Source organism: Halopseudomonas pelagia (assembly GCF_009497895.1).
GTDB classification, from domain to species: Bacteria; Pseudomonadota; Gammaproteobacteria; order Pseudomonadales; family Pseudomonadaceae; genus Halopseudomonas; species Halopseudomonas pelagia_A.
The window spans coordinates 2,410,137-2,640,822 of sequence record NZ_CP033116.1 but is presented as its reverse complement, the minus strand read 5'-3'; the positions used below and the strand labels follow the sequence as shown (position 1 = coordinate 2,640,822).

The following is a 230,686-nucleotide window of genomic DNA, read 5'->3' as shown; positions in this document are numbered from 1 at the left end:
CAGCGCAACGAAAATCGCGCCCCAGACCGGCACTACCGCGGTCGGGAAGGTCATCATCAGGCGCGCGATCACCACCGCAAACACAGCGTTGACCATCAACAGCACCAGGAAGATAACGATCATAAAGATGCTACGGGCACGCTTGCCGACGACGTCACCGGTCAGCGAGCCGACCGACTTGGCCCGGTTGCGCACGCTGGCCCAGATGGCGCCGGCGTCATGGATACCGGCAAAGAACATGGTGCCCAGCACTACCCAGGCAAACGCCGGAGCCCAGCCCCAGATCACCGCAATAGCCGGCCCAACGATGGGCGCAGCGCCCGCAACGGAGGTAAAATGGTGGCCCCAGAGAACGAACTTGTTGGTGGGTACAAAGTCCACACCATCTTCAAATTCGTGGGCGGGTGTACGGAAGTCCGGGTCAAGCTTGAAGATCTTTTCGGCAATGAACTTGGAGTAAACAAAGTACCCCAACGCCATCATGCCAAGACCTACGAAGAGCAAGATTACGGCACTCATGTAAGGCTCCTGATTGTTCTATTTTTGTTTAATGGGTCAGCATCCAGCGTGAGCCGCCTGGGATCAATATAGACCAAGGTCTTATTGTTGACCCGCTTTTCATTTGATGTCCGTGGATACACTCGCCCTGCTCCGCCTGTCATCCAACTGCAATACGCTCATGTCACCGTTCTGTCATAGATCCACTTGCGAAGCCTTGGCATGCCAGAAATCCAGCAATTGATTCAGCGTCACCTGCCCGAACACATACAGTTGGACCGTCTGCTGGAACAGGGCTCCCGGCACCTGCGCTGCCAGACCGTGCACACGGTAACCATCGACAAGATCGAGATTCCCGTGCGAGTAATAGAGCTAGGAACTCGTTCGGAGCAGGCGCCAGTGATCGGTTTCTTCGGCGGCGTACATGGCGTCGAGCGCATTGGTACTCAAGTACTGTTGTCCTGGATGCACAGCCTGATTCATCGCCTGGACTGGGACGAGCAACTGCGCCACCAGCTTGAGCGCGTGCGTCTGGTATTTATGCCCATGATCAATCCGGGCGGCATCTGGCAGCACCGGCGCAGCAACCTTAACGGCGTGGACCTGATGCGCAACGCGCCGATTGACGCCATGGGCCCGGTGCCCTGGCTGGTCAGTGGCCACCGCATAAGCCCGCGCTTGCCTTGGTACCGCGGCAAGCGTGATGATCCGATGGAAGCGGAGGCAGCCGCGCTGGTGGAGACGGTACGCAAACGTCTGCTCAATGCGCCTTTTTCCCTCAGCGTGGATTGCCACAGTGGGTTCGGGCGGCAGGATCGCTTATGGTGCAGCTATGCGCGCACGCACAAGCCGATGCACAACATCGCCGAGGTACTGGCGCTGAAGCGGCTGTATCAAAACGCCTATCCGAATCACCATCCTTATATCATCGAACCCCAATCGATCAATTACACCACCCATGGGGACCTGTGGGACTTCCTCTATGACGAGTCAGTGGACGACTATCCGAACAATATTTTCCTGCCGTTCACACTGGAAATGGGCTCCTGGCTCTGGATCAGAAAGAACCCGCGGCAGATGTTCGATTATTTCGGCTATTTCAATCCGATAATCGACCATCGCAAGCGTCGGGTGCTGCGTCAGCACCTGCCGCTGTTCGAGTTTCTGATGAATGCCACTCAAGCCTGGCGAAATTGGACCCCCAAACCAGCACAGCGCCCGGCTTTGACTCAAGCGGCTATCGAGGAATGGTTTGCGAAATGATGATCTGCTGATAAGTTGCTAATAGCAAAGCCGCTGAGGTTCTGTTTTTCAACATAAAAACCCCGCAGCAGATTACCCAACGCACCCCGTTTTGCGGTATAAGGGCGCTATGAAAATCCCAAAACGCTTGGAACCCCTGGTCGAAGATGGCCTGATCGATGAAGTCATCCGCCCGCTGATGAGCGGCAAGGAAGCGGCTGTCTTTCTGGTGCGCTGCGGTTCGGAGATCCGCTGCGCGAAGGTCTATAAGGAAGCAGCCAAGCGCAGCTTCAAACAGGCCGTGCTCTACCAGGAAGGCCGCAAGGTCAGAAATACTCGTCGCTCGCGAGCGATGGAAAAGGGCTCGAAATTTGGTCGCAATCAGCAGGAAGAAGCCTGGCAAAACGCGGAAGTAGATGCGCTCTACCGTCTGGATGCTGCCGGTGTTCGCGTGCCTAAGCCCTATGGGTGTTTTGAGGGCGTGCTGCTGATGGAACTGGTCACCGACGACGAAGGCGGCGTAGCCCCACGTTTGAATGATGTGTCCATGGATGCCGAGCAGGCTATCGAAGACCATGCGACCGTGATGCATTACGTCAAGCTGATGCTCTGTGCCGGTCTCGTGCATGGCGACCTGTCTGAATTCAATGTGTTGGTCGACGCCTACGGCCCGGTCATCATCGACCTGCCCCAGGCCGTGGACGCCGCCGCCAATAACAATGCCCGCTCCATGTTGGACCGTGACGTCAACAACATGACCGAATACTACGGCCAATATGCTCCAGAGCTGTTGCAAACGCGCTACGCGAAGGAAATGTGGGCGCTGTATGAAGACGGCGAACTGACGCCTGAGACCGAACTGACCGGCTACTTTGAAGAGAGCGACGTTGCGGCCGATGTAGATTCGGTGGTGGAAGAGATCAAGGCGGTCATGGCTGAGGAACGGGCCCGCCAGGAACGCTTGCGCGAGGCTGAGGAGGAGGACTGATTTCAAAGCCTCGGCCTTGATCGCGCCTCAGCCCTATTCCAGGACTGCCTCGATGGCCTCCAGCCACCCCGTCATTCCCGCGAAAGCGGGAATCCAAACGGATTTGCAGTACACACTCACCACCCAGGCGAAGCATACCACCGCTTGGATCCCCGCCTTCGCGGGGATGACGGTGGGGCAGCGTTAACTTTACGCGCTCTCCGCACGCCCCACACCTGAACCCACGCCCCCTTTCCGAGCGCGAGTACACCGCCTCCCAGCCTAACTTCGACATCCCCAACCCACGCCGTCATTCCCGCGCAGGCGGGAATCCATTCGAGCTGATTGGCAGGCAACAAAGGTAGCTCAGATATCCACCCTACCCCGCAAAGACTTGGCCTGGCCACGTTTGGTCTTGCTGTCCATGCGCCGGGTTTGTGAGCCTTTGGTGGGTTTGGTCGGGCGGCGGCGTTTTTGTACTACTACGGCGCCGTTGATCAATTCCTGCAGACGCCGAATGGCGTCTTCGCGGTTCTGCTCCTGGTTGCGATAGGACTGCGCCTTGATGATGATCACGCCGTCCTTGCTGATGCGCTGGTCAGACAGCGCCAACAGCCGCTCCTTATAGAACGGCGGCAGGCTTGAGGTATTGATATCGAACCTGAGATGGATGGCGCTGGAGACCTTGTTGACGTTCTGTCCGCCCGCACCCTGGGAGCGGATGGCGGATATCTCCACCTCCCAATCGCCCAGCTCGACATTGTTGGATAGCTTGATCATGCCCGCAGTTTAACCTGCGAGCGCTTCCTGCATAAAGTTGATAATCCAGCTGCTCATCACCGGCGCGTCTACTTCCGCAGACAACGAGGCCTGGCCCTCACGCAAACGGGCATGGGCAATTACACCGCGACGCGCGTCCATCAAATCCCGGGAATAGTCTTTGCAGAACTCCGGATGCCCTTGCACGCTCATGAAATGCTGGCCGTACTGCACCAGGTAATAGCGGCAGAACTCACTACTGGCAAGAATCTCGGCTTGCGGCGGTAGCAGGCTGACCTGATCCTGATGGCTAACGACCAGGTCGAGCTTGTCCTGCCAGGGTTTCATCCAGCTTTTGCGCACCAGCACCTGGTTGAACGACATACCCACGCCCCAGCCCTTGGGCGACTTGATCACTTCGCCGCCCAATGCCTTGGCCATCAGTTGATGGCCGAAACAGACGCCCACCAGCGGTGTGCCTTGCTCCCACATGCGCGCAATACACTCCTGCAATGCATCAATCCACGGCAAACCATCATTGACGCCGAATTTACTGCCGCTGGTGATATACGCATCGCATTCGTCAAGATCCTGCGGTAACTCGCCGTCCATGCAGCGATACACACGAATCTGAGCGTCGGGGTGACGCGTCAACAGCAGTTCGTTGAACATCTCAGGGTAATTGCCATGCGCGACCTGCAGGCTTTCCATTACATCATCACATTGCAGCAGCCCGATTTTCATAACCCGCCCTTTCATTCAAACAGTGAGTCTAGAGTTGCCCGTGCAACGCTCGGGTAAAAATAGCACTGTACTGGCCGGCATCAAACTGAATCGGGTTGGTGCCCGCAGTGGCATCTTCTACCGCCATCTGCCCTACCCGCTCGATCTGCAAGTCATCGATACCGATCTCGGCCAGATTATGCGCAATGTCCAGCTCGCTGCGCAGCTCCAGAACCCAGTCCAGCACGCCGGTGAAATCATGTCGCGGCAAATCAAGATAGCGCCCAAGACGCTCCATCTGTGGCTCTATGCTGCTGCGGTTGGCCTGCAGAACATACGGCATCAGAATCGCGTTCAAGGTGCCGTGATGCGCGTCGTAGAGCGCGCCCAGCGGATGCGCGAGTGCATGCATGCCACCCAGTCCACGCTGGAAGGCCGTCGCACCCATGCTCGATGCCACGAGCATTTCCAACCGCGCCTCCAGATCGTCGCCCTGGGCGGTCGCTCTGGGCAGATACTCCTTGACCAGGCGCATGCCCTCCAGCGCGATACCTTCAGCCATTGGGTGAAATACCGGCGAGCAGTAAGCTTCGAGATTGTGCGACAAGGCGTCCATGCCGGTCGCTGCAGTAATACGCGGTGGCAGACCCACCGTCAATTCCGGATCAAGGATCACCAGCGCCGGCAACATGCGTGCATGAAAGATGATGCGTTTGATATGCGCTTCGCCATCGGTGATCACCGACGCACGACCCACTTCAGAACCCGTACCCGCTGTAGTCGGTACTGCCACAACGGGGGCCATTCCCGCGACATTGACGCGCAGATGGTTATCGCCAATATCCTCGAAATCCCACAGCGGTCGATCCTGTCCGGCCATCAAGGCTATCGCCTTGGCCGCGTCCAAAGCCGAGCCACCACCAAAGGCGATAACACCATCGTGATGACCCACGCGGTACACGACAACGCCGTCCATCACGTTCTGCCCGGTCGGGTTGCCCTTGATAGAGGAAAACACATCAGCGTTCAAACCGGCATCGCGGCATTGCTTCAGCGCGCTGTCGATAATCGGCAAGGCGGCCAAACCGGGGTCGGTCACCAACAACGGCGCCTGCATGCCCAACTGTTTGCAGGCATCGGCCAGCTCAGCGATTCGCCCTGCCCCAACCCGTACCGACGTCGGATAGTTCCAGTTCATGCGATACGCCTGCATGCTCAGCTCCTACAGAATCTTGAAGTGAAAGGATTTAGGTCGGGTGACATATTCATAGCCGACACTGGACAAGGTACAGCCCCGGCCAGAGTTTTTCACCCCGGTCCAGGCCAACGCCGGATCCAGATAATCGCAACGATTAAGGAAAACCGTCCCCGTCTGCAGCCGGTCCGCTATCGCCAGAGACGCATCTACGTCCTGGCTGAAAATCGCGGCAGTCAGGCCGTATTCACTGTCGTTCATGAAGGCCACAGCTTCTGCGTCGCTGCTGACCTTCTGTATTCCTACCACCGGGCCAAAGGATTCCTCAGTCATTATCCGCATGCCATGATTGACCCCGGTCAGCACCTGCGGTGCCAGGTAGGCACTACCGGAGCGGCTTAGCGGAAACTCGTCGGCATCAATATGCGCTTCAGCGCCCTGGGCAACCGCTTCGGCGATTTGAGCACGTATGAACGCCGCCGCTTCCGGGCGCACCACTGGCCCCAGGGTGGTTTCCGGATCGTCCGAGCGGCCCAGCTTGTACTGGCGTACTAACGCGACCACCAGTTCGACAAACTCATCGTGCAAATCCTCGTGCACGTAAATGCGCTCGATACCACAACAGGACTGGCCGGAATTGAAAAAGGCGCCATCCACCAGTGTTTCCACCGCGTGGGCCAGATCCGCATCGGCGCGCACATAAGCCGGGTCTTTGCCGCCCAGCTCCAGACCGCTAGCGATAAAGCGCCCCGCCGCCGCCTTTTCTACCATCTCGCCGCCGGCGACTGAACCGGTAAAGGCAACGTGGGCAATACCTGGTCGTGAAATCAGTGCCTGCGTGTCCGCGTGGCTCATATGCAGATATTGAAAGACCCCTTCAGGCAGGCCTGCTTCGGCAAAGGACGCGACCATCCGCTCGGCGCACAGCGGCGTTTGTGCCGAATGCTTGAGCAGCACCGCATTGCCCGCCAGAATCGCCGGCACCACGGCGTTGACGGCGGTCAGGTAAGGAAAATTCCACGGCGCAATGATCAGCGACACGCCGAGTGGCTCACGACGAATAAAGCGTTTGAACCCGGCCTTCTCCGGCAATTCGATATCCGCCAGGGCCGTTTCGGCGATATCAGCCATATAGGTGGCGCGCTCCACATAGCCTTTGATTTCGCCCGCCGCATAACGAATTGGCCGGCCCATCATCCAGCACAGTTCCTCTGCAAGTACTGACTCTCTGGCGCTGAAAGCAGCTATAGCCTGGCGAACTATCTCCAGTCGCTCACGCAATGGCGTGGTTTTCCAGCGGCGCTGGGCTTTAATGGCAAGGTCCAGGGCTTCATTGATCTGCTCCTCGGTCGCCAGAGGTCGTTCTACGTAGACCGAGCCGTCGATTGGAGAGATGGTTTGCAGGGTTTTGCTCATTTGATGCTCCTGGACAGGCTGTAAATCAGATGATTTCAAAATACCGATCCAGCTCCCAATCACTTACATGCCGGCGATATTCGCGCTCCTCCCACTCGCGGCTGGCAGCAAAATGTTCAACGAAGGCATCGCCAAACAGTTCGCGCGCCGCATCCGATGCACGCAACCGCTGCGCCGCGTCCCACAGCGTTCTGGGCAGGGCCAGCTCAGGTGGATGCTTGATGTCATAGGCGTTGCCCTCCACCGGCTCACCGGGTTCCCACTCATGCATGATCCCGTACAGGCCCGACGCCAGCGCCACCGAGAGTGCCAGATACGGGTTACCGTCCGCAGCGCCTAGGCGATACTCCTGGCGCTGGGATTTGTCGCTGCCGGGAATCACGCGCAACGCAGCGGTGCGATTCTCCACGCCCCAGGTCGCATCCGTCGGCGCCCAGTAACCCGGAATCATTCGCCGGTAGCTATTCAACGTCGGCGCCACCATGCACAGCATTTCCGGCATCAGGCGCTGCTGGCCGGCGAGAAACTGGCGCTGAATCTTGCTCATGCAGTGCTTTTCATTGGCGTCATAAAACGCTGATTTATCTGTATTTTTATCTCTCAATGAAACGTGAATATGGCCGCTCTGCCCCGGATACTTGCCAGACCATTTGGCCATGAACGTGGCCATCATGCCCTGACGCTGGGCCAGTACTTTCATGAACGTCTTGAACAGCGCCGCCTTGTCCGCAGCCGCTTCGGCGTGATCCACCGCTATCGCCGCCTCCAATACCCCGGGGCCGGTTTCGGTGTGCAGGCCTTCGATCGGAAAGTCCATGGCTTCGGACATGTCGAGAATCTGGTGATACAGCTCAGCGTGTACCGAATTGCGTATCATCGAATAACCGAACCAGTCCGGGGTATAGGGGATCAGGTCGCGAAAACCCTTGGCCCGTGCCGATTCAGGCGTTTCGTTGAACATGAAGAATTCATATTCAAGCGCTGCGTAGGGTTCAAAACCCATCTCCTGGCAGCGCTCGATCACGCGACGCAAAGTACCGCGTGGGCAGACCGCTTCGGCCTGCTTATCAAACTCGGCAAGAAACAGCAGCATGCCGTCTTCAAAGGGAATATCCCGGCAACTGGCGGGAAGAATGCGTACCGGCGCGTCCGGGTAACCGGTGTGCCAGCCGGTATAGCTGGCGTTGTCGTAGAGCTGATCCTTGACGTCCCAGCCCAGCACCACATCGCAGAAGGCAAAACCGTGTTCAAGCGAGGAAAAGAACTTTTCTCGGCTCATGTACTTTCCGCGCATGACGCCGTCATTATCGAACAGCCCGACCTTTACGTGGCTGATCCCACGCTCCTCGACAATGCGCTTGGCATCTTCGACGGTTTTGACTTCCCGCGGTTTGAGCATTTCAATCTCCAGCGGATGTTTTTATTGTTATCCAGCTTTTGTGTACAGCTTTTCGCCCATGGCAACGCTGGTCTTTGTGGGAGCGCCCGCCTGGTCGCGAAGCGGAGTCAAAGCCTTCGCGACCAGGCGGGCGCTCCTACAGGGACAAGAAGCAGGGGCATCAACCAGGGTCATCAAGCTTCAGCCGCAGCGATACGGCGTGCCCGCCTTGGCCATCAGCGCGTTGTACTGCTTGAAAATCTCTACCACCTTGGCGCAGCGGGGGCTGGTCTTGGCGATTTCGTCCCAGAACTTCATGGCCTCCTGTTCAACTGTAGCCCATTCGGCATCGGGTATTGTGGTCAGCTGCAACTTGCTGCCGTTCACCCGCAGATCAGCTTCGCCGCCCCAGTACCAGTGCTGCCGGTAATAGTTCGAGCTGTCCATGCACAGGCGGAACAGGGTTTTCAGATGCTCCGGCACCTCGTTCCATTTTTCTTCGTTGGCGAAGTAGGAGCCACACCAGGCGCCGGAGATATTATTGGTCAGGAAGTAGTTGGTCACATCGGCCCAACCCACGGTGTAATCCTCGGTAATACCGGACCAGGCGATACCGTCAAGCTCACCGGTCTGCATGGCCACTTCCACGTCTTCCCAGGGCAGCGTCACCGGCACCACGCCGAAACGCGAGAGAAACTTGCCTGCCGTCGGGAAGGTGAAGATGCGCTTACCCTTGAGATCCTCCAGCGAGTTGATTGGCTTCACCGTGGCAAAGTTGCACGGGTCCCAGGCCCCGGCGCCCAGCCAGGTTACGCCTTCCACTTCGCCATAAGCCTCTTCCCAGATTTCCTTCAGGCCGTACTTCTCGAACAGTACCGGTACGTCCAGGCTGTAACGCGAAGCGAAAGGAAAATAGCCGCCAAATACCGACACATCCACCGGCGCGGCAATGGAATCATCATCGCTCTGCACCGCATCAATAGTACCGCGCTGCATCGCCCGGAACAGCTCGCCGGTGGGCACCAACTGATCGGCAAAATACAGTTCGATTTCCATCTCGCCGTTGGCTGCCTTGTTGAAGGCATCGATGGATGGTTTGATTACGTGTTCGGCCAGCGCCGGGCCAGCGTAGGTCTGCAGTCGCCAGGTGATCTTTTTGTTTTCCTGGGCGTAGATATGCGCGCTGCCCAGCGTCGAGGCGCCTACCGCTCCGATAGCCGCGTTCTTTAGAAAATTGCGTCTTGAACTCATGCTGGTCACTCCCTTTAATGTCGATTTTGTTTTCCAACAACCGCATTACCCTGCAACGGCCAGCATGGTCGGAGCAGTGTTCCTTGAAGCCGGCTCAATCGGAGCCGGCTGTTAGTTCGATAAACCTGGCTACCGGGCGTAATGCAGCTCCGGCAACCACAGCGCAATCTGCGGGAAAATCATCACCAGTACCAAGGCCAGCACCATGATCAGCACGAAGGGCGTAACCGAGACGTAAATGTCCCGCAGCGTCACCTCTGGCGGCGCCATGGCGCGCATCAGGAACAGATTGTAACCAAAGGGTGGCGTCATATAGGCGATCTGGCAGGTGATGGTATAAAGCACGCCGTACCAGATCAGGTCGAAGCCCAGCGCGCCCACCAACGGGATATACAGCGGCGCGACAATTACCAGCATCGCCGTGTCGTCCAGGAACATGCCCATGATGATGAAGGACAGCTGCATCAATATCAGCACCTGCCAGGGGCCCAAACCCAGATTGTCGAGAAACAGCGACTCGATTGCGCGCACCGCGCCGAGACCATCGAACACGGCGCCAAAACACAGCGCCGCGAGGATGATCCACATGAACATGCAACTGATCGCCAGCGTTTTGCGCAGCGTCTCTTCCATTACTTTGCGCGTCAGCCGACCTTTCAGCAAAGCGGCCAAAGTCGCTGCAGCAGCGCCCACAGCAGAGCTCTCGACCAGACTGGTGTAACCGAGCAGAAACAGCCCGGTCATGGAGAAAAAGATAAACACCGGAATGATGCCCGCCTGCAGCAACTTGAATTTGTCTGCGCGGGTAATCTGCCGGCGCTCCTCTTCAGGCAGCGCCGGCCCCAGCTGCGGCTGCAGGCGGCAACGAATGGCGATATACAGTACAAACAGGCCGGCCATCATCAGCCCCGGAAATACCCCCGCCAGCCACAACTGGCCTACCGGCTGGCGGGCAATCATGCCGTAGAGCACCAGCACCACACTGGGCGGAATCAGAATCCCCAGGGAACTGCCGGCCTGGATTACCCCGGTGACCATGATCTTGTCATAGCCGCGGCGCAGCAGCTCGGGTAGCGCAATACTGGCGCCAATCGCCATACCCGCCACGCTCAGGCCATTCATGGCCGAGATGGCCACCATCAAACCGATGGTGCCGATCGCCAGGCCGCCGTGAACCGGGCCCATCCACACGTGAAACATGCGATACAGGTCTTCGGCCAACCCTGATTCGGAGAGCATGTAGCCCATATAAACGAATAACGGTAGCGTCAGCAGCGGGTACCATTTCATCAACTTCATCGCCGCACTGAAGGCGATTTCAGATCCGCCATCGCCCCACAACAACAAGGCTGCGGCCACCGCGACAAAACCTATAGCGCCGAATACCCGCTTGCCGGTCAACAACAGCAGCATCATGCTGGAGAACATCAACAGCGCTATGACGTTGTAGCTCATTCCAGCGGAACCCCGCGCGCCTCGGCGATATCGCGACACAGCGTGGCCAGCGTCTGCAGGATCATCATCGCGACACCAATGCACATGATGATCTTGATCGGCGCCATGCGTGGGGACCAGGCTGAATAGCTGGTTTCGTTGTATTGCAACGCATACTGGGTGGAAGAAATGCCGCCATACAGCAGCCAGAACAGGTAGAACATCAACAACAGCACGGTGACCGCATCCACCGCGCCTTTGGTCCGAGGTGACCATTTGCTGTACAGCAGGTCCATGCGCACATGGCCGTCCAGCTGCATTGAATAGGCGCCGCCCAGCAGGAAGTAGGCAACCATCAAAAATTGCGCGACTTCCAGGGTCCAGATCGAGGGATTAAAGAAGGTTTTGCTGATGGAGGAGTACAACAACACGGCCATCATGACGAAAATCAGATACATCGCGCACCGGCCAATAAACCGGTTCATAGCATCCACTGCTTGCACGAACATCCGAATCGTCCTGGGCATGAAGCAACTCGTCGTAAAGAACGTATTACAAAAATATAGACGAGCTTTCAGTTAACGCTAATAAATACCTATCTCTCCTCGCCGATATCCTCATTCCAGAGTTCCGAGCTCGCCTGTATAAACTCGCGCATCAGCGCTATGCATTCGTCGTTCTGCAATACCTCGACAACAACACCGCGCTCACGCAGCAGTTGTTCTTCACCCATAAAGGTTTGATTCTCGCCAATCACCACCCTGGGAATGCCATACAGCAGAATCGCGCCGCTGCACATCGCGCAGGGCGACAGCGTGGTATAGAGCACCGATTCGCTATACACCGAGGCCGGCAATCGCCCGGCGTTCTCCAGCGCATCCATTTCGCCATGCAAAATGGCACTGCCATGCTGAACACGGCGGTTATGCCCATGGCCGATGATCTTGCCGTTGTGAACCAGCACCGAGCCGATCGGTATTCCGCCCTCGGCCAGGCCAGCACGGGCCTCATCGATGGTCGCGCGCATAAAAGGATCCATGTTTGATTCTCCAGGTTGAGGGAAACGGCAGGTCAAAACCAAGCCCCGGCAATATCCTTGTCCAGCAGTACCGGAGCGTTGTAATGGTGATGTGAATCAGTGCTGCGAATGTGCGTCTAGCGGCGGATGGCTTTGCTCCGGATGTGCACCGTGGTCGGCGTGCTCAAGCGAGGTATCAGCGCTTACCACTTGAGCAGAAACCATCCCAGGCAACAATATTGTCAGCATATAGATCGTCTTTATATTCATGGACTTGCTCCAGCTATCTGATTAATTACATCACATTAAATCTGCATGAGAAATCAGGTCTTCGGTGGCTGGCAAGGTATCTGAGTAACAATTAACAACAGAAAGAGTAATGGTAGCGACAGTCGACGAGTCATGAATCAAGTATAACGCTGATTGGCTGCGCAAGGATTGATCCGCGTCAGCCAGAAATCTTTCATAGAATCTTTTCCAGCATATGTTCAGCAGAGCCCAAGAGCGGCTGCAGCCACAACAAGAGAGGAACCTCACTCCATGTTCGACCGCCATTACGCCGTATGGCCCGTTTCCGTTCCGCATGATCTGGAACTGCCGCAAACCTCCCTCTACAGTAACCTCACCGTATCGGCGTTGCGTTACCCGGATCACCCCGCGATCATCTATTACGGCTCTACTTTGACCTATAGAGAGCTAGACCAGCAGGCCCAGGCCCTGGCCGGCTACCTCCAGCAGGCAGGCGTCAAGGCCGGTGATCGGGTGTTGCTGTATATGCAGAACAGCCCGCAGTTTGTTATCGGTTTCTACGCCATCCTGCGTGCCAACGCCGTGGTCATCCCGGTCAACCCGATGAACCGCAAAGCCGAACTGGAATACCTGCTGGAAGATACCGAGGCGGAAGTCGCGCTCTGTGGTCTGGAGCTGCTCGACAACATCGCCCCGCTGGTCGGCCAGCGCGGCCTGCGTGAAGTGATTACCAGCGCCTACAGCGAATATGTCCGTGAGCCAACCAGCATTGATTTGCCCGAAGCAGTCAAGCTGCCAGCGTCCATACCCGCACTACCCGGCGTGACCGACTGGCAAAAGACCCTGGCTGCCAATCATGCACCTGGTCCCTTGACCGCAGGCCCGGATGATCTTTGTGTTATTCCTTACAGCTCCGGCACGACCGGCAACCCCAAAGGCTGCGTGCATACCCACCGCAGTGTCATGGCCACCACCGTGTACTGCTCGGTATGGGGTAACGCCCAGCACAACAGCGTGCAATTGGTCTCCGTGCCGATGTTCCACGTCACCGGCATGCAGGTGTGCATGAACAGCTCGATCTTTATCGGTGGCACTCAGGTGGTCATGACCCGCTGGGATCGCAAGGTCGCGGCGCAACTGATCGAAAACCACGGCATCACCAGCTGGCGTAATATTTCCACCATGGTCGTGGACCTCCTCTCGGATCCGGATATCGATCAATACAACATCACTAGTCTCAAAGCGATCGGCGGCGGCGGCGCAGCCATGCCCCTGGCGGTTGCGGAGAAGCTCAGGCTCAAAACCGGGCTGGAATATGCCGAAGGTTACGGCCTGTCGGAAACCATCAGCGCTACCCATATGAACCCCTACCATGCGCCCAAGCCGCAGTGCCTGGGCATTCCGATCATCGGCGTGGATTCGCGCGTGATCAATCTCGATACGCTGGAAGAAGTCGGCCCGGATGTGACCGGCGAGATCGTGGTGCAAGGCGAGCAACTGTTTCAGGGTTACTGGAAGCGCCCCGAGGCCACCGAAGAAGCCTTTGTCGAGCTGCAGGGCAAGCGCTTTTTCCGCACCGGCGATCTGGGCCACTACGACGAAGAGGGCTATTTCTTTCTGGTTGACCGGGTCAAACGCATGATCAACGCTGCCGGCTTCAAGGTCTGGCCGGCGGAGGTTGAATCCCTGCTCTACGGCCACCCGGCGGTACAGGAAGTCTGCGTGATCTCAGCCCCGGACACCCGGCGCGGTGAGACCACCAAGGCAGTTATCGTGTTGGCCGCAGGGCAGCAGGCCACCGAGGAGGAGATCATCAACTGGTGTCAGGCCAACATGTCGGCCTACAAGTGCCCCAAGCAGGTAACCTTCACTGATGCCTTGCCCAAGTCGCCTACCGGCAAGATTCTCTGGCGCACGCTCCAGGAACAGGAATGGGCGGATAGTTAAAAGCGGTTAATTTCCCTTCCAGGCGCTACAGTCCGGCGCCGATACCCATTATGATGACGCATTGCTACCGGCCCTAGCGCCGGTAGCGCTCGTTATCTTGTCTACAGGCCACCCATGCATTCCTTGACACCTGCTCCCCTTAAAGGCGTTTCCTCCGGCGTCCAATGGCTCCTTGGTGCCGCCGCTCTGGTTATTGTGCTGGGCGGGCTCAAGGCGATCGGGCATATCGTCACGCCCTTTTTGCTGGCCGCCTTTTTGGCGATTATCTGTGCGCCGCCGTTGAACTGGATGCAAAGACACAGACTGCCAGGCCCATTGGCGGTGCTGGTGCTGTTCTCCGTCGTTGGTTTGACCTTCTTCCTGCTGTTTCTGGCGCTCAAGGATGCCGCCGAAAGCATGGCCTCCCAGGCGCCCCTGTATCAGGCCAGGTTCAACGGCTGGCTGATCGAGCTGCGCGAGATGCTCGCCGCGCGTGGCCTGCCCCGCGAACTGTTACCCAGCACCCTGCCCTTGCCTGCGACCGCAACCATTACCGGGATAGCGCGGGGTGTCGCCGGCGGACTTGGGCAATTTACGGCCAGCACGCTGCTGGTGCTGCTGGCGTTCATGTTCCTGTTGCTTGAAGAGCGCTATCTGTCGGACAAACTCAACGCGGCCTTTCCCAGTCGCCGTAGAGCCCGGGTCAGAGCTCGTCGCTTTCTGCGCTCGGTGTACCGCTACCTGCTGATCAAGACGGCCGCGAGTACGGCCACCGGCTTGATCGTCGGCATAGCACTGGCTTTCATGGGTGTGGACTTTGCTGTGCTGTGGGGAATTGTCGCCGGACTACTGAACTTCATCCCTACCATAGGCTCGATCATCGCTGCTATTCCAGCGGTGATTATTGCCTTTATGGGTATGGGGATCGTTGACGGCCTGCTGGTGCTTGCCCTGTATGTCGCCGTCAATACTGCCATCGGCAGTATTATCGAGCCGCGCCTGATGGGCACCAGCCTGGGGATTTCTCCACTCATCGTACTGGTGTCGCTGCTGATCTGGGGCTACGTGTTCGGACCAATAGGCATGTTGTTGGCGGTGCCATTGACGATGATCGCCAAGCTGGCGCTGGACGCCTCCCCCGAGACGCGCTGGGCCGGCATCCTCATGAGTGATTCCGTCAAACGCCTGCACGGCTGAGCGTGCCGCGGGTAACTGAGAAATCCTAGTTGGGTGGGGCCCAGGAGGGAGACAGCGCAGCGGCACTTTCTGCCAATATCAGTGCCTCGTCCAGCGCCCCCTGTTCGGCCGCCATCACCGCCTGCGCGGCCAGCTCCGAAGCTTCACCATTATCTGGCGCCTGGCCGAGAATGTAAGCCGCGCTACGCAGCTGGTCTGCATCCACCTGAGCGCCACCGTTTTCACGGCTGTCGGCCATGCTATTGAGTAGTGCAATAGCGCGTCTGATACGTTCACCCACGTCAAGAGTCGGATCGCCAATGATCTGCATAGGATCATCAGACACCTGGGGCGCCTCCTGGGCACTGCCAATGACAGGCAGCAGCATAAAGCCCGCCAGCAACCAGAGTGACAATTTGGACATGGGCAGTAGCTCTCTATTCAGGTTGCTGTTCAGTGCGGTTATTTGATTGGAGCCTGCCCGCCGGGCAAAGTTTCCGGCTCCCATCCGGGGATGCCCTGGCGGATACGCCATGAGAAGTCTTCGGCCTTGTCAGCGGCGATCGCGCTCTGGGTGATGCGCCCGCGCTGCTTGAGTGTCTTCAGACTGTAATCCAGCTGCAAACCCCGATGCTTTTGTACGTAGGCCGGCAAATAGCCTGAGAGCAGCAGTCGCACATCGAGTGGCAGCCCACCGATGATCCGTCGCAGCATATTGAACACCAGCGTGGTGCAATTGGCAGTGATGCTGTGATAAAAACGCGGCGTAGCGGCAAGCGTGTTGGCCTCCTCAACAAAGGACACGAATAGCTGCCGGGCGGTCACGTCAGTCAGCCGCGTATGGTAAAGGTAGGCGTCTTCACCGCGCACATTGGTACGTACCCGCAGCGCATCGCGCTCGTCGGTGGCGACGATACTCAGCTCGAACTTTTTGAAAAAGCCGCCAATTTCCGAAAACAGCTCCTGGCGTTCCTTGCGGATCTCAACGGAGAAAACGACGAAGTCGCCATTGTCGAATCCGAAGGACAGCAGCACATGGGCAATCGCCGGCAAGCCCCAGTAGGAGGTCGTCATATCCACGGAATGCAGCCGGCTCAGATCGTACTCGCGGGTTTCCCAGCAGATGTCGTAATCGTCTTCGGTTCGCCAGTTGAAGTTGCGTACATTGTGCAGCGTGACCAGATCATCCTGAATGGTGCCATGCGTGGTGCGCGCCAGATCGTCGGCCCAATCGCGGTCATTCGAGGGTTTGAGGCTGGCCCACCACCTGCGCAGCAACACGAACATCACTACATAAACCACCAGGCTTTGCCATATCCAGCCCTGCCATAGCAGTATCAGCAACGCCACTACCGCAACGCCCCAACCGATCATCAGCCCCTGCCGCGCCGCGGTGCTCCCTGGCGCCTGAAACCAGAGCGCCAGTACAGCCCAGAGGCTGCTCAGGAGAATCGCCAGGCTGGTCAGAAACAACAGGGTGAGCAATGGGGTTACCTCAGGCAGTTCAGCAAATGGTGCTTGTGTTGGGTGAACAATTTTTGTGCAGATACTTTACTCTGATTGCCCTGCACGGGCGAGTTTCCAGTATTCGCACTGCCGGGCTTGAAGCTCGCGTACCCGCCAGGCAGACTACTGTATGAATAGCTAGTAGAATACACGCCATGGCCGAAACCAGCATCCCTTCGTTTTATTACCTGCAGAACTTTCTAACCGCCCTGCTCTGGGTGCAGGCGCGCTATGCCGATCTGCTGAGCACTGAGGAGCTGGGGTTTATTCGCGAATTTCAGCAGTTGCCTCAGTCAAGTCAGGCGTTGCTGGTGAGAATGGTCATGCGCAAGGGTGAGCACTTTCGTGCCAGTAAACTCAACTACGCCGAGATCGGTGACATACATCAGGCGGCAATACCGCTTTGCAATACTGGCTGGGTGCGCCCGGACGCTGAACTGCACCTGTGTGAAGTGCTCGCGCTGCTACGTAAATCCGAGGCACTGCGTGCCTTCGATCTGCCGGCTGGGCCGCGTAGCCCGAGCAAGGCCGATCTGCTGCCGCTACTGAGCAGCGATCATCCCGCACCGAAAACCCTCCAGCAATGGTGTCCTCTGGTCGACGACACAGTCTACAGTCTGACGATCAATGCGCTCTGCGAGCGCTTGCGTCTGCTGTTCTTCGGTAATCTGGAGCAAAGCTGGGCAGAGTTCGTCTTGGCTGATCTGGGCATATTCCGCTATGAGCAGGTGCCGATTGCTCAGGAATCGCGGGGCTTTGCTAGCCGCGCCGAGGTGGAGCAGTACCTGCATCTATGGCAATGCCGGGCCGCTTTTGACGCTGGTGAGCCGATCGAGGACATTCTGGCGCAACTGAGTGGCTTCGAGCCGGCCAGCGCCTACTTGAACTCGCGCCACAATCGGCTGCTATTCAAGCTTGCCCGGCAGCTGGAGCGCGAAGAGCGTATGCCCGAAGCTGTCGCGGCTTACCAGCGCTGCGGTCATCCGGGTGCTCGGCAACGGCTGATTCGCACTCTGGAAAAGCAGCACGACTACCACGCCGCCCATGGGCTCGCACTGGCCGCCAGGCAAACACCGGAAAGCGATACCGAGCTGCAACTGGTCGAGCGGGCGATCAAGCGCCTGGCCGTCAAAACCGGGCAGCCCAGGCCGGCAACCAGGCCTGAACCGCCTGCAGGCAGAATCGATCTGCTGTTACCACGCGAGCAGAGCCACGCGTCCAGCGTTGAATACCGCGTGCGCGAACATCTGCATAGCGAAGACGCCCCCGTGCACTATGTGGAGAACGGTCTGATCAACAGCCTGTTCGGCCTGCTCTGCTGGAACGCCATTTTTGCTCCGTTGCCCGGCGCCTTTTTCCATCCGTTTCACAGCGGCCCGGTAGACCTGCACGAGCCGGAATTTCGGCTGCGACGTGCCGAGCTGTTCGATAACTGTTTCGCGCAGTTAAGCTCCGGCGACTATCACAACGTGATCCGGCGCACTTGGCAGGACAAGTACGGCATTCAATCTCCCTTCGTGTTCTGGGGCTTGCTGGATCAGGCACTGTTGGATCAGGCCCTGCATTGCCTGCCAGCAGCGCATCTGCACATCTGGTTCGAGCGGCTGCTGGCAGACATTCGAGCCAATCGCACCGGCATGCCGGATCTGATCCAGTTCTGGCCCGCAGAGCAGCGCTACCGCATGATTGAGGTCAAAGGCCCCGGGGATCGGCTGCAGGACAACCAGCGCCGCTGGTTGGCGGTATGCGCACAGCACGCCATGCCAGTGGACGTCTGCTACGTGCAATGGGCCAACACATGAGTTATCGCGTTGCGGTGCGCGCCCTGTGCGAATTCACGGCCAAGGAAGGTGATCTGGACCTCCGTTTCACCCCGTCACCCACGGCCCAGGAAGGGATTACCGGGCATCATACGGTCGTGTCCCGACGCGCGGCCGGCTATATAGCCGAATTGCCCCTGAGCGGTGAATACCCCGGATTGCAAGTGGCAGGCCGTGCTGATGGTTATGATCCCGAGCAGAATCTGCTGGAGGAGATCAAAACCCACCGCGGCGACATATCGCGCATTCCGCAAAACCATCGGCTGCTGCACTGGGCTCAGGCCAAAGTCTATGGTTGGTTGCTATGCAGCGCCCAGGAGCTGACCGAGATCAACCTGGCGGTGGTGTACTTCAACGTCATCACCCAACAGGAAAGCGTGTTTCACGAAGAGCACAGCGCTGCGGACCTGAAAGTCTTCTTTGATCTGCTGTGCAGCCGGTTTATCGCCTGGGCCGAGCAGGAAACGGCGCATCGCAAAGCCCGCGACCAGAGTCTGGAAAAGTTGCGCTTTCCCTACCCCGATTTTCGCCGTGGCCAGCGGCAACTGGCAGAAAATGTATACCGCGCCGCCCGCGACGGTTACAGCCTGATGGCCCAGGCCACCACCGGGATCGGTAAAACGCTGGGCACGCTGTTTCCACAACTGAAAAGCTTTCCGGAGCAGAAGCTCGATCGGCTGTTCTTTCTTACCGCGAAAACGCCGGGCCGCAAACTGGGGCTGGATGCCCTGCAGGTACTGCGTAGCCAGGAGCCGGCGATGCCGTTGCGGGTACTGGAACATGTAGCGCGCAGTAAGGCTTGCGAATATCCGGACAGATCCTGCCACGGTGACTCCTGCCCACTGGCTCAGGGCTTTTTTGATCGCCTGCCGGCAGCACGGCAGGCGGCAGTGGAACTGAACTGGCTGGACCAGTCAGCAGTGCGGCAAGTGGCGCTGGCGCATCAGATCTGCCCATATTATCTGAGCCAGGAGCTGTGCCGCTGGTCCGATGTGGTGGTTTGTGACTACAACTACTATTTCGACATGACCGCCCTGCTCTATGGCCTGACCCAACTGAACGGTTGGCGAGTGACGCTGCTGGTGGATGAAGCGCATAACCTGATCGAACGGGGCCGCAGCATGTATACTGCGGAATTGGTACAGGAAGACTTGCACGCACTCAGCCGCATCGTACCGGGGCGGGTCAAAGGTGCGCTGGAGCGGGTCAGCCGGCACTGGGAGCAGTTGCACCGGGATCAGATCATGCCCTACCAGGTATATCCGGCGGTGGCCGATCTGTTTGTTGTCGCGTTGCAGAAATGCGTCAGCGCCATTACCGATCACCTGACCGACCAACCTACCGGTAACCACACGCTGCTGCTGGACTTCTATCTGCAGGCTATGCTGTTCTGTCGGCTGGCCGAGGCCTACGGCCCGCACTCGCTGTTCGACATTACCCGCGATGAAGAAAGCAGCCTGTGCACCACCTCGATTCTGTGCCTGCGCAACGTCGTGCCTGCGCCTTTCCTGGCTCAACGTTTCAATGCAGCGCACAGCACCACACTGTTTTCCGCCACTCTGAGCCCGGCCAATTATTATGCTGACTTGCTAGGGCTGCCCGAAAGCACCCAATGGATTGATGTGGAATCGCCCTTTGCCGCAGAGCAGCTGGAAGTGCTCAGCGTCAGCAACCTGTCGACCCGCTACCTGCACCGCCAGTCCAGCCTGAAGCCCATCGCTCAGTTGATGGCCGACCAGTTCCAGCGCCGACCGGGGAATTATCTGGCATTTTTCAGTAGCTACGCTTACCTGCAGCAAGCGATGGATCAGTTCGCCAAGGACTACCCGCAGATCCCGGTGTGGGCGCAGTCGCGCAGCATGAATGAAGTCGAGCGTTCGTATTTCCTTTCGCGATTTCATCTGGAGTCCCAGGGAATAGGTTTCGCCGTACTGGGCGGCGCCTTTGGTGAAGGTATTGACCTGCCCGGGGACCGGCTGATAGGCGCCTTTATAGCGACCTTGGGGCTACCCCAGATCAATCCGATCAACGAAGAGATCCGCAATCGCATGGAGGCGATGTTTGGTAATGGTTACAACTACACCTACCTCTATCCCGGGCTGCAAAAAGTGGTACAAGCCGCCGGCAGGGTTATCAGAACTACCGACGACCAGGGAGTGGTGTATTTACTGGACGACCGATACATCCAACCGGCGGTGAAAGAGCTTCTGCCACAATGGTGGCGCCCGGCCCGATATAAGTTCAGTCAACAATTACCCCCGCCTAAATCTGCGCACTAAAGCTGTCACACTGACCCACATCACCGCTGGCAAAGCCGCGCTTGAACCAGGTCATACGTTGCTCGGACGTGCCATGGGTAAAGCTGTCTGGCACCACATCGCCGCCACCTCGACGTTGCAGGCGGTCATCGCCAATGGCCGACGCCGCGGTCAATGCCTCCTCCAGATCGCCCTCATCAAGCAGTTGCTGGTTATCCGCGTTGTGGCCCCACACACCGGCAAAGCAATCGGCCTGCAGCTCCTGGCGCACCGACAGTTCATTGACCTGCGCTGAGCTTTTGCCAGCACCAGCAGCACGTACCTTCTGGCTGATACCCATCAGATTCTGCACATGGTGACCCACTTCATGGGCAATCACATAAGCCTGGGCAAAGTCGCCCGGCGCACCCAGTTGCGACTTGAGATCACGGAAAAACACCAGGTCCAGATAGACCTGATTGTCTGCCGGGCAATAGAAAGGCCCCACGGCCGAACTGGCCGTACCGCAGGCTGAATTTACCCGGTTGGAAAACAGCACCAGACGTGGTTCCTGGTAGCGCTCGCCGGAGGCGGCAAAAATGTTGTTCCAGGTATCCTCGGTATCCGCCAGCACCACGGACACAAACTCGGCCAGCTCCTGCTCCTGGGGGGTAAATTCCTGCGTCGGCTGAGCAGCGGTTGGCGCGCCACCGTCAATGACCTGAAGCAGGTCAATACCGAGCAGGCGTGCGCCAAAAAACACCAGCACGCCCAATACCAGCACCACGCGCCCGATTTTGCTGCGCAGCATCATTGGCAGGAATCTGAGCAGCAACAGCACGCCGCCAGCACCACCGGCTCCGCGCATAGGCTGGCCACGTCTATCGTCCACATTGCGGCTCTGCCGCCGACCTCGCCAATCCATGTCTCTTCCCCAAGTCAAAACCATCCTGTAATGAATGCATCATAGCCTGTTATTCAAAGCGGCACGTTACGTGTATAAAGCATGCCCTGGCTCAGCCGCCTATACTCGATTTTAACGATGCCTGGTGCATTGTCTGACATGGAAGACTCATGACACTTCAGAAAAAATTTGTTCTTACACTGACCTGCTTGCTGCTGGTTTTCGTCGTCGGCGCAGTGGCTCTCAGTTCTGTTACGCAAAGAGACAAGATCAGCAGTCTGGCGCAAGCGGAAGCATCCGGCCGCCAGGAAGAAGTCATCAGGCTTCTCGGCCTGACCAATTCCATCATGAGCGAACGCGTCAAGAACAGCATGCAACTGCTGATTCAACGTGGCACCCAGCTTGGTGAGGCGGAGCTGGCCGGCAACGTCAGCGTGGGCGCGGTTTCTGCCCCGCAATTGCTACTGGGTGATGTAGAGCAGGCAAACAGCTTCGATCTGGTAGACGGTGTGACCGCCATCATGGGTGGCACCGCTACGCTGTTTTCCAGGCAAGGCGATGATTTCGTCCGCGTCTCCACCAATGTGTTGCGCGATGGCCAGCGGGCCATCGGCACTCAGCTCGATCCGAACGGCGCCGCAATCAAGGCTGTGCTCTCTGACCAGGCTTTTTACGGTCAAGTCGACATATTGGGCCAGCCCTACCTTACCGGCTATGAGCCGATCAAGGATGCACGCGGGCGCACAATAGGTATCTGGTATGTCGGCTACTCGGCCGACCTGAGTGCGCTTTCCGAGGCCATCTCTGCGGCACGCATCCTCGAAACCGGGTTTGTCGCCCTGCGCGATCCGCAAGGCAACATCAGAATGCATTCCGACCACCTGACTGACGTTCAGATCAGCGACGCAGTGCAGGGCAACAGCGACGACTGGCATATCGAGCGGCGAAGCTTCGCGCCCTGGGGTTATGAAATCATCACCGGCCATTCAATAGCAGAAATCCGCGAACAGGTCATAGCCAGTTCTCTCTCCGTTGCTGCCATGATCATCCTCGGCGGAATAGTGCTTGCCATCTGCATCGGCGTGCTCATGAACCTGATGGTCGCAAGGCCGTTGAACGCCAATATCAAAGCCATTGAGGATATTGCCGACGGCAATGGTGATCTGACCGTGCGTTTCAACAGTCTCAACAAAGACGAGTTCGGCATATTGGCCCGGGCGTTCGATCGACTGCTCGACCGCATTCAACATACCATTCGCGAGGCTTTGGCCTCTTCCAGCACGCTGCTGCAACAGGCCAACGAGCTGGCTCAGGTTGCAGAGCAGTCCAGCAAGTCGATCAGCGTGCAGAACCGGGAAACCGAAATGGTCGCAACGGCCATGCATGAGATGAGCCTGACTGCGCAAAGTGTTGCGCAAAGCGCCGCAACCGGAGAGGACGCCGCCAATCAAGCCAGCGCTCAAGCGCTAGACGGCAAGGATACGCTGACAAAAACGATTGGCAGGATCGAGAATCAGGCAGAGGAAATTTCGGCATCAATGGCCGTCATGGAAGAGCTTGCATCAGCCAGCGACGACATAGGCTCGGTGCTGGAGGTGATTGTGAACATTGCCGGCCAGACCAACCTATTGGCGCTCAATGCGGCAATTGAAGCCGCCCGTGCCGGAGAACAGGGCCGAGGCTTTGCGGTTGTCGCCGATGAAGTACGCTCATTAGCCAAGCGCACGCAAGCATCTACCGAACAGATTCGCGGCATGATCGAACGCGTGCAACAGGGCGTCGCGCGCTCTTCTTCCATGATGGCTGAAAACCGCAATCTAGCAGTCAATAACGCTTCGGCAGCTCAGGGCGCCGGGACTGCGTTCGCGGATGTGATGAGCGCGGTCTCGCGCATTAACCAGGTCAATACCGAGATTGCCAGTGCGGCTGAGGAGCAAAGTCAGGTCGCCGAAGAGATCAACCGTAACGTGCTGCGCATCAGTGATGAAGCGCTCAAGAACGGGGAGCTGGTCGCTCAGACTCGGGATGCCAGCCAGAATCTGACACAGCTGGCCGAGCAATTGCGCACCCTGTTGGCGTACTACAAGGTGTAAGCACCTTGTAGTGGTGCGGATGCAAACGCAGAGTAAATCTATGTAAAGTTACATTTACAATGCAGTTTTTATGTTCGTTTTGCGGTCATATGAATAATCCCCGCGCTGCAGGATGCATCAGACGCCGGTAATCACGCGGTCTGACCGAAGCGAGACAGCCAGATGAACATACTCCGTAGTGTCGCCCTTGTGGGCATTTCAACCTTGGTGCTCAGTGCTTGCGCCAACAACCCCTACGCCAGCCCGCGCGAGTCTGCGCATCATGGTGGTTACAAGCAGGGTGTGTACGTCCAGCACCCGCAGGCCTATCAATCGCAGCCGCGGGTGATCGTGGTGCAACAGCCGCACCGTCAGCTATACAGCCAGGGTTCACGGGTCTATGGCCAGACGGGTCAGGTACAGCAGTACAATTACTACCCTGGCCATCAACACCAGCAGCCGCGTTATCATCAGCAGCGGCCGCAGCACTATCAACACCCCCGGTATTCGCAAAAACCCAAGTACAACAAGTACCGTGATCCGCGTCCGCAACATCAGCGGCCCAATCATCAGCGCTATGAGCAGTATCAACGCCCGGACTACAGCTCACAGCAGCGCCAGTATCGTTCGCAGCGCATTCCAAAACTGGAAACCTGGAATCAGAACCGCGAACGTATTACCCAGCAACCGCAAAGGCAGTATTACCAGAAGAGCCCGCGGGAGAACCACAACCGCAACTACGGTGGCGGTATTCGTCAGCAGCGCTCAGAGCGTTATTGATCGACCAACCGCAGCCCAGATAACAGAAAACCCGCCTTGGCGGGTTTTCTCGTTTCAGAACTTTCTGGTAAAACACGGAGCGGGATTATTTGCCGCGCTCGACCTCGTCCATGTTCTCGCCAATTTTTTCGGCGTCGATCACATCCAGATCATCACCTTCCACCGGGCCTTCCAGATCTTTCTCCTGATCCTTGCCGGGAAACTTCTCGTCGGGGACGCCCTTTTCACCAGGCAATTTTTGTTCATTGCTCATCATTATCTCTCCGAGGCCGAAAATGGGATGGCCTACCTGATGAGATACAACAACGCGCGGCAAGTTCGATTTTAATTGAGGCGCTGGCTGCGTCTAAGAGTCTCCGAAGGACTCTCTGCGAACAGTTGCTTGTAATCCTTGGCGAACTGCCCGGCATGCCAGAATCCAAATTCAGCAGAGATTTCTGTGACCGTACGCCCAGAGCCCGCCTCTGCCAACGCCCGCCGCGCCTGGTTCAAGCGAGTGACCCGCAGGAAACGCAACGGGCTGATGCCCAGAATGGTCTCGAAGCTGTACTGTAAGGTGCGCCGACTGACGTGGGCCAGCTCACACAGCTCGGTCATGGTTACTGGAGCATCGCCATGCGCTGCCATATAGCCTTTGATTCGGTCTACCACGGCCTTGCGATGAGCATAGCTCGGGATACGCTCGGGAGCAGGGCCTTCCCCTTGCAGTACTTGTAACAACGCCATCATCACCAGATCCTGTGAGTGCTTTTTCGCTGCCAACGGCATTGCCGAGCCGATCAAGCGCTTCAGCACAAAGCGCAAGTCTGCCAGGGTGTCGGCGGGCAGGGTCAGGCGCGATTGTTCCAGGCGGCTCTCCGGTAGTGCAACCCCCTGTATATCGGCCGCACGATGCAACAGGTCGCGGTCCACCACAATACCCAGAATATCGAAGGTTTCTGGCGTCACCAGTTCGAAATCCCGATTGCCCGGGCGGCACATGATGGTGGTATCGCTGACCGGCAGCCCGTTGATCCGGCAACCCTGCTCGTCAACTGGAATACCGAGCCAGATCGCATTTGGCCAGACGTTACATTGTTGGCGCAGTGCCTTGCTGGTGTGTTCGCTGAACACCTGCAGGCGATCGAAGGTCAGTTCTTCAACGCGCCCGTAGAATTCGCCCTCGCCCAGCTGATCATATTCCTGCAGCCAGTTGCTCAGGTTGCCGGCATGCTGGTCCGCATCGCGGGACTCGGCAATGCACTTGTCTAGTGCAGCCTGGGGGCGGCTGCGATCCTGCGGTGCATCCGGTTGCGCCCAAAGCATCTTTGCCTCCGTATCGCATAGGTATCTAACCCCCGCCAGCTCTGCCATTGGGGCAAAAAGCTCTGGAATGCGGGTTTGCTCTACCTGGATTCATGCAATTCACAGTCCAGTGCGGTATTGGCGCAATACGATTTGCCAAAACTTGATAGCGACCCTTCTGAGCCTTCCCGTAGTGTTTATTTAGCCAAATAGAGCCTCTACGGCGGGAGTATTCAGAACATGGGCACGCATTACCGCTACGTACTCGGCAGCACCACTTACCAGTTTCGCTGCCTGGCTGAGTTGATGGCCAAGGCCACACCAGCGCGTTCCGGCGATCGGCTGGCTGGCGTGATCGCCGAGTCGGCCGAAGAGCGCGCAGTAGCGCAGATGGCGTTGGCTGATCTGCCGTTGAAGACCTTCCTCAATGAGGCGCTGGTCCCTTACGAGAGCGACGAAGTCACCCGGCTGATCATCGACAGCCACGATCAACGCGCCTTTGCGCCCATTGCGCATCTGACGGTGGGTGACTTCCGCAACTGGTTACTCAGTGATCGGGCCACGCCGGAAATGTTGGCGAGCATTCGCATGGGCGTCACGCCAGAAATGGCCGCAGCGGTCAGCAAGCTGATGCGTAATCAGGACCTGATTCTGGTGGCGAAGAAATGCCATGTGTCCACCGCCTTTCGCAACACCATCGGCCTTCCTGGTCATCTGTCCACTCGCTTGCAGCCGAACCACCCGACCGACGACATGAATGGCATCGCCGCCAGCATCCTTGACGGTCTGCTCTACGGCAGCGGCGACGCGGTGATCGGCATCAACCCGGCCACCGACAACGTGTCCCAGACGGTCAAGCTGCTCAAATTGATGGACGACGTAATCCAAAAGTACGCGATACCTACCCAGTCCTGCGTGCTGACCCATGTGACCAATACCCTCGAAGCCATTGAACTGGGCGCACCGGTCGATCTGGTATTCCAGTCCATCGGCGGTACCGAAGCCACCAACAGCTCCTTTGGTTTTGATCTGGCAATTCTGGCGGAGGCCCAGCAGGCGGCGCTGCCGCTCAAGCGCGGCACGGTCGGCAACAATGTGATGTATTTCGAGACCGGCCAGGGCAGCGCACTCTCGGCCAACGCCCATCATGGGCTGGACCAGCAAACCTGCGAAGCACGCGCCTATGCCGTTGCCCGGCGCTTCGACCCGCTTTTGATCAACACCGTGGTCGGTTTTATCGGCCCCGAGTATTTGTTCGACGGCAAGGAAATCATTCGCGCCGGACTGGAGGATCACTTCTGCGGCAAGCTGCTCGGCCTGCCGATGGGCTGTGACGTCTGCTACACCAACCATGCCGAAGCCGACCAGAACGACATGGACAACCTGCTGACCCTGCTGGGGGTGGCCGGCTGCTCGTTCATCATGGGCATTCCCGGCTCCGACGACATCATGCTCAATTATCAAACTACCTCGTTCCACGACGCGCTCTATGCTCGCCGGGTACTTGGCCTGGCAGCCGCCCCCGAGTTCGAGCGCTGGCTGCGCGACATGGCCATTATCAAGAACGGCTCGGGGCATGTGCTGCATGACCAGTTGCCCCCGGCATTCAGCCGTTCGCTGGCGAGTCTGCCAAGGGGGTCCACTCATGCGTGATCTGGACGACACAGTGGATGCACCCGAAGCACCGGCGACTACCAGCATCGAGCACTACACCGGCGTAGTGCACAACCCTTGGCGCCGCTTGCGTGAGTTCACCGATGCGCGCATCGGCCTTGGCCGCACCGGCATCAGCCTGCCAACCAATGAGCTACTGGCCTTTCAGTTAGCCCATGCCCGGGCAAAAGACGCGGTGCATATGCCGCTGAATATCACGTCACTGTGTGAACAAATTCAGGGGATCGATGGATTACCCGCCAGCGCACCCTATCAACTTTCAAGCCAGGCTTCTGACCGTGCGGCCTATCTGCAGCGCCCGGATCTTGGGCGGCAGTTGGATCAGGCGTCGCTGGCGAAACTGCCTTCCGCCGCCACGACTGGCCACCACGGCCGTCAACTGGCAGTTGTCATCGTTGACGGGTTATCGGCCCATGCCGTGCAACAGAATGCCGCGCCCTTTCTGCAGGCCCTGTGCATCGAGCTGGCAGCGGATACCCAGACCGGCTGGCAGATCAACTCGCTCTGCATTGTCGAACAGGGTCGCGTGGCCATCGCCGACGAGATTGGCGAGCGTCTTGGCGCCGATGCCGTGCTGGTGCTGGTGGGTGAACGCCCCGGTCTCAGCTCACCGGACAGCCTCGGCCTGTATCTCACCTGGGGCCCGCGCAAGGGGCTGAACGACGCTGCGCGCAATTGCATTTCCAATATTCGCCCCGCCGGCCAGAGCTATACCGAGGCCGCGCAACGCACGCTCTATCTGCTGCAGGAAGCCCGGCGGCTGGGCCTGTCCGGCGTCAAGCTCAAGGACCGCAGCGAGTCCCAGGTTATCGAGCATCAACACCATAAAAACAGCAACTTTCTGACCAACTAAAACCGTCCATTCAAGAGACAAAACCATGCAAAACACGCAGATTGACAGTGACTATCTGGCCAAGCGCCAATTGAAGAAAGGCACCGCAGGGTGGCTGCTGCTCGCCGGCCTCGGGGTTTCCTACGTGATTTCCGGGGACTTCGCCGGCTGGAACTTCGGTATCGGCCAGGCCGGTTGGGGCGGCTTTGCGATTGCTGCGGTATTGATGGCAATCATGTATTTCACTCTGGTGCTGGCACTGGCAGAAATGTCCGCGGCGATTCCTGCTGCCGGCGGCGGTTACAGCTTTGCCCGGCAAGCCATGGGCCCAACCGGCGGTTTCCTGACCGGGCTGGCCGTACTCATCGAATACGCGCTGGCCCCGGCCGCCATCGTGATTTTTATCGGATCAGCAGTGCAAGAGTTGCTCGGCTTTAACGGCCCCTGGGTTTACGCCGTGTTCTATCTGGTATTCATCGGCGTGCATCTCGCCGGCGTCGGTGAAGCGTTGAAAGCCATGATGGTGATCAGCGCTCTGGCGGTGTTTGCGATTATCGCGACTGGCGTCGCGCTGCTGGGCAGCTTCGACGTTAACAACCTGTTTGATATGGCCGTGACCGACGCTGCCGGCGCCTCTACCGCGCTGCCGCTGGGCTGGTACGGCGTATGGGCTGCCCTGCCCTTTGCCATGTGGCTGTTCCTGGCCGTAGAAGGCGTGCCTTTGGCCGCCGAAGAAGCCAAAAATCCTGCCAAAGACGTACCCAAGGGCATTATCGGCGCCATGATCTTTCTGCTATTTACCGCGCTGCTGGTAGTCGTGCTCACGGCTGGTTCCGCCGGTGCTCAGGCAACTGGCGAAAGCGCCGTACCTCTGGTTGATGCGCTGAACGCCAATGGCAACAGCACCCTGGCCACGGTGGTCAACGTACTGGGTCTGGCCGGTCTGATTGCCTCGTTCTTCTCGATCATCTACGGCTACAGCCGCCTGGTATTTGCCCTGTCCCGCGCGGGCTACCTGCCACGCACCCTATCGCTGACCAGTTCGCGCAAAGTTCCAGCCCGCGCGTTGATCGTGCCCGGCGTGTTCGGCTTTCTGGTATCGCTCAGCGGTGAGGGCGATCTGATCCTGGCCATGGCCGTGGTCGGTGCGACCGTCTCCTACGCGCTGATGGCTCTCAGTCATATCCTGCTACGGGTCCGTCAACCGAATCTACCGCGCCCTTACAGGACACCTGGCGGCGTAGTTACCTCGGGTATCGCCCTGGCGTTATCGCTGGTAGCACTGACCGGTGTATATGCCTTCGATCCGCGCGCGTTCAATTACACACTGATTCTGTTTGCCGTCGGCGGCGCCTACTACTTTTTCTACAGCAGGCACCACCTGGTGGCCAAAACGGCCGAGGAAGAGTTCGAGATGCTGGCGGATGCCGAATCGTCCCTGGACGCCGAGGAGTTGCCTGGCGTGACCGCCACAGCACGTGCCTGAATAACCGATCCTGACGGTAGCCTGGGCATCCCCCTTGCCGCCCGGGTGATATTCCCAGCCAGCAGTGCTATATGCCTGCTGGCTCCGGCGAGACTGTTTGCGCCACACTGATCTTTTTCACATTCACCGTAGCGTCATAATCACGCAATGTTTTCGGGTTCAGTGGATCGCCGATCCAACGGGGTGATGCGACAAATTCAGCTGATATCAGACTGTCCTGCGGCTGCAAGCGGTCAAAACTCAGCCCGACCATCTGCGCGAAAGTATGAATGAAGCGAGCATTGGAATAGGGTCGACTCTGCCCTGCCGCCCAGGTGCTGACATCCCGTTCCCGCTTGAACGCTGGGGAAGTCCAGACCAGAAATGGCACGGTATACATCGCTGATGTAGGGGCGCCCTCATTACGGCCGGTAAACAGCTCATCCGGATTGTCGAATACTTCTTCACCATGATCGGAAAAATACACCAGCAGGCTTTTCTCATCGCGCTCACGGGCGACATCAATCAGACTCGCCACCACAAAATCGTTATAGCGCACTGCGTTATCGTAGCTGTTGTACTCGGCCAGCAGATCGGAAGTTATCCAGGCCGGTGCGCCAGCGTTGTCGCGGAAATGAGCATAAGAGTCGGGATAGCGATAGTGATAACCGCGGTGGGTGCCGAGCATATGGACGATGACCAGCTTCTTTTTTGCCCCGGAAGCCAGTGCCTGGGCTACGGGTGCCAATACGTCCCCGTCGTATTGATGGGCATTCTGCTGCCGATTGTTGTTCAGATACACTTGATGATCTGCCATCTGCGAGAAGGTCGTCAGCATGGTATTGCGACGTGTCTGAGTCTGCTGATTGGTGATCCAGGTAATTTCGTAGCCCGCCTGTTTCATCATGTTGAGCAGGGTCGGCTCGTTGAAAAACCGCTCCGGGCTTTTTGCGTCGGCAAAGGACAGGATCTGCTGCAATGCCTCGATGGTGTAGGGCCGTGGCGTGACCACATCGCGAAACACCAGCAGGTCGCCCTTCTCGTTTAACGCATCCAGACGCGGCGTCGTCTCCCGCGGATAGCCATACAGGCTCATGCGTTGGCGGTTGGTCGACTCGCCCAATACCAGCACCACGGTGTCAGGCAACGCCTCTACCGCCACCAGGTTCTCCAACGGCTTGATTTTGCGGTTCTGCTGCAGCAGGTCGGTCATGTCGGCCATCTGCTGTTGATATTTCACATAACCGAACACCAGGTTCCATGGTGCTGCGGGCTCCATGCGAACGATCTGATGGTAAGCCGCGTCAGCCATTGGCGCCTGCGGTGCCGCAGCCAGAGTGCCGATAAAAGGCCAGAAAGCGATCAGCGCAAACACCGAGCCGTAAGCTGTTTGCTGGCGGCGGCTGAGGCTGACCAATGGCAGTTGTTGCCACATCCAGATCGGAATTGCGCTATAAACCAGCAGCAAAGGCACAAACCACCATTGCCAGTAGGAGCGAATAAACTCGCTGCTCTCAGCTGCATTTGACTCGAAGGCGATAAAGATCGCACTCTGCGAAAATTCCTGACCGTAAATGATGAAATAGAAGATCGAGGTCAGCGCTGCGGGCCACATTACCAACCCCGCCAGGGCGAGCAACCACCGGGAGTAACGCGGCAGCAACACCACCGGCAGCAACCAGAGAAAGCTCATCAGGACCGTCTGGCGCAGCCCGGTGGTGCCGGACAATCCCAGAAAATAGAGCGGAATGTGATAACTAAATGAGAAAAAAGCGATAAAGCAGTAGGCCCAGATAATTGGGTGTTTTCGAGCAAATGCGCGCATGGTGAGGCAAGCCTGTTAGACGGATTGGTCGTCGCACCATAGAGCTGGATACTTAAGGAAGGCTTAAGCGTATCTGGCTTCAGGCCAGTATTTACTGGCAGCTTCGCGAATTATCTGCATACATTTGTCCAGCTGCAGCCTATATTGGCGCCACTGATCCTCTGAGGAGCCGCCACTCTTGTTCAGCCATTCAGGCCTCTCAAAACAAAGACATTTTCTGCGCGCATTGGCGCTGATCACATCAGCCCTGCTGTTGAGCGCCTGTCTCGACAGCGACGGTGGATCCTCTTCCGCCGACAATGATGCTGCTCCACCGCCCGAAAACACCAAACCCAATCTGATTCTGATCATCGCCGATGACGTTGGCGTGGATCAGCTTGCCAGCTTCGGATTCGGTGGCGCGGAGCCTCCGGCTACGCCAACCATCGACAGCCTGGCAGCTACCGGTGTGAGCTTCAACAACACCTGGTCCATGCCGACCTGCTCGACGACGCGGGCCGCCCTGCTCAGCGGGCGTTATCCACCGCGCACCAATGTGAACACCGCCATCGTATCGACCGACTTCGCCAATTCGCAGACCTCGCCCTTTGAGCGCTCGCTGCCCACGGTACTGGGTGAGCAAGGTTACGTCAGTGCTTATGTCGGCAAGATTCACGTCACCGGCTCGGATGTGAATCCGGCCAACCACCCCTTTGGCGACGAAGCCATTCGCGCACTGGGCTTTGATTATTTTGCCGGCTACTTTGATGGCGGCCCACGGCCGATTGATGTGACTGCCGGGCTGGACAATCTCGACAGCAGCGCTGCGCCCTACACCTGTGGTTTTGTGCCTCTGGCCACCGACCACCCGCAAGGTGCCGATACCGGTGCCTGCTATCAACCCAGCGGTGCCTGTGAAGAGCTGACTGCCGATGGTAGCTCGGTACCGGGCAAGATGTGTCTGGAGCGTGGCGGCTTGTTTGACCCCAATCAGCAGTGCGCGTCGACGTTGCCGGCCTATCTCGACTTCACCCGGCAGAACGCCTATTACACTGCCGAAGTGGTCATCAGCGAAGAAAGTGGATCGCAGCAGTTGGAGGTAGATAATCCCGCCACGCGTCTGTACCGCACACAGTTGGAATCCAATTTTGCCATCGACTGGATCCAGGCCCAGTCCGATGAACAACCCTGGATGCTGTCGCTTGGTTATTCCGCATCACACGCCCCGCTGCAGCCGACCCCGGCCAGCCTGACACCTGAAACCGGCGCCCTGGATATCGGCATCGCCTGTGACAATGGCGCCGATACACGTAAGCTGATGAATCAGAATATGGAGGCGATGGATACCGAGATTCGCCGCGTGCTGTTGGCAGCGGGTGTCTATATCGAGAACGCCAACGGCGACCTGGAATACAACCCGGCAAGTAATACCGTCGTGGCCTTTATCGGCGATAACGGTACCTACGGCCCGGTGGTCAAGGACCCTTTCCTGCCCGCGCGCAGCAAGGGCACTGTCTATCAGGGCGGTATCTGGGTGCCTTTGATCGTTACCGGCGCCACCGTTGAGCAACCTGGGCGTTCCGTCGGTGCCATGGTCAATTCCACCGACCTCTATCACCTGTTTGCGACATTGGGCGGTGCTGACCTGAGTGCGCCCGAAGTAGCGGACCGGCTGGACGCACAACCCATGGATGCCTACCTCGCCAGCGCCGAGGCAATACCCATACGGGACAGCAACTTCTCCATGTCCGGGCGCAATCTGGCCAGCGCCATCCCGCAGCCTTGCGTACTGACCGATGTGAATATCTGCCTGCAATTGTTCCCGCAAAAAGGGTTGTGCATCTCCGAAGGCGGCACCTGGTATGGCGACGATGGCGTCGTGCCCGGCCAGTCCTTCACCTCTTGCTGTGCGGTGAATACCTACCGGGTGAGTGAAGGCGAAGCGCCCTTCGACATCCTTGCCGAAACCCAACGCACCGTGCGTGATGACCGATTCAAGCTGCTGCAGCTGGAAGAACCCAATTGCGATGCAGGCGGTCTGACCGAGAGCTTTGAGTTCTATGAAATCAACGAAAGCGGCTCGGAGCTGGGCCTGGACAACCTGGATGCACAGGACCTACTCACCCGCTCCGCGCTGACGGCGGAACAGCAGCAGCATTACAATACTCTGCTGGCCGAGCTCGACAGCATTGTTGACTCGGAGCCCACTTGCCCTGGCGACGGCAATCTGGACCGTGTTATCAACGAGCAGGATCTGAAGGACTGGAGCTACTTCTCGCAACTCAACGGCGGGCGCTCCAGCTGGTACGACTTCAACCTGGACGGCCAGACCGATGCGGCAGATCGCCAGATCATCGAAGACAACCTGGGGCTGGAATGCCTATAAGTAGAGCTGCAGCGCTGCAAACAGCTCTGTTATCGCATTCGCAAGGAAATGTTGCGGGTTATCGCGGTCATACATAGGGTAGTCTTGCGTTGATGGCATCATCAGCCCAGGGCAACACCGCGAGTCACCCGCAAACAGGAGCATCGATGAGTTTTTTGCAACGCGCCTATCGCCGGCTCAACCCGGAGAAAAAGGCCGACCTGGAACCCGCCTTCCGGTACAGCGCCGAACATCTGCCGACCCTGTGGTTGATCGGCAAGACCGGTGCGGGCAAATCATCCTTTATCCGCGCCGTCACCGGCCACAGCGACATCGAAGTCGGTCGCGGCTTTCGCCCCTGTACCGAAACCGCCGTGCGCTACGACTTCCCTGCCAGCACCCCGGTCATGACCTTCATGGATACCCGCGGCCTGGCCGAAGCCGGGTACGACGCTTCTGCGGATATCAAGGCCTGTGAAGGCAGCAGTCACGCGTTGGTCATCGTCATGCGCGCTGACGACCCCGAGCAATCGGAATTGCTGCACGCAATCAAACAGATCAAGCGCTCCGGCAAGATCAATAACGCCCTGGTGGTGCATACCGGTATCGAACTGCTCGACACCCAGGATGAACAGCGGCGCTGCGTACTACACAACCAGCAGTCAGTAGAAAAAATCTGGGGTGAGATCGACTATGCGGCCGTTGATCTGGTTGGCCGCGACGGCACGCCAGTGGGCATTCCCGATTTGATCGAAAAGCTGGGTAATTTCCTGCCGATTGTCGCTGAGCTGTTCGAGCGCAAGGGCAACAGCAACGTTGAAGAAGCCAACTTTCAGAAGCTCAAAACTGAAATCATGTGGTACGCCGGCGCAGCCGGTGCCACCGACGCCGTACCGGTCCTCGGCCTGGTGACGGTGCCGACGATCCAGACCAAGATGCTACATAGCCTGGCCAACAAATACGGGCTGGAATGGGACAAACGCCTGATTACCGAACTGGTCAGTACCCTGGGTGTGGGCTTTGGCGTTCAGTACGCTTCACGCCTGGGTATTCAGCAACTGGTCAAGCTGATCCCGGTGTATGGCCAGACCGTTGGCGCCGCCTCCGCTGCGGTGACCAGCTACTGCGTTACCTACGCCTTGGGGCGAGTCGGCTGCATCTACTTCTTCAACAAGAAACGCGGCGAGCCGACCTCTGCGGAAGAGCTCAAGGCGACCTACCGCAAGGCCTTCGAACACATCATGCCAGTGGCAAAAAATGACGTTAAAAACGACGCTTAGCGCGGTGCGCTCGGCCGCCAGGTTCTCTGACAGGCTGACGCCTTTCTTGCTGATCGCCATATTGCTGCCCATCGCTTTGCTGGCGTTCTTCGGCCTATATGCGATCTTTCGCTACAACTACATTCTGACCTTTGTCGGCCTGCTTGGGCTATTGACCCTGGCGTCGATGGTGCCCTACTTCCTCGCCGCCCGTCGTCGGCGCAAGAACGCCCCGCAGATCGAAGCCAGTCTCGAAGCCAGCCTGGAAAAAGAGGTGGAGACGCCAGCTTACTGGACCCCCTGGGACAAACAGGTGCAGCAGGAGCTACTGCCGGAGGTGATTACTCTGGTACAAGGCACCGAAACCTGGCGCGACGTACCTGAAAGCGCCCTGGTGTTGGCCCGCAGCGTCGCTGCGCAATACGGCAAGGGCAAACGCCACTCCGAATGGGCTTTTTCCCCCATCGCCTTGCTGGCGATCACTGAGCAGCTTACCCAGCGCTACCGCAGCACGCTGAGAAACAACGTCCCCGGCATCAACCATCTGAAGGTGTCCCACGTACTCTGGCTGGAAGAGAAAGCCGACCAGTTCGCGCCGGCCATGACGCTGGTCAACGTTTACCGCAAGGTGCGCATGCTCACCCCGGAGGGCATGCTCGCCGAACTCGGCAGCCAGGCCCTGGGGCAATCATTTGAAGGGCTCAGCGACGAAATGCAGCAACGCATGAAGCGCCTGCTGATGCTCGAAGTACTGCGCTCGGCGATTGATCTGTATGGTGGCCACTTTCGTTTTGATGATGACGAGCTGACGGTTACCGCCGCCACACGCAAGGATGACGAGCGCACCGTTGGCCGTCCCGAACCGGTGCGCGTCTGCCTGATCGGCCAGACCGGTGCCGGCAAGTCTTCGGTGATCAATGCTCTGACCGAAGGCTGGCAAGCCGAGACCAGCGCCCTGCCCTCAACCGACCGCGGGCTGGTATACGAATGCAAGGTTGATGGCATTCCCTTCCTGCGCCTGCTCGATCTGCCCGGCCTGAACGGCGACGCCAAGATCGAGAAGGTGTTGTTCGAGGAAATGATCCAAGCCGATATGGTGCTCTGGGTACTGCGCGCCAATCAACCAGCGCGCAAGCTTGACCAGGAATTCGGTGAACATTTCCGCCAGTGGCACAGCAAGCGCATCGACTACCAGCCGCCGCCGCTGATAGGCCTGCTCAATCAGGTTGACCGCCTGGGCATTCAGAACGAATGGCAGCCGCCCTACGAGCTGGACAGCCCCGAGCCTGGCAGCAAGGCCGAACTGATCCGCGAAGCGCTGGATTTCAATCAGGACGTACTGCAGCTCGACGACATACTGCCAGTGTGCGTCTCGCCCGAGCGCGAGCAATACAACGTCGACACCCTGCGCGCGCTGCTGAGCAAGCGCTATGACAAGGCCATCAACGTGCAGCTGAACCGCAAACGGCGTGAAGCCAGCAAGTTTTCTGCATCAAGGGAATGGAAGCGCGCGCGGCAAGCGGCAGGGTCGTTAGTGGATTTGATGCGGCGGGAGAAATAGGCAGCAGCGCAACTCTGCCCAGCGGGATCAGCCGATATGCGTAGACAGCTTATGCACCGCCGCAATCTCACCACTCCAGATCATCTCGTAATGCGCTGTCTGCACTACCGATTTGACCTGGCGAGGCGTGAATAGCCCCCAACAGACGCCTTCAGGCTGGCGCACCGAGTGGTAACGCAACGCCGTGGCTGCCGCATCCACCGCGCTGCGGCCGAGTACGCGCGACGCGCTATAGTTGTCGGGTGCATAGATCGGATCGTTACGCGGCACCGTCAAGACGTCCAGCGCACCCGCCTCATCAAAGCGCGTGGTCAGGCCGCGGAACACAAAGCGTTCGTAGCGCAGATCTGCCACGCGCGACCAGTAAGCCTGCTGGTGATAGCGCACTTCGGCGATCGCGGTATCCATCGAATCCGCCAGATACAGTACGCCGAAACTGCCATCGCTGAAGCGCGAGCCTTCCGGGTTCACGTGGGTAAAGGGCGCCGCCGCATAGGAGCAGCCCTGGATGCCGAAGGGGATGTCGCCACGCGGCAGCAATTCAAGGCTACCGGCCTGGCTGAGCATGCGCGGATTGGTCAAGGATTGCAGCGCATACAACTGCTCGAACTCTTCCTCGTTCGCTACATCGTCAAAGATTGCAATCGGCGGAAACTTGGAATGCACCAGGCGATACGCCCTTACCGTGTTGGCCGGCAGCACCGGCAGCTCAGTCACCGCTACCACTGGCCACCCCGCAACGCATCGATGCGCCGGAAGGTTTCATACACCGCGACAATATCGCCCTCGCCCATCACCTCCAGCGGCGAGCGGCCAAAGAAAAACGCGTTGTCGTTGGGCATGCGCATAAAGCCGTAGAGGTTTTCCGGGTTATCAAAAATCGTCCGCAGCGCCGCATGCATGTTCAATACAAAGCTGACCCGCGTCAGTTGGTCGCGATCCAGATTGATCGACGCCAACCCGTCCTTGCGCTTGGCCCTGGCATAAGTACTGTGCGACACGCGCAATATCGCCTCGCCCTGCTCCCCGGTCGCACCCCATCTATCCAGGATGGCAACGGCAGTCCGCAGGCCGGTAGCTGATGCGGTTTTATCGGGTGCAGCAATGGGATTTGCGAGCATAACATTGTCCTGACAACTATTTATATCTACAGATACTAGTTTGCATATAACGTATTTGCAAATACTTACGCAGCTTATCTGCAGCCTGACTAAACCTGAAGTCGCGTAGGCGTAAATCGATTCAACAGCAAATGCATCAAATAGACTGCAATAAGTGACAGCGACACGGCGATGCCTAATGAAAAGAAACGGTACAGGTCGCTGTAAAACAGATCTTGCCGAGGCGACAAATATTGGCCGAACAGGATGGCCATGGTGGTCATCGCCGCCATGCCCGCACCGGTACCACCCTCAAGCAGATGTACCCGGGCGAACAACATCAGGCTGAGCCAGAGCCCGACGGCCACAAAGGGCAATATGTCGAAGTGATCCATCAGCACAAACTGCACAATCAAGCCGACATTACAGCCCACCAGTGTGCCCAGGGCGCGATTCCATCCTGCGGGGCCGGCGCCCTTCCAGTTCAACGGGAATAGCACAAGAATGCTGGCGACCTGCGCCGAAAGCCCGCCTTGCAGATTGAATACTTGAAACACGATAAACGACAGCGTCGCGACCGTGGTGGCCAGAATCACTTCATGGCGCTGATTGGTTAACGGCTTGCTCTGCATTTGCTGCGGCTGACGCGGCGCCACATCGGCAAACAGCACCTGCATCAACATGGCGATGAACAGCGTAGTCAGCAACGCCACAAGGTTTGAGGCAACGATGTCGCCGACGTCCGCCGTCGGGTAGCTGGCAAAATGTAGCTGCATCGACATGTTTACGATAACCATCGCACCAAACAGGAAATTGGGCCCGCGGCTCATCTCGCGAAACAAGAACGCGAACATGGCGATCACCAGTAGCGTCATAGGCACCGGCTTGTCACCAAACAACCCCTGAATCACCAACACGGCAAAGCTCACCAGCAACATGTTGGCCAGAAACTGACGCATTACATGGGCGTTCAGCGTCGGCACCATGGCCAGCAGCAATATCGGCTGAACCACAAAGAAGGCGCCGTAATTCCAGCCCATCACCTTGCAGAGCAGAAAGCCCAGCGTGCCGCCAAAGGCAATGCGCAGGCATTGGCGCACATCGTTGGCGTCCAATCGGATTTTACTGAAAAGCAGTATGGGTTTCATCGCCGGCCTCAGTAAACGTAATGCATGAGGCTGATCAGCCGAATCTGCACGCTCCCAAACAGCTCAGCCAGGCCGTCGACCGGGTGAAGCTGCACGGTCGCCCGCGCGCCCGAGGGAAGTTGCGAGAGTATCTCCGGGGTTTCCAGCTGCAGATGAATACGTTGGCGCTGAGCATCACGCACCCAACGGTCCGATACTTCCGGTGCAGCCAGGCTCCCGTCGGGCAACAACTGGCCTTGCTGGGTGCCGGCATCCAGCTCTGAGACATGCGCCGCAAAGACTTCCCCAGGCAAGGCATCGAATACAATGGCCGCCGCTTCACCACGGGTCAGGTGCACCAATGACTTTTCGCGGAAGTCGGCAATGACGTCCGCGTCGTCACTGACCAGTGCCACTAGCGAACTGCCCGCAGTCGCAAAGGTGCCTGGTTTGATCTGCAGATTGGAGACAATGCCCGGGGTTTGCGCGCGCACCTCGGTGTAGCTGAATTGCAGCTCAGCACGCTCCAGGTCGTTGCGCGCCTGCCGCAGCCGCAGGTTGTCTTCATCGGTCAGGCCGCGCTGCACCCGCAGTTGCTCGGCGCGGGCCTTGGCGCTGGCCAGGCTCGCTTGCGCCGCCTGGTAATTGGACTGAGTTTGCTCATACAGCTGCTGTGACACGTTCTGACTGGCGACCAGTTTGGCCAGACGTTTGTGTTCACGCTCCAGTTCATTGACCTGGACCCGCGCCGACCTTACCTCGGCCTCCGCGGCTGCCAATGAAGCGTCGTAGCCGGTATTGTCGCGTTCGGCTGCCTCCAATGTCAGTTGCGCCTGATCTACCGCCAACTGGTACGGGCGAGCGTCAATGGTGAACAGCACCTCGCCGGCCTCCACGTGCTGGTTGTTGGCGATCCGCACATCGAGCACCTGGCCGCTGACCTGCGGCGCTACCCGCACGACCGGGTGCATGACGCGGGCCTGTGGCGTCAACGGCATCCATAGATCAGCTGCAAGAAAATAACCGAAGGCCACGGCAAACATGACCAGGGCAGCGCGCACCCAGCGCGCAAAAAGCAGATCCGGTGTCATGCGCTTTCCTCCGGGTTATTCAACAGCTCCCGCACGTTGTGCTCCATACTCAGCAACACTTCAGCAAAGGCATCCAGTTGCTGGTCGGACAGCCCCTGGTAAATATCCTTGCGTACCTGGGCAATGTGCACCGCCAGCAGCTCTACCTGCTCACGGCCCTGTTCGGTGAACCACAGGCAATGCACGCGGCGATCCGTCTTGTCCCGGCGACGCTCAATCAATTGTTGTTGCTCAAGCTGGTTCAGCGTGCGAGTCAGCGATGGCATCTCGATCGCCAATTCGGTCGCCAGCACCTGCTGGGTGCAGCCCTCACCCATCTTGTCCAGATGCATCATCACCGCCCAGCGGGCCTCGGTCATGCCCAGCTCCCCCACTGCCTGATTGATTGCCGCGCGCCATAGGCGATGCACACGACCGAGCGCTGCGCCCATCGAGGGTTTAAGCGTTTCATGTAGCGAGAGTTGAGGTTCGGTGGGAGTTGTCATTCTGGTCTCCGGAAATAAGTAGTTAGCTTGCTAATGAATATATTCTACACCCGCAAGTATATTTAGCAAGCTAACCTTTATTTTGTTCCAGAGGTATTCGGGGCACTCAGAGAGGCGCAAGGTGAAGCAATGGTTTTCAGTCCGGGTTACGCCGCCATACGCTTGCCAGCCAGGGTTGCTGCTCGCGTGGCAGCCCGGCAGGCCGGTAATAATGTTCAATCTCGACAAACCCCGCTGCCTGCATGAATGCCCGCCAGGTTTCCAGACGGTAATAAGCGGCATAGCGATCCCCGGTCCAGCCTTCCTGATCCTCGCCGCGCGGGTTGGAGCTAAACAGCACGCCGCCGGGCTTGAGGCTCTGGTACAGCTGCCGTAACGCGGCGGGCAGAATCTTGCTGGGGATGTGAAACAGGGTCGCGTTGGCGAAGATGCCATCAAAGCGTTCTGCCGGTAGATCCAGCGCGAGAAAATCTTGCAGCCAGACTTCACAGCCGCTGTCTTGCCGGGCCATCTCGACAAAGCGTTCACAGCCGTCCAGTCCGACTGGCACATGCCCCATGGCCTTGAAGGTGCGCAAATCACGCCCCGGCCCACAGCCCATATCGAGTATCTGCAACGGCGCAGGTGCGTGGATATTGCGCAGCAAGGCATCAATGTTCTGGCTTACATCGTGATCGCGCGTGCCCTCACGAAAGCCCTCGGCGTTTTGCTCGTAGTGCGCCAGCGTTTGTCGCGCCAGCCCGGCTAATTCGTCCTGGGGTTCAGGCAACTCAGTTGCGCCCAGCAGTTCCAATGTGCGCTCGTCCGGCTGCCCTGCAAAGAACGCTTGCAACACCTGGAGGAAAATCCGTTTTTGCGGTGCTGCCAGCGCGAACAGCGTCATGCTGGAGCGCAGCTTCATGTCATCCGGTGATCCCATGATCTCCGTCGCCGAACGCTCGCGCCAGCCGAGCAAAGCCTGCGCACAGGCTTCCAGTCGGGGTCCAAGCACTGGGTGACCAATATAGGCGCGAGCCTCGTCAGTATCGGCAATCGCGTAACGCTGAGCCATGTCACTACGCCCCAGCCCTGCCACCTGCGGAAACACAAACCACATCCAGTGCGAGGTCTTGCGCCCTGCTTCAAGCTCATCTAAAGCTTCAGGGTAGATTTGCGATTGCGCATCGAGAAAACGTTGCAGGTTATCAAGCTCATTCATTGGCATTCTCTCTAGACTTTTTAGTCATCGGGCTGCGTCGCGAACTGATCTAAACCCATGTTTCAAGGTCTCACTTATCATAAACAACTGAATGGACCCACTTATGATCGCATTCGATTGGCAGCGCATGCTGTTAGATGATTTCCCCGTGGCCTTTCTGGGCGAGGTGGCCTTCCGCGCCCTTTTTGCATTTCTGATCGTTTTCCTGTTTTTAAAAGTCAGCGGACGCCGCGGCGTTCGCCAGCTGTCACTGTTCGAGCTGGTCATGATCCTCACGCTAGGATCAGCCGCGGGCGACGTGTCCTTTTACGAGGATGTACCGCTATTACCTATAGCAATGGTGTTTATAACCCTACTGGTGCTTTATCGTCTCACTGTTCTGGGCACCAGGCACAGCAAACACTTTTCGAGCTGGCTGGAGGGCAAACCGGTCACCATCATCAAGGAAGGCAAGTACGAATTGAAAAGCCTGGACCATCTGAATATCTCCGCAGGCGAGTTTTTCATGGAGCTGCGCCAACTAGGTGTAGAACACCTGGGCCAGGTACGTTTGGGCATTCTTGAAACCGATGGCGACGTAAGCCTGTATTATTATTCATCAGAAGACGTCAAGCCGGGGCTGTCCGTGCTACCTCCAGAGCATCGCTCTGTTTACCAGCAGATACCCGACAGCGGTATACATGCTTGTGTTAGCTGCGCACATACGCAGCACATTGAAAGCCAGCAGACAGCGCGATGCCCCCGCTGCGATAATGACATCTGGTCGCCCGCGTTGAGCCATAAACGTATACGTTGAAATTATGTGATAGGCCGATGGACGACCGGCGCATGCTCCGCCAGCAGCTCAGCAGCCCAGTCGATAAATACGCGCAATTTAAGGCTGATATGCCGGTTGGGCGGATAGGCTATATAGAGCGGCATTGAGTCCAGCGTCCAATCCTCGAACAATGCCACCAGCTCGCCACGCGCAACGTGCGGTGCAGACATGTAGGTTGGCAGCCAGATGATGCCCAGCCCCGCCAACCCGGCCGCCAGATAGGCATTGCCATCATCCACAGCCAGGCGGTACTGCGCCTTGACCTGCAATTGCTCATCGCCCCGCTGCAAGCTGTACGGCAAGGCTCGCCCGGTGCGCGCCCATAGAAAGCCCACGGTGTGGTGCTCGGAGCGCTCCAGTTCCAGCGGGTGTTCTGGTCTGCCGCAGGTTTGCAGATAGGCAGGCGCGGCGAACACGCCAAGCTGTAGATCGGCCACCCGCCGGGCCATCAGCGAGAGGTCCGTCAGTTCGCCGCCGCGCACCACGCAATCGACGTTCTCATCAATCATGTCGACAATCCGATCGCTCACCCCCATGTCGATCTGAATCTCCGGGTAGCGCGCATAGAACTGCGGCAGTGACGGTATCAGAATCATCCGAGCCAAGGGGCTCGGCACATCCACCCGTAGCCGCCCTCTGGGCGTTGCCGACGCGCCGGACAGGCTGGTTTCAGCGTCATGCATTTCAGCCAGCAAATGTATTACCCGCTGGTAATACACTGCGCCATCGGCCGTCACGTTAACCTTGCGCGTGGTGCGGTTGAGCAGCTTGACCCGTAACCGTGTCTCGAGTTGCTGCACCAGATGCGTGACCGTGGTCTTGCTCATGTGCAGCGTTTCGGCCGCCTTGGTAAAGCTGCCCGCCTCTACCACCCGGGCAAACGCCTGCATTGCATCAAAACGGTCCATTTCTGCCCCGCTAGCCGGTTGATTGTTTGGAATTCGCAAACAGTGCTGATTACTCTCGCCAGTTTATCCGCCAGACGCAAGCTCCTAGAGTAGCTGCATCGGGTCACCACGGCCCCCAAACTGATGTTGGAGGTAGTTATGTCACAACGTGATGTCGTTTTCCCACCCGGGCGCCATGCTCTGTACGAACAGCACCACTATTCACCGGCCATTCGCTCCAATGGCTTCCTGTTCGTCTCCGGGCAGGTTGGTAGCAAAGCCGATGGCACTCCCGAGCCGGACCTGTTGGCTCAGGTCGCGCTGGCATTCAAGAACCTCAATGGCATCCTGGAAGCCGCCGGCAGCAGCTTTGAGGATGTGGTAGACGTGACCGTGTTTATCGTCGATCCACAATCACGCTTTGAAAGCATCTGGCCCGTAGTAGTGAAAGACCACTGGGGCGAAGCCCCATACCCTAACATCACCTGCGTGGGCGTGACCTGGCTGGCAGGCTTCGATTTTGAGATCAAGGTGATCGCCAAGGTGCCTGAGTAAGTCGCAGCGACCACAAAAAAGGGCCGACACAACGTCAGGCCCTTTTTTGTTTGGAGTAGCGCTTCTCAAGCGTTGAATCCGGCATCCACCGTCATCACCGAACCGGTCATGAACTGCGCCGCCGGGCTCGCCAGAAAGCTCACTGCAGCGGCAATGTCCGACGGGTTACCATAACGTCCTAGCGCAGTCAGTCGCGTGTTGGCTTCGGCCCAATCGCCATCCGCCGGATTCTGATCCGTATCAATCGGCCCCGGCTGGATCAGATTGACGGTGATATTGCGTGGACCCAGTTCGCGCGCCAAGCCGCGAGTAAACGCAAGCAGCGCCGATTTGGACATCGAATACACCGTCAGATTTGGATAAGGCACACGCTCGGCCAGGCACGAGCCAATGGTAATGATGCGCGCGCCATCTTTTAGGTGCGGAATAGCGGCCTGCGAAGCCAACACCGCAGCGCGACTGTTGACGCTCAGCAGGTCGTCAATATCTGCGAAGGTCATTTCTTCCAACGGCGCGGAGCGGGCAATACCCACATTGTTGACCAGAATATCCAGACCGCCGAGAGTCTTCACCGTCTCATCAATGGAACGCCTCACGGCAGCGGGATCGCCACTGTCTGCCTGAACAGCCAGAGCGCGGCGCCCTTTTGATTCGATGATGCGGACGATCTCGGCCGCCATGTCAGTGGATTGCAGATAAGTGATAACCACATCCGCGCCGCGATCTGCCAACGCCAGCGCGATACCCGCACCAATGCCGCGAGAGGCGCCGGTAACCAGGGCACGCTTCCCGGTTAAATCGTGAGCCAAAGGATCCTCCGTTTTAGGTCCTGCGCTGGTTGTTTGGGCGCCGGCAATCGACGGTGCAGCCAGAGCCGCAGCGCCGATAGAGGCACCGATCAGGATCTTGCGTCTGCTGAGTGAAAAGCTGGTTTCTTCTTGCATGATCTTCTCCAACGGGTTGGCCAGCATGCTGGCGTTGATGGTTAATGTTTCTGTTGATAGTCAAAGGCTCTTCAGAACACGCGCTGGCGCTTTCCGGTCTGCGCCGCCCGTTCCACCGCTTCCACCAGGCGACTGTTATGCAAAGCGTGAGCAAAACCTGGTGTTGTATGAGTGCCCGCAGCAAGGTCACGAACCAGATAGGCGTAAACCTCGCCTACATTGATCGCCGCACCATTCCAGAAATCGGCAGCGGTTGGCCCTACCCCGTTGGCGACCGGCGCATCGGGTGCGTCGAACTCGGCACTGGACTCCAGCGTCAGATCACCCACCTGCACGCCTGCCATATGCTTGCCGGATAGACGCAACCAACCTTCCGCGCCACGAATCTCAAAGCTGAAGTTCGCCTGTTCCGGCGCCACACCTGCCAGCACCTGGACCGACACCGGCGCACCGCTGGCAGTCTTGCCGATCAGATCCACATGGTCGGGAATTTCGCGGACCGAGGTCTGGCCCAGGTCCACGATCTCGATCTCCGGCCAGAGCAGCTCGGTGCGCGCATCCACTTCAGTGATCCGACCCAGCACGGCTTCGATCACATCCAGCACATGCCCGGTAGTAATGGTCATAAAGCTCGCGCCAGACGCGGCCTTGTTGAAGTAGTCATACTGGCTGGGCGATTGTGGTCCGTAGCCAAAGGTGGTCGCATCCACCCGGGCTGACATCAGCAGCCGCCCGAGCTTGCCAGACGCGACCAATTCAGCGGCGCGGCGCACGGCAGGGTTATGCCGGCCTTGCAGGCCGATAGCGGTATGCAGGCCCTCGGCAGCAGTGGCCATCTCCTCGGTTTCGGCCAAGGATGAGCCGAGTGGCGATTCGCAGTACACCGCTTTACCAGCGGCCAGCGCTGCCAGCACCAGTTCCCGGTGGGCTGGCACCTTCACTGCGACGGTAATCACATCAATGCTGTCGTCGCGGATCATGGCGTAAGGGTCGGCAAACCAGCGCTCGGCGCCGAACGCCTCGGCGGCCGCCCGCGCGCTTTCTTCCCGGCGGGTGGCTACTGCGGCTAGAACAAGTGAGGGTTGCGATTGCAGCGCCGGCACATGTGAGGCCCCGGCCCAACTTGCCTGCGTGTCTGCTCCAATAATACCAACGCGAAATTGTCTGTTTGACATGGGCTACGCTCCAGATTGTCTGTCATCAAGCGCCGATCAGCGCCATGACCAGAAGCGTAAGGAAACTGTGGTCAAGGACCCTATGCAAATACTCTCAGCGACCTGCCCGCCTTTCTCATTTGCGCTCAACCTCCGCACATATGCGGGGGATTAGGCATATCCGCGAGAGGATCTGCATAGTGCGTCTGCGCGCGCGGGTGCTTTACTAAAGGGCATAACCGCTGAAAGGCTGCCGCCTGACAGAATCTGCTCTACCCGAGCTGCGACCCTTCGCCGAAGGATTGTCACTGATGATCAAACCGGACTTTTCTGAACTGTTAAACGTGATTGAACATCACGCCCGCCATGACTACGTCACGCCCATCGACGGCCTGAAGGTCGGCCGTACCGATGCCCCCACCGAGATAGGCCACTCCATGTACCAGCCTTCCTTCGGGTTGGTTGCGCGTGGCGTGAAGGAACTGATGGTGGGTGAAACACCCTTTCATTACGCCGCAGGCGAATCGCTGCTGTGCGCTGCGGATGTGCCGGTCACCTCCCAGGTCACCAAGGCCAGCCCCGCAGCGCCCTACCTGGCAATTCATCTGGAGATAGACCCTACGGTGGTCGCCGAGCTACTGCGCGAGCAAAGCGGCCCCAGCGTGGAGTGGCGTAATATTCCAGTAGCTGGAAAATATGCCCTCGACCCGGCCTTGATCGACCCGCTGATACGGCTGGTATCGTTGATTGATCAGCCTCGGGACAGAGCCGTGATGGCGCCCATGATTCGCCGCGAGATCGTCTGGCACCTGCTGCACAGCGAACACGGACCCATGCTCAGCCAGCTCGCTTTTGCCAATGGCCACGCCACTCGCATCGGGCGCACTACTGCCTGGATCAGAGAACATTTCAACGAGAACCTCAGCATCACCGACCTTGCCGCCGAAGCCAATATGAGCGTGCCGAGCTTCTATCGGCACTTCAAGGCTGTGACCTCGATGACGCCTGTGCAATTTCAGAAACGCGTACGCCTACAGGAAGCCCGCCGCAGCCTGTCCGCCGCCAGCACTATTTCCGGCGTCGCCTATGATGTGGGTTACGAGAGCATTTCCCAGTTCAACCGCGACTATCGTCGGTTGTTTAACCTCACGCCGACCAATGATGCTGCGGCGCTGCGCGCCACACTGGCTCGCGAACCTGTTCAGCACCGGCAGACAGCTTGAGACTTTTATCATTCATTACGGAAAGGGGTAAATCATGAGCGAATTAACGGGTAAGCGTGCGCTGGTAACTGGTGCATCACGTGGTATCGGCGCAGCCATTGCCCTGGCATTGGCTGACAAGGACGCGGACGTCGCCATCACCTACGAACGCTCTGCCGACAGCGCCGCCGACGTAGTGCGTGCGATCAAAGCCAAGGGCCGCAATGCCATAGCCATACAGGCAGACAGTGCAGATCCCGATGCAGTAAAACGCTCGGTGAAGGAAGCCGCCGAAGCCCTCGGCGGCCTGGACATTCTCGTCAACAACGCCGGCATCGCGCTGTACGCTGCGATTGCCGATGTCAGCGTCAAAGACATTGACGCCCTGCTGGACGTGAACGTGCGTGCACCCGTGCTCGCCTCGCAGGCGGCAATGGCATACATCCAATCCGGCGGTCGCATCATCACTATCGGTTCGGTACTGGCGGAACGCATGGTGGGTGAAGGTGCCACCGTTTACGCGATGACGAAATCTGCCCTGCACGCTTTCAACCGCGGCCTGGCCCGCGAGCTTGGCCCAAAAGATATAACCGTCAATCTGGTTCAGCCAGGCTCAACGGATACCGACATGAACCCCGCGACCGGCGAATTCGCTGATTTGCAACGGTCAATAATGCCGTTGGGCCGTTACGGTAAGCCGGAGGACATCGCCGCTGCCGTGGTCTTTTTCGCCAGCCCAGCAGCCAAGCAAATAACCGGTGCCGTTCTTAACGTCGATGGCGGTGCGCATACCTGATTACAGCCAGGCAAACCAGGTAAAACCCCGCCGGATCGCTGCAATCAGCAGTGCATTCGGCGGCGGTTATACGAATCGAAATCAGAGTTTCCAAAATGCGTTATCAACGGATCTTGCGTGCAATTTGACGCGTATCAATATCCCGCTACATATTCTTCTGTAGAGTGTGGCAAATCGCCATAAACGCTAGAGCAAATCGATGGGCGATAGGTTATAAAGAATAAAAAAAGGCCTGCCGCCAACATCGAGAAGTCCCATGTCCGAAAACGCCCGAACGGACCGCATGAAGATCGACGTAGCCCAACTCACCATTGGGATGTACGTGATCGAACTTGATCGCCCCTGGACTGAAACCAGCTTTCTATTTCAAGGCTTTCGCATTCGCCAGCAGGAGGAAATCCGCCTGCTGCAAGAGGCCTGCAAGCATGTCTGGGTGGACTCCCGGCTCACCGTCGGCGTCAAACAACAAATCATCGAGAACCACGCCCAGGCGCCCGAATTGCAGCCGATTGTCGGCAAGGTCAGTTTCGCCCAGGAAATGGATCAAGCCTCTCCCGTCTGGCACGCCGCGCGCGAAGAGTCACTGCGCCTGCTCGATGCCGTGCGCATGGGCCAGGAGCTGGACGTCAGCGCGGTCAAGGCCGTGGTGCGCGAGTGTGTCGACAGCATCCTGCGCAACCCTGCCGCCATGCTCTGGCTGGCCCGCATCAAGAATAGCGATCATTACACTGCCGAACACTCACTGCGCGTCGCCATCTTCGCCATCGCCCTGGGCCGTGAACTAGCCCTGCCGGATTATCAGCTGGAGCAGATTGGCGTGTGCGGCATGCTGCACGACGTAGGCAAGATAAAGGTCCCCAGCGCGATTCTGAACAAACCCGGGGCCCTCACCGCCGAAGAGCTGCGCATCATGCAGAGCCACGCCATTGAAGGGCGCAGGCTACTGATGAGCAACCAGCAGGTCACCCCCGCCACCGTGGACGTCGCCTACTCCCACCATGAACGCCTGGATGGCAAAGGCTACCCGCGCGGCTTGAACGCCAGCAGAATCCCCTACTTTGCCAAGATCATCGCTGTAGTCGACGCCTACGACGCAATCAACAGCGACCGCGTCTACAGCAAGGGCAAGTCCAGCCTGGAATCACTGCGCATTCTGTTTGACGCCACCAACAGCCATTTTGATGAAGAAATCGTTGGCCACTTTATCCGCCTGATCGGCATCTACCCGCCCGGTGAAATTGTGGAGCTGAACACTGGCGAAGTCGGCATCATCATCGGCTGCTCCCCCGCCAGCAAGCTCAAACCCAAGATACTGCGGGTGCTGGATGCCAACAAAAAGCTTTGCAAGGAGGCCGTAATTGATCTGGCCAGCAGCATCAATGACGCAACCGGTAAACCATGCCGGGTTCATGAGGTGTATAGCAGCGGTGCGTTCGGGATTGATATTGAGGCTTATCGGCGTAAGGGGTTGTTGATGCCGGCAGATCTGTGATGCACCTGCATAGCCACATCCACTGCGCCCAGCGCACCTTCCATATATCCGCCCTGCTCGGCAGTTGCTTCGCTGCCAATCAAACGCAGCATGTCTCCCCACGGGGGCGCCAGTGAAAAGCCCCGCTCAAGATAGCCGTGTGCACCCGACGCTACCTGGTCCTGTTCGGTTGCCGTAAAGGGATCAGCAGCCCAGTCGTGCAAGTAGTCCTCTATGGGATCAGCGGCCTGATCGCCAAACAACCGCACGAGCTGGGCTCGGCATAATGCCTTCAAGTCAGGCTCACCGATGCGAGCGCGCTGAGCCGCACCCACCCCCAAAAAGCCGAATAGCGCCGCGCCACCCTCATTGCAGGCGTCGTGCAGTTCAACCAAAGGGCCAATGCGACTGAATGCATCACCTGACAACCCCGCTTCACGCCAGAACGGCCTGGCGTAGCGTGCAATGTACTTGGCATGCGCCGCCATCCACGTTGGCACAGCCATCAGCTGCTGCAAATCGGGCTGCAAAAGCCCCGGCGTAAATTGAATCCCCGTCGCCAACCGTGGCGGCAACGCCAGCCAGAGACTCGAGTAATGGGGTACCTGCAACTGCTCGCCGGAGAATGTCAGCCGCACCCCCTGATCTTCCAGACGCACAGATGTCAGCGCAGCATTCAAATGCACCTTAGCTGACGGCAATGAGGCAGCCAGCGCTTCTACCAGTCGGCCGGTTCCGCCCTCGAAACGCATTGACGCGTTGCCCGGCAGATACCCTGCTTTACGTACAACGCCCGCCACCTGATCCTCCACCAAGGTAGATCCTGCCGTGTATTGCTCGAACACAGGTAAACCCAATTCAGCCACCAGATTATGCATAAGCGGCTGAAAGTCAGGCCAGAACCAGGATGGCCCCAGATCAAACCCGCCTGACTCGGTCGACAGAATGCGGCCGCCCAGCCGACTGCGCGCCTCGAAAAGGTCAAACTCGATACCAAGCTGATGTAGCCGGTAAGCCGCATACAGCCCAGCCAGGCCACCACCAATAATGGCAATTCTCGGTATAGTCATCAGCAATCTCGAAAGATAAAAGGCAGCCGTTGGCCGGCCAACTGCAGACACAGTGCGGCGTCAGTTCAGCATGGCGCCTGTTGCCAGTCAATTACCAGGGTCGGCTCTCTGGGCACGACGCCCCTCAACCCGCGTACCGGGTCCTGCGTGCTAGAGTGCCAACAGGCGCTAGGCTAGCAATAGCCACTCCACAGCGCGTCGACCCCCCCCGGAACTCCAGAGGTACGCAGCAATGACAGAGGACAACACCCCCGCCAAGCCTTCGCGCAAACACTCCAGCCAAGTGGTAGAAGGCGTCGAACGCGCCGCCAGCCGCGCCATGTTGCATGCGGTTGGCTTCAGCGCTGATGACTTTCGCAAGCCCCAAGTTGGTGTAGCCTCCACCTGGAGCATGGTCACGCCCTGCAACATGCACATCAACGGCCTGGCCGAGACCGTCAACGCCAGCATCAATGCAGCAGGCGGCAAAGGCGTGATCTATAACACCATCACCATCTCCGATGGCATTTCCATGGGTACCGAAGGCATGAAGTACTCGCTGGTATCGCGCGAGATCATTGCTGATTCCATTGAAGCCGTCTCCGGCTGCATGGGCCATGACGGCATTATCGCCATCGGCGGCTGCGACAAGAACATGCCCGGCTGCATCATGGGTCTGGCGCGGCTGAACCGGCCAGCCATCTTTATCTACGGCGGCACCATTCGCCCGGGCAAGAACCACACCGACATCATTTCCGTATTCGAGGCGGTGGGTGGCCATGCCAAGGGTACGGTATCCGATATCGAGCTCAAGCAGATCGAGGAAACGGCGATTCCGGGCGCGGGCTCCTGCGGCGGCATGTACACCGCCAACACCATGGCCTCGGCCATTGAAGCCATGGGCATGAGCCTGCCCGGCAGCTCGGCCCAGGACGCCGTATCCGCAGACAAGACCCAGGACTGTGAACGCGCCGGCCAGGCCATCCTTGAACTGCTGCGCCGGGACATCAAACCCAGCGACATCATGACCCGTGAAGCCTTCGAGAACGCCATTACCGTGATTATCGCCCTGGGCGGCTCAACCAATGCCGTGCTTCATCTGATCGCCATGGCCTCGACTATCGGCGTGAGAATTACCCTGGACGACTTCACTCGTATCGGCGAGAAAGTACCGGTACTGGCCGACCTGCGCCCCAGTGGTCAATATCTGATGTCCGAGCTAATCCAGATTGGCGGTATTCAGCCACTGATGAAGATGCTGCTGGAGCGCGGCCTGCTGCACGGTGACTGCCTGACCGTCACCGGCCAGACGCTAGCCGACAACCTGGCCAAGGTGCAGCCCTACCCGCAAGGACAGGACATCATTCGCAGCTTCGATAACCCGATCAAGCGCAACAGCCATCTGGTCATCCTCAAGGGCAACCTCGCCCCAGGCGGCGCAGTGGCCAAGATCACCGGCAAGGAAGGCTTGCAGTTCACTGGCAAGGCCCGGGTATTTCACTCCGAAGAAGAGGCCATGAGCGCCATACTCGCTGGCACTATAGTCGCCGGTGATGTAATGGTTATCCGCTATGAAGGCCCCAAAGGCGGCCCAGGTATGCGCGAAATGCTCAGCCCCACCTCAGCCATCATGGGCCAGCAACTGGGCGACAAGGTCGCGCTGATTACCGACGGCCGTTTCTCCGGCGGGAGCCACGGCTTTGTGGTTGGCCATGTCACGCCAGAAGCCCAGGCAGGCGGCCCAATAGCCATTGTGCAGGACGGCGATCAGATAACCATCGACGCGGAAACCCGGCAAATCGTCCTCAACCTGACTGATGAGGAAATCGCCCGGCGCCTGAGTACCTGGCAAGAACCCGCACCGCGCTATACCCGCGGCGTGCTGGCGAAATACGCGAAAACAGTCGCCTCGGCCTCGGAAGGTGCAGTGACGGATACCAATCTATAGAGCCCTCATGCGGTGCGCGCTAGCGCTTCCAGCTGATCACTGGCAGCACCGCAAGGACTATCAACACGCCACCCAGAACACGTACCAGCTTCAGTTTGTGCCATTAGTTGATAATAAGTCTGCCGCGTGAGAAATCAGGATCAGGTCTAGTATTGCCCAGCCCTGGCATCTGACATAACCTCGCTGACGGACAGCTAATGCATTACAACAAAACCAATATCAGGGATCAGAATGAAAAAAGCCATTTACGGAGCGCTCCTGCTGGGCTCAACCCTACTGCTCAGCGCTTGCTCGAGCGGGCCGTCGGAAAAGGACGTCAAAGCGCTGCTGGAAGCGCAAATGGAGCAGATGTCCGCCATGTTGGGTGAGCTCGGCGGTGAGAGCATGTCCGGCATGCTGAAAGTCGAGATCCACGACGTCACCCTCCATAGTTGCGAAGAAGAACGCACGGATGTCTACCGCTGCGATGTAGAAGTGGATGCGACAGCACCGGTCGTCGGCCGCTCGGTACAACGCTCGGAAATGTTAATGGCCAAATCCAAGGATGGCTGGATACAGGCGCAGTGACGTCGGCGTCATTTGTGGCCGTAAAGCTGAAACTGTTGGGTTGACTATGTAGCGTTAACCCGTCTTACCCAGCCGGCGCGACGCCAACAGCAACACAGCGGCAATAATCACCTCCGGGACGATCAGATCAAGCGCCAGCGCCGCATCATGCACCGCCCAAGCCAGCACCCGCCCCAACGCAGCGATGCCTAGCAACATCGCTGCGGGGTAGTACCAGACGCGCTGAGACGTCACCAGAGCAAAAAGAATAAGCACGCCTAAGGTGAGAAAGAACGCGGCGAAGTCACCAATCTGAGTACTGCGCCCGACATCGTCCAGCAATGGCATACCCAACTGACCTGCCGCGCCAGACGGATCGACCAGCCAACGCAACCCGATCAGCAGGAACATCAGTCCAAAAAACCCTACAACCACAGACAGTACTTTGTTCATTATTATCTCCGGAATAACGACCAGCTTGGCTGGTCACGGTGGCACCATCATCTTGCGGGTATGGGCAAATGACAAGCCGGCTGTTACCGGCTCAGCGCTTCTGCTTGATAGCGGCTAAGAGTCAGAACGAGGCTAAGAAAGACACCTAGCAGTGTTGCTCTAAAGGCTATATTTGTAGCTCTGAAGGCGACAACTTGAAAGCTGACATTAGCCGTCAAGCCTGCCTATCAAGCGTGAGACGCCTCCGCTACATCAATGCTTGGTGGTGAGCACTGGCATTTTCCTCAGAGATGACTCACTTGTGGCGTTCAGCAGATCGGGTTGTTGCGGTGCTGCTGGACCTCGCACGCAGAGTCAACAAGCTCTGGGATCAATCTTCATCTGACCCCAGTTACTCCCAATAAGAATGGCCTCAATCGACAAGCCAAGCAGCAGGCCTCCCACCCAGAGCAACCACTTGTGGTGTGCCAGTTATCCAGCGGCAGCCCTTCGTTATGGTATGTAGAAATCTTCATATGACCTGAATTTTGCTTACGATGTTGCGTAGCTGCAGTATTGCGCAGGAAAATCAACGCACTCCAGAACCGACCTTCTTGCGATCCCAATTACTTGAACGGATCATCATGAATGGTTGGGAATAACCTTCCGGAGGGCACGGCAGAGCGCTCCAATACAAATAAATTGTTCAGTAGCAGCAGCTCGGTTAGATCAAGATGTTCGTTCGCAACCACCTCGTTATGAGCCCTCCTGTTTCGATAGGTTTGGTAAACACTTACGAACAGACCAACCCGCCCAACACGCTCACCTTGGTCGATTTCCGGCCACATCAAATAGGGCGACGTTCCGTCAAATGCAGCTCTGAATAGTTTGCCTGCAGATTCATTCAGCCCCGTCCGGTTTTTGATGATGACCTCCAGTCGCGCATAACCACTCATTAATCGAGCATTTGAATGCTCAAAAAAATCCACGACCAAATCTGCTAGCCGCTCATCAATTAGCGCTAAAGGAATACAGGGTTCAAACCCTCGCAGGAAAACTCCGGGAGGCCGCCCAAACAGACCTGCATCGTAAACGTAGTCGTCAAGCCCGATGGGCATAATGGGATTAGCGCTTTCCAGAAACTTTAGATCCTGCAAAGTCAAAGCTGCCCGCTTGACACGCGCAAGCAGCTTGCCTGATACCGAGTATTCCTCAACCTCAAAACGAAATGTACGCAGCAGCTCAATGGCGGTAGCAAGACCTCGAGACCCCTCATCTGGGTAGCCAGACGAAAAACCCGGGCGGATAGCGATAAGCTCGTCCAGCTCAGTACTAATCAGAAAGCCGTGAATATTCGTCTGACCTTCGCTAGCGGTAAGCAGCTTTACCTGCGATATCGGCACTCTTAACTGGATCAATGACCGCAAAGCATCTAGACATGGCTGCGTGTACTCAGTACCAAGATACTGGATTGCTAATGGTTCTTTTGCAAAGCGCTCGAATTGCACGTCGAATCCTTTTGATCATTTGCTTTTTGCAGCTGAGATTTTCATCAAACCCTAATTCCCGCTGAGCGAATCAGCCGGACCGGGAATGATAGTAAATCTGTCATCAAATTTGCTGCTAAATTTATCGGCCTTTCAATCTGCCTTTCACCGCCCGTAGCAGTAGTCGATGACTTCGTTAAATCTCGCAGTCTCACTCGCCAGGCGCATTTCCAATTCGTCAAGATGTGCTACGCTAGATAAATTATCGGTAGCCGAGATATCAACTGAGAAATCCGCTTTGCAACTTTTTCCAATCCTGGACAGCTCACCACTGAGCTGTTTCAAAATGTTATTTCTTAGCAAGAGTTGGTTTCGCCGAAACCGGATCAATCGGTGACAGCTGAAGAAGTCTGAGCACTTTGACGAATCAGATTTTCTACCTCTCCAGCCAGTACGTCGCGTGGCACGATACAAAGCGCGCTCTTGAATGTCCCTCCACACGCGGAAGTCGAACTGATTGGTAGGATTTGGATTCGCATGTGTGGCTGGAGGGGGGAAATTGGAAACCTCAAATTGGTGTTTATCAAGTGTATCCAAAGTTTTGTTCTGCGCGGAGAGCATGCGTTTAATTGATGTGGGCATATCCAAGCGCATTACTTTGGATGCGTCCAAGACACGAATCTCTCTAGGAATTTCCTCGTCTTCTCGATCCCAGTGCATTTCCATGCGTTTGGGTATCCACTGAATGTATATACCAAAGAAACGAACAACGCCACGTGGACTAAACGGAACTATGTGCATTTCTTGGTGCGCAGGGTCATCGTGAAGGAAATAGTAGGCTCTTCCGGACGAAACTAACGATCGAGCTATTTCCTCAACCAAATCATGTACTGTTTTATCAGGCGAGCGCTGTGTGTATCTGGTATTAACATTACCTAGTAGCTTTTGAGTGAGCTCATCGTCATTCGATACGAACTCGAATAGGTTGTCTCTTTGGTTTGTTACATGGAACATCCGCGAAAAATCTTCATCGAACATCCGTCGATTAAAGCCTGGCTTTTGTGTTTCGCGCTTGATGAAAAGCCTATCAACTAACTCCAATTGTTCATCTTGAGAGTCATACCCGCATGAAGGCGCTGCCCTAAAAAACCTCATACTCCGCCCTTTTTGTCGCCTTCTCGCAACCGGCGAGCGAGGGATGAGATCTGGTGATCGATGTCGAAGTCAACTGTATCAAGTTGAGGAACGATCTTTTTTGCAAAAAACAGATGAGACGCATCAGAGAGTGACCTTAGAAATTCTCTCACAAGTTTATCTGGGTGCTGCTTCCCCTTGCCCATAGTCATCTGGTCGTCAAATCCATCGTTTCTCGCACGATGTTCGAACGACATCTTCCAGTTGATACGAATTAGACCACGCGGCGACGCGCCAATGCTAAAACTATAGGGATTTGAGAGGAAAACCATTCTTTTAAGGTATTTTTGTTTGTCGGCAGCGCGCTCAATCCAAGTGTCGAATTTAGCTAGGGCACTCTCCGACAACTTCTCATTATCGAAATACGCCCCGTAGAGCATGGCAAATCCTAGAACTGAAGCCAGATCATTTATCACCGTTGAAATTAGATGAAGTCGGAACTCATCGTTTATTTCGAGCGAAGGGTCCGCGAACTTAGAATCTGCAGCGAGAAATGCTAGGGACAAGAACATAGGGAGAACCCTATCTAACTTGCTTTCATCATTCTGCTCAAGGGCACCTATACATGCTTCGGCCAATTCGAAATAGATTTGTCCAAAATGATCCGGCAATTCATCATTGTGTTTCGGTTCAAAGATATGACCCACTATATCTCCGCTGCCGAGCATAGAAATTGCATCATCTCTCGCCGAAGCAAGCTGTGTGGACATCTCAGCAATATTTATCTCACACAGTTTATACAGCTCATCTGTATAGTAACCATACTTCTGATACCGGTCCAAGAGCTTCGTGACCTCGTCAAACCAGCGTAGCACTTTCCAATGGCTATGCAGGCTTGCTAAGAGCACCTGCGTTGCGGCCTTTGACATTTTCAAATTTGCAATTGAACCTACAAAGTCTGGAACCATGCGTTGATAAAAATCACGTATCGCAGACAGAACTCTCAAATAATGCTGTAAAAGCTTTTGGACCGCCAACTGTTGCACATATTTTGGCTTGGATAGGCGCTCTCCCTCGATCTCTTGCTCAAACTCAATGCGCTCAACGATGAAGGCGAGCTCTATCTGTAGAAAAGCTGGGAGACGGCGCAGGGACCTCCTGCTCCATTCGTCCTTTTCAAAGAATTGTTTAAGCTCTTTCTCAAAGGTCATCATTCTGCGTAGAGTTTCTATGCAGAGATTGCTTCCCAGTGCAGCCCATGTATCTGCTATGCCAACTTTTGTCTTCCATGCTTTATCTTCCGCTATGACAATCGATGAAGCAAAGCTCTCTTCAATGATCTCTTTGAATCTTTCAAGCTCCTGCATACCGACGTCAAACTGGAACCTTTCTGCGTACGCGGAAGTGCGTATTGAAAATCGACCTATAAGCTTCATCGCAAGATTAAAGTCGCCAACCTGAAATGCGAGTTCAACGTGGCCCGCCAATCGTTCCACGATCTCATTTTCAAGCCATTGATAATCTGGCTGCTCCTCAACCAGTATTTGCTGATTGCTCATTTGCAACGCCATAGACGTCGTACTGTCACCAGCTAAAAACCATTGTTTGTGTTTGCTTTTTCTTGGAAACCAATAGCTTTCTTGGCTGATAGTGTGTTTCTTCTGAAAGTAGTGCAGCAGCAAGGCCGTATAATCATTGCTCAACGCAGGTAGACTGTCTCCTAAGCTTTCCTTACCAGTTTTAACACGATCATCAATATAGAAGAGCTGTTCAAGAGATTGTCGCGCCGCTTTTGAGTGATGGTTCGATAAAGAAATTGAATTCCGATCGTTTGCTGCGCCCTCAATGTGTCGAGCAATGCTGGGGAGGATCTCACTCCGAACAAGCAAATTGAGATCAAAAAAGTTGAAAATCCTTTGACCCAGGGGAAACAAAGCCAAAGCGCTCAACAAAGTCAAAACTGTACCGACAACATAAATTAGCAGGCCAGGCTCGAATCCAAATATCGGCGCAGCCGAGGCTAATAAACAAAAAATCGCTGCAAGCACTAGAACCCGAGCGTACACGCTGCCAACCTGCTCCCTGGTGAGCATCTGGATGATATCCCGGCGAAGTCTTGTATAACCAGAACTCAGTATAATACCAATTGTAGCGAAGTAGATCGAGAATATCGCCGTGAGCAGTTGAGCGTAAAGCCTGAGCTGGTCGATGGTGAAATCTTCATCGTCTGCGCTGAGTGGTGGGGGCCAACCCAGATAGTTTTCGATATAATTCTCTATGAACTTTAGGGTGGCCAAAACAACAACGACCACAAAAAGGCCTTTCACGCCGATCCATGCGATAGACCCTAAAATTCGGGTATTTTCCTTTGCTTCGCTGGCTGAAGCACCCCTCTTATACGCGCTGCGTTCAAAGACAAAACTAAGTCTTCCTTGCCAGGTCCGGAGTACCCAAAACCAAGATTTTGAGCTCACCCAAATTTTCAGCCGATCAATCAAAATGTTCTCGCTCTCAATTATTACTCATATGTAATGGGGTCCGAGCCCAATCGGGAGGTGCTGAATCCAGGATCGCGCAGCAGACGTTAAAGAACCCAAATGCACTTGAGCCACTTCTGAATAGTCTCTTACCGACGCTAGAAGAAGATTCAAACCAAAACCACTACAAGCTCAGCCAAAACCCTTATGTGATCCTGCTTCTCAACCCCTAACAAAATCGGCTGAAACGAACTATCCGTAGACTCCGGCAACAACTTAATCCGCTGATGTACCCACCCTGCCCCATCCTCGGTCGCTACCTTTTCACTGTAGTATTTCTTCACCGTATAGCTACCACCGGTCTCTACATCATCAATACTACGATGCTGGACAACCACTATCTTCCCCTGGCGTGTGCCTTTGGGGTTGGATCGAAACAAGCACCAAGCGCCATTGGGAATACGGCGGTTCATTGATTCGCCCACCACCTGAGCGACGAACAAGTCCGCGCTGGCACTAAAGCCTTCAGGCAGCTCCACCCATTCGTCGGCATTCATATCCAACGCTTGCGATTCAGAAAAAGAGCCAGCAGCTATCTGCAGCGGAATAAGCGGCACTGCGCGGGGGTTGGATCTGCCTTCTTCTCCGAGCAATACGGGGAATGGAAACTTTGCTGCAGATTCGGCAGCTGCATGGGCCGTTTGATTGTTGCTCTGTGAGTCTGCTTGGTCGCGTGTGCCAATTATCCCATTACGGAAAAAGGCTGCGGTTTCCGCGTCGGTGAAGTAGACGTAACAACCCTTCATACCGCGAGTCATCAAGGTGCGGTATGTATTCTTGATGATGGCGTCGGCTTTCTCTTTTGCTAATGCAGGGTCGGTTTTGGCGAGCGTCTTCAGGCCTGAGATCGAGCGGTCGGACGAGGCGCGCTTTTCCGGCTGGGTAATCACCTGGCCGTCGCGCACTATAAAATCATCACCCACGATTACACCGATGTAGTCGGCTTCCAGCCCCTGACAGGTGTGAATGCAGCCAACTTCATGCACTGAATCGTCTGAGACCATCCACAGGCCACCGTCCTTGGTAAGGTTCCAGCGGGCTTTGAAGTCATGCTCTGGCATTTCTATGTCGTAGGCTGCTGGATTCTTTTTACTTGGCCATTTCCAGCAGTAGCCGGCGACCATGCGCGCCCGGTTTCTTTCCCGGTTGCGCTTGAGGATCAGTTCTCTCAGCTCTGTCGGTGAATCGACCACTCGAAAGTCGTATTCGGCTATGTCCAGCTTGTCGTTAGCTGTCGGACGTATCTGCAGGGTGTTGTCCAGCCATGCCAGGTAGCCATCCGAGCCACTGCAGCGAAACTGCGATTCCAGCGCCCCTTCGAACACCGTGGCGCCGAGTTCTGCGGCCCATTGGCGAATGGTTTCTTTCTTGCCTACATCCTTGAGCGTGACGATCTGCGATTCATCGATAAAGAACACAGAGAATCGGGCAGCGTTAATGATCTCCTTGACCTGATGCTCGCCAAGGTTGCCGTACAGGCCGGACTTCTCATTCAAGCGATGCGCTTCATCCACTACCAGCGCATCAAACTGGTTCCTTTCCGTTTCGGTAAAACCACCGGAGCCTACGAACAGATTGGATATATAGGTTTTCTTGAAGGAGCCCACCAGGCGGGCTTCGTACACTGCTCTAGGCGCTGCATTCTTGGTGACGTACTTGGCAACCATGTCCGCGCTGGTCAACCCTACCAGCAGATTTACTGCTACTACCGATTTCCCGGTACCCGGGCCACCTTCAACGATGTAAACACGCTTGCCATTCTCGCGGACGGCCCTGGCATGACTCAGAGCGTTCTCATAGACCAGCTTCTGGTCATCGATCAGCACAAACTCCTGATTGCCCTGGAGCAGCCCGAGCAAGCCATCTGCAAGGCTTTTGGATGGCCTTATTCTGCCGCCCTCGATCAGAAAGAGCGTGTTGCCCTTGTCGCCATGCTTGACGTGCTTTTGAATAAATTGCCGCAGCCGATCACGCTCGTCATCGCCCTTGAGAAAGACCGGGGCTCGCTCGATGTGCGCCGCATAGAACGGATCATTGATCGGCCCTTTGGCGTCGGCATAGTTATGCAAGTAAGCGCAGGGACGCAGTTGCACGCCGCCGTCATACACAGCTTCGTTATAGCCTTCCAGCAAGGCGGCATAGGACCAGGCCTGGTATGAGGGGTGGCCAACTTCTGCTTCGCCACGGGCAAAGCGGGTTGAAACGATGCCGTCCTTGCTGGTCTTGCGAGCTGACTCCCACTGTTTCAGCTCCACGATGACCACACAGTCCTTGTCTTCGTGATTCTTGCCGGTCAGCAGAAAATCAACGCGCTTGGCCGTCTGTGGGATCATGTATTCAATGGCAACGCCGCAGTCATTGGGAATAGCGTCGTCGTTCAGTACTTTGCCCATATAAACCAGGGAGGAGGCCCAGGAGCGTATCTCTTCCTTGGAGACAGACCTGCCAGTGCGGTTGCGAAAGGATTCCAGCACGATAGCTTCGATATCGCGCTTGAACACATCATCCAGAAAATGCTGTTTGTCCGTCTGATAGATGATCAAACGTTATAGCTCCGTGTATTTCTTGTCGGAGCCTTTGGCTTTGTCTACGGGGTATTTGGCGCTGTTCTTTTCGATCTTGGTTTTCAGTGCTTCAGCCAGATCGATGCCCAGGTCGTTGGCCATCAGTAGCGTGTAGCAGAACACGTCGGCCAGTTCGTCGGCGAGGTCTTGCTTGCGCTCCAAGGCAACGCCGTCGATGGCTGCCTGGTCCTGCTTCCACTGGAAGATTTCCAGCACTTCGGTAGCTTCCAGCACCAGCGACAGGGCCAGGTCCTTGGAGTTGTGAAACTGCTTCCAGTCGCGCTCATCCCGGAATGCCAGCACTTTCTCAGTCAGTTGCTTTATCTCGGACACGTTCTCTCCAAAATCCTTGTCAGCAAGAAGGCGGTCAGGCCCGTGCGCTTGGGCCCGCTTCATTATGTGACCTACTTTGCATTATCCCGCTGCATTTGTCTGCATGCGTGAAGGTAGCCAAAGCAACTCGAAAAGGGTTAGTCCTGATTCAGAATGTCGATGTAGGCAGTGTAGGCAAATACCCGGTTGCGTTTCTGGCCGGTGAGTTCACGTACCAGCGCTAGACTGGGCTGGGATAGCAGCTCCATAACCTTGCCTGCAGTAGCTGCGGTGATGCCGCCATGTTTTACCAGGGTGTTGATATTGGCAATAGGGTATTCAAAGAGTACCTCCAATACCTGCCTGGCAGACGGCGCCATGCGGCCAAGACCGCTTACCAGTTCACTGTGATCACTGCGCAGGGTATTGAGCTGTTGGGCTGTGCTCACGGCTTGCGTGGCGGTGTCGGCGACAGCATCGACAAAGAATAGCAGCCAACTTTCCCAGTCTCCGGTTACGCGCACCTGTTGCAGGTGTTCGTAATAGATCTGCCGATGTTTTTTGAAAAACACCGACAGGTATAACAACGGCTGGCCAAGAATATTGGCACTGACCAGTATCAGCGGAATCAGCAGGCGGCCCAGGCGACCATTGCCATCCATAAAGGGGTGAATGGTCTCAAACTGCACATGCGCCAGGGCGGCTTTAATCAGGGGATCTGTAGCTTCCGGCACATCATTGATGAAGCGTTCCAGCTCGGCCCAGCAATTGGCTAGCTCGTTTGCAGGCGCGGGTACAAAGGTGGCTTCGTCTGCGCGATGACCGCCAATCCACACTTGATTCTTGCGGAACTCACCTGGCCCCTTACTGATGCCTCTACCGGAGGTCATCAGGGCTTCATGCATTTCAGTCAGCAGTCGAAAACTGATGGGGTGACCGTCTCGGATGCGCTGCATGCCCAGCTCCAGCGCGCTGACATAGCAGGAGACTTCCTGCACGTCATCCATGGGCACGCCGGGCATGCCATCCATCTCATAGAGCATGAGGTCACTAAGGGAGGATTGCGTGCCTTCGATCTGCGAGGACATGACCGCTTCTTTTCGCACATAGCTGTACAGGAACAGCCGTGCATCTGGCAGCAGCGTGCTGATGGCGTCCAGACGACCGAGCGCCAACATGGCCTGGCTGATACGGCCCTGTAGCTTGTTATCCAGTTGCAGCGGCGGCTGTGGTGGTAGCGCTGCCGGGATGAAGGCTTTGCAGGCCACGCCACCCGCGATGTTAGGGACGTAATGCCCTGTTGTGCCGCGTTTCATGCTTGCTCCAGGTTAAAATAACGGTCGTCGTTAATTTAACTTAAACAGATAAATAAAATAAAGTGCTGAGTTATTTTAGGTTTCCTTAAGGAGCAACCTAAGCCTTCATTTACACCGCGCCGTCCACAACTGATCCCAGCGGGTGGTGTAGTTCGGGCTTTTCAGTTCCTGCTTCATGCCCCATTCGGGCGTGACCGGCACCCGGGCGGGGCGCATGGTGCCCCTGCCCCAGCGGTTGTTGATGCTGTCCAGCACGCTCATGACTTTTTCAGCGGCGACGGGCTGAGTCTCTGCGAACAGGTCATCGGTGAACTCGCCCTGTTGGCGCAGATCCAGCAGCATCACTTCCGCCTTGGCATAAGCGTGCCCTTCCCTGAACACGGCTTCCAACCCTTGTAGCGCGGCGCGGATAATCAAGCGGGTATCGTCCGTGGGGTATGGCAGTTCGCAGACTATGCCTTTGGCAAATTTGGCTTCGGTGGGGTTGAACATGCCGGTGCGGATGGCGACCCGGACCTTTTTGCACAGCGAGCCTTGCGCCCTTAGTTTCTCGCATGCGCGGGATGCGTAAGTGGCCACCGCCTCGCGAATCGGCTCTATGTCTTTCAGGCGGTGACCGAATGAGCGGCTGCTGCAGATTTCCTGCTTGGCCGCGGCCGCTTCTTCCAGCGCCAGGCAGGATACGCCGCGCAGTTCGCGGGCGGTCTTTTCCACTACGATGCTGAACTTCTGGCGCAGGGTCCAGGCGTCTGCCTGGGCCAGATCCCACGCGGTTTTTATGCCCATGTTGGTGAGGTGTTCATTCATCCGCCGGCCTACTCCCCATACTTCATTGACCTTGACCGCCTTCAGCACCTTGTCTCGACGCTCCGGATCGCAGATATCCATCACCCCGCCGTAATGCTTCTGCCAACGTTTGGCCGCGTGGTTCGCCAGCTTGGCCAATGTTTTGGTCTGGGCTATGCCGACACAGGTGGGTATGCCGGTGGTTTTCAGCACGGTGGCTCTTATCTGGCGGCCTAGCTGGTCCCGGTCCTGGATGCCGTTCATATCGGCGAAGGCTTCGTCAATTGAGTACACCTCCAGGCCCGGTACCAGGCTTTCGATCACGGTCATGACGCGCTCGCTGATATCACCGTACAACGAATAATTACTGCTGAAGGCGAGGATGCCGTGCTGCCTCAGTACTTCATGCACCTGATGGTAAGGCGCACCCATTTTGACGAAAGGTTTGGCATCGGCAGAGCGAGCGATGACGCAGCCGTCGTTGTTGCTCAGCACCACAATGGGCGTGCGCGCCAGATCAGGCCGGAACACCCGCTCGCAGCTGGCATAAAAAGAGTTGCAGTCGATCAACGCAAACACCGGGTCAGCCATGACACAGATGCCCGTGTATGTTGAATTTCACCACACCCCAGATCAGCAGCTCATCGCCTTCCATCACATATACCGGCGGATACTTGGGGTTCTCAGCTCTCAGCACCACCTCGTCACCGCGGATGCACAGGCGCTTTACCAGCGCTTCGCCGTTAATGGCGGCGATCACGATATTGCCGTTCTGCTCTTTAACGGCGCGGTTGACCACCAGAATATCGCCATCAAATATGCCTGCACCTTCCATGCTGTCGCCGGCTGAACGCACCAGGTAGGTGTGCGGCGCGTCGATATCCAGCAGTTCATCAAGGGACAGCGCCTGCTCCATATGGTCCAGCGCCGGGCTGGCAAAGCCTGCAGAAACACGCGAGGAAAAAAAAGGCAGCTCAATCAGCGAGCTGCCCAAGGGGCCTAAATTGGTGAGGACGTTCATATCAGGTAACCTTGATAAATACTGTACGTACATACAGTAAACGAAATTACCCCTACCGGGTCAAAAGAAATGTGTAATTCGGTGGACCCTGGCTGATAAAAGAGCAAAGCAGACTCGATCTGTTTCAGGCCTCGCCCTTTCCATGGCATCTCGCACGCACTTATTTCTCGATAAATTATAACGACTGGTCTATATATAGATTTAACTATCAGTCGGAGAACTATCGTGGACACAACACAAGCCATACCCGCCGGTTTCAAACCCCACACCCGCAAAAGCGGCCTGACCGATCCTTGGGAACCAATTTACGCTGCCAGCGTTGAGAGCACCTTCTGCCTGGGTTTGCTGGCCGATGCGCCGCACGTGAACAGCCGCGGGTTTGTGCATGGCGGGCTTCTCTCGGCGCTGGCGGATAATGCCATGGGGCTGAGTTGTGCCAGGCAGTTGGAGAACATCGGTGGGTTGGTGACCGTGAGCATGACGATCGATTTTCTGGGTACGGCGCACGTGGGCCATTGGGTGGAAGTGCGTGCGACGCCGTCGCGTGTTGGTAAATCGCTGTGCTTTGCTGACGCGAATATCTACTCCAACGATCAGCTCTGCGCGACGGCCAAGGCGGTGTTCAAGGTGCAGCCGCTGAAATGACCGAGGAATACTGCCCTAACCGCGCAAGGTCAAAAACAACCGCAGGTCCAGCTCCAACTGGTGATAGTCCGCCTCCATATGCTGGCACAACTGGTAGAAGCTTTTGTTGTGCTCTTTCTCGCGCAGATGCGCGAGCTCATGCACCACGACCATGCGCAGTAACGGTTCTGGCAGGGTTTTCAGGATCGCTGAGACTTTGATTTCGTTCTTGCGCTTGAGCTTGCTGCCCTGCACCCGACTGACGAACTGGTGCTGGCCCAGAGCGTTGTCGATGACGTGCATGCGGGTGTCGAAGAACACCTTGCTGACCGGATCGCTGCTGCGCATGTGTTGCTGCTTGAGGCGCTGGGTGTATTCATACAGCGCGGCGTCGGACTGGATCAGATGTTGGGTTTGCGGCGGGTAGCGCTGTTCCAGCCAACTGCCGAGCTGGTTCTTGTCGATCAGCGCCTGCACCTGCTGTTGCAGGCTGGGGCTGTATCCGTTGAGGTATTTGAGCGTGGCCACGGTAACTCAGGTGTACTTGGTAAAGATGCCGCGCAGCTGCGCCAGCTTTTCGGCATTGCTCTGGTTCGGGTCGAGGATGGCATCTTCCGCCAAGCACACGAGCATTTCCTGGTAAGCCTTGTCGAGTGCCTTGCGCGCCGCACTGAACTGTTGCGCCACTTTCTCGCATTCATCCCCCCGCTGGATCATCGACTGGATTCCACGCACCTGCCCTTCCACCCGAGCAAGACGTTTGAGTATCGCGTCGCGGCTTTTTGATTCTTGCGTTTCATTAACGTTCATCAGTTCAGTCACGGCCTATGGCGGAAGAATAACCTTAGATTTTATATTCCTTAATAATCTAAGCATAGAACAAAAAAACAGGTACGATCTTTCTTAATTATATACCCCTAGGGGTATCAAGAAAGGAGCACCATCATGCAACCCAAGGTTAACGAATTTTTCGATTCGGCTACTAGTACCTATAGCTATGTGGTTTCGGATCCTAGCACAGCGCGCTGCGCGATCATTGATTCGGTACTGGACTATGACCCGGCGTCTGGGCGCACCTCGCACACAAGCGCTGATCGTCTGATCCAGTTTGTTAGAGACAATCACCTGCAGGTGGACTGGTTGCTGGAAACCCATGTGCACGCCGACCACCTTTCGGCCGCACCCTATCTTAAGCGTGAACTGGGTGGCCAATTGGCAATTGGCGAGAACATCACCGTGGTACAGAACACCTTTGGCAAACTGTTCAATGCTGGTACCGAGTTTGCCACCGATGGCCGTCAGTTCGACCGCCTGTTCAAGGATGGCGATACCTTTCAGGTGGGCAATATCCAGGCCAGTGCGCTCCATACCCCGGGCCATACTCCGGCGTGCATGACCTACCTGATCGGCGATGCCGGGTTCGTAGGTGACACGCTGTTCATGCCGGACTACGGCACCGCGCGCTGTGACTTCCCCGGTGGCGACGCTCACACGCTGTTTCAGTCAATCCGCAAGCTATTTACCCTGCCCGACGATACCCGCCTGTTCATGTGCCACGACTACAAGGCACCCGGGCGCGACGAGTATCGCTTTCAGACCAGCGTTGCGGAAGAGCGCGCACACAACGTGCATGTACACGAAGGTATCAACGAGTCGGACTTTGTTGCCATGCGCAGCAGTCGCGACGCCACACTGGGCATGCCGACGCTGATCCTGCCGTCGGTGCAGGTCAACATGCGTGCAGGACAACTGCCACCAGCCGAGGGCAACGGTACCCGCTACCTGAAGATCCCCCTCGACATGCTATGAGGTAATGACCATGGACACCCTGAAACACCTGAGCCCCTTTTTTGCGGTGTCGGCTCAACTGCAACCTGCTGACATGGGCGCGCTGGCGACCGCCGGCTTTCGCAGTGTGATCAACAACCGGCCGGACAATGAGGGCGAAGGCCAGCCCAGCTCGGCCGAAATACAGGCTGCAGCGCAGGCCAATGGTCTCGAGTATTACTACCTGCCGGTGCTTTCAGGGCAAATAAGCGAGGACAATGTCAGCGCCTTCACCGATTTGCTCGGCCAGGCACGGGGTCCGGTTCTGGCGTTCTGCCGCACGGGTACGCGGTCGACCAGCCTTTGGGCGCTGAGCGAAGCGCACCACCTTGATCCGGTGGTGCTTCTGAATACGGCGCAAGCCAACGGATATGACATCAGCAGTCTGGCGTCGCGGCTGGAACAGCGCTGGCAAAAAGATCCGCTGGCGATGCCGCAGAGTCGCCCCTCACCAACCCAACGATACGACGTTCTGGTAGTGGGCGGCGGCGCAGCCGGTTGTGCGGTCACTGCCAGCCTCTTGAAGCGTGAACCGCACCTGCGTGTCGCAGTAATAGAGCCGCGCGAGCAACATTACTATCAACCCGGCTGGACGCTGGTGGGCGCTGGCGTTTTTGACCGGGCGCGCACCGAGCGTCCGATGGTGCGCTGCATCCCCCATGGCGCACACTGGATTCGCGCAGCCGTTGCAGGCTTCGAGCCCGAGCAACAGTCTGTAGTACTGGAGGATGGCGGGCGCGTTGGCTATCGCAGCCTGGTGGTGTGCCCGGGCTTGAGCTTGCACTGGGATGCGGTGGACGGTCTCAGTGAGACTCTCGGCAAAAACGGCGTGACCTCCAATTACCAGTTCGAGTTGGCGCCCTACACCTGGCAACTGGTGCAAGGCCTGCGTAAGGGCCGCGCGCTGTTTACCCAGCCACCCATGCCGATTAAATGTGCCGGCGCGCCGCAGAAGGCCATGTATCTTTCCTGTGACTGGTGGCAAAAGCAAGGCGTGCTGCCGGATATTGATGTGGAGTTTTGTACCGCGGGCGCGGTGCTGTTCGGCGTGCCCGCCTTCGTGCCGCCCTTGATGAAATACATTGAACGCTACAACGTTCAACTCGGGTTCAGCACTACCTTGACTGCGGTTGACGGGGCTGCACACAAGGCCTGGTTCAACCAGGTTGATGCGGCGGGAAACACACAGGTTATCGAGAAATCATTCGACTTTCTGCATGTGGTGCCCCACCAGCGCGCGCCGGATTTTATCCGCCAGAGCCCACTGGCCAACGCTGATGGCTGGGTTGATGCCGACCACGAAACCCTGCGCCATCCACACTACGGCAATATCTTCAGCCTGGGTGATGTGTGCGCCGCACCCAATGCGAAAACCGCCGCTGCAGTGCGCAAGCAGGCTCCGGTAGTCGCTGAGAATGTGCTTGCCGTCCTGGCCGGCAAAGGGCCACGGGCGCTTTATGATGGCTATGGCTCATGCCCGCTGACTGTAGAGCGCGGCAAGGTGGTGCTGGCCGAGTTTGGCTACGGTGGCAAGCTGCTGCCGACCTTTCCTCTCGATCCGACCGTTCCTCGTCGCCTGGCCTGGGACCTGAAAGTGAAGATGATGCCTACTATCTACTTCGACATGATGCTGCGTGGCCGTGAATGGCTGGCCAAACCCGTGCGCCTGCCCCATGAGCCCGTAGCAGTTGAAGCCCCGGCGGCCTGCGACTTTGGCAAGGAACAGGCTAAGTGAAATGGGCCCGCTGGCTGCCCTGCATCGGTTGGGGCCGGGATTACAACCGTAATAAAGCGACGCAGGACGCGATGGCAGCACTCATCGTAACGCTGATGCTGATACCGCAGAGCCTGGCCTACGCGATGCTGGCTGGTCTGCCGCCGGTCATGGGGCTGTACGCGAGCATACTGCCGCTGCTGGCTTACGCCGTATTCGGTTCCAGCCGCACGCTGGCAGTGGGCCCGGTGGCGGTGGTTTCTCTGATGACGGCTGCAGCCCTCGCGCCGCTGTTTCCAGCCGGCAGCGAAGCCTACATCGGTGCGGCCATGCTCCTGGCCCTGCTCTCCGGTCTGCTACTCAGTGGCATGGCCTTTTTGCGGCTGGGCTTTCTTGCCAACTTTCTCAGCCATCCGGTGGTGTCTGGTTTTATCAGCGCCTCCGGCATTCTTATCGCCATCGGACAGCTCAAGCATCTGCTGGGTGTTTCTGCTTCTGGCCAGAGCCTGGTGCAGATTGTGCCGCGGCTATGGCAGTCGCTGGCCGCCACGCATTGGCCTACGCTGTTGATCGGGCTGCTTAGCCTGGCCTGGTTGTGGTGGGCGCGGGCACGGCTAAAACCTGCGCTGCAACATGCGGGGCTGTCCGCACAAATGGCTGGCAACCTGGCGAAGGCGGGACCGGTATTGGCCATTATCGTTGCGATAGCGGCGGTCACGTTATTGCAGCTGGACAAGGTTGGGGTCCAGGTGGTCGGTGTCATTCCACAGGGTTTGCCTGGGCTGACATTACCCACGTGGGACCTGGATCTGATGGTGCAACTATTACCCGCCGCACTGCTGATCAGTCTGGTGGGTTTTGTTGAGTCGGTGTCCGTTGGCCAGACCCTGGCTGCCAAACGCCGCCAGCGCATCGAACCGGATAACGAATTGCTCGGCCTCGGCACCGCTAATCTCGGCGCAGCCTTCAGCGGCGGATTTCCGGTCACTGGCGGCTTTGCTCGCTCAGTAGTCAACTATGATGCCGGCGCGCAGACGCCCATGGCCGGGGTTTTTACCGCCGCTGGTATCGCTTTGAGCGTGCTGTTGTTGACCCCGCTACTGCACAATCTGCCGCATGCCGTGCTGGCCGCTACCATCATTGTTGCTGTGCTCAGCCTGGTTGACTTCAGATCACTGGGCCGTACATGGCGCTACTCACCTCAGGATGGTGCGGCGCAATTGGCTACCCTGCTCGGCGTATTGCTGATTGGCGTCGAAGCCGGGATCCTGATCGGTGTTGGTCTTTCCCTATTGTTGTTCCTGTGGCGCACTAGCCAGCCGCACATGGCGGTGGTTGGCCAGGTGCCAGGCACCGAGCATTTTCGCAATGTCGAACGTTTTGCGGTTATCGAGTCGCCCAGCGTGTTGTCCCTACGGGTCGATGAGAGTCTGTATTTCCCCAATGCCCGCTACCTTGAAGACCGGATTGGCGATCTTATTGCCAGGCGTCCGCAAGTTCGTCATCTGGTCCTGATGTGTTCGGGGGTCAACCTGATTGATGCCAGTGCGCTGGATTCGCTGGAGACCATCGTTGAGCGCCTGCACACGGCCGGCGTGCAGTTGCATCTATCTGAGGTCAAGGGGCCGGTAATGGACCGTTTGCGCCGTTCCAGTTTCCTTGACCACTTCGGCGGGCAGGTTTTTATCAGCCAGTACGAAGCGATGAATACCCTTGCCCCCTCCGTGCGCCAGCCCCACCAACCACCAGCTCCCAGAAAAACGGATGAAAACTGCCCGCGACCTGGTAACTGAAGGTATCTGGCACACCCACCTCGACCGGCAGTGACTAATCAGAGCCACTGCCGGCCAGCGGCTAGAAAAACCCCAGCGGATTCACGTCGTAGCTGACCAGCAGGTTTTTGGTCTGTTGGTAGCTGTCGAGGATCATCTTGTGCGTTTCCCGCCCTACCCCGGATTGCTTGTAACCACCGAAAGCGGCGTGAGCTGGATACAGGTGATAGCAGTTGGTCCACACCCGGCCTGCCTGGATCGCCCTACCCATGCGGTAAGCGCGGTTGGTGTCGCGCGTCCACAGCCCTGCACCCAAGCCGAACTGGCTGTCATTGGCGATGGCCAGTGCTTCTTCTTCATCCTTGAAGGTGGTGACGCTGACCACCGGGCCAAAGATTTCCTCCTGAAAGATGCGCATCTGGTTGTTGCCCTTGAGCAGGGTCGGCTGGATGTAAAAGCCTTTGTTCATATTGCCTTCCAGTTGCTCTGCACTGCCGCCAATCAGAAACTCTGCACCTTCCTGCCGGGCGATTTCCATATAGGACAGAATCTTGTCGAACTGCTGCTCGGAGGCCTGCGCGCCGACCATGGTGTCGGTATCCAGCGGGTTGCCGCGTGTGATGCTTTGCGTGCGTTTGATCGCCATGGCGATAAAGTCGTCGTACATGCTGTCCTGGATCAACGCCCGCGATGGGCAGGTGCAGACTTCGCCCTGGTTGAAAAACGCCAGCACCAGGCCTTCGACGGCTTTGCTGATAAAAGCTTCTTCAGCTTGCATGATGTCGGCAAAGAAGATGTTCGGCGACTTGCCGCCGAGCTCTACGGTAGAGGGGATAATGTTTTCCGCAGCGGCATGCATGATGTGCCGGCCGACCGGGGTTGAGCCGGTGAAGGCGATCTTGGCGATGCGCTTGCTGGTGGCCAGTGCTTCACCGGCTTCACGGCCGTAGCCATTGACCACGTTGAGTACACCGGGTGGCAACAGATCACCAATGATCTCCATCAGCACCAGGATGCCCAGCGGTGTCTGTTCAGCCGGTTTGAGTACCACGCAATTTCCGGCCGCCAGCGCCGGCGCCAGCTTCCAGGCGGCCATCAGTAGCGGGAAGTTCCAGGGAATAATCTGGCCCACGACGCCCAGCGGTTCATGGAAATGATAGGCGGTGGTGAACTCGTCAATCTCCGCCAGCGTGCCTTCCTGAGCACGAATACAACCGGCAAAGTAGCGGAAGTGATCGGCCGCCAGCGGAATGTCGGCATTCAGCGTTTCACGCACGGCTTTGCCGTTATCCCAGGTTTCGGTAACGGCGAGCTTTTCCAGGTTCTGTTCGATGCGGTCAGCGATCTGCAGCAGGATATTGCCCCGCTCCTGCACGGAGGTTTTGCCCCAGGCGGCCCTGGCGGCGTGGGCTGCGTCCAGTGCTTTCTCGATATCTTCAGCGCCGGACCGGGGAATTTCACAGACCGCGTCGCCGGTGACGGGGGAAATATTGCTGAAGTACTGCCCTTTGACCGGCGCGACGAACTCGCCGTTGATGAAGTTGCCGTAACGTTCCTTGAACGAAACGACGGAGCCTTCCGCTCCGGGATTTGCATAAATCATGATGGTTACCCTCTGCACTGTGCCTGGCCCGTTGCGAGCCAGATCATGGGACAGTACTGATTACAGCAGAGGGTTGCCGGGTACGCCTGTTTCGCCAGATGATCTGGGTTACTGGGTATTACCAACAGCGAGTGCGACTAGCTGGCACTCAGGCGGCCGAGGTTTTGCCGGAGCGGATATGACCCGCCCTGCCCTCAATCGTCGTGCGCAGCTTTGGCAAAGCGCCAAGCATGAACAGCGCTTCTGCGACGACAAACAGCGGGCCGATGATCAGGCCGGCAACGTCGTCAATAAAGGCCGGCTTTTTGCCCTCCCAGAAGTGACCGATAAACTGGAACGCCCAGCCGACCACAAAGAGCCCGACACCGGCAGACAACCAGAGCGCAGTCGATTCAGTCGCCAGCAGCGCACCTGCCCAGACCGACAGCGCCATCAGCACGCTCATGATCACGCCCAGAAACCAGTCGAGCTTGAGGTAGTAGAAGGACGCCGCCAGCCCTGCCAGCAGCGCAGGTGATACGGCAATACCCGCCAGCTCAATGGCGGGCCGGGATAACAGAACGGCAACACCCACCACGATCATCGGAATGCCGATAAAGTGAGTGGCGATATTGCGCGCGTCGCGGTGGTAAGCCGCGTATTGCGACAGTTGGTCTTCCAGGGTTTTCATCAGAACCTCCAGGTTCGTGGATAGCTTGGAAGACAGTAGCGCGGACAGACCTATGTGGCGAATGGTGAATTTTCAGGCAATTCGATGCACACGATTCATTAATATACTTATTCGTCATCCTTGCGAAAGCGGGGATCCATTGTCGGGGCTTTCGACGGTGCGGGAGTTTGGGATGCCAAAGTCAAAATGGATTCCCGCTTTCGCGGGAATGACGGGAGAGGGGCGGGAATGACGGAGGGCGGGAATGACGGGATGGGCGGGAAAGGCAGCTTACCGCTATGCCGCAGTAATCGGCTTGTCTGGATACCAGGCATCCAAGAGCGGGCTGACTTCAACTTTTGTCAGTTCGCTACGGCCCTTGAGCCAGCTCTCCACTGCTGCACGCTGCTCTTCACTGACCGAGCCACGCCCGGCCAGACAAACCAGGCCGAAGTCTTCGCCGCCAACATAATCCAGGCCGTTTGCATCCAAGGCCTGCAGGATGAACTGGTCGAGAAAGGTATCAATCTCTTCAACGCTGAGGTCGTCTTTCAAGTCCAGATTCAGCTCAAAACCCAGCTCCTGAAACTCATCAACACAGAGCTTTTTGCGCAAACGACGCGAACGGGTGGTAGCCATGAAAATTCCTCTTGGATGGTTTAAAGCGGGGAGAATAGCAAACTTGAAGGTCGAACAGAGTACAAAGCTCGCACCTCATACAAATGCGCTACTGACATTAAACGTATTCAGAAACGTCGAGCGCCAACCAACTCATCCAATACTCGAGTGGGAATGCGAAACGGCACAGACATGTGATCCTCACCCTGTTCGATCTGGAAGTCGCTGCGTAACCCGTATTGAGACAGATCCTGCAGCCTCAATTGCAGAGCGCGGGCATCCTGGATTGACTGGACCAGATCGCGCTCGGCCACCAGCAGCGTCAGACTGCTGTGGGTCAACTGCAGTTGCCCCGCATGCGCCTGCTGGGTGAAGGCCCGCTCATGGGCCAGCAGGTAGCGATCGCGCCACCACAGGCTCGGACTCACCGCCACCACGTGCTGGAACAAAGCCGGCCGAGTGAACAGCGTATAGACGCCGAACATGCCGCCGAAGGAATGCCCGACCAGGCTGCGCTGGTCCTGATCGACCTTGTAGCGCTCGGCCACCTTCGGCATCAGGCGCTGCTCGATGAAGTCGAGGAACAGATCCTGCCCGCCCTGCGGTGGTTCGTTGCGCTCGGGAGGTTGCGGCGGTGACAGGTCGAAAGCCCGACGCTCGAAGTCCAGCGGCGTGTCGCTCGGATAGCCGATCGCTACAATGATCGATCCCTGCAGACGCTTCTGCGCACGCTTGGCCGCATGGAAGGCCGGAAAATAGGCATTGCCATCGAGCAGGTAAATCACCGGATAGCCGCCGGTATAGGGCACATCGCCCTCCGGCAGGCTGATCATGATCCGGTATTCGCGGCCCTCGTTGCTCTTCATGATCCACTGCTCGGTGCCGTCCAGCGTCACTGGTTCGGCCCGCGCGAGCGACAGCACGCCGAGCAGCACGATGCCCAGCGCAGTACGCAGCCAGTTCACGCCGATCACCAGCGGTAGCTCAAGCTAGTGATCACGGCGCGTGCTTCGCCGCGATAGCAATAACCGTCCTGGCAATTGATGTAGCGCTTGTCGGTCAGGTTGCGTGCATTCAGCGCCAGGCGTACACCGTCCAAACCGCTGCCGAAATCGTAATGCACACCGGCGTCCATCAGGGTGTAACCCTCGTTCTTCACTGTATTGGCCCCATCTCCATAAGTACTGCCGGTGTAGCGCAATCCGCCGGATACACCCAATCCCATGGGCAGACGGTAATCCAGCCATAGAGAGGCCAGATGACGTGGGATGTTTTTTGGCGCCTTGCCTTCGTAGTCGCTGTCCTTGGTGACTTCGGCATCGTTCAAACTGTAGCTGGCGACCAGCCGCGTGCGCTCGCTCAAATCGGACACCGCCTCCAGCTCCAGACCACGGGAAACCTGCTCGCCACTCTGTACGCTGAAGCCAAGATTGCTTCGATCACGGGTTTGCACGTTGGTTTGCGTCAGGTGATACAGCGACGCGGTCAGCAGCGTTTTACTGCCCGGTGGCTGGTACTTCAAACCCAACTCGTACTGCTCACCCTCTGTGGGTTTGAAAGGTTTGCCTGCGGCATCGCTACCGCTCGCTGGCAGGAACGAGGTCGCGTAGCTGGCATAAGGCGCCAGTCCATTGTCGAACAGGTATAGAGCGCCAATCTGGCCGGTGGTGGCCGAATCGCTGTCCTTGGTGTTACTGGCGTTGCCGTTAAGGTTGTCGTCATAACGCACATGAACCCAATCGCGGCGCAGCCCCGCAGACAAGCGCCAGCGGTCGAGTTCGATCTGATCCTGCAGGTAGACGCCGCTGCGGTGTTCCAGCCCGTCCCGATCCATTGCCGTGGTGCCGGGGCGGTCGACCGGCTGATGATAGTCCGGAGTATAGAGATCTATGGACGGCCCAGGACCCGTGGCATACAGCAGAGCCGTGTCGGTCCATGCGTAATCCAGCCCTGTGACCAGGGTGTGCCGCAGGTCACCGGTGTCGAAGCGGCTCACCAGCCGCGTGTCGGTGGTCAACGATTCCAGATCCTCGTAGAGGCCTACCGCATAACGCTCGAGGGTACGGCCATTGGTGAGCGTGGCGGGCTGCAGATACTGGTTGGTTGTGTCCACCTGACCATAACGCAGGTTTTGTTGCAGGCTGAAAGTGTCGCTGAAGGTGTGTTCGAACTCGTAGCCGAACGTCCATTGGCGCTGATCCAGTTTGTCGAAGTACTCGTCGCCCTGCCAGAAATCGGTGAGGCGCTGGCCATCGTGATACAGCATCGGCGATGCGGCCGTCTCGCGTTCCTGATACTGCGCCAGTAGCGTTAAGCGAGTATCGGGGTCGATCTGCCAGCTCAGCGAAGGCGCCAACAGGCGAGAGTCGTTGTTCATCTGCTCGATGGAGTACTCCGCATCGCGGAACAAGCCGACGGCACGAAACAGCACATCACCATCTTCATCCAGCTGCCCGCCCAGGTCGAACTGCGCCTGCTGGTGATCGTAGTTGCCAGCCTGCAACTGCACTTCGTTCTTCGCCAACAGGCTCGGGCGCTTGCTTACTCGGTTGACCATGCCACCGGGACTTATCTGCCCGTATAGCACCGAAGCCGGTCCCTTTAGCACCTCGATACGCTCCAGGTTGTAGGCCTCGGTGGAGTACAAGGCCAGCATACCGCTATATGGCTGGCGCAGACCGTCAAGGAAGTCAGCAGACATAGTGGTATCGAAACCCCGAACCTGGATCATGTCGAAACGCGGATCCAACCCCGAACTGCCAACGCGCACACCCGCGCTGTAGGCGACAGCCTCCTCGACCTTGTTCACCTTGCGATCGGCGATCTGCTCGGCAGTTACCACGCTGACGCTCTGCGCGGTTTCCAGAATCGGTCTGTCGCTTTTGCTGGCACTGCTGGCGTTGCCGGCGAAATAGCCGGGTGCTGGCGCGAAAGCACTCTGTACCGCTGTTGCTTTGATGGTGGTGGGTTCCAACTGAAAGCGGGAACCAGCCTTGGCGGGCATCACCACGTAACCGGACGGTGTGCTGTGGGCGACCAGACCAGTGTCGCGCAACAGCGCGGCCAGTCCTTCTTCGAGCGAACCCCCACCCGCCAGCCCCGGGCTGTTCATGCCGCGTACCACCTCCGGGGAATACGACAGAGTGATGCCAGCACCTTCGGCGAAACTGTTCAGCGCCTGCTCGAGCGGCCCTGCCGGGATGTTCGGCGCGGCAATTGTGGAAGTCGGCGAGGCAGCCTGAACCGCCAGGCTGACGGTGCCACCGATCAAGGCCAGCGCCAGGCAGATGGCGCCTGGCAGGGTGCGGAGATGAAAATGAGCGGGCAACGAATTGACAGAATGCATGACGGTATCCATTAGGGAGTGACTATCCCTAACCGGATGAGTCAGAAAAGTCCGACAGATTTTTTCATACAATCCTAGGATCGTATGGCGAGAACAACCTACGCCACCGGCATGATACGCACCCACCAACGCGTGCGTTCAACGACTCTCACCGGCAGCAGATGAGTAATGTTGCGCAGTATTTGCGTGGGTTCAGCCAAGCGAAAAACCCCGGAAAGGCGCAGATCGGCCACTGCTGTGTCGCAACCCAGCCAGCCCTGACGGTAGCGCCCGGCTTCGGCCAGGAAATCGGCCAGGCGGATGTCATTGACCACCAACAGGCCGCGGGTCCAGGCGAAGGCATCGATTGGCCCTTTGCCAAGCGTTGTCATAGCCTCCGCTGATACGCCAAGCCCCTCCCCGGCCTGCAGCCAGCGCTGTCCGGCCTCGGCGTTAACCATCACCTCGCCACGTTCGACACGGATCTCGCTGTAGTCGTCACGCTCGCGCAACAGGACCCGCGCCTGCTGTCCTGAACACTCGGCGAAACGACAACGTACGCGCCATTTGGCACCCTCCACCAGCACCTCACCGGCATGCAACACTAGCTCGCCCCCATGCACATCCAGTGCGCTGTTGGTGTTGAGCAACACTTGGATATCATCGCCAAGATTCACTCGACGGCGCTCGCCAGTGGCTGTGGCAAAGGCGGCATGCCACGTAGGCGGCGCCTGCATGGTCAGTAGCGCTGCGCTTCCAGCAGCCAGACCGAAGCCGAGCAATTTGAGCGTACGCCGGCGGCTCAGATCAGCTTCAGCGCGTTGCAACAGGGGGATAGTTTGCGCTGCACCTGGCAACCGGCTGGTCTGGAACAACCCGCTCATCTGCTGCAGGCGTTGCCAGGCCAGTTGATGACGTTCATCGTCGCGCAGCCAGACCTGAAATTGCTGATGCTGCTCGGGAGTCCCGGTACCGTCACGCAGGCGCATCTGCCATTCGATAGCGGTGTGCACGATGGACTCCGGCAGGCGCTCTACTGTCGCGCTCACTGTGGCGCCTCGAAACAAACGCGGTAGCAATGAAGCAGCGCGCGCGCCACATGCCGCTCGACAGTACGAGTGGAAACGCCCAATTTCCGGGCCACCTGGGCATGGTTCAAACCGCCAAGCTGATACAACAGAAAGGCTTCTCGCACGGCCGGTTTGAGGCCGTCGAGCAACTGCGCGATGCGCTCCAGGCACTGCAGAGCCTCATGGCGGACCTCGGGTGAGGGATGGCTGAGTTCAGGCTGCTGTGCCAGGGCTTCGAGATAGGCACGCTCCAGTGCATCACGCCGCCAGTAATCAATCACCAGGCCACGGGCAATGCGTGCCAACAAGGCACGCGGCGCCCGCTCATTAACTGGCTGATCGCGTACCAGCAAACGCATAAAGGTGTCTTGGGCTAGATCCGCGGCTTGATGCGAGCAGCCGACCGACCGCCGCAACCAGTTCTGTAACCAGCCATGGTGCGTGCCATACAACACCTCAAGGGGAATGAACGAATCCGATTCAGGTAACGACATGGCACGCTCCAAGCCAGAATGCGCGGAAAAATACCATGCATTGACATGGTGACCGCCCGCATTCTAAACGAGAATAATTACCATTACAATATTCGGAAACGTACCTGTGAGGAAGCGTCCGCATCAGAAACGCTGGATCAATCCCACCTCAGCTGCAGGTCTCTGGACAAAAACTGACGGCTGGTGTGGTGAATGGCACTTGGGCACCTCAACCGGTAGGAGCGCCAATTTAATGCTGGGGGAGACAAAAAAGGGGCGAAATAGAACGAGAATAAAAACGTCGGGCATAAAAAAATCCAACTGCATTTAAGCAGTTGGATTTTTTAGATTTTTGGTCGGGACGGAGTGATTCGAACACTCGACCCCTTGCACCCCATATAGGTAAATGCTTGTCTCCTGGGGTCTACCGTTGCTCGTCAATTTTAGTCATTTACATTATTAACAGTAGCTTACGTAAGATTGATGTCTATAGACGTCTATGGCGTTCCGCCTTAAGCTACGCTCAAACGGTCACCAAACGGTCACGGCAGATTCTAAACGGTCACCAGCGAGGGAATGATGGGCGAAATAACTGACAGACAAATGAACGTGAAACCTTCCGATAAGGATATCTGGATAAATGAGTCCGCCCCGAAAGGGCATGGCCGTTTCATTGCTCGGATAATGCCATCCGGTGACCGGCTGTTCTATTTCCGCTACACCACCTCCGAAGGCAAGCGCATACGGTTACCTATAGGCGCCTATGATCGGGATGGGACCTCAGGTATCACGCTAAAGGTCGCTCGCCAACGTGCAAGGGAGTTAGCCACTCTATATCTGGCTGGCACAACCGATTTACGCGAACATCTTGAAGCCGAAGAAGCCGCTCGAATAGCCGGGCGTGAAGCCGAAATGGCACGGTTGGCTGCAAATAAAGCCAAATCGGTAGCTGAAGCCCACTACCAGGCTGCACGGAAGTCAGTGAACGACCTGTTTGAGCACTGGGCAAAAATAGATTTGATTAATAGAAAGGACGGTGGAGCAGAAGTCCGCCGCATGTTCAAGAAGGATGTATTACCGACGCTTGGGAAGCTAGCGGTAGCAGATGTCAAAAAGGGCCATATTGTTGAGGTAACCGATGCCCTTCTTGCCAGAGGTGTCAACAGAATGGCAAAGCAGATTTTTTCGCTGATCCGCCAGATGTTTCGCTTCGCGGTCGATAGAGACCTTATTGAACACGACCCAAGCGCCAGTATTCGCAAAGCTAAGATAGGCGGCAAGGATACGGAGCGAGATCGAGTGCTTAGCGAAGACGAAATCACGTACTTAGTCAAAATGATTCCAGATGCAGGCCTTCTGGTCACAACGCAAGCAGCTGTCTGGATTGCGCTATCTACATGCTGCCGCATTGGCGAACTACTTGGTGCTCATTGGGAACATCTAGATTTGGACAAGGGTATCTGGCTAATACCGGCCGAAAACAGCAAGAACGGAAAACCCCTTACGGTCTATTTATCACCCTTTGCAGCTCGGCAATTCCAGCGACTGCGGGAAGTAAATGGCGGTACCCAATGGTGCTACCCAAACCGGCACAAGAGCGGGACCGTATCATCCAAAACTGTTACCAAGCAGCTTGGCGACCGACAAAGAAAGTCAGATCAAACGATCATTACAAATCGGAGTTCAAAGTCCTCAGCCCTGCTCTTACCTGGAGGCAAATGGACTCCTCACGACCTTCGGCGCACAGGCGCAACGATAATGACAGCCTTAGGTGTCTTACCTGAGGTTGCCGACCGGTGCCTCAACCACACCGAAGAGAATAAGCTCAAGCGCATCTACCAACACCACACCTACGCGAAGGAAATGGCCGCCGCATGGAGCCTGCTCGGGGAAAGACTGGAGCTTTTATCCAGACCTGATATTGATAATGTGGTGATGATCAACCGAGGTAATTGATCTCGATATATCGGCTTTGCACGCTCGGCAGTCGTATTGCTGAGTCTGTTACCGCTCGGCAAATGGGTCTCCCAACCGTCCGGGCTCAGGCTCACCTGCACCCCACCCGCCACAACTCAGCCCATTTGGTCTTATAGCTCGGGCTCTTCAGCTCCCGCTTCATCCCCCACCCCGGCGTCACCGGCACACGCACCCGCCGTAGCGTACCCCTGCACCACCGCCCGTTGATCTCATCCAGCACACTCATCACCTTCTCAGCTGCAGCGGGCTGCACCTCGGCGAACAGGTCATCGGTAAACTCGCCCTGCTGCCGCAGATCCAGCAGCATGATCTCTGCCTTGGCGTAGGCATGGCAGGCCAGGCCAGGCCAGAATATCGCTTCCAGCCCCTGCATGGCAGCACGGACGATCAACCTGGTGTCATCCTGACTTACAAGAGGAATGCTGAGGCAGCCGCCGCGGTTGTTCGTCGTATTGCGGCATCAGGAGGCAAGGCCGTGGCGCTTGAACTGGACGTGGCCGACGTAAGCTGTTTCGACGCGTTTCGAGAATCGGTAAGACTGACCCTGCAGACAACCTGGGGTGTAACTACGTTCGATGGCCTGGTAAACAACGCTGGTCGACTGGTCAGCCACTGTTGCATATTCCGGCCCATCGTGACCGCCCATTCCGTTTGAACGTGACCGCCTGTTCCGGGCTAACGTGACCGCTCATTCCGTTTTATCGTGACCGATTTTGGGTGATATCCCGGAATCACCGGTCACGATGCCGGAATCGTCGGTCACGTTCCCCCGGAATCACTGCCAACACACTGGAATTCTTCAACTTAATCGCGCATACCGCTTCCTTTTTTCACGAGGAAGAGCGGATGCCGGCTGCGAGGATTTCCATGCGACAGATCATCGAGGTCTTGCGCCTCAAATACGAAGCCGGTCTCAGTCACGAGCGCATTGCTCGTGCCTGCGGACTCTCCAAGGGCGTGGTCGGCAAGTACGTCAGCCTGGCCCAGGTTCAGGGCGTTACCTGGCCACTGCCGAAGGACCTGGACAAGGTTCGGCTGTACGCGCTGCTGTTCCCGGCCAAGGCGCCACCGTCACGCTTTGCCGAGCCCGACTACTTCGAGGTTCATCAAGAGCTCAAGACCAAAGGCGTCACTCTGCAACTGCTCTGGGCCGAATACGTAGAACGCCACGGCGACAAGGCGTATCGCTACAGCCAGTACTGCCACCACTACCGGCTCTGGCGTGGCCGGCAGCGCCGCAGCATGCGACAGGTCCACCGGGCTGGCGAGAAGATCTTTATCGATTACTGCGGCCCTACTGTGCCGGTGGTGGACCGCTCTACCGGTGAGGTGCGCAAGGCCCAGGTCTTTGTGGCAGTGCTGGGCGCGTCCAGTTACACCTTCGCCGAGGCTACCTGGAGCCAGAGCCTTCCAGACTGGATCGCCTCCCACCAAAGGATGTTCAGGTTCTTTGGCGGGGTACCGGAACTGCTGGTTCCGGATAACCTCAAGGCGGCGGTGACCAAGGCGGACCGCTACAGTCCGACGATCAACGAGACCTATGCTGAGCTGGCCTGCCATTACCAGACGGCGGTATTGCCAGCACGGCCCTACAAGCCCAAGGATAAGGCGAAGGCCGAGACGTCGGTGCTGTTGGTCGAGCGCTGGATCCTGGCCCGTTTACGGCATCAGATGTTCTTCTCCCTGGCCGAACTCAATGCCGCCATTGCAGCGTTGCTACCAGCCCTGAACCAGCGCCTGTTCCAGGGTCGAACCGAGAGCCGTCAGAGCCTGTTCGACGCACTTGATCGACCGGCACTGCGGCCTCTGCCAGTAGCGCCCTATACCTACGCCGAATGGCGCAAGGCCAGGCCAGGCATCGACTACCACATCGAGGTCGACAAACGCCTGTACAGCGTACCTCACGCCTTGGTGGGGCTGGTTCTGGACGTACGGTTAACGGATACCGCCCTGGAGGTCATGCACAAGGGCCAGCGGGTGGCATTACATCCCCGCCACGGGAAGAGCCGCTTCGTAACCCTGACCGAACACATGCCCAAGGCGCATCAGGCCCACAAGGACTGGTCGCCGCAGCGCTTCCTCAACTGGGCCAAGGACATCGGCCCCGGCACGCTGGAGGTGGTGCAGAGCCAGCTCAAGGACCGCCCTCATCCAGAGCATGGCTACCGCGCTTGTTTGGGATTGCTGAGTCTCAGTCGGCGCTACAGCCGTGAACGCCTTGAACAAGCCTGTGCCCGGGCGCTGTCGATCAACTCGGCCAGCTACCAGAGCATCACCTCGATCCTGAAACAGGGGCTGGACCAGTTCCCGCTGCCTCTGGCCGACGATGAGCGTGACCTGACCGACCTGCCGGCGCACACCAACGTTCGCGGCCCGCATTACTACCACTGATCCCGGAGAGACCTATGCTGACTCACAACACACTCAACACCCTGCGCCACCTCAAGCTAACGGGCATGTGCGACGCCTTGGAACAGCAGCGGGCGCAGCCCGCAACCCATGACCTGGCGTTCGAGGAGCGCCTGGCCCTGCTGGTAGACCGGGAAGTGCTGCACCGGGAGAACCGTCGGCTGGACCGGCTACTGAAGGCTGCTCGCTTGCGCGTGCAGGCCTGCATCGAAGACATCGACTATCGCCACCCGCGAGGGCTGGAACGTTCCCGTATGGCAGGCCTGGCCAGCTGTGACTGGATCGGTCAATCGCTGAATCTGTGTATCACCGGTCCCACCGGCTGTGGCAAGACATGGCTGGCTTGCGCCCTGGGCAACCAGGCCTGCCGCCAAGGGCTATCCGTCCGCTACTTGCGGGTGCCACGGCTGTTCGAGCAAGTGCGGATCGCCCACGGCGATGGCAGCTACGCCCGCCTGATGACGCAGCTGTTGAAAACCGATCTGCTGATTCTAGATGACTGGGGCATGCAGAAGGTCAATGCCCAGCAACGACAGGATCTGATGGAGGTGATCGAGGACCGTCATGGACGTGGTTCAACGCTCATTGCCAGTCAGCTACCCACCGAACACTGGCACGAGTACATCGGCTCCGCCACGCTCGCCGACGCCATCCTGGACCGGCTCCTGCACGGCGCCCACCGGCTCAATCTGAAGGGGGAATCACTGAGAAAGGCTAACGCTCAAAACGCGGTATCGATTGACCCATCGTGACCGCTCAGAGTACAAAACCCGTTCCAGCGTGAAGGCCGTGTGCAAATCGGTCACGATCACCGGAATGACCGGTCACGTTCGCCGGAATACGCAACTGTATGCGCTCCAATGCCAGCACCACGCTCAACGAGCATGGGTTTGAGCCAGAGCTGATTGAAGTAGCTCTGGCACGTGGATAAAGATAAGGTACGAAGCGCTTACAACCGTGCCGACTATATTGAGCGACGCCGGTCGATGATGGAGTGGTGAAGTCAACACATTGACTAGGCAGCTAACGCCAGCCTATCCGTGACTGCCAGCAACGAGGGTATTCAAAGAAGGTTGTGGCTATCAGGTGATAGAAACTACTTCATGTGACGTGAAGGCGTCATGGATAAGTAGGCAGCGGATCCGCCGGAAGTGGTGGCCTATCGACCGAATCAGGTTTGGGTCGCAGACATTACCAGACGGAGCGCAATTCATTGATTTACTAAGATGCGATGCGTCAGGCGTTTTATAATGAAATAGGCGTCAGCCTAGTTCAGGATTAGAGAGCAAAACCTACCGTCTGGACTGATTGAGCTTCTCGGCGGCCTTTGCTGCTGATGCTGACTGCTTTCCAGCGCAGTTTTGGTTGAAGGCGCTGGTCATGTTATTAAGCCGTTCAATTTTGGCGTTATAGGCATCCACTGACGCTTGGCTGTATTCATCAATAGTCGTGCGTTTGATGTCTTGCTCAAGCCAATTGGATTCATTGTAATCGCTGACGCACTGTTCCATGGCCAAATCGGAGATAACAGGCACGTGACGCGTGGTGCTATCAGATGGCGGAATCACATAGGTTTGAGCCAACGCTTGTGAGGCTACGGCGCCAGCAAAAAAGAGGATCATTAAGCCTCGCACCGAATTTACCTTGATTGATTTATTCATTCCCAATGGCTCCTGTACTCAATTGCCTGGCGATGCAGAGATTTTATTTACTTTCCAATACCTTATGGCGGGTTCCGATAGTATCTGGCTTAGCCTAGGTCACTAATGTTGTAAGGTTCAATACCTTTTAATCTTGATGAACGGTCAAGCTTGAAACCCGCATTGTAGCCCCTGAAAGTTGATGCTGGGTCAACCTTCTCCAAGCATTCAAAATCAATTTGGGACCATTTTTCCCGGCCAATAACTACAGATATCAAGTACTCATTGTATTCGTTGCCCGTCGCTAGATCAGTACGTTGAATGTAGCCAGAGACTAAGACCTTCTGAATACCTGGCAGCACCGTAAAAACCTCACCTGCAACTCTGAACAAACTCCCAAAAGCTAATGCGATAAAATCCTTGCGGCACTGGGCATCTGAGCGCCTTTTTATCGCTAGTTTGCCTGTAGCACGCACCTCAGCAGAGGTTCTGGGCGTCTCATCTTCATCAGGAAGGTCCACATCCACGGCGATCCCCGTGTTGTCGTGGCTGAATATGTACGTAACCTGGGTTTCCTTTGGCCATTTCATTCTGCTCAGAACGAAATCTAGTGCATTTTCCATTTGGGCGCTAAAACCTTTCGAAGCAAGACGGAACACTTTTTCCACTTCAGCTTTCTTAGTATTGTGTGTTTCTCGCTCAGCTCGCCAGGCTGACACATCAATCTGATACTTGGCGACCGCTGCAGCATGGGCCTGCTCGATCTTATCTGACCGGAGCAGCAGTTTATCCATCAGCGAAATAGATTCCCTAATCGGCGATCGTGGCGGAGCTTTATCAAAAGCTGGCAGGCCAAGCGGTGAAGAAGTTGGCGATGGGGTGCTGAGGTGAATATCTACACAAGCTTCGAGATCGCTATTGATTTTCTCAGCCGCCCTGATGAGTAGCTCTCCAATCTCGGTCGCGCGCTCTGCTTTGACCCTCTTCGCCGCCGAAGCCGGCAGGTCATTACCTGAACCGTCGGTGAATCGAAGAACTCCACCCGAGTCCACATCGATATTCACCACGCCTGAATAGCCGCCGCCACCTCGAACCAAAATACCGGTTAACTGATTATCAAGCTTCTCCCTATAGGAGAGTCCAGTCCCAGGCACACCCATATTCAGATAGGTGCCTCGCCTTCCGGCGGTCACGCTTAAGCCTCTTGGCCCAAATGACGTACTTACCCCACTCTTACTGATGTTGAGACGAATCCCAGGTGCGATCGTGATTCGCTTTTGAAATCGAAATCCCATAAGACTTCCTGTCCATATATTCATAGGCCAATGTGCGCGCCGAGTCAGACGCGCTATAAAGCGACAGTTACCTTGGCCGCTTCGTACAAGATCGTTGAAGCCAAATACGCGCTCACCTGATTGAAATTACAAACTCAGGGTTTGAGGTATCTTCCGAAGTCAGTAAATTGCTTATCTCTGCAGATCCAGCCGGAGAGAAAAACGAACCCTGTAGTGACGGCTACCATCCCCGCTCTAGCCTCCCTCGCCTCTCGCCGGCACCTCGCCTCGTAAGCGCGCTGGCTTTCTCCTTTCTTCCGACCATTACTACACATCCCTGCCAGCAGCACAGCCATGATGATGTAGTAAACCCCTATGACCGCCATCTTGGTGACCAGGGCAAGAACAAAACGTCCTGACATTCCATTCTGCTGGTATGTAGATTTCACTACTTGAACCATTAGTCCAGCGAATACAACAATGCCAGTGATCTTAGCTGGTGCTTCCGGCACTTCAAGCCACGATGCTAGCCAATAAACTAAAAGCCCAATGAGAGGCGCTGCGCTTGTGTATGCTGCATCAGTGTAGTCGCTATAGATGGTCAGGCGCCCGTCATGGTGCAGCCAAATCGACACCAGCACGATCAATAAAAGCGCGACTGCAGTGAGCTTCAAAGCAAGCTTCAACAGCATCGACTGATCGTTTCCATTCGACGTCGCTTCAATCGGCACGTCGAAGTTAGGCACAGGTGAATCAGATCCCCGCATGGGTGGCACATATGCCGCAGTGTGAATAATTGGTTCAGCCGCAAGACTGCCCAATTGGCTCGAATTCGATTCTGGGATTAGGTCTTGAGTTGTTACGTTATGACCGGGCGGATTTACAAGCGGCTGCTCAATTACGGCCGTAGCAGGACTTAGGGAGTGACTGCTGGATTGTGTTGATACCGCTGGAGCCACCCGTTGCTGATCTTCCCCTTGTTGTTGAACGATACCAAGTAAAGCGATATGCCGATCGCTCATTTCTCGCTGTAGACAAATTGCATCCGCCTCGCACGCGTCGCGCGACCTCAACCAATCGCGCTGCTCCTGTCTCAATGCTTCCTGGTCCGATGAGTACAAAAGCGACTCTTGGTAAATGCTGGCTAATTGATCGTCGATTAAAGACAAGCTCTCCACCGTACAAATTGTTCTCTCCGCAAAATTGGATGCTTTCCCGCAATCGAAACTCGCCCCTTGGGCGGCTTGCAAACCACACAGTACCATTAGACCTACTATAAGATTCATTCTCATCTTTATTCTTCTTTAACCCCGTCCACAGTCCCGTTGGTCTGCGGATGGCTGGGCCCTTTAGTAGTGTTTGGTTAGCGAATCGAGCAGCTTGTCATCGCACATCGGTCCCGAAAGGCACACAACACGATCAACATTGCTCATATAGACGAGCCTTGCGCAAAGATAAGCTATGGCGGCAATCATGGTTTTTTTCCACTGGTACATTCCTTTGTCCATAAAAAACCCCTGCCAAGGGACAGGGGTCTCATGCTGCTATAGATCAGCCGATGGCTACGCCATGGGCTTCAGCCAGCGGCTTCAAACCACCCGTAAAGCCCTGGCCGATTGCCTTGAACTTGAACTCATCGCCGTGGCGATACAGTTCGCCGAACACCATTGCGGTTTCGGTGCTCGCGTCTTCCGAAAGATCGTAGCGAGCGATTTCTTTACCGTCAGCCTTGTTGACCACACGAATAAACGCGTTTGAAACTTGGCCAAAGCTCTGCTTGCGGGATTCAGCTTCATGAATTGTTACCGCGAACACGAGCTTTTTCACGTCGGCAGCCAGCCCGGTCAGCTTTATCGCAGCTTGTTCGTCATCACCTTCGCCAGCACCGGAGCGATTGTCGCCCAAATGTTCGATAGTGCCGTCTTGCGACATTTTGTTGTTGTAAAAGATGAATGAAGAATCGTTCAATACCTTGCCGTTCTCGCCGCAAACGAAAATTGAAGCATCGAGGTCGAATTCAGCACCGTCGGTCACTCTTGGATCCCAGCCCAATCCAACAAGTACTTCGGACAAGCCCGGGGCTTCTTTGGATAAAGAAACGTTGCCGCCTTTGCTTAGACTTACAGCCATTGCGATATTCCTTGTCGTGGTGATGCGTCAGATGTTGATTCCAAACTGATTAGCCATCGCTTTCAGGCCGCCAGCGTAACCTTGACCAACCGCCCGGAACTTCCATTCACCGTTATTACGGTAAAGCTCGCCGAAGATCATTGCAGTCTCGACACTGGCATCTTCAGCCAGGTCATAGCGCACGACTTCGGACCCGGATACTTCGTTAACAATACGAATGTACGCGTTGGCAACTTGGCCAAAATTCTGGTTACGCGCTTGGCCTTCATGGATGGTAACTGTGAAAGCTATTTTGTCGATATCAGCCGGCACGCGGGACAGGTCGACCTTCAGAATTTCATCGTCGCCATCGCCTTCGCCCGTACGATTGTCACCAGTATGTTCTACGGAGCCATCCGGACTCTTCAGTTGGTTGTAAAAAATGAAATCGGTTTCGCCACGAACCTTGCCACTAGCAGTTATAAGGAAGGCACTGGCATCAAGATCGAACTCAGCGCCATCAGTCGCGCGAGGGTCCCAGCCCAGACCAATCAGAGTCTTAGTCATCCCTGGGTCTGTTTTCGAGAGGGACAGGTTTCCGCCTTTTTGCAATGAGAGAGCCATTTGACAAATCCTTTTATGGTTAAACGTTTTCGTTGGGATTACTTACGTTCGAGTCGTCTTCTTTTTCGGGAAAGATGACGCTAGCTACGATACCGATCATCAGTACAAACAGCACTATAATCAGGCTGGTATTGGGGTCGATATCGTATCCATGGTGGAACAGATGGTTGGTTGCGTTCAAAGCCAGCTTACCAGCGATGAAGAACAACAGAGCTACAACAGCCTTTTCCAAGTGCACCAAGTACCGCTTCAATGCTTCAAGGACGAAATACATCGTCCGTAGACCAAGAATTGCAAATATCATAGCCGAATAGACAATCAGTGGCTCACGACTCACCGCAATAACTGCAGGTACCGAGTCGAATGCAAACAGAACGTCAGAGATCTCGACGACAAATACGCATAAAAATAGCGGCGTGGCAAACACGGTACCCTTGGTCGCCAGGGACATGCCCTTATTCTCTGGCTTCTTAAGCTCGTCCTCTAAAACCTCACGACGGACGAAGAAGTTATGGCCATACAGCTTTGGCCAAACGGGAAACAGCTTTTTCCCGAAACGATAAGCAATGTGCTTGGAATAGTCTTCCTCTTCAGTATCGTTACCACCACTTTTCAGCATCATCACTGCCGTCCAGGCAACGATCAGTGCGAACACGATTTCTACCCACGGTCCGAAAGCCAACAGACCGGTGCCGATCGCGACGAATATCATACGGAAAACGATCGCTCCGATGATGCCCCAATAAAGGACACGATGTCGAAGGGCGTCTGGTATTTTGAACCAAGCAAAGATAGCCATAAAGACGAAGAGGTTGTCGACGCTTAGTACTTTCTCAAGAGCGTAACCCGTGATGAAAAGACTAGCGACCTCAGGGCCATGATCGAAGTACAGGAAGCCCGCAAATGCGAGCGAGATAACTACCCAGAAGATCGACCAGAGCGAAGCGTTGAGCAACGTTACTGGCTTGTCGTTTTTGTGGGTAAACAGGTCGACTGCCAGCGCGAATATCGCAAGGCCAGCGAAAACTGCCATAGTGAGCGGAGGAAAGCCGATTACTGTGTTTTCCAAGGTAATACCCTCAAAGATCAAATTCGCTCGGCTTCAAGCCGAGCTCGTTGCAAATCGTTCGGCAGATAGCTTGCTCGCTTTGATCGAAATCCCCATCTGCACCGCCTATGGCGCAACATACACGCACCAGCAGACGCGCAGCATCTTCTTTCTTACGGAGCTTGCCCACGATACTCAGAGCTTCAGCTCGTCCAATCGCAGGATCGAAATCAAAGTTGCTGCAGACCTCATTGAATGACTGAATCACGTCCTTTGTGTCAAAAACCTTGAGCTCCTTCGAATTCTGGATATAGCCGATCATCTTTTGTTTTTCTTCCGCGCTGATGTTTCCATCAGCAGCGGCCACCAGGGCACAACCGGCGACAACGGCTTCCATAAATTCTCGATTCTTGAATTTAGTCACTTCAGTTGCCAACCGTTCACGTGCTTCTGTAGCGTTTTTCTTTAGCCAGTCGAGCATTGAGCACTCCTTTTGATGAAGGCGAGCCGGTAAGGCACAGCCATTTGTTTACTTGGAACCTACGCGCCAGGACAGTCCCCACTGATAGGCATGGTCGAGCTTTTCCTGATCCCGGTGAAAGTCGACTCTACGGGTGACCTTAACGTCGCCTCCGATATTTTCAAGAAGAGCAATACAACAACATCCAAGCTTTCCGCCCTCCTCGCTAACTCGTACTTCAACCGGGGCTTGGTTTGGTGCGAACAGTGTGACAACGCCGTCGGTTGCCGACCAGTTAGGTGCGCCATCATAGATGAACGCAAAAACCGCAATTCGCTTGATCTCGCTCCAACGGTCACCGTTGATATGCAGCCACTCACCGTCGCTAACCGAGCCCGTGCGGTCGTCGCCCATAAGCTGAATGAACGGTGCCTGGTTGTACGCGCCGAAGCCTTTGCCGAGAGCTTGGACTACACCCTTACGACCATTTTGCAACTCGAACAAGCAACCCAGATCAAGATCGACCGAAGCTTTCTTACCAAAACCCAGAAAGCCACTGGTTTGCTGCTGAGCCCAATTCAGATTGATTCGAATCTGTCCATATTGACCACCAGCCTTCTTCTCGAGACTAATACTGGAGCGTGATTTGTCGAGAGTAATCTTGTTCAAATTCACACGAGACGGGGTCGGGGTCGAAGCTGGTGTGCCAGATGGCGCCGGAGCCGGAGCCGGAGCCGGCTTGGGTTCTGGAGATGGAGATGGAGATGGAGCTGCGGCAACTTCTACACCGAAGTGTTTTGCCAGTGGTTCCAAACCGCCTTCAAAACCCTGTGCCACACAACGAAATTTCCATGCGCCCTGACGGCGATAGAACTCGCCAAGGATCAAGGCTGATTCACGCATGCCTGCTGTCGGGATTGGTGCTTCAATGCCCCCGGTAACGCTCACGGAGAGATGTGAAACTGAGGCGAAACTAATTTTAGTTTCATGGATCGTTGCGGTTAGCGCAACTTTCTCCACCGCAGCTTCAATCCGTGAAAGGTCCAGTGTAAAAACCGCTCGACCGGCGCTTGCCTCAGTCATCTGCACCAGCCCGTTGCTAATGGTTTTCTGGCCGTAAAAACACATATCTTCGTCGCTACGAACCTTGCTGTCGCTGCCAAGAAGGAATGCGGACACGTCGATATCCGCACCCACGTCCGGTGAGTAGCTGACGGTCACCGATATAGATGCGGTAGATAGAGGGGCGTTTGCCCCTGGAGTCAAAGTGGTCATCAGACGATAACTCCAGCAGCCTCGGTAGCGAGATCACGAGCGGTACGCCCGTTTGCTTCTCGGCCCACCGCAGTCATGTCCCAGCCCCCAGTAGTACGCGTGAGGTAAGCCATTATCATCCCTGTGTGGCTACCTTTCTCGGACAACGTTAGGCGAGCGAGCTCTTCATCCCCTTCCTCGTTAACGATGCGGCAATATGCATTTTCAACTTCGTTAAACGTCTGGCCTCGGAATGAGTTGACGGTGAACACCAGGTACTTTACCGCAGTAGGCAACTTCAGCAGGTCGACAAAGATGGTTTCATCATCACCGTCACCTTCTCCGGTCAGATTGTCTCCAGAATGCTTGATCGATCCATCTTTCGATTTGAGCTGGGAGAACATTACAACATCGATCGCTGCTTTGTTTTCATCCATCATGATGCAGGAAGCGTCGAGGTCGATAGAGTCGCTACTACCGCCGCCGCCCAGCATGCGGCTTAGGAAGCCACCGGAAGACTTCGCTTTCTGAACGGGGTCCCAGCCCACTCCCATGCGAACTTTCTTCAGTCCATTGCCGGCCGTTTTCTCAAGTGAAATCGTTTGGTTTTTAGCCAGTGAAAGCGCCATGTTACACTCCTTGTCGGTAAATTTTTTTTCGTTTATTGCACGAGGCCCACCTAACGGCAGTTGTCTCTGTACTTCCCATCAGCGTCACCAGACAGCGGCGCAGTCGAACCTTGCTTTGGCTGTCCATTGCCGAAGCCATTGTATGATTGGCTTCGAACAGGGCGGCCGAAATACCTATTGAACTGCTTCAGCTAAGCGCAAGCTGGCCTCGGTTATCTCTTGGCGGACACCGTGCCATTTTGCTCGCTCCAGAATGTTTTGCGCCCATTTGTAATGTGTAGCAGGTTCGCACATTGCGCCGTTGAACTGAAACACCGCAGGCGCAGATTCGTCGACGATGCTTCGCGCGCTATTGAGATCGTCTACGCTCACCCGCAATGCTCTATGGATTATAGGGATCTGTGAAGGGTGAATGGCAGTTTTACCAACGAGGCCGTGCGCGATATCAAGCTCCAGCTCCTCCTCTAATAGAGCAGGACTGGAAAGCTGCTCGAAGACAGGTGCCGTCAGAGAGAATCCTGCCGCACCCATTACACCGGCGAGCATCGGAATAACATAGCTCATCGGGCTTTTGTATAGGGTCATCGATGGACTGCGGCGCAAGCCTAAGCAGCCCATCAGGTCGTTTCCACCAATACGGAGCGCGATAATGCGTTGATCGAACTCCCCCTTCAGTGCTTGGGCTAACTCCGCCATCACCGCCGGGTTGAAGACATCAGGTGTTTCCAGGGTTGGCATTAAAGCGATCCCAGGATTAGTCACCGCTGCTTCCCAAGTTGATAGGTTAATTAAAGTCAGCTTAGGAACAACAAAGCCATCCACCAAGCCAATCAGTGGCCAATCATTCAAGATTGCTGCCATTTTTGAATCCCGGGGCCTGACAAATAGCAACGGACCATGTGCAGAACGACCTCCCCGCGCCTGGATATTCACTAGCAATCGATCCAAGTTGTGTAGAGCAACATGCACGTCAGTTGAAGAAACTGCATCTTCCAAACAAACGACAAGCGACCGCAGTTCTGGCAATTTTCCGCCATAAACGACATCCAAGATGTCCAGTCGAGTTGCAGGCATATACAAAGTAGCCCCAAGCGCATACGGCGAGAGCAAATTCATTTAGCTGACACTCCTTATCACCGTCACAGCTCGGTAAGGCCCTAAAGAAGCCCCGCCCTCTTCCACTTGAACGCCTGCTTGCTCTGCCAGGTGCATCAAAAGCTGAACATCATTATCGCTCTTGTCCCTGACTAAAACATGTTCCGGGACCCGCCGCAGCACTGCGCGGGTCGCTTCCGCGATACCTGGTTTCAAATGATTTAGATCAGAGATGCTCAATTTCTTTGCAATTTGGTGGATCACCCCAAAAGCAGCCTCTTGCAATACCCCGCGTTGCGACTCGGACCACGGCGTTGCCGCCTCGATGCCGCAGACATTAATTCGCAGGTTGTTTATCTTGTCAACGAAAGCCCGGGTTACGTCGTGCTCACGCAAGTGCTCGTAAACAATGCAACCGTGCAACCCACCGTTAGTCGGCCAAATCGAGCGAGATACAAGGCCCGAAACGGTTGCTCCAAGAATACCTGAAGGAATGACCCAGTCGTCCGCGGAGGCTGATAGCCATGCCTTACCGCACGGATCTGCTAGTACCACAAGCCGCGGCTGCTCAGGGAAACGGGCATCGCCTTGAAGACTGCGCTTGACCTCACCGGATATCGCCCCTTTTCCGGTCCAGCCATCAACGAAAACGATGTTCTCGGCGCCATGCGCTTCTATCACGGCCTCCAAGGCAATCTTATCAATCCCACGATCCCGGATTATGCTGATACCGTAATGATGCGCTTCGCGACCTAAATCCGCGAGCGCCCGCCGCAGGAGGACACCAAGCGGTATTCCGGCACGAACGAATGAGACAAGCGCTACTGAAGGACCGTTGTATTCACGATCCAGCGCAAGGGCCAAGGCTTGAACGTCTGTCGCCATGCGCCTGCTATTTTGCAGCATAGCACTCGCGTACAGCTGCTTGTGTACGTCGCTGGGAGCTTTCTCTTGGCTGATCATCTCAGAATAGTGACGCCGTCGACTTTGAATCAGTCGCTCCTTTTCCATCACATCTGTCGGCTCAATGTCGACTTTGCGTAGTAGGAAATGAACATCCGTTGCGTCGTAACTTCCGCTCCCGACGGTCTCCATCATGGCAAAGGAGCTATGCAAGAGCGACACCTTTGACAACCTTCGTCAGCTGACTGTTACCAGGCGCGCCCCAGAAATGGCAGTCACTCATGAAGCCGAGATCTGAAATGCTGTCCCCGAAGCCAAGGACCGGCCGCTCGCCATTCACAGCACGGTCGCGGCGCAACCACTCCTGAACTGCCAAGCGCTTCTCAAGACCCAGGGGTATAAAAGCAAGATTGTTGCTGTTGCGATGTACATACATACCTTCAAGTAAAGCTCGTGCCTGAACAGCCTCGAGAATTTGAATAAGCACATCGTCGTCATTACCGTTGTGTTTGGTCACAACATAATTTTGCAATCCCGCCTCCTCAACAACCCAACCTCGCAGCGAAATACCGAGTTCATTACCAATCGCAAGCGTCGCCTCGCTGAGATCGACTAGCCGAGTTTGGAAATCATCCAAAGATGTCGTCATCAAGGCATGCCAGTCGGCATCAGGCGATCCATCCGGGGCAAGAAGCACACCACCATGGGCACAGATGGCGCCATGCGTAAATTGCAGCTGCACCCGACTATAGGCCTCAACACTGCGTGCCGTCACCGGCACCACATCAGCAGTTGCTAGCAGCCATTCGACAAATGCTTTCTGAACAGGCGACATATAACCGTTGGCTTTGCCCTCCATGTCTACGGTTGCAACATGACGTGGCGCTCCGTCGATCATTTTACGGGCTGTCTGAAAAAGCGTGTCATCGAGATCTACGAAGGCAAGGGGACGATTAGGAGGCATCAACAATCACCTCGGCATTGAGAGCTTGGATCAAAGTTTTATCCACTGCATCACTAGGGGTCTCGCTACAGATCAGGACGCGATCAAACTGACCTGGAGCCACGTTGTAAAGAAAATTCGGTATCGCCAAGCCGTAGCTATCAGAGAATGAAAGGGCATGTTTTATCGCATGCCCTAAAGCAATCGGCGATCGGGTGGTGGAGCTAAAATGCACGTCAGCGCCAGCGCGTTCAAGGCGTTCCGCAAGCAGAAATGGACGCCAGACGAACTCGCTGTTCCCAACTACCAAGACGCGCTCACCAGGGCTCACCACTAGGTCCAGACCCAGCGTGTCTTTGTCACCACGGACGCCAAGTCGTCCCCAGTCCCGTTCTGCGTGAATCGGCCATTCACCAGCTGCCACAGTGCCAACTTTTGGCATCTCTGGTAGCTTGGCATCGTGGTTTGTATGAAATGCGTACGAGCCTTCAAGTAGTGAAACTTGTACCGCGGTAGCACCCATACTTTTGATAACCGCACCCGAAGACCAATCGGTAAGGGTCGCGGTAACAACACGTTCTATTTGTGTCAGGCCAGCATCAACCAACGATTTATGCAAGTTGACAAACGTTCTGCCCGTCGAGGCTTCGTCATCCACCATTACCAAAGATCTGGCATTTAGCATCATTTCACGAGCATTTAAATCTACTGGGAGGTGAACGAGGTGCGCACTGGCATGGCTGTGCTCTTCCTCAAACCGAGCGAAGATTTCGGTGCCGACGGGGTGGCGCGTGCTCACAATGTAAACGGAGTCTGTACGAGTTCGACTCAACGCCCGGTGTACACCAGCGCCAAGCCCGACTGCGGTCTCAGCCATGCCCATCACGAGAACCGGCCCCGGCAAGTCTTCGGGGATTTGCGCGGCGAGTTTGTCAAAATTTTCTGAAATAACGGAGGGCCGTGCTGGGATGTGGCGCCCAAGGACTTTTGAGACAAAAAGAAACGCACGCTTTGGATTGCAACGCTCTGCGAAACCAAATAAGGAATTGGGATCGACGTCTGTTTGCTCAATTCTAACTTCGAGTCGGCCGCGCGTGAGTTCTGCTTGCAGCGTCTGAACGTCTGCCGTAGTACCGTTATTCATAGCACTCTTCCCTGTTTGTTGAGGCAGGGGGCCTTAACAGCCTGCCGATACTTTTTTAAGTCAAAGAGCTGCCTTAAAAAGCACTTGCCTCAATGCGCCATAACGACGCTTGCGCATCCCTGGCTATTTCCGTAGTGGACCTCTGCGTACTGGCTACCTTCCGCAATGCCCCCGTGCCTGATGCGTCTAGAAATGCCAACACCAGTGCTGCCTTTACAGCAAAATTCATGCTCTGCGCGTCAGCCATGGAAGATTTGACCAGACCTACTACTAATCCCGAACTGTCGAACAACGGGCTACCGCTTGAGCCAGGCTGGATCGCTGCCGTAAACTGGAGGAGACTGGAGTCGTCACGAATACCAAAGAGTGCCGAAACACCCCCCTTCGTGACGTGTAGTCCTCGGCCAGCCAGCCCGGACAAAGGGTAACCCAGCGCAACGACCGTCTCGCCCAGTTCGCACCCTTTTCCTTCTCGGAACGTAACTGGAAACAGTGGCTTTGCGCCATCGACTCGTAACAAAGCGATGTCGTTCCGCTCATCCACAACCACCGGCTCCGCCCGGTATCGACCCTCGAAAGAAGCGATCGATATGGCACTCATCCTATCGATAACGTGGGCGCAAGTCATAATGTGCACTGGGCTGACGGCAAAACCTGTTCCGGTAGCCGTCTCAGATTTCGTAGCTTCTGTCCGCTGTGTCCCGTCATTAGGATGACTATCATCTATATCACAACCCAATCGACGACCAAGGGCGGACAATCCATACGCCGAGCCTTCTGCTAAAGCCCTGAATTTCCATTCCGAATTTCGAATATAGAGCTCACCCAGGACAATGGCTGACTCACCAAAGCCAGATAGACTGTGTTTGTGCTCAATACGCTCGTTAACGATCAAGTGCACCGAGCCAAGCTCGCTAACTGGCCCGGCCGCCGCGTAAACGTAAGCTACAATCAGTACTTTCTCACAGCCCTGAGGGAGACTATCGAGAGAAATTCTACAGAAAGCCTTTTCAGGGCCACCGCTCCATTCCATCCATGGTTGTGGTGACTGAAACAGTACTGGATTACCGCATGGGTTTCGCTTGCCGTCAAGAAGCAAAAGCGCAAGACCAGCGTAATCGCCTAAAAGCGCTCCGCGGTCACTCTCCATACTCCAACTGCAGTTACTACCACCGATACTGACGTTTGCCCCAGGCGAGAGAAAAATCATCCGTGTCATCTCCACATTTTAAATCACGATAACAGTTCGGCAAGCTTTAGACTAACATTTGCCGTCCATGGGGATCGCTACAGAAATAGCTTTGACGCGAACGCCCATTTTCCATCTTGAGGTTGGCTCCGGGAGCTTGAGCCTGCGGGTGGCGAAGATTCCAGGCAAATTAACCCCCACTTCGCGGGTATAACCGATGCCACCGGAATAACGCGGATTAATTTCAAGTAGGTGCGGAACACCATTGCCGTCATCGCGGGTTTGAACGTTCACGAGACCATCGCATTTGAAATGCGTAGCAGCACGAATCGCAAGCTCTACGGCGCCTCCTTCACGCTCGAATGTTTGATAGATGCCTTGCTTGCGCCGGCCAACATAGGCAATCACGCTCCCTCCCTCGCAGACCATATCAATCGAGCACTCGCTGCCAGCCATGTAAGGCATTACCAGAAGGGGTTTTGGATTTTTCGCCCGTGCATAGAGATCAGCGAATACCTCCAAGTTTGCTTCACGAACATCTGTGTTTGCGAAACAGCGAAATGGATCAGTGTTTTCACTGAGCCTCCAGAAACCCTGCCCATAAATTCCAACCACCGGTTTGACGCATACCGGGCCTTGCTCTGCCAGATCACGGTAGGCAACCAACAAATCCTCGGATGTTGTAACGGGGATTCCTGGAATACAAGCCAAACCACTACATATCGCTTCGGCAGTAAATCGCCCCTTGTCTTCAATCATCTGAAGCCATTCTAAGGATATGCACCCCGTCACTAGGTTGATGCCATGCTCCTCGAAGCAACCCCGGTGGGCCTCATAAAGCTGTCCGGATTTACCAGCCAACACCACTTTAATGCCGTTGCTTACAGCTTTGTTGATCGCCCAGCCAACTCGCTCCAAATCGTCAGCTGGCTCCGTCCAAGCAACATCAGCAAGACCCGTAATCTCGGGACGGTCTTGTCTATGAGAGGCAAAGATGCGAATTGATGCCGGTAGAGCTTCTCTCGCGCCAGCGATCACGTCACGCTGACTCGACTGTCCCTCAAGGAATAAAAGCATGATTTTCTTCTTGGCAAATGTTGATGATGCTAACGCCCCCGCATGCCAATCATTACCGGCCAATTGAGTGACTTGCCTGATGGAGATCAGGCCGGCCTTTTTGGAATAACCGGCCTTAGCTGGTGCAGCCTGTGAGATCCATTGATATTACCGTTTTTTTATCGCCGACAGCTATGAACCAGAACGATTTCCGCTAACTTTTGCTCAAGTCTTTAGTATTCTACCTTGGTAATGGCTTCGGGGCCGTTATCATCCCCCCATCCTTTAGGAGTAACTTTGATGAAATGGATCAAGCGGCTCACTGCCGCTATTGTGTTAGCTACCCTCGCCGTTACCGCCACAGGCCTTTATTACGTGTTGCCCCGGCATGACGTCGTGTACGTCACCGGCGTGGAAGTCAAACGGGTTGATGATGATGGTGTTATCAATGCAGAGAACCCCGCTGAAGGACCTACCCGAGACATCTATTTCGTCAATACCGAAAACCCAGATACGAAACAGGTCAGGGTCTATCGCAACGAGGATACCGGCTGGGGATTCCCGTGGTATTTCAAGTTCGATTCAGCTGATGTACAGGCACGCGCGCAGGGATTCTCACGTGATAGCACCCAGCTCGCATTGATCCGATATTACGGCTGGCGCATCCAGATCTTATCTATGTTCCCGAATATCACACACGTCGAGGCAACCAAGGATCGTAACGAACCCTTGCCTATTTTTAACATAGCGTTATTCATTCTTTTGGGCATGTTGGCTGTTACGATCGCGATCAAATTGCTGCGTTTGGGTAAAAAGAAGGCGCTACGTGAACAGCTTTAAAGCTGGTTTGATGTGAATGGAGATACTCTAAGCCATATTGATGAGGAGTTAGAGCTTTATAGTAGGCAATTGAGTGCCTGATCAGCTGTATCGCGCGCAAGCCCGGCAATTATTAACGTGTGCTAACCGCCGTGACAGCCGGAGAAAAACTTAAAATATTGGTCGGTATCAATTGACCGCTACGGATAATTTGGAGCAGCTCCTTTTCGGCTATTCGGACGCTCACACCCAGCAAGGACGTTATATGCGCACAGCATTCAAAATCTGGCTAGTTTTAACCTGCATTTCGCTAGGTCTGTATACCCCCTACTATCTCTTCTCCAACAACGCTCGTGACGCCGTTGAGGAGCTGACGCTTTGGCACTACACCCCAATATCGGGCCCCGCTGAGGCCGGTGTTCCCTATGATCGAATCAGATCAATGTTTTCTGAAATGGGATTTGATATAGATCTAGAGTTCGAAGACGCACTCGAAGACAACGACCTCCTTTCAGATATCGACATCGACTATGTAATTGCAGATTACGCTGCTAAAGTTCGCGCAAGCAGCGGCCTGAGGTTGGTCAAGGCTAGCGCAGAAATCGGAAGGGGGCACACCCTGACAATGGTCTTTGCCGTTCAGGATAAAGGGTACTTGAAGTCCTTCGCGCTCGTCCGCGGGATGATGCAGCTCACTGTCGAAACAGAAGATTTTATCGCCGACCTTACTCAGCTCAATGACACAGAAGAACTCTTCTACGGTCTCTTCCATAAGGACGAAACAAAGAGTGAACGCGCGGTTCGCAAGATAGTCGCCAGCTACAACATACTCTATCACGATCACCTGATGGCCAACCCCCGCGCGAGTATCCCAGACACCAATACTCATGCTTCAGCAAAGAAGATTATGACTCTTGGTGACGTGATGGAAATGATGGATATGCCCACCGACCCTGTCGAAGACACACCGGACCCGGAACCCGCCGGAAAAATCCATGAAGTTCCGGCCGGGGGCACGCTCGATAATGCTATTTCATCGCTCGTCGAGTCAGTAAAAGACGAGACAGGTGCAAACGAATATGTTGATGCCCGCAGCGTCCTCAAGGCACGCATCGTCGGGAAGACAACGGAGGATGCTGCCGTTCTGTACACTATGGAGCGTGAGATCGCGACCCGATACCTTGCGGTATTCCTGCACACTGGTTCCGAGTATCAGCTCGTTGCAAACACCATTGTCGACTCTCAATCTGCTGAGCTGGCCGTCGAGAATGGCATCATCTCGGTCAAAACCCTCATTCACAGCATTGAAGATCCGATGTGCTGTCCGACGCAAGAAATGACCCTCAATTACCGCATCGACGGTAACGAACTGGTCGAGGTCCCGCGAAGCTAAACGCGAAGTTCGCAGACCAAAAGAAATTCGCTCAATGGGCGAATTTCTTTATGCGTGAGGCATCACGGAAGGAGAGCAGCCAGAAACTCCCAGGCAATTGAGCCAGGGGCGGCTGCGCCTGAATCGACCTAGAACCCGCAGACGTTTTCTTCCATTCATACCGAGCAGTTCCTTGCCTCAGCCCAAGAGCCTGAAACTGGAGAAAAACAGCGCCTCCAGAAATTGGACGAATGCCTCATCGGCTCTTGTCGATTCCAATAATTTAGAGCCCTACATAACCTCCATGAGTCCACCAAAGCCAGCCCCTCGACTGGCCCATCTCATGAGGAGCTCTTTATGCTCAAACCCTGTCCACGCTGCGAATCGGAGCGTGTGGTCTATTGCAATTATGGCAAGCGTATCGGCGGTACCGTTGGCACCGTAGCCGGAGCTTTCAGTGGCGCTTCCACCACTGTTACAGGAGCAGCTGCGGGTGCACGTCTAGGCGTGGTTGCTGGCAATAAAGTTGCAGGCCTTGCTGGCGCTGGCCTAGGAGCCGTCACTGGCGCCTTGGCTGGCTGCATTGCCGGTTTGCGGCTGGGCAAGTTAGTGGACGAGCAGTTGCTCTGCCACTTCCGCTGTCTGGACTGTCGCGCCCATTTCTGACGTACCTCTTCTACCCCTTTCTTAACCCCACGCTAACCGCCTAGACCATTCGTTTGGCCTGGGCGGTCTATGCCGTTTTGGAGATATCACCATGGCACATCAACTAGAAACTATGGCTTACGTTGGCGCCACACCCTGGCATGGCCTGGGTAACAAGCTGACCACGCATCAACCACTGGAAGTCTGGCAGCATGAGGCCGGCATGAACTGGCAGATCGAAGAATCACCCGTGCGCTTCCTGTCAGATTCTGCAGCGCATCTGGGTAGCATTCATACGTTTCCGGAGCAGAAGGTGTTGTACCGCTCGGACACCAAGGCACCGCTGTCGGTGGTATCGCAGCGCTATAAGGTCGTGCAGCCGTTCGACGTATTGGAGTTCTACCGTGATCTCACCGAATACGCCGGCTATGAGCTGGAGACCGCAGGTGTGCTCAAAGGTGGTCGCAAGTTCTGGGCTTTAGCACGCACCGGCCAGGCATCTGTGCTTAAAGGCAATGACGTAGTCAGTGGGTACCTTCTACTGGCGACGTCCTGTGATGGCAGCCTGGCGACGGTAGCTACCCCTACTACGGTAAGAGTCGTGTGCAATAACACGCTGGCCATTGCGGTGAACGGCTCGGCTGAGTCTATCCGGGTACCGCACAATACTGAGTTCAACCCGCAAGCAGTCAAGCGCCAGCTCGGGGTCTCAGTGTCGCAGTGGGATGACTTCATGTACCGCATGAAGACGCTATCGGAGCGCAAGGTAAACACCGGTGAAGCCCTGGGTTATTTCCTGCAGGTGATCTGTGATACCGAGAAGGACGTAGCCAATCGTCGCGAGCTGACTCAACACAGAGCGCTACAGAAGGTACAAGAGCTGTATTCCGGCAAAGGCCGCGGCTCACAAATGGAATCAGCGCAGCACACCGTCTGGGGCCTTCTGAATGCAGTGACTGAGTATGTTGACCATGATAAACGTTCTCGCAGCGTGGACCACCGTCTGGACTCGGCCTGGTTTGGCCAGGGCGCCAGCTTGAAGCAGAAAGCCCTAGATCACGCCTTGGCCCTGGTTGCTTGAAACCTGTCAGGGAGCGACCTCTGCCCCGCTCTATCACACCTTTTAACCCAACGGCATAAGCCCGGTCAGCCAGCGCTGACCGGGCCTTTCTGCGTCTGGAGTTTGTTATGAACACACACGAATCAACCTCTATCCCATCCAACAACAAAAATAATCGCGGCATGCTTCGCCTTGTCAGCACCAAGGATCTCAGCCGCACTGACTGGCTAGATGTACGCAAGCGCGGCATCGGTAGTTCTGATTCCTCCGCAGCCATCGGCCTGAACCCTTACAAATCGCCACTGGAGCTGTGGCTGGAGAAGACCAACCGTGATCAAGGGCTGGCCAAGCCAAATTCGGATGATGACACCGCTCCGGTATTTTGGGGTGTGATACTCGAACCAGTGGTGGCCTCCCAGTACCAGCGCCGAACGGGTAACAAGGTACGTAAGGTAAACGCTGTCCTGCAGCATCAAGAGCATCCCTGGATGCTGGCCAATATCGACCGTGAAGTGATTGGCAGTGCCGAGGTGCAGATCCTGGAATGCAAGACGGCGGGCATCAACGGGGCAAAGCTTTGGCGTGACGGTGTCCCCAAGTATGTCGAGGTTCAGGTGATGCACCAGCTGGCGGTTACCGGCAAGCAAGCTGCCGATGTTGCGGTATTGCTCGGAGGGCAACAGCTGGAGGTTTACCGGATCGAGCGCGACGAGATCCTAATCCAGAAGCTGATTGAGCTTGAACAACAATTCTGGAGGTACGTTGAAACCGACACCCCTCCCCCTGCAGACGGTTCCGATTCCGCTGACCAAGCATTACGGTTGCTCTACCCAGAAGATAACGGTGTGGTGACGGACTTCTCTGAAGACCAGGTTCTGTCCCAGGCCTATACCGAGCTTAAACAGGTGCGCCTGTCACTGGCCGAGCTAGGCACGCAGGAGTCGGTCCTCAAGCAGCGTCTGCAAGAGGCCATGGGGCCTACCACCAAAGCCGTCTTTGCCGAGGGGTCAGTTACCTGGAAGAAGGCCAAGGACAGCGTTGCGCTGGATCTGGACGCTCTTCTCAAAGCACGCCCTGAGTTGAAAACCCTATATCAGACCAGCAAGCCCGGTAGCCGGCGCTTCCTGGTCAGCTAACTTCCATTACCCAATATAAAGGCTGATTGCTAACCGGCAGTCGGCTTTTTTGCATTCAATTCCATTAGGAGTTTCCCATGATCAAAGGTCTGGCTATTACACCGCCCGTGCTCGGACGGATATCCATCGGCAAGGTGGTCGAGAAGAACGGCATGCGTCTACCGGAGAAGGATGACCAGTTCACCATCACTTCCCAAATACAAACCAAGGATGGCTGGGTGCTGCATCCGGTTGATGAGCAACTGCGCAAGGATCAAGGCGGTAAGATTCGCACGATCCCGGTACGCCTGTTGTTTAACGACCCAGGACTGAATTTTCGGGCTGAGTATTGCCTGTTTGATCGCACCAGCGGACGTCCGCTGTGCGTGGGCAACGGTGATACCTGTAAGCGCTCCACCAGTGAAGGACTGCAGTCACTGCCCTGCCCCAGCCCGGATGGCTGTCCCATGGCCAAGGGTGGCGCCTGCAAGCCGTATGGCCGTCTTAATGTAGCTATTGGAGATGATGATCTGTTGGGTAGCTTCGTATTTAGAACAACAGGCTTCAACAGCATCCGCACCCTCACCGCCAGGCTGAGTTACCTGCAGGCGCTGTCTGGCAATCGGTTGGCTTGCCTGCCCCTGGAGATTCGTCTTCGTGGTAAATCCACCCGGCAGAGCCACGGCACACCGATTTACTACGTGGATCTGATTCTACGCACCGGCTTGTCCATGGAAGAGGCGCTGAACCAAGCTAATGCGCTAGATCTCGCCCGTCGGGATGCAGGATTTGAACAGGCAGCGCTGGATGCAGCCGCTCAGAAAGGGTTACTCAACGGGGCCTTTGAGGACAGCGATGATGAAGCTGAGCAGGTTCTGGAGGAGTTTTATCCCGAAGCACCTACTACTACCCAGCCTCAAGCCGGTAGCCAAATAGGCTACATCAGCCGCAAAGCCCGCCGCGAACAACCCACCCTGCACGAGCTGATCATGCAGCGTGCGCAGGGACTTCAAGACCAACCAGCTCCTCCAAACAATTAACAGCTAACCTCTACCCGGAGTTCACCATGCACACACTAGACACTCAGGCGGCGATGACGCCGCCTGCCGGCATCCCCTTGTCGGAAAAGGAAGTATTGAGCTGGGCGCAGAATATTCTGGAGGCCCGCTTTCGGCGCAGTAACTACCTGACCAGCCCGCAACACGTGAAGGACTACCTGATGGCAGCGCTCGCCACGGAGGAGCGCGAAGTATTTGGCATCATCCTGCTGGACAGTCAGCATGGCGTATTAGGCTTTGAAATTCTGTTTCACGGCACCATCGACACCGCCAGCGTCTATCCGCGTGAGGTGATCAAGAGCGTACTTAATGCCAACGCAGCCGCCGTCATCCTTACTCACAACCATCCCAGTGGCAGACCGGAACCCAGCACGGCGGATGTGGCTTTGACTAAGCGCCTGGAGACTGCATTGGAAACCGTTGAAGTTCGCTTGCTAGATCACTTGGTGATTGGTGGTGCGGACTCGGTGAGCTTTGCAGAACGAGGTCTGTTATGACAATGGCGGGAGCATGTATTAGAGGGATGCCGGATCCTGAGGTCAAAATGCAAGACCGATTTTTGTCGAGGGGCCATTCAAAATGGAGCTAACTGAAATGAGGCGCTGCATGGTTGAAGACCTGGAGGGTTATCCAGCACAAATGGACGTCCGGTCGTGCTTATAAAGCTCAACATACCTGTGGAATGCATAAGTCCTAGCGCGCTTCCGAGGTCTGAGACCTCGGAAGTACATATTTTTCTTTTTTCTAACAATCGGATCATGGGCAAATGAGATCGGCTAAGCATCTCGGCCCGCCCTTCGGGTCAAGTATAGGGTGACCCCCAGCCTAGCTCATAGCCGCCTTTGGGTGTCGGCTCATTTGGCGGGCGTTTTAGAATACAGTCGGGCCTTCGTTGGCACCTGCTCCGCTACTACTTGGGCAAGCCTTGGCAAAGGAAGGTTTGGTGCTATACCTATCTTTGGCGCCTGAAGGTTTGACCTATCTTCCGGGCAGAAAAATGGTTGGAAGGACGGTCCAATTTTGAGGGTAGGTGTTTGTGTTTCGCTATCAACGCTGATAGCAAACAACCCTTCTGGGCGCAGCTAGCACGCCGAACCGCAGCAATGTTGAATTCACCTAGATAAGTGAGTGCAGACCGGGAGGGTAAGAGCATGACGCACGACTTCCAGGCGCTACTCAAGCTGTCCCTGGCAGCGACTATGTTGCGCGTCGTTATCATGCTGGGAGGGCTGGCGCTGCTGTCAGGGTGTCTAGTCTCTTATAAACCCCTCTTCGAGTCCTCGGTTTTCCCATTTCCGAGCGGCACCCAACTCGTCGCTACAGCACAAAATTCTGCCGGGGAGATCAAGCAAGTTTTGGATCTGACCATAGAAAATGGCGCATATACAGTCAGTTGGGAAAAGCCGCCTCTACGCTGCAAGCTACACCCTTTGGACCAGAACACCTGGTTAGTGATGATAGATTTGAGCGAGACAGCAAAGACTCCTACCTACCAGTACGTTGTTCTCAGATCACAAGATTCGAGAGTACATGTTGCAAATGTACACAAGAATGATTTTGTGGCCTGGGCGAAGTCGAACAACGTTGTGACTGGCTGGGCAGAAGCGGAAGACTCCGTCGAGGTGCGCTCGATGGAGGTCACCGTACAGGCCATGGGCGATCTGGTTGACTGGTCAAATACATCGAACAACCTCGTGTATGAGGTTATGACTCCGGAGAGAAAAAAGCTGGACGAAATGATGGCTGCAAACAAAAGAATCCAACAAGAAATACTGGCGGGGTTAGAGGCCCAACTCGCAGAGGCCAAAAATAATCTCGCTGAAATTACCAAAGAACTTAAAGACTTATGTGGCCTACGAAACTGTGAAACACTCAAAGATGGGCGCAAAATATATCAAACGAAAACTCTTAACCCATCAGCTTGGTACTACGAAGACGGTCAATTGGCTCCAGAAGCGGAGTGGCCCAAATGAGAAGGAACTCTCTCACCTGTTCCATCTTGGCTTTGTCCTGCTGGATGAGTGCTACTCCAGTGCTGGCCGATGACGCGGAGCTACGTATTTGTAGTGCCAAGGAAGCTGACGATACATTGCTGGTCGCAGTCGTTCATCGCAACTACGCACTTTTCCCACTCGGAGATTCTTGGCTAGCGAGGGGGTGGTGGACCATTCCGCCTGGCGAGTGCCAAACAGTAGGGTCACTTGCCATCGGCATGCCGGTATTTCTGAGCGTCAGCAGTACTTCGACCAGCGGTCCGCGGATTCACGCGTACAAACTTCACTCCGGCCCGATTCCTGTGAACGATTCTGTTGGCATCGAGCGCTTCTTTTGTGTTCAACGCGACTATTTTGAACGCGTAGAGCCCGTATTGGAAGGGCACAACACCTGCCCGCCAGGCTGGCACCAGCAGTTATTCAATCTGTACATTTTTGTCCAAAGGAATGTGCTTTTAACTTTGACACTGGGATGAAACCCAATTTTGAATTCTCTTCGTTATTCATAGCAAATGGAATGAGCTGGGCCAGGGGTCTCCATCCCCTCTGACCCAACCTGCCTTAGCATCGTCAGATCACTGCTCGCGTGTCAAACCACGCAGGGACACTGAGAGCAGGCATCGCAGCCAGGTAAGCTGGCGCTACGCCTTACACGTCGCTGCATCCAAAGCAATGCAATCCTCCGAACGCTTTCGTAGCGACCTTACACAGGTAGCTGGCTCGATATAAGAAAGCCTCCAGCTCACGCTCGTCTGCGTGATCAGCCAAGCTCAATTGATACTCTGAACCCTCCGGCCTGTACACCAGACCAAAGGCCTCATCTGGCTCTAATCGAAGGGTCAGCGCCCAAGCCCTCTCCAATAAACCATATAAGTTCGCACGGTCCGGCCTTGGCGACCCCAGCTTGTAATACGCATCATTGTTAAGCAGGAGCACGCAGTGATTGAATCGCCCCTAGTTTCGTAGACACCTCCAGGCCTTATAATCGAGGCACCCAGGAGGTCCAATGAGCAATCCACGCTACACCGAAGAATTCAAAATCGAAGCCGTCAAGCAGGTGGCAGATCGAGGCCATTCCGTTGCCGAGGTCGCCGCTCGATTAGGCGTGTCGGCACACAGCCTGTATCAATGGCTCAAGCGCTACTCCAAGCCCACCGCCCAGCGACAGCAGGATGATGATCTTCAGGCTGAGAACCGTCGATTGAAGGCCGAGCTCAAGCGCGTATCAGAAGAGCGAGATATATTAAAAAAGGCCACCGCGTACTTCGCCAGAGAGTCCGACTGAGGTACGCGTTTATTCAGAGCCAAGTGGACAAATATCCCGTGCGCCGCCTGTGCAAAATGATGACTGTGCACCCCAGCGGTTACTATGCATGGTGTCGCAACAAGCTGTCTGATCGCGCTCGGGAAGATCAGCGTCTGTTGGGCCAGATAAAACACTCTTGGCTGGAAAGCGGCGGCGTGTATGGCTATCGCAAAATTCATCTGGATCTTCGTGAAGCGGGTGAGGCTTGCGGTAAGCACAGGGTAGCCCGCCTCATGCGCTGCGAGGGATTGCGCTCACAGACGGGTTATCGCCGCCGCCCTGGTCATTACGGTGGGAAGCCTGCGGTAGTTTCACCCAATCACTTGGATCGCCAATTCGATGTAGCAGCGCCCAATGTTGCATGGGTGACCGATATAACTTACATCCGCACCTACGAAGGTTGGTTGTATCTGTCCGTGGTTATCGACCTGTTCTCCCGTCAGGTTGTCGGCTGGTCGATGAAGCCGCGCATGACATCTGACTTGGCGCTAGACGCGCTGTTAGCCGCAGTGTGGCGTCGCAAGCCGCAAGGATGTGTGATGGTTCATTCGGACCAAGGCAGTCAGTTTAGTAGCGGGGACTGGCAGAGCTTCCTGAAAGCGAATCACCTGGTGGGCAGCATGAGCCGCCGGGGAAACTGCCATGACAACGCGGTAGCTGAAAGCTTCTTTCAGCTACTCAAACGGGAGCGAATCAAGCGACAAATCTATCCAACACGCGAGGCTGCAAGACAAGACGTGTTCAATTACATTGAGATGTTTTATAACCCAAGGCGCCGGCACGGCACGAGTGGTGACCTGTCACCGGTCGAGTACGAAAAGCGTCATTACCAGAGTCTGGCGAGTGTCTAGAATACTGGGGGCGATTCAGATAGTGGGGCTTACCTGACCGTCCCACCTCCCTAGCCCACACGTATCGTACGTCGGTCTGGTGCACCCTGCGCTCCAGACCCGCTAGCTCACGGTCACGTTTGATAAGGCGCTTGAGTGTCTCAAAGAACGTGCTTATGAACTTGTTCGAATCGTAGTCTCGGCAAAAAAACGGATCAATCTGTGGAAAGCGCAAATCAAATCGTGCTGCAAACACCCGGGAGTACTGGTCAAGAGCCCTCTCAGTCGTATCGTATAATTGGTCTAGGAACTCTCGAATCAGAGGTCCCCGGTCGGTGTACACCTCAAATCCGTCGAACTGATTCTCGTAATGCAAGTGAAGGCTGGGGTTAGCTTTAAGACGTTTGTATCTCTTGCTGATTTTCATTGGTTCATCCTGCTGTGTGGGTTTCATACCACTGCAGGTGTTGTAATTATTAACGTATAGCTGGACGACCCCTAAGCTCATCACCCTGTCTGTATAGCCCTAGGGGCGCTATACGTCTCTACTGTTACATCTAACCCCTGGACCTATAGTAATATACATACACCCGCGGCCCTGCTGGCGCTGTTAAGGCCATGCCAAAGCCCTAACAGACACAGGGCTTTAGCTCGAGTACTAGGCTTCGAGGAAAACCCATTTTTGCAAAGCCGGAAATGGCTCAAGTGCCGCAGCCCCTGAGGCCGTATCAATAGCGGTCTTCATTCACATTTGTCTATCCTGGCATGCTAGATCACGCCCTTCTATCTGAGCCAGAACCTAATCGTCAATTCCAGTTTCGGTCCAGCCAGAGGACCGCCCCAGCATGCGAAAAATTCTGACCAGCTAGGTGATTTTCCTTGCTGTCCTGATAGCTGCGCAACGGCATAAAAGCACCACGGCCACGAGGCCGTGGTGCTCGCATCATGCGTTAGGATTGTAGGTCCCAGCCCTCAGTGCGATCCATGTGCCGCAGCCCTTGATGCCGGACTAATAGCGGTCGACATTGACATTTGCCTTGTCTGCCAAGCTAGATCACGCCCTTCAATCTTAGCAAGCATCCATCCGTCGATTTCACTTTCTAACCAGGATACCGACCTTCCGCCGACCGAAACTCTGGGTGGAAAAGTACCTGCTGCCATATATTTGTATATTGTTGAGCGGCCCAATCCCGTTCTCTCGAGGACCTCGGCAATTCGAATAAATCTGGGTTTCATGATCACATCCTCATATTGTCCAGAGGATGGGTGGCGCTTGTTTAAAAAAACCTTCATCGCTTCAGCGAACGGTGCGCCAGTAAAAGGTCTGGCTTTGCCTGCGTTTCCTAGCGCCATGACGTTATCTTGTCTACGCGAGGCGATTCCGCCACCAAGGCTGGTTCACGAGATTAATCATCGTGCATAAAAATCACGGGATGACTTGTGGCAGCAACCCATTGATGTCTGGCGTTCCTGGCGCAATTACCATCTCGCTGGTATAGGTGCGCGTTACAATGTGGTCCTTGAACGGATAAGACACGAGACAACCGCGCCAGCTTGCATCTGATCGAGGCTGGAGAAGCAGCACAACGCTTTCGTAGCCCAGTTCGAAAGGTTGAGGAACGATAGCCATGTCCTCAAACTGTAAACCCGGAATCGATAGATCTGTGAGAAGCTTTTTAAGGCTTATTGCCAGCTCGAAGGCCATATCAGCGAGCACCGGGATCACAATATCAGAGAGGTTATTATCTGAGCGCTCCCCTGCCGGATAAGCCAATACACGGAACTCAACCTCAAATCGCCGGCATAGCTCTTCGATGTGTCGCTGCTCGCCTGATGCGTCACGAACAACATCCCTCCAGTGCTTCGACAGTAAAAACGCAGCGCTTTGTTCGAGTATCCCCTGTAAGAACCCAAATAACGTGCGAGGCATATTCTTTAAAAAGATGAGCGCTTGCTCATACGAGGAGTATTCGCAGAATTTTGGATATTTTGCTTTTTGTTCGATGTCTAACCAGATGCTGCGTAGGTGCACCCCAGTCAGGGGAAAGTCGGCATCCCTCATTGCGAAAGGAGGTTTGATCGCGACAACGGCCGTGACATCTACCCCATTGCTGAGCTCAGGGTGGTTCAGGTTGATAAAATAAATGCTCTTGGTCTTCTTGAGGAGAATCGAGCTCGTGTGACCTGGAACGTAAGCTCTTAGCACCCCGAGACTGACCAAACGCGCTATCCGCTGTATCAGACGCGCCTGGCTTAACCCTGTAGCATTTCGGATGGATGCAGAACCTAGCTTTGAAACCACCCCGAACTTGTCCGCCCCGCACAAAAGCACTGCCACCAACAACCGATTCACAATACTCAATCGTCCAGTCTGCTTCCTAGATCGCAGCGCTGCTAGCCTGGTTGGGTCATCGAGCCCTTTCATCTGAGACAGGGTTGATGATGAGCCTTTGTTTTTTTCATGCTGCAGCACCCGGATAATCGCCTTCTCGTGGAATACCGCTCCCGCCCCCTTCAACTTAGTTTTAATGCTTTCTGATAGCTGGTATTGCCTTGCTGGCTTACCTGGCCCCGCTGATAGATCTATACGCTTAAGCGTCCCGCAGGCCTCAAGGGCGTTTAGCGACGTCGACACGATACGATCTGAAATGCCAAACCTCAGTGCCATGTCCTTAACGCCACCAGGCACCGAGCTCATGGCATAGCTCGTCTGAACAAATCGTATAAAAAAATATTTAGCTTCAGGAGCTAACCCGTCTAAACGAAGACTTAATGCGACACTTAACATGTATATCGTCACCAGAACATGTATATGACCGAATTATGTCGTAGAAATAACAGCCTGTATATTCTCTTAAGTAAGACATGTCGTGTTTTGTATTTAGGACATGTCTGAATTAGAGCTAGAATGCATTCAAGAAAAAACTACTGATGAGTGAGTAGCATGCGTAACAAGGCCAACGGACTTGAATGGATCGACAAGAACAATCAGAGGCAAGTCAGCTGGTCGTACCGGTATCTGAAAGGCAAAGGGGAAATCCAACGGGACGGTCAAAAGCCCAGTCATACCGAGCTGCTTTCTGTTGGCGCAAAGCTTCATCCTTTGCTCATCAAGAGGATGAGGGGCGCCTGGCTGAAGTACGCATCCAGATCTATCGAGAACAAGACGAAGACTCAATCATTTGATTTGTCGCTGGACACTGCAAAGCAGTTGAGCTCCCTGGCAAAGAATGGAAAAACAAACGTCAGGAGCGTGGTGATCTCGTTGATCAGCGTCGCCGCAGGCGAAGCTGGCAGTCAAAAGGCGTGGATCAAAGCTACTAAAAAAGACGACAAAGCAGCTCTGCTCCGCCTCAAGGCTGAAATAGCTGAAACAAGAAAACATCTGGACAAGACTCTTCGTGCCCTTTGCGCTCTCGAAGCGCAGGGCGCACCGATAGACCCAAAAAAACCAGGCAAAGAAACTGAAGATCTTTATACGCAGAGAAGACGAGACATAGAGCAGGATATTAAAAGCGAAGTGGGTAAAGCCGTTGGCAAGCGCGGCCGATTATCTCAATTCGCGCGCGCCCTTCCTCGCGAAGGCTGGAACTACCTACAAGAGGCCGTACCCTATGCAGTAAAGCCTGAGAAACAGAAACCACCATTGCCGGCATGGGGGACGTCAATCTCTGCCTCTTTTATAGGCCTCATTCAGCAAGACCTGCATTCAGACCAAGCAATGTATCAGTACAGATCGGCGATGCTGACTGACGGACAGCCAGGTGCAATCAAAAACCAGCCGATTCCAAAGCCAAAGGCACCAGCTTCAGAAGAAACTATCGAGAAACAAGCAGATTTTAGAGCCGACAAAGCACTCGAACCTGAATGCCATCAAGCAGGAACCCGATTAGAAGAGACCAATACCAGCCAGGCAACAAGCAGCCCAGCCGCAATAAACGAACCGGAACAAAGATCACTTGCGGCGCTAGATGAGAGGCCCGAGTGGCAGAAGAAGCGAGATAGCATAATTGGCAGGCCTAAGACCTAGCCAGCGCTGCCAGAAGAAGTACGGTAGCGGCTCAAGACCTTGTGGGTGGTCGGCGACTTTATTGTGGCTGACAGAGCCCACACGTGACGGGTACGCATCGCTAATGAGACAACCGATGACACTAAGGAAAAAATAGCCACCCTTTGTGCGATGCTATTTTAAGCTAAGCACAAACGGTCACCAAACGGTCACGGGGAGCACCAAAATCCAGACATGAAAAAGGCCGGCGCTTTCGCAACCGGCCTAAGTCATTGATAATATTGGTCGGGACGGAGTGATTCGAACACTCGACCCCTTGCACCCCATGCAAGTGCGCTACCAGGCTGCGCTACGCCCCGACGATGCTTCGACTTTGTCTGTCGAAGCGGGTCGCATAATACATTAACTATCTGAAATGAGAAAGTTTTTTTTGGGGTGAGGCAGGTTCAGTGGGTGCGCAGAACCTGCAGAACTTCTTCCAGCTCAGTGATCGTTTGACGGATCAACTGCTTGTAATGGGTGACGTCTTCCTTGGCTTCGTCGCCGGACAGTCGCTGTCGCGCGCCGCCGATGGTAAAGCCCTGATCGTACAGCAACGCACGAATCTGACGAATCATCAGAACGTCCTGGCGCTGGTAGTAGCGACGGTTGCCGCGGCGCTTGACCGGGGACAATTGCGGGAACTCCTGTTCCCAATAGCGCAGTACATGGGGTTTGACTGCGCAAAGATCACTCACTTCACCAATGGTGAAGTAACGTTTACCAGGTATGACTGGCAGTTCATCGTTATGGCTGGGTTCCAGCATACGCTTCTACTCGTGCCTTGAGTTTTTGTCCGGGGCGAAAGGTGACCACACGCCGGGCGGTAATGGGAATTTCTTCACCGGTCTTGGGATTACGGCCTGGCCGCTGGCGCTTGTCGCGCAGATCAAAGTTGCCGAAACCCGACAGTTTGACCTGCTCGTTGCTTTCCAGGGCATTGCGAATCTCTTCGAAAAACAGTTCTACCAGTTCCTTGGCTTCACGCTTGTTGAAGCCGAGTTCCTCGTAGAGACGTTCTGCCATTTCTGCTTTTGTCAGAGCCCCCATAGGCTTATTTCCTTAGTGTGGCATTAAACCTTTGCTCCAGGGACGTCAGCACCTTGTCCATGACAGCGTTCACCTCATCATCAGTAAGAGTGCGCGAGGAATGCTGTAACGTCAAGCCGATTGCCAGACTTTTTCTATGCGGATCAATGCCTTTACCCTCATACACGTCAAACAACCTGAGGTTTTTAAGGGCATCGCCTGCATTTGCACGAATGTCTGCCAGCAAATCTTCGGCTACGACCGTCTTGTCTACGAGCAATGCCACGTCCCTTCGGACTTCGGGGAAACGTGACAGTTCAGCGAATTTTGGCAACCGTCCCTGAATAATTCTGCTTAAGGTTAGCTCAAAAACGAACAACGGGCCTTGAATGTCCAGCTCGGTCAACAATTGCGGATGCAGCGCGCCAAGCCAGCCGACAGTTTCGCCGTCACGGCTGATGCGTGCGCTCTGACCTGGGTGCAGTGCAGGGTGCTCGGCCGGCTCGAACAGATACTGGTTGCCAGCACCGCCCTGCCCCAGCAACGCTTCAACATCGCCCTTCACATCATGAAAGTCGAGTTTGTCACTGCCATTGGCCCAACCTTCCGGCAGGCGTGACGCGCAAGCGACACCGGACAGCATCGGCTCCTGCAGCAGCTCGCCATTGCTTTGAGGTACGAAGCGCAGGCCGCTCTCAAACAAGCGCACGCGACCCTGCTGGCGATTCTGGTTGTATTGCACGGCCTTGCTCAGACCCGGCCACAATGAAGTACGCATCACCGCCATATCAGATGAGATAGGGTTCGCCAATGCCAGCGGCTCGATCTCCGGATCAAAGAGCTTGTTCAGACCCGGCTCGACAAAGCTGTAGGTGATGGCTTCGTGATAACCGCGGGCAACCAGCAGGCGACGCAGCACCGGCAACTCACCGCGCGTTTCCGGCTTGGCTGTCAGGTTCAGCGCCGCAGTCGGTGCGCTGACCGGCAAACGGTTGTAACCGTACAGGCGTGCGAGTTCTTCAATCAGATCCACTTCAATGCTGATATCGAAACGATGACTCGGCACGTCGACCTGCCATTGCCCTTCGCCGTCGGCCGTAATGTATAGCCCCAGACCTGACAGATAGGCTTCAACATCGGCGCCTTTCATCTGCATGCCAAGCATCTGGTTGATACGTTCGCTGCGCAGGGTGATTTGCTTGAGGGTTGGCAATGTAGTTTCGTTGACAGCTTCAATCACTGGCCCCGCTTCACCGCCGACAATCTCCTGGATCAGGGCGGTGGCACGCTCAATGGCGTCGCGCTGCAACTGCCAATCCACACCGCGCTCAAAGCGATGCGAGGAGTCGGTATGCAGACTGTAACCGCGGGCCTTGCCGGCAATCGCAATAGTGTCGAAGAACGCACTTTCCAGGAACAGATCCCGCGTGCCTTCGCTGACACCGCTGTGCTCGCCGCCCATGATGCCGGCCATTGCCAACGGACGCTCGTGGTCGGCAATGACCAGGGTATCGGCGCGCAGGCTGATGTCCTGGCCATCAAGCAGCACCAGCTTCTCGCCCTCCTCGGCCATGCGCACACGAATGCCGCCTTTTATTTCAGCGAGATCGAATGCGTGCAGCGGCTGACCCAGCTCCAGCATCACGTAGTTGGTGATATCCACTACAGCATCAATGCTGCGGATATCGCTGCGGCGCAGTCGTTCGACCATCCACAGGGGGGTCGGGCGCGACAGATCCACATTGCGCACAACCCGGCCCAGATAGCGTGGACAGGCCTTCGGCGCGAGCAGTTCGACTGGACGCACTTCATCATGTACCGCAGGCACCGGATCAATGTGCACCGGGCTGACCGATTCGCCATAGTTGGCGCCCACTTCCCGGGCCAGACCGGCAATGGACAGGCAGTCACCGCGGTTGGGGGTCAGGTCGACTTCGATAATCGCATCATCCAGACCCAGGTAGTCACGCAGGTTCTGGCCTGCGGGAGCGTCGGACGGTAGCTCGTACAAGCCGTCATGATCGTCGGACAGCTTCAGCTCGGCAGCGGAACAGAGCATGCCGAAGGATTCCACACCGCGCAATTTGGCTTTCTTGATCTTGAAGTCTTCACCTAGTTCAGCACCGACCATGGCGAAGGGGATCTTGATGCCTGGGCGTGCATTCGGCGCGCCGCAGACCACCTGAAACTGCTCGCTGCCATTGCTGACCTGGCACACGCGCAGTTTGTCGGCATCCGGGTGCTGCTCGGCACTGACGATCTCGCCCACTACCACTCCGCTGAACACACCGGCGGCTGGCGTGACGCTATCTACTTCGAGTCCGGTCATGGACAGGCGCGCTACCAGTTCGTCACGGGAGACGTTGGGGTTCACCCAGGTGCGCAGCCACTGTTCACTGAATTTCATTGTTGGTTCCTGCTCTCAAAAGGGTTGCGGGTGCGGCGCTCAGCGAAACTGCTCAAGAAAACGCAGATCGTTGTCGAAGAAAATGCGCAGATCGCCCACGCCGTAGCGCAGCATCGTCAGGCGCTCAACGCCCATGCCGAAGGCAAAACCCTGGTATTTTTCCGGGTCGATGCCGGACATGCGCAACACGTCCGGATGCACCATGCCGCAGCCCAGCACTTCCAGCCAGTCGGCCTTCTCTTCACCGTTCTTGATCACGGTGCGGCGGATATCCACCTCGGCGGACGGCTCGGTGAACGGGAAGAACGAGGGCCGGAAGCGTACTTCCAGATCCGCCTCGAAAAACTCGCGCAGAAACTGCTCGATGGTACCTTTCAGATCAGCAAAGCTCACGCCTTCGTCGATCAGCAGGCCTTCGACCTGATGGAACATCGGCGAGTGGGTCTGATCCGAATCGCAGCGGTAAACACGGCCCGGACAGATGATCCGGATCGGTGGCTGCGTGCTTTCCATGGTACGTACCTGCACCGGTGAAGTGTGGGTACGCAGCAGGGTGTTGGCGTTGAAATAGAAGGTGTCATGCATTGCCCGGGCCGGGTGATGGCCGGGAATGTTGAGGGCTTCAAAGTTGTGGTAGTCGTCCTCGACTTCAGGACCTTCCTCGACGGTGTAACCGACGTGGGCAAAAATCTGTTCGATCCGCTCCATGGTGCGCGTGACCGGGTGCAACCCGCCACTGACCTGGCCACGACCTGGCAGAGTGACGTCGATACGTTCGGCAGCCAGCTTGGCATTCAGCGCCGCGGCTTCCATATCGCTCTTGCGCGCGTTCAGCACGCTGGAGACTTGCTCTTTGGCGTCATTGACCATGGCGCCGACTTTCGGGCGCTCTTCAGCCGGGATGTTGCCCAGGGTTTTCATCACCTGAGTCAGCTCGCCCTTCTTGCCAAGGTACTGCACACGGATCTGCTCCAGGGCATTGACATCAGTTGCCTGCTGAATAGCGTCAAGGGCTTGGGAGACCAGGGCGTCAAGATTTTCCATTTACAGACTCCAGAAACAAAAATAGGGGAAGAGCGGTGAGGCTCTTCCCCTATTAATGACGTTGCCAACCGGAGCCAGGCTCCGGTGATTGTCGTAACGAGGGCTTAAGCCAGGCTAGCCTTTGCTTTTTCGACAATCGCGGTAAACGCCGCTTTTTCGTTCACAGCCAGATCGGCCAGAACTTTACGGTCGATTTCGATGGACGACTTTTTCAAACCAGCGATCAAACGGCTATAAGACATGCCGTTCATGCGAGCACCAGCGTTGATACGAGCGATCCACAGAGCACGAAACTGACGCTTGCGCTGCTTGCGGTCACGATAGGCGTATTGACCTGCCTTGATGACCGCCTGCTTGGCAACACGGAATACGCGTGAGCGTGCACCGTAGTAGCCTTTGGCGAGTTTCAGAATTTTCTTGTGACGCTTACGCGCCATTACACCACGCTTAACACGAGCCATTCTTTATATCCTCAACCTTGACTTAACGGAGACGCAACATGCGCTCGACTTTTTGCACATCAGCAGGGTGCAACTCGGAAGTACCCCGAAGTTGACGCTTACGCTTAGTGCTCATCTTGGTCAGGATGTGGCTCTTGAAAGCATGCTTGTGCTTAATACCGTTGCCGGTAGCCTTGAAGCGCTTTGCAGCACCTCTTTTGGTCTTCATCTTTACTTTAGCCATGTTCATGTACTCCGCATATTGCGTTAATAAGATAACCGCAAGGCCTGGCGTTGCCCTGGAGGTTACTTTTTCTTCTTGGGTGCGATGACCATCATCAGCTGACGACCTTCCATTTTCGGATACTGTTCGACGGTACCGTATTCAAGCAGGTCTTGTTCGACCCGTTTCAACAGTTCCATCCCCAGCTCCTGGTGGGCCATTTCGCGGCCGCGGAATCTCAAGGAAACCTTGGCTTTATCCCCATCACTTAGGAAGCGTATAAGGTTGCGTAACTTCACCTTATAGTCCCCTTCTTCCGTCCCTGGTCGAAACTTTATTTCTTTGATCTGAATCTGTTTCTGATTCTTGCGCGCGACGGCCTGCTGTTTCTTCTTTTCGAAGACGTGCTTGCCGTAGTCCATGACTCGGCAAACCGGCGGCTCTGCATCAGGAGAGATCTCAACCAGGTCCATCTTGGCCTCTTCTGCAGCGGCCATGGCTTCCTGAATGGACACGATACCGATTTGTTCACCTTCGGCACCGATCAGGCGGACTTCGCGCGCCGTGATGTTCTCATTGATCGGCGGGCGTTGTGCGGCTCTTTTGTCTTGTCTCATCTCGCGTTTAATCTTTATAGCTCCGAATTCTGGCGGCCTCGTTGTGCAACGTCACGGGCGAGGTATTCGGAGAACTCGGTAACAGTCATGGAACCCAGATCTTTACCCTCCCGTGTGCGCACGGCCACAGTGTGCGATTCGACTTCCCTATCTCCAATTACCAGAAGGTAGGGTGTCTTGTGCAAAGTATGCTCGCGAATCTTAAAGCCAATTTTCTCGTTTCTCAAGTCCGCAGTGGCTCGATAGCCCATTTCATTGAGACTTTTCTCCACTTCGGAGCAAAAATCCGCCTGATTGTCGGTGATATTGAGAATTGCGGCCTGAGTTGGAGCAAGCCAGGCTGGAAAATCGCCAGCGTAGTGTTCGATCAGAATCCCGATGAATCGTTCAAAGGAACCCAGGATCGCGCGGTGCAACATGACCGGAGTCTTGCGTGCACCATCTTCTGCAACATATTGCGCGCCCAGACGGCCCGGCAACATGAAATCCAGCTGTAAAGTACCGCACTGCCATACCCGGCCGATGCAATCCTTCAGGGAAAATTCGATCTTGGGACCATAAAAAGCGCCCTCACCCGGCTGCAGATCCCATTTCAGACCTGCTTCGTTGAGTGCGGCTTCAAGACCCTGTTCGGCCTGATCCCAGTCGGCGTCGTCGCCCATGCGGTCTTCAGGACGGGTCGAGAGTTTCAGCTCGACATCATCAAAGCCGAAATCCTTGTATACCTGCAAGGTCAGCTTGATAAAGTCGGCGGCCTCGGACTTGACCTGCTCATCGGTACAGAAGATGTGCGCATCGTCCTGGGTAAAGCCCCGTACCCGCATCAGGCCATGCAACGAACCCGATGGCTCGTTACGGTGGCAGGAGCCGAACTCGGCCAGACGCAGCGGCAACTCGCGGTAGCTCTTCAGGCCCTGATTGAACACCTGCACGTGGCATGGGCAGTTCATCGGCTTGATTGCGTAGTCGCGGCTTTCCGACTCGGTGGTAAACATGTTCGCCGAGTAGTGCTCCCAGTGGCCTGAGCGCTCCCAGAGGACGCGATCGACGACCTGCGGGGTCTTGATCTCTTTATAGCCGCTGACGCGCTGCAGGTTGCGCATGTACTGCTCGAGCACCTGATAGATGGTCCAGCCATTCGGGTGCCAGAACACCATGCCCGGCGCTTCTTCCTGGGTGTGGAACAGCCCCAGGCGCTTGCCGATCTTGCGGTGATCGCGCTTTTCGGCTTCTTCCATACGCTGAATGTAGGCAGCCAGCTGCTTCTTGTCGGCCCAGGCGGTGCCGTAGATGCGCTGCAGCTGCTCATTCTTCGCATCGCCACGCCAGTAGGCGCCAGAGATCCGCGTCAGCTGGAAGGCCTTGAGGAAACGGGTGTTCGGCACGTGCGGACCGCGGCACATGTCGACGTATTCTTCGTGGTAGTACAGGCCCATGGCCTGCTCGTCCGGCATGTCTTCGACCAGACGTAGCTTGTAGTCTTCGCCGCGGGACTCGAACACGTCGATGACCTGATCACGCGGAGTGACCTTCTTGATCACGTCGTAATCGGTAGCGATCAGCTCACGCATGCGCGTTTCGATCGCGGCCATGTCATCAGGGGTGAAGGAGCGCTCGTAAGCGATGTCGTAATAGAAGCCATCGTCGATTACCGGACCGATGACCATCTTGGCAGTCGGGTACAGCTGCTTGACCGCGTGACCAATCAGGTGCGCACAGGAGTGGCGGATGATTTCCAGCCCCTCTTCGTCCTTCGGCGTGATGATTTGCAGGGTCGCATCGGTGTCGATCATGTCGCAGGCGTCGACCAGACGGCCATCGACCTTGCCGGCCAGCGTCGCCTTGGCCAGACCGGCGCCAATAGAGGCGGCCACATCGGCTACGGATACAGGGTGATCGAAACTGCGTTGACTGCCGTCGGGGAGAGTAATAGTGGGCATATGCCGCTCCTTCTCAGTGGTGACCCCTACGCAAGGCCACATGATGGAAAAGTCCGCTTGGGTTACCTGTTACTGCAGTTCATACCGGCTGACGATTGCCGGCAGCCCTCTCTGGCTACTGCAAAGGCGCCCCAAATGGCGCTGAAAAAGAAAAGCCCGGTCACAAGGACCGGGCTTTCAATTTGGTAGGCACGATTGGATTCGAACCAACGACCCCCACCATGTCAAGGTGGTGCTCTAACCAACTGAGCTACGTGCCTGCAATGGCCGCGAACTTTACGCACGGCGCCGGACCTTGTCAAGCATAAGCTACTGATAAAAGCGGATAAATCGTTTATTTGCGCGGATTGATGTGTGGCTGGGCAAACGGGACTCGGTTTAACGACAAGGCTGGTGTTAAGGCGTACTCCGCTTGGATTCCCGCCTGCGCGGGAATGACGGGGTATTAGGGGCGGCTCGGTGTATTACCCCTAGCCTCCCATCGTACGTAAGCGTCCGGCGAAGTCACCTTGCGCGCCTGTATCACCCTCTTAACGGGTCGCTGTATCACATGCTGAACGCTTTTCTTGTATCACCCTCTGCACGCTTATAAATCAGTGCGAGACTATTACGGGGTAGCCGTTTTGGGTGATACACCGCGGCGATTACTGACCCGCTTTTGATGGTTCCCACTGATGCGGCAGTAACTGACTAATCTGGCTCGCTCGCTGTGTTGGTAGCCTGGTCAGCACATCCTTCAGATACGCATACGGGTCATGACCATTCAGCTTGGCTGATTGGATCAGGCTCATCACCGCGGCGGCGCGCCGACCACTGCGCAGCGAGCCGGCGAACAACCAGTTCGAACGTCCCAGCGCCCAGGGTCGGATCTGGTTTTCCACTCGGTTGTTGTCGATAGGCACACGGCCATCGTCCAGGTAGCGCGTCAGCGCAGCCCAGCGTTTCAGGCTGTAATCCAGTGCTCGTGCCGTACCCGAACCGTCCGGCACTTTGGTCCGTTGTGCAATCATCCAGTGATGCAAGGCATCCGCCAGTGGCCGGGCTCTGGCGGCCCTGATCGCCTGTCGTCTATCGGGTGGCTCGTCCTTGGTGTTTCGCTCAATTTCGTAGAGCTTACCGATATACTCAAGTGCCTGTGCAGCCAAGGTGCTCTGGTTAGCCTGGTGTAAGTCATAGAACTTGCGGCGTGCATGCGCCATGCAGCCGATTTCCACGATGCCCTTACCGAACCCGGCTTTATAGCCCGCGTAGTCATCGCACACCAATTTTCCTTGCCAGTCATCGAGGAAGTTGCGGGCATGTTCACCCGCGCGACTTGGAGCGAAGTCATAGACAGTGGCTTTCAGTTCGGCGAAGGGTGTCGTGCAGTAAGCCCAGACGTAGGCCTTATGGGTTTTCTTCTTGCCTGGGGCCAACATGCTGACCGGTGTTTCATCAGCATGCAGCACCGGATGCTGGAGTAGTTCATGCCGTAGCGCATCCACCAGCGGCTGCAACTGAACGCCGCAGGTACCGACCCATTCGGCCAAGGTAGAGCGTGCGATTTCCAGGCCTGCTCGACCGAAGATACGTTCCTGACGGTACAGCGGTAGATGATCGGCATACTTGGCGACCAGTACCTGAGCCAGCAGGCCAGCGGTCGGGATGCCCTTATCGATAACCTGCGCAGGAACGGGCGCCTGGATCAGGGTTTCGCACTTGGTGCAGGCCCACTTGCCACGGATATGCCGCTCGACACTGAACACGCCCGGTACATAGTCCAGTTTCTCACTGATGTCTTCGCCGATACGCGTGAGCTGGCAGCCACAGCGACATTGGGTATTGTCGGGCTCGTGGCGGATCAAGGTGCGTGGCAGCTCCGTCGGTAAGGCTCCGCGCTTGGGTTGCTGCTTGGCTTTGGGCGCTGGTTCGGTAGTTGCCTTTGCCTGTTCCAGCTCGACCTCGATAGCAGCCAGGTCGCTGTCGACCAGCTCGTCCAGCAATAAGCCTTGCATCACAGAGAACTGTTCACTGCGCCGGGCATACTTGTGGCGCTTGAGGATCGCGAGTTCGTGAGTCAGTTTGTCATTCAGCGCAGTACTGTGCGTCAGCGCCCGATCCTTAGCCGCCAGAGAGGCCATCAACTCGGCCGCCAGAGTGCGGAGTTGTTCGGCAGATAGCTGATTGAGGTCGGGCTGCTGGGTCATGGAGGTAGTATGCCCAACCCGCAGCTGGCTGTGCATACACCCTTCGGGTTATGGCGCTTGGCAGCAGGCTATGCTTAAAGTACCGAGATGATGCCGGCGTCACCGATACGCTGCCAAGGCAGTCCTTGAGCCAGTGCCATGAGCTGTTCATTGGTCAGGTTTACCCGGTCACCGCGCCAGGTGTCGGCCCAGTGAAACTTGCCCCGGTTCAGACGTCGGGCACACAACCAGATACCCAGACCATCATGCACCAGGACCTTCATCCGATTACCGCGGTTGTTGGCAAACAGATAAGCACAGTGCGGTCTGGCCGCCCCGAAGACAGCAATAACGCGTGCTAGGGCTTTATCCGGGCCGGCACGCATATCCAGCGGCTCGGTTGCCAACCAGATTTCGTCGATACGGATCATCGCAGCAGATCACGCAGTAAGGCTGCGCATTGGTGTGCCTGCTCAGTAGGCCACTCAACGACAACGGCGCCGCCAGTGTGGGGTATTTCGATACGGATAGCACTATGCGGGCGGGTCTCGGATGACAAGGCAGGTGCTGGTAGCTTTACCGGCACAAATGAAGGTGTTGAATAACGAGTATCGCTGCGCTGTGACTCTCTGATCCAACGGCGGACCATGTTGGCGTTCAGACGGTTATCCAGTGCAATGCGCGATACGGAGACCCCGGGTTCCAGGCAAGCAGCAACGATAGAGGCTTTGAAGTCTGACGTGAAGCGGCGACGCTTCGGTGCGGGCTTGACTACGCTTGATGTGTTCATGACAAGTGTCCACTAAAGAATAAGTGGACACTATCCTGACCGTACCGTTGTCAGCCTCAAGATGTGATTACCGGACGGTTACCATCGTACGCCCCCACTCCGTCATCCTCGCGAACGCGGGGATCCATTGTCGGGGTTGAGCGCGGAGCATCTGTATGAGCCAAAAAAGTCAAAATGGATTCCCGCGTGCGCGGGAATGACGGGGGTTGAGGGCGGCTCGGAGTATTGGCCCCAACCTCCCATAGTCCGCCCCCAATTCGTCATCCTCGCGATCGCGGGGATCCATTTTCGGGGTCAGGCGCGGAGCATCCGTGCTAGCTGCAAAGGTCAAAATGGATTCCCGCATGCGCGGGAATGACGGGGTGTGGTGCGCGGCTCGGCGCATTGGCCCAAACTCCCCGCTGCCAGCCCCCACGCTCGTCATCCTCGCGAACGCGGGGATCCACTGTCGGGGTCAGGCGAGGAGCATTTGTGCTGGCGGCAAAGGTCAAAATGAATTTCCCGAGTACGCGGGAATGACGGGGTCTTGGAGGGTGATCGGTGTATTGCCCAGCTTTGGCTTCGGCCTAGCCACACCACTCCCCGTCATCCCCGCGAAGGCGGGGATCCAAGCGGTGCCTAAGACTTACACCTTAAGCAGTTGATTACGCAGCTTCTGAATCTCGTCCCGCATACCTGCAGCAGCCTCAAACTCCAGATCGCGCGCATGGTGATACATCTTCTCTTCCAGCTGCTTGATGCGTTTGGTGATCTCCGAGGGTGAGCGGAGCTGCGCTGCGCTGTACTCCGCGGCATCCTCGGCGGCCTTGAGCTTCTTGCGTTTGTTAGAACGGCTGTTGCTACCCGGCACCACGGCGCCTTCCATGATGTCCTGAACGCTTTTGGTAATTCCGATAGGCGTAATATTGTGTTCAAGGTTAAAGGCGATCTGCTTCTCACGGCGCCGCTCGGTTTCGCCAATCGCACGCTCCATCGAGCCGGTCATCCGGTCGGCATAGAGGATCGCCTTGCCGTTGAGGTTACGCGCCGCACGGCCGATGGTTTGGATCAATGAACGCTCGGAACGCAGGAAGCCTTCCTTGTCCGCATCCAGAATAGCCACAAGAGAAACCTCCGGCATATCAAGACCTTCGCGCAACAAGTTAATGCCAACCAGCACATCAAAAGCGCCAATTCGCAGGTCACGAATAATCTCTACCCGCTCAACCGTATCGATGTCCGAGTGCAGATAACGCACCCGCACGCCATGATCAGACAGGTAATCGGTGAGGTCTTCAGCCATGCGCTTGGTCAGGGTGGTAACCAACACCCGCTCTTCCTTGGCCGCGCGCAAGGCGATTTCTGATAACAAGTCATCCACCTGACTGGTCGCCGGCCGCACTTCAATCAATGGATCGACCAGACCGGTGGGCCGCACCACCTGCTCCACCGTGCGCCCGGCGTGCTCTGCCTCATAAGGGCCCGGCGTGGCGGATACGAAAATCGCCTGCGGCGAGATCAGTTCCCACTCATCGAAACGCATTGGGCGGTTGTCAAGCGCCGACGGCAGACGGAAGCCGTACTCCACCAAGGTTTCCTTGCGCGAGCGGTCGCCCTTGTACATGGCGCCGACCTGGGGCACGGAGACGTGGGACTCATCGATGATCAGCAACGCATTCTTCGGCAGATAATCGAACAGCGTTGGCGGCGCCTGACCATGTCCGCGGCCGGACAGGTAGCGGGAATAGTTTTCGATGCCGTTGCAGTAACCCAGCTCGAGGATCATCTCCATATCGAAGCGCGTGCGTTGCTCCAGACGCTGAGCTTCCACTAGCTTGTTCTGGCTTTTGAGTATCTCGAGGCGCTCCGCCAGCTCGACCTTGATCAGCTCAACCGCGTCCAGCAGCTTTTCCCTAGGCGTAACATAATGTGATTTAGGATAGATAGTTACGCGCGGAACCTTACGTAATACTTCACCCGTCAGCGGATCAAAATAGCTGATGGTTTCGACCACGTCGTCGAACAATTCGATACGAATCGCTTCCAGATCGGATTCCGCCGGGAAGATGTCGATGACATCCCCACGCACGCGATAATTGGCCCGGGATAACTCCATATCGTTGCGCGTGTACTGCAGCTCGGCGAGACGGCGCAGCAGCGAGCGCTGATCGAGCTGATCCCCGCGATCGACATGCAACACCATGCGCAAATAAGAAGCCGGATCACCCAAGCCATAAATAGCTGACACCGTAGCAACGATAATCGCATCGGGCCGCTCAAGCAGGGCCTTGGTCGCGGACAGACGCATCTGCTCAATATGGTCGTTGATCGACGCGTCCTTTTCGATAAAGGTGTCCGAGGACGGCACATAGGCCTCGGGCTGGTAATAGTCGTAATAGGAAACGAAGTATTCAACCGAGTTATTCGGGAAGAACTCGCGAAACTCGCCGTACAACTGCGCGGCCAAGGTCTTGTTCGGCGCCATGATGATCGCCGGGCGCTGCACCTGCTGGATCACATTGGCAATGGTAAAGGTCTTGCCGGAGCCGGTTACCCCGAGCAACGTCTGGTGCGACAGCCCTGCTTCCAGGCCTTCCACCAGCTGCGCGATGGCCGTGGGCTGGTCGCCGGCGGGCTGAAAACGGGTTTGTAGCTTGAATTGGCTCATGAATACGGGCTTCCGGGCTGAAAATCGGTGACTACTATATCACTGCGTGCGCCCTCCTTCTGACACCCTTGATCGGTAAAGGGTTTCACCATACTGCACTCGCCGCCGCACTCGCACACAAGGGCTTGTCTGTTTATAATGGCCGCCGGTTCTACCCCACCCACCTGCTTTGAGTTTGCCGATACCATGACTCTGTTCTCCCCTATTGAAATGGCTCCACGCGACCCGATTCTTGGCCTGAACGAAGCCTTCAATGCCGATACCCGTGCTGACAAGGTCAACCTGGGTGTCGGGGTGTATTACGATGAAAACGGCAAGGTGCCCTTGTTGCGCGCCGTGCAGGCTGCTGAAGAAGCGCGCGTCGCTGAGCACGCCGCACGGGCCTACCTGCCGATGGAAGGTCTGGCGCCTTATGACCAGGCTGTGCAGACGCTGCTGTTCGGCACCGATTCGCCGCTGCTGCAATCCGGCAAACTGATTACCGCGCAAGCCTTGGGCGGCACCGGCGCGTTGAAGCTGGGTGCGGATTTCCTTTATCGCCTGCTCGACAAGCGCCTGGTCGCGATCAGCGATCCAAGCTGGGAAAACCACCGCGCGCTGTTCGAGGCCGCCGGCTTTGAGGTGGTGAACTACCCCTATTACAACCCGACCACCCATGGGGTGGATCTGGAAGGCATGCTGCAAGGTATTGAAGCCCTGCCCGAGGGCAGCGTGGTGCTGCTTCACGCCTGCTGCCACAACCCGACCGGCGCCGACCTGTCCTTCGCCGACTGGACGCGGGTTATCGACGTAGTGCAGCGTCGCAAACATGTGCCCTTCCTGGATATCGCCTATCAGGGCTTTGGCGACAACCTGCAGGACGATGCCATTGCCGTGCGCCTGTTCGCCGAGTCCGGTCTGCCGATGTTCATCGCCAGCTCGTTCTCCAAATCCTTTTCGCTGTACGGCGAGCGCGTAGGCGCCCTGACCCTGGTGACTGAGAGCAAGGTAGAAAGCGCGATGGTCATGTCGCAGCTTAAACGGGTGATCCGCACCAACTACTCCAACCCGCCGACCCACGGCGCCAAGGTGGTCGCCAAGGTGCTGACCGATCCTGCGCTGTATGAGCTTTGGGAGGAGGAACTGGCTGAGATGCGCGACCGCATCCGCCTGATGCGCCAGGCCCTGGTAGAAAAGCTCAAGGCCGCTGGCGTGGCCAGCGACGTGGACTTTATCCAGCACCAACGCGGGATGTTCTCCTATTCCGGGTTGACGCAACTACAGGTTGCGACCTTGGCTGAGGATTTCGGGATTTACGCGGTGGGGAGTGGGCGCATCTGCGTAGCGGCGCTGAATCACGGCAATATTGACCACGTGGCCAATGCAATGGCGCAGGTATTGCTTACTACCAAGGGCTGATATGAAGCTGCGCACTTTGATAAAAAGGTGCCCCAAGACGTTGACTTGGATCATATTTTTGATAAAGTGCGCAGCGTCCGATCCGCGATAGCTCAGTTGGTAGAGCAAATGACTGTTAATCATTGGGTCCCAGGTTCGAGTCCTGGTCGCGGAGCCACTATTTGAAAAAGCCTGTGCTGATGCACGGGCTTTTTTGTGTCTGTTTTTTCTGCTCATCCCCTCAAGCGGTTCTCTCCCACCGTCATTCCCGCGCAGGCGGGAATCCAAGCGGAGTTACGTCTAACCCTGTGGCTATCCCGGCAGCACCTTGCCACCCGACACACCGCTTGGATCCCCGCATTCGCGAGGATGACGACGGGGTGTGTTGGTTAGTAGGTGGTTGGCTGCTGCCCTACCCCACAAACCTCGTCATTCCCGCGCAGGCGGGAATCCAAGCGGAGTTACGTCTAACCCTGTGGCTATCCCGGCAGCACCTTGCCACCCGACACACCGCTTGGATCCCCGCATTCGCGAGGATGACGACGGAGTGTGTTGGTTAGTAGGTGGTTGGCTGCTGCCCTACCCCACAAACCTCGTCATTCCCGCGCAGGCGGGAATCCAAGCGGAGTCACGCGTAATGCGGTGACTATCCCACCAGCACATCGCCGGGGAATAGTCGGCCAGGCACATGGATTAAAGTTCAGCCGCAAGCATGCAAGCGCTCTACCCTACAACTTCAACCCCCGACTGATAATCTCCTTCATGATCTCCGACGTACCGGCAAAGATGCGCTGAATCCGCGCGTTGGCGTACATGCGGCAGATTGGGTATTCCCACATATACCCCGCGCCGCCATGCAGCTGCACACCCTCGTCCACCACTCGCCCCAACAACTCGGTAGTAAACAACTTGGCCTCGGCAGCCACTTCGGCGGTGAGCTTTTTCTCGTTATGGTCCATCACGCAGCGGTCGACAAATACCTGCGCGACGTCAATCTGGGTGCGCATCTCGGCCAGTTTGAAGCGGGTATTCTGAAAATCAGCCACCGCGCGACCAAAGGCCTTGCGCTCTTTCACATATTCCATCGTCGCCTGAAAGGCAGCTTCGGCTCCAGCCACCGCACCGCAGGCATTGGTCAGACGTTCCTGGGCGAGCATCTGCATCAGATAGATGAATCCCGCGTTGCCCTCACCCAACAGATTGGCCTTGGGCACTTTGACGTCGTTGAAGAACAGCTCGGCGGTATCCTGGCTGTGCATACCGAGCTTCTTCAGTTTGCGCCCCCGCTCAAAGCCCGGCATGCCCCGCTCAACCAGAAACAGCCCCATCGCATGTTTGTTCTCCGGATCGGTCTTGGCCGCGACTATCACCAGATCGCTGAGCAGGCCGTTGGAGATATAGGTTTTCGAGCCGTTGAGCAGATAATGATCGCCCTTATCCACCGCGCTGGTGCGCATGCCAGCCAGGTCAGAGCCCGCGCCAGGCTCGGTCATCGCTACAGCTAGAATGCACTCGCCGCGAATAATCGCCGGCAGAAAACGCTGTTTCTGCTCTTCATTGCCGTACTCGGTGATGTAGGGCCCGCAGAGCGCCGAGTGCAGAGGCAACATGAAGCCCGGCTCGTTAATGTAGGCCAGCTCCTCGCTCATGATCTGTTCATAGCGAAAGTCCTTCAGCCCCAGCCCGCCGTATGCCTCATTCGCCCAGGGCAGCAAAAATCCCATTTCCCCGGCCTTGGTCCACACCTCGCGATCCACCATACCCGCTTCTTCCCAACGCTCCTGATGCGGCACCACCTCTTTCTGCAGAAAAGTGCGAAAGGACTCGCGAAACAGATTGTGCTCGGTATCAAAATGGATGCGCTGCATGGGGCTGACTCCTTATGGTTATACCTCAGAGTAGGTCGGCAGTCGCCTGGCCTCAATGACCCGAACGCTCACCACAATTGACCATTTCGCCGGGTTGCGGGGGCGGGATCGCTGTGGCTAACTCGCTAGCATCTACCAGAAAGGCTGCTTTCATGAACAACAGGTCGGTCGCCATCCATTTTGTGCAGGCAGTACTGCGCGGTGCAGAACGCCACAAGCACGATGGCCACGCTTTGTTGCACGCGGCCGGAATTAACCCGGAGTTGCTCAGCCAGCCGCGTGCGCGAGTCGACCCTGAGCAGTACGCGCGACTGGTGCAGCTCACCTGGCAGACGCTGAACGACGAATATATGGGACTGGGCCGCAGCGCCAGCAAGCCCGGCACCTTCGCAATGATGTGCCATTCCCTGATTCACTGCCCGACGCTGGAAAAGGCACTGCAACGCGGCATGTTGTTTTATGGACTGTTCGCCGACGCACCTCGTGTGCAGTTGCGCCAGGAGGGTGGGTTGAGCTGGTTGGAAATCGACACCAGCATGATGGACGACCCTGACCATTTTCTGACCGAGTCATTGCTGGTGATCTGGCATCGGCTGGGGAGCTGGTTGATCGGCAAACGGATTCCGCTGGAAACCGCCTGTTTCGACTACCCTGCCCCCACACACTACCGGGAATACGAACTGATCTTTGGTTGCCCCTTGGAGTTCGCTCAGCCAGTGACCGCAGTCGCCATGCGCACCAGCTACCTACAGATGCCACTGATTCAGGATGAGCGAACGCTGAAGCGCTTTCTGGCCCATTCACCGGCTGACCTGCTGTCGCGGCGCGACTTTGGTAACAGCCTGTCGAGCCGTTTGCGACAATTGATCGGTAAGCGGGTCGGCGCTGACATGCCGGACATGGAAGCCATAGCCGCTCAGCTGAATATGAGTCCGCCGACGTTACGCCGGCACCTGCGCGAGGAAGGTACCTCATGGCAGGAGCTAAAGGATCATTTGCGGCGAGATATCGCGATCTATCATCTGACGCGCCAGGATCTGCCCATCCAGGACATCGCCGCCCTGCTCGGTTTCTCCGAACCTTCGGCTTTCCATCGAGCGTTCAAAAAATGGACGGGGCTGACGCCAGGCGAATACCGCTGAACAGAATCGATAAAGAAACCCGGTATTAGCCCTTTATCTATCGAGCAAATGAATACTACTATTGCGCAGAGCAGGCGACCGACACACGCACCCGGACGATTTCACGGCTGAACGCTTGAGTCACCACCGTTTCCTCACCCGGATTAAGCCTGGCGCGGTTGACGTAAGGGCGCTCAGGGCCGTTGACGAAGGTGGCTTCACACAACACGGTCTGGTCACCGCTGTTGCTGAGCGTAACCGTGGCGATGTTGCTGATCTGCCCGCTGGACGCACGAATGCCCAAAGCCTCACCTTCAAGCTCCACTTCAATAGGAAAGGGCTTGTTAACGGCCGTAATGCTCTGCGCAAACAACGGCATCGACAACATCATCAATATCAGCATGGACAAGAATTTCATCATGACAGCTCCCGTTCAATTGACGTTCAGAGTACGCCAGAGATATCCACGATGAAAGCTCCCCGGGTTACTTTGGAGCAATGGCGCACCCTGCAGGCCGTGGTCGATCACGGCGGCTTTGCCCAGGCGGCGGAAGCCATGCACCGGTCGCAATCGTCGGTCAGTTACACCGTGGCCAAGATGCAGGAGCAGCTCGACGTGCCCCTGCTGGTCATTGAGGGTCGCAAGGCAGTGCTGACTGAAGCAGGCGAGGTTTTGCTCAGGCGCTCGCGTACGCTGGTGAAACAGGCCAGCCAATTGGAAATGCTCGCCATCAATATGGATCAAGGCTGGGAGCCCGAGGTTCGCCTGGTAGTGGATGCAGCCTTCCCCACTGATCGCCTGGCTACCGCGCTAAAAGCCTTTATGCCGCTCAGCCAGGGCTGCCGGGTGCAGCTTCGCGAGGAGGTATTGTCCGGCGTGGAGGATTGTCTGCTGGATGACTCTGCTGACCTGGCGATCTCCGGCATGAGCATCGCAGGCTATCTGCCGCACCAGATCAACCAGGTCGAATTCATCGCTGTGGCTCACCCTGAGCATGCCCTGCATCAGTTACAACGACAGTTGACTCATGATGACCTGCAAACCCAACTGCAAGTGGTTATCCGCGACTCAGGGCATCACCCGATTGACGCCGGCTGGCTCGGCGCCGAGCAACGCTGGACAGTGACGAGCATCAGCACCGCCGCCAGCCTGGTCGCCAGCGGCCTGGGTTTCGCCTGGCTGCCGCACCATGCTATAGAGCGCCCGCTGCAACAGGGACAACTGCTTCCCCTCGCGCTGCAACAAGGCACGCATCGCTCGCATTACATGTATCTGTACGCCAACAAGGACAAACCGCTGGGGCCGGCCACGCGCATTCTCGCCGACCTGTTGATTGAACATTCGATGACAAACTGACATCTGCCCGGGATGCTGGCTAGAATAGAAGCTCTGCATCTCTCCACACAGGACCGGACCATGCCGCACGCGAAGATTAATGGCTGTAGCCTGTTTTACACGGATCAGGGCGACGGTGAAGTGGTGCTGTTGATTCATGGTCTGGGCTCCAGCACCCGTGACTGGGAATATCAGTTGCCCAGCCTGCTGCCGCAATATCGGGTGATCTGCCTGGATATGCGCGGCCACGGCCAGAGCGACAAGCCCAAAGGCGGATATTCAATCAAAGGCTTCGCCGACGACTGCATCGCCTTTATCGAGAAATTGAACCTGGAAAAGCCGCATATCGTCGGCATCTCCATGGGCGGCATGATTGCTTTCCAATTGGCCACCCAGCGCCCGGAATTGCCCGCTAGCCTGACCATCGTCAACAGCGCGCCTGAAGTGATTCCGCGTAAACCGGCTGAATACGTGATGGTCGCCAAACGTTTGTTCTTTGCCCATGTGTTGCCGTTATCGGTAACCGCTCGCGGGTTGGCCAAGCTGCTGTTCCCCAAGCCCGAGCACGCAACCATTCGTGAAACATTTGAAAGCCGCTGGAACGAGAATGACCGGAGTGCTTACCTGGCATCCCTGCGTGCGATTATTGGCTGGGGCGTGAGTGACCGTCTCGACCGCATCAATTGCCCGGTGCTGGTGATCAGCGGCGACCAGGACTACACCCCGGTCGAAAGCAAGCGTGAGTATGTCAGCCGGCTTGGCGATGCACGGCTTGAGGTCATTGAGGACTCCCGTCACGGCACGCCGATCGACCAGGCCGACAATTTTAACGCCCTGCTGCTGGACTTTTTACGGCAATCAGGGTCTGCTGCACCCACTCAAAACGCTATGAACCAGCCCCTCTAAAACGGAGAATAACAATGTTGAAACGCCTGATTGGCGCCTGTGCCCTGTTGATGTTTGCTACCACTGCTGCGGCGGAAAATCCGCGCGTCATGCTGGAAACCAGTCATGGCGACATGCTGATTGAACTCTATGCCGAGAAGGCGCCGATCAGCGTTGAGAACTTCCTGCGCTACGCTAACGCGGGCCATTATGACGGGCTGATCTTCCATCGAGTTATTCCCGGTTTCATGATTCAAGGCGGTGGATTCACCCCTGACATGCGCCAGCGTGATGTGGGCCAGCCGATCAAGAACGAGGCGGATAATGGCCTGCTGAACAAGCGCTATACGTTGGCCATGGCTCGCACTCAGGTAGTGGACAGTGCCACCAGCCAATTCTTTATCAACCTGGGCAGCAATGACTTCCTCAACCATGGCGGTCGTGATTTCGGTTATGCGGTTTTCGGTGAAGTGGTCGATGGCCAACACGTAGTAGAGACCATTGCCAAGGTACCCACCAGCACCCAGGGCATGCACCAGAACGTTCCCAGTAGCCCTGTCACCATCATCAGCGCCAAGCGCGTAGAAGCTTCCGAAGAGTAATCCTGCTGCAGCGGCGGATCTGCCCTACTCGGCTTGCCGATAGGGCAGATAGCCCCGCGCTTCCAGATGATAAGCCTGCACACCCTCTCGCTCACGCACCAGAAAATCCGCCACCGCTGCGTGCAGAGGCTCCTGCAGTTTGTGCCAGGATTGCGTCAGCACCGGCTCGAAACCCCGTATTAGTTTGTGCTCGCCCTGCGCACCGGCATCGAAGCGTGCCAGGCCTTCGACAATGCACCGCTCCATGCCCTGATAGAAACAGGTTTCGAAGTGCAACCGGTCATATTCCTCCAGACAGCCCCAGTAGCGTCCGTACAATGCGTTACTATCCGCCAGAAAAAATGCACCTGCTACATCGCGGTCATCATGCCGGGCGAAGACCAGGCGGATGGCATCGGGCATGGAGTCGCCCAGCATTCGGAAGAACGCCGGAGTCAGGTAGGGATGTTGGCCGCGTTTGAGGTAAGTGGCGGCATAGAACGGATAGAACCTGTCCCACACCTGCGCCGTCAGCTGCGCGCCAGACAACCATTGAAAGCTGATGCCCTGCGCTTCCACAGCTTGCCGTTCCTTGCGGAAATTTTTGCGCTTGCGTGAATTGCACGCACCGAGAAAATCGTCAAAGTGCTGATAACCGCGGTTGAACCAGTGAAACTGGCAACCCAGTCGCTGAACCCAGCCGGCAGCTTGCAAGCTGATATTTTCTTCACCGAGATTGAACAGCAAGTGCGCACCCGATGACTGCTTTTGCAACAGATTGTCATCGATGTATTCCAGCAGCAGATCGCGGCTGGTTTCGCAGCGAGCCAACAGACGCGGGCCTTGAACCGGAGAGTAGGGAATGGCGGCGAGCAGCTTGGGATAGTAGTCCTGCCCTGCCCGCTCCCAAGCCTGCGCCCACTGAAAGTCGAACACGTATTCGCCGTAGGAGTGCATCTTGCGGTACAGCGGCAAAGCCGCCTGCAGGCTGTTATCGGCGTTAACGACCAGCAAATGTGCTGGCTCCCAACCTTGTTCCACACCCACCGAGCCACTGGCTTCCAGTGCGGCCAGGAAAGCATGGCGGATAAACGGATAGTCGTTAGTCAACAGGCCATCCCACTGTTCAGCGGAGACCTCTTCAATGGCGGCGAGTTGGCGTATTTTCATCAGCACAGCATGCCACACCGCGCCGGATCTTCGCAGCAATGTACGCTCATCAGCAGACCGTTTTGCCACTTATAATTTCCGTTGCGACTCACTCCCTCAATCCCGCCCCTCCGTCAGCCCCGTACGTCTTATCGCCCTCATCCGCTCAGTCGTTCCCCCTGTCATTCCGCTCCACCTCTGTCATTCCCGTGCTTCCACCGCCATTCCCGCACAGCCACCGCCATTCCCGCACTGCCCCCGTCATTCTCGTACTTCCACCGTCATTCCCGCGAAGGCGGGAATCCATTCTGACTTTCCGCCCCAACAAACACCCATAAAAAAACCCCGCCAAGGCAGGGTTTTCAACTCTGATGCGGGCTTTACTCTTCGGCCCACTGCAAAAACGCCTTGCGGCTCTCTGGGCTGAGCAGCAACCACAGTTGCTGAAGGGTCGTCAGAGTAGCGTCAGAATGCGGCAGGGTCTGCTGCGCAGCTGGTGCCTGTGATGGAGCCATAGGCGCTGGCGTCGCAGCTACTTGAGCGCCCAGCGGCTTGACCTCTTCGGAATAAGTCGGTGAGTTGCCACCACCCATCAACTGGCCTACCAGGGAAACATAGGCAGGGCCCGGCTCAGTGGGATTGCGCTGACCTGTCCGCGTGTTCTGCGCCCAACCAGCAAAGTTGTCTTCCATTGCCTGTGCCTCAGCCAGGTTTTCCGGCGCATCAAAGCCCAGCGTCCAGACGTCGCCCGCCTTGCCGTCAATCATGAAGGTCGCACTGCGCGTGCGCACCACTTCATGGCTCAAGCCGCCGCCAATGTCGTAGACATCTTCGTAATAAGCATTGATACGATACTGGCCGGGTTGCAGGTGCAGCTTGCGGTCACGATTACCGGTCATGCTATTGGCCGCAGGAACTGGCTGACCATTGATGTTCAACACTTCCAGGGTGTAGGGCATCTCCACGACGACAATCTGCCCGGTCGATTGCTCGGCACCGGAATAGAGTTTCACCGGCTCTCGCTGGGCACAGGCGGCGAGCATACAGGCAACAGCGACAACGAACAGACTTCGCATGACAACTCCTTGATATAGCTGCAAATAGAATTAAGAAAGGGACAAGCTTCCGCAGAGCGGTTGAAGGCGATAATAAGACGGTAAGATGTCAGTAAGATGACAAAAGGGTTGTGCCTCTCGGCACAACCCTTTTGTATTACAACGCTACCGCTAGATCAGAAATCGTAGCGCAGACCTACTGACAAACCTGTGGCTTCTTCACCAGCAGTGCCGTCTGGGCTGGCAGTACGAGCCTGGCCCCAAGGAGTCAGAGCAGCATTATCTTCGTTATCAACCAGCGCGTAGTTGGCATAAACGCGTACGGCTTTGTCCAGCTTGTGCTCTACGCCAACAACCCACATGTCGCTGTCGAAGTTATCCGCATCTGATTCGCGAGTCATCCACATTCCTTTGAGGGCAGTATTGGAAGCGACTTTGAACTCAGCACCCAGACCCAAAGTATCGGCAGTCAGTTGATCACGCACTTCTTCAGTAACAGCGTCGTTTTTGTAATCAACTGTCTGATAGAAGGCTACAGCCTTGATTGCGTCGGTGATCTTGTAAGCGCCGGCCAGACGTACACCTTCACGCTCGCCACGACCGGTATCTTCTTCAGCCTGCTCATAAGCGATAGCGGCTTCGACAAGTGAACCGGCATAGTTCAAGGAGGTGCTGATGGTGTCGGTGTCGACATCCTGCTCGTTCACGGTAGTTTCATGCACCGAGTAGCCCAACTTACCAGTGAAACCGCTGAAGTCAGGAGTGGTGTACTCGACTGTGTTGTCATAACGCTCGTCGAAACGGGCATTACCAACACGAGTCAGGTTACGCATATCACCGACCTGGTCACCGAACAGATTGGCTGGGCCACGTGCTGCCTTGAATGGGCTGTCGAAACGACCCATGCGCACGGCACCAAAGTTGCCACCAAGACCGACGAAAGTGTCACGAGTGTTAAAAGAACTGCCGTTATCGGTGCCGAAATCGATTTGCTGTTCAATTTGAAAGAAAGCGGTCAGGTTCGGGTTGATCTCATGATCGCCCTTGAAGCCCAGGCGCGAAGAGTTGCTGGAAAGGTTGGTCTCGGAGTAATCAGCGCCATCGTCCAGAAAGTCAACGGACACGTGTGCACGACCGTAGACGTTCACATCGGCCATGGCCATCATCGGCATGGCGGCAGCAGCCCCAACAACAATCGCAAGCAGCTTCTTATTCATCAGTAATCTCCTAGGTTTTTTAAACGCCAGCTCAGGTGACGTGACGTCGTTGTTTCGACTGGAGCGATTATGGAAATCCCAGATGACCAAACGGTTACTGTCAGATGAAGTTTTAAATTTCCAAGGAACTTTTAACGCTCCAGGCAATACAGGACGAATCAAGGGGATTAAAAAAAACCCCACCGAAGTGGGGCTTAAGGAGCAGTGCACAAAGTGAAACAGGCGGCAGCAGCCGAATGAATCAGATGCCATGGTGTGCCAGCGGTGTGTCAGGGCCATGACAACTGGAAGACAATATCGAGACAGTCCGCTCCATCATTGGCAAGCCTACCACCTTTTCACGGGTTTCAACGGCCGCCCCGTTGCAGCTCCGCCAGGTTCTGCGCGAGTGTATCCACGTTAGGTATGGGATCTTCAGGCAGCGCACGTATGACCTGCTGAGCCATACGCAATTGACCAATAAAGCGGCGGCATTTCCAGCAAATAGCCAGATGCGCTCGCACAGCCAGCTGCCGCCGAAAGCTTAATTGGCCATCAAGCAGATCGCTGGAATGCATCACCAGGTCTTTGCAACTCAACATTCTCCGGTCACCTCGTAGTGTTCAAGGGTAGCGAACACGCTCAAGCGGGCACGGTGCAATAACACACGAGCATTGGAGAGTGAAATATCCAGAAGATTACAGATGTCGGCCAACTCAATACCCTGACGCTCCCGCAGCACTAGCACGCTACGTTGCAATTCAGACAGGGACGCAAGGGTATGTTCCAGGCATTCAGCCAATTGCTGTTCGCACAGCAGCTCCTCGGGTGAGTCGCTGTGCCAGGACGCTGGAGCATCGCGCCAATGGCCGTCGGCCAGGAAACGGTCAGCGTCTACAGAGCCGTGCGGCCCGCTCCGGTCATCCAGCTGCACCTGCCGCCGCTGCTGCTTCAACCGGGTTTTCGCGGTGTTGGCTGTAACGGTAATCAACCAGGTTTTCAGCGTGGACCGGCCAGCAAAACTGTGCAGGTGCCTGACCACGGCCAACCAGCTGTCCTGCACCACTTCATCGGCCAGTGAGCTACCGACAATCGCCACAGCAACTGCGCGCATCGCGCCTTGATAGCGATAGACCAGATGACGAAAAGCAGGCTGGTCGCCCTTGAGCAGCAGCGCCACCAACGCCTCGTCATCCAGCTCTTTCATTTAATGCTTGCGCACGATCACGCTGCCAATGGAGTAACCCGCGCCAAAGGAGCAGATGACCCCATGGCTGCCGCTGGGTAGATCATCCTGGTGCTTGTGGAAGGCGATGATCGAGCCGGCCGAACTGGTGTTGGCGTACTCATCCAGCACCACGGGTGCCTCATGCGCCTCCGGGTCACGGCCCAGCAGCTTGCGGGCGATCAGCATATTCATGTTCAGGTTGGCCTGGTGCAACCAGAACCGGCGGATATCGCTCACCGGCAAATTGAATTCCTGTAGATGCTCGCCGATCAGTTCTGCCACCATCGGGCATACATCCTTGAACACCTTGCGGCCTTGCTGAACAAAAAGCTTGTCATCCTTGCCCACACCGCTATCGTCGGCGCGGTTGAGGAAGCCGAAGTTGTTGCGGATGTTGTTGGAGAACTTGGTCAGCAGCTTGGTGCCGAGGATGTCGAACTGGCAATCGGACACGGCCTGATCGGCGCGTTCAACGATCACCGCTGTGCAGGCGTCACCGAAGATAAAGTGACTATCGCGGTCACAGAAGTTCATGTGGCCGGTACAGATTTCCGGGTTGACCATCAAAATAGCGCGGGCCTGGCCGAGCTGCACCGAATTGGCGGCGACCTGAATACCGAAGGTCGCCGACGAGCAGGCAACATTCATATCGAAGCCGAAGCCTTCAATGCCCAATGCTTCCTGCACCTCTACTGCAATCGCCGGGTAGGCGCGCTGCAGATTGGAGCAGGCAACGATCACTCCATCTATATCCGCGGCAGTACGGCCAGCGCGAGCCAGGGCGTCAGTAGCGGCTTTGACGGCCATCTCGCAGAGGATCGACCATTCTTCATTGCTGCGCTCTGGGATATCCGGCTTCATGCGGTTGATATCTAGAATGCCGCTCTTGTTCATCACGAAGCGGCTCTTGATGCCCGAGGCCTTCTCGATGAAATCGGTACTGGACGGCGCCAACGCGGTGACGGTCCCTGCCTCAATGGCAGCGGCATTGCGGCTATTGAATTGCTCGACATAGCCATTGAAGCTGGCAACCAACTCTTCGTTGCTGATGCTGCTGCTCGGGGTGTACAAACCTGTTCCGCTGATCACGACTTTCTGCACGGTCGGTCCTCTTCTGTTATGGGCAATGCATCACCAATCGAGGTAATGCCTGAACAGCGCGCTATTGGCTGACTGTCCATGAATAAGTTAGTTGCTGTGCTGCAATAGCCAGGAACGGACCAGGGGAAAGTGGTCATCCCGCGCATTTGCGTGTGTCAGCATATCGTTATGACCGTAGTCTCTGGAGCATCCAGTGCCTTTCTCCAGCAATACAATCTGTGCATCATGTTTGCCCAGTTCCCGGGCGAAGGCTTTCACGTCATCAACATGGCCCAAATAAAGGTCATGTTTGCCAGCCAGATACAGACCCGGCGGCCAGTGCAAAGCGTCCAATGACAAAGCATAGTCGAATCCGTCCTCCAGATCACGCCATTCACCGCCGTTCATCCACGCCAGATTGTCACGGTGCAGCGCGCAGGACTCGTCCGCAGAACCGGCGCCCAGTGAACGCGCCGGAATAAAGCCCTTGAGGCGGCCCAATAGTCCGGCCACCCTGCCCCACAATAGATCGATCATGATACGTTTGCGCAGGCTGCGCTGGTAGATCACTCGCTTGCAACCGAAGTGCACCATACCGGCGACCCGCGGCAGATAGTGCGGCTGACGAATCAGCGCGCTAGCCAACCAGATTCCGCCCCATGAATGTGTGGCAGCGAAAAACGTCTGACCAGGATACTCACGTTCAATCAGATCAAACAGCGCCGGCATGTCTTCGGTAATCAGCTGCTGCTGGGTGATCTGCATACCGGGTTCCAGCGCCGGGGTACTTTGCCCACGACCGCGCAGATCCGGCACAAAGACGTCATAGCCCTGTTGTGCCAGCCAGGGCGCCAGGCCTTTACCCGACTGTGAATAGAATATCCGCCCGTCCTCTACCAACCCGTGCACCAGCAGCATCGGTGTACCGCCGCCTTCTGGTCGAAAACGTTGTACATGCAGAACGATGCCAGGGGCCGCTTCCAGCTGCAGGGTCGAACTGAGAATATCGACCATCAGGCGGCGATCTCCTGCCATAATTTGGCCAGGCGCTTGGCTGATACGGGGAAGCGGGTGCCCAACTGTTGCGCAAACAGCGATACCCGGTACTCCTCCAATAACCAGCGCCACTGCTGCAACTGCTCGTCCCACCGGCCTTCCTGACGGTGCTTTTGTTCGCGGGCCTGATACTGGCTCACCAGTTGCTGAATCTCACCGGTCCAGACGCGGTCGCGCTGGACCTGACCGGGCAACTTGTCCAAGCGCTGCTCGATAGCTTGCAGATAGCGCGGGTACTGGCTCAGCCACTGGGCTGGTACATCCCGAACAAAATGCTTGAATACCAACCCCTCCAACTGACCGCGAATATCGGTCAGCGCCACGGCCCAGGCCAGGTCAATCTTGCCTTTGAGGCGCTTCTGCACGCCATGCCATTGCTTGAGCAAGGCCAGCAGCTCACGCGACAGACTTTCCGCTGTCGGCACCCATTCCGCGCGGCCTTTGGCCAGACAATCCGCTAGTGCCTGCGGATCGCGCGGCAGCGGCTCGCCTTCCGGCAGAAATACCCGGTCGATGGAGGCAAGCAACAGGTCTTCGGTCAACTGCTGTTGATTGCCCCACTCGCGATAATAGATCGCGGCTTCTTTTAACGCCGACAGTTTCTGTCGCAGGAAACGCGCCTGTTCGCCCTGGGCCTGCAACAGCAATCGCTGTACGCCGCGGCGATGTGCTTGTTCAGCCTGCACCGGGGTATCAAAGAGCTGCTCAACTACCTCCTCGCCCTGCTCGGCCCAGGCCGGCCAGAAGGTCACTTCAATACCCGCCTGTTTGCGTACCAGGCTGAGCGGCAAGGCATATTCGCCTGGCGGCTGAGCTCTGGCCTGGTCGCTGCTAGCAGCCTGTACCGGTTTGGCTGGTGCCTGGGGCTGGCCGGCCAGTTGACTGCACAGGGCGCTGTGATCGCGGCCGCTGGCAATCACCTTGCCGTCAGCATCCACCACCTCAATGCGCATCCGCAGGTGCGGCTCCAGCTCGATATCATCCCAGGCGGCATCGTCCAACCGGGTGCCGGTCATACGGCTCAACTCGCGCCCCAGGGTCTGCGCCAAGTGGCCCTGCCCGAAGGGCATACGCTCCAATGCCGCACGGACAAAATCCGGCACCGGCACGAAGTTGCGGCGCAGCGACTTGGGCAGCCCGCGCACCAGCGCCACGCATTTATCAAAGATCAAGCCGGGCACTAGCCAGTCGAGCCGTTCCGCGGGAATCTGCCGCAACAGTGCGGCAGGTACTTTAATGCTGACGCCATCCTGCTCATGCCCCGGTTCAAAATGGTAACTAAGCGGTAATGCCACCTGCTCCCAGCGCCAGGCATCGGGATACTGCTCGACCGTGACCTCGCCCGCTTCGCGCTTGAGCAGATCCTCGCGAGTCATGTGCAGCAGATTGGGCTGGTCATGCTGGGATTTTTTCAGCCAGCGTTCGAAGCTGGCCAACTGATAGACGTTCGCTGGCACGTGACGGTCGAAAAACGTATAGAGCGTTTCATCGTCCACCAGGATATCCCGCCGCCGCGCTTTGGCTTCCAGCTCGTCGAGTTCCGCAAGCAGCTGCAGATTGGCCTTGTTGAACGCCGCGCGGCCATGCCACTCACCGCCGACCAATGCCCGGCGAATAAAGATTTCCCGCGAGGCGACCGGATCAATCGGACCGAAATGCACTTTGCGCTTGGGTACGATGATCAAGCCATAAAGTGTGACCTGCTCAAAGGCGACGACCTGGCCGCGCTTTTTCTCCCAATGCGGTTCACTGTGGCTGGTCTTGACCAGATGCGCCGCCAGCGGCTCGACCCATAACGGATCAATCTTCGCCGCTAGCCGGCCATACAACCGGCGCGTTTCGGTCAGCTCGGCAACCATGACCCAGTTCGGGCGTTTTTTCGCCAGCGCCGAAGACGGATGCAGCATAAAACGCCGCTGACGTGCACCGAGATAATCGCCCTCCTCGGTATTGTTGCCCACCTGGCTCAGCAGGCCGGATAACAAGGCTTTATGCACCGCGTCTTCCGACGCCGGTTGCGCATTGCGTACCAGCTCCAGATCCTTGCAAGTGAGTACCAGTTGCCGGTGCGTTTCGCGCCATTCGCGCAGACGCATGAAGTTCAGAAACTGCCGGCGGCACCAACTGCGCAATTGCCCCTGCGTCAGTGCCTGGCGCTGCTCCTCGAAACCGCGCCACAGATTCAGGAAAGCGGCAAAATCCGAACCTTCGTCTTTCCACTGGGCGTGGGCCTGGTCTGCCGCCTGCTGACGCTCCAGGGGGCGTTCGCGCGGGTCTTGCACGGCCAGCGCACTAGCAATGATCAATACCTCTTCCAGACTGCCGCTCGCACTGGCTTCGAGCAACATACGACCAATGCGCGGGTCGACCGGCAACCGCGCCAATTGGCGCCCGTTGGCGGTAATTACGCCCTCGCGGTCTACCGCGCCAAGCTCCTGCAGCAGGTTGAAACCATCACTGATCGAGCGCCCGTCCGGCGGCTCGATAAAGGGGAAGTCCTCGATCCGGCCCAGCCGCAGATGCAGCATCTGCAGGATCACCGCCGCCAGGTTGGTGCGCAGAATTTCCGGGTCGGTAAACTCCGGCCGCGCGTTGAAGTCCTCTTCGGCGTACAAACGCACGCAAATACCCGGTGCAACCCGCCCGCAGCGACCCTTGCGCTGATTAGCACTGGCCTGAGAGATCGCCTCCACCGGCAAACGCTGCACTTTCGAACGCGGACTGTAGCGGCTGATGCGCGCCTCACCGGGATCAATCACGTAGACGATGCCCGGCACCGTCAGCGAGGTTTCAGCGACGTTGGTCGCCAGCACCACCCGGCGGCCAGCATGCGAGGCAAAAATTTTCTGCTGCTCGGCCACCGACAAACGCGCATATAACGGCAGTATTTCGGTATGGCGCAGATTGGCCTTGCGCAGGTAGTCGGCGGTATCGCGAATCTCCCGCTCACCCGGCAGGAATATCAACGCATCACCTGGGCCCTTGCCGTTGGCCCGTTCGTACTTTTCCAGTTCTTGTAGAGCGGCGAGAATACCCTGTTCGATGCTCAGGTCTTCCTCGACCTGATTACCCTCTTCATCCATCTCCGCGCTGAGCGGCCGGTACCAGACATCCACCGGATAGGCACGACCTGAAACCTCAATCACCGGCGCATTGTCAAAATGCTCGGAGAAGCGCTGCAGATCGATGGTCGCCGAGGTAATGATGATCTTGAGATCCGGGCGCTCCGGCAGGATGGTTTTCAGATAACCCAGCAGAAAATCGATATTCAGGCTGCGCTCGTGGGCCTCATCGATAATCAAGGTGTCGTAGCGCTGCAGCAGCCGGTCGTGCTGGGTTTCAGCCAGCAGGATGCCATCGGTCATCAACTTGATCAGCGTGCTGTCCTTGCTCTGATCGGTAAAGCGCACCTGGAAGCCGACCAGTTCCCCCAGGGGTGTACCTATTTCATCTGCAACACGACTGGCGACACTGCGCGCGGCCAGACGCCGCGGCTGCGTGTGGCCTATCTGGCCATGACTGCCGCGGCCCAATTCGAGACAGATTTTCGGAATCTGTGTGGTCTTGCCCGAGCCGGTTTCACCGGCAATCACCACTACCTGATGCTCGGCGATCGCCGCCCTGATCTGCTCGCGGCGCTCGGCAATCGGCAGTTGATCGTCGTAGCGCATCGGCGGAATGCTCGCGCCGCGCGCCTCAACTCTTGCGCAAGAACGGCTGAAGCGCTCTTGCCACTGGGCCAGACGCTGGGCATCCGGCTTTTTACCCAGACTGGCAAGCTGGCGTTCCAGGCGTGGACGGTCAGCGGCCATGGCCTGGGTGAGTTGGGCGACAAGGGAATTCAAATCAGTCATCAATTCGGCTCTGGAGAAAACAAAAAACCCCGCCAGTGCATAGCAATGGCGGGGTCGTATTGTCGCAGATTTACTCTACGCGTTGCTGCAGCTGAGACCGCTAATGTTACTTATTGGCGATTTTCTTCAACTCTTCATCGCGCAGCTCACGACGCAGGATCTTGCCGACGTTGGTGGTCGGCAGCGCGTCGCGGAACTCGACAAACTTCGGTACTTTGTACGCGGTCAGGCTGTCACGCATCTGCGCTTTGACCTGCTCTTCGCTCAGTTCAGCGCCCGGCGCCTTGACCAGAAATACCTTGATCGCTTCGCCGGATTTTTCATCCGGCACACCGACCGCAGCACACTGCGTAACACCCGGAATCGCCGCCATCACATCTTCCAGCTCATTCGGATAAACATTGAAGCCGGAGACAATAATCATGTCCTTCTTGCGGTCGACGATCTTCAGGAATCCATCTTCCTGAATCAGCGCGATATCACCCGTTTTCAACCAGCCTTCGGCGTCGAGCATTTCATCTGTGGCTTCCTGGCGCTGCCAGTAGCCCTTCATGACCTGCGGGCCTTTGACGCACAGCTCGCCCCGCTCACCCATCGCCACTTCGTGACCGTCATCGTCGATGATCTTGCACAGAGTGGATGGCACTGGAATACCAATAGTGCCCAACTGAATTGCTTTGATCGGGTTCACTGTAGCCAGCGGGCTGGTTTCGGTCATGCCGTAACCTTCACAGACTTTGCAACCGGTGATCTTTTCCCAGCGCTCGGCCGTGGCTTGCTGCAGTGCCATACCACCTGAGAGGGTGACCTTGAATTGACTGAAATCCAGTCCACGGAAGGTTTCGTCATTACACAGGGCGACAAACAGTGTGTTCAAACCAACAAAACCGGTAAAACGGACCTTGGTCAGTTCCTTGACGAACGCCGGAATATCCCGTGGATTGGTGATCAGGATGTTGTGATTACCACTGATCATCATCGCCATGCAGTGAAAAGTGAAAGCGTAAATATGGTACAGCGGCAGCGGACAGATCAGCACTTCCTGACCGTCCTTGATGCTGTTGCCCATCATCGCCTTGGCCTGCAGCATGTTGGCGACCAGATTGCGGTGGGTCAACATCGCGCCTTTGGCTACGCCTGTAGTGCCGCCGGTATATTGCAATACCGCGACATCGTCATTGGTTGGCGAAGCTTCGGTAAAGCTCTGCCCTTTGCCCTTGGCCAGCGCATCGTTGAACTTGATCGCACCCGGAATATTGAAGGCCGGCACCATCTTTTTCACATGCTTGACGACAAAGTTGATCAACGTCCGCTTGAGCGGTGGCAGCATGTCACCGACTTCGGTAACGATGACTTTCTTGACGCCGGTTTTTGGAACTACCTGCTCAGCCAGGTGAGCCATGTTGGCCAGGCAGATCAGCAACTTGGCACCGGAGTCATTGAACTGGTGTTCCATTTCGCGTGGCGTGTACAACGGGTTGGTATTCACCACGACATAGCCGGCGCGCATGGCGCCAAACACCGCTATGGGGTACTGCAGGACGTTGGGCATCTGGATGGCGACGCGATCGCCTGGCTGCAGACCGCTGTGCTTCTGCAGGTAGGCGGCAAAATCACCAGAGAGTTTGTACATTTCACCGTAGGTAAGGGTTTTACCCAGGTTGGTAAAGGCAGGCTTGTCTGCAAAGCGCTGGCAGGATTCCTTCAAAACGGCAAGGATGTTGGGGTACTGGTCCGCATTAATCTCGAAAGGAATGTCTGCCGGGTATTTGTCTTTCCAGAAATTCTCAAGCATGGATGCCTGCTCCTGAACTAGTCGGCCACGCAAGCCGATTCTCTCTTATGGGTTATAAAGGCTACTCCGAAAACGCGTAGAAAGCGCGGTAGCGAAGTTTCCTGCACAGAACTGGCTTATCGGCGTCAATGATGAACGAAAACAGCATTTCAGTCGAAAAGTGGCCGAAGACTAGCAGTTTTTGCCAGATCAGACCAGCATGGCTATTGAGCGGCGTGGGGGTATGGAAGAATGAGCTTGCGGGGGGAGTAGCCCGGCGGGAAACCACCGGGCTTAACGCTGGCGATGCCAGCTGAGCAGATTACGCTCGGTTACTTGTCGCGCAGCTCCCGGCGCAGAATCTTGCCGACCGGAGTCATCGGCAGAGAATCGCGGATTTCATAATGCTTGGGTACTTTGTAGCCAGTAAAGTTGGCGCGGCAATACGCTTTCAATTCATCGATATTCAGATCATCCGCGCTAGGCACAACGAACAGTTTGACGGCTTCGCCGGACTTCTCGTCAGGGACGCCGATCGCCGCAGCGTTGGCGACCTTCGGGTGCGCGGCGACCACGTCTTCAATCTCGTTCGGATAGACGTTGAAGCCCGAGACAATGATCAGATCCTTGATGCGGTCAACGATGGAGACAAAACCGTCCTCGTCAATCACAGCGACGTCGCCGGTTTTCAACCAGCCTTCAGCGTCGAGCATCTCTGCGGTTGCATCGTCGCGCTGCCAATAACCCTTCATCACTTGCGGGCCTTTCACGCACAACTCGCCGCGCTCGCCTACCGGTAGTTCAACGCCATTCTCATCGATGACCTTGATCGCGGTGCTAGGTACCGGCAAACCGACGCTACCCAGCCGCGCCAGACCATCACCTGGGCTGGAGCAGACTACCGGCGAGCACTCGGTGAGGCCATAGCCTTCGCCGATAAGGCTGCCGGTCTTGCCTTGCCAACGTTCGGCAGTCGCTTTGACCAGGGCAGTACCGCCAGAGGTAGTGCTCTTGAGATGGGAGAAATCGATCTCGGTAAACTCGGGGTGCTCCATCAACGCCACGAACAGCGTATTGAGGCCAACCATGGAGGAGAACTTCCACTTCTTCAGCTCTTTAACGAAGCCGGGAATATCGCGTGGATTGGTAATCAGCACGTTATGGTGCCCAGCCAGCATCATGCACATGCAGTTCGCGGTGAAAGCGAAGATATGGTAAAGCGGCAACGGACAGATAACAATCTCACCGCTGTCGCTCATGATCTTCTGGCCGTCTTTATCCACCTGCTGCATGTTGGCGTAAACCTGCAGCATGTTCGCAACCAGGTTGCCATGGGTCAGCATCGCACCTTTGGAGGGGCCGGTAGTGCCGCCGGTATATTGCAGCACGGCGACATCATCCAGGGTTTTGGTCACCGGCGTAGGCGTCTTGCCCTTGCTGGCTTTAAGTGCGGCCTTGAAAGACACTGCCTGAGGCAGATTGAAGGACGGCACCATCTTCTTCACACGCTTGACGACGGTATTGACCAGCATGCCCTTGAGGCCAGGCAGCATATCGCCCATGCGCGCTTCAAACAGGTATTTCAGATCAGTATCGGGGAGCACTTCCTCAACCAGATGGCCGAACATATTCATGTAGATCAAGGCTTTGGCGCCGGAATCTTTGAACTGGTGGCGCATTTCCCGCGCGGTATACAGCGGATTGGTATTGACCACGATCAGCCCGGCGCGAATGGCGCCAAAAACGGCAACAGGGAACTGCAATACGTTGGGCATCTGGATGGCGATGCGATCGCCAGGTTTGAGGTCGGTCTGCGTCTGGATGTAGCTGGCAAAGTTGCCAGACAAACGATCAATTTCACCGTAAGTCAGCGTGGTGTCCATATTAGTAAACGCAGGACGATCAGCGAATTTCTTGCAGGAGCTTGCGAATACTTCATTGATCGAACCGTATTGCGTCAGGTCGATCTCGTTAGGTACACCCGGTGGGCGCTTGTCATTCCAGAACGCTGCTTCCATTATTGTTGTCCTCTTCCCCGTATCATTTACCCAAGGTGCAATCGGGTTAGCCCCTCGGTACTCTTGTTCCAGCAGACAGCCCTGTCGGCAGCGGGCTTGTCATTCGGTTCACGTCTATGCGTAACTCGTAAAAATACCAGCATTGCCGGGAAACACAAAATGCTGTTCTGTTTCATTTGGTATGTGAATAAGGAGAGTAACAAGAGTGGCTTACCAAACCCGCAGACTGCTCAGTGACGATCAATACCCGCTGATGCTGCACGAATGGCTGCCGGAGGATCGCCAGTGCAAAGCACTGTTGCTGATCAGTCACGGCATGGCCGAGCATGCGGCCCGTTACGACCGCTTGGCCCAACAGTTGAACCTGCACGGCTTTGCCGTTGCGGCGCTCGACCAGAGAGGCCATGGCCAGAGCAGCCTAGGTCAGACACAAGGGCATTTTGCCGATCAGGATGGCTGGCGCAAGGTGACCGATGATATTGCCCTGCTGTTGCGTGAAGGCCAGACGTTGGCGCCAGGCAAACCGGTTTTTCTGCTCGGCCATAGCATGGGCTCTTATATAGTGCAGGGCTTTCTACTGCGTCACGGAGCGGATCTGGCTGGCGTGGTATTGAGTGGCAGCAATGCCCATCCGTCGGCGCTCAGCCGCTTTGGCCGGGCTGCGGCCACACTCGAGGGTCGGATACGGGGCGCTGACCAGCCCGCACTCGGGATAAGCAAACTCAGCTTTGGCCAATTCAACAAGGCATTCCGCCCGGCACGCACCGAGTTCGATTGGTTGAGCCGCGATACCGCAGAAGTGGACAGGTACGTTGCCGATCCCCTGTGCGGTTTCAATTGCACTGCGCGTCTTTGGCAGGATCTGTTTAGCGGTTTGCTGCAAATCGCCGACCCTCGCGAGCTGAAGCACATTCCCAAAACCTTGCCCGTGCTGATCATTGGTGGCAGCGCCGACCCGGTCAGCGCTGGCAACGGCCTGGCGCGGCTGCAGAGCCGTTTGCAGGTGGCTGGACTGTCGCAGGTCAGCCTGCGATTGTATGATGACGCCCGCCATGAAATTCTCAATGAAACCAACCGCGATCAGGTGACTGCCGAACTGATCGAGTGGCTGGATACACAATTGCTGGCAACGTCCAAAACAGCCAACTCAACGGAGAGCCCTGATGTCCAAGCTTGAAAATCGCACCTACGACGAACTTGCCCTGGGTGACAAAGCCGAGGTAACCCATAGGGTCAGCGAGCGTGATCTGATTCTGTTTGCCGAAGTGTCTGGCGACGTGAACCCGGTGCACCTGGATGAGGAGTTTGCTGCAGCCACTCCGTTCAAAGGCCGTATTGCCCACGGCATGTTTTCCGGCGCCTTGATCTCCGCCGCTATCGCCTGCGAACTGCCGGGGCCAGGCACCATTTATATCGGCCAGGAAATGAGCTTCCTGCGTCCAGTACGCCTGGGCGACGAGATTCGCATTGAACTGGAAGTGATCGAGAAGCTGCCGAAAAACCGCGCGCGCATTGCTACGCGGGTTTTTAATCAGGATGGCAAACAGGTAGTCGATGGCGTCGCCACCGTGATGGTGCCGACGGAGAAAGCCAGTATCGAACGGCCAAGGCTACCGGAAGTGAAGATAGGCTAAAAGCTGCAAGCTGCAAGCTGCAAGCTGCAAGCCAGTTTGTGACCCTGGAACTGCCAGTCAACCGCTATCCGCTTTTAACTTGCCGCTTGAAACTTGCCGCTCCTGAGTAAATAGCCAAAGGCTATTTACTCAGGTACCTCATCCCCTCTTCCAACCCTTCCAACGTCAAGGGATACATCCGGTCCTCGATCAGATCACGCACAATGCGTGTCGAGGTGGTGTAGTCCCAGGCATCTTTGGGGTAAGGATTTATCCAGATCATCTTCTTGTACTTCTCCATAAAGCGCTGGATCCATACGTGCCCTGCTTCTTCATTCCAATGCTCGACGCTGCCGCCGGGCTGGGTGATTTCGTAGGGCGCCATCGCCGCGTCACCGACAAAAACAACCTTGTAGTCCGGCCCGTATTTATGCAGCAGGTCCATAGTCGAGGTGCGTTCGTTGGTACGCCGTAGGTTGTTCTTCCAGACTGATTCATACGGGCAGTTATGGAAGTAGAAGTACTCCAGATGCTTGAACTCGGTACGGCAGGCGGAGAACAATTCTTCGCAAACCTTGATGTGCGCATCCATCGAGCCGCCGATATCGAACAACAGCAGCAGTTTGACCGCGTTGCGCCGTTCGGGGCGCATCTGAATGTTCAGCAGGCCGGCATCACGAGCGGTGTGGTCGATGGTGCCATCGATATCCAGCTCTTCAGCGGCGCCCTGACGCGCGAACTTGCGCAAACGCCGCAAGGCCACCTTGATATTGCGCGTGCCTAGCTCGACCTGATCATCCAGGTTCTTGTACTCGCGCTGATCCCAGACCTTGGCGGCCTTGCCCTGGCGCTTGCCGGCATCACCTACCCGGATGCCTTCCGGGTTGTAGCCGCCGGAACCGAACGGGCTGGTACCACCAGTGCCAATCCACTTGTTGCCGCCTTCGTGGCGTTCTTTCTGCTCTTCGAGACGTTTCTTGAACTCTTCGATCAGCTTGTCCAGACCGCCCAGCGACTTGATCTTCTCGCGCTCTTCGTCGGTGAGCATCTTCTCGAACTCTTTGCGCAGCCAATCCTCGGGGATTAGCGCCTCGAGAAGTTGATCCAGGTTCTGCAGACCATTGAAATAAGCCCCGAAGGCCCGGTCGAACTTGTCGAAGTGGCGCTCATCCTTGACCATCACGGTACGCGCCAGGTAGTAGAATTCGTCCATATCGGCGAAAACCACATGGTGCTTGAGCGCACGGATCAGATCGAGCAGCTCGCGGACCGATACCGGTACCTTGGCTGCGCGCATTTCATTGAACAGGCCCAATAACATGGGCGCCCTCCTTCTTAACGGTTTTGGCGGCGGGTCATGAACGCCAGACGTTCCAGCAACTGCACATCCTGCTCGTTCTTCACCAGCGCACCGTAGAGCGGCGGAATGGCTTTGGTCGGATCACGATCACGCAGCACCGCCTCGGGGATCTGATCAGCCATCAGCAGCTTGAGCCAGTCAACCAGCTCGGAGGTCGAAGGCTTCTTTTTCAGCCCCGGCACCTTGCGTACGTCAAAGAAGATGTCCATCGCTTCGGAGACCAGTTCTTTCTTGATCTCGGGGAAATGCACATCGACGATGCGCTGCATGGTGTTGCGATCGGGGAAGGCGATGTAGTGGAAGAAGCAGCGACGCAGGAAGGCGTCCGGCAGCTCTTTTTCGTTGTTCGAGGTAATAATAATGATCGGGCGCTTGTCAGCCTTGATCGTCTCATTGGTCTCGTAAACGTAGAATTCCATCTTGTCGAGTTCCTGGAGCAAATCATTAGGGAACTCGATGTCAGCCTTGTCGATCTCATCAATCAGCAGGATGACCTTTTCTTCTGCTTCAAAGGCTTCCCAGAGTTTGCCTTTCTTGATGTAGTTGCGAACGTCGTGCACCTTGTCGGTGCCCAACTGGGAATCACGCAGACGGCTCACGGCATCGTATTCATACAGACCCTGATGCGCCTTTGTAGTCGATTTGATGTGCCAGGTGATGAGCTTGGCACCCATGGACTCGGCCAACTGCTCGGCGAGCATGGTTTTACCGGTACCCGGCTCGCCCTTGACCAGCAAGGGGCGTTCCAGGGTAATGGCAGCGTTGACCGCCAGTTTCAGGTCATCCGTAGCAACGTAGGCGTCAGTACCTTCAAATTTCATTCAGGCTATCCTCTGGAGAATTCAGGAGCAGGGCCAGCTCTAATTGGCGCCCGGTCAAAACAGCGACTATAACGTGACGGTAGGCGCACTGTGAACCTGGATGTAGTATTCAGTCACTGAATGATCCCCGCACCCAACAGGATGTCATCATGAGCAAAATCTATACAGACAACTCACAATCCATCGGCAATACGCCGCTGGTCCGCATCAATCGTATCGGCCCTTCCGGCGTGACCATCCTGGCCAAGATCGAGGGACGCAATCCAGCTTACTCGGTCAAATGCCGCATCGGTGCCAGCATGATCTGGGACGCGGAAGAGTCCGGGCGTCTGAAGCCGGGCATGACCATAGTCGAGCCGACGTCCGGCAATACCGGCATTGGCCTGGCTTTCGTGGCCGCTGCACGGGGCTACAAGCTGAAGTTAAGCATGCCCTCCTCCATGAGTCTGGAGCGGCGCAAAGTGCTCAAAGCGTTGGGCGCAGAACTGATCCTGACTGACCCGGCCAAGGGAATGAAAGGCGCAATTGCCGCAGCGGAAGAAATCACCGCCCAGGACCCTGCCAATCACATTCTGCTGCAGCAATTCGAAAATCCAGCCAACCCGGCGATCCATGAAAAAACGACCGGGCCGGAAATCTGGAAAGACACAGAAGGCAGTATTGATGTACTGGTCTCCGGTGTGGGGACCGGCGGCACTATCACGGGCGTATCGCGCTATATAAAGAATACCTGCAAGAAAAATATCTTGTCGGTGGCGGTAGAGCCGGTCAGCTCGCCGGTAATCACCCAGACGCGTGATGGTCAAGAGGTCAAACCCTCCCCGCACAAGATCCAGGGCATTGGCGCCGGTTTCGTTCCCGGCAATCTGGACATGTCACTGGTGGATCGTATCGAACAGGTGACTGACGAAGAGTCGAAGGCGATGGCTTTGCGACTGATGCGCGAGGAAGGCATTCTCTGTGGCATTTCCTGCGGTGCGGCGATGGCAGCTGCCGTGCGCATGGCAGAAGAGCCGGAGATGCAGGGCAAGACAATGGTGGTAATCCTGCCGGACTCAGGTGAACGCTATCTCAGCAGCATGCTGTTCAGCGATATGTTCAGCGAGGCAGAACTGCAGCAGTAACTGCGCCGCCTAGCGGATGCGAACGACAGACTTCGCCGGAGACTATTCAGTCTCCGGCGCGTCTTTTTCGAAGCCGGCACTGAAGGCCTCAACAAAGCCATTACGCAGAATCCCGAAGAAGGCCTGCAGCGGGCTTACATCGGCGTCCTGCAAGCTGCCGCTTAAATCGACGCGGGTGGCAATCTGATCACGATTGCGATTTTTCACTGCCGCACCACCGGCACCGACCAGCCCCTCCCACATCCCGCGGAAAAAGCCTTTATCCTCGTTCTGCAGATCCTGCTCGACATTGAACACATCCACGTCACGCAGCAATGGCTTGATGTACCCGCCTAACTGTCCATCCTCGGCATCAACCTCCACCACCAGCTCGCCATTGCCGGAGTTGAAATCGAAATTTCCGTAGGCTGAGGCAAAATCATTCAGTTGGGTCAGGTCCACCTCACTGACACGAAAGCGCAGCTCGAAATCCTCCATCCGCAATAGCGGATCGAACGCAGCGTCTATTTCCAAAGGGGCGTGATTGAGGAAATCGGCAGTACCTTCCAGGCTGGCATCACGAGTGCCTTGCAGATCACGCGCGGTACTCAGATTGCGCACGGTCATATCCAGATTATTGGCATAGACGTTAACTGGAGGCTCCGAGGTAAAGTTGCGAAAAGCGAGGGTCCCGTTGACGACCTGAAGCTCGTCCACTTCAATCAGGATTTGCTCGGTCAGGCGTTCGCGCCAGTCAACGCCTTCACCGGTTTGACGATCCTGCTCATTTTCGGAGTCAATAAAGTTCAGCTCCGGGTCGGTGAACCGCACTTTAGCCACCAAAGCCCGCTCCTCCCATAGCGCTCGCCAACTGACGGCAATATCAATAAGCGGCGCGGTAAAAAAGGGAGCCTGCACATTGCCGACATTTTTCTGAATGTTCAGGTCATGAATGCTGTAAGCACCTCGCCACCAGAACAGGTCTACTTCCTCCACGTGACCGGTGTAATCCCCCATCTCCGCCATGTTCTCGTTCAACAGGTTACGCACCCAGGTAGCGAGTGACAGATGCACAATTATCAATAACACGACTATGACGGCCAATGCAGCCAAGGGAACGCTATAAGTCTTTTTCATTTTCAAATGACTTCGCTGGATCAAAACAGTTCAGCTACTTTATCCACTTCAGTGCGGAATGGCGATTTATCCGCTGATAGCTATCGAGCACTTTCGCTGAATCACCAGACTGGCTATTCTGCGGATTCCTAACTGGCACAGGCAGTACCTATTCCATGCCCTACAGCCCCAAACGCATTGCTCAGAACATCCTGGATCAATTCGATCACTATCGTGACGAATTTCGCAGCATCACTTCCGGTGCGAGAGTGCGGTTTGAGCAAGCCCGCTGGAACGACATTCAGTCGGCGTCCACCGCGCGCATCAATCTTTATGAAGATTGTGTGTCCAGTACCGGGCAGAATCTGCACCAGTCCGCGGATGCCGAATACATACTGGATGTCAGCAATTGGCCAGATATCCGCAAAGCCTATATCACTCTCATCGACCAGCGCTTCGACGACGAATTGGCCGAAACCTGGTTCAACTCGATCTTCACTTCACTGCATCAGCATGATCAGATCAGTGACGACACCATGTTCGTGCACAGCTCACGGCCGGTTACGCGACCGCCGTCACGGATACCACTGACGCGCGGCTTTATTTCCGATGGCTCGCTGGACGGGCTGGTCCGACAGATTCTCGACGAGCATAGCTTCGACGCGCCCTGGGCCAACTTCGAACGCGACTGCAAGATGATTATCGAGCATCTGCACAAAGGCCTGCCGGATTGGGCGCAGAAAGATCGCGGTCTGACCGTGGAGCTGATCCAATCGGTGTTCTATCGCAACAAGGGCGCCTATCTGGTGGGTCGGGTGATCAGCCAGCAGGAGCAATGGCCTTTCGTTCTTCCGCTGATTCATCACGAGCATGAAGGCATCAGTGTCGACACCCTGATTACCGATGAATCCCAGGTCTCGATCATCTTCTCCTTTACCCGCTCTTATTTCATGGTTGAAGCAGCCGTTCCGGCGGAGATGGTCGCCTTCCTCAAACAGTTGCTGCCGAGCAAACATATTGCCGAGCTGTATACCGCCATTGGCTTTTATAAGCAGGGCAAATCCGAATTCTATCGGGCGCTGATAGCGCATCTGGCCACAAGCGAAGACCGCTTCATCATGGCGCCGGGTGTGCGCGGCATGGTAATGAGCGTATTCACCCTGCCCGGCTTTAATACCGTGTTCAAGATCATCAAGGACAAGTTTGCGCCCTCGAAGAATATCGATCGCGCCACGGTGATAGACCGGTACCGGCTGGTGAAGCGCCATGACCGCGTGGGACGTCTGGCTGATACTCAGGAATTTGCTGACTTCCGCTTCCCCCGTGAACGCTTTGACCCTGAGTGCCTGGCCGAGCTGCTGGAAGTGGCAGCCTCGACGGTGATCGAGGAAGGAGACGTGATCCTGGTACGCCACTGCTGGACCGAACGCCGAATGACCCCGCTGAACATCTATCTGGAGAGCGCGAGCGAGACTCAGACGCAGGAAGCTCTGCTCGACTATGGCAAAGCAATCAAAGAATTGGCCGCAGCCAATATCTTCCCTGGCGACATGTTGCTGAAAAATTTCGGAGTGACGCGCCACGGCCGCGTGGTGTTCTACGACTACGACGAAATCAGCTATCTAACCGAGGTCAACTTCCGCGACATCCCCGAAGCCATGTACCCGGAACAGGAAATGGCTTCCGAACCCTGGTATTCGGTAGGGCCGAACGATGTGTTCCCGGAAGAGTTTCCCGTGTTTCTATTTGCCGACATCCGCCATCGCAAGGCTTTTTCCAGCATGCATGGCAACTTGTTCGAGGCCAGTTACTGGAAGGGTCTGCAGGAGCGTATAAAGGACGGGCAGGTGCTGGACGTGTTTCCGTACAAGCGCAACTGAAGGCGATTTTCAGACGAACGGCAGTGCATATTTAAAAAAAACTCAGGTAAAGGGTGTTATTTCCTGAATCTGTCGTATACTGAATTTCGTTCACAGCGAGCCCATGCAGGCCGGTCATAGCCTAGCTTGACTTGATTTGCATTAAGGCGCACAGTGAGCGCGTAGGTTTTCAAGATAGAGTAGTAGGCTGCAAGCGCACTTTTCAGTACGTAAGTTTGTCATTCTCGTAATCTTTGATTCCCCACGCTTTAATTGAGCTCAGCTCAGATTTTTTTATTTGATAGGAATTATCCGAAATGGCAACTGGTACAGTTAAGTGGTTCAACGACACTAAAGGCTTTGGCTTCATTACTCCGGACGGCGGTGGTGATGATCTGTTCGCCCACTTCTCCGAAATCAAGGTTCAGGGCTTCAAGTCCCTCGCCGAGAACCAGAAGGTATCTTTCGATATCACTACTGGTCCTAAAGGTAAGCAAGCTGCAAACATTCAGGTTATCGGTTAATTCCGAAGTCTGACTGAAAAACCCGGCTCCGGCCGGGTTTTTTAATGCCTGAAATTTACCCTCCCTTAGTTGTACGCGACACCTCCTGCTGCAAAAAATACTCGCCTGATAAGCCCTTAAGTCGTAACCTAGTGCGCATAATCTGAGTGTCATCACTCTGAAGGCCATTTGGGACACAACCGGCGCTGCCTTATTCAGTGTTGCCTTGGTACCCCCACCACCAGGATGTCTATAACAGTGGAAAGCATCGATTCAACCAAAGAAAATGAAAACCGCCGTCTGAATATCTTCCGCGCGGCAGAAGCCATCGTCAGCGAGCTAGGCGCTTCACAGCTTACCTTCGCCAGCCTGAGCGAGCGCACAGGCATCGCCGAGAGTGATCTGCAAGGAATGTTTCCTGATCGGGAAGCCTTGCTTTCAGCCATGATCGAGCACCGGCTGGAGCGTTTCCGTGTTCGCTGGAGAGCTTACGAAAGTGTGCTGCCGGATGAGCCTATGCGCGAGCTGAAATCACTGCTGCTAAGCAATCTGAGCGAGTCGAACGAGGAGAAGAACCTGGACTCCGCGATTCTCGCCGCCGCTGCCAGTAACCCAGCGTTGCTGCAGACCACATCGGACGATGTTCAGGGGTTGTTCAACATCCTTGCCGAGTCGCCTCTGGGGCTGGCGCAGGCTAGCATTCTGTTCTTTTCGGTACGCGGCTATCGTCTATTTGAACAGATTGGCATCTGCCCGATGACTGATATTCAGCGTAGTGAATTCCAGGAGCAGATCATGCGCATGGCGCGCACGCTTTACGAACAGAAGAACGAGGGCTGAGAAGCCCTCAAGGTGCCTTGTAATGCCCTTTGGCGTGAGCGGTCTCCTGCTGGCGCCAATGCTTCCAACCTGCCCTGCCCGCAGCGATCAACAGATAAAGCAATAGCGCGAGCCCCATCGCCAACGCGAGATCACCCAGCATCCGCGCCTCGTTGTCTCCCGTGTCAAGCACCGTATCCAGTAGAAAGATCATGGTCGCGGGTGCCATCCATGATTCCATCGGATCAACTCGGACCGGCGTGAACAGCAGTATCGCCATGATCAGCCACAAGGGTTCGCGTACATACCAGAACGGAATCCAGCTGGTCATTTTCCACCAGACCAACCAGGCACAAGCTGCCGCCGCCAGATATATCATCCACATCGTCTGGTATTCGGATTCGTTGAACATCAGGCAGTCACCGGTCAGCAAAAATGTGGGCCTATAATAACGGTTTTATTCAAGGAGTCCCAACTCGATGCTACAACCTACACGCCGCGATACCGGCAATGATCCGTATGCCTGGCTTGAGCAACGTGATGCGCCCGAGGTGCTGGCCTTTCTCGAGCAGGAGAACCAGGCGACCGAAACCTGGTTGGCCAGCCATGATGATCAGCGGGAAATACTCTTTGAAGAGATCCGCGGGCGAATCCGTGAAACCGATTTGTCATTGCCCGGGGTGTGGGGCCCATGGTTGTACTACCAGCGCACCGAAACCGGAGCCGAATACCCGCGTTACTTTCGCTGCGCCAAACCTGACGATGGGTCTCTGACAATAGACCCGGTGAGTGAAACTCTGCTGCTGGATCTGAACCTGCTGGCCGGCGATGACTTTCTGCAACTGGGCGACTATGCCATCAGCCCTGATCACCAATGGCTTGCCTACAGCCTCGACCGTCAGGGCGACGAGACCTATTCGTTGTATCTACAGAACATTGATAGCGGCACATTGACCGAGCTGCCACTGGAAAACGCCGACGGCAGTCTGGTCTGGGCCCAGGATAGTCAGCACCTGTTTGCTATCAGCATGGACGAGACCTCGCGACCTGCGCACCTGTGGCGGCTGCGAGCCGACGCTGCGCCTGTGCATCTGTTTCATGAGCAGGACCAGCGCTTCTACCTGCACGTTTACCGCAGCAGCTCCGAGCAATGGCTGCTGCTGACCAGCTCCAGTAAAAACACCAGCGAAGTGCAGCTGCTGCCAGCGGATCAGCCCACCGGCACCTGGCAACTGATTGAAGCCCGTCGTAGCGGGCATGAATATCATGTGGACCATGGCCCGGAGGGTCTGATTATTCGTAGCAATGCGCCGGGTGAGAATTTTGCCTTGTTCCAGGCGGCGCCTGAACATCCTGCATTTGAGCACTGGCAGCAGATTGCCGAACTGGACCCACAACGCACCCTGGAAGACATGAGCGTGCAAAAAGCTGGCTTGCTCCTGCATTACCGTGACCAGGGGTTGATCACTCTGGAAGTCCGGCCAGAGGGCGGCGCACCCTACCAGGTGAAGATGCCGGACGCCGTCTATAGCCTGCACGTACAGGGCGGCGAAGAATATGCGAGCGAGTTTGTGCGCTTGCGTTATGAATCCTTGAACCGGCCAGCACAAGTCAGCGCCTTGCATATCGCCAGCGGCGAGCAACGCGTGCTCAAGCAGATACCGGTGGAAGGCAAGTTTGACCCCGCCGACTACGAGGTCACCCGGGAGTGGGCCACAACCGCAGACGGCAACAGGATCCCGATCAGTCTTGTCGCCGCGCGCAAGCGAGCTCCCGGGCCTGCGCCGCTTTATCTATATGGCTATGGCGCCTACGGTGCGAGCATGGACCCCTGGTTTTCACACGCCCGCCTCTCGCTGCTTGAGCGCGGCTGGATATTCGCTATCGCCCATGTTCGCGGCGGCGCCGATCTGGGCGAAGCCTGGTATCAGAACGGCAAACTCGAACATAAGGAAAACACCTTTAGCGACTTTATCGCCTGCGCCGAGCACCTGCTGCAACAAGGTCTAACGGACCCTGAGCGGCTGGTCATCGCTGGTGGCAGCGCGGGCGGTCTGCTGATTGGCAATGTAATCAACCAGCGGCCTGAGTTGTTCGCTGCCGCAGTGGCTGATGTGCCCTTCGTCGACGTGTTCAATACCATGAACAATCCGGATCTACCGCTGACCATTGGTGAATACGAGGAATGGGGCGACATGAATGATCCTGTCGTCGCCGAGCGGGTACGGGGTTACGCGCCCTATGAGCAGGTACGGAAGCAGGAATACCCGGCCCTGTTTGTCACCGCGGGTTATCACGACATGCGCGTGCAGTATTGGGAAGCGGCCAAATGGGTGGCCAAGCTGCGGCATTGCAAAACCGACTCCCGGCCGCTGCTGTTGCGCACCCAGATGAGCGCTGGGCACGGCGGTGCCAGCGGACGCTATCAGGCGATACGCGAGCTGGCCGAGGAATACAGCTTCTTATTGGCCGTGATCCCTCCCGCCGGCTGAGCCGTCCTGCCCTTGTCGGCGATATGCGACAAGGGCAGTCAGTTTTACTCGGTGCGCTTGAACCCCCTCTGCTCCAGCAACATGTAGAACACCGGCACGAAGATCAGCGCCAGGGTACTGGCAGCGACCATCCCGCCGACTACCACGGTACCGATCTCCTGACGACTTACTGCGCCGGCGCCAGTACTGATCGCCAGCGGCAAGCTGCCGATGATAAAGGTCAGGGCGGTCATCATGATCGCGCGAAAGCGCTGACGTGCCGCCGTCAGGGCGGAGTCATAGGGCGACATGCCTTCCTTGCGGTTCTGTGCCGCGAACTCGACGATCAGAATGGCGTTCTTGGCCGCTAGACCAATCAACACCAGCAGCCCGACCTGGAAGTAGATATCGTTCGGGAAGCCCCGCAACATCGACGCTACCACTGCACCGAAAACGCCGAAAGGAATCGCCGTGGCTACCGCCAGTGGCAGACTCCAGCGTTCGTACTGCGCTGACAGAATCAGAAACACCATCATGATTCCCATACCGAACGCCAGTGCCCCGGAAGATGCCGAATCCAGCAATTGATAGGCCTCACCGACCCAGCCCAATTGCGCGTCCGCAGACAGAACCTCGGCACCCACTTCCTGCAAGGCAGCCAATGCCGCAGCCGTGTTGTAGCCCGGCGCCGGGTCGGCGGTCACCTTGGTGGCAGGATAGAGATTGAAGCGGCTCACCGAATCGACACCCTGGGTACGTTCAAGGGTCACCACGTTATTCAGAGACACCAGCTCGCCAGTGCCGGAACGCACGAACACCTTGCGCAGGTCATCCGGATGGCTACGGAACTCGCCCTCTGACTGCAGATTGACTTGCCAGTTACGCCCTTGCAGGGTGAAGTCGTTCACATACAGAGCACCAAAAGTACTGCGCATGGCGGTGAAGATTTCGTTGATGGGCACACCCATGGCCTTGGCCTTGTCCCAATCCACCTCTGCCTGGTAGCGCGGCACGCCGACATCCAGTGCCGCACGCACGTTGGTCAGCTCGGGGCGCTCGCTGGCGGCACCGACCAAGCGATCTGCTTGCGCCTTGAGCTTCAAAGGATCGCTTTCACCGCGCAACTGCAGATACCCCTCGACACCCCCGGTCAGTGACAGCCCGTTAATCGGCGGCGGCACGAAGGCCATGACGTTGGCTTCCTGGATATTCGCACCCAGGCCGACGATCCGGTTGGCCATACCCTGCGCGCTTTGCTCTACCTCGGTACGGTCATCCCAGTCGATCAGCGTGACGAAGGCGACGCCCATATTGGTGCGTAGCCCACGATTCATGATGTCGAAACCGGCAAAGCTGGTTATCCCTTTGATCTCTTCCATGTCGACGATCTTCTGACTCAACTCTTCACGCACGGCCTCCGTACGCTCCAGAGATGAGACGGGCGGCAGTTGATAGACCGTCAGCAGGAAGCCCTGATCTTCCTGCGGCACAAGGCCGCTGGACATGCGATCCAGGAGAAACAAGGTGGATCCGATCAGTAGCAGAAACAGCACCAGGGTAATTTTGGCGTGATTGAGCATCCAGCCGACCAGGCGGGTAAAACCGTCAGTCAGTCGATCAAAGCCGTTATTGAACCAGGCGAATTTGGGAGACGGCTCGGTCTCCTTGCGGTCGAGCAGCAACGCGCACATCACCGGACTGAGCGTCAGCGCCACGATACCGGAAATACCCACGGACACGGCGATGGTAATGGCGAACTGACGATACAGCTCGCCGCTGAGACCACCGAGAAAGGATACCGGCGCAAACACCGCAATCAGCACCAGGGTGGAGCCTACTACCGCGCCGGATACCTGCTTCATGGTCTTGCTGGCAGCTTCATAGCTGGAGAGCCCCTCCTCCTTGATCAAGCGCTCAGCATTTTCCATCACGATAATGGCGTTATCCACCACCACGCCAATCGCCAGAATCAGCCCGAACAGGGTTAAGAGATTGACGGAAAAGCCCATCAACATCATCCCGGCGAAGGTACCGATAAGCGACACCGGAATAGCTACTAGCGGAATCAGCGTCGCCTTGAGATGCTGCAGAAACAGGAAAGTGACCAATACCACCAGCGCCAATGCCTGAATGAAAGTGATCAAGACCTCTTTGATCGAGACATCGATAAACAGGGTTGTGTCGTAAGGAATGTCGTAGCGCAGGTCGCCGGGAAAGCGCTGAGAAATCCGCTCCATCGCCTGACGCACTTCGTCCGCGGTATCCAGCGCATTCGCCCCGGGCTGAAGATAGATACCCAATGGCACCGCATTTTTTGCATTGAAGGTGGCGCTGAAATCGTAGTTTTGTGCGCCCAGCTCGGCGCGTGCTACTTCCCCCAAGCGCAATGTGCGCCCATCAGAATCGCTGCGCAGAATGATCTGCTCAAACTCTTCAGGAGTCGACATCCTCCCCGGCGTACTGACACTGAAGGTAAAGGCCTGGCCTTCAGGCGCCGGGTTGGCGCCAATACGCCCAGCGGCAAACTGGGCATTCTGCTCACGCAGCGCTGTGGCGACATCACTCGGCGTCAGGTCGTATTCAGCCAGCTTGTCCGGTCGCAACCAGATACGCATGGAGTAATCCTGGGCACCAAACAGACGCGCATCACCAACGCCGGGCAGACGCACCAACTCATCGAGTACGTTGAGCAGTGCATAGTTGCTGATTTCCAGTACGCCGAGTTGCTCTGTTTCCGACGACAGCGCGACCACCTGGAGAATGGAGGTCGAGCGGGCCTGAACCACTACACCCAGGTCACGCACTTCCTGCGGCAGCTCTGCGGTCGCTTTCTGCACGCGGTTATTAACGTCGATAGTCGCCTGATCAGGGTCGGTGCCAATGCGGAAGTAGACCGTCAACTGCATGTTGCCGGAGTCGCCACTGAAGGACTCCATATACAGCATGTCGTCGACCCCGTTGATTGCTTGCTCCAACGGTGCCGACACCGCGTCGGCAATCACCTGCGAACTGGCGCCCGGGTAGCTGGCCTCCACTACAATTTGCGGGGGTACCACGTTGGGGTACTGTTCAATCGGCAACTGATAAAGCGAGGTGCCACCGGCAATCAGGATCAGGATCGACAGCACCGTCGAAAAGATCGGCCGATCAATAAAAAACTGCAGCATGCCCTTACTCCTCGGCGTCGTCGGTTGCAGGTTCCTGCTCGGTTTCCCCACCATCTACGCGCACCTTGGCGCCCGCACGCAGGCCTACCTGGCCATTGACCACCACGCGGTCACCTGGCTCGACACCTTCAAGAATGATCTGTCTTGCACCCAGGATGTCACCGAGTTTTACCTTGCGAATTTCAATCTCGGAATCGTCATTGACCACCAGCACCTGAGGGCCCTCACCGCTTGCACCCACTGCCTCGGAGGGTAGCAACACTTGATCAGTGAAGTGCTTGAGAACCAGCCGGATGCGCACGAATTGCCCGGGAATAAGCTGGCGATCGGGATTATCAAACACCGCCCTGAGCGTGATGCTGCCGGTGGCGTTATCAATACTGCTTGAAGTGAAATCAATGCTGCCTGTGCGGGGGTACTCACTGCCATCGGCCATCAACATGGTGACGGCGCCATTCAGCGTATCGTCTTCAATCTGGGCTGCACGCTGCATAGCTGCATCACGCTCGGGCAGAGCGAAGATCACGTGCACCGGGTCCTGCTTGACCAGCGTGGTCAGTAGCGCGCCAACAGCCAGTACGCTCCCCTCCGGCACCACCTCCAGACTCGCACTACCGTCCATCGGCGCACGTACATTGGTATAGGACAGGTTCAGCTTGGCCTCGTCCAGCAGCGCATCAGCTTCATCCAGGCCGGCACGGGCGAAATCCAGCTGCGATTGCGTGCGATCCCGCTCGCTGGCACTCAATGCACCCCGCTCAAACAGTTGCTTGGCACGCTCCCACTCGCGCTCGGCCTGTTTGACCTCGGCGATGGCATTGCTCTTCGCCGCTTCGGCTTGCTTTACCAGAATCTGCATCGGTTCCGGAAAAATCCGGAACAGGATATCGCCCTCTTTAACGTCGGCACCCTCGACGTACACACGCTCCTGCAGCACACCGGAAATACGTGCTCTGACCTCAACCTCCCTGGCGCCACGCACCCGTGCTGGATACTCCTGAATCAGGTCAGCATCGGAAAGTGCGACTTCCTGCACGGTCACCATAGGCGGCGTTTTTTCGGCTGAGTTGGATTTATCATCACTGCCACAAGCCGATACCAGAGCTACCACTGCCAGCACAGACAACGCGCGGATCCATGCCGCTGCTTGAGAACTACGGAAGGGAAACTGAGGGGTTTGCATAAACGTCAATCGCTCGAAAAATGGAGAAAGAGATACCCGGAGCGGCTGCCCGAGCATGAAGATGGTGTGGGGTGCGCCACTGCACGGGTTGCTACTCATCGCTAGCGGCCACCGTCTGCGTAGTCCCTAGAACGCCGTGCAGCAGCGTATCCAGCAGCTCGTCAGCCATGACCTCCAGCGAGCTGTTACGTCCGGAGATCCGGTTGACCAGCACACTGCCATACGCCAGGTTGCTGATCGCGTTCAATATCTGCTCGGGGTCGTTAACTCGACAACGACCGCTGTCGATCAGTTGCTGGTACACATTCAACCAGGTCGTGCGACGCAGGTCCGAATAGACAAAGTACCGCGGCTTGCTCACCTTGCCGAACTCGGCGCATTCGTGAACAAAGAGCTCAACAGCTTCAGGATGCTGCTGAAAAAACGACATGTAAGTTCTGAAACCCTGTTTGAGGTGCTCGAGGGGGTCGCTAATGTCTTGAACCGCAGCATCAACCTGGCTGGTCAGCCGCAGCATCACATCATCCACCGCGGCCTGAAACAACTCGTCTTTGGTGGGATAAAAGCGGTATACCGTGCCTTTGCCGACTCCGGCCAGATCGGCAATCTGTTGCACATCCGTGCAGCGAAATCCCTGCTCGGCAAAGACCTTGATCGCCGCGTAAAGAATCTCTTCACAGCGCTCGGCCGGGGGTTTGCGCAAGCGTTTGGCTTGGCATTCATTGTTATTAACAGGCATTAGTTACTCACGGACTGACGCGTCAGTCCGTATTAGAAAACACTGGGCGACGGGAAACAACCCGCAGTGCGCAAATACACTGTTGGCAGTTGTGTCAGAAGTCGGAGAGGTGCCGCAGGGGAACGCTCAAGCAGAAGGATAGGTCCGTTGTCTGCCGAGCTGCCGGACAGCTTGCGCTGCCCGGCAATATTACTCAGTAGCGGTTCGCTACCTCGTCAAAGGTTGCTTCTATGGTCGCTGAAGGCGGAGGGCTCAGCAGCGTGGCTACAACGATAGCGATGGTCGCCAGAATGACACCGGGGATGATCTCGTAGAGACCGATGGTATCAATCTGCTTGTACAGCACCACCGTCAGGCCACCGACGATAATCCCGGCCAATGCGCCGTTGCGGTTCATGCGTTTCCAGAACAGCGACAGAATCACCGCAGGACCGAAAGCCGCACCGAAGCCGGCCCAGGCGTAGGAAACCAGACCCAGTACAGTGCTTTCCGGATTGAAAGCGAACAACAGCGCCAACAATGCGATACCGATAACCGCAAAGCGGCCCACCCAGACCAGTTCGTTCTGAGTAGCGTCACGGCGGAACAGCGCCTTGTAGAAATCTTCCGCCAGAGCAGAAGACGACACCAGCAACTGGGAATCGGCGGTCGACATGATGGCTGCCAGTACGGCCGCGAGCAGAATGCCAGCCACAACGGGATGCATCATGGCCTGGATCAGCGCCAGGAAGACCGTTTCCGCATCGCCAATCCCTGCTTCGCCGAGGAAGCCAATACCCACCCAGCCGACCATCAGCGCGGCGATCAGACAGATGCCGGTCCAGATAACGGCAATGCGGTGGGCGGTTGGCAGAGCAGCGTCGTCACCAATAGCCTTGAAACGCGCAAGAATATGCGGCTGGCCAAAATAACCCAGGCCCCAGGCCAATAGCGAAATGATCGCGACAAAGCCCAGTGGATTACCTTCAACGTCGTTGAAGAATGTCAGCAGCTCCGGATTACTCGCTTCCATTGCAGCACGGGCTTCGTCCCAGCCGCCCATGGTGTTGAGCGCCATGATCGGCACGATCACCAGCGCCGCAGCCATCAGCAGGCCCTGAATCACATCCGTCCACGACACCGCAAGAAAACCACCGAAGAAGGTGTAGGAGACGATAACCAGCGTGCCCAGTACCACGGCAATTTCGTAGCTAAGGCCAAAGGTGCTTTCAAACAGCTTGCCGGCAGCTACGAGACCCGAACTGGTGTAGAAGAGGAAGAACAGCAGAATGAAAATAGCTGAAATCACACGCAGCGCACGGCTTTTATCCTCGAAACGAAACTCGAAATAGGCCGGTAATGTGAGCGAATCGTTCACCGCATGCGAATACACCCGCAAACGCCGTGCGACGATCAGCCAGTTGAGCCAGGTACCCGCCAGCAGGCCAGCCGCGATCCAGGTGGCTTCGTAGCCGGCTGCCAGAGCATAGCCTGGCAAGCCCAGCAACAGCCAACCGCTCATGTCCGACGCGCCGGCAGACAAAGCAGCCGTGCCTGGACCAAGCGAACGTCCGCCGAGAATATAATCGGACAGGTTATTAGTACGTTTGTAGGCGATATAGCCGAGGGCCAACATCACCGCGATATAGACCGCAAAGGTCGCACTCACAATGCCTATGTTACCAGTCATGGCGTTCTTCTCTCATTGTAGTGAACAGTCCCTGTTCTGTTATTGGTATGGGGAAGTACTGATCAATTCCCTCTGTTTCCTGGCGGCAGCCCGGTGGCTGCCGCGTTCGTGCTCAAGGCTCACCATTGCCCAGCGACAGCAGGCTGGCATTGCCGCCCACCGCCGTAGTGTTGATGGTGCGAGTGCGTTCGGTAACGAAACGCAGCAAATAATGCGGCCCACCTGCTTTCGGCCCGGTGCCTGACAGCCCCATACCGCCAAACGGCTGAACACCGACCACCGCGCTAATCTGGTTGCGGTTGATATAGACGTTGCCGATGCGTACCCGGCGGTCGATATGCAGGGCGGTATCTTCGTTGCGGCTATGAATGCCCAGCGTCAAGCCGAATCCGGTGGCATTGATCTCGTCAATGACCTTGTCGAGGGTATCGTTGCGCCAGGTAATCACATGCAGTACCGGGCCAAAATGTTCGCGATCCAGTTGTTTTATGCTGTCCAGGCGGAAGGCTACAGGAGCTACGAAGTGTCCATCAAGCCCCTCTGGCAAAGGTGTTTCAGCGATAAGGCGATCTGCGACCTTCATCGTCTCGATATGCTTGAGCAAACCCTCGCGGGCATCGGCATCAATGACCGGGCCGACATCCGTGGCGCGGCTGAAGGGGTCACCGACATGCAGCTCGGCCATCGCACCCTTGAGCAGCTCCATAACCCGTGGAGCAATATCTTCCTGAATATACAAGACCCTTAATGCCGAACAGCGCTGCCCGGCACTGGTAAAGGCCGAATGCACGACGTCCTTGACCACCTGTTCCGGCAGCGCGGTCGAGTCGACCAGCATCGCGTTCTGCCCGCCGGTTTCGGCGACCATGGGCGCGATGGCGCTGTCACGCGCTGCCAATGCGCGATTGATAAGATGGGCGGTCTGGGTTGAACCGGTAAAAGCCACACCGGTAATTCGCGGATCAGACGTGATCACGCTACCCACTTGAGCGCCGTCGCCCGGCAACAACGCCAATGCGTTGCCTGGCAGGCCAGCCTCGAACATCAGCTCGACACAGCGTACGGCCAACAAACTGGTCTGTTCAGCCGGCTTGGCGACCACGGTGTTACCGGTTACCAGCGCGGCTGACACCTGACCCAGAAAGATCGCCAGGGGGAAATTCCACGGGCTGATACAAGCAAATACGCCGCGGCCTTGCAGGTACAGCTCGTTACTTTCGCCGGTGGGTCCTGGCAGTGTGATCAGCGCAAATCGCTGACGCGCCTGCAGTGCGTAATAGCGGCAGAAATCAACGGCTTCGCGCACCTCATCAATGCCGTCCTGCAAACTCTTCCCGGCTTCGCGGGTACACAGCGCCATTAGCTCTGGCATGTGCTGTTCGAGCAAGTCCGCAGTGCGCTCCAGCACGGCGGCTCGGGTATCAACCGGGGTAGCATTCCAGGCCGGGAATGCGGCAGCCAATTGATCAATCGCGTCGTGGGTTTGTTCGGCCGTGGCCCAGATGACCTCGCCAACCTGATGAGACAAGGCGTAGGGGCACATGACCGCCCTGCTTTCACCTGACAGCCGCTTGCCATTGACCAGCGGCGCACCGGTCCAGCTTGACTGCATATGCTGGTCGAGCTGTTGCTTGAGCGGCAACCATTGAGAGAGCACATCAAGGTTGATGCCTTTGGAATTGCGCCGCTCCGTGCCGTAAATATCTGCCGGCATGGGGATGCGGTGGTTGGCGGGTGAGGCATGCCGACGCAGACTGACCAGCGGATGTTCAATCAGCGTTTCTATCGGCACTTTCTTGTCCACCAGCTTGTGCACGAATGAGGAATTGGCACCGTTCTCCAGCAAGCGCCGAACCAGATAGGGCAGCAGATCCTTGTGCGCGCCGACTGGTGCATAAATGCGCACGGCGCAGCTGTTCTGCTCGATCACGGTGTCATACAAGGCGTCGCCCATGCCGTGCAGGCGCTGGAATTCAAACGCGCGCTGGCCAGCCATCGAAAGTATGCAGGTCACGGTATGCGCGTTGTGCGTAGCGAACTGGGAGTAAATCAGGCCATCCGTCAGCGGGCTGAGCAGATAGCGGGCGCAGGCCAGGTAGGACACATCAGTGCCTTCCTTGCGGGTAAATACCGGATAACCATCCAGCCCTGCCTGTTGGCAGAGTTTGATCTCGGTATCCCAGTAAGCACCCTTGACCAGACGCACCGGAATCAGATCGCCCTGTTGCTTGGCCACCAGCGTCAGCCAGCAAAGTACTGGCAGCGCACGTTTGGTATACGCCTGAACCACCAGACCGAAATTGCCCCAGCCTTTGACGTCAGCGTGGTTATACACGCGGCGAAACAGCTTTAACGACAGTTCCAGGCGATCCGCTTCTTCCGCGTCGATGGTGATACCCACACCGCCCGCCCGCGCCTGGCGCGCCAGACCCAGAACAATCTCGCTCAGTTCATCCAGTACCTGTTGCTCGCGGGCCGTCTCGTAGTGCGGATGCAAAGCCGACAGCTTGATCGAAATGGTCGGTTTGGGGCTGGTGCCCTTGTAGCTGTCATTGGCCAGGGCATTGATTGCGTCGCTGTAATCGGCCAGGTACTTGCTCGCATCGGCGCGGGTCAGCGCCGCTTCGCCGAGCATATCGAAGGAGTAGGTATAGCCGTTGTCGCGCTGCTCCTTACCGTTCTTCAGCGCTTCCTTGATATTGCGCCCGAGTACGAACTGCTTGCCCATGATGCGCATGGCTTGCAGCATGGCGCTGCGGATCACCGGTTCACCGCTACGCTTGACCAGCCGGCCGAGCACGGTGCCGGGAGTGCCGTCCTGGCGCTTGTCCATGTTCACGACCTTGCCGGTCATGACCAACCCCCAGGCGGCAGCATTGACCAGTGCGCTCTCACTCTGGCCTACGTGCTTGTCCCACTGGGCGGCGTTCAACTTGTCGCGGATCAGCGCATCGGCCGTCTCGGCATCCGGCACGCGCAACAACGCCTCGGCCAGGCACATGAGCATGATGCCTTCCTGCGTGTCGAGGCTGTATTGTTGCAGCAGAGCGTCGATACTATCGCTGGCATTGTCACGCTTGCGTACATCTTCGATCAGCCGGGTCGCACGCTGCGACAGGGCCGCCACATCTTCTGGCTCGGCCAGAGGCTCCAGCTCGGCGACATAAGCAGCTTCGTCTACCGCGTAGTTGTCGCTGACAACCTTGAGAAAGTCATCCGGGTTGCTGGCAAGGAAATCACCTTGCAGAGCCTGACTGGCTTTGAACATCTTTTTGCTCCGTTGATGCCTGCGCCACCTGCCGGGATAAACTCCGGTAAGGATCGGAATCAATCTTTACTTGATCCTAGACCATAGGCAGCGTTTGGACGAATTCACTTGTTGTTATCGGCTGCGCCTCTCCTCGCGGAGCAGGCACGCAAAAGCCGTATCCCGACTGTAGGAGCCTGAAGCAGTCAAATCTTGCAGAAAGCTGGGTTTTTTTTGCGAAAAGCTCTGAAACCAGAGCCTGCGTGGAACTTAGCCGCGCGCCGCCAGCCTGAGCTTGCGCGGCGTCCGCCCACTCTGGGCCCGCACTGCATGAGTCAGGGCGCTCTGGCTGGAGAAGCCGCAGCGACTGGCCACTTCGGACAAGGGCATGGGTGTCTGGCAAATCAGCCTGAGCGCTTCGGCGACCCTGGCCCGCAACAGGTACTGATGCGGCGAGTGCCCAGCCACCTGCTTGAACAGGGCATGAAAATGACTTGGGCTGATATATACCTGGGCAGCCATATCGGCAACGCTGATCGGTTGATCAAGGCGCTGCTGAATAAAGGCATCGATACGTGCCAGATCCAGACTGGGCAAGGGCTGAGCGGTCAGAGGCAGGGAAAACAAACGGTCATGCAACGTGTGCAGCAGCACGCCACCCAGGTGCCAGGCCATGGGCAATTGCCTGTTCTGAGCCTGACTTTCGCGCAATTCATGCGAAGCAAAATCGAGCAAACCTTGAAGACGCTGGTCCAGCTGCAGGAAGCGCGGCTTGTCGAACAGTCTGGACAGGTCATCTGCGCCATAACCGTAGGTCGTCTCCGAGCCCTGAGCCAGATCCAGGATGAGCATGTGATTACTGCCACGCCCGGAAAACGCATGCGCCTCATGCCCGGGAACCAGACAGGCGTGCAAACGGTTGACCGCACCGCCCTGCCCCATCACTTCGAAATCCGCGCAGCCGTCCAGCCCCACAATCAGCTGATGCTGTGAATGGGCATGGGTGGAAGTTTGCACCGGCAGGTCTAATATTTTGGTCTTGATCATGCCTCTGACCACTGCGCATGGAGCACCAATATTAGTCCTTGCTCATGCTTGTCACAAGATAGACGTCCTGTTGGCATTGAAAAGCCCCGAATCGGCACCATCTCTTACTTCATACGGCGCCATCGACTACCGACCCCGACGAGAACCGACATGACCGATCAGGACAGCAATCAATCAGACTATTTTGAGAACGAACAACAGGCGGCCTCGGATAAATCCAGCACCGAGCTGGTCGTTCCCAGCCAGCGCTTACCCAACAAGCTGTATTTATTGCCGATCAACAATCGTCCCTTTTTTCCGGCTCAGGTCATGCCTGTGGTGGTGGACGAGTCCCCTTGGGCGAAAACCCTGGAGCGGGTAGCTGACACCCCGCACCATGCGCTGTCGTTGTTCTATATCGACGGCCCCATGTCTCCCGAGGGAGAGCTTGACCCTGCCCGCCTACCGGACACGGGTTGTGCGGTAAAGGTGCACCATGCGGTCAAGGAGAACGGCAAAATCCAGTTCATTGCCCAGGGCCTGACCCGCGTGAGGATTACCAAATGGCTGAGCCGCAAGCCACCCTACCTGGTGGAAGTGGAATATCCTGAGGCACCCAGCGATGAGCGTGACGAAGTGCGCGCCTATGCCATGGCACTGATCAATGCGATCAAGGAACTGCTGCCGCTCAACCCGCTGTACAGCGAAGAGCTGAAAAATTACCTGAATCGTTTCAGCCCCAACCAGCCGTCGCCGCTGTCTGACTTCGCTGCCACCCTGACATCTGCCAAGAGCACCGAACTGCAGGACATTCTGAATACCATTCCGGTGCTGCGGCGCATGGAAAAAGTCCTGGTGCTGCTGAAAAAGGAAATTGATGTCGCGCGTTTGCAAGGCGAGATCAGTGCCGAGGTTAACCGCACCATCAGCGATCATCAGCGCACATTCTTCCTCAAGGAGCAGCTCAAGGTCATTCAAAAGGAGCTGGGGCTATCCAAGGATGACCGCACCGCCGACATAGAACAGTTCCGCGCACGCATCGCGGACAAGGATGTGCCTGAAGCTGCGAGCAAAAAGATAGAAGAGGAGCTGAACAAGCTTTCGATTCTGGAAACAGGCTCTCCCGAGTACGCAGTGACGCGCAATTATCTGGACTGGATTACCGCCATCCCCTGGGGCGTGACTCATCAGGACAAGCTCGACATCGATCACGCACGCAAAGTGCTCGACCGCGATCACGATGGCCTGGAAGACGTGAAGCAACGGATTCTCGAGTTTCTCGCCCTGGGCGCGTTCAAGGGCTCGGTATCGGGCTCGATCATTCTGCTGGTTGGCCCTCCTGGTGTGGGCAAAACCAGTATCGGCCACTCGATTGCCGAAAGCCTCGGTCGGCCCTTTTACCGCTTCAGCGTCGGCGGCATGCGCGATGAAGCGGAGATCAAAGGCCACCGGCGGACCTACATAGGGGCAATGCCCGGCAAATTCGTTCAGGCCTTCAAGGAAGTCGGCGTGATGAATCCAGTAATCATGCTTGATGAAATCGATAAGCTGGGGGCCAGCCATCAGGGTGATCCGGCTTCAGCCCTGCTGGAAACCCTGGATCCGGAACAGAACAACCAGTTCCTTGATCACTACCTGGATCTGCGCCTGGATCTGTCCAAGGTGCTCTTCGTGTGTACCGCCAATACTCTCGACAGCATTCCCGGCCCACTATTGGACCGCATGGACGTCATCCGTCTCTCAGGCTATATCAGCGAAGAGAAGCTGGCGATTGCCAAACATCACCTCTGGCCGCGTCAACTGGAACGCGCCGGACTGCGCAAGAGCCAACTGCGCATCACCGACAAGGCGCTGCGCAGCCTGATCGAAGGCTATGCCCGCGAAGCCGGGGTGCGCAACCTGGAGAAACAGTTAGCGAAGATTGTACGCAAGTCGATCATGCGGCTGCTTCAGGATCGAGAACAAAAGATCACCGTCAAACCTGACGATCTGGTCGAACTGCTTGGCTCTGCGCCCTTCCGTACCGAGAAAACCCTGAAAGGCGTGGGCATCATCACTGGTTTGGCCTGGACCTCCATGGGCGGCGCCACACTACCGATTGAAGTCACCCGCATTCATACACTCAATCGCGGCTTCAAACTGACTGGCAAGCTCGGTGAGGTAATGCGCGAATCGGCCGAGATTGCCTACAGCTACATTTGCGCCAACCTGAAGGCCTACAAGGCCGATACCAGCTTCTTCGACGAAGCTTTTGTGCACATGCATGTGCCTGAAGGTGCCACGCCGAAGGATGGACCCAGCGCCGGCGTCACCATGGCCAGTGCGCTGCTGTCGCTGGCGCGTAATCAGGCACCTCGAACCGGCTTGGCGATGACCGGTGAAATCACTTTGACAGGCCAGGTACTGCCCGTGGGCGGCATCCGTGAGAAGGTCATTGCTGCACGCCGGCAATCGATCTTCGAACTGATCGTGCCCGAAGCCAACCGCGGGGACTATGAAGAGTTGCCAGCGTATCTCAAAGACGGCATGCAGGTTCATTTCGCCAGTCACTTCCGTGATGTGGCCAAAAAGCTGTTTGACTGAAACTGAAAAGGCGCCCCTAGGGGCGCCTTTGATTACAGCTCGACAACCTTAACGCTTACGGCCACCGGTCCGGTCATCGTCATCAGGAGCAAAATGCTCGTCATGATCGTGATCCAGTTCTTCTACTTCCGGCAGTTCATGCAAGCTGGACTCGAAGTCATCTTCCTTGGCTTCCTTCCGCGCTTTTTCCTTGGCAGCGTCACGCTCGGCATTCAGGCGGCTGGGCTCAGGACTCAGACCTTCGATCAGATCCCAGTCAGGATCCAGCGTGAAGTCGTTCAGATTCAGCTGGCTGGTGCTCGACTCGTCATGCTCGTCCGGGATACCTGACTGAAACTCGGCTGAGTCCTTGATCTCGAGATCGTCGTCGAGCAGCGGCTCCACCTGGTCAACTTGCTCCACCATGTCACCGTTGTCGTCAAACAGCAGCGGGAAGCGAGCCTTGACCTGTTCAACACGCTCGGGATCGCCACCCAGATCCTTGATCTCTTCTTCCTGTTCTGCAAAAGCCGGCGCATCACCCAGTTCTGCCAGCACGCGCAGTTGCTTGTAGCGCAGGTCAAGGCGCTCAGGCTCTTCATCTATCGCCTTGTCGAGCATGATGCGCGCCTCGGCGAAACGGCCATAAGTAATGTACAGCTCCACCCCATCCAGCGGATCAACAGGCGCCTTAGGCGCTTGCTTGACGGGACGCGCTACCATGGCTGGGACGGTAGTGATGTTCGAGGAGAAGCCAGCGGGATTCTCCGGCTGCACCACGTTCGGGCGTTCTTCTTCAGCAGCATCCGGGGAACGGCGACGGGCCAGGAACAGGCCTAGCAGGAAGGCTATCAGCACCAGCGGCAGCGTCAGCCAGGCAACCCAGGATGAGCCGCTCGGCGTAACTTCAGCCGGCTCTTCGCCAGGCAACACGTTCGCATCTACCGAACCGGGTGCAGGATTGTCGCTACCATCAGCAGCACCGGGACCGGAATCCGCATCACTGCTTCCGAGACTGCCAGCACCGGTAACCCCAGCCAGCGAGCTGTCGCCTTCCACCTCTGCATCACGCGCCTGGCGCAGCACCTCGAGCTCAGCCTGAAGACTGGCGATCTGGGCGTCGCGCGCATCCAGCTCACTGAGCAGCACGTTGAAGCGCCCCTCAAGCGAACGCAAGCGATCCAGCAGCACCTCGGAATCAGCTTCCGCCGTTTCAACGCTGGACTCTTCAATGCGCAGACGCGCATCTATGCCTTCATCGGGCTCTGCTTCGCTGACAACCTCAGGCGTAGCAAGCTCTGAAGGATCTTCTTCCGGGCGTGCTTGCGGCTGCGGCGCAGCCTCCACTACTGGCTGCTGGGTGGGCTCTACAGTGGATTCAGGCTCATCAACGGCAACGCCTTCCATGATTGAAACGGGTGCGCCCGAGGTAACAAGCTGTTCGCGGGTCGGCAACACCAGGCGCTGATTCGCGCGCAGGCGATTGATATTGCCATTCACAAAGGCATCGGGGTTCAGCGCGCGGATCGCCAGCATGCTGGTGGGAATATCCACACTGCTATCAGGTCTTTGCGCAGCAGCGATGTCCCAGAGTGTGTCGCCTGACACCGTGGTGTACTCATCGGCACCGGAGGCAGGCTGAATTTCTGGCAGTTCAGACTGGGCAAACTGCGGATCAGAAGACTGCTGCCCTTCCGAGCGCGGCTCAGCCGACTGCACCTGATCTCGCGGCTGCGCAGCGGCTACTATCGGGCGTCGGCTGCCTGCGGCAGGCGCCGGTGGAGTTGCATTCGCTATCGCGCCCGCTTGCGGGTCATACAGCGGCGGGTCCAGCAGCAACGTATACTCGCGCAACATCCGACCATTTGGTCGACGCAGCTCTACAAGGAAATTCAGAAAGGGTTCACGCACCGGCCGGGTGGATTCAACTCGGATAAACAACCTGTTGTTTTCCACTACCGGAACAAAGCGCAAGTCTGTCAGAAAGAACGGCCGATCAATGCCAGCGTTCTGAAAGGCTTCCTGATTAGCCAGGGAGACGCGAATGTCTTCCGGAGACAGACCCTCGCCACCCTGCAACTGAATACTGGCACTCAATGGCTGATTCAGCGCTGAATCAAGCCGCAATTCACCTAATCCCAATGCGTTACTGACGCCCACATACAGAGCAGCCAGTGTAGCGACTCCCGCAATCACTTGGCGTTTCACTGCCATACCCTTTCCTCTTATTCTGTGGGCGAAAACCTCAAAGGGCGTTACCCTGACCGGCTTATCACCAACGATGCTTTCCATCGCATTCCCTTCAGGGAACGGGAGTGCTCATCAACTAAAACCAACCCAACCAAACCCGGCGCATTATGCCATCGCGACAGCCTAAACCAATCGGCCTATTGAGCCAAATCGTCAAAAAAACCTGCAATAAGCAAAACTGATTGCTTTATGCCACAAATTTGACTGCAGCACACCATCCATTACTAGTCTTTTGCGTTATTCGGCCTGGAATGACCGGCACAAATGATACCACTATGGCATCACGCCAGCAGCCGGCAGTCAAGCGGTGTCTGAGCTCTTCTGCCAAGCGGCTCAACATGGGTTAATATGCGCTTTTAACCAGTAGACAGACATGTATTTATGACCGAGGTCGACAAGCTGTTTTCCGCCCCCCTCGCCCAAGTCAGTGACTTCGTATTCGACGCTGACGTCGCGCGCGTGTTCCCTGACATGATCAAAAGATCCGTGCCGGGTTACCCGACCATTATAGAGAGCATTGGACTGATTGCCGGTCAATATGCGAGACCGCATAGCCTGATATACGATCTGGGCAGCTCATTGGGTGCGGCCACCCAGGCAATGCGCCGGCATGTGCGCGTGCCAGACTGCCGCATCGTTGCTGTGGACAGTTCTGCCGCGATGACCGAGCGCTGTCAGGAATATCTGCAAGCCCAGGACGCCATGGTCGAGGAGCTTACGCCAGCGGAGGTCATGCAGGCCGATATCCTCGAACTGCCGCTGAAAAGCTGCTCCGTGGTGGTGCTGAACTTTACCTTGCAATTTGTAGCACCTGACAAACGTCTTGAGCTGCTTGAGGCCATTTATACTGCGCTGCTGCCGGGCGGCGTGCTGATACTCTCGGAAAAACTGCGTTTCGACGACCCGAATACCCAGCGAATCCTGGAGAACATGCACTACGCGTTCAAGCGCGCCAATGGTTACAGCGAGCTCGAAATAGCGCAGAAGCGCAGCGCCATTGAAAAGGTCATGCTGCCTGATACGCTGGAAACGCACCTGGCTCGGTTGCAGCAAGCTGGCTTCAGCCACAGTCACAGCTGGTTTCAGTCCCTCAACTTCTGCTCGATAATGGCCCATAAGTGATCGATTACACCCCCCTGTACCAGCAACTGGCAGATACTCCGCTTTCTCCCTGGCTTACCGTGTTGCCCAATGCATTGGAACAGCGCTTTAGCGACATGAACCATGGCGACCTGGAACGCTGGCAGGCGGCACTGCAGCAACTGCCAAGCGTCGCGAATCCGGTAGCGGACCTGAGTCAGGGCGTGCTGATCGAGACTCCTCAGGCATTGAGCGATGAGCAACAGGCCGATCTGCTGGCTGGCCTGCAGGGCTTGCATCCCTGGCGCAAGGGCCCGTTCACGCTGTTCGGCACTCAGATTGATTGTGAGTGGCGTTCCGACTGGAAGTGGGAGCGTATTGCCCCGCACCTGGATTTGAACGGCAGACGCGTACTGGATGTAGGTTGCGGCAACGGCTACTACATGTGGCGCATGTGGCAGGCGGGGGCGCACATGGTGCTGGGCGTTGACCCCAATCTGCTGTTCTACCACCAATTCATGGCCGTGCAGCGTTACCTGCCTGGCGCACCGGTGTGGCAATTGCCCTTTACGCTGGAGGAGCTGCCTGAACCCGCTGGCGGCTTCGATACGGTATTCTCGATGGGCGTGCTTTACCATCGCCGCTCACCGGTTGATCATCTCCTGCAGCTTAAAGCCTGCCTGCGTCCCGGTGGCGAACTGGTGATCGAAACACTGGTAATCGAAGGCGATGAAAATGCCTGTCTATTGCCCGAAGATCGCTATGCACAGATGCGCAATGTATGGTTTTTACCCTCTGTGGCGATGCTCGAGCGGCTATTGCGCCGCAGCGGGTTTCAGCAGGTGAAATGTATCGATCTCACGCCGACCAGCACCGATGAACAGCGCAGTACCGAATGGATGCGTTTTCAGTCGTTACCCGAATTTCTTGACCCGGAGAATCCAGCCTTGACCCGCGAGGGATACCCGGCTCCCCTGCGCGCCACGCTGACCGCAAAAAAACCGGGCAACTGAACAACCTGACCTGGCCAGGCTATTGCTGCGCCAGCCAGTCCGGCAACCCTGCCGGCGGCAACGCACGGGAAAACAAAAAACCCTGGCAGGCTCCGCACCCACGGCCCTGCAGAAAACGCCACTGCGCTTCTGTTTCCACGCCCTCGGCCACCACGTGCAGGCGCATGTTGGCGGCCATGTCGAGAATGGTCGTGACCAGTTGATTGTCCTCGGTATTCTGCGGCACCCCGGCGAGAAAACTCTTGTCGATCTTCAGCTTGTCCAGCGGGAAGCGGCGCAGGTACGCCAGTGAAGAATAACCCGTGCCGAAATCGTCGATTGCCAGGGTGACCCCAAGGTCTTTCAACTGCCTGAGCGTCTGTTCACCCTGCTGAGCATTGGTCATCAATGCGCTTTCGGTAATCTCCAGTTCGAGCATGCTGGCGGGCAAACCGCTCTCCTCCAGCACGGTGCGCACCAGCGCAACCACATCCTGCTGGATAAACTGACGGGGAGACAGGTTCACTGCGATCATTTCCAGCCCAAGCCCCTGCTCCTGCCACTGCCGCGCCTGCCGGCAAGCTTCATGCAATACCCAGCTGCCGATCTGCACGATCAAACCGTTCTGCTCGGCAAGCGGGATGAACTTGTCCGGCGCTATCAAGCCATGTTGCGGGTGACGCCAACGCAGCAACGCCTCCACCCCATAGGCACGGCGACTACGGACCTGGATCAAAGGCTGGTAATGCAGCTCGAATTCATTGTTCTCCAACGCCTTTCGCAACCCACGTTCCAATTCAAAACGCTGGCTTGCTTCCTCGGTCATCGCCCGTGAATAACTGCACACCTGATCACGACCGATGCTCTTGGCGGTATCCATAGCGGCATCGGCATTGCGTACCAGGTCTGCGGAACTGTCGCCATCAAGCGGATAGCAGGCGTAGCCTACGCTGGCACCAATGTAAATTTCCCGACCGTCTTCGAGGACCACCGGTGCGCGCATGCTGGTGCAGATATGCTCTCCCAACTCACGTACAGATTCAGGCTGCCGCCCATGTGATATAAGCAGAAACTCATCACCGCTCAGGCGCGCCAGGGTGTCCGCGTCGGCACAGCAGCGGGCGAGCCGCCGCCCGGCCTGGCGCAGCACTTCATCGCCGATGGCATGGCCAAGACTGTCATTGATTGCCTTGAATCTGTCCAGATCGATATACAGCACAGCCAAGGGTATGTTCTGGGCCGCCGCCCGCTGCATGCCTTGATCCAATTTGAGCAACGCCAAGGTGCGATTGGCCAATCCGGTCAAACTGTCAAAATGCGCCATGTGTTGCAGCTGCTGCTGACTACGCTGCAAACCGCTAAGATCACTGAACATCGCCATATAGCGGCTGATCTGGTTACCACCATCCTTGACTGCCGTGGCGGTCACCCAGATGGGCACATCGCGCTCACCCGGCCGATCCAACAGTACCTCACCCTGCCAGCGCCCCTCTTGTACCAGAGCAGACACGACGTGATGAGTTAGCGTACGAGAATCCATATCGTCCCGGTGGGCGGACGGACGCTGGCCGAGGATGTCCTCAACATTCAAACCGGTTATGTGGGTAAAGGCGGGATTGACTCTGAGGATATGGAACTTGCTGTCCATGACCATCATCCCCTCGCCGCTGCTTTCGAACAGCGCAGCTGCCTCCTTGAGCGACTGCTCCTGTTCCTTGCGCTCGGAGATATCTTCAGTGATAAACACGTAGTACAGCGCCACTCCCTCAGGATCGCGCACCAGGGTAGTGGTCAGATTGATCCAGACAACTGATCTATCGTATTTGTAGTAGCGAGCTTCAAGCACAAACTCGTCTACAAGCCCAAAACGAAGATCGCGTAAGCCGCGTTCCACCAACGGAATGTCGTCGGCAACCAGCAGGTCTCGCGGAGTCATGCCCTGCAGCTGTTCCTCGCTGTATCCTGAGCCTTCCAGGTAACAGGGGTTGGCGCTGATATAATGGCCGGTCGGTGATACCAGCAATATTCCCACAGCGGCATGCTCGAAAATCGCGGAAAAACGTTTTTCAGTGAACTCCCGCTCCTGGGCAAGGCGTGATTTCTGCACGATCAATGCGGTCAATCGAGTAAATTCGCTCATTAGTTGCAGATCGTGGTCATCGGGACAGCGGGCCTGATCGGCATACACGGCAAATGAGCCCAGGACCTGGCCGTCCTGATCGCTGAACGGCGTGGACCAGCAGGAGACCACCGAACCCAGCTCGGCGAGATCCTGAAAATCCTGCCATAGCGGATCATTACGAACATCGCTGACATAAACAGCCTCACCGCGGTCAATCGCGGTACCGCAAGAGCCCACGCCTTCGGCCGGCATGGTGCCATTGAGCGCCTGATTGTATTGTTCCGGCATACTCGGCGCCGCCAGCGTCTGCAACGTTCCCGTGTCCGGATCCAGCAACAGAACCGAGACTCTCTGCCCCAGTTGCACATTCTCCCAGGCTTTGGCCAGTTGGCTGGCCATTTCTCGAATCCCCGCTTTACCTAATAGTCCATCAAGTACGTTGAGCCGCGCCAACTGGATCATGGCTTGTTCTTGCTGCGCCTGGATGTCCTGCAAAGTACCGATAATCACTGCACCACTTTCTACCGTGAGATAGGGGCGCGCTGTCAGGCGACTCCACCGATACCGTCCGGCCAGATCACGCAAGCGCAGATCCGCGTGCAGCGGGGCGGTATGGCCTTCGATAACCAGACGCAGATAGTCTTTAAGCAGACCACGGTCGCCCTCATGAAAACCTTCAAGAATGGAATAACCTCTGACGCTCGCTGCATCCATTCCGGTCAAGTCCTGCCAAGCCCGGTTGACATAGACCAAACGGCCATCGAAATCGACGCGAAAGACCACATCTCTGACCTCGGCCATGACCTGGATGTTGCGTTCCAGTGCCGCACGCGCATCGCGCCGGAGCTGACGAATGACCCTGCACGATTGATATAACTGAGATAGCAGAACGCCGGTGAGCACCAGCATCAGAGCAAATAACCACCGTGTGGCGGTTGCAGTAAGATTTAACGACGGATAAACCAGGCCCAGCAACCACTGAAGAACTGGCAAGCTGGCCAGGCCAGCTATTAAGGCAATCACACCATTTTTTCTTATCACCAGCACGCTCCGCTCTTGCACCGCGCTGGTCGCTGTTCAACCAAACACGGTGACTGTCTGACGGCTTATAGCTACCAGCGTACCATCTTCTCGCCAGACCATGGCAGACACGTGGCCATATCCATCACGAGCGTGTTCGATTTCGGCTCGGTACAACAACCATTCGGTATTGCCGATCTCCGGTTGTGGTTGCATGAACTCAATGGTCCAGGTCAGCGAGCTGGCCGGCACACGCTGTTGCAGGTGTGGAAGCAACGCAGGCGGCCAGACATCCACAAGACCGAGGATATGCGCCGCTTGCACGCTGCCCTCATCCTCGCGAAAGCGCATCCAGCCGCCCATCTCGCGCTTGCGGCTATTGGTGAACGGCAGGTCGCCAAACGCCCAACGTACTGCAAAGTGTTTGATAAACACCGGATTCAGACCTTCCACATAAGGCATGTCTAGGCAATCGGCCGGCGCCTTCGCAGTGGGCGCGGGCAAGCTGGGGACCGCCACCACAGACTCCCGCGAAGCGCCAAAGCTGCCTTGAATGATGCACATGACCTGCCCATTCTGCTTGCCCATGCCAAGCATCTGCGTGACGGCTTTGCCCTCGCGCAGCACCTGCGCTTCAACCTGCATGCTTTCACCCGGTGCGACCGGGCCGACAAAGGTAATCGCCAGCGATCTGACCGGTCTGTCGCCCGGTACCTTGGCGCGCATGCCTTGATACACTAGCGCGGCAATCAAACCGCCGTAGCCGGCACGGCCCTGAGCCCAGCCAGTGGGAATGGTGACTTCCTGTTGCGGTGAGTCGGCTAGTGCAGCAAGCAGTTCAGCAAAGGTCATGAAAGGAGTCCTGTAATTCGCGAAAACGCATGGTAGGTCATCAGCACCGCGTGGCAAAGGGCTGATGACGCAACATAGTCTTGCAGAATGAACCCCTATTTCGGCTTGAAGCCGCCGTCGGCGTCCAGCCGTAAGCTGGACAGCCAGCCAAGCGCCAGCCAGGACGGCGGCATCTCCGGCCAGTCGTCGGCGCCGAGTCCTTCGAGGCCATACCCCTGCACTCCGGCTCTGGCCAACAACCGGTCATGCCACCAGCCCAGGTAACTACCATTGCCTGGCGGATGCTCGCCGGCAAGCACTGCGCGCAAACGCATTGGCAAGGAGGCAAACAGCAACTCGTCAATGGCGATGCGAATCTGCTGTTCGTTTTCCAGATAGGCAGATTCGGCAATCACCGGCAAACCCAACTGCCGCGCCAGTATGACCAACTGCGCAGCGTACTCGCGGTGGCTATGCAGCGGATCAAGCTGGCAACGCCAGTCGAGTTGTAAACGTTCCACCGCCTCCACCAACGTCAGCGCGCCAGCGCAAGGCGCACTCAATAACGCCGCCAACCAGCGCCGTTGGAGCAGTGGCGTGCGCTCGAGCAACAACAGCAGTTCCGCACTGCTTGAGCCGCTGCGCGGTTGCCATGCACCCAGGTTGCCTTCGGGAAGCTGTAACATGCGCTCGCAGCGCTGTGGCCACTGCATGGGTAGCAGTTGACCCTTGAGCGTTTGCCAATGCACGAGCAACTGATCACGCCTGGCCGCCAGCCAGCGCTCGGTCAGCCAGCGTGCCCTGCTCTTATAAGCTGGCATCGGATTTACGTCCTAAACGGGTACGAATGCCTTGGATGATCCCGCGGTTGTCTTCTGCCAGGCTGCTCTGGTCGGCAAGTGGCGCTGCGCGGCACAGGTCCAGGGTAAAATGGCCCAGTCTCGAGCTGTAAAGCCCAATGCCAATGCCCTGGCCAATGCGCGCGGCAAGCTTCTCCAGCATGCCCGAGAGCAGGCTGTCGCTGAGCGCGCCAATCGCCATTTCGCTGCCGCCCGCCAGGGCGATATTGCGCAGCACATGCCGAGCCAAGCGCCAACGGCCCAGCTGTCCGATTGGCAGTCCATAACAGATGGCAACGCGCTGCATCATGCGGATATTGCGCCAGACCACCAACAACAGGTCTATCGACACCCAGGGGCTGGTAGCCACCAACATTCCGGTGCTGACTGATTCGTTGCGGATCATCAGCCGGGCCTGTATATCCAACGGTTGATAGAACTGCTGATTCAGTCGCCGGCTTACCTCCTGGGCGCTGTGCGACTGATCCAATCCAGAACATACCTCCACCATGCGCGGGGCCAGGGGTGTATCACGATACAAGGCTTGCAAGCGCTCCAGCCAATCCAGCGCTAGACGTTCGGAAGGGTCTGCCAGTGCAACGCGCATTTCTTTACGCAGTTGCTCGAGTGTTGTCAGGCGTTGCCGTTGCTGCCGCAGTGCGCGCCAACTGAGCAGGCCGGTTCCGGCCAGCCCTAACCCCAGCGCACCGATTACCCCGCCTGCCACAGGATTCCAGGCCCAGGCGTCCAGGGTCCAGCGGCCCCACTCCAGCGCTGCACCGCCAACGACCACGGCCAGCAAAAGCTTGCCCATACGCGCCGGCCAAGGGCTGACGGGCGGCGCATTGAGTGTGCCTGGCAAGGGCACCTCGGTTGCCGTCGCCCGTGGCCTGAGCTGCTCAGCCGACTCACCGAGGACCTTCACTCCGTCAGCCGGCTGCGCCGGTGCCGGCTCCCAGGTTTCCAGAATGCGGGGCTGGTCACTGGTAGGTTTGTAGGTCATGGTTGCGCCCCCTCAAGGATCCAATTGACCAGATCATCCATCCGGTAATGCGGAAAAGGCTCGTTTCGATGCAGCCCGGCCGGCGGTCGCAACTGCAGTAAGGAGGGCCCCTTCAGCTGCAGATCCAGGGGCAGGTGCTCGGGAATACTGGCTGGCTGATAGCGGATAAACGCCGTCTGACCGACCAGACCGCCAATCATGGTTTCGCCATCCTGCTCGGCAGCGCGCACTGCGGCCAGCGGAAAACCCTGGACCTGTACGCCACCGTGGCGTACTTCAGACAGGCTGTCGGTGACCAGGTCCTCGAGACACTGCTGCAGCGCTCGTTGCTGATTCGGTGCAACCTGGTCGACCTTGGTGGCACATACCGCCATATGAGCGATGCGCGGTTTGAACAGACGCTGGAACAGGGTGTTCTGGCCGTAGCGGAAGCTACCGAGCACTCCCTCCAACGCCAGTTGCAGGTCACGCAGAGCGGCCTGTCCCGCTTGCATGGGCGCAAGCATATCGACCAGCAAAATCTGCCGATCCAGCCGACTGAAATGCTGCTCATAAAAGCCTTTCACCACGAAGTCGCGATAATAGTCGAACCGCTCGCGGCATTGCGCCCACCAACTGCCAGCGCCCCCCTGGCTATGCTGATTGGCGCTTAGCAGAGGTACAAACATCAACATCTGCGGCGCAATACCGCTACCAGGCAACATGAAACGCCCAGGTTGATTGCGTGACAAGCCTGCCTCACTGCGGCAGCGCAACAGAAAATCCGTCCACTCGCGGGTCAGTTGTTCCAGCAGCGTCTGATCACAGGGCGCGGCCGGATCGATGGCCAGTAGTCGTTCACGCAAATCGCCAGCCAGGCTGACACGCGGCTCAGCATCCAGCAACGCGCGCATCTGCTCATTCCACTGCCCGAAAGTCATGCCCAGCAGCGGTAGATCCAACAACCACTCCCCGGGGTAATCGAGCAACTCCAGACGCACGTGGCGTTGGCCCTGCAAGCTTTTCAACAGGCCCTCCGGGCGAAACTGCAGGTCAATAACGACCCGCGACAGATCAGAAGTCGATAACGGCCATTGCGGCGGCTGGCCCGACAGCGCTCCCAGCGCCTGCAGATAGGCAAACGGCTGTTCCACCTGTTCACGCTGCCATCGCACTGACAGCAAACGATCAAACGGGCGACGACGGGACAGCAAACCACGCTGGTGATTCTCCAGCTGATTGATCAAGCTGGTTATGAAGGTGGTCTTGCCAGCACCACTCAATCCGGTCACGCCCACGCGGATTGTCTGGCCACTCAAGCGTGCCGCTTGCTGCTGCACCTGTTTGAACCAGTTCACATTTTTTACTGCAACCATGCAGGCACTCCGGGAATCATTTAAGGTCTATGCTCTTTGGCAGTATCGCATAGTCCACTCAATCAATAGAGGTTGGCCACATGGCCTATTCAGACACACACAGCAAAGGCATCGGTTATCTACTCTGGATCTTCGGTTTCATGGGGGCACATCGTTTCTATTACGGCAAACCCATTACCGGCACCATCTGGTTCTTCACCCTGGGGCTGTTCTTTATCGGCTGGATTGTTGACCTGTTTCTGATCCCCTCGATGGATGCGCAGGCTGACCGGCGCTTTCGCAGCGGCCCGGTCAATTTCAATCTTAGCTGGGTGCTATTGACCTTTCTTGGCATCTTCGGCGCGCATCGCCTGTATATGGGCAAATGGATCACTGCGATCACCTACTTCTTTACCGGCGGACTGTTTCTGTTGGGCGTGCTCTACGACTACTGGACACTGAACGAGCAGATCTCCACCCGCAACATGCAGCGTGAATGGTGAAGGCCAGTTGAAGACTGCGCTGGTTTACAGATTCAGATAAACTTGCGCCCCTTCAATAAGCTCAGGTTCAGCAGCCTGGGCTTAGTCACCTAGCCAGGTAGTCATCGTGGAAATATTCAAGGAATTTACCTTCGAGGCAGCGCACTTGCTGCCGCATGTACCGCAGGGCCACAAGTGCGGGCGCCTGCACGGGCATTCTTTCATGGTGGCAGTGCATATCAGCGGCGAACCGGATGCGCATACCGGTTGGATTCGTGATTTTTCCGAACTCAAGGCGATTTTCAAGCCGCTGTATGACCAGCTTGATCATAACTACCTGAATGACATTCCCGGCCTGGAAAACCCGACCAGCGAGGTTCTGGCCAAGTGGATATGGCGTGAACTTAAACCGCTGTTGCCCGAACTCAGTCAGATCACCATCCGCGAGACTTGCACCAGTGGCTGCGTGTACCGCGGCGACTGAACGAACACTTAGCCAATCCTGGCCAGCCGCGCTTCCATTAAGAAGGCAATTTCTTCGGTGGATTCCAGCACCGGCCTGGCGCTGGATTCGACCCGTGCCTGAATTAATGCGCCTTCGATGGTCGCAATGGCCAGTTGCGCGAGCCGCCTGGCGGTTTCGGCATCGGCGCCCTGGTGTTCGAGCAAATGCCTGATTTCAGCGGTCCATTGGTTAAATGCCTGTTGCCCGGCCGCGGCCATTCGAGTGGATTGCGGAGTGGTTTCCAGCAAGGTAGTGGCCAGCGGGCAGCCATCTTCAAAAGCAGAAGCTTCCAACCAACCGGCGAGCAGCTTGCCATAAGCACGCATCACGTCAGCCGCCGAGCAATGTTCCTCGCCCAGTTTTCGCAAGGTTTGCGAGACAACGGCCCCTGCCAGCAGTGCCGCCTCCTCGCCCAGCTGCTCCTTTCCCTGGGGGAAGTAGTGATACAGCGAACCTTTGGGCGCACCACTGTGCTGCAAAATATCAGCAAGCCCTGTGGCCGCATATCCGCGGCGGCGGAATAGCGTAACGGCGGCATTCAGAATATTACTGCGATGTCTTGAGGGGGCGCCCATTCCAGCTCCTGCTGCTGCGGATCAAGCCGCTGCGAATCGCTCTTGGAGATAATCATCAATGGCTTTGGAGTCATATAGCCAGGTAGTGCCACCCGCCTCGTCTATTCGCAGGCACGGCACTTGAATCTTGCCACCTTGCTCCAGTAGCGTCTGACGGTCCTGCTGATTATTCTTGGCATCGCGCAGCGTTACCGGCAGGTTGAGTTTGTGCAGCGTACGCCGAGTCTTGATACAAAAAGGACAGGCACGAAATTGGTACAGACTCAAGGCAGCCGCTGCCCGCTCTACTTCCGCCTGGTCCTCGGCCGAACGCTTCATCTTGGCCGGACGAGTCAGAAAATCGACAAAAATGATAATATTTCCCAATCCATTACGAAGTGCTTTAACAATCATGACTTATCCTGTTGTGTGTATAGCAACGCGGTCAGTTGCTGAACGCGACGATAGCATGCAACGACCCTGGACACCCGGAACCTGCGATGAACCCAGAAGATCTACCGCTGTTGCTCGAGCGTCAAATGCCCTATGGCAAATACCAGGGCCGAGTCATCGCCGACTTGCCCGGACATTACCTTAACTGGTTTGCCCGTGAGGGATTTCCGCGCGGGGAGATAGGTCGCTTACTCGCGCTTATGCAGGAAATCGATCATAACGGGCTTTCCTACCTACTGGATCCGTTGAGAAAAGCGCCGCCGCAGCGACGTTCAAGGTCGCCGAGCTGATTCAGATCGGGTCGTTGCGATAGAGCAGTTCGTCTGGCAAATGCACCAGGTATTCATCCTCCTGGGGCGGCATTTGCAGGTGGTACCCCTGCTCTTCGAGATTGCGCAACACGATATCAATATCTTCACGTGCCAGCTTGCGCTCGGGCGTAAGCACCAGATCCATGGACAGTTCCGGCTTGCCGAAAAACTGCATCAGCGCCTCGGGCAATTCACTCATGTCCTTTTTACGTGGCACGTACAGGTACATGCCATCCTTGCGCTTACTGCGGTAGATGGAACACATGACTTTCATTCGGCTTGATCTCTGGCATTGGCAACCGCTAACAGCTGTTCACCCATAAGGACGCGCCGCCAGCCATTCAACTCATCAGGCAGTTGATAGGGCCCGCCTGGATAACCGCTGCGGACCAGGGCCTCCAGATGCTTCTTGCGCAGCATCAGCTCCTCAGCCATGCCGAGGGTTGACGCGTGCTGCTGGCCGACTTTCTTCAAAACCTTGAGCAGCTTGTTTGCCTCCGCCGGCAAGGGTTCCGGCAGGCGCTGAGGCCAGTCATGTTCAGGCACCTCTTGCCCTGCCCGTATAAGATCGAGGATCGCTTGACCGTCCTGCCTGACACTGCGTGGATGCATATCTTCGATACGTGACAGCGCCTGCAGACTATCCGGCTGACGCTGGGCCAACGGGCATAATGTTTTTTCGCGCAGCAGGCGATTGCGCGCCTGATCACGCTGACGCGACTCACGTTCACGCCAACTGGCCAAGACCTTGAGAACCGCCAGTTCGGAGGGCTTCAGCCGCCAGGCCTGTTTGACGTTCAGATAAGCCGTTTCTGGCTCCTGAATCCGTGCGGCGGCATTGACCAGCTCTGCGCTGTCTTCCAGCAACCAATCGGTCAAACCTGCAGCTTCGATACGCGGACCCAGCACCTGATAAAGCTCTGCAAGGTGCAAGGCATCAGCGGCGGCATAGGTGATCTGATTGGGGCTCAGGGGCCGTTGCAACCAATTGGAACGGGTTTCGGCATTGGACAGGTCAATATCCAACAGCGCCTTTACCAGGCGCGAGTAGCCCATGGAAAAGTCCATGCCCAGATAGGCAGCGGCCATCTGCGTGTCGAACAGTGGCATCGGCGCCACGCCGCAGAGCTTCATGAACACTTCCAGATCTTCGCTGCAAGCATGCAGCACCTTGATCACGTCTGGGCTTTGCAGTAGCGCCACCAGCGGCGACCAGTCGGTAATTGCCAATGGGTCAATCAGGTAAGCCGCTTCTCCGTCGCCGATCTGAATCAGGCCTGCGATCGGAAAGAATGTCTCCGTGCGCTCGAATTCAGTGTCAACGGCGACATAGGGCAGCATGAGCCAACGCTCACACCAATGCGCCAGATCGGCATTACGATCAATCATCAAGGGTTCAACCAGCGCGCTCGTCATATGCAACCTTCATCCGTTTTCAGCGAATGAGTATACCTGAATCAAACAGTGAAACGCGGCCCGTCCCGCGGACTGTTGTGTGACAAAACTCATTCAAGTTTGATCCTTGTCAACCGATACTGCTAAAGCATATTTATACTGGCTGCCCAGTGTCTTCGCGGCGGCGATTGCACGGCCTCAAAGGAGCAATGACGTGGTTCTTCAGCATCTACCGTTAAAATACAAATTCTGGGCCGTCAATTCGGTAGCATTCGTCACCACCCTGATGCTGGTTCTGGCCGCTCTCTGGATCGAGCAGCACAGCCTGCAGGATCAGCGAAAGCAACTCGCCGGTGCCGTGCTGGCCTCCAACAATAGCTCCATCCCCGCACTACCTGGGCTGAAAGAAATTCCACCAGAACCCCGACACAACCGATTGACCTCAGGCAACACGGCCACCCCTCTGTGGAAATCTGCTGAGGAATTAGACCCAGCGGATGCCCGCGAGTTCTATGGGCTCTGGGCCGGCCAACAGGCAGGGCAACCCTACCTGCTGGGTGTTGAGCGTATCCCCTATATGCAGTTGCTGATCGAACGGGCGCTTTTTTACGCTGTCACCGTGACTCTGCTGATGCTGTTGCTGCTGGTTGTCTCACAACTGCTGATCTCGTTTATTACCGGGCACATCATCGCGCTGCGTGACGTGATGCTCAAGGTCCAGCAAAGCGGTGATCTGACCCTGCGCGCGCAGGCTGACTCACGTGACGAGATCGGCTCCATAGCGCGAGCTTTCAATGCCATGCAAGCATCGCAGCACGACATTGTCCGCTCGGTCAGGCAGGCTGCGGAACAACTGGATGCAGGCACAGCCAATCTGGTTCAAGTCATGGCCCAGATGCGCGCGGGCATGACCAGCCAACAGAGCCAGACTGACATGGTCGCCGCTGCTGCCAACGAGATGAGTGCGACCGTACAGGACATCGCGCGCAATTCGTCGACGACTCGCGATCAATCCAGGCAAGCGGATTTGCTGGCACGCGAAGGCCATGATCGGGTGAACCTGGTTAGTCAGACGATCGCCGGCCTGGCGACCAGCATCGAACGTTGCACCCGGCATATGGAAACCCTGCAAGGACATAGCCGGGAAATCAGTGGCGTGGTCAGCGTGATTCGTAATATCGCCGAGCAAACCAACCTGCTTGCCCTTAATGCTGCCATTGAAGCCGCGCGCGCCGGTGAGTCAGGCCGCGGATTTGCGGTGGTCGCAGACGAAGTACGAGCTCTGGCGCAACGGGTCCAGATCTCTACCGAGGAAATTCAGCGCATGATAGAGGCGCTGCAAAGCGGCACCAGCGCGGCGGTGAGCGATATGCAAGCGAGTGCAGCGCTGACGCATGAATCAGTCGAGCAAAGCCAGCAGGCGGGAGAGGCACTGGGGATTATTGCAGCCGCCGTCAGCCAGATTCGCGATGGAAATAGCGAAATCGCCTCTGCCGTAGAGCAGCAGAGCCAAGCGGCAGAAGCCATTACCGAGAGTGTGGTGCAGATAAGGGATGTGACAGAAACTACCGTGAGGCAAACCTCACTCAGCGCTGCCACCAGCGAGCAACTGGCCAGTCTGGCGCACACCCTGAGCGGGTCGGTGAGCAAACTCAAAACCTGATATCGACAACGCTGCGCCGATACCAGGTACACCGCGGTTACTTCAGGGTGATCCGCTCCTGATTCTTGGCCAGGGTAGCCTCGCCAATACCCTTGACCTCCCCCAGGTCTTCAATCGCGGCAAAGGCGCCATTGGATTCGCGGTAGTCGACAATCGCCTGAGCCTTGGCCTGACCTACGCCCTGGAGCACTTCGGCAATCTCATCGGCACTGGCAGAATTGATGTTGACGCTGACCACAGGGGCTGGAGTGGATTCTGCCAGAGCAGGCAGGGCAAAGACCGAGGCAAAAGAAAGACAAACAGCAAGAATAAAATGCTTCATGGTAAAGCTCCTTTTTTATGAAAGATCGCCGCACTGCAGGGGTGACTGCAGCGGATCTGGCCCGCTTCCCTGCGGCCGAATCAACTTAAAACAGCTGTATCTGAAAATAAAAAGCTTTTTACCCTTGTTGTGAGACGCGTCTCACTATCAGGCGCGTAGCGCCGCCAGCCCGCGCATCAGATCGGCTTGCAGATCCTCTACTTCTTCCAGACCCACCGCAATGCGGATCAGATTGTCGCGAATCCCCGCTGTAGCTCGGGTTTCCGGCGTCAGACGGCCATGAGTAGTGGTCGCAGGATGGGTAATGGTGCTCTTGCTGTCACCCAGGTTAGCGGTGATGGACAACAGCCGGGTCGCATCAATGAAACGCCAGGCCGCCTCACGCCCTCCGGCCACCTCAAAGCTGAGCACAGCACCGAAGGCCTTTTGTTGACGCTTGGCCAACTCATGCTGCGGGTGACTGGGTAGCCCAGCGTAATACACGTGCTCGACCCCCTCCTGCTGTTCCAGCCATTCGGCCAGTGTCTGCGCGCTGGCGCAATGTGCCTGCATGCGCAGGCGCAAGGTCTCCAAACCTTTGAGAAACACCCAGGCATTGAACGGGCTGAGGGTCGGTCCAGCAGTGCGCAAAAAGCCCACGACTTCCTGCATGTGCTCGCGGCGGCCCGCGACTACGCCCCCCAGGCAACGGCCTTGACCGTCGATATACTTGGTAGCCGAATGAATGATGATGTCGGCGCCCAGTTCCAGAGGCTTTTGCAGTGCTGGCGTACAGAAGCAATTATCCACCGCCAACAGGACTCCCTGCGCATGAGCCACTTCCGACAGGCCGCGAATGTCCACCAGCTCGGCGAGCGGGTTGGAGGGCGATTCGACAAAGAACAGTTTGGTATTGGGCTTGCACGCCGATTTCCAGGCATTCAAGTCCGCTAGCTCGACATAATCGAACTCGACCCCGAAGCGCTTGAAGTATTTGTCGAACAGACTGACCGTGGCGCCGAATACACTGCGCGAGACCAGAATATGATCGCCGCCAGAGCACAGGCTCATGACCATGGCCAGAATCGCAGCCATGCCTGAAGACGTAGCGACAGCCTGCTCGGCGCCTTCCAGTGCAGCCATGCGCTCTTCGAACGTGCGCACAGTGGGATTCATGTACCGCGAGTAGACATTGCCCTTGGCTTCGCCAGCAAAGCAGGCAGCTGCATCAGCGGCGCTGCGAAACACATAGCTGGAAGTCAGAAACAAGGCTTCGCCGTGCTCGGCTTCGGGCCCGCGGCGCTGGCCCGCGCGCACGGCCAGGGTATCGAAACCCACTTCGCTCAGATCGCTATCCAGGCGACCCGCATCCCATTCTGTAGTCATGGCTCGAATCTCTTTGCTGCGCTAACGAGTTGGCGTTACGCCAGCCCGCCAACGGCTGTTGTTCCTGCTTAATTATTGTGCAGCTCAATCACCGCGTTGCCTTGATCACCTGTGGCCATGGCAGCATCATTGCGCGCGCGCTCGATCTTGCCCAGGTAAGCCTCGTTCACATCGCCAGTAATGTAATCACCGTCGAAAACCGAACAATCAAAGCGCTTCAGCTTGGGATTACCCTCACTGACCGCGTCCACCAGGTCATGCAGATCCTGGTAAATCAACCAGTCCGCGCCGATCAATTCAGCCACTTCTTCAGTGGTACGATTGTGCGCGATCAGCTCATGAACGCTGGGCATATCGATGCCATACACGTTCGGGTAGCGCACTGCCGGTGCCGCAGAGCAGAAATAAACCTGTTTGGCACCCGCTTCCCGGGCCATCTGAATGATCTGCTTGCAGGTAGTGCCGCGAACGATGGAGTCGTCCACCAGTAGAACATTCTTGCCACGAAACTCCAGCTCAATTGCGTTGAGTTTCTGCCGTACAGATTTTTTCCGCGCGGCCTGGCCGGGCATAATGAAAGTACGCCCGATATAGCGGTTCTTGACGAAGCCTTCACGGAACTTGACGCCCAAATGGTTCGCCAGCTCCACCGCCGAGGTACGGCTGGTGTCCGGAATCGGGATCACCACGTCGATGCCGTGATCCGGGTTGTCGCGCAGAATTTTTTCCGCGAGTTTCTCACCCATGCGCAACCGCGCCTTATAGACCAGCACGTTGTCGATCATCGAATCCGGGCGCGCCAGATACACATGTTCGAAAATGCAGGGCGAGTAATGTGGATCTTCCGCGCACTGACGGGTATGTAATTCGCCCTTGTCAGTGATGTAAACAGCCTCGCCCGGCTCCAGATCGCGGATCAGATCGAAGCCCAGCACATCCAGCGAGACGCTTTCCGAGGCGATCATGTACTCGACGCCATTCTCGGTTTCGCGCTGGCCAAAAACGATGGGGCGAATCGCATTGGGGTCGCGGAAGCCGACGATGCCGTAGCCGGTGACCATCGCAATCGCCGCGTAGCCGCCGACACATCGCTTGTGCACAGCGCGCACGGCATCAAAGATATCTTCCTGGCTGGGCTGCAGTTTGCCGCAACGGGCCAGTTCGTGAGCGAAGACGTTGAGCAATACTTCCGAGTCGGAGTTGGTATTGATGTGGCGCAGGTCGGACTCGTAGATCTCGCGAGACAGCTGTTCGACGTTGGTCAGATTGCCGTTATGCGCCAGGGTGATGCCGTAGGGAGAGTTGACGTAGAACGGTTGCGCTTCGGCCGAACTGGACGACCCAGCTGTTGGGTAGCGCACATGGCCTATGCCCATGTTGCCTACCAAACGCTGCATATGCCGCTGATGAAACACATCTCGTACCAGGCCGTTATCCTTGCGCAGGTAGAGCCGCCCACGGTCGCAGGTTACGATGCCGGCGGCGTCCTGGCCGCGATGCTGCAGGACTGTCAGGGCATCATAGAGCGCCTGATTGACGTTCGCTTTGCCCACTATGCCAACAATGCCACACATGCCTAAACACCTTTTCGTCTATGGATACACCACACCTGCCACTGCCAGGTGCAAGGATCAGCGCCCAACAAACCCGAGAATCATGCTCTTGGACCAGTCAGCAACCAGGAGAAAATGCGGAATCAGCTCGGACTGCCGCCACCATTCGTCAGCATCGACCGGCGCCAGGCTCAAAAGCCCTACACCAACGGTAACCAACAATGCACCGCGGGCGGCACCAAATATCATACCCAGAAAACGGTCTGTACCACTCAGGCCAGTGACCATCACCAACTGGCCGATCAGATAATTGACCAGCCCGCCTAGAATCAATGTCAGAACAAATAATATAGCGCAGGCGGCAATCACCCGAAGCGAAGGTGTCGCGATATACGGAATCAGATACTCGGCCAGCGCACCGCCAAACATCCAGGCTACCAGACCAGCGACCACCCAGGTCACCAGCGATAGCGCTTCCTTGACGAAACCCCGGGCTAAACTGATCACAGTCGAGACGGCAATAATGGCGATGATGGCCCAATCAATCCAGGCTAGTGTCACGACGAAACACCCGTTGGCGGAAAGGCCAATATTCTACCAGAGCCGCCCTTTGACCGGAACCGCTATCGCTTACCGGAAGCCGCATCAAACGCCGTTACGAAACCCTTGGTCTCATGCCGACGACTCAGCTCGTCGCGCACGCGGTTGGCGCTTTCGCGATCCAGAAGCGGCCCTACGTAAACCCGGGTAATCTCCTTGCCATCCGCCTGTGCCGTTACCGTATAGGCGTTGTAGCCCTGCTCCACCAGTTTCTGCTTGAAACCCTCGGCATTCGCCACCGCTGAAAAGCTGCCTAACTGGATGACCCAATCGCCTTGCGTGGCGGTCGGTGCAACGGGTGCTGGCGCGGCTTCAGGCTCGGGGGCGAGCACAGGCTCGGCGACTGGCGCTTCGCTAATCGCTGGCTCAGCGACCTCCTCTTCCACCGGCAGAGGAATCCCTTCAGCCTCCGGAATATCATTCACCGGCTCGGGTGCCGACAATTCGATAGGGGCCGCGGATTCGATAGGCTCGCTCGACATCACCGGCTGCTCAGGGGCTTCGACTTCAACACTGACGGTCTCGTCCTGACCGGATAACAGCATGGGCAGAAAAACCACCGCAGCAATGATCAACACCAACGCACCGATAAGCCGCTGTTTCAATTTGTCATCCATTATTCAGATCCCGGGACTGGAGGTTTAGCCAGAGTATGGCTGCTGAGACGCAGAAAAACGACCCGAAAATGACTATTTCGGTAGAAGCTGGCGTTGTGTCCAGGCTCTGCTCCAACGCTTCGGCGACAGAGCCGTAACCTTCACTTCGCTCCCCTAGAACTGTCAGACAGGTCGCCAGATCGCTAACGGGCCGCGTTCTCGGGCTGGGTAAAGGGGCTAGTGCCCAGCGACTGAATACACCGACCAGAGGCGCAACCACCCCGGCAAGATCCTTGTCTGCCAGCAGACCAAAAACCGCCAGCCGCTCTACGCTATCAGATTCAAGTTCGGCGGCGAGAAAAGCCGCGGCATGCGGATTGTGCCCTACATCCAGCAGCAATTGCCGTGGCTGGCCGCGCCAGCTGACAGTGCGGCGCTGCATGCGGCCGGGTACGCTAACATTGGCCAACGCATCGACTATCTGCCTGTCGGCAAGCTCCAGCCCCGCCGCCCAGAACGCCTGCAACGCCGTGACCAGGTTGTCCTTGGGCAAGGAAACTGCTCGCAGACCGCTTACGTTTCGCGATTCACCCCGCGAATCCTGACCATATAACAGCCAATGCCCACCTTCCGCGCGCCACCCATAATCTGTATTGCGTTGCAGCATCAACGCCTGTTGACGCCCTACTTCCGCAACGAACGTAGAGGGCAGATCGATTTCACTGCAGACCAGTTTTATCGCTGGTCGCAAAATGCCGGCTTTTTCGAAACCCACAGACTCCCGGGTGTTGCCCAGATATTCCTGATGGTCCAAGCCGATACTGGTGACCACAGCCACATCGGCATCGACAATATTCACCGCGTCAAGGCGGCCACCGAGGCCGACTTCCAACACTACCGCGTCCAGTCCCGCCTGCTCGAATAACAGCAGTGCTGCCAGCGTGCCGAACTCGAAATAGGTCAGGGAGGTTTCTGCGCGGGCGGTCTCTATTCGAGCAAAAGCCTCGCAGAGGCTTGCGTCAGACACGGGCTTACCGTCTATGCAGACCCGCTCGTTATAGGCCAGCAAATGCGGGGAGGTATAGACGCCTGTGCGCAGCCCGGCCTGCTGCAACAGCGCCTCCAGGGTCGCGCAAGTGGACCCCTTGCCGTTAGTGCCGGTGACGGTAAACACTAACGGTGCGGGACGGGAGAGCCCCATACGGGCCGCAACACTGGCCACCCGCTGCAAACCCATATCGATCTCGGTAGGATGCAGCTGCTCCAGCCGCGCCAACCAACCAGCCAGATCGGTGTGCGCCATCAGGCCTCGCCGGTCAGGGGCTCAAGCGGCGGATCCCGTTCCGGTGCGGGCAAGCCCGTGAACATACTCAGCATGCTCGACAGCCGATCACGCAACTCGGCGCGGGGGATGATCATATCCAATGCCCCATGGGCGAGCAGGAATTCACTGCGCTGGAAGCCTGCGGGAAGCTTCTCGCGAACGGTCTGCTCAATAACCCGCGGACCGGCAAAACCGATCAGCGCATTAGGCTCGGCCACGTTCAGGTCGCCGAGCATCGCCAAGCTGGCAGATACGCCGCCGTAGACCGGATCGGTCATCACCGAAATAAACGGAATGCCCTCTTCCTTCATTTTCGCCAGAGCGGCACTGGTCTTGGCCATCTGCATCAATGAAAACAGCGCTTCCTGCATGCGCGCGCCACCGGACGCTGAAAAGCACACGTAGGGAATACGCTCTTTAAGCGCAATTTCGGCACCGCGTACAAAGCGCGCACCGACAACACTGCCCATCGAACCGCCCATGAAGTTGAACTCAAAGGCGCTGGCTACAATCGGATTGCCTTTCAAGGTGCCCTGCATGACCACTAACGCATCTTTCTCGCCGGTATCTTTCTGCGCTGCGGTCAGGCGATCCTTGTATTTCTTGCTGTCGCGGAACTTCAGACGGTCGACCGGCTCCAGTTCGGCAGCGATCTCGGTGCGCCCTTCCGGATCAAGAAAAATATCCAGGCGACGGCGGGCGTTGATACGCAGGTGATGGCTGCACTTGGGGCAGATATCCAGGTTTTTTTCCAGCTCGGGGCGGTACAGTACGGCATCGCAGGACGGACATTTGCGCCACAGGCCCTCGGGCACACTGCTCTTTTGTGCTTCGGAACGCACTATGGAGGGTATCAACTTATCTACCAGCCAGTTGCTCATCGCCAATCCTTATTTTCGTTGTCTGCTATACCAAAGGGGGTTGTTCTATCGCTGATCCATAGCCAGGCGCATGTCGCGAATAATAGCGCCAATTGCCTTGCGAGCCTGTTCAGGCTGCCCAACATGATCGGCAATCTGATTAACCAGTACCGAGCCAACCACCACACCATCAGCCACAGCGCCAACAGCTGCTGCGGTCTTTCCATCACGAATACCAAATCCCACGCCAATCGGCAAATCGGTCACGGTGCGCAGTTGATCGAGCTTGGCTGCCACATCAGTGACGTTCAATGCACTGGACCCGGTCACACCCTTGAGTGAAACATAATAGACATAGCCGCTGGCATGGTGACAGATTTTCGCCGCCCGCTGCAGCGTGGTGGTAGGTGACAAAAGGAAAATCACATCCAGCCCGCGCGCCTTGAACAGCGCAGCGACCTCGTCGGCTTCTTCCGGAGGCAAGTCCACGGTCAGAACGCCATCAACCCCTGCAGCCAGCGCCGCATCGGCAAAGGTTTCATAGCCCATGCGTTCAACCGGGTTGAGATAGCCCATCAATACCACCGGGGTAGTCTGATTGGTCTCGCGGAACTGACGCACCATCTCCAGCACTTGAGTCAGGCTAACCTGGTGTTTCAAGGCTCGTTCCATCGCTTGCTGAATCACCGGGCCATCGGCCATCGGATCAGAGAAAGGCACCCCCAACTCAATGACGTCCGCGCCCGCCTCCACCAGTTCGTGCATCAGCGGCAAGGTCATTGCCGGATCCGGATCACCGGCTGTCACATAGGGAATCAACGCCTTGCGGCCATCTGCACACAACTGTTCAAAACACGCTTGTATTCGACTCATATCACACTCTGTTCAAAGACTGATGCCGTCAATGCCGGCCACGGTATGAATATCCTTGTCACCACGCCCGGACAGATTGACCACTATAGTCTGATCTGGACGCATGGTGGCTGCCAGCTTCATGGCGTACGCCACTGCGTGAGCAGACTCCAGTGCCGGCATGATGCCTTCGACGCGGGTCAGCTCACGGAAAGCAGTCAGGGCTTCTTCGTCAGTGGCGTTTACATAGCTCACCCGGCCGATGTCTTTCAACCAGCTATGCTCTGGCCCGACACCGGGATAATCCAACCCTGCGGAAACTGAATGGGTTTCAATGATCTGGCCAGCGTCATCTTCCATCAGATAAGTCCGGTTGCCGTGCAGCACACCAGGCCGGCCGGCTGCTAAGGGTGCGGCATGCTGGCCTGTCTCCAGGCCCAGACCGCCCGCTTCAACGCCATACATGGCCACGCCAGTGTCTTCAAGAAAGGGGTGGAACAGTCCGATCGCGTTGGACCCGCCGCCGACGCAAGCCACCAGCGCGTCAGGTAACTTGCCATACTGGGTCAAACACTGCGCGCGTGCCTCACGACCGATAACGCACTGAAAGTCCCTTACCAGTTTCGGGTAGGGATGCGGGCCGGCGACCGTGCCGATAATGTAGAAGGTGTCATCAATATTGGTGACCCAATCACGCATTGCCTCGTTCATCGCGTCTTTCAAGGTGCGGGAACCAGACGTTACCGGTATCACTTCAGCACCGAGAAGCTTCATGCGGTAAACGTTGAGCGATTGCCGCTGAACGTCATCAGCGCCCATATACACCTGGCATTTAAGCCCCAGCCGCGCAGCGACTGTTGCCGTGGCTACGCCATGCTGGCCAGCACCGGTCTCGGCGATCACGCGCGGCTTGCCCATGTGCTTGGCCAGCAGCGCCTGGCCGATCGTGTTGTTTACCTTGTGCGCGCCAGTGTGATTCAGGTCTTCACGCTTAAGATAGATCTGCGCGCCGCCGACCTTGGCGGTCAAGCGCTCAGCCAGATACAGCGGCGAGGGACGGCCGACATAATGGGCGAGATCGTAATCGAACTCTGCCTGGAAGTCTGGATCAGCGGACAAGCGCTGATAAAGCGCCTCCAGCTCTTCCAGCGCGTCCATCAGCGTTTCGGAAACAAACCGGCCGCCATAGGGTCCGAAATGCCCTCGCTGATCAGGAATAGTGGTGTAATCCACGGGTTTTGTGTCAGACACGCTTCACCTCTTGAACAAAGGAATTGATTTTAGCGGCATCCTTGATGCCCTTGGCCTGCTCTACACCGCCGCTGACATCCACCGCCCAGGGGGCAGATCGGGCAATGGCATCGGCTACATTCTCTGCGGTCAACCCGCCAGCCAGTACCAGCGGCCAATTACGCTCGAGCGGAATAAGCGACCAGTCAAAGATCTCTCCAGTACCGCCGGGCACGCCTTCCTTGTAACTGTCCAGGAGAATGCCGGAGGCGTCTGGCCACTGAGCGGCTAGGGCGTTCAGGTCATCGCCGGGCTTCACTCTGAGCACCTTGAGATAGGGTCGGCCAAACTGATTACAGAACTCTGCCGGCTCGTTGCCATGAAATTGCAAAACGTCCAGGGGAGCTTCCGCCAGCACTTGATGGACCTCAGTTGCAGACGCATCCACAAACAGGCCAACGGAAGTGACAAAAGGGGGCAGCGCGCGAATGATCTGACGCGCGACTGTTGGGCTCACTGCGCGCGGACTGGCGGGATAAAACACCAAACCTATGGCATCGGCTCCAGCCCGCGCAGCGGCCAGCGCGTCTTCAATCCGCGTGATACCGCATATCTTGATTCGCACCATGTATGGAGAAATACCTGAATTGATCTGGCCCTGAATAGTAGCAGATCAGCCCGCCAGCGTCAGTCGAGCGTATTCAGCGCCGCCAGAAAGTGCGGACCCATATACCGTTCCGGCAAGGAAAAGCGCTCGGGATAAGTGACATCAACCAGATACAGACCGTAGGGCGGCGCAGTCAGCCCGCCCTCGCGTCGGCAGCGGGCTTCAAGCACCTCGCCCGCCCAGCTCACCGGTCTTTCTCCACAGCCAATCTGCATCAATACACCCGCAATGTTGCGCACCATATGATGCAAAAATGCATCAGAACGAATATCGATCACGATAAATCGACCAAACTCGACCAATTTCAGGTGATGTACCCGCTTGACCGGTGATTTTGCCTGGCATGCCAGCGCCCGGTAGGAAGTGAAGTCGTGTTCGCCTACCAGGGGCTCGGCCGCACGCCGCATCAGATCGATATCCAGGGGCCGATAATTCCAGGTCACTTCGTGCGCCAGGTGCGCGGGTCGGACCGGGTCATTGTAGATAACATAGCGATAACGTCGCGCTACCGCCGAGAACCGGGCATGAAAGTCCTTCGGCACGGTTTGCGCCCAGGCCAGGCTGATATCCGCCGGCAGGTTGGCATTGGCGCCATGCACCCAGTTGAACGCGGTACGCACCGCATTGGTTTCAAAATGAATGATCTGACAGGAGGCGTGTACGCCGGCATCAGTACGGCCTGCGCAAAACAGGTTCACCGGATGATTGGCGACTCGTCCAAGGGCTTTTTCGACCGCCTCCTGGACGCTCTTGACTCCCGGTTGCTGACGCTGCCAGCCGCGGTACGCGGTGCCGCGATATTCGACGCAGGCCGCTACCCTGGAAACAACAGCGGCCGCCTCTGGGGCGGCCGCGTCTGAGGTTGAACTACTCATTGTTTAATCAAGTTGCTCCATCATGTCGCGAGCGTCCTGCTTCTGCTGGTCATTCCCCTCTTCCAGCACTTCGCCGAGAATATCACGAGCGCCTTCCTGATCACCCATATCGATGTAGGCCCGCGCCAGATCCAGCTTGGTTGCGCATTCATCCGTGCCGGAGAGAAAGTCGAATTCGTCTTCGTCATCTTCGGCCATGCTGTCTGCCAACGCCTGCTCAGCCGTTGAAGAAGGCAGCGCGTCGATTTCGTCGTCATCATCGAGTTGAGGGTCATTCAGCTCATCCGACTCGAAAGAGCTATCGTCAGATGTCAGATTGCTCGCTGGAGCATCCGACTCAATTCCCGATTGACCAAAACCAGCCTCTTCGTTTTCGGCCTCGTTGAGCTCCTCTTCGAAGCGCATCAACTCTTCGTCGGACAGATCGAACGAAGTCTCGGAAGACTCCGCATCGGTAGATGTCTTGGCGTCAGATTGGCCCATGGCATCCATCTCGGCCATCAGACTGTCGGCTTGAAGATCGTCGGTCAGTGACAGGTCAAAATCTTCGTCCAGGGTAAAGTCCGATTCAGTTTCCGCTTTCGCTGGCTGAGGGGATTCATCCAGATTGAAATCCAGCTCAAAGTCATCTTCAGCTGTCTGGGAAGATGGCGCGCTGACACCTGGATCAGCCAGATCCTTGGCCAGGTTGTCATCCAGATCAAAATCCAGGTCCAGGTCGTCGTGTTCCGACTCAGCCGCGACCGGGGCCGCGTCAGTAGCAGGCTCTTCAGGCTCAAAGCCGCCAACGTCATATTCGATTGTTTCCAGCTCATCCTTCTCGAAGACGGTCTCAGCATCGTCTTCCGTCAGGGAGTCCCGGGTAGCGTCATCATCAGCTACCGCAGCACCGGCGGCTAGCGCCGCAGCCATAACCGGGAAGCGCGCGTTCATGGCGGCTATCTGCGACTCGGGAGCACCCATGTCGCGCAGCGCTGTCATTTGCTCGGCGTAACCTTCACGGTTGTCGAGCAGCCCTTCAACCTCCATCAGTTTGAAGCGAAGATCGGTACGCTCGGGCTCGACCTCTATCGCCGCGTTCAGTACTTCGGCTGCTTCAGCGAGCTTGCCATAGGCAATGAGGGCGTCGGCCTCAGTAATCGGATCATGACTGATCCCCAGCTCTTGCGATTCTTCATCAAAGCTGGCCAGTGCGACATTGAACTCATCGGCATCGCCTGATTCATCGCCTTCCCCGTTTTCGGCAGCACGCGCTATGAAGTTATCCGCCATTTCCGCCTCGCGACGCGCATTGCGACGTGCCAGCGCCATCAGCAGAAGCAATATCAGCAGCAAGATGATGCCGCCACCAACAATCAGGAATGTCTGGTTCTGCATCATCCGCTGCAGCAGCGCCTCGACGCCGTCTTGCTCTGCATCTACCACAGCAGGAGCCTGATCATTGCTCTCGGCAGCGGGGGTTTCAGGAACGGGGGCTGCTGAAGGTGACAGTTCCGCAGCTCCAGTATCGGCCTGACCGGCTACCTCACCACTATCGTCGGCAACTGCTTCATCAAGCTCGATTGGCGTTTCCGTGTTTTCGGGCATTTCCGCCAGGCTGTCTGCCGGGGCCTCCATCTGATCAGCGGGCAGGCCCGATTCGTCAACAGCGGGCAGCTCGGGATCCAGAGCGTTCTCGCCAGCAACCACATCGGCAGCTGACGCGTCAGCGGCTGGTTCTGGCGCTATATCCGGCAGCTCGGCCGAATCACCCAACTGCTCCTGCATCGCTGCCAATTGAGCATCCTTGAGCTCGAGCAAGCGCTGCAAGGTGTCCATCTGCGCCTGCATGTCGGTCAGGCGGCTATCCGCCTCCGCTTTCTCCCGTTCGAGCGAATCAAGCTGTTCTTTGGTCTCGTCAAGTTGATCACGCAGACGACTGGCCGAATCGGTGCTGGCACTCTCTGACGCACCTTCACCCTGCTCGGCACTGCCGGCCACCAGGCGCAGCGAGTCGCCCTCAGGAGCCGTTTCCGGTGCCGCAGGCGCGGCATCTTGCTGCCGAGCATCCAACTGACGCTGCGCTGGCTCAGCCCGTTGACCGCCTTGCCAGGCACTGTTCTGCGCTGCAACCTGAGCTACTGCCTCGGCCTGGCCAAGACGACGTGCCTGTTCAGCGTCGGGCAGCGTCAGGGTCTGATCCGCTTTCAGCCGATTGATATTATTATCGATAAAGGCGTTCGGGTTGAGCTCCTGGATCGCCAGCATGGTCTGGTGTACCGAGGCGCCGGACGGTCGACTCCGAAGCGCAATCTCCCACAAGGTATCAGTGCGGCTGGTACGCCACTCGCCGGAGGCTTGCTCAGATGACGGGCTAGCTGCTGCAGGCGCAGGTGACTGAGGCCGTGGCTGAGACGGGGACTGGGTTTGGGGCTGAGTATCTCTGGGCTGAGCGGCGGCAACCGTAGGCACTGGACGCTGGGTTGGCTCGACAGGAGCACGCCAGGCTTGCGTGGCCGGGGCGCTGGCAGTGACCGGCGTCGGACTGTACAGCGGAGGGTCGAGCAATAGGGTGAATTCGCGTAATACTCGACCGGACGGCCAGCGCACTTCCATCAGAAAATTGAGGAAAGGTTCCTTAACTGGCTTGCTAGAAGTGACGCGGATCACCGCACGACCATCAGGCCGGATAACCGGAGTGAACACTAGATCGTTAAGGAAAAAGTTCCGTTCAATGCCGGCTCTGCCAAATTCATCTGGCGACGCGAGATTAGGCAGAATTTCCTGGCTGGATAAATCCTTGACCTGTAGCAGCTCGATCTCAGCATCCAAAGGCTGATTCAGCGCCGAGCGCAGGTTGATATCCCCAACGCCCAAAGCGAGTGTCATATTCGATGACATCAGAGCGCTTGCTGCGGCGACAGCCAAAACCAGTTTGCGAACCATAGCGAAGTTCCTTTGCTTTTATCGTTTTCTCTCGCGTCAACAGATCCCGTTGCTCACGTACCGGCCCTTTCTACAACTCCCCACCCGGTCCGCAGCAACCTGGCACACCTATTAGGCCTGAGCGGTCAAAAGCCCAAACCTAATCTGCTTAATACGAAATCCACAGCAAGTATTGATTACAAATAGTCTTTTATCAACAGGTCGAGGGCCTGAAGACTGTTAAGTACAACACCTTTTCGCAGATTATCTGACACAATCCACATATTCAGTCCAAAGGGATCCAACCGATCCTGACGTAACCGACCAATCCATACCGAATCACTTCCTGTCGCTTCCGAAACCGGCGTCGGGTAGCCACCCGGCGCTGGCTTATCCAGCAATTTCACTCCCGGGGCCTTGCGAATAAGCCCCGCCAGTCGTTTGACGTCAACTAATTCAGTCGTTTTAGCATGAACTACCGCCGCATTGCCATAAAATACCGGCACGAGTACGCATGTCACGCTGACGGGCATATCCGGCGCTTCGAAAATACGCCGTAGATCATCCGCCAGCCGGACCTCATCACGGGTGTAACCCTGCTCATCCACATCCCCGGTACGCGGGATCAGGTTGAATGCGGCCTGCTTTTCCAGCGCGCCTGTTTCCGGCGGCTGCCCGTTAAGCAGACGACCGGTCTGCAGAGCCAGGCCTTCCACCGCGTCCAGGTCCCGAGTCGACATGGACTGATAGGTAGCGATGGACAAGGCCTCAACTCCAGACCCGGCGACTGCGCGCAAGGCCAACACGGCTTGCACCACCTGGCTATCCGGGCAAGCCACAATACCCGGCCAGGTGCGCCCTTCCAGCACCTGGGGATTGGCGCCTGCAACCATTAACGGCACGCTGGTATCCGCGCGGAAATGCCCGCTGCCATCGATAACACTACACCCCGTCTCCACCGCTCGCGGCGCCCAGGTGGCGGTAACAGATTCGGCACAAAAGAACACCGCGACACGGACGTTGCTGAAGTCAAAGCGCTCCAGCGGCTCAACCCGCAGACTCTGGCCTTTGTACATCAGTCGTCCGCCAGCCGAGGCTTCCTCGTCAACCAAATAGAGTCTTCCGATAGGGAACTCGTGATCTTCCAGCACATTGATCAGCACGTCACCGATCATGCCGGTTACACCCACTATCGCTACGTCACAGGTCTTGCTCATACGTATTCCTCAACTGAAAAAACCTTGCTCAAAAACAAAGGGGCACCCAGGCGAATGCCAGGGTGCCCCTGAAAAAAAACCAGCCAGCCGATTAGCTCTCCTGCAGAATCCGCAGCATGCGGCGCAGCGGTTCAGCCGCACCCCACAGGAGCTGGTCACCGACAGTGAACGCGGACAGGTACTGCGAGCCCATGTTCAGCTTGCGCAGACGCCCGACGGGGACCGACAAGGTGCCGGTCACGGCAGTCGGCGTCAGATCACGCAATGTGTCTTCTTTAGTATTAGGCACCACCTTGGACCAGGAATTGTGCTCGGCGAGCATGGATTCGATATCCGCCAGTGGCACGTCCTTGTTCAGCTTGATGGTCAGCGCCTGGCTATGGCAACGCATGGCGCCAATGCGCACGCAGATGCCATCGACCGGGATCGGACGGCCACTGCGGCCGATGATCTTGTTGGTCTCCGCCTGGGCTTTCCACTCTTCGCGGCTTTGACCGTTAGGCAATTGCTTGTCGATCCAGGGAATCAGGCTGCCTGCCAAAGGCACGCCAAAGTGCTCGGCCGGAAAGTCTTCAGAGCGCAGGGTTTGCGCTACCTGGCGATCGATTTCGAGAATCGCACTAGCCGGATCGGCCAGCTTATCCGCTACCGAGCCATGAATAGTGCCCATCTGCCCGATCAGCTCGCGCATGTTCTGCGCACCGGCACCACTGGCCGCCTGATAGGTCATGGCGCTCATCCACTCCACCAGACCCTGCTCGAACAGACCGCCAAGACCCATCAGCATCAGACTGACAGTACAGTTGCCGCCAACGTAGGTCTTGACCCCGTCACGCAACGCCTGATCGACATTCTTGCGATTCACCGGATCCAGAATGATAACCGCCTCGTCTTCCATACGTAGTGTGGAAGCCGCATCAATCCAGTAACCATTCCAACCCTCGGCACGTAGCTTCGGGTAGACCGCCTGGGTGTAATCGCCACCCTGGCAGGTAATGATCACGTCCAGCGGCTTCAGCGACTCGATATCGAAAGCATCTTTAAGCGGTGGAATATCCTTGCCGATATCCGGACCTGCTCCGCCAACATTCGATGTCGTGAAGAACACCGGCTCGATATCGGCGAAATCGTTTTCTTCGCGCATGCGCTGCATCAGCACGGAACCAACCATGCCGCGCCAGCCAACCAGACCTACTTGTTTCATAACTACAACCCCCGTGGGGTAAATTCAAAGACTATTGCGCCCGGACCAGCCGGGCGCAACGCAAAGCCGTACAGTTTACAGGTTTTTAAGAGCTGCGGCCACGGCGTCGCCCATCTGTGCCGTGCCGACCAACTGACAACCCTCGGACATGATGTCCCCGGTGCGCAGCTTTTGATCGAGCACCAGACTCACCGCCTGCTCGATTGCATCGGCCGCCGCTACCTGATTGAAGCTGTAACGCAGCATCATCGAGACCGACAGGATGGTCGCCAGCGGATTGGCAACGCCTTTGCCGGCAATGTCCGGCGCGCTGCCATGGCAGGGCTCGTACATGCCCTTGTTATTGGCATCCAGTGACGCTGACGGCAGCATGCCGATCGAGCCGGTGAGCATGGACGCCTGATCAGATAGAATGTCTCCGAACAGATTGTCGGTGACGATCACATCGAACTGCTTGGGCGCCCGCACCAGCTGCATGGCGGCGTTGTCGACATAGATGTGCGACAGCTCGACATCCGGGTAGTCCTTGCCCACCTCCTCCACTACTTCACGCCACAGTTGGCTGGAGGCCAGCACGTTGGCCTTGTCTACTGAGCAGAGCTTCTTGCCACGCACCCGCGCCGAGTCGAAACCGACCTTGGCAATGCGCCGTACTTCAGACTCGCTGTAAGGCAGGGTATCGAAGGCGAAGCGCTCGCCGGACTCCAGCACCTTGCGCTCACGCGGCTGACCGAAATAGATGCCGCCGGTCAGTTCGCGAACGATAAGGATATCCAGCCCGGAGACCACTTCTGGCTTCAGGGTGGAGGCCTCGGCCAATTGCGGGTAGAGAATCGCCGGGCGCAAGTTGCCAAACAGTTCCAGTTGCGAGCGAATTTTCAGCAAACCGCGCTCTGGACGCAGCGCCGGATCAATCGTATCCCATTTGGGGCCACCGACCGCGCCAAGCAGAATGGCATCAGCCAGACGCGCGCGCTCAAGCGTCTCATCCGCCAGCGGACTGCCGTAGCGATCGTAGGCGGCGCCACCGAGATCGTCGTAGCTCAGCTCCGCGCCCAGGTCGAACTTGTCGTTGGCCAACTCCAGCACCTTGACCGCTTCGGCCATGATCTCGGGACCAATACCGTCACCGGGCAGAACCAGAATCTTCATGCTCATATCTATTCCTTAAAATCAGAACCGTCGCCGGGTATCAAACGCCCTTGATGGCGCCGAACAACCAGGGGTTATCTTGTTTGTGCCCGACTTCAAATGCGCGAATCGCCTCCGCGTCTTCCAGCGTCAGGCCGATATCGTCCAGACCGTTGAGCAGGCAGTGTTTACGAAACGCGTCCACCTCGAAGCTGTACTGCTTGCCGTCAGGCCGCGTCACAGTCTGCGCCTGCAGATCAACAGTCAGTTCATAGCCTGGCACCTGCTCGGCTTGGACAAAGAGCTCATCGATTTCTTCTTCAGTCAAAACAAGGGGTAACAGGCCGTTCTTAAAGCTGTTGTTATAGAAAATATCCGCGTAGCTGGGAGCCAGAATGGTTCTGAAACCGTACTCTTCCAGCGCCCAGGGCGCATGCTCACGGCTGGAACCACAGCCAAAATTCTTGCGCGCCAACAGCACGCTGGCGCCATGGTAGCGCGGCTGATTGAGCACGAAATCCGGGTTCAGCGGACGGTGCGATGCATCCTGATCCGGCAGGCCTTCGTCCAGGTAGCGCCACTCATCAAACAGGTTCTTGCCAAAACCGCTACGGCGAATCGACTTGAGAAACTGCTTGGGAATAATCTGATCGGTATCCACATTTGCACGGTCCAGGGGTGCGACCAGACCGGTATGCTGAGTAAAAGGCTTCATGCGCTGGCCTCCTGATTAAGCATGTCACGAACATCAACGAAATGACCGGCGATAGCCGCCGCTGCCGCCATGGCCGGGCTGACCAGATGCGTACGCCCACCGTTGCCCTGGCGTCCTTCGAAGTTGCGGTTGGATGTAGAGGCGCAATGCTCGCCAGACTCGAGACGGTCCGGGTTCATCGCCAGACACATGGAGCAACCCGGGTCACGCCACTCAAAACCGGCAGCCATGAAAATCTTGTCCAGACCTTCCAGTTCAGCCTGCTCTTTTACCAACCCGGACCCCGGCACCACCATCGCCTGCTTGATACCGGCCGATACCTGACGACCCTTGGCAACGGCGGCGGCCGCACGCAGATCCTCAATGCGTGAATTGGTGCAGGAACCGATAAACACCCGATCCAGCTTGATCGACGTGATCGGCTGATTGGCCTCCAGGCCCATATATTTAAGCGCGCGCTCGTAGCCGTTGCGTTTGACTGCATCCAGCTCTTGGGTCGGATCGGGTACCAGTGCATCTACTGCCACCACCATTTCCGGTGACGTACCCCAGGAGACCTGCGGCTTGATGCTTGCCGCGTCCAACTCGACCACGGTATCGAATACTGCACCCTCGTCAGACCCCAGATCTTTCCAGGCGGCTACGGCCTGGTCCCAGTCCGCACCCTTGGGTGCATAGGGACGGCCTTCCACATAAGCGATGGTCTTGTCGTCGCAAGCGACCATGCCCACACGCGCGCCTGCTTCAATGGCCATATTGCAAATGGTCATGCGCCCTTCCATCGACAGATCACGAATTGCCGATCCGGCGAACTCAATCGCATGACCATTGCCGCCAGCGGTGCCGATCTGGCCAATAACAGCAAGCACAATGTCCTTGGCAGTCACGCCAAAACCCAACTGACCATCGACCTGGACCAGCATATTCTTCATCTTCTTGGCCACCAGACACTGGGTAGCCAACACATGCTCGACCTCCGAGGTACCGATGCCGTGCGCCAGCGCAGCAAAGGCACCATGCGTAGCGGTGTGCGAATCACCACAGACCACGGTCATGCCCGGCAAGGTAGCGCCCTGCTCCGGCCCGACCACGTGCACGATGCCCTGGCGGCGGTCGGTCATCTTGAATTCAAGAATGCCGAAATCCGTGCAGTTATCGTCCAGGGTGGTGACCTGCAACTTGGATACCAGATCGCTGATACCGGAAACGCCGGCCGCCCGATTGGTGGTCGGTACGTTGTGATCCGGGGTGGCCAGATTGGCGTCGATACGCCAGGGCTTGCGACCGGCCAGGCGCAGGCCTTCGAAAGCCTGCGGTGAGGTCACTTCGTGCAACAGGTGACGGTCTATATAAAGCAGTGCAGAGCCATCATCGCGCTGCTTGACGATATGATTGTCCCAAAGCTTGTCGTAAAGGGTCTTGGCGGACATGCTGTACTCCTGAACCAGGCTGGTGCTGCCAGGCGAGCGTTGATCGCTCGTTCGGTGGCGTGCTTATTTCAAATAGATCACGTTGAATAACGTAATAAGCTTAAAAGCTGGCAACGGATAACACAAATTCATATTATTCATGTATTGGATAACCATATGGAATCTCAATCATGGATACTGCCAACCTGTCAGCCTTCCTCGCGGTGGCCGAGCATGCCTCGTTTTCCCGCGCGGCAGAGCAACTGCATCTCACTCAACCGGCGATCAGCAAAAGGATTGCCACTCTGGAGCAGCAGCTGGACGCGCGACTATTCGACCGTATAGGCAGACATATCAGCATGACGGAAGCAGGCCGGGCGTTGAAACCGCGCGCCGAACAGATCATCACCGCCCTGAAAGACACCCGGCGCGCCCTTGGCAACCTGTCAAGCCAGGTCCAGGGGCGCCTGAGCATGGCCACCAGTCATCACATTGGCCTTCATCGTCTCCCTCCGGTCTTGCGTACCTACACGGCGGCTTATCCAGACGTGGCGCTGGACATAGACTTCCTTGATTCAGAGGTGGCCTATGACAAAGTCCTGCACGGCGAGATTGAACTGGCGGTGATCACCCTGGCACCGATCCTGGAGCCGCCGATCATGGCCAAAGCCGTCTGGGATGATCCGCTTGATTTTGTAGTGGCTCCGGAGCATCCGCTGGCCAACCTGCCACAGGTCGATCTTGCGCAACTGGCCGCTTACCCGGCGGTGTTCCCAGGCGTGAATACCTTTACTCACAAGGTGGTCAGCCAGCTGTTTCAGCAGCGCGGGGTGAGTCCGCAAATACGCATGAGCACCAACTATCTGGAAACCATCAAGATGATGGTGTCGATCGGCCTGGCCTGGAGCGTATTGCCACGCACCATGCTGGATACACAGGTAAAAGCTCTGCAGGTCCCCGACGTGACGCTGCAGCGTCAGCTCGGTGTGATCTGGCACAGCGGTAGAACCCTGTCGAATGCGGGCCAGGCGCTGGTGCGGCAGCTTGATTGCAAACAAATGTAATGGGGCCTTGTTTGCAGCCTTTTCTAAGTCTATTTTCAATCTAGCGAAAGAGAGAATTGTCTTGCCTGTTCGTCGGAAGCAAACCCAGTCAGGGACGGATTAATGCCGCAGTTACCCAGCGCTAACAAGCATAAAGCGGGCAGCGATCAGGATGTCGCGTTCAAACGGCTGTTCCACCGCATGCCCATTGCCAGCATGCTGGCAGAGGCTGCCACCAGCCGTGTGGTAGACGTCAACCCGGCGTTTGAGGAGCTGTTCGGCTGGCGGCCGGAAAACATTATTGATCAGCTTTCGTCTGAATTCCCGCTCTGGGCGAGCAAGAAGCAGCGCCTGCAGTTGCTTGATCGCTTTGCCAGTGAAGGCCGAATTGTCGAGTTCGAAGCGGTATTACGCTGCCGAAGTGGGGAGATGAAAACCTGCCTGGTTTCGATGGAAGCCATTGTCGTTCATGGCATCGAATGCCGTCTATCGATGGCCCATGATATTACCGCGCGCATCCGTACCGAGCGTGAGCTGAAAATTTCCCAGGAAAAATATCTCAAGGCGTTCAATGCCAGCCATGAAGCCATCGTGGTGCTGGATATGCAGACTGAGCTGCTGCTTGAGGCCAATCAAAGCTTTGAACTCTTGACCGGCCTCAAGCCGATTGATGCGCTTGGGCATACGCTGTGTGAGCTGGGCGTGATGGAGCGCGCCACCTACGAGCTGATGCATGAGGTGCTGCGCCAAGAAGGCCGTATCCGTAATCGTGAGGTGCACATCCATCATCAGAATGGTTCTCGCCTCGACGTCACCCTGTATGCCGAACCGGTGATAGTCAATGGCAGTGAATGCCTGGTGATTACCGCGCACGACATTACCGAACAGAAGCAGCACGATAACGCCCTGCGCGAAAGTCAGGAGCGCTTGAACATGGCGCTGGAAGCGGCGCAGATGGGTATATGGGATTGGAGCCCGCACACTGACCTGCTTCACTGTTCGGCGCGCGCCGCCGCACTGCACGGTCACGCCGAGGAAGCATGGGATGGCCCATTGCAGCTGTTCATGAAGGACATTCCCGGCAAACACCGCCGTGAGCTGCGTCGCAGCTTCATCGCCATTGGCCGTGGCACGCAGTCGCGTTATCGCCTGACTTACAGTCTAGTTCCGGAAAACGACAGCCTGCGCTGGGTGGAAGTGACAGCCACGCTTCATCGCCACAGCGATGGCAGTATTCAGCGCATGGTCGGCACCCTGAAAGACATTACCGATCGACGCCGCAGTGAGCAGGCCTTGCAGCGCAGTGAAGCCAAGTTCTCGGCACTATTTCAAGGCTCGCCCGATCCTTACATCCTGGTTAATGCGACCACGCAACTGGTCATCGAGATCAATCAGAGTTTCACCCGCGTATTTGGTTACCGCACCGAAGATATCATTGGCAGAACCGCTCTTGACGTCGGGTTCTGGCGCGATGCGCAGCAGCGTACGCAAGTGCTGAAAAGAATCGATCCAGCGGCCGGCCTCAACAGTATGGAAATCGACTTCGTGACCCGCGAGGGCCTGTACCTGACCTGCGAAGTGTCGAGCAGTTTCATCACCATCAACCGTCAGTTGTGCATGCTCTCCACCTTCAAGGACATTACCGCACGCAAGGAAGCGGAAGCAGCACTGCGCGCGTCCGAGGATAAATTTTCCCGGGCTTTCAGAGCCAGCCCTGACTCCATCAGCATTAGTGAAAAGGCCACCGGCAAGCACCTGGACGTCAACGAAGGTTTCACCCGCTTAACTGGATTTACCGCCACCGATGCGATCGGCAGAACCGCGCGGGACATGAACATATGGGCAGACTATTCCGAACGCGCCGTGCTGATTGATGAGCTGGAAAGGTACGGTCGTGTACGGCAGCGAGAAATGCGCGTGAATGGCAAGTTTGGTCAGGAGCTTCTGGTGTCGGTATCGATCGAACCGATGATTATCGACGGCACCGAATGCATGCTGTTGACCGCACGCGATATTACCGAGCAGAAACTGATTGAAGCGCGGGTCAAGCATCTGGCGTACCACGACGCCCTCACCGACCTGCCCAACCGCATGCTGTTGAGTGACCGCGTGACTCAGAACCTGGCGGTTTGCGAGCGATTGCTGCAAAGCAGCGCAATCCTGTTTTTTGATCTCGACCACTTCAAGCACATCAACGACTCTCTGGGGCACTCCTGCGGTGATGCGGTATTACAGGAGGTCAGCCGTCGCCTGTTGGCGCAGGTGCGCAAAGTCGACACGGTCGCACGCCTGGGCGGTGACGAGTTTGTAGTGCTACTTTGCGGAATGGAAGGTCCCTCCGAGGCAATCCACCGGCAAGTGCAGCATACCGCTGAAAAGCTGCTTGCCGCGTTGTCGGCGCCGATGCTGATCGAAGGCCATAGCCTGCAACTGGGTTGCAGCATAGGTATCACACTGCTGCCGGAACACGGAACCAACCCGGACGATTTGCTCAAACGCGCGGATATCGCTCTTTACAAAGTCAAAGAAAATGGCAGAAACGGCATCGCCTTTTTCGAACAGGCGATGCAGATCGCCGCCAGTGAGCGACTTTCCGTGGAAACCGAGTTGCGCGTCGCGGTGAGCAAATGTGAGTTCGTGCTCTTTTATCAACCGCAATTCGACGCTCTGGAACAACGCATTGTCGGCGCTGAAGCGCTGATTCGCTGGATGCATCCAACAAAGGGTCTTACCGGCCCAATGGGTTTCATTCATGTACTGGAAGAAAGCGGCATGATTCTCGAAGTCGGAACCTGGGTGCTGGGACGAGCCTGCCAATTCATCGCCGAACTGTTGCGCCAGGGCCATATCAGCCCTGAAGAGTTCAGCCTCAGCGTGAATATCAGCCCCCGGCAATTTCGCCAACCCGATTTTGTTGACCAGGTGCGCCACGCTATAGACAGCCGCGGCGTGCCTGCACGTTGCCTGAAACTGGAAATTACCGAAAACATCGTTATTCAGAATATCAGCGATACCATCGCCAAGATGCAGGAACTGCGGGATATGGGCGTAAGGTTTGCGCTAGACGATTTCGGCACCGGCTATTCCTCACTCAGTTATCTCAAGCGCCTACCCCTCGACCTGTTGAAGATCGATCAGTCGTTTATTCGCGACTGTACCCGGGACGCCAATGATGCGGAGATCGTGCGGGCGATTATTGCGATGGCACGTAACCTCCGGCTAGAACTCATTGCCGAAGGTGTGGAAACCCAGGAGCAGCTGGATTTCCTCCAAACTCAGTCCTGCCACGCGTTCCAAGGCTATTTATATAGCCCGCCAGTGGCGGAAGGAGATTTCGTCCGCATTTTGAAACGCGACTCTCACGCACTGCCGCTACCCTGACCCGCGGTCTCTGCGCGCCAGGCTGCCAAAAACAGCAAAAATAAAGCAGAATGCCGGCTCATCTCGTAAGGATTTGCCGGTGACCCTGGACAAAAAAGCGCTGTTAGTCTGTTCCCACGCCCATTAGAACAAGCTCAAGGATATCCGTGTCTTTGCCGTGGCAGAGGGCATAGAGCTATTTGAGTTCTGGGTGAAACACCCTTCATTGATCAGCGTAGTAAAATCTATCTGAACCGGCAGGCATCGCGTTGGCAGCATCTGCTCTACTGGCTGGCACTGATATGGAGCAGCCTGAAGAACCAGTGGCGGCGTCCGGTGACATTTGCGCTGACCACTCGCCTGAGAATGCGACCTGTGTCACATTAGTTACAGACTAAAGTCTGAACCTATGTCACAGTATCTTGTCAGAACGGTGCGTACTAAAAAAATGCACACATATCATCGCACTGGAGTTTCATTATGAACAAGTCAATGCTGTCGGGCATCATTATCGGTGCTGTAGTAGCCACCGCCGGCGGTGCGATTGCCGGTTATACCGCGCTTTCGGACAAAGAGCCTACCTACGCCCAAGTGGTTAACGTGGAAGAAATCACGCAAACCGAGAAAACTCCCAGAGAGGTTTGCCAAGAGGTGGCCGTAAACCGGCAGAAGCCTGTTCAGGATCAACATCAAGTGCTCGGCTCAGTCGCTGGTGCCGTAGTGGGTGGCCTGCTAGGTAACCAGGTAGGTGGTGGTAGCGGCAAGAAAATTGCTACCGTCGCAGGCGCTGCAGCTGGCGGTTACGCTGGGAATAAAACCCAGGAAAGAATGCAGCAAAACAGCACTTACACCACAACCGAAACCCGTTGCGAGACTGTTTACGACAGCAATGACAGGGTAGTTGCCTATCAGGTGGATTACACCATCGGCGAGGAAGAAGGCAGCGTTCGCATGGACCACAAACCAGGCAACCGCATTCCGCTGGAAGAAGGCCAATTGGTTCTTTCCAAGCAGTAATACGCAGCTCCCATTAAGCCTGACGTTTAATCACAAGCATGTGATGACGTCAGGCTTTTTTGTGCACGCGATTTATCCTAGAGGTACTTTTCAAACGGACGCGCGGCATAACTCCAGCCAGCTTTGCAATCCTGCCGTTCGGAATTTGCTGCGATGCAATGCAAAGTAGAAGCCCCGCCGGAAATCCCGCTGCGGCACGGATAACGGCACCAGACTGCCCCTGCGGAAGGCTTCCACCAGGGTAATCGCTGACAGGCAACCCACGCCCAGCCCGGCCTCAACTGCACGCTTGATCGCCTCTGTATGCTGTAGCTCAAGTTTGATCTGCAATTGCGGCAGCAACCCATGCATGGCCCACTCAAAATGTTGGCGCGTGCCCGACCCTGGTTCACGAATAATCCATTGCGCCGCCAGCAGGTCTTCATCATTCAGCCAAGGCTTGCCCGCCCAGGGGTGATCGGGCGCACAAAATACCACTAACTCATCGTCCCGCCAGGGCAGCATCTCCAGATCAGTATGCTGCGTCTCCCCTTCTATAAGACCGATATCCAACTCGAAATTAAGCAGCTTTTGAACAATGGTGGAAGTGTTGGCCACCTGCAGCTGCACTTTTGCGCCCGGTTGCTCGAGCATGTATTGGGCCATGATCTCCACTGCGAGATAATTACCGATACTCAGAGTGGCCCCGACTTTCAGATGGCCCGGCTCCTCGTGCCGAGCCATCGCCTGCTCGAGGCTGCGCGCCTGATCCAGCAACGCTTCAACCCGAGGCCGAATGTTATGGCCCAACTCGTTAAGCTGCAGACGTTTGCCAATACGGTCAAACAACTGCACAGAGAACTGCTGTTCAAGATCCCGCAGCGCGCTACTGGCGGCCGACTGAGACATGGCCAGGCTCTCGGCCGCCCGGGTCAGATTTTCATGCGTCGCAGTGGCGAGAAAGACTTCAAGCTGCCTGAAACTGTATTTCATTATCGGTTTTTCCGTTTACATATAGCCAAACTATTTGTTTTACCGATAGGTTAGCCAGCCCTTACACTGCACGCAAGTTAAAGGTATCCAGGCTTTATATCTCACGTCTTATAGGGGGAATTTAAATGGCGGGCTTCAATTCTGAAACGGTACTCAGCGTGCACCACTGGACTGATAATCTGTTCAGCTTCCGAACGACGCGGGATCCGGGCTTTCGTTTCAAGAACGGCCATTTCATCATGATTGGGCTGGAAGTCGAAGGTCGTCCGCTGATGCGCGCCTACAGTATTGCCAGTCCCAACTATGAAGACACCCTGGAGTTCTTCAGCATCAAGGTGCCGGACGGCCCGCTGACATCTCGCCTGCAGAATATTGCCGAAGGCGACCAGATCGTCATCAGCCGTAAACCCACGGGTACGCTGGTACTGGATCACCTGTTACCGGGACGCAACCTCTACCTGCTCAGCACCGGCACTGGGTTGGCACCCTTTATCAGCATCATTCAGGATCCCGAAACCTACGAGCAGTATGACAAGGTCATCCTCACCCACGGTTGCCGACACGTGCGCGAGCTGGCCTATCAGGATCTGATCACCGAAGAGCTGCCTAACCATGAATACTTTGGTGAAGAGATCAGGGAAAAACTGATTTATTACCCCACTGTGACACGGGAGCCGTTTCGCAATCAGGGCCGCCTGACGGACCTGATGACCAGCGGAAAGCTGTTCGACGATATCGGTTTGCCCGCCTTTGATCTGGAGCAGGACAGATTCATGCTGTGCGGTAGCCCAAGCATGCTCAAGGATTTCTGCGCCATTCTCGATGAGCGCGGCTTCAAGGAAGCCCGTCATGGCGACCAGGGGCACTATGTAATCGAGCGGGCATTCGTCGAAAAATAGAGCAACTGCACTCCAAACCGCCATGCCAGCGCCGGCTAATACTCCGGCGCTGGCACTCTGGCGAGTAGCATTGGAGGGTCACTTAAAGGCAGGGCTAGCAACAGCGCTTCACCAGAGCCCGGAAACTCGCCGGTCAACGCCGTGATATTCACCTGATGACTGACCATGATGACCGGCTCGCCTGCAGGTAGGGCCGCGATAAAGCGGCGCAATGATTGCATTTGTTCCTGAGCGTTCGCTCGATCCTGAAAAAACGAATCCAGTTCCGGCAATAGCTGCACTTGTGCCAGCTTGAAGCCTTCTGCAGTATCGACTGCCCGACACCAACGGCTGGTATACACGGTAGCGGAACCCAGCCCCTGCTTACGCAGGTAATCACCCCAGCGTCTAGACTCCTCTCGCCCCTGCGCATTCAGATTCCGCTGCGTAGCGCAGTCATTCAGGCTGAAGTTATCGGGATCTCCGATACCCGGTGCGTAGGCATGCCGCAGGATAACCATCGCCCTGCCCTCACGCACCGCATCCCATGCCGAGGGATCGGCCAATAATAGTCCCGAGCTCCCTAAAGCCAGAGCAAAAAGGCAGCAACGAATCAAGAACATGGGGGTTGGCCGGAAAGAGATAGAAATCTTATTCTACGTAAATCATCTGCCGCGTCATGCCGCCATCTGCAACAAGATTTTGCCCGGTTACAAATCCCGCTGCTGGTCCCAGCAAAAACACCACCAACGCACCGATATCACGAGGCTGGCCAACACGCCCTACTGCGTGTTGTTGATGATCGACCGCACGCAAGGGGTCGCTTTGTTGCTGGGCATTGTCACGCGTATCTATCCAGCCCGGACTCACTGCGTTAACCCGGATGGTCGGCCCCAAGCTGACAGCCAGTGCGTGTGTCAGCGCGACCAAGCCACCTTTACTGGCCGCGTAGGCCTCGGTATGCGCCTCAGACTGTACCGCTCGCGTGGACGCTATATTAACGATTGCACCCCCGGTTTCACGTAGCATGGGGATACAGTGCTTGGCTACCAGAAAGGCGCCAGTGAGATTGGTCCCCAACTTGCGATTCCACGCCTCCAGGCTCAGTTGTTCGATCGGCCCATTGTCCGGGTCAGCCATACCGGCATTATTGACCAGACCATCAAGTTGGCCAAAATCACCTTCAATACGTTCGATGCAGGCCATCACGCTCGCCTCATCGGTCACATCCATAGGAATGAATTCAACAGTACCCAGCCGGGCCAGCTTTTCTGCGGCGGCCTGGCCCGCGGGCTCGTCCACATCGGTGAGCACTACCGACCAGCCTGCACGCAGCAGACTGGCGGCAACGCCCTTACCTATCCCTCTGGCGGCACCGGTAACCAGTGCCACGGGAAGATTTTCAGACTCCATTCAAACCTTTCCACCGCGCGGGCCGGCAAAGAACCAGATAATCAGGCCGACTACCGGAAGCAGCAGCACCAACACCACCCACAACACCTTGGCGCCGGTGCTGGCATTACTCTGCACGATATTGATGATCGCCCAGATATCCAAAATCAGAATAACCAGACCAAGAAAGCCGTTACCGACGCTCACATTCATATAAAGCTCCTTTTACAATGGGTCTTTACTATAGCTCAAGCGCGCGCCCAGGGTTTTACAATTCAAGCACCTGATAACGGCTGGCAATATCATTACCGGTTCGCTCTGCGATCAGCGCTTGCTGCGTCGCAGCCGCATGAATCACCAGGCTGGGCTGTCCGGCGCTGGGAACAAACCAATGGGCCAAGCGCGCAGGGAGTGTCAGCAAATCACCCTGACGACAGCTCAACACCAACAGTTGGCGATCCTGATGCAAACAGACGACACCCGCGCCCCTCACCTGCAGGCGTGCTGTAGCTTGCTCGAAACGCTGCTCATCCGCGTGCGGCGCTTCATTCGCATAACCCGGTAGCGCTTCCATTCGCTGTACCCGCATACAGGGCAAGAGGCCCGCTGTTTGACTGGCAGCCAATACCGGCTCAAAGGTCGCGATAATGGTCTGATCAGAATCATCCTGCCCTAGAGCAGGCCGCGGTTGCAGACGCTCAAGGCGCACACCCATGCCGGTCAGCAACGGCTCAATATCCTCGGAATGGGTCAGTACTTTGCCTGGTAACTGGAGTTGGTCGTGATCATAGACAGCGAGGATATTCATCCTGGACGTCGCCTGTTATTTGGAATGTAGGGGCAGTATAAAGGCCCTGGCTAGCAGCGGACAGTCAGCTGAAAGTATGACCTCGAGCCTGCTCAATGCCGGCCGAGGGCAAACAGCGTAACAACACGATCGCGGCAAGCAGAGCTGCCAAACCACCAAGGGTGAAGGTCCAGAAGGCGCCAATCGTATTCCAGCTATAACCGGCATACAGCGCGCCGAGCGCTCCCCCCATACCTGACAATGTCGCGTAAAGCGCCTGGCCCTGGCCTTGCAAGCGGTCGTTGAAGCTGCGTTGAATAAAATGGATTGCCGCTACGTGGAAACAACCAAAAGTCGCCGCGTGCAACAGCTGGGCAAACAGCAATGCACTGAGATACTCGGCCAAGGACCCCAGTACCAGCCAGCGTATGGCGGCGAGTAGCAAGCTGGTGACCAATAGCTGTTTGAGGGTGAAGCGCGATAGCACCTTGGCCATGACCAGAAACAGCAGAATTTCTGCGATCACACCAAGGGCCCAGAGCAACCCAATCACGCTGCGGCTGTAGCCAAGGGCTTCCAGATGCAGTGTCAGAAACGTGTAGTAAGGCCCGTGGGAGAACTGCATCAGACCGGCGCAAAGGAAAAACGCCAGCACACCAGGTCGGCGCAACACGTGCAAAAAACCTTCGGTGTGTATCCCTGTGTGATGCAGCTTGGTCACCGGCGCCGCAGGCACCGTCAGGCTGCAGAAGAAAATGGCCAGCATGATACCGAGCATGACGACCGGATACACATCCAGGCTGAGGATCTGCAGTAGCCAGCCCAGGCCGACTACGGTGGCGATGAATCCAACCGAGCCCCACAATCGCACCATGCTGTAGCGCGACGATTGGGCGCCCAGATGACTCAGGGTAATGGCTTCAAACTGCGGTAACACGGCGTGCCAGAAAAAACTGTGCAGCGCCATGATCATTGCCAACCAGAGGTAATCCTGGCGATAAAATATTCCGGTGAATGCCAGCGCGGTAAACAAGGCGCCCAGGCGTACGATCGTCAAACGCCGCCCGGTGACATCACCCAACCAGCCCCATAAATTGGGTGCCAGGCAACGCATCAGCATCGGGATGGCCACCAGCTCGCCAATCCGCGCTGCGTTGTAACCCAGATAATTAAAATACAGCGCAAGAAAGGGTGCTACTCCGCCAAGCAAGGCGAAGTAGGCGAAGTAGAAACCGGAGAGGCGCCAATAAGGCAGCATCAACGCCTCAATCTAGACAACCCGGCCGCTCACAGCTGGCCGAGTATCGGAGTAGTGACGGTGACATCGGCGTTCTGCGCGCGATGGCGCAGCAGATGGTCCATCAGCACCATAGCCATCATAGCCTCGGCAATGGGAGTAGCGCGGATGCCTACACAGGGATCATGTCGACCCTTGGTGATCACATCCACCGGATTGCCGTTGACGTCAATCGAGCGGCCAGGCGTGGTAATACTGGAGGTGGGTTTGAGCGCAAGATGCGCAACAATAGGCTGACCCGAGGAAATACCCCCGAGTACACCGCCGGCATTATTACTGGTGAAGCCTTCTGGAGTCAGCTCATCACGGTGCTCCGTGCCCAACTGCGCCACCGACGCAAAACCGGCACCAATCTCGACGCCCTTGACTGCATTGATGCTCATCAGCGCGTAAGCCAATTCGGCATCCAGACGATCAAATACCGGCTCACCCAGACCTGGCGGCACGCCTTCCGCGACCACGGTGATCTTCGCCCCGACCGAGTTCTGGTCGCGGCGCAACTGATCCATATAGGCTTCAAGCTCCGGCACCTTGTCAGGATCGGCGCTGAAAAACGCGTTGTCTGCTACCGCATCCCAGCTTTTGAATGGGATATCGATCGGCCCCAACTGGCTCATGTAGCCGCGGATGACAATGCCCTGCCCTTCCAGATACTTGCGCGCGATCGCACCTGCCGCTACGCGCATGGCCGTTTCCCGGGCGGAGGAACGGCCACCGCCACGGTAGTCGCGTACACCGTATTTGTGGTGATAGGTGTAATCGGCATGCGCTGGGCGGAAGGTATCCTTGATCGCCGAGTAATCCTTGGATTTCTGATCGGTATTGCGAATCAGCAGACCAATCGGGCAACCGGTGGTTTTACCCTCGAACACACCGGTGAGAATCTCCACCTCGTCCGGCTCCTGCCGCTGAGTCGTGTGCCGGCTGGTGCCGGGCTTGCGCCGATCGAGGTCGCGCTGCAGATCGCTGGCGTCCAGCGCCAACCCCGGCGGGCACCCATCGACAATAGCTACCAGGGCCGGGCCATGGCTTTCACCAGCAGTGGTCACGGTAAAAAGAGTGCCTAGGGTATTTCCGGACATGCGCGCAACCTGATGTCTTGTGAGCGAAGCTGCCAAGTATACCGTTCCCTCTCGACAGGTGACAGCCTGGCAGCAGGCCGCTAGGCTATGCGTTTTCCCCTGACGGACGCATTCATGCAGGCAGTACTGGATCTTGTGTTACCCGCCGGTGTCCCCGGCCTGGTGATCGTACTGTTGATCATTTCCTCGATATTGACCTCGGCGCTCACCGCGTCCATGGGTATTGGCGGCGGCGTCTTGCTGTTGGCGATCATGGCGCTGGTCATGCCTCCGGCAGCCATTATTCCCGTTCACGGTATGGTGCAATTCGGCTCCAACGCCAACCGCGCGCTAATGACCTTCCGACATATCAACTGGCGCGTCATTCTCTGGTTCTTGCCCGGCGTGATTATCGGCGCGTGGCTGGCGAGTCTGTTTCTGGTCGACTTGCCGCTGCCACTGGTGCAGCTATGCATCGCGGGCTTTATCCTGTTGCTGTGCTGGGGGCCGGCGATTCCGAAGGTGGCTACCGGGCGGGCCGGCACCATGATTGCCGCGACCTTCACCACCTTCGTAAGCCTGTTTGTGGGTGCGACCGGGCCGCTGGTCGCCGCCTTTATCAAGCAGCAACAGGAAGGCGAGAGGCTGTCTACCGTCGCTACCTTTGCCGCGGCGATGAGCCTGCAACATGCGCCCAAGGCGATCGTCTACGGCGCCGCTGGCTTCGTGTTCGGCGAATGGCTGGGGCTGATTCTGTTGATGATCGCAGCAGGCGCCTTGGGTACCTGGGCGGGTTTGCACCTGCTCAAGCGCATCAGTGACCAGCGCTTCGGCATGATCTTCAACCTGCTGTTAACGCTATTGGCCCTGCGCCTGATCTGGCAAGCAGCAAGTAGCTGGTGGTGACCAAGGCAGATTTTCATTGCAGAATCCCGATTAACGGCCGATAAATATCCTCATAACCCATTGCCCACTGTTGTTCGGAATGCCGATGAATCAAGTCACCTCTTCAGAGCAGGACAACAACGAGCAGAAAATCGTTACTGCGCCGCGCGACCCTTTCGCCCGCGCCCGGCCTACCGACGTTTACTGGATACAGCTCAAACCCATCTATAAAGGCCGGCAGATCGCCCATGCCGAACGCTTGGCCAGGGTCACGCTTATCCAGGAACGTGCGGCTCATCTGGAGTTATTCCGTCTCAGGGTCAATACCGACGGTGAAAACAAAACCGATGATATCAACCTGATGGAAGTGCTGGTTGACCACAAGAACCGCCGCGTGCGCTTTGGCCCACTTGAGCACGTACGCATGCAACCTGCTCAGCGCGGCCTGGGCGGCTATTTACTGGCCCAGCTTATCGAGTGGTGCCAGCGCAGTTGCGGCGACTACTCGATCACACCGATCATGTTGCACGCGGAGGAAGTCAGCAGCGAAGAAAGCCGGCTGATTCGGGAAAAGTTGCTTCTGCGTGCCGGATTTGATCTGAGCTATTCAAACGAGGAGCGCACTGCAGGACGCGCCCAGGCCAACCGAGTCAGTAGCTTGATCAGTAGCTGGAATACTGAAAAAGTAGCCGCGATCCAAATCAGCGACATTCTCAACCAGTTGCGCGAGCAGGAACAGTTGAACCGCAAGCAGCAGGCGCAGCTTTCGCAGTTCCAGCGGGTAATCGATAATTTCAAGAACAATGAAATGAATCAGCGCTTCGCCATCGGCTGTCTGATCGTGTTCGCGATATTCCAAGCGCTGATGCTGCTCTGGGTGGTCATGAGCTGAGGTGAGATGCAAACAGGCCCTGATATTCCCGACATTGCCTGGCGCTGAGTATAAAGACCCCATGCCCGCCCTGGCTGAATTTCACCCATTCGAAATCCACGTCAGGCCACTCCGCCATCACATGCACCATGCTATTGCCGACCTCTATCACCAGTAAGCCCTGCTCGGTCAAATGATCTGCAGCCTGCGCGAGCATCCTGCGCACCAGGTCCAGGCCATCCAGACCGGCTGCCAGGCCCATTTCCGGCTCGTGCATGTACTCGTCAGGTAACTCGGCCATATCTTCGGCATCGACATAGGGCGGGTTACTGACGATCAGGTCAAATCGCTCGCCGGGCATGCCTTCAAAACCATCCGACCAGCGTGCTTCTACGCGGCTCTGTAATTGATGGGCATCGATATTCAGCTCGGCGACCGCCAACGCATCGGCGGACAGATCGGCGAGCAGCACTTCAGCTTCGGGGAAGGCATAAGCGCAGGCGATACCGATGCAGCCACTGCCCGTGCACAGATCCAGGATCCGTGTCGGTTCCGTCTCAAGCCAGGGCTGGAAGCGTTGGGCGATCAGCTCGGCTATCGGCGAACGCGGCACCAATACGCGCTCATCAACGATAAAGTCCAGACCGGCAAACCTGGCCTGCCCGGTCAGGTATGCCGCCGGAATGCGCTGTTCTATCCGCCGTTGCAGCAGCGCCAGGGTCAACTGACGCTCGCTCTCGGTTACTTTGCAGCCCATGTACTCTTCGGGCGTTTCCCATGGCAGATACAGCGCATGCAATACCAGCAGCCGGGCTTCGTCCCAGGCGTTATCCGAACCGTGGCCAAAAAACACCCCGTCTTCATGAAAGCGGCTGACACCCCAGCGCACCAGGTCGCGGATGGTGGTGAGGGCGGTGTGCTCGGTCATGACAATGCCTCCAGAGGGCTTATACGGCTCGATAGCGGGTTGCTGACAAGCGCATATTCTAACCTGCATGGGCTTGGAAACTACTGATACACTTGCCTTTTTATCACGCAGAATGACTACGATGAGCCAAGACCCCAGCGAACCGGACGATCTGGAACTTTTCCGCCAGGCTACCCAAGGGGCCAGGCGCATCAAGGTAGACCAGGCCGACACCGGCAAAGCCCGCACCGACCGCACGCGAATCAAGACCCTGCGCCAGGGCGCCGTGCAGCCGACCAATCGCGTTCGCGTGGATGGTATGTCGGACCAGTTCGTGATTGATGTGCTGCCCGAAGAGGAACTGAGTTGGGCGGCAAACGGTGTGCAGGAAAGTCAGTTACGCAAATTGAAAAGCGGCCAGATCCCCTTTGAAGGTTCGATTGACCTGCACGGCCTGACAGTGGAAAAGGCTCGGGAATTGCTCTGGGCCTTTCTCGCAGAAGCGAACAAGATGGAGGTGCGCTGCGTACGCGTCACGCACGGCAAGGCGCAACGCAAGGATGGACGCAGCCCGATCATCAAGAGCCACGTGAATACCTGGCTGCGCCAACACAGCCAGGTACTCGGCTTCACCTCTTGCATACCCCGCCACGGCGGGACCGGCTCGGTATATATCCTGCTCAAACGGGTAATGATGGAAGGCCGGGACGAGTAAGGCAGCGGCAAGCTGCAAGAAAAACCCTGACTATCCACGTAGCTGCTTTGCGCTTGTGGCTTGAAGCTTGCCGCTGGTTCTAGATGCAGGTGGCCCCGCCGTCTACGGGCAAGGCGATACCGGTGGTGAAGCCGGCGCCTTCGGAACACAGATAGAGCACCGCAGCAGCAATTTCTTCCGCTTTTCCAATACGCCCTACCGGATGCATTGCGGCAGCGAACTCGGCTTTGCGCGGATCAATGGCAGCGGCGCGGCGGAACATTTCGGTGTCGATCACGGCCGGGCATACTGCATTGACGCGAATCGATTTCTTCGCATATTCCACTGCTGCCGAGCGGGTCAAACCCAGCACCGCGTGCTTGCTGGCAGCGTAGATGCTCATTTTTGGCGCTGCGCCCAAGGCCGCTACTGAAGCAGTATTGACGATAGCGCCGCCGCCCTGCTTGAGCATCAGGGGAATTTCGAAACGCATGCACTGCCACACACCCTTGACGTTGACATCCATGATGGCATCGAACACATCTTCATTGCCGTCGGCCAGCTTGTCCTGCTCGATCTCGATACCCGCATTGTTGAATGCACAATCCAGGCGGCCGTAGTGGGCGATTACTGCGTCCATCAACGCCTTGACTTCATCAGCCTTGGCCACGTTGCACGCCACAAATACTGCTTCACCACCCTTGGCCTTGATACCTGCGACCACGGCCTGACCTGCGGCCTCGCTGATATCGGACACCACTACTTTGGCCCCCTGAGCAGCAAAAGCCTCTGCGGTGACCTGGCCAATACCGGCAGCGCCCCCGGTGACCAATGCAACTTTACCGGCAAATGTAGTGCTCATAGTGTCTCGACTCCTGACAGAATTGATTGAACTGGCAGGATAGTACCAGCAGCAAACGTCACAATCCGACTGAATCAGCTATGTTGTTCACGCTTTATACTGATTATCTATGGCTTGTTGTTGCAGAAATTCGACCACCGCCGGCTGATCACCGCGGAACACGACCCGTTCGTCCTTGCCGGAACGCTGGTAGGCGTACATCGGGTCATAATAGTGGGTCAGCAAGCCCTCGATCCATCCGCGGTGCGCCTGTACGTCGCCAGTCGCCTGCTGGACATCAAGCGCCTGTTGCATGATCGTCTGAAGGATTTGGTAGCGCTCACCGCCCAATCGCTTGCGGATGCGCAAAAGGCCGCCGCTCAGGTGTTCTGAGAAGGCATTGAACGCGATTTCGGGCTGATCTGGATGCAGCATGGCAAATTCGGCATGCATATCGATCACATAGTCGCCGAGAATCCGCCCGACGCGATTGTCGAAGCTGTCCTCCAGCCAGATCAAAGGCGCGGTCTGCATGGTCTGGTACAGATCCAGGGGTACTGTACAACTGCCGACCATTCGCCCTTCGTCCTCAAGCACCAGCTGCCCATGCCCCGCTTCTCTCACGCGTAACGCTTCGATGGCCAAGGCATTCTCGAAATCGATCTGCACCGGTTGCGCGGTGGCATGGCGGCCAAAACTCGAGCCACGATGATGCGCATGCCCTTCCAGATCCAAACTGTTACTCAGAGCATGAATCACTTCGGTTTTGCCGGTGCCGGTCAGTCCCGCCACTATGTACAGGGGGCAATTCTGTAGCGTCGCTTCCAGACTATCAATCAGATAGCGACGCATGGCTTTATAGCCGCCGACTACCCGCGGATAGTCAATGCCTGCCTCGGCCAGCCACTGCTGGACGATCTGTGAACGCAGCCCGCCGCGAAAGCAATACAGGTAGCCGTCTGGGTGCTTGCGTGCGAAATCTGCCCATTGGGCAATACGCTGCTCCTTGATATCGCCGCAGACCAGGCGGTTACCCAGGTCGATCGCCGCCTGCTGGCCGGAATGCTTATAGCAGGTACCCACCTGCTTGCGCTCATCATCGTTCATCAACGGACGATTGATCGCAGCTGGAAAGGCGCCCTTGTCAAACTCCACTGGAGCCCGGACATCCATCAACGGCACCGTGTTGAGAAACAGCTGCCGATAATCCTCAATGTTTTCGCGCATCAAACGACCTCGACGCAGGGACCCGCGTCCGCCGCCAAACATTCGCCAATCGCCTGCAGTTGATAGCCCTCTGCGGCGGCCATGGCCAGAAACTCCGCTTCCGCCTGAGGATCTACCGCCACCAGGAGTCCGCCACTGGTTTGCGGGTCACAGAGCAGGTTGCGCCATGCCTGCGGCATGTCCGCGACCTTGGCACCGTAACTATCGAAATTGCGCCCCGAGCCGCCCGGCACACAGCCCTGGCCAAGGTAATAGTCGGCACTGGCCAAACGTGGCACCAGGCGTTCTTCGATCCGCGCCTTGACTCCGGAACCCTCGGCCATCTCCACCAGATGGCCGAGCAGACCGAAACCGGTAACGTCGGTCATCGCCTGCACGCCCTCAAGCGTCGCAAAGCGCGCCCCGACACTGTTCAACTGGCACATCAGATCGCGTGCCACGCCGGCGTCTTCCGGGCGCAGTTTTTTCTGCTTCTCCGCGGTGGTAAGGATGCCTATACCCAAGGGCTTGGTCAGAAACAGCCGAGCACCAGGTCGTGCGCTATCGTTGCGTTTGAGGTGGCTGCGTTTCAGTTGGCCGGTCACTGCAAGGCCAAATATCGGCTCGGGCGCGTCAATCGAGTGCCCGCCAGCCAGCGGCATGCCGGCGGCAGTGCACACCGAGCGCGCTCCGGCAATGACCTGACCAGCCAGCTCGGCCGGCAGCAGATTGATTGGCCAGCCGAGAATCGCGATGGCCATCATCGGGCTGCCGCCCATGGCATAGATATCACTGATCGCATTGGTCGCGGCGATTCTGCCAAAATCGAAAGCATCATCAACAATCGGCATAAAGAAATCAGTTGTGCTGACAATGCCCTGCTCGGCATCCAGACCAAAAACCGCCGCATCGTCACGACTCGCATTACCCACCCACAACTGCGGAAAATCGGGACCTGGCTGACCGACAGCGAGAATTTCATCAAGCACCTTTGGCGAAATCTTGCAGCCACAACCGGCACCATGGCTGTACTCGGTCAGACGTATATCTTTACTCATCCCGCTCTCCCGCTATGACATAAGCCGGGGATTTTAGCATGCTGCCTGCCTTCAGCGCTTGAGCCCTTCATGTCGATCAAGCGTATCGCTGGCAACCATTCGGCCCAACTCGATCAGTTCCGGCGCCTTGTGAAACTCGAAGAAGCGGCAAAGACGCTTGGGCACTTCTATCAACACGTCGGGCGGGTAGCCGGCAATCTTGTATTGGGTCAGCGAGGCCTGCATTGCTTCAAAGGAGAGGTTCACCAGTTCCAGCAAGCTCGCAGGGCCCACAGGGACCTCAGCCACTTTGGTCGGTGGTTCCGGCTCATGACGGTCGATCTGCGGCAGCTTCTCGGAAGCCGCTGAAGGGGTTTCTGGCGTCTCATCCGCAGACAAGGCTATTTGATCGGACAATGCGCCCTGCTCGTCTATTTCCCGACGAGTCAGCCAGTTGCGCACGTTAAGAGTGTCGGTCCATTGATCCCATTGACGACGGATAGGGGCTGGACGCTCAATCACCGGCAAGGTATAGCCCGCACAATGGGTCGCGTTCAGGTTTACTGCCATGATCAGATCACAATGGGCCGACACCACCGGCACAATCGGCAAGGGGTTCAGCAGCCCACCGTCGACCAGCACCCGGCCGCCCTGGCGCACGGGCGAGAACAGGCTGGGTATCGCAGCCGAGGCGCGCATGGCCTGATGCAGGCAACCCTGCTGAAACCAGACTTCCTGTTGATTGGTCAGATCAGTGGCCACTGCGGTAAAGGGAATCGGCAGGTCTTCGATATTCACTTCGCCAATGATTTCGCGGATACGCCCGAAAACCCGCTCACCGCGAATCGCACCCAGATTGCCGAAGCCCACATCCAACAAACGCAATACATCCAGATAGGCCAATCCCGATACCCATTCGCGGTAGGCCTCTAGCCCGCCAGCCGCATAAATTCCGCCGACCACGGCACCCATAGAGCAACCGGCGATGCAGTCAATCTTGTAACCCCGACGTTCGATTTCTTCGATCACGCCAATATGCGCATAACCTCTGGCGCCACCACTTCCCAATACCAATGCAACCCGTTGGGACATGCTTCCCCCCCTGCAAAATAATCTCGATTGACGGCGGATGACTGTCTGAGCATCATGCGCGGACATCTTCCAATAGCGTTAAGGTTACCCGTGATCAATACCCGTGTGCTGATTTCTTTGAAGTGGGCTTTTGCTGTGTTGCTGCTGGTGGCTGTGCTGGGTACATTGGGAGCCTGGGCCCTCTATAACGCAGAACCACAACGTGATGGGCAGCTCGATCTGCCAGGGCTGCAAAAGCCCGTTTCAGTCTTCTACGACGCCTGGGGCGTACCACATATTGACGCGCGCAATGATCACGACGGCTACCTCGCGCTGGGTTATCTGCATGCCCAGGACCGGCTATTCCAGATGGACATGCTGCGGCGCATAGGCGCCGGGCGCCTGTCCGAACTCTATGGCCAGGATACCTTTGAAACCGACCGGTTTTTTCGCTCTCTGGGCATAGGCCGCTTTGCTCGGCAATATGCCGAACGGCTGGAACAGCAATCCGAAGAGCCGCACGTCAAACTGATCCAAGCTTATCAAGCCGGTATCAACTACTACATAGAGAGCGGAAAAACACCCCTGGAATACCGCTTGCTGCTGACTCAACCTGACTATTTTGATGCCGCCGACATCGCGCATGTCATGGGCTATATGGCCTATTCCTTTGCCGAGGCGTTCAAGACCGATGCGCTAATGGATAACATAAGGGGCAATCTCGGCGAGCGCCACGCCCGCGATCTGGTCCCCAGCTGGCCGGATAGCATGCCGCCGCGCAGGGCCGTAGACAGCGGAGTAACCGGCCTGCTCGACCCGTTGCTGAAGCAGATCGTCAAAGCCGAGCAGCAAGTGCCTGCAGGGCAGTTTCTCGGCAGCAACGCCTGGACGGTCAATGGCAAGCGTAGCCTGAGCGGTTCGCCGCTGTTGGCCAACGATCCGCATATAGGTTACTCCGCGCCTGCGGTGTGGTTTGAAGCGCACCTGCGTACCCCTGAACACGAAGTCTACGGCCATTTTCTTGCCGGCATCCCCTTCCCTTTGCTGGGCCAGACGCGTCGGCACGCCTGGGGGCTGACGATGCTGATGAATGACGAAGTGGATTTCTACCGCGAGCGGGTCAACCCTGACAATCCCGATCAAGTACGCGCGGGCGACAGCGGCTGGCAGGATCTGACCATCCATGAAGAAGTTATCAAGGTTCGCGGGCAAGAAGATCGCCTGCTGCGCATGCGCAGTTCGCGGCATGGACCGATCATCAACGATCCAGCACCGGGGGTCGCATTGGACGCTGAAACCGCAGCGCGGCCGCCGGTCAGCCTGTTCTGGAGTTTCCTCAACACCGACAATGACGCCGCGCAGTCGTTTTATGGACTGGCCCGCGCCAAGAGCATGGATGAGTTTGAACAGGCTGCAGCGCTCCACAGCTCTCCCGGGCTCAACCTGATTTATGCCGACGTCGAAGACAATATCGCCATGTGGGCGATCGGCCGGCTCAAGCGCTGGCCTAACAGCAACAACAGCTACTCGCTGCTCAGCGGTTCCAGTGGCCGGGACGATTTTCTCGGCTATCAACCGTTCAGCGCCAATCCGCGCATTATCAACCCTTCTTCAGGGCATATTTTCAGTGCCAACAATCCCTATACCGAAGCCGGCCGACGACGCATCATGCCGGGCTATTACGCCCCCAGCGAGCGCGCCGAACGTCTGGCAGAGTTGTTGAACAACGAAGAGCAGTTCGACCTGTCGCAGTTCAAGGACATGCAGCTGGATACGCGCAAGCCGCAGGCATTGGCGATGCTGGATGATGCGCTGCCCTTGCTGGATCATCAGTTGTTAAGCAAGGACCTGCGTGCACCGGCGGCCCGAGCGGCGGAGATACTCAGCGAATGGAATGGCACCTTCACCCGTGAGCAGGTTGGCGCAACGCTGTTTCAGCGCTGGCAGGACCATCTGATGCAAGCGCTGTTTGCCGATGAACTGGGCGAGCAGTTTGACGTTTTCCGCAATACTGATCTGGCCGAAAAAAGCCTGTACAGCCTGTACTGGAAGGCCTCCTCGCCCTGGTGGGATAACCGACTCCAACCAATTATGGACGGTCGCCAAGCGGCCATTGAACAAGCCTGGGTTAAGACAATCGAGTCGCTGACAGACGAGCTGGGCATCGAGCCAGACAGCTGGAGCTGGAGCCGAGTTACCCGCCTGCAGCATGAACATGCGTTGAGCGAGCGCCTGCCGGTGGGGCGGTTTTTCGACAGCCGGGTTGCCGCCGTTGACGGCGGGCCAGAAAGCCTTAACAGCATGACCTTCGATACAGGTGTGGGGAGCTACCAGATCAAAGCGGGGCCTTCGACCCGCCGCCTGATTGATCTGGCGGACCTGGATCGCAGTTTGGGCATCAATCCGATGGGCCAGTCTGGCAATCCGTTAGACCCGCATTATCGTGACCAGAACGAGCTATTCAATCAGGGGCGGTATCGCAGTCAGCTGTTCGACTGGCAGGCGATCCAGGCTTTGCCGGATCAGATCACTCTACGGCCGCGATGAGGCGGCGTTTATGGGTCAGAGCTTGATGATCAAAATGGCGCCTAAGGGAAGTGCTTCGCCCACTTCCAGGCGCTGGCTACGTATTCCCAGCTCCACCAGTTGCCGGGTTACCGCAGGCGCCTGATCACCGTTGACCGATATCCGCAGACGGGTATCGGAACGCAGCATGCGGTTGATCAGATTGACCCAGGCCTGCGCTGTTTCCGGATCCGCGGCATGGTTTGCCGGAATCACCAGTTGGCCCTCCGCATGCAACAATTTGAGCATGGTAGCCGGCGTGGGGTAGAGCGTTTCAGCCACCGGCTGTTCAGGAGTGAACTGTTCGACATGCAGATATACCCGCCGATTGCCGCGGGTAATCGCATACAAGCTGACAAATCGTTGTGGTTCGCTATCCAACTGCATGACCAGATAGGCCTGGTTATCTTCCGGGCCATACAAGGTCGAATTGTTCAACACCTGATTCGCCCACAAGCTGCTACTGCCACACTCCCGGCCCTGGCAGAAAAACAGCATGCTGCCTGGCTGAGCCAACAATTGCTCCTTGGCATGTTCAAATGCTTCATGGCGATCATGTGGGTCGGGTATCCGATA

At 56.7% G+C, this 230,686-nt stretch carries 205 protein-coding genes, 3 tRNA genes and 4 pseudogenes (2 of these 212 only partly in view); 69 read left to right on the top strand and 143 right to left on the bottom strand.

Translation table 11 applies throughout. From position 1 onward, the window contains the following. Positions 1-519, bottom strand: partial view of a carbon starvation protein A gene (locus tag EAO82_RS12400; RefSeq protein ID WP_096347721.1) — the 5' end (the start) only. The gene continues 1,158 nt to the left of window position 1, outside the view; 519 of the gene's 1,677 nt are visible here — the first part of the coding sequence; the start codon lies at positions 517-519; its stop codon lies beyond the left edge, outside the window. A gap of 201 nt (positions 520-720) precedes the next feature. Here EAO82_RS12400 and EAO82_RS12395 point away from each other — a divergent pair, with 201 nt between their 5' ends. Then, positions 721-1,761, top strand: a complete 1,041-nt coding sequence (locus tag EAO82_RS12395) for a M14 family zinc carboxypeptidase (RefSeq protein WP_096347722.1) — start codon at positions 721-723, stop codon at positions 1,759-1,761. 109 nt (positions 1,762-1,870) lie between these two features. Then, on the top strand, positions 1,871-2,728 hold the full coding sequence (locus tag EAO82_RS12390) for a PA4780 family RIO1-like protein kinase (protein WP_096347723.1): 858 nt from the start codon (positions 1,871-1,873) through the stop codon (positions 2,726-2,728). Between the two features lie 345 nt (positions 2,729-3,073). Here EAO82_RS12390 and arfB read toward each other — a convergent pair whose 3' ends face one another. The 10 genes from arfB to EAO82_RS12340 form a co-directional block, all read right to left on the bottom strand. Continuing rightward, positions 3,074-3,487 (bottom strand): alternative ribosome rescue aminoacyl-tRNA hydrolase ArfB, encoded by a 414-nt coding sequence (gene arfB / locus EAO82_RS12385; RefSeq protein WP_096347724.1) that lies wholly within the window; start codon positions 3,485-3,487, stop codon positions 3,074-3,076. Positions 3,488-3,496: 9 nt separating this feature from the next. Continuing rightward, positions 3,497-4,210, bottom strand: coding sequence for a glutamine amidotransferase-related protein (locus EAO82_RS12380; RefSeq protein WP_096347725.1), 714 nt, complete (start codon positions 4,208-4,210; stop codon positions 3,497-3,499). A gap of 28 nt (positions 4,211-4,238) precedes the next feature. After that, positions 4,239-5,402, bottom strand: coding sequence for an iron-containing alcohol dehydrogenase (locus tag EAO82_RS12375; protein WP_096347726.1), 1,164 nt, complete (start codon positions 5,400-5,402; stop codon positions 4,239-4,241). A gap of 9 nt (positions 5,403-5,411) precedes the next feature. After that, positions 5,412-6,800 (bottom strand): aldehyde dehydrogenase family protein, encoded by a 1,389-nt coding sequence (locus EAO82_RS12370; protein ID WP_096347727.1) that lies wholly within the window; start codon positions 6,798-6,800, stop codon positions 5,412-5,414. Positions 6,801-6,825: 25 nt separating this feature from the next. After that, positions 6,826-8,199, bottom strand: a complete 1,374-nt coding sequence (locus tag EAO82_RS12365; RefSeq protein ID WP_096347728.1) for a glutamine synthetase family protein — start codon at positions 8,197-8,199, stop codon at positions 6,826-6,828. Positions 8,200-8,379: 180 nt separating this feature from the next. Beyond that, complete coding sequence (locus EAO82_RS12360) at positions 8,380-9,429, bottom strand: TRAP transporter substrate-binding protein (RefSeq protein WP_096344916.1); 1,050 nt, start codon at positions 9,427-9,429, stop codon at positions 8,380-8,382. 129 nt (positions 9,430-9,558) lie between these two features. After that, positions 9,559-10,884, bottom strand: a complete 1,326-nt coding sequence (locus EAO82_RS12355; RefSeq protein ID WP_096344915.1) for a TRAP transporter large permease subunit — start codon at positions 10,882-10,884, stop codon at positions 9,559-9,561. Then, positions 10,881-11,390: a TRAP transporter small permease subunit gene (locus EAO82_RS12350; RefSeq protein ID WP_096344914.1), complete on the bottom strand. Its 510-nt coding sequence runs from the start codon at positions 11,388-11,390 to the stop codon at positions 10,881-10,883. The genes EAO82_RS12355 and EAO82_RS12350 overlap by 4 nt, the downstream gene beginning before the upstream one ends. 68 nt (positions 11,391-11,458) lie before the next feature. Then, positions 11,459-11,902, bottom strand: coding sequence for a nucleoside deaminase (locus EAO82_RS12345; protein ID WP_096344913.1), 444 nt, complete (start codon positions 11,900-11,902; stop codon positions 11,459-11,461). Positions 11,903-11,998: 96 nt separating this feature from the next. Next, positions 11,999-12,151 carry a hypothetical protein gene (locus EAO82_RS12340; protein WP_153274292.1) on the bottom strand — a complete coding sequence of 51 codons (153 nt, stop codon included), beginning with the start codon at positions 12,149-12,151 and terminating at the stop codon, positions 11,999-12,001. A 270-nt stretch (positions 12,152-12,421) separates the two neighbouring features. Here EAO82_RS12340 and EAO82_RS12335 point away from each other — a divergent pair, with 270 nt between their 5' ends. Both EAO82_RS12335 and EAO82_RS12330 read left to right on the top strand, forming a co-directional pair. Beyond that, on the top strand, positions 12,422-14,077 hold the full coding sequence (locus EAO82_RS12335; protein WP_096344912.1) for a long-chain fatty acid--CoA ligase: 1,656 nt from the start codon (positions 12,422-12,424) through the stop codon (positions 14,075-14,077). Positions 14,078-14,191: 114 nt separating this feature from the next. Beyond that, positions 14,192-15,253, top strand: a complete 1,062-nt coding sequence (locus EAO82_RS12330) for an AI-2E family transporter (RefSeq protein WP_096344911.1) — start codon at positions 14,192-14,194, stop codon at positions 15,251-15,253. Between the two features lie 25 nt (positions 15,254-15,278). Here the strand turns inward: EAO82_RS12330 and EAO82_RS12325 are convergent, their stop codons facing one another. Together EAO82_RS12325 and EAO82_RS12320 are read right to left on the bottom strand one after the other, a co-directional pair. Next, the gene (locus EAO82_RS12325; protein WP_096344910.1) at positions 15,279-15,656 is read right to left on the bottom strand and encodes a hypothetical protein; all 378 of its coding nucleotides are present in this window, start codon (positions 15,654-15,656) and stop codon (positions 15,279-15,281) included. A 38-nt stretch (positions 15,657-15,694) separates the two neighbouring features. Next, positions 15,695-16,717, bottom strand: coding sequence for a DUF4105 domain-containing protein (locus EAO82_RS12320; RefSeq protein ID WP_231703202.1), 1,023 nt, complete (start codon positions 16,715-16,717; stop codon positions 15,695-15,697). A gap of 176 nt (positions 16,718-16,893) precedes the next feature. On the opposite strand from EAO82_RS12320, the gene EAO82_RS12315 reads away from it, so the two are divergent. Next, entirely contained in the window at positions 16,894-18,540 is a 1,647-nt protein-coding gene (locus EAO82_RS12315) for a VRR-NUC domain-containing protein (RefSeq protein ID WP_096344909.1), read from the top strand. Further along, on the top strand, positions 18,537-20,837 hold the full coding sequence (locus EAO82_RS12310) for an ATP-dependent DNA helicase (RefSeq protein WP_096344908.1): 2,301 nt from the start codon (positions 18,537-18,539) through the stop codon (positions 20,835-20,837). The genes EAO82_RS12315 and EAO82_RS12310 overlap by 4 nt, the downstream gene beginning before the upstream one ends. Here EAO82_RS12310 and EAO82_RS12305 read toward each other — a convergent pair. Next, positions 20,821-21,720 carry a neutral zinc metallopeptidase gene (locus EAO82_RS12305; protein ID WP_096344907.1) on the bottom strand — a complete coding sequence of 300 codons (900 nt, stop codon included), beginning with the start codon at positions 21,718-21,720 and terminating at the stop codon, positions 20,821-20,823. The genes EAO82_RS12310 and EAO82_RS12305 overlap by 17 nt on opposite strands. Positions 21,721-21,869: 149 nt before the next feature. On the opposite strand from EAO82_RS12305, the gene EAO82_RS12300 reads away from it, so the two are divergent. Together EAO82_RS12300 and EAO82_RS12295 are read left to right on the top strand one after the other, a co-directional pair. Then, positions 21,870-23,792 (top strand): methyl-accepting chemotaxis protein, encoded by a 1,923-nt coding sequence (locus EAO82_RS12300; protein ID WP_096344906.1) that lies wholly within the window; start codon positions 21,870-21,872, stop codon positions 23,790-23,792. A gap of 162 nt (positions 23,793-23,954) precedes the next feature. Continuing rightward, positions 23,955-24,551 (top strand): hypothetical protein, encoded by a 597-nt coding sequence (locus EAO82_RS12295; protein WP_143520255.1) that lies wholly within the window; start codon positions 23,955-23,957, stop codon positions 24,549-24,551. An 85-nt stretch (positions 24,552-24,636) separates the two neighbouring features. Here EAO82_RS12295 and EAO82_RS12290 read toward each other — a convergent pair whose 3' ends face one another. Both EAO82_RS12290 and EAO82_RS12285 read right to left on the bottom strand, forming a co-directional pair. Further along, positions 24,637-24,804, bottom strand: a complete 168-nt coding sequence (locus tag EAO82_RS12290; RefSeq protein ID WP_153274291.1) for a hypothetical protein — start codon at positions 24,802-24,804, stop codon at positions 24,637-24,639. 71 nt (positions 24,805-24,875) lie between these two features. Next, entirely contained in the window at positions 24,876-25,856 is a 981-nt protein-coding gene (locus EAO82_RS12285; protein ID WP_096344904.1) for a helix-turn-helix domain-containing protein, read from the bottom strand. A gap of 219 nt (positions 25,857-26,075) precedes the next feature. Between EAO82_RS12285 and EAO82_RS12280 the strand changes: the two genes are divergently transcribed. Genes EAO82_RS12280 through eat form a run of 3 tightly spaced genes read left to right on the top strand, consistent with a single transcriptional unit; the run spans position 26,076 to position 29,827 of the window. Beyond that, entirely contained in the window at positions 26,076-27,488 is a 1,413-nt protein-coding gene (locus tag EAO82_RS12280) for an ethanolamine ammonia-lyase subunit EutB (RefSeq protein ID WP_096344903.1), read from the top strand. Continuing rightward, positions 27,481-28,362: an ethanolamine ammonia-lyase subunit EutC gene (eutC, locus tag EAO82_RS12275; RefSeq protein WP_096344902.1), complete on the top strand. Its 882-nt coding sequence runs from the start codon at positions 27,481-27,483 to the stop codon at positions 28,360-28,362. The genes EAO82_RS12280 and eutC overlap by 8 nt, the downstream gene beginning before the upstream one ends. 25 nt (positions 28,363-28,387) lie before the next feature. Next, positions 28,388-29,827, top strand: a complete 1,440-nt coding sequence (gene eat, locus EAO82_RS12270; protein ID WP_096344901.1) for an ethanolamine permease — start codon at positions 28,388-28,390, stop codon at positions 29,825-29,827. 67 nt (positions 29,828-29,894) lie between these two features. On the opposite strand, the gene cptA is transcribed toward eat, so the two are convergent. Then, the gene (cptA, locus tag EAO82_RS12265; protein ID WP_096344900.1) at positions 29,895-31,631 is read right to left on the bottom strand and encodes a phosphoethanolamine transferase CptA; all 1,737 of its coding nucleotides are present in this window, start codon (positions 31,629-31,631) and stop codon (positions 29,895-29,897) included. A gap of 178 nt (positions 31,632-31,809) precedes the next feature. On the opposite strand from cptA, the gene EAO82_RS12260 reads away from it, so the two are divergent. The 3 genes from EAO82_RS12260 to EAO82_RS12250 all read left to right on the top strand — a co-directional run bounded on the left by EAO82_RS12260 (position 31,810) and on the right by EAO82_RS12250 (position 36,795). Further along, complete coding sequence (locus tag EAO82_RS12260) at positions 31,810-33,996, top strand: sulfatase-like hydrolase/transferase (protein ID WP_218838546.1); 2,187 nt, start codon at positions 31,810-31,812, stop codon at positions 33,994-33,996. A 146-nt stretch (positions 33,997-34,142) separates the two neighbouring features. After that, positions 34,143-35,255 carry a YcjF family protein gene (locus EAO82_RS12255; protein WP_096344899.1) on the top strand — a complete coding sequence of 371 codons (1,113 nt, stop codon included), beginning with the start codon at positions 34,143-34,145 and terminating at the stop codon, positions 35,253-35,255. Next, complete coding sequence (locus tag EAO82_RS12250; RefSeq protein WP_096344898.1) at positions 35,233-36,795, top strand: GTPase family protein; 1,563 nt, start codon at positions 35,233-35,235, stop codon at positions 36,793-36,795. The genes EAO82_RS12255 and EAO82_RS12250 overlap by 23 nt, the downstream gene beginning before the upstream one ends. 27 nt (positions 36,796-36,822) lie before the next feature. Here the strand turns inward: EAO82_RS12250 and EAO82_RS12245 are convergent, their stop codons facing one another. From EAO82_RS12245 to EAO82_RS21005, 7 genes and pseudogenes are all read right to left on the bottom strand, one after another. Next, positions 36,823-37,521 (bottom strand): RES family NAD+ phosphorylase, encoded by a 699-nt coding sequence (locus tag EAO82_RS12245; RefSeq protein WP_096344897.1) that lies wholly within the window; start codon positions 37,519-37,521, stop codon positions 36,823-36,825. Continuing rightward, positions 37,515-37,916, bottom strand: a complete 402-nt coding sequence (locus EAO82_RS12240; RefSeq protein ID WP_096344896.1) for an MbcA/ParS/Xre antitoxin family protein — start codon at positions 37,914-37,916, stop codon at positions 37,515-37,517. The genes EAO82_RS12245 and EAO82_RS12240 overlap by 7 nt, the downstream gene beginning before the upstream one ends. A gap of 89 nt (positions 37,917-38,005) precedes the next feature. Continuing rightward, positions 38,006-39,043, bottom strand: a complete 1,038-nt coding sequence (locus EAO82_RS12235; protein WP_096344895.1) for a DUF2955 domain-containing protein — start codon at positions 39,041-39,043, stop codon at positions 38,006-38,008. Between the two features lie 8 nt (positions 39,044-39,051). Beyond that, entirely contained in the window at positions 39,052-40,113 is a 1,062-nt protein-coding gene (locus tag EAO82_RS12230) for an HlyD family secretion protein (protein ID WP_096344894.1), read from the bottom strand. Then, positions 40,110-40,598, bottom strand: a complete 489-nt coding sequence (locus tag EAO82_RS12225) for a MarR family winged helix-turn-helix transcriptional regulator (protein WP_096344893.1) — start codon at positions 40,596-40,598, stop codon at positions 40,110-40,112. The genes EAO82_RS12230 and EAO82_RS12225 overlap by 4 nt, the downstream gene beginning before the upstream one ends. A gap of 136 nt (positions 40,599-40,734) precedes the next feature. Next, on the bottom strand, positions 40,735-41,367 hold the full coding sequence (locus EAO82_RS20845; RefSeq protein WP_231703359.1) for a class I SAM-dependent methyltransferase: 633 nt from the start codon (positions 41,365-41,367) through the stop codon (positions 40,735-40,737). A 24-nt stretch (positions 41,368-41,391) separates the two neighbouring features. Beyond that, a pseudogene (locus EAO82_RS21005) lies at positions 41,392-41,796 on the bottom strand (DUF1810 domain-containing protein); the annotation flags it as partial. A gap of 103 nt (positions 41,797-41,899) precedes the next feature. Between EAO82_RS21005 and EAO82_RS12215 the strand changes: the two are divergent. Next, a complete protein-coding gene (locus EAO82_RS12215) occupies positions 41,900-42,592 on the top strand; it encodes a DUF421 domain-containing protein (protein WP_096344891.1) in 693 nt (230 codons plus the stop codon). A gap of 2 nt (positions 42,593-42,594) precedes the next feature. Here the strand turns inward: EAO82_RS12215 and EAO82_RS12210 are convergent, their stop codons facing one another. Next, positions 42,595-43,521, bottom strand: a complete 927-nt coding sequence (locus tag EAO82_RS12210; RefSeq protein ID WP_096344890.1) for a LysR family transcriptional regulator — start codon at positions 43,519-43,521, stop codon at positions 42,595-42,597. Positions 43,522-43,659: 138 nt separating this feature from the next. Between EAO82_RS12210 and EAO82_RS12205 the strand changes: the two genes are divergently transcribed. Further along, positions 43,660-44,055, top strand: coding sequence for a RidA family protein (locus EAO82_RS12205; protein WP_096344889.1), 396 nt, complete (start codon positions 43,660-43,662; stop codon positions 44,053-44,055). A gap of 65 nt (positions 44,056-44,120) precedes the next feature. On the opposite strand, the gene EAO82_RS12200 is transcribed toward EAO82_RS12205, so the two are convergent. Continuing rightward, on the bottom strand, positions 44,121-44,999 hold the full coding sequence (locus EAO82_RS12200; RefSeq protein WP_096344921.1) for an SDR family NAD(P)-dependent oxidoreductase: 879 nt from the start codon (positions 44,997-44,999) through the stop codon (positions 44,121-44,123). Between the two features lie 71 nt (positions 45,000-45,070). Continuing rightward, complete coding sequence (locus tag EAO82_RS12195) at positions 45,071-46,174, bottom strand: Gfo/Idh/MocA family protein (RefSeq protein ID WP_096344888.1); 1,104 nt, start codon at positions 46,172-46,174, stop codon at positions 45,071-45,073. 290 nt (positions 46,175-46,464) lie between these two features. Here EAO82_RS12195 and EAO82_RS12190 point away from each other — a divergent pair, with 290 nt between their 5' ends. The 3 genes from EAO82_RS12190 (at position 46,465) to EAO82_RS12180 (ending at position 49,643) form a co-directional block, all read left to right on the top strand. Then, positions 46,465-47,376 (top strand): AraC family transcriptional regulator, encoded by a 912-nt coding sequence (locus tag EAO82_RS12190; RefSeq protein WP_096344887.1) that lies wholly within the window; start codon positions 46,465-46,467, stop codon positions 47,374-47,376. A gap of 34 nt (positions 47,377-47,410) precedes the next feature. Continuing rightward, positions 47,411-48,151 carry an SDR family oxidoreductase gene (locus EAO82_RS12185; RefSeq protein WP_096344886.1) on the top strand — a complete coding sequence of 247 codons (741 nt, stop codon included), beginning with the start codon at positions 47,411-47,413 and terminating at the stop codon, positions 48,149-48,151. Positions 48,152-48,407: 256 nt separating this feature from the next. After that, positions 48,408-49,643 (top strand): HD-GYP domain-containing protein, encoded by a 1,236-nt coding sequence (locus EAO82_RS12180; RefSeq protein WP_096344885.1) that lies wholly within the window; start codon positions 48,408-48,410, stop codon positions 49,641-49,643. Here the strand turns inward: EAO82_RS12180 and EAO82_RS12175 are convergent. Beyond that, positions 49,604-50,692: a flavin monoamine oxidase family protein gene (locus EAO82_RS12175; protein WP_096344884.1), complete on the bottom strand. Its 1,089-nt coding sequence runs from the start codon at positions 50,690-50,692 to the stop codon at positions 49,604-49,606. The genes EAO82_RS12180 and EAO82_RS12175 overlap by 40 nt on opposite strands. 232 nt (positions 50,693-50,924) lie before the next feature. On the opposite strand from EAO82_RS12175, the gene ilvD reads away from it, so the two are divergent. Beyond that, positions 50,925-52,619, top strand: coding sequence for a dihydroxy-acid dehydratase (ilvD, locus tag EAO82_RS12170; protein ID WP_096344883.1), 1,695 nt, complete (start codon positions 50,925-50,927; stop codon positions 52,617-52,619). A 231-nt stretch (positions 52,620-52,850) separates the two neighbouring features. Continuing rightward, positions 52,851-53,186 (top strand): hypothetical protein, encoded by a 336-nt coding sequence (locus tag EAO82_RS12165; RefSeq protein ID WP_096344882.1) that lies wholly within the window; start codon positions 52,851-52,853, stop codon positions 53,184-53,186. Positions 53,187-53,240: 54 nt separating this feature from the next. On the opposite strand, the gene EAO82_RS12160 is transcribed toward EAO82_RS12165, so the two are convergent. The 10 genes and pseudogenes from EAO82_RS12160 to EAO82_RS12120 all read right to left on the bottom strand — a co-directional run bounded on the left by EAO82_RS12160 (position 53,241) and on the right by EAO82_RS12120 (position 64,754). Beyond that, positions 53,241-53,618, bottom strand: coding sequence for a hypothetical protein (locus tag EAO82_RS12160; RefSeq protein ID WP_096344881.1), 378 nt, complete (start codon positions 53,616-53,618; stop codon positions 53,241-53,243). A gap of 605 nt (positions 53,619-54,223) precedes the next feature. Further along, positions 54,224-55,105, bottom strand: coding sequence for a TIGR02391 family protein (locus EAO82_RS12155; protein ID WP_096344880.1), 882 nt, complete (start codon positions 55,103-55,105; stop codon positions 54,224-54,226). 144 nt (positions 55,106-55,249) lie between these two features. Then, positions 55,250-56,185: a hypothetical protein gene (locus EAO82_RS12150; RefSeq protein ID WP_218838545.1), complete on the bottom strand. Its 936-nt coding sequence runs from the start codon at positions 56,183-56,185 to the stop codon at positions 55,250-55,252. A 50-nt stretch (positions 56,186-56,235) separates the two neighbouring features. Continuing rightward, entirely contained in the window at positions 56,236-58,716 is a 2,481-nt protein-coding gene (locus EAO82_RS12145; RefSeq protein WP_096344878.1) for a hypothetical protein, read from the bottom strand. A 149-nt stretch (positions 58,717-58,865) separates the two neighbouring features. After that, positions 58,866-59,312 carry a S24 family peptidase gene (locus tag EAO82_RS21000; RefSeq protein ID WP_321540971.1) on the bottom strand — a complete coding sequence of 149 codons (447 nt, stop codon included), beginning with the start codon at positions 59,310-59,312 and terminating at the stop codon, positions 58,866-58,868. Positions 59,313-59,444: 132 nt separating this feature from the next. Next, positions 59,445-61,298, bottom strand: a pseudogene (locus EAO82_RS12140) (DNA/RNA helicase domain-containing protein); the annotation flags it as partial. Between the two features lie 3 nt (positions 61,299-61,301). Continuing rightward, positions 61,302-61,652 (bottom strand): nucleotide pyrophosphohydrolase, encoded by a 351-nt coding sequence (locus EAO82_RS12135; RefSeq protein ID WP_231703200.1) that lies wholly within the window; start codon positions 61,650-61,652, stop codon positions 61,302-61,304. Positions 61,653-61,789: 137 nt separating this feature from the next. Then, positions 61,790-62,947, bottom strand: a complete 1,158-nt coding sequence (locus tag EAO82_RS12130) for a Fic family protein (protein ID WP_096344876.1) — start codon at positions 62,945-62,947, stop codon at positions 61,790-61,792. Between the two features lie 105 nt (positions 62,948-63,052). After that, positions 63,053-64,324, bottom strand: coding sequence for a translesion error-prone DNA polymerase V subunit UmuC (gene umuC, locus EAO82_RS12125; protein WP_096344875.1), 1,272 nt, complete (start codon positions 64,322-64,324; stop codon positions 63,053-63,055). After that, positions 64,317-64,754: a LexA family protein gene (locus EAO82_RS12120; RefSeq protein ID WP_096344874.1), complete on the bottom strand. Its 438-nt coding sequence runs from the start codon at positions 64,752-64,754 to the stop codon at positions 64,317-64,319. Before EAO82_RS12120 ends, umuC begins: the two co-directional genes overlap by 8 nt. A gap of 225 nt (positions 64,755-64,979) precedes the next feature. Between EAO82_RS12120 and EAO82_RS12115 the strand changes: the two genes are divergently transcribed. Then, positions 64,980-65,399 (top strand): PaaI family thioesterase, encoded by a 420-nt coding sequence (locus EAO82_RS12115; protein WP_096344873.1) that lies wholly within the window; start codon positions 64,980-64,982, stop codon positions 65,397-65,399. Between the two features lie 15 nt (positions 65,400-65,414). Here EAO82_RS12115 and EAO82_RS12110 read toward each other — a convergent pair whose 3' ends face one another. Both EAO82_RS12110 and EAO82_RS12105 read right to left on the bottom strand, forming a co-directional pair. Then, positions 65,415-65,906 carry a M48 family metallopeptidase gene (locus EAO82_RS12110; RefSeq protein ID WP_096344872.1) on the bottom strand — a complete coding sequence of 164 codons (492 nt, stop codon included), beginning with the start codon at positions 65,904-65,906 and terminating at the stop codon, positions 65,415-65,417. 6 nt (positions 65,907-65,912) lie between these two features. Next, positions 65,913-66,188 carry a metal-sensing transcriptional repressor gene (locus EAO82_RS12105; protein ID WP_096344919.1) on the bottom strand — a complete coding sequence of 92 codons (276 nt, stop codon included), beginning with the start codon at positions 66,186-66,188 and terminating at the stop codon, positions 65,913-65,915. A 135-nt stretch (positions 66,189-66,323) separates the two neighbouring features. On the opposite strand from EAO82_RS12105, the gene EAO82_RS12100 reads away from it, so the two are divergent. From EAO82_RS12100 to EAO82_RS12090, 3 genes are read left to right on the top strand one after another with little or no spacing between them, the layout of a single operon-like run. Next, positions 66,324-67,187, top strand: a complete 864-nt coding sequence (locus EAO82_RS12100; protein ID WP_096344871.1) for an MBL fold metallo-hydrolase — start codon at positions 66,324-66,326, stop codon at positions 67,185-67,187. A 10-nt stretch (positions 67,188-67,197) separates the two neighbouring features. Beyond that, complete coding sequence (locus EAO82_RS12095; RefSeq protein WP_096344870.1) at positions 67,198-68,940, top strand: bifunctional protein tyrosine phosphatase family protein/NAD(P)/FAD-dependent oxidoreductase; 1,743 nt, start codon at positions 67,198-67,200, stop codon at positions 68,938-68,940. Beyond that, positions 68,937-70,712 carry a SulP family inorganic anion transporter gene (locus EAO82_RS12090; protein WP_096344869.1) on the top strand — a complete coding sequence of 592 codons (1,776 nt, stop codon included), beginning with the start codon at positions 68,937-68,939 and terminating at the stop codon, positions 70,710-70,712. The genes EAO82_RS12095 and EAO82_RS12090 overlap by 4 nt, the downstream gene beginning before the upstream one ends. Before the next feature lie 61 nt (positions 70,713-70,773). Here EAO82_RS12090 and EAO82_RS12085 read toward each other — a convergent pair whose 3' ends face one another. From EAO82_RS12085 to EAO82_RS12055, 7 genes are all read right to left on the bottom strand, one after another. After that, positions 70,774-72,294, bottom strand: coding sequence for an aldehyde dehydrogenase family protein (locus tag EAO82_RS12085; RefSeq protein ID WP_096344868.1), 1,521 nt, complete (start codon positions 72,292-72,294; stop codon positions 70,774-70,776). A 148-nt stretch (positions 72,295-72,442) separates the two neighbouring features. Next, on the bottom strand, positions 72,443-72,964 hold the full coding sequence (locus tag EAO82_RS12080; protein WP_096344867.1) for a DUF962 domain-containing protein: 522 nt from the start codon (positions 72,962-72,964) through the stop codon (positions 72,443-72,445). Positions 72,965-73,240: 276 nt separating this feature from the next. Further along, positions 73,241-73,582: a YggL family protein gene (locus tag EAO82_RS12075; protein WP_096344866.1), complete on the bottom strand. Its 342-nt coding sequence runs from the start codon at positions 73,580-73,582 to the stop codon at positions 73,241-73,243. 107 nt (positions 73,583-73,689) lie between these two features. Continuing rightward, on the bottom strand, positions 73,690-74,526 hold the full coding sequence (locus EAO82_RS12070) for an alpha/beta hydrolase (protein WP_096344918.1): 837 nt from the start codon (positions 74,524-74,526) through the stop codon (positions 73,690-73,692). A 5-nt stretch (positions 74,527-74,531) separates the two neighbouring features. Next, positions 74,532-76,907, bottom strand: coding sequence for a TonB-dependent siderophore receptor (locus tag EAO82_RS12065; protein ID WP_231703199.1), 2,376 nt, complete (start codon positions 76,905-76,907; stop codon positions 74,532-74,534). 98 nt (positions 76,908-77,005) lie between these two features. Further along, the gene (locus tag EAO82_RS12060) at positions 77,006-77,935 is read right to left on the bottom strand and encodes a DUF4880 domain-containing protein (RefSeq protein ID WP_096344864.1); all 930 of its coding nucleotides are present in this window, start codon (positions 77,933-77,935) and stop codon (positions 77,006-77,008) included. After that, positions 77,932-78,450 carry a sigma-70 family RNA polymerase sigma factor gene (locus EAO82_RS12055; protein WP_096344863.1) on the bottom strand — a complete coding sequence of 173 codons (519 nt, stop codon included), beginning with the start codon at positions 78,448-78,450 and terminating at the stop codon, positions 77,932-77,934. The genes EAO82_RS12060 and EAO82_RS12055 overlap by 4 nt, the downstream gene beginning before the upstream one ends. A 558-nt stretch (positions 78,451-79,008) precedes the next feature. Here EAO82_RS12055 and EAO82_RS12050 point away from each other — a divergent pair. Further along, positions 79,009-80,385, top strand: a complete 1,377-nt coding sequence (locus EAO82_RS12050; protein WP_096344917.1) for a tyrosine-type recombinase/integrase — start codon at positions 79,009-79,011, stop codon at positions 80,383-80,385. 91 nt (positions 80,386-80,476) lie between these two features. Here EAO82_RS12050 and EAO82_RS12045 read toward each other — a convergent pair whose 3' ends face one another. Beyond that, positions 80,477-80,797, bottom strand: coding sequence for a DUF4113 domain-containing protein (locus EAO82_RS12045; protein ID WP_231703198.1), 321 nt, complete (start codon positions 80,795-80,797; stop codon positions 80,477-80,479). Between the two features lie 3 nt (positions 80,798-80,800). Here EAO82_RS12045 and EAO82_RS20995 point away from each other — a divergent pair. The 4 genes and pseudogenes from EAO82_RS20995 to EAO82_RS12030 form a co-directional block, all read left to right on the top strand. Beyond that, positions 80,801-81,004 (top strand): annotated as a pseudogene (locus tag EAO82_RS20995) (3-oxoacyl-ACP reductase); the annotation flags it as partial. Positions 81,005-81,252: 248 nt separating this feature from the next. After that, positions 81,253-82,797 (top strand): IS21 family transposase, encoded by a 1,545-nt coding sequence (istA, locus tag EAO82_RS12040; RefSeq protein WP_174958648.1) that lies wholly within the window; start codon positions 81,253-81,255, stop codon positions 82,795-82,797. A gap of 14 nt (positions 82,798-82,811) precedes the next feature. Beyond that, positions 82,812-83,567 carry an IS21-like element helper ATPase IstB gene (istB, locus tag EAO82_RS12035; RefSeq protein ID WP_153274255.1) on the top strand — a complete coding sequence of 252 codons (756 nt, stop codon included), beginning with the start codon at positions 82,812-82,814 and terminating at the stop codon, positions 83,565-83,567. A 98-nt stretch (positions 83,568-83,665) separates the two neighbouring features. Next, positions 83,666-83,813, top strand: a pseudogene (locus tag EAO82_RS12030) (integrase); the annotation flags it as partial. 294 nt (positions 83,814-84,107) lie between these two features. Here EAO82_RS12030 and EAO82_RS12025 read toward each other — a convergent pair. The 15 genes from EAO82_RS12025 to EAO82_RS11955 all read right to left on the bottom strand — a co-directional run bounded on the left by EAO82_RS12025 (position 84,108) and on the right by EAO82_RS11955 (position 98,204). Then, positions 84,108-84,476, bottom strand: coding sequence for a hypothetical protein (locus tag EAO82_RS12025; RefSeq protein ID WP_096346759.1), 369 nt, complete (start codon positions 84,474-84,476; stop codon positions 84,108-84,110). An 89-nt stretch (positions 84,477-84,565) separates the two neighbouring features. Continuing rightward, positions 84,566-85,750, bottom strand: a complete 1,185-nt coding sequence (locus EAO82_RS12020) for a DUF4236 domain-containing protein (protein ID WP_096346760.1) — start codon at positions 85,748-85,750, stop codon at positions 84,566-84,568. Positions 85,751-85,884: 134 nt separating this feature from the next. Continuing rightward, positions 85,885-86,994, bottom strand: a complete 1,110-nt coding sequence (locus EAO82_RS12015) for a lysozyme inhibitor LprI family protein (RefSeq protein ID WP_321540970.1) — start codon at positions 86,992-86,994, stop codon at positions 85,885-85,887. Positions 86,995-87,280: 286 nt separating this feature from the next. After that, positions 87,281-87,859, bottom strand: a complete 579-nt coding sequence (locus tag EAO82_RS12010; RefSeq protein ID WP_096346762.1) for a TerD family protein — start codon at positions 87,857-87,859, stop codon at positions 87,281-87,283. A 27-nt stretch (positions 87,860-87,886) separates the two neighbouring features. Then, positions 87,887-88,462: a TerD family protein gene (locus EAO82_RS12005; RefSeq protein ID WP_096346763.1), complete on the bottom strand. Its 576-nt coding sequence runs from the start codon at positions 88,460-88,462 to the stop codon at positions 87,887-87,889. A 19-nt stretch (positions 88,463-88,481) separates the two neighbouring features. Next, entirely contained in the window at positions 88,482-89,531 is a 1,050-nt protein-coding gene (locus tag EAO82_RS12000) for a TerC/Alx family metal homeostasis membrane protein (protein ID WP_096346782.1), read from the bottom strand. Between the two features lie 10 nt (positions 89,532-89,541). Continuing rightward, positions 89,542-89,991, bottom strand: coding sequence for a tellurite resistance TerB family protein (locus EAO82_RS11995; RefSeq protein WP_096346764.1), 450 nt, complete (start codon positions 89,989-89,991; stop codon positions 89,542-89,544). Positions 89,992-90,039: 48 nt separating this feature from the next. After that, complete coding sequence (locus EAO82_RS11990; protein WP_096346765.1) at positions 90,040-91,245, bottom strand: TerD family protein; 1,206 nt, start codon at positions 91,243-91,245, stop codon at positions 90,040-90,042. Further along, a complete protein-coding gene (locus tag EAO82_RS11985) occupies positions 91,245-91,853 on the bottom strand; it encodes a TerD family protein (RefSeq protein ID WP_096346766.1) in 609 nt (202 codons plus the stop codon). Before EAO82_RS11985 ends, EAO82_RS11990 begins: the two co-directional genes overlap by 1 nt. Positions 91,854-92,027: 174 nt before the next feature. Continuing rightward, positions 92,028-92,969, bottom strand: coding sequence for an HpcH/HpaI aldolase/citrate lyase family protein (locus EAO82_RS11980; protein ID WP_096346767.1), 942 nt, complete (start codon positions 92,967-92,969; stop codon positions 92,028-92,030). Then, positions 92,970-94,046, bottom strand: coding sequence for a cysteine protease StiP domain-containing protein (locus tag EAO82_RS11975; RefSeq protein WP_174959119.1), 1,077 nt, complete (start codon positions 94,044-94,046; stop codon positions 92,970-92,972). Positions 94,047-94,056: 10 nt separating this feature from the next. Continuing rightward, positions 94,057-94,815, bottom strand: a complete 759-nt coding sequence (locus EAO82_RS11970; RefSeq protein WP_096346769.1) for a trehalose phosphatase — start codon at positions 94,813-94,815, stop codon at positions 94,057-94,059. Next, positions 94,805-95,938 (bottom strand): phosphoribosyltransferase domain-containing protein, encoded by a 1,134-nt coding sequence (locus EAO82_RS11965; RefSeq protein ID WP_096346770.1) that lies wholly within the window; start codon positions 95,936-95,938, stop codon positions 94,805-94,807. Before EAO82_RS11965 ends, EAO82_RS11970 begins: the two co-directional genes overlap by 11 nt. A 73-nt stretch (positions 95,939-96,011) precedes the next feature. Continuing rightward, entirely contained in the window at positions 96,012-97,148 is a 1,137-nt protein-coding gene (locus EAO82_RS11960; protein WP_096346771.1) for a trypsin-like peptidase domain-containing protein, read from the bottom strand. A gap of 51 nt (positions 97,149-97,199) precedes the next feature. After that, complete coding sequence (locus tag EAO82_RS11955; RefSeq protein WP_096346772.1) at positions 97,200-98,204, bottom strand: ATP-grasp domain-containing protein; 1,005 nt, start codon at positions 98,202-98,204, stop codon at positions 97,200-97,202. Between the two features lie 279 nt (positions 98,205-98,483). On the opposite strand from EAO82_RS11955, the gene EAO82_RS11950 reads away from it, so the two are divergent. From EAO82_RS11950 to EAO82_RS11910, 9 genes are all read left to right on the top strand, one after another. Then, a complete protein-coding gene (locus EAO82_RS11950) occupies positions 98,484-99,023 on the top strand; it encodes a DUF1523 family protein (RefSeq protein ID WP_096346773.1) in 540 nt (179 codons plus the stop codon). A gap of 244 nt (positions 99,024-99,267) precedes the next feature. Beyond that, on the top strand, positions 99,268-100,395 hold the full coding sequence (locus EAO82_RS11945; RefSeq protein WP_143520324.1) for a hypothetical protein: 1,128 nt from the start codon (positions 99,268-99,270) through the stop codon (positions 100,393-100,395). Between the two features lie 336 nt (positions 100,396-100,731). After that, positions 100,732-101,040, top strand: a complete 309-nt coding sequence (locus EAO82_RS11940; RefSeq protein ID WP_096346775.1) for a hypothetical protein — start codon at positions 100,732-100,734, stop codon at positions 101,038-101,040. Between the two features lie 91 nt (positions 101,041-101,131). Continuing rightward, positions 101,132-102,100, top strand: coding sequence for a DUF932 domain-containing protein (locus tag EAO82_RS11935; RefSeq protein WP_096346776.1), 969 nt, complete (start codon positions 101,132-101,134; stop codon positions 102,098-102,100). Between the two features lie 107 nt (positions 102,101-102,207). After that, the gene (locus tag EAO82_RS11930; RefSeq protein ID WP_096346777.1) at positions 102,208-103,215 is read left to right on the top strand and encodes a YqaJ viral recombinase family protein; all 1,008 of its coding nucleotides are present in this window, start codon (positions 102,208-102,210) and stop codon (positions 103,213-103,215) included. 77 nt (positions 103,216-103,292) lie between these two features. Then, on the top strand, positions 103,293-104,234 hold the full coding sequence (locus EAO82_RS11925; RefSeq protein ID WP_096346778.1) for a hydrolase or metal-binding protein: 942 nt from the start codon (positions 103,293-103,295) through the stop codon (positions 104,232-104,234). A gap of 26 nt (positions 104,235-104,260) precedes the next feature. After that, the gene (gene radC / locus EAO82_RS11920) at positions 104,261-104,749 is read left to right on the top strand and encodes a RadC family protein (protein WP_218838612.1); all 489 of its coding nucleotides are present in this window, start codon (positions 104,261-104,263) and stop codon (positions 104,747-104,749) included. A 654-nt stretch (positions 104,750-105,403) separates the two neighbouring features. After that, positions 105,404-106,225: a hypothetical protein gene (locus EAO82_RS11915; protein ID WP_096346779.1), complete on the top strand. Its 822-nt coding sequence runs from the start codon at positions 105,404-105,406 to the stop codon at positions 106,223-106,225. A gap of 59 nt (positions 106,226-106,284) precedes the next feature. Then, on the top strand, positions 106,285-106,722 hold the full coding sequence (locus EAO82_RS11910) for a DUF1036 domain-containing protein (RefSeq protein ID WP_174958859.1): 438 nt from the start codon (positions 106,285-106,287) through the stop codon (positions 106,720-106,722). Positions 106,723-106,894: 172 nt separating this feature from the next. Here the strand turns inward: EAO82_RS11910 and EAO82_RS11905 are convergent, their stop codons facing one another. Further along, a complete protein-coding gene (locus tag EAO82_RS11905; RefSeq protein ID WP_096346781.1) occupies positions 106,895-107,182 on the bottom strand; it encodes an inovirus-type Gp2 protein in 288 nt (95 codons plus the stop codon). A gap of 70 nt (positions 107,183-107,252) precedes the next feature. On the opposite strand from EAO82_RS11905, the gene EAO82_RS11900 reads away from it, so the two are divergent. Next, positions 107,253-108,403 (top strand): IS3 family transposase gene (locus tag EAO82_RS11900; protein WP_153274282.1). Its coding sequence is split into 2 segments (ribosomal slippage): positions 107,253-107,490 and positions 107,490-108,403, totalling 1,152 coding nucleotides; the frame shifts between segments, so codons are not numbered across the junction. On the opposite strand, the gene EAO82_RS21175 is transcribed toward EAO82_RS11900, so the two are convergent. The 3 genes from EAO82_RS21175 to EAO82_RS11885 form a co-directional block, all read right to left on the bottom strand. Next, positions 108,294-108,809 (bottom strand): inovirus-type Gp2 protein, encoded by a 516-nt coding sequence (locus EAO82_RS21175; RefSeq protein ID WP_174958857.1) that lies wholly within the window; start codon positions 108,807-108,809, stop codon positions 108,294-108,296. The two genes, EAO82_RS11900 and EAO82_RS21175, sit on opposite strands and share 110 nt — an antisense overlap. A 545-nt stretch (positions 108,810-109,354) precedes the next feature. Beyond that, positions 109,355-109,618 carry a helix-turn-helix transcriptional regulator gene (locus tag EAO82_RS11890; protein WP_096344618.1) on the bottom strand — a complete coding sequence of 88 codons (264 nt, stop codon included), beginning with the start codon at positions 109,616-109,618 and terminating at the stop codon, positions 109,355-109,357. Between the two features lie 190 nt (positions 109,619-109,808). Continuing rightward, on the bottom strand, positions 109,809-111,080 hold the full coding sequence (locus tag EAO82_RS11885; protein WP_153274289.1) for a hypothetical protein: 1,272 nt from the start codon (positions 111,078-111,080) through the stop codon (positions 109,809-109,811). Between the two features lie 246 nt (positions 111,081-111,326). Between EAO82_RS11885 and EAO82_RS11880 the strand changes: the two genes are divergently transcribed. After that, a complete protein-coding gene (locus EAO82_RS11880; RefSeq protein ID WP_096344616.1) occupies positions 111,327-112,412 on the top strand; it encodes a hypothetical protein in 1,086 nt (361 codons plus the stop codon). A 261-nt stretch (positions 112,413-112,673) separates the two neighbouring features. On the opposite strand, the gene EAO82_RS11875 is transcribed toward EAO82_RS11880, so the two are convergent. The 14 genes from EAO82_RS11875 to uvrB form a co-directional block, all read right to left on the bottom strand. Continuing rightward, positions 112,674-112,750 (bottom strand) — tRNA-Pro (locus EAO82_RS11875). Between the two features lie 87 nt (positions 112,751-112,837). Then, a complete protein-coding gene (locus tag EAO82_RS11870; RefSeq protein WP_096344615.1) occupies positions 112,838-113,197 on the bottom strand; it encodes a MerR family transcriptional regulator in 360 nt (119 codons plus the stop codon). After that, the gene (gene ihfA, locus EAO82_RS11865) at positions 113,178-113,480 is read right to left on the bottom strand and encodes an integration host factor subunit alpha (RefSeq protein ID WP_036992243.1); all 303 of its coding nucleotides are present in this window, start codon (positions 113,478-113,480) and stop codon (positions 113,178-113,180) included. The genes EAO82_RS11870 and ihfA overlap by 20 nt, the downstream gene beginning before the upstream one ends. Positions 113,481-113,484: 4 nt before the next feature. Beyond that, positions 113,485-115,866, bottom strand: coding sequence for a phenylalanine--tRNA ligase subunit beta (gene pheT / locus EAO82_RS11860; protein ID WP_096344614.1), 2,382 nt, complete (start codon positions 115,864-115,866; stop codon positions 113,485-113,487). A gap of 39 nt (positions 115,867-115,905) precedes the next feature. After that, positions 115,906-116,910, bottom strand: a complete 1,005-nt coding sequence (gene pheS / locus EAO82_RS11855) for a phenylalanine--tRNA ligase subunit alpha (protein ID WP_096344613.1) — start codon at positions 116,908-116,910, stop codon at positions 115,906-115,908. Positions 116,911-117,014: 104 nt separating this feature from the next. Continuing rightward, positions 117,015-117,371, bottom strand: coding sequence for a 50S ribosomal protein L20 (gene rplT, locus EAO82_RS11850; RefSeq protein ID WP_096344612.1), 357 nt, complete (start codon positions 117,369-117,371; stop codon positions 117,015-117,017). A 22-nt stretch (positions 117,372-117,393) separates the two neighbouring features. After that, on the bottom strand, positions 117,394-117,594 hold the full coding sequence (gene rpmI, locus EAO82_RS11845) for a 50S ribosomal protein L35 (protein ID WP_096344611.1): 201 nt from the start codon (positions 117,592-117,594) through the stop codon (positions 117,394-117,396). Positions 117,595-117,656: 62 nt separating this feature from the next. After that, positions 117,657-118,208, bottom strand: a complete 552-nt coding sequence (gene infC / locus EAO82_RS11840; RefSeq protein ID WP_174959116.1) for a translation initiation factor IF-3 — start codon at positions 118,206-118,208, stop codon at positions 117,657-117,659. After that, positions 118,205-120,130 carry a threonine--tRNA ligase gene (thrS, locus tag EAO82_RS11835; protein ID WP_096344609.1) on the bottom strand — a complete coding sequence of 642 codons (1,926 nt, stop codon included), beginning with the start codon at positions 120,128-120,130 and terminating at the stop codon, positions 118,205-118,207. Before thrS ends, infC begins: the two co-directional genes overlap by 4 nt. Before the next feature lie 183 nt (positions 120,131-120,313). Beyond that, a tRNA-Val gene (locus EAO82_RS11830) sits at positions 120,314-120,390 on the bottom strand. 384 nt (positions 120,391-120,774) lie between these two features. Beyond that, positions 120,775-122,316, bottom strand: a complete 1,542-nt coding sequence (tnpC, locus tag EAO82_RS11825; RefSeq protein ID WP_096347533.1) for an IS66 family transposase — start codon at positions 122,314-122,316, stop codon at positions 120,775-120,777. Positions 122,317-122,390: 74 nt separating this feature from the next. Beyond that, positions 122,391-122,726: an IS66 family insertion sequence element accessory protein TnpB gene (gene tnpB / locus EAO82_RS11820; RefSeq protein WP_096347532.1), complete on the bottom strand. Its 336-nt coding sequence runs from the start codon at positions 122,724-122,726 to the stop codon at positions 122,391-122,393. Continuing rightward, a complete protein-coding gene (tnpA, locus tag EAO82_RS11815; protein ID WP_096347531.1) occupies positions 122,723-123,085 on the bottom strand; it encodes an IS66-like element accessory protein TnpA in 363 nt (120 codons plus the stop codon). The genes tnpB and tnpA overlap by 4 nt, the downstream gene beginning before the upstream one ends. Positions 123,086-123,710: 625 nt before the next feature. Beyond that, positions 123,711-125,732, bottom strand: coding sequence for an excinuclease ABC subunit UvrB (gene uvrB, locus EAO82_RS11810; protein WP_096347854.1), 2,022 nt, complete (start codon positions 125,730-125,732; stop codon positions 123,711-123,713). Between the two features lie 186 nt (positions 125,733-125,918). On the opposite strand from uvrB, the gene EAO82_RS11805 reads away from it, so the two are divergent. Together EAO82_RS11805 and EAO82_RS11800 are read left to right on the top strand one after the other, a co-directional pair. After that, positions 125,919-127,130, top strand: coding sequence for an amino acid aminotransferase (locus EAO82_RS11805; protein WP_096347855.1), 1,212 nt, complete (start codon positions 125,919-125,921; stop codon positions 127,128-127,130). Positions 127,131-127,211: 81 nt separating this feature from the next. Next, positions 127,212-127,287: transfer RNA gene (locus EAO82_RS11800), tRNA-Asn, on the top strand. 550 nt (positions 127,288-127,837) lie between these two features. On the opposite strand, the gene EAO82_RS11795 is transcribed toward EAO82_RS11800, so the two are convergent. Then, a complete protein-coding gene (locus EAO82_RS11795; protein WP_096345292.1) occupies positions 127,838-128,977 on the bottom strand; it encodes an acyl-CoA dehydrogenase family protein in 1,140 nt (379 codons plus the stop codon). 152 nt (positions 128,978-129,129) lie between these two features. Here EAO82_RS11795 and EAO82_RS11790 point away from each other — a divergent pair, with 152 nt between their 5' ends. Continuing rightward, positions 129,130-130,119 carry an AraC family transcriptional regulator gene (locus EAO82_RS11790; protein WP_096345293.1) on the top strand — a complete coding sequence of 330 codons (990 nt, stop codon included), beginning with the start codon at positions 129,130-129,132 and terminating at the stop codon, positions 130,117-130,119. A 58-nt stretch (positions 130,120-130,177) separates the two neighbouring features. Here the strand turns inward: EAO82_RS11790 and EAO82_RS11785 are convergent, their stop codons facing one another. Then, entirely contained in the window at positions 130,178-130,519 is a 342-nt protein-coding gene (locus tag EAO82_RS11785; RefSeq protein ID WP_096345294.1) for a hypothetical protein, read from the bottom strand. Positions 130,520-130,567: 48 nt separating this feature from the next. Between EAO82_RS11785 and EAO82_RS11780 the strand changes: the two genes are divergently transcribed. Genes EAO82_RS11780 through EAO82_RS11770 form a run of 3 tightly spaced genes read left to right on the top strand, consistent with a single transcriptional unit; the run spans position 130,568 to position 132,921 of the window. Continuing rightward, the gene (locus EAO82_RS11780) at positions 130,568-131,455 is read left to right on the top strand and encodes a LysR family transcriptional regulator (RefSeq protein WP_096345295.1); all 888 of its coding nucleotides are present in this window, start codon (positions 130,568-130,570) and stop codon (positions 131,453-131,455) included. Between the two features lie 60 nt (positions 131,456-131,515). Continuing rightward, positions 131,516-132,340 (top strand): alpha/beta fold hydrolase, encoded by an 825-nt coding sequence (locus EAO82_RS11775; protein WP_096345296.1) that lies wholly within the window; start codon positions 131,516-131,518, stop codon positions 132,338-132,340. Positions 132,341-132,354: 14 nt separating this feature from the next. Then, entirely contained in the window at positions 132,355-132,921 is a 567-nt protein-coding gene (locus EAO82_RS11770) for a peptidylprolyl isomerase (RefSeq protein ID WP_096345297.1), read from the top strand. A 24-nt stretch (positions 132,922-132,945) separates the two neighbouring features. Here the strand turns inward: EAO82_RS11770 and EAO82_RS11765 are convergent, their stop codons facing one another. From EAO82_RS11765 to EAO82_RS11720, 10 genes are all read right to left on the bottom strand, one after another. After that, the gene (locus EAO82_RS11765; RefSeq protein WP_096345318.1) at positions 132,946-134,070 is read right to left on the bottom strand and encodes a GNAT family N-acetyltransferase; all 1,125 of its coding nucleotides are present in this window, start codon (positions 134,068-134,070) and stop codon (positions 132,946-132,948) included. Between the two features lie 359 nt (positions 134,071-134,429). Next, positions 134,430-135,125, bottom strand: coding sequence for a DUF2057 family protein (locus EAO82_RS11760; RefSeq protein ID WP_096345298.1), 696 nt, complete (start codon positions 135,123-135,125; stop codon positions 134,430-134,432). A 155-nt stretch (positions 135,126-135,280) separates the two neighbouring features. Further along, the gene (locus tag EAO82_RS11755) at positions 135,281-136,321 is read right to left on the bottom strand and encodes a porin (protein ID WP_096345299.1); all 1,041 of its coding nucleotides are present in this window, start codon (positions 136,319-136,321) and stop codon (positions 135,281-135,283) included. Positions 136,322-136,668: 347 nt separating this feature from the next. Continuing rightward, positions 136,669-136,902: an anti-sigma factor family protein gene (locus tag EAO82_RS11750; RefSeq protein WP_096345300.1), complete on the bottom strand. Its 234-nt coding sequence runs from the start codon at positions 136,900-136,902 to the stop codon at positions 136,669-136,671. Next, positions 136,896-137,507 (bottom strand): RNA polymerase sigma factor, encoded by a 612-nt coding sequence (locus EAO82_RS11745; RefSeq protein ID WP_096345301.1) that lies wholly within the window; start codon positions 137,505-137,507, stop codon positions 136,896-136,898. Before EAO82_RS11745 ends, EAO82_RS11750 begins: the two co-directional genes overlap by 7 nt. Then, entirely contained in the window at positions 137,508-138,629 is a 1,122-nt protein-coding gene (locus tag EAO82_RS11740) for a beta-ketoacyl-ACP synthase III (RefSeq protein ID WP_096345302.1), read from the bottom strand. A gap of 87 nt (positions 138,630-138,716) precedes the next feature. Continuing rightward, a complete protein-coding gene (locus EAO82_RS11735; RefSeq protein ID WP_096345303.1) occupies positions 138,717-139,643 on the bottom strand; it encodes an alpha/beta fold hydrolase in 927 nt (308 codons plus the stop codon). Next, positions 139,622-143,518, bottom strand: coding sequence for an ATP-dependent RNA helicase HrpA (gene hrpA / locus EAO82_RS11730; protein ID WP_096345304.1), 3,897 nt, complete (start codon positions 143,516-143,518; stop codon positions 139,622-139,624). The genes EAO82_RS11735 and hrpA overlap by 22 nt, the downstream gene beginning before the upstream one ends. 106 nt (positions 143,519-143,624) lie before the next feature. After that, a complete protein-coding gene (gene fadD1 / locus EAO82_RS11725) occupies positions 143,625-145,313 on the bottom strand; it encodes a long-chain-fatty-acid--CoA ligase FadD1 (RefSeq protein ID WP_096345305.1) in 1,689 nt (562 codons plus the stop codon). Positions 145,314-145,624: 311 nt separating this feature from the next. Then, complete coding sequence (locus EAO82_RS11720) at positions 145,625-147,310, bottom strand: long-chain-fatty-acid--CoA ligase (protein ID WP_096345306.1); 1,686 nt, start codon at positions 147,308-147,310, stop codon at positions 145,625-145,627. Positions 147,311-147,563: 253 nt separating this feature from the next. Here EAO82_RS11720 and EAO82_RS11715 point away from each other — a divergent pair, with 253 nt between their 5' ends. Together EAO82_RS11715 and EAO82_RS11710 are read left to right on the top strand one after the other, a co-directional pair. Then, on the top strand, positions 147,564-148,487 hold the full coding sequence (locus tag EAO82_RS11715) for an alpha/beta hydrolase (protein WP_096345319.1): 924 nt from the start codon (positions 147,564-147,566) through the stop codon (positions 148,485-148,487). Next, positions 148,474-148,944: a MaoC family dehydratase gene (locus tag EAO82_RS11710; RefSeq protein WP_096345307.1), complete on the top strand. Its 471-nt coding sequence runs from the start codon at positions 148,474-148,476 to the stop codon at positions 148,942-148,944. The genes EAO82_RS11715 and EAO82_RS11710 overlap by 14 nt, the downstream gene beginning before the upstream one ends. 121 nt (positions 148,945-149,065) lie before the next feature. Here the strand turns inward: EAO82_RS11710 and EAO82_RS11705 are convergent, their stop codons facing one another. Together EAO82_RS11705 and EAO82_RS11700 are read right to left on the bottom strand one after the other, a co-directional pair. Then, entirely contained in the window at positions 149,066-150,244 is a 1,179-nt protein-coding gene (locus EAO82_RS11705) for a vWA domain-containing protein (protein ID WP_096345308.1), read from the bottom strand. A 14-nt stretch (positions 150,245-150,258) separates the two neighbouring features. Next, positions 150,259-151,104, bottom strand: coding sequence for an AAA family ATPase (locus EAO82_RS11700; protein WP_022964169.1), 846 nt, complete (start codon positions 151,102-151,104; stop codon positions 150,259-150,261). A gap of 149 nt (positions 151,105-151,253) precedes the next feature. On the opposite strand from EAO82_RS11700, the gene cysK reads away from it, so the two are divergent. Then, a complete protein-coding gene (gene cysK, locus EAO82_RS11695; RefSeq protein WP_096345309.1) occupies positions 151,254-152,228 on the top strand; it encodes a cysteine synthase A in 975 nt (324 codons plus the stop codon). Between the two features lie 42 nt (positions 152,229-152,270). Here cysK and EAO82_RS11690 read toward each other — a convergent pair whose 3' ends face one another. Continuing rightward, a complete protein-coding gene (locus EAO82_RS11690) occupies positions 152,271-153,344 on the bottom strand; it encodes a DUF748 domain-containing protein (protein WP_096345310.1) in 1,074 nt (357 codons plus the stop codon). A gap of 155 nt (positions 153,345-153,499) precedes the next feature. Here EAO82_RS11690 and aceK point away from each other — a divergent pair, with 155 nt between their 5' ends. The 3 genes from aceK (at position 153,500) to EAO82_RS11675 (ending at position 156,525) form a co-directional block, all read left to right on the top strand. Further along, on the top strand, positions 153,500-155,203 hold the full coding sequence (aceK, locus tag EAO82_RS11685) for a bifunctional isocitrate dehydrogenase kinase/phosphatase (protein WP_096345311.1): 1,704 nt from the start codon (positions 153,500-153,502) through the stop codon (positions 155,201-155,203). Positions 155,204-155,499: 296 nt separating this feature from the next. After that, positions 155,500-155,706, top strand: a complete 207-nt coding sequence (locus tag EAO82_RS11680; protein WP_028615072.1) for a cold-shock protein — start codon at positions 155,500-155,502, stop codon at positions 155,704-155,706. A 237-nt stretch (positions 155,707-155,943) separates the two neighbouring features. Further along, on the top strand, positions 155,944-156,525 hold the full coding sequence (locus EAO82_RS11675) for a TetR/AcrR family transcriptional regulator (protein WP_096345312.1): 582 nt from the start codon (positions 155,944-155,946) through the stop codon (positions 156,523-156,525). Positions 156,526-156,532: 7 nt separating this feature from the next. Here the strand turns inward: EAO82_RS11675 and EAO82_RS11670 are convergent, their stop codons facing one another. After that, positions 156,533-156,916 carry an MFS transporter gene (locus EAO82_RS11670; protein WP_096345313.1) on the bottom strand — a complete coding sequence of 128 codons (384 nt, stop codon included), beginning with the start codon at positions 156,914-156,916 and terminating at the stop codon, positions 156,533-156,535. Between the two features lie 67 nt (positions 156,917-156,983). Between EAO82_RS11670 and EAO82_RS11665 the strand changes: the two genes are divergently transcribed. Then, a complete protein-coding gene (locus tag EAO82_RS11665) occupies positions 156,984-158,996 on the top strand; it encodes a S9 family peptidase (protein ID WP_096345314.1) in 2,013 nt (670 codons plus the stop codon). 44 nt (positions 158,997-159,040) lie between these two features. Here the strand turns inward: EAO82_RS11665 and EAO82_RS11660 are convergent, their stop codons facing one another. The 6 genes from EAO82_RS11660 to EAO82_RS11635 all read right to left on the bottom strand — a co-directional run bounded on the left by EAO82_RS11660 (position 159,041) and on the right by EAO82_RS11635 (position 170,027). Continuing rightward, positions 159,041-162,142, bottom strand: coding sequence for an efflux RND transporter permease subunit (locus EAO82_RS11660; RefSeq protein WP_096345315.1), 3,102 nt, complete (start codon positions 162,140-162,142; stop codon positions 159,041-159,043). Positions 162,143-162,146: 4 nt separating this feature from the next. Further along, entirely contained in the window at positions 162,147-163,325 is a 1,179-nt protein-coding gene (locus tag EAO82_RS11655) for an efflux RND transporter periplasmic adaptor subunit (protein WP_221412484.1), read from the bottom strand. Positions 163,326-163,416: 91 nt separating this feature from the next. Continuing rightward, the gene (locus EAO82_RS11650) at positions 163,417-164,064 is read right to left on the bottom strand and encodes a TetR/AcrR family transcriptional regulator (RefSeq protein WP_096345317.1); all 648 of its coding nucleotides are present in this window, start codon (positions 164,062-164,064) and stop codon (positions 163,417-163,419) included. A 193-nt stretch (positions 164,065-164,257) separates the two neighbouring features. Beyond that, positions 164,258-165,733: a sodium/proline symporter PutP gene (putP, locus tag EAO82_RS11645; protein WP_153274288.1), complete on the bottom strand. Its 1,476-nt coding sequence runs from the start codon at positions 165,731-165,733 to the stop codon at positions 164,258-164,260. Between the two features lie 112 nt (positions 165,734-165,845). Then, positions 165,846-169,001, bottom strand: coding sequence for a bifunctional proline dehydrogenase/L-glutamate gamma-semialdehyde dehydrogenase PutA (gene putA / locus EAO82_RS11640; RefSeq protein ID WP_096345871.1), 3,156 nt, complete (start codon positions 168,999-169,001; stop codon positions 165,846-165,848). A 249-nt stretch (positions 169,002-169,250) separates the two neighbouring features. After that, on the bottom strand, positions 169,251-170,027 hold the full coding sequence (locus tag EAO82_RS11635) for a helix-turn-helix domain-containing protein (RefSeq protein WP_096345870.1): 777 nt from the start codon (positions 170,025-170,027) through the stop codon (positions 169,251-169,253). Between the two features lie 150 nt (positions 170,028-170,177). Between EAO82_RS11635 and lon the strand changes: the two genes are divergently transcribed. After that, the gene (gene lon / locus EAO82_RS11630; protein ID WP_096345869.1) at positions 170,178-172,589 is read left to right on the top strand and encodes an endopeptidase La; all 2,412 of its coding nucleotides are present in this window, start codon (positions 170,178-170,180) and stop codon (positions 172,587-172,589) included. Positions 172,590-172,637: 48 nt separating this feature from the next. On the opposite strand, the gene EAO82_RS11625 is transcribed toward lon, so the two are convergent. Further along, positions 172,638-174,782 carry a FimV family protein gene (locus EAO82_RS11625; RefSeq protein WP_174958854.1) on the bottom strand — a complete coding sequence of 715 codons (2,145 nt, stop codon included), beginning with the start codon at positions 174,780-174,782 and terminating at the stop codon, positions 172,638-172,640. Positions 174,783-175,199: 417 nt separating this feature from the next. On the opposite strand from EAO82_RS11625, the gene cmoA reads away from it, so the two are divergent. Further along, positions 175,200-175,940: a carboxy-S-adenosyl-L-methionine synthase CmoA gene (gene cmoA / locus EAO82_RS11620; RefSeq protein WP_096345867.1), complete on the top strand. Its 741-nt coding sequence runs from the start codon at positions 175,200-175,202 to the stop codon at positions 175,938-175,940. Further along, positions 175,937-176,911 carry a tRNA 5-methoxyuridine(34)/uridine 5-oxyacetic acid(34) synthase CmoB gene (cmoB, locus tag EAO82_RS11615; protein WP_096345866.1) on the top strand — a complete coding sequence of 325 codons (975 nt, stop codon included), beginning with the start codon at positions 175,937-175,939 and terminating at the stop codon, positions 176,909-176,911. The genes cmoA and cmoB overlap by 4 nt, the downstream gene beginning before the upstream one ends. A 19-nt stretch (positions 176,912-176,930) precedes the next feature. On the opposite strand, the gene EAO82_RS11610 is transcribed toward cmoB, so the two are convergent. The 5 genes from EAO82_RS11610 to EAO82_RS11590 all read right to left on the bottom strand — a co-directional run bounded on the left by EAO82_RS11610 (position 176,931) and on the right by EAO82_RS11590 (position 184,060). After that, a complete protein-coding gene (locus tag EAO82_RS11610) occupies positions 176,931-180,053 on the bottom strand; it encodes an EAL domain-containing protein (RefSeq protein ID WP_143520284.1) in 3,123 nt (1,040 codons plus the stop codon). A 36-nt stretch (positions 180,054-180,089) separates the two neighbouring features. Beyond that, positions 180,090-180,884: an acyl-CoA thioesterase gene (locus tag EAO82_RS11605; RefSeq protein WP_096345864.1), complete on the bottom strand. Its 795-nt coding sequence runs from the start codon at positions 180,882-180,884 to the stop codon at positions 180,090-180,092. A 95-nt stretch (positions 180,885-180,979) separates the two neighbouring features. After that, positions 180,980-181,684 carry a hypothetical protein gene (locus tag EAO82_RS11600; protein ID WP_096345863.1) on the bottom strand — a complete coding sequence of 235 codons (705 nt, stop codon included), beginning with the start codon at positions 181,682-181,684 and terminating at the stop codon, positions 180,980-180,982. Then, positions 181,671-182,705: a TIGR01620 family protein gene (locus tag EAO82_RS11595; protein WP_096345862.1), complete on the bottom strand. Its 1,035-nt coding sequence runs from the start codon at positions 182,703-182,705 to the stop codon at positions 181,671-181,673. The genes EAO82_RS11600 and EAO82_RS11595 overlap by 14 nt, the downstream gene beginning before the upstream one ends. Then, positions 182,702-184,060 carry a YcjX family protein gene (locus tag EAO82_RS11590; RefSeq protein WP_096345861.1) on the bottom strand — a complete coding sequence of 453 codons (1,359 nt, stop codon included), beginning with the start codon at positions 184,058-184,060 and terminating at the stop codon, positions 182,702-182,704. Before EAO82_RS11590 ends, EAO82_RS11595 begins: the two co-directional genes overlap by 4 nt. An 80-nt stretch (positions 184,061-184,140) precedes the next feature. On the opposite strand from EAO82_RS11590, the gene EAO82_RS11585 reads away from it, so the two are divergent. Both EAO82_RS11585 and queD read left to right on the top strand, forming a co-directional pair. After that, positions 184,141-184,542 carry an NINE protein gene (locus tag EAO82_RS11585; protein ID WP_096345860.1) on the top strand — a complete coding sequence of 134 codons (402 nt, stop codon included), beginning with the start codon at positions 184,141-184,143 and terminating at the stop codon, positions 184,540-184,542. A 106-nt stretch (positions 184,543-184,648) separates the two neighbouring features. Further along, positions 184,649-185,005: a 6-carboxytetrahydropterin synthase QueD gene (gene queD, locus EAO82_RS11580; RefSeq protein ID WP_096345859.1), complete on the top strand. Its 357-nt coding sequence runs from the start codon at positions 184,649-184,651 to the stop codon at positions 185,003-185,005. A gap of 8 nt (positions 185,006-185,013) precedes the next feature. On the opposite strand, the gene EAO82_RS11575 is transcribed toward queD, so the two are convergent. Both EAO82_RS11575 and EAO82_RS11570 read right to left on the bottom strand, forming a co-directional pair. Continuing rightward, the gene (locus EAO82_RS11575; protein ID WP_096345858.1) at positions 185,014-185,601 is read right to left on the bottom strand and encodes a TetR/AcrR family transcriptional regulator; all 588 of its coding nucleotides are present in this window, start codon (positions 185,599-185,601) and stop codon (positions 185,014-185,016) included. Between the two features lie 21 nt (positions 185,602-185,622). Beyond that, complete coding sequence (locus tag EAO82_RS11570; protein WP_096345857.1) at positions 185,623-185,994, bottom strand: glutathione S-transferase N-terminal domain-containing protein; 372 nt, start codon at positions 185,992-185,994, stop codon at positions 185,623-185,625. An 86-nt stretch (positions 185,995-186,080) separates the two neighbouring features. Between EAO82_RS11570 and EAO82_RS11565 the strand changes: the two genes are divergently transcribed. After that, positions 186,081-186,323, top strand: a complete 243-nt coding sequence (locus EAO82_RS11565; RefSeq protein ID WP_096345856.1) for a DUF3820 family protein — start codon at positions 186,081-186,083, stop codon at positions 186,321-186,323. A 1-nt stretch (position 186,324) separates the two neighbouring features. Here EAO82_RS11565 and EAO82_RS11560 read toward each other — a convergent pair whose 3' ends face one another. Further along, entirely contained in the window at positions 186,325-186,618 is a 294-nt protein-coding gene (locus EAO82_RS11560; protein ID WP_096345855.1) for a YcgL domain-containing protein, read from the bottom strand. Then, a complete protein-coding gene (gene rnd / locus EAO82_RS11555; RefSeq protein WP_410402924.1) occupies positions 186,615-187,760 on the bottom strand; it encodes a ribonuclease D in 1,146 nt (381 codons plus the stop codon). The genes EAO82_RS11560 and rnd overlap by 4 nt, the downstream gene beginning before the upstream one ends. A gap of 193 nt (positions 187,761-187,953) precedes the next feature. Between rnd and EAO82_RS11550 the strand changes: the two genes are divergently transcribed. Then, positions 187,954-189,402, top strand: a complete 1,449-nt coding sequence (locus tag EAO82_RS11550) for a methyl-accepting chemotaxis protein (RefSeq protein WP_231703197.1) — start codon at positions 187,954-187,956, stop codon at positions 189,400-189,402. Between the two features lie 37 nt (positions 189,403-189,439). On the opposite strand, the gene EAO82_RS11545 is transcribed toward EAO82_RS11550, so the two are convergent. The 17 genes from EAO82_RS11545 to leuC all read right to left on the bottom strand — a co-directional run bounded on the left by EAO82_RS11545 (position 189,440) and on the right by leuC (position 208,247). Next, entirely contained in the window at positions 189,440-189,724 is a 285-nt protein-coding gene (locus EAO82_RS11545) for a ComEA family DNA-binding protein (RefSeq protein ID WP_096345854.1), read from the bottom strand. Positions 189,725-189,871: 147 nt separating this feature from the next. Further along, positions 189,872-191,089, bottom strand: coding sequence for an O-succinylhomoserine sulfhydrylase (locus EAO82_RS11540; RefSeq protein ID WP_096345853.1), 1,218 nt, complete (start codon positions 191,087-191,089; stop codon positions 189,872-189,874). Between the two features lie 68 nt (positions 191,090-191,157). Next, a complete protein-coding gene (purF, locus tag EAO82_RS11535; protein WP_096345852.1) occupies positions 191,158-192,663 on the bottom strand; it encodes an amidophosphoribosyltransferase in 1,506 nt (501 codons plus the stop codon). A 57-nt stretch (positions 192,664-192,720) separates the two neighbouring features. After that, a complete protein-coding gene (locus tag EAO82_RS11530; RefSeq protein WP_096345851.1) occupies positions 192,721-193,203 on the bottom strand; it encodes a CvpA family protein in 483 nt (160 codons plus the stop codon). 62 nt (positions 193,204-193,265) lie between these two features. Then, positions 193,266-193,859, bottom strand: coding sequence for an SPOR domain-containing protein (locus EAO82_RS11525; protein ID WP_096345850.1), 594 nt, complete (start codon positions 193,857-193,859; stop codon positions 193,266-193,268). Then, positions 193,852-195,141 carry a bifunctional tetrahydrofolate synthase/dihydrofolate synthase gene (gene folC / locus EAO82_RS11520; RefSeq protein WP_096345849.1) on the bottom strand — a complete coding sequence of 430 codons (1,290 nt, stop codon included), beginning with the start codon at positions 195,139-195,141 and terminating at the stop codon, positions 193,852-193,854. Before folC ends, EAO82_RS11525 begins: the two co-directional genes overlap by 8 nt. Continuing rightward, positions 195,141-196,043, bottom strand: coding sequence for an acetyl-CoA carboxylase, carboxyltransferase subunit beta (accD, locus tag EAO82_RS11515; protein ID WP_096345848.1), 903 nt, complete (start codon positions 196,041-196,043; stop codon positions 195,141-195,143). Before accD ends, folC begins: the two co-directional genes overlap by 1 nt. 45 nt (positions 196,044-196,088) lie before the next feature. Beyond that, positions 196,089-196,895, bottom strand: a complete 807-nt coding sequence (gene trpA, locus EAO82_RS11510; protein WP_096345847.1) for a tryptophan synthase subunit alpha — start codon at positions 196,893-196,895, stop codon at positions 196,089-196,091. Positions 196,896-196,907: 12 nt separating this feature from the next. Beyond that, positions 196,908-198,125: a tryptophan synthase subunit beta gene (trpB, locus tag EAO82_RS11505; RefSeq protein WP_096345846.1), complete on the bottom strand. Its 1,218-nt coding sequence runs from the start codon at positions 198,123-198,125 to the stop codon at positions 196,908-196,910. Further along, entirely contained in the window at positions 198,118-198,732 is a 615-nt protein-coding gene (locus EAO82_RS11500; protein WP_096345845.1) for a phosphoribosylanthranilate isomerase, read from the bottom strand. The genes trpB and EAO82_RS11500 overlap by 8 nt, the downstream gene beginning before the upstream one ends. 59 nt (positions 198,733-198,791) lie before the next feature. Continuing rightward, a complete protein-coding gene (gene truA / locus EAO82_RS11495; RefSeq protein WP_096345844.1) occupies positions 198,792-199,646 on the bottom strand; it encodes a tRNA pseudouridine(38-40) synthase TruA in 855 nt (284 codons plus the stop codon). A gap of 3 nt (positions 199,647-199,649) precedes the next feature. Beyond that, entirely contained in the window at positions 199,650-202,571 is a 2,922-nt protein-coding gene (locus tag EAO82_RS11490; protein ID WP_096345843.1) for a FimV/HubP family polar landmark protein, read from the bottom strand. A 176-nt stretch (positions 202,572-202,747) separates the two neighbouring features. Beyond that, positions 202,748-203,767: an aspartate-semialdehyde dehydrogenase gene (locus EAO82_RS11485; RefSeq protein ID WP_096345842.1), complete on the bottom strand. Its 1,020-nt coding sequence runs from the start codon at positions 203,765-203,767 to the stop codon at positions 202,748-202,750. 91 nt (positions 203,768-203,858) lie between these two features. After that, positions 203,859-204,971 carry an aspartate-semialdehyde dehydrogenase gene (gene asd / locus EAO82_RS11480; protein ID WP_096345841.1) on the bottom strand — a complete coding sequence of 371 codons (1,113 nt, stop codon included), beginning with the start codon at positions 204,969-204,971 and terminating at the stop codon, positions 203,859-203,861. 75 nt (positions 204,972-205,046) lie between these two features. Beyond that, positions 205,047-206,129, bottom strand: coding sequence for a 3-isopropylmalate dehydrogenase (gene leuB, locus EAO82_RS11475; RefSeq protein ID WP_096345840.1), 1,083 nt, complete (start codon positions 206,127-206,129; stop codon positions 205,047-205,049). 34 nt (positions 206,130-206,163) lie between these two features. After that, entirely contained in the window at positions 206,164-206,817 is a 654-nt protein-coding gene (leuD, locus tag EAO82_RS11470) for a 3-isopropylmalate dehydratase small subunit (RefSeq protein ID WP_096345839.1), read from the bottom strand. Continuing rightward, positions 206,814-208,247: a 3-isopropylmalate dehydratase large subunit gene (leuC, locus tag EAO82_RS11465; protein ID WP_096345838.1), complete on the bottom strand. Its 1,434-nt coding sequence runs from the start codon at positions 208,245-208,247 to the stop codon at positions 206,814-206,816. The genes leuD and leuC overlap by 4 nt, the downstream gene beginning before the upstream one ends. 170 nt (positions 208,248-208,417) lie before the next feature. On the opposite strand from leuC, the gene EAO82_RS11460 reads away from it, so the two are divergent. The 3 genes from EAO82_RS11460 (at position 208,418) to EAO82_RS11450 (ending at position 213,646) form a co-directional block, all read left to right on the top strand. Next, positions 208,418-209,290 carry a LysR family transcriptional regulator gene (locus EAO82_RS11460; RefSeq protein ID WP_096345837.1) on the top strand — a complete coding sequence of 291 codons (873 nt, stop codon included), beginning with the start codon at positions 208,418-208,420 and terminating at the stop codon, positions 209,288-209,290. 102 nt (positions 209,291-209,392) lie between these two features. Further along, positions 209,393-212,650, top strand: a complete 3,258-nt coding sequence (locus EAO82_RS11455) for an EAL domain-containing protein (RefSeq protein WP_231703196.1) — start codon at positions 209,393-209,395, stop codon at positions 212,648-212,650. Positions 212,651-213,109: 459 nt separating this feature from the next. Beyond that, a complete protein-coding gene (locus EAO82_RS11450; protein ID WP_096345836.1) occupies positions 213,110-213,646 on the top strand; it encodes a glycine zipper 2TM domain-containing protein in 537 nt (178 codons plus the stop codon). Positions 213,647-213,736: 90 nt separating this feature from the next. On the opposite strand, the gene EAO82_RS11445 is transcribed toward EAO82_RS11450, so the two are convergent. Continuing rightward, positions 213,737-214,618 (bottom strand): LysR substrate-binding domain-containing protein, encoded by an 882-nt coding sequence (locus tag EAO82_RS11445; protein WP_096345835.1) that lies wholly within the window; start codon positions 214,616-214,618, stop codon positions 213,737-213,739. A 125-nt stretch (positions 214,619-214,743) separates the two neighbouring features. On the opposite strand from EAO82_RS11445, the gene EAO82_RS11440 reads away from it, so the two are divergent. Continuing rightward, on the top strand, positions 214,744-215,517 hold the full coding sequence (locus tag EAO82_RS11440) for a ferredoxin--NADP reductase (RefSeq protein WP_096345834.1): 774 nt from the start codon (positions 214,744-214,746) through the stop codon (positions 215,515-215,517). Between the two features lie 35 nt (positions 215,518-215,552). Here EAO82_RS11440 and EAO82_RS11435 read toward each other — a convergent pair whose 3' ends face one another. The 6 genes from EAO82_RS11435 to aroC form a co-directional block, all read right to left on the bottom strand. Continuing rightward, positions 215,553-216,119, bottom strand: a complete 567-nt coding sequence (locus EAO82_RS11435; protein ID WP_143520283.1) for a histidine phosphatase family protein — start codon at positions 216,117-216,119, stop codon at positions 215,553-215,555. 28 nt (positions 216,120-216,147) lie between these two features. Then, on the bottom strand, positions 216,148-216,909 hold the full coding sequence (locus EAO82_RS11430) for an SDR family oxidoreductase (RefSeq protein ID WP_096345832.1): 762 nt from the start codon (positions 216,907-216,909) through the stop codon (positions 216,148-216,150). Continuing rightward, a complete protein-coding gene (locus EAO82_RS11425) occupies positions 216,910-217,101 on the bottom strand; it encodes a PLDc N-terminal domain-containing protein (protein WP_096345831.1) in 192 nt (63 codons plus the stop codon). A 55-nt stretch (positions 217,102-217,156) separates the two neighbouring features. Beyond that, positions 217,157-217,696 carry a hypothetical protein gene (locus tag EAO82_RS11420; protein WP_096345830.1) on the bottom strand — a complete coding sequence of 180 codons (540 nt, stop codon included), beginning with the start codon at positions 217,694-217,696 and terminating at the stop codon, positions 217,157-217,159. Between the two features lie 64 nt (positions 217,697-217,760). Next, positions 217,761-218,933, bottom strand: coding sequence for an MFS transporter (locus tag EAO82_RS11415; RefSeq protein ID WP_096345829.1), 1,173 nt, complete (start codon positions 218,931-218,933; stop codon positions 217,761-217,763). A gap of 29 nt (positions 218,934-218,962) precedes the next feature. Further along, complete coding sequence (gene aroC / locus EAO82_RS11410) at positions 218,963-220,054, bottom strand: chorismate synthase (RefSeq protein ID WP_096345828.1); 1,092 nt, start codon at positions 220,052-220,054, stop codon at positions 218,963-218,965. Positions 220,055-220,168: 114 nt separating this feature from the next. On the opposite strand from aroC, the gene EAO82_RS11405 reads away from it, so the two are divergent. Beyond that, positions 220,169-220,939 carry a sulfite exporter TauE/SafE family protein gene (locus EAO82_RS11405; protein ID WP_096345889.1) on the top strand — a complete coding sequence of 257 codons (771 nt, stop codon included), beginning with the start codon at positions 220,169-220,171 and terminating at the stop codon, positions 220,937-220,939. Positions 220,940-221,024: 85 nt separating this feature from the next. Then, positions 221,025-221,810, top strand: coding sequence for a hypothetical protein (locus tag EAO82_RS11400; protein ID WP_096345827.1), 786 nt, complete (start codon positions 221,025-221,027; stop codon positions 221,808-221,810). Here the strand turns inward: EAO82_RS11400 and prmB are convergent. Further along, positions 221,800-222,717 (bottom strand): 50S ribosomal protein L3 N(5)-glutamine methyltransferase, encoded by a 918-nt coding sequence (gene prmB, locus EAO82_RS11395; protein WP_096345826.1) that lies wholly within the window; start codon positions 222,715-222,717, stop codon positions 221,800-221,802. The two genes, EAO82_RS11400 and prmB, sit on opposite strands and share 11 nt — an antisense overlap. Before the next feature lie 121 nt (positions 222,718-222,838). On the opposite strand from prmB, the gene EAO82_RS11390 reads away from it, so the two are divergent. Next, complete coding sequence (locus tag EAO82_RS11390) at positions 222,839-223,411, top strand: Smr/MutS family protein (protein ID WP_096345825.1); 573 nt, start codon at positions 222,839-222,841, stop codon at positions 223,409-223,411. Positions 223,412-223,490: 79 nt separating this feature from the next. On the opposite strand, the gene EAO82_RS11385 is transcribed toward EAO82_RS11390, so the two are convergent. The 4 genes from EAO82_RS11385 to EAO82_RS11370 all read right to left on the bottom strand — a co-directional run bounded on the left by EAO82_RS11385 (position 223,491) and on the right by EAO82_RS11370 (position 227,566). Beyond that, positions 223,491-224,252 carry an SDR family oxidoreductase gene (locus tag EAO82_RS11385; protein WP_096345824.1) on the bottom strand — a complete coding sequence of 254 codons (762 nt, stop codon included), beginning with the start codon at positions 224,250-224,252 and terminating at the stop codon, positions 223,491-223,493. Between the two features lie 87 nt (positions 224,253-224,339). Beyond that, the gene (mnmH, locus tag EAO82_RS11380) at positions 224,340-225,458 is read right to left on the bottom strand and encodes a tRNA 2-selenouridine(34) synthase MnmH (RefSeq protein WP_096345888.1); all 1,119 of its coding nucleotides are present in this window, start codon (positions 225,456-225,458) and stop codon (positions 224,340-224,342) included. After that, positions 225,458-226,495, bottom strand: a complete 1,038-nt coding sequence (gene selD, locus EAO82_RS11375; protein ID WP_096345823.1) for a selenide, water dikinase SelD — start codon at positions 226,493-226,495, stop codon at positions 225,458-225,460. The genes mnmH and selD overlap by 1 nt, the downstream gene beginning before the upstream one ends. Before the next feature lie 51 nt (positions 226,496-226,546). After that, positions 226,547-227,566 (bottom strand): patatin-like phospholipase family protein, encoded by a 1,020-nt coding sequence (locus EAO82_RS11370; RefSeq protein WP_096345822.1) that lies wholly within the window; start codon positions 227,564-227,566, stop codon positions 226,547-226,549. A gap of 90 nt (positions 227,567-227,656) precedes the next feature. On the opposite strand from EAO82_RS11370, the gene EAO82_RS11365 reads away from it, so the two are divergent. Continuing rightward, the gene (locus tag EAO82_RS11365; protein WP_174958847.1) at positions 227,657-230,092 is read left to right on the top strand and encodes a penicillin acylase family protein; all 2,436 of its coding nucleotides are present in this window, start codon (positions 227,657-227,659) and stop codon (positions 230,090-230,092) included. A gap of 15 nt (positions 230,093-230,107) precedes the next feature. On the opposite strand, the gene EAO82_RS11360 is transcribed toward EAO82_RS11365, so the two are convergent. Further along, positions 230,108-230,686, bottom strand: the 3' portion of a protein-coding gene (locus tag EAO82_RS11360; RefSeq protein ID WP_096345820.1) for a DUF4892 domain-containing protein. It continues 246 nt past the right edge of the window; only the last 579 of its 825 coding nucleotides appear in the window; its start codon lies beyond the right edge, outside the window; its stop codon occupies positions 230,108-230,110.

Bases quoted from the DNA above. Each gene is read 5' to 3' on its own strand.
- EAO82_RS12395 (WP_096347722.1), top strand. From the start codon at position 721: ATGCCAGAAATCCAGCAATTGATTCAGCGTCACCTGCCCGAACACATA.
- EAO82_RS12390 (WP_096347723.1), top strand. From the start codon at position 1,871: ATGAAAATCCCAAAACGCTTGGAACCCCTGGTCGAAGATGGCCTGATC.
- arfB (WP_096347724.1), bottom strand. From the start codon at position 3,487: ATGATCAAGCTATCCAACAATGTCGAGCTGGGCGATTGGGAGGTGGAG.
- EAO82_RS12380 (WP_096347725.1), bottom strand. From the start codon at position 4,210: ATGAAAATCGGGCTGCTGCAATGTGATGATGTAATGGAAAGCCTGCAG.
- EAO82_RS12375 (WP_096347726.1), bottom strand. From the start codon at position 5,402: ATGCAGGCGTATCGCATGAACTGGAACTATCCGACGTCGGTACGGGTT.
- EAO82_RS12370 (WP_096347727.1), bottom strand. From the start codon at position 6,800: ATGAGCAAAACCCTGCAAACCATCTCTCCAATCGACGGCTCGGTCTAC.
- EAO82_RS12365 (WP_096347728.1), bottom strand. From the start codon at position 8,199: ATGCTCAAACCGCGGGAAGTCAAAACCGTCGAAGATGCCAAGCGCATT.
- EAO82_RS12360 (WP_096344916.1), bottom strand. From the start codon at position 9,429: ATGAGTTCAAGACGCAATTTTCTAAAGAACGCGGCTATCGGAGCGGTA.
- EAO82_RS12355 (WP_096344915.1), bottom strand. From the start codon at position 10,884: ATGAGCTACAACGTCATAGCGCTGTTGATGTTCTCCAGCATGATGCTG.
- EAO82_RS12350 (WP_096344914.1), bottom strand. From the start codon at position 11,390: ATGCCCAGGACGATTCGGATGTTCGTGCAAGCAGTGGATGCTATGAAC.
- EAO82_RS12345 (WP_096344913.1), bottom strand. From the start codon at position 11,902: ATGGATCCTTTTATGCGCGCGACCATCGATGAGGCCCGTGCTGGCCTG.
- EAO82_RS12340 (WP_153274292.1), bottom strand. From the start codon at position 12,151: ATGAATATAAAGACGATCTATATGCTGACAATATTGTTGCCTGGGATG.
- EAO82_RS12335 (WP_096344912.1), top strand. From the start codon at position 12,422: ATGTTCGACCGCCATTACGCCGTATGGCCCGTTTCCGTTCCGCATGAT.
- EAO82_RS12330 (WP_096344911.1), top strand. From the start codon at position 14,192: ATGCATTCCTTGACACCTGCTCCCCTTAAAGGCGTTTCCTCCGGCGTC.
- EAO82_RS12325 (WP_096344910.1), bottom strand. From the start codon at position 15,656: ATGTCCAAATTGTCACTCTGGTTGCTGGCGGGCTTTATGCTGCTGCCT.
- EAO82_RS12315 (WP_096344909.1), top strand. From the start codon at position 16,894: ATGGCCGAAACCAGCATCCCTTCGTTTTATTACCTGCAGAACTTTCTA.
- EAO82_RS12310 (WP_096344908.1), top strand. From the start codon at position 18,537: ATGAGTTATCGCGTTGCGGTGCGCGCCCTGTGCGAATTCACGGCCAAG.
- EAO82_RS12305 (WP_096344907.1), bottom strand. From the start codon at position 21,720: ATGGATTGGCGAGGTCGGCGGCAGAGCCGCAATGTGGACGATAGACGT.
- EAO82_RS12300 (WP_096344906.1), top strand. From the start codon at position 21,870: ATGACACTTCAGAAAAAATTTGTTCTTACACTGACCTGCTTGCTGCTG.
- EAO82_RS12295 (WP_143520255.1), top strand. From the start codon at position 23,955: ATGAACATACTCCGTAGTGTCGCCCTTGTGGGCATTTCAACCTTGGTG.
- EAO82_RS12290 (WP_153274291.1), bottom strand. From the start codon at position 24,804: ATGAGCAATGAACAAAAATTGCCTGGTGAAAAGGGCGTCCCCGACGAG.
- EAO82_RS12285 (WP_096344904.1), bottom strand. From the start codon at position 25,856: ATGCTTTGGGCGCAACCGGATGCACCGCAGGATCGCAGCCGCCCCCAG.
- EAO82_RS12280 (WP_096344903.1), top strand. From the start codon at position 26,076: ATGGGCACGCATTACCGCTACGTACTCGGCAGCACCACTTACCAGTTT.
- eutC (WP_096344902.1), top strand. From the start codon at position 27,481: ATGCGTGATCTGGACGACACAGTGGATGCACCCGAAGCACCGGCGACT.
- eat (WP_096344901.1), top strand. From the start codon at position 28,388: ATGCAAAACACGCAGATTGACAGTGACTATCTGGCCAAGCGCCAATTG.
- cptA (WP_096344900.1), bottom strand. From the start codon at position 31,631: ATGCGCGCATTTGCTCGAAAACACCCAATTATCTGGGCCTACTGCTTT.
- EAO82_RS12255 (WP_096344899.1), top strand. From the start codon at position 34,143: ATGAGTTTTTTGCAACGCGCCTATCGCCGGCTCAACCCGGAGAAAAAG.
- EAO82_RS12250 (WP_096344898.1), top strand. From the start codon at position 35,233: ATGACGTTAAAAACGACGCTTAGCGCGGTGCGCTCGGCCGCCAGGTTC.
- EAO82_RS12240 (WP_096344896.1), bottom strand. From the start codon at position 37,916: ATGCTCGCAAATCCCATTGCTGCACCCGATAAAACCGCATCAGCTACC.
- EAO82_RS12235 (WP_096344895.1), bottom strand. From the start codon at position 39,043: ATGAAACCCATACTGCTTTTCAGTAAAATCCGATTGGACGCCAACGAT.
- EAO82_RS12230 (WP_096344894.1), bottom strand. From the start codon at position 40,113: ATGACACCGGATCTGCTTTTTGCGCGCTGGGTGCGCGCTGCCCTGGTC.
- EAO82_RS12225 (WP_096344893.1), bottom strand. From the start codon at position 40,598: ATGACAACTCCCACCGAACCTCAACTCTCGCTACATGAAACGCTTAAA.
- EAO82_RS12215 (WP_096344891.1), top strand. From the start codon at position 41,900: ATGATCGCATTCGATTGGCAGCGCATGCTGTTAGATGATTTCCCCGTG.
- EAO82_RS12210 (WP_096344890.1), bottom strand. From the start codon at position 43,521: ATGGACCGTTTTGATGCAATGCAGGCGTTTGCCCGGGTGGTAGAGGCG.
- EAO82_RS12205 (WP_096344889.1), top strand. From the start codon at position 43,660: ATGTCACAACGTGATGTCGTTTTCCCACCCGGGCGCCATGCTCTGTAC.
- EAO82_RS12200 (WP_096344921.1), bottom strand. From the start codon at position 44,999: ATGCAAGAAGAAACCAGCTTTTCACTCAGCAGACGCAAGATCCTGATC.
- EAO82_RS12195 (WP_096344888.1), bottom strand. From the start codon at position 46,174: ATGTCAAACAGACAATTTCGCGTTGGTATTATTGGAGCAGACACGCAG.
- EAO82_RS12190 (WP_096344887.1), top strand. From the start codon at position 46,465: ATGATCAAACCGGACTTTTCTGAACTGTTAAACGTGATTGAACATCAC.
- EAO82_RS12185 (WP_096344886.1), top strand. From the start codon at position 47,411: ATGAGCGAATTAACGGGTAAGCGTGCGCTGGTAACTGGTGCATCACGT.
- EAO82_RS12180 (WP_096344885.1), top strand. From the start codon at position 48,408: ATGTCCGAAAACGCCCGAACGGACCGCATGAAGATCGACGTAGCCCAA.
- EAO82_RS12175 (WP_096344884.1), bottom strand. From the start codon at position 50,692: ATGACTATACCGAGAATTGCCATTATTGGTGGTGGCCTGGCTGGGCTG.
- ilvD (WP_096344883.1), top strand. From the start codon at position 50,925: ATGACAGAGGACAACACCCCCGCCAAGCCTTCGCGCAAACACTCCAGC.
- EAO82_RS12165 (WP_096344882.1), top strand. From the start codon at position 52,851: ATGAAAAAAGCCATTTACGGAGCGCTCCTGCTGGGCTCAACCCTACTG.
- EAO82_RS12160 (WP_096344881.1), bottom strand. From the start codon at position 53,618: ATGAACAAAGTACTGTCTGTGGTTGTAGGGTTTTTTGGACTGATGTTC.
- EAO82_RS12130 (WP_096344876.1), bottom strand. From the start codon at position 62,947: ATGAAACGCGGCACAACAGGGCATTACGTCCCTAACATCGCGGGTGGC.
- umuC (WP_096344875.1), bottom strand. From the start codon at position 64,324: ATGGCTGACCCGGTGTTTGCGTTGATCGACTGCAACTCTTTTTATGCC.
- EAO82_RS12120 (WP_096344874.1), bottom strand. From the start codon at position 64,754: ATGAACGTCCTCACCAATTTAGGCCCCTTGGGCAGCTCGCTGATTGAG.
- EAO82_RS12105 (WP_096344919.1), bottom strand. From the start codon at position 66,188: ATGAACGTTAATGAAACGCAAGAATCAAAAAGCCGCGACGCGATACTC.
- EAO82_RS12100 (WP_096344871.1), top strand. From the start codon at position 66,324: ATGCAACCCAAGGTTAACGAATTTTTCGATTCGGCTACTAGTACCTAT.
- EAO82_RS12095 (WP_096344870.1), top strand. From the start codon at position 67,198: ATGGACACCCTGAAACACCTGAGCCCCTTTTTTGCGGTGTCGGCTCAA.
- EAO82_RS12085 (WP_096344868.1), bottom strand. From the start codon at position 72,294: ATGATTTATGCAAATCCCGGAGCGGAAGGCTCCGTCGTTTCGTTCAAG.
- EAO82_RS12080 (WP_096344867.1), bottom strand. From the start codon at position 72,964: ATGAAAACCCTGGAAGACCAACTGTCGCAATACGCGGCTTACCACCGC.
- EAO82_RS12075 (WP_096344866.1), bottom strand. From the start codon at position 73,582: ATGGCTACCACCCGTTCGCGTCGTTTGCGCAAAAAGCTCTGTGTTGAT.
- EAO82_RS12065 (WP_231703199.1), bottom strand. From the start codon at position 76,907: ATGCATTCTGTCAATTCGTTGCCCGCTCATTTTCATCTCCGCACCCTG.
- EAO82_RS12055 (WP_096344863.1), bottom strand. From the start codon at position 78,450: ATGTCGTTACCTGAATCGGATTCGTTCATTCCCCTTGAGGTGTTGTAT.
- EAO82_RS12050 (WP_096344917.1), top strand. From the start codon at position 79,009: ATGGGCGAAATAACTGACAGACAAATGAACGTGAAACCTTCCGATAAG.
- istA (WP_174958648.1), top strand. From the start codon at position 81,253: ATGCCGGCTGCGAGGATTTCCATGCGACAGATCATCGAGGTCTTGCGC.
- istB (WP_153274255.1), top strand. From the start codon at position 82,812: ATGCTGACTCACAACACACTCAACACCCTGCGCCACCTCAAGCTAACG.
- EAO82_RS12025 (WP_096346759.1), bottom strand. From the start codon at position 84,476: ATGAATAAATCAATCAAGGTAAATTCGGTGCGAGGCTTAATGATCCTC.
- EAO82_RS12020 (WP_096346760.1), bottom strand. From the start codon at position 85,750: ATGGGATTTCGATTTCAAAAGCGAATCACGATCGCACCTGGGATTCGT.
- EAO82_RS12015 (WP_321540970.1), bottom strand. From the start codon at position 86,994: ATGGTACTGTGTGGTTTGCAAGCCGCCCAAGGGGCGAGTTTCGATTGC.
- EAO82_RS12010 (WP_096346762.1), bottom strand. From the start codon at position 87,859: ATGGCTGTAAGTCTAAGCAAAGGCGGCAACGTTTCTTTATCCAAAGAA.
- EAO82_RS12005 (WP_096346763.1), bottom strand. From the start codon at position 88,462: ATGGCTCTCTCATTGCAAAAAGGCGGAAACCTGTCCCTCTCGAAAACA.
- EAO82_RS11995 (WP_096346764.1), bottom strand. From the start codon at position 89,991: ATGCTCGACTGGCTAAAGAAAAACGCTACAGAAGCACGTGAACGGTTG.
- EAO82_RS11990 (WP_096346765.1), bottom strand. From the start codon at position 91,245: ATGACCACTTTGACTCCAGGGGCAAACGCCCCTCTATCTACCGCATCT.
- EAO82_RS11985 (WP_096346766.1), bottom strand. From the start codon at position 91,853: ATGGCGCTTTCACTGGCTAAAAACCAAACGATTTCACTTGAGAAAACG.
- EAO82_RS11980 (WP_096346767.1), bottom strand. From the start codon at position 92,969: ATGAATTTGCTCTCGCCGTATGCGCTTGGGGCTACTTTGTATATGCCT.
- EAO82_RS11975 (WP_174959119.1), bottom strand. From the start codon at position 94,046: ATGATGGAGACCGTCGGGAGCGGAAGTTACGACGCAACGGATGTTCAT.
- EAO82_RS11970 (WP_096346769.1), bottom strand. From the start codon at position 94,815: ATGCCTCCTAATCGTCCCCTTGCCTTCGTAGATCTCGATGACACGCTT.
- EAO82_RS11965 (WP_096346770.1), bottom strand. From the start codon at position 95,938: ATGAATAACGGTACTACGGCAGACGTTCAGACGCTGCAAGCAGAACTC.
- EAO82_RS11960 (WP_096346771.1), bottom strand. From the start codon at position 97,148: ATGATTTTTCTCTCGCCTGGGGCAAACGTCAGTATCGGTGGTAGTAAC.
- EAO82_RS11955 (WP_096346772.1), bottom strand. From the start codon at position 98,204: ATGCTTTTATTCCTTGAGGGACAGTCGAGTCAGCGTGACGTGATCGCT.
- EAO82_RS11950 (WP_096346773.1), top strand. From the start codon at position 98,484: ATGAAATGGATCAAGCGGCTCACTGCCGCTATTGTGTTAGCTACCCTC.
- EAO82_RS11945 (WP_143520324.1), top strand. From the start codon at position 99,268: ATGCGCACAGCATTCAAAATCTGGCTAGTTTTAACCTGCATTTCGCTA.
- EAO82_RS11940 (WP_096346775.1), top strand. From the start codon at position 100,732: ATGCTCAAACCCTGTCCACGCTGCGAATCGGAGCGTGTGGTCTATTGC.
- EAO82_RS11935 (WP_096346776.1), top strand. From the start codon at position 101,132: ATGGCACATCAACTAGAAACTATGGCTTACGTTGGCGCCACACCCTGG.
- EAO82_RS11930 (WP_096346777.1), top strand. From the start codon at position 102,208: ATGAACACACACGAATCAACCTCTATCCCATCCAACAACAAAAATAAT.
- EAO82_RS11925 (WP_096346778.1), top strand. From the start codon at position 103,293: ATGATCAAAGGTCTGGCTATTACACCGCCCGTGCTCGGACGGATATCC.
- radC (WP_218838612.1), top strand. From the start codon at position 104,261: ATGCACACACTAGACACTCAGGCGGCGATGACGCCGCCTGCCGGCATC.
- EAO82_RS11915 (WP_096346779.1), top strand. From the start codon at position 105,404: ATGACGCACGACTTCCAGGCGCTACTCAAGCTGTCCCTGGCAGCGACT.
- EAO82_RS21175 (WP_174958857.1), bottom strand. From the start codon at position 108,809: ATGAAAATCAGCAAGAGATACAAACGTCTTAAAGCTAACCCCAGCCTT.
- EAO82_RS11890 (WP_096344618.1), bottom strand. From the start codon at position 109,618: ATGAAACCCAGATTTATTCGAATTGCCGAGGTCCTCGAGAGAACGGGA.
- EAO82_RS11885 (WP_153274289.1), bottom strand. From the start codon at position 111,080: ATGAGCTCGGTGCCTGGTGGCGTTAAGGACATGGCACTGAGGTTTGGC.
- EAO82_RS11880 (WP_096344616.1), top strand. From the start codon at position 111,327: ATGCGTAACAAGGCCAACGGACTTGAATGGATCGACAAGAACAATCAG.
- EAO82_RS11870 (WP_096344615.1), bottom strand. From the start codon at position 113,197: ATGCTGGAACCCAGCCATAACGATGAACTGCCAGTCATACCTGGTAAA.
- ihfA (WP_036992243.1), bottom strand. From the start codon at position 113,480: ATGGGGGCTCTGACAAAAGCAGAAATGGCAGAACGTCTCTACGAGGAA.
- pheT (WP_096344614.1), bottom strand. From the start codon at position 115,866: ATGAAATTCAGTGAACAGTGGCTGCGCACCTGGGTGAACCCCAACGTC.
- pheS (WP_096344613.1), bottom strand. From the start codon at position 116,910: ATGGAAAATCTTGACGCCCTGGTCTCCCAAGCCCTTGACGCTATTCAG.
- rplT (WP_096344612.1), bottom strand. From the start codon at position 117,371: ATGGCTCGTGTTAAGCGTGGTGTAATGGCGCGTAAGCGTCACAAGAAA.
- rpmI (WP_096344611.1), bottom strand. From the start codon at position 117,594: ATGGCTAAAGTAAAGATGAAGACCAAAAGAGGTGCTGCAAAGCGCTTC.
- thrS (WP_096344609.1), bottom strand. From the start codon at position 120,130: ATGCCCACTATTACTCTCCCCGACGGCAGTCAACGCAGTTTCGATCAC.
- tnpC (WP_096347533.1), bottom strand. From the start codon at position 122,316: ATGACCCAGCAGCCCGACCTCAATCAGCTATCTGCCGAACAACTCCGC.
- tnpB (WP_096347532.1), bottom strand. From the start codon at position 122,726: ATGATCCGTATCGACGAAATCTGGTTGGCAACCGAGCCGCTGGATATG.
- tnpA (WP_096347531.1), bottom strand. From the start codon at position 123,085: ATGAACACATCAAGCGTAGTCAAGCCCGCACCGAAGCGTCGCCGCTTC.
- uvrB (WP_096347854.1), bottom strand. From the start codon at position 125,732: ATGAGCCAATTCAAGCTACAAACCCGTTTTCAGCCCGCCGGCGACCAG.
- EAO82_RS11805 (WP_096347855.1), top strand. From the start codon at position 125,919: ATGACTCTGTTCTCCCCTATTGAAATGGCTCCACGCGACCCGATTCTT.
- EAO82_RS11795 (WP_096345292.1), bottom strand. From the start codon at position 128,977: ATGCAGCGCATCCATTTTGATACCGAGCACAATCTGTTTCGCGAGTCC.
- EAO82_RS11790 (WP_096345293.1), top strand. From the start codon at position 129,130: ATGAACAACAGGTCGGTCGCCATCCATTTTGTGCAGGCAGTACTGCGC.
- EAO82_RS11785 (WP_096345294.1), bottom strand. From the start codon at position 130,519: ATGATGAAATTCTTGTCCATGCTGATATTGATGATGTTGTCGATGCCG.
- EAO82_RS11780 (WP_096345295.1), top strand. From the start codon at position 130,568: ATGAAAGCTCCCCGGGTTACTTTGGAGCAATGGCGCACCCTGCAGGCC.
- EAO82_RS11775 (WP_096345296.1), top strand. From the start codon at position 131,516: ATGCCGCACGCGAAGATTAATGGCTGTAGCCTGTTTTACACGGATCAG.
- EAO82_RS11770 (WP_096345297.1), top strand. From the start codon at position 132,355: ATGTTGAAACGCCTGATTGGCGCCTGTGCCCTGTTGATGTTTGCTACC.
- EAO82_RS11765 (WP_096345318.1), bottom strand. From the start codon at position 134,070: ATGAAAATACGCCAACTCGCCGCCATTGAAGAGGTCTCCGCTGAACAG.
- EAO82_RS11760 (WP_096345298.1), bottom strand. From the start codon at position 135,125: ATGCGAAGTCTGTTCGTTGTCGCTGTTGCCTGTATGCTCGCCGCCTGT.
- EAO82_RS11755 (WP_096345299.1), bottom strand. From the start codon at position 136,321: ATGAATAAGAAGCTGCTTGCGATTGTTGTTGGGGCTGCTGCCGCCATG.
- EAO82_RS11750 (WP_096345300.1), bottom strand. From the start codon at position 136,902: ATGTTGAGTTGCAAAGACCTGGTGATGCATTCCAGCGATCTGCTTGAT.
- EAO82_RS11745 (WP_096345301.1), bottom strand. From the start codon at position 137,507: ATGAAAGAGCTGGATGACGAGGCGTTGGTGGCGCTGCTGCTCAAGGGC.
- EAO82_RS11735 (WP_096345303.1), bottom strand. From the start codon at position 139,643: ATGGCAGGAGATCGCCGCCTGATGGTCGATATTCTCAGTTCGACCCTG.
- hrpA (WP_096345304.1), bottom strand. From the start codon at position 143,518: ATGACTGATTTGAATTCCCTTGTCGCCCAACTCACCCAGGCCATGGCC.
- fadD1 (WP_096345305.1), bottom strand. From the start codon at position 145,313: ATGCTTGAGAATTTCTGGAAAGACAAATACCCGGCAGACATTCCTTTC.
- EAO82_RS11720 (WP_096345306.1), bottom strand. From the start codon at position 147,310: ATGGAAGCAGCGTTCTGGAATGACAAGCGCCCACCGGGTGTACCTAAC.
- EAO82_RS11715 (WP_096345319.1), top strand. From the start codon at position 147,564: ATGCTGCACGAATGGCTGCCGGAGGATCGCCAGTGCAAAGCACTGTTG.
- EAO82_RS11710 (WP_096345307.1), top strand. From the start codon at position 148,474: ATGTCCAAGCTTGAAAATCGCACCTACGACGAACTTGCCCTGGGTGAC.
- EAO82_RS11705 (WP_096345308.1), bottom strand. From the start codon at position 150,244: ATGTTATTGGGCCTGTTCAATGAAATGCGCGCAGCCAAGGTACCGGTA.
- EAO82_RS11700 (WP_022964169.1), bottom strand. From the start codon at position 151,104: ATGAAATTTGAAGGTACTGACGCCTACGTTGCTACGGATGACCTGAAA.
- cysK (WP_096345309.1), top strand. From the start codon at position 151,254: ATGAGCAAAATCTATACAGACAACTCACAATCCATCGGCAATACGCCG.
- EAO82_RS11690 (WP_096345310.1), bottom strand. From the start codon at position 153,344: ATGAAAAAGACTTATAGCGTTCCCTTGGCTGCATTGGCCGTCATAGTC.
- aceK (WP_096345311.1), top strand. From the start codon at position 153,500: ATGCCCTACAGCCCCAAACGCATTGCTCAGAACATCCTGGATCAATTC.
- EAO82_RS11680 (WP_028615072.1), top strand. From the start codon at position 155,500: ATGGCAACTGGTACAGTTAAGTGGTTCAACGACACTAAAGGCTTTGGC.
- EAO82_RS11670 (WP_096345313.1), bottom strand. From the start codon at position 156,916: ATGTTCAACGAATCCGAATACCAGACGATGTGGATGATATATCTGGCG.
- EAO82_RS11665 (WP_096345314.1), top strand. From the start codon at position 156,984: ATGCTACAACCTACACGCCGCGATACCGGCAATGATCCGTATGCCTGG.
- EAO82_RS11660 (WP_096345315.1), bottom strand. From the start codon at position 162,142: ATGCTGCAGTTTTTTATTGATCGGCCGATCTTTTCGACGGTGCTGTCG.
- EAO82_RS11655 (WP_221412484.1), bottom strand. From the start codon at position 163,325: ATGCAAACCCCTCAGTTTCCCTTCCGTAGTTCTCAAGCAGCGGCATGG.
- EAO82_RS11650 (WP_096345317.1), bottom strand. From the start codon at position 164,064: ATGCCTGTTAATAACAATGAATGCCAAGCCAAACGCTTGCGCAAACCC.
- putP (WP_153274288.1), bottom strand. From the start codon at position 165,733: ATGACTGGTAACATAGGCATTGTGAGTGCGACCTTTGCGGTCTATATC.
- putA (WP_096345871.1), bottom strand. From the start codon at position 169,001: ATGTTCAAAGCCAGTCAGGCTCTGCAAGGTGATTTCCTTGCCAGCAAC.
- EAO82_RS11635 (WP_096345870.1), bottom strand. From the start codon at position 170,027: ATGATCAAGACCAAAATATTAGACCTGCCGGTGCAAACTTCCACCCAT.
- lon (WP_096345869.1), top strand. From the start codon at position 170,178: ATGACCGATCAGGACAGCAATCAATCAGACTATTTTGAGAACGAACAA.
- EAO82_RS11625 (WP_174958854.1), bottom strand. From the start codon at position 174,782: ATGGCAGTGAAACGCCAAGTGATTGCGGGAGTCGCTACACTGGCTGCT.
- cmoA (WP_096345867.1), top strand. From the start codon at position 175,200: ATGACCGAGGTCGACAAGCTGTTTTCCGCCCCCCTCGCCCAAGTCAGT.
- EAO82_RS11605 (WP_096345864.1), bottom strand. From the start codon at position 180,884: ATGACCTTTGCTGAACTGCTTGCTGCACTAGCCGACTCACCGCAACAG.
- EAO82_RS11600 (WP_096345863.1), bottom strand. From the start codon at position 181,684: ATGCCAGCTTATAAGAGCAGGGCACGCTGGCTGACCGAGCGCTGGCTG.
- EAO82_RS11595 (WP_096345862.1), bottom strand. From the start codon at position 182,705: ATGACCTACAAACCTACCAGTGACCAGCCCCGCATTCTGGAAACCTGG.
- EAO82_RS11590 (WP_096345861.1), bottom strand. From the start codon at position 184,060: ATGGTTGCAGTAAAAAATGTGAACTGGTTCAAACAGGTGCAGCAGCAA.
- EAO82_RS11585 (WP_096345860.1), top strand. From the start codon at position 184,141: ATGGCCTATTCAGACACACACAGCAAAGGCATCGGTTATCTACTCTGG.
- EAO82_RS11575 (WP_096345858.1), bottom strand. From the start codon at position 185,601: ATGGGCGCCCCCTCAAGACATCGCAGTAATATTCTGAATGCCGCCGTT.
- EAO82_RS11570 (WP_096345857.1), bottom strand. From the start codon at position 185,994: ATGATTGTTAAAGCACTTCGTAATGGATTGGGAAATATTATCATTTTT.
- EAO82_RS11565 (WP_096345856.1), top strand. From the start codon at position 186,081: ATGAACCCAGAAGATCTACCGCTGTTGCTCGAGCGTCAAATGCCCTAT.
- EAO82_RS11560 (WP_096345855.1), bottom strand. From the start codon at position 186,618: ATGAAAGTCATGTGTTCCATCTACCGCAGTAAGCGCAAGGATGGCATG.
- rnd (WP_410402924.1), bottom strand. From the start codon at position 187,760: ATGACGAGCGCGCTGGTTGAACCCTTGATGATTGATCGTAATGCCGAT.
- EAO82_RS11545 (WP_096345854.1), bottom strand. From the start codon at position 189,724: ATGAAGCATTTTATTCTTGCTGTTTGTCTTTCTTTTGCCTCGGTCTTT.
- EAO82_RS11540 (WP_096345853.1), bottom strand. From the start codon at position 191,089: ATGACTACAGAATGGGATGCGGGTCGCCTGGATAGCGATCTGAGCGAA.
- purF (WP_096345852.1), bottom strand. From the start codon at position 192,663: ATGTGTGGCATTGTTGGCATAGTGGGCAAAGCGAACGTCAATCAGGCG.
- EAO82_RS11525 (WP_096345850.1), bottom strand. From the start codon at position 193,859: ATGGATGACAAATTGAAACAGCGGCTTATCGGTGCGTTGGTGTTGATC.
- folC (WP_096345849.1), bottom strand. From the start codon at position 195,141: ATGGCGCACACCGATCTGGCTGGTTGGTTGGCGCGGCTGGAGCAGCTG.
- accD (WP_096345848.1), bottom strand. From the start codon at position 196,043: ATGAGCAACTGGCTGGTAGATAAGTTGATACCCTCCATAGTGCGTTCC.
- trpA (WP_096345847.1), bottom strand. From the start codon at position 196,895: ATGAGTCGAATACAAGCGTGTTTTGAACAGTTGTGTGCAGATGGCCGC.
- EAO82_RS11500 (WP_096345845.1), bottom strand. From the start codon at position 198,732: ATGGTGCGAATCAAGATATGCGGTATCACGCGGATTGAAGACGCGCTG.
- truA (WP_096345844.1), bottom strand. From the start codon at position 199,646: ATGAGTAGTTCAACCTCAGACGCGGCCGCCCCAGAGGCGGCCGCTGTT.
- EAO82_RS11490 (WP_096345843.1), bottom strand. From the start codon at position 202,571: ATGGTTCGCAAACTGGTTTTGGCTGTCGCCGCAGCAAGCGCTCTGATG.
- EAO82_RS11485 (WP_096345842.1), bottom strand. From the start codon at position 203,767: ATGAGCAAGACCTGTGACGTAGCGATAGTGGGTGTAACCGGCATGATC.
- asd (WP_096345841.1), bottom strand. From the start codon at position 204,971: ATGAAACAAGTAGGTCTGGTTGGCTGGCGCGGCATGGTTGGTTCCGTG.
- leuB (WP_096345840.1), bottom strand. From the start codon at position 206,129: ATGAGCATGAAGATTCTGGTTCTGCCCGGTGACGGTATTGGTCCCGAG.
- leuD (WP_096345839.1), bottom strand. From the start codon at position 206,817: ATGAAGCCTTTTACTCAGCATACCGGTCTGGTCGCACCCCTGGACCGT.
- leuC (WP_096345838.1), bottom strand. From the start codon at position 208,247: ATGTCCGCCAAGACCCTTTACGACAAGCTTTGGGACAATCATATCGTC.
- EAO82_RS11460 (WP_096345837.1), top strand. From the start codon at position 208,418: ATGGATACTGCCAACCTGTCAGCCTTCCTCGCGGTGGCCGAGCATGCC.
- EAO82_RS11455 (WP_231703196.1), top strand. From the start codon at position 209,393: ATGCCGCAGTTACCCAGCGCTAACAAGCATAAAGCGGGCAGCGATCAG.
- EAO82_RS11450 (WP_096345836.1), top strand. From the start codon at position 213,110: ATGAACAAGTCAATGCTGTCGGGCATCATTATCGGTGCTGTAGTAGCC.
- EAO82_RS11445 (WP_096345835.1), bottom strand. From the start codon at position 214,618: ATGAAATACAGTTTCAGGCAGCTTGAAGTCTTTCTCGCCACTGCGACG.
- EAO82_RS11440 (WP_096345834.1), top strand. From the start codon at position 214,744: ATGGCGGGCTTCAATTCTGAAACGGTACTCAGCGTGCACCACTGGACT.
- EAO82_RS11435 (WP_143520283.1), bottom strand. From the start codon at position 216,119: ATGTTCTTGATTCGTTGCTGCCTTTTTGCTCTGGCTTTAGGGAGCTCG.
- EAO82_RS11430 (WP_096345832.1), bottom strand. From the start codon at position 216,909: ATGGAGTCTGAAAATCTTCCCGTGGCACTGGTTACCGGTGCCGCCAGA.
- EAO82_RS11425 (WP_096345831.1), bottom strand. From the start codon at position 217,101: ATGAATGTGAGCGTCGGTAACGGCTTTCTTGGTCTGGTTATTCTGATT.
- EAO82_RS11420 (WP_096345830.1), bottom strand. From the start codon at position 217,696: ATGAATATCCTCGCTGTCTATGATCACGACCAACTCCAGTTACCAGGC.
- EAO82_RS11415 (WP_096345829.1), bottom strand. From the start codon at position 218,933: ATGCTGCCTTATTGGCGCCTCTCCGGTTTCTACTTCGCCTACTTCGCC.
- aroC (WP_096345828.1), bottom strand. From the start codon at position 220,054: ATGTCCGGAAATACCCTAGGCACTCTTTTTACCGTGACCACTGCTGGT.
- EAO82_RS11405 (WP_096345889.1), top strand. From the start codon at position 220,169: ATGCAGGCAGTACTGGATCTTGTGTTACCCGCCGGTGTCCCCGGCCTG.
- EAO82_RS11400 (WP_096345827.1), top strand. From the start codon at position 221,025: ATGAATCAAGTCACCTCTTCAGAGCAGGACAACAACGAGCAGAAAATC.
- prmB (WP_096345826.1), bottom strand. From the start codon at position 222,717: ATGACCGAGCACACCGCCCTCACCACCATCCGCGACCTGGTGCGCTGG.
- EAO82_RS11390 (WP_096345825.1), top strand. From the start codon at position 222,839: ATGAGCCAAGACCCCAGCGAACCGGACGATCTGGAACTTTTCCGCCAG.
- EAO82_RS11385 (WP_096345824.1), bottom strand. From the start codon at position 224,252: ATGAGCACTACATTTGCCGGTAAAGTTGCATTGGTCACCGGGGGCGCT.
- mnmH (WP_096345888.1), bottom strand. From the start codon at position 225,458: ATGCGCGAAAACATTGAGGATTATCGGCAGCTGTTTCTCAACACGGTG.
- selD (WP_096345823.1), bottom strand. From the start codon at position 226,495: ATGAGTAAAGATATACGTCTGACCGAGTACAGCCATGGTGCCGGTTGT.
- EAO82_RS11370 (WP_096345822.1), bottom strand. From the start codon at position 227,566: ATGTCCCAACGGGTTGCATTGGTATTGGGAAGTGGTGGCGCCAGAGGT.